This window comes from Catenulispora sp. MAP12-49, assembly GCF_041262705.1.
Lineage (GTDB): Bacteria > Actinomycetota > Actinomycetes > Streptomycetales > Catenulisporaceae > Catenulispora.
Genome location: NZ_JBGCCP010000019.1, coordinates 1 through 230,086, shown reverse-complemented (window position 1 = coordinate 230,086; position 230,086 = coordinate 1). Strand labels below are relative to the sequence as shown.

General features: G+C 70.6%; 200 protein-coding genes, 1 tRNA gene and 3 pseudogenes. 116 read left to right on the top strand and 88 right to left on the bottom strand.

The genetic code is table 11. The annotated features are described in order from the left end of the window. Both ABIA35_RS30670 and kdpC read left to right on the top strand, forming a co-directional pair. A pseudogene (locus tag ABIA35_RS30670) lies at window positions 1–309 on the top strand (potassium-transporting ATPase subunit B); the annotation flags it as partial. 13 nt (window positions 310–322) lie between these two features. Next, a complete protein-coding gene (gene kdpC, locus ABIA35_RS30665) occupies window positions 323–970 on the top strand; it encodes a K(+)-transporting ATPase subunit C (RefSeq protein WP_370360151.1) in 648 nt (215 codons plus the stop codon). Window positions 971–1,059: 89 nt separating this feature from the next. Here kdpC and ABIA35_RS30660 read toward each other — a convergent pair whose 3' ends face one another. Both ABIA35_RS30660 and ABIA35_RS30655 read right to left on the bottom strand, forming a co-directional pair. Further along, window positions 1,060–1,557 carry a hypothetical protein gene (locus ABIA35_RS30660; protein ID WP_370360150.1) on the bottom strand — a complete coding sequence of 166 codons (498 nt, stop codon included), beginning with the start codon at window positions 1,555–1,557 and terminating at the stop codon, window positions 1,060–1,062. A gap of 11 nt (window positions 1,558–1,568) precedes the next feature. Continuing rightward, a complete protein-coding gene (locus tag ABIA35_RS30655; RefSeq protein WP_370360149.1) occupies window positions 1,569–1,946 on the bottom strand; it encodes a DUF3592 domain-containing protein in 378 nt (125 codons plus the stop codon). Between the two features lie 138 nt (window positions 1,947–2,084). Between ABIA35_RS30655 and ABIA35_RS30650 the strand changes: the two genes are divergently transcribed. The 3 genes from ABIA35_RS30650 to ABIA35_RS30640 all read left to right on the top strand — a co-directional run bounded on the left by ABIA35_RS30650 (window position 2,085) and on the right by ABIA35_RS30640 (window position 5,573). Next, window positions 2,085–3,950, top strand: a complete 1,866-nt coding sequence (locus ABIA35_RS30650) for an APC family permease (protein ID WP_370360148.1) — start codon at window positions 2,085–2,087, stop codon at window positions 3,948–3,950. A gap of 190 nt (window positions 3,951–4,140) precedes the next feature. After that, window positions 4,141–4,833, top strand: coding sequence for a response regulator (locus ABIA35_RS30645; RefSeq protein WP_370338817.1), 693 nt, complete (start codon window positions 4,141–4,143; stop codon window positions 4,831–4,833). Between the two features lie 407 nt (window positions 4,834–5,240). After that, the gene (locus ABIA35_RS30640) at window positions 5,241–5,573 is read left to right on the top strand and encodes a hypothetical protein (protein ID WP_370338819.1); all 333 of its coding nucleotides are present in this window, start codon (window positions 5,241–5,243) and stop codon (window positions 5,571–5,573) included. Between the two features lie 181 nt (window positions 5,574–5,754). Here ABIA35_RS30640 and ABIA35_RS30635 read toward each other — a convergent pair whose 3' ends face one another. Beyond that, window positions 5,755–6,018, bottom strand: coding sequence for a hypothetical protein (locus ABIA35_RS30635; protein ID WP_370338821.1), 264 nt, complete (start codon window positions 6,016–6,018; stop codon window positions 5,755–5,757). On the opposite strand from ABIA35_RS30635, the gene ABIA35_RS30630 reads away from it, so the two are divergent. Further along, window positions 6,017–6,178 (top strand): DUF3761 domain-containing protein, encoded by a 162-nt coding sequence (locus tag ABIA35_RS30630; RefSeq protein WP_370338823.1) that lies wholly within the window; start codon window positions 6,017–6,019, stop codon window positions 6,176–6,178. The genes ABIA35_RS30635 and ABIA35_RS30630 overlap by 2 nt on opposite strands. A gap of 29 nt (window positions 6,179–6,207) precedes the next feature. Here ABIA35_RS30630 and hemQ read toward each other — a convergent pair whose 3' ends face one another. Genes hemQ through hemE form a run of 3 tightly spaced genes read right to left on the bottom strand, consistent with a single transcriptional unit; the run spans window position 6,208 to window position 9,644 of the window. Beyond that, window positions 6,208–6,966 (bottom strand): hydrogen peroxide-dependent heme synthase, encoded by a 759-nt coding sequence (gene hemQ / locus ABIA35_RS30625; RefSeq protein WP_370338825.1) that lies wholly within the window; start codon window positions 6,964–6,966, stop codon window positions 6,208–6,210. 44 nt (window positions 6,967–7,010) lie between these two features. Next, the gene (gene hemG / locus ABIA35_RS30620; RefSeq protein ID WP_370338827.1) at window positions 7,011–8,477 is read right to left on the bottom strand and encodes a protoporphyrinogen oxidase; all 1,467 of its coding nucleotides are present in this window, start codon (window positions 8,475–8,477) and stop codon (window positions 7,011–7,013) included. Window positions 8,478–8,528: 51 nt separating this feature from the next. Further along, the gene (gene hemE, locus ABIA35_RS30615) at window positions 8,529–9,644 is read right to left on the bottom strand and encodes a uroporphyrinogen decarboxylase (protein ID WP_370339264.1); all 1,116 of its coding nucleotides are present in this window, start codon (window positions 9,642–9,644) and stop codon (window positions 8,529–8,531) included. Window positions 9,645–10,049: 405 nt separating this feature from the next. Here hemE and ABIA35_RS30610 point away from each other — a divergent pair, with 405 nt between their 5' ends. From ABIA35_RS30610 to ABIA35_RS30600, 3 genes are all read left to right on the top strand, one after another. After that, window positions 10,050–10,652, top strand: a complete 603-nt coding sequence (locus tag ABIA35_RS30610; RefSeq protein WP_370338829.1) for a DUF3000 domain-containing protein — start codon at window positions 10,050–10,052, stop codon at window positions 10,650–10,652. Between the two features lie 473 nt (window positions 10,653–11,125). Then, window positions 11,126–11,824 (top strand): LuxR C-terminal-related transcriptional regulator, encoded by a 699-nt coding sequence (locus ABIA35_RS30605; protein ID WP_370338831.1) that lies wholly within the window; start codon window positions 11,126–11,128, stop codon window positions 11,822–11,824. Between the two features lie 22 nt (window positions 11,825–11,846). Beyond that, the gene (locus ABIA35_RS30600) at window positions 11,847–13,178 is read left to right on the top strand and encodes an HRDC domain-containing protein (protein ID WP_370338833.1); all 1,332 of its coding nucleotides are present in this window, start codon (window positions 11,847–11,849) and stop codon (window positions 13,176–13,178) included. Between the two features lie 25 nt (window positions 13,179–13,203). Here the strand turns inward: ABIA35_RS30600 and ABIA35_RS30595 are convergent, their stop codons facing one another. Beyond that, window positions 13,204–13,602 (bottom strand): winged helix-turn-helix transcriptional regulator, encoded by a 399-nt coding sequence (locus ABIA35_RS30595; protein ID WP_370338835.1) that lies wholly within the window; start codon window positions 13,600–13,602, stop codon window positions 13,204–13,206. 137 nt (window positions 13,603–13,739) lie between these two features. Between ABIA35_RS30595 and ABIA35_RS30590 the strand changes: the two genes are divergently transcribed. The 3 genes from ABIA35_RS30590 to ABIA35_RS30580 all read left to right on the top strand — a co-directional run bounded on the left by ABIA35_RS30590 (window position 13,740) and on the right by ABIA35_RS30580 (window position 17,919). Further along, window positions 13,740–14,411 (top strand): FMN-dependent NADH-azoreductase, encoded by a 672-nt coding sequence (locus ABIA35_RS30590; protein ID WP_370338837.1) that lies wholly within the window; start codon window positions 13,740–13,742, stop codon window positions 14,409–14,411. A 179-nt stretch (window positions 14,412–14,590) separates the two neighbouring features. Then, on the top strand, window positions 14,591–15,805 hold the full coding sequence (locus ABIA35_RS30585) for an acetyl-CoA C-acyltransferase (RefSeq protein WP_370338839.1): 1,215 nt from the start codon (window positions 14,591–14,593) through the stop codon (window positions 15,803–15,805). Continuing rightward, a complete protein-coding gene (locus ABIA35_RS30580) occupies window positions 15,802–17,919 on the top strand; it encodes a 3-hydroxyacyl-CoA dehydrogenase NAD-binding domain-containing protein (RefSeq protein ID WP_370360147.1) in 2,118 nt (705 codons plus the stop codon). The genes ABIA35_RS30585 and ABIA35_RS30580 overlap by 4 nt, the downstream gene beginning before the upstream one ends. 56 nt (window positions 17,920–17,975) lie before the next feature. Here ABIA35_RS30580 and ABIA35_RS30575 read toward each other — a convergent pair whose 3' ends face one another. The 4 genes and pseudogenes from ABIA35_RS30575 to ABIA35_RS30560 form a co-directional block, all read right to left on the bottom strand. After that, window positions 17,976–19,649: a GTPase gene (locus tag ABIA35_RS30575; protein ID WP_370360146.1), complete on the bottom strand. Its 1,674-nt coding sequence runs from the start codon at window positions 19,647–19,649 to the stop codon at window positions 17,976–17,978. A gap of 1 nt (window position 19,650) precedes the next feature. Further along, window positions 19,651–20,700, bottom strand: coding sequence for a hypothetical protein (locus tag ABIA35_RS30570; protein WP_370360154.1), 1,050 nt, complete (start codon window positions 20,698–20,700; stop codon window positions 19,651–19,653). A gap of 1,896 nt (window positions 20,701–22,596) precedes the next feature. After that, a pseudogene (locus ABIA35_RS30565) lies at window positions 22,597–22,932 on the bottom strand (GTPase); the annotation flags it as partial. A gap of 118 nt (window positions 22,933–23,050) precedes the next feature. Continuing rightward, window positions 23,051–23,806 (bottom strand): TetR/AcrR family transcriptional regulator C-terminal domain-containing protein, encoded by a 756-nt coding sequence (locus tag ABIA35_RS30560; protein WP_370360145.1) that lies wholly within the window; start codon window positions 23,804–23,806, stop codon window positions 23,051–23,053. A gap of 148 nt (window positions 23,807–23,954) precedes the next feature. Between ABIA35_RS30560 and ABIA35_RS30555 the strand changes: the two genes are divergently transcribed. Then, complete coding sequence (locus ABIA35_RS30555; RefSeq protein WP_370338847.1) at window positions 23,955–25,127, top strand: acyl-CoA dehydrogenase family protein; 1,173 nt, start codon at window positions 23,955–23,957, stop codon at window positions 25,125–25,127. Window positions 25,128–25,179: 52 nt separating this feature from the next. Continuing rightward, window positions 25,180–26,739 carry a long-chain fatty acid--CoA ligase gene (locus tag ABIA35_RS30550; RefSeq protein WP_370360144.1) on the top strand — a complete coding sequence of 520 codons (1,560 nt, stop codon included), beginning with the start codon at window positions 25,180–25,182 and terminating at the stop codon, window positions 26,737–26,739. Here the strand turns inward: ABIA35_RS30550 and ABIA35_RS30545 are convergent. Both ABIA35_RS30545 and ABIA35_RS30540 read right to left on the bottom strand, forming a co-directional pair. After that, window positions 26,729–27,943 (bottom strand): calcium:proton antiporter, encoded by a 1,215-nt coding sequence (locus ABIA35_RS30545; protein WP_370360143.1) that lies wholly within the window; start codon window positions 27,941–27,943, stop codon window positions 26,729–26,731. The genes ABIA35_RS30550 and ABIA35_RS30545 overlap by 11 nt on opposite strands. 186 nt (window positions 27,944–28,129) lie before the next feature. Beyond that, window positions 28,130–29,899: an ABC transporter ATP-binding protein gene (locus tag ABIA35_RS30540; protein ID WP_370338853.1), complete on the bottom strand. Its 1,770-nt coding sequence runs from the start codon at window positions 29,897–29,899 to the stop codon at window positions 28,130–28,132. Between the two features lie 208 nt (window positions 29,900–30,107). Here ABIA35_RS30540 and ABIA35_RS30535 point away from each other — a divergent pair, with 208 nt between their 5' ends. After that, window positions 30,108–31,169, top strand: coding sequence for an NlpC/P60 family protein (locus ABIA35_RS30535; RefSeq protein ID WP_370338855.1), 1,062 nt, complete (start codon window positions 30,108–30,110; stop codon window positions 31,167–31,169). A gap of 75 nt (window positions 31,170–31,244) precedes the next feature. Here ABIA35_RS30535 and ABIA35_RS30530 read toward each other — a convergent pair whose 3' ends face one another. Both ABIA35_RS30530 and ABIA35_RS30525 read right to left on the bottom strand, forming a co-directional pair. Continuing rightward, window positions 31,245–31,811 carry a GNAT family N-acetyltransferase gene (locus ABIA35_RS30530; RefSeq protein ID WP_370338857.1) on the bottom strand — a complete coding sequence of 189 codons (567 nt, stop codon included), beginning with the start codon at window positions 31,809–31,811 and terminating at the stop codon, window positions 31,245–31,247. A gap of 57 nt (window positions 31,812–31,868) precedes the next feature. Continuing rightward, entirely contained in the window at window positions 31,869–33,092 is a 1,224-nt protein-coding gene (locus ABIA35_RS30525) for a peptidase M6 (RefSeq protein ID WP_370360142.1), read from the bottom strand. 185 nt (window positions 33,093–33,277) lie between these two features. On the opposite strand from ABIA35_RS30525, the gene ABIA35_RS30520 reads away from it, so the two are divergent. From ABIA35_RS30520 to ABIA35_RS30510, 3 genes are read left to right on the top strand one after another with little or no spacing between them, the layout of a single operon-like run. After that, entirely contained in the window at window positions 33,278–34,189 is a 912-nt protein-coding gene (locus tag ABIA35_RS30520) for a LysR family transcriptional regulator (RefSeq protein WP_370338861.1), read from the top strand. A gap of 59 nt (window positions 34,190–34,248) precedes the next feature. Continuing rightward, on the top strand, window positions 34,249–34,824 hold the full coding sequence (locus ABIA35_RS30515; RefSeq protein ID WP_370360141.1) for a SigE family RNA polymerase sigma factor: 576 nt from the start codon (window positions 34,249–34,251) through the stop codon (window positions 34,822–34,824). Next, window positions 34,821–35,615, top strand: a complete 795-nt coding sequence (locus ABIA35_RS30510) for a hypothetical protein (RefSeq protein ID WP_370360140.1) — start codon at window positions 34,821–34,823, stop codon at window positions 35,613–35,615. The genes ABIA35_RS30515 and ABIA35_RS30510 overlap by 4 nt, the downstream gene beginning before the upstream one ends. Here the strand turns inward: ABIA35_RS30510 and ABIA35_RS30505 are convergent. The 3 genes from ABIA35_RS30505 to ABIA35_RS30495 are packed head-to-tail and all read right to left on the bottom strand — an operon-like array spanning window position 35,597 to window position 39,331. Beyond that, on the bottom strand, window positions 35,597–36,433 hold the full coding sequence (locus ABIA35_RS30505) for a serine hydrolase (RefSeq protein ID WP_370360139.1): 837 nt from the start codon (window positions 36,431–36,433) through the stop codon (window positions 35,597–35,599). The two genes, ABIA35_RS30510 and ABIA35_RS30505, sit on opposite strands and share 19 nt — an antisense overlap. 4 nt (window positions 36,434–36,437) lie before the next feature. Next, window positions 36,438–38,015: an amidohydrolase family protein gene (locus ABIA35_RS30500; RefSeq protein WP_370360138.1), complete on the bottom strand. Its 1,578-nt coding sequence runs from the start codon at window positions 38,013–38,015 to the stop codon at window positions 36,438–36,440. After that, complete coding sequence (locus tag ABIA35_RS30495; protein WP_370360136.1) at window positions 38,012–39,331, bottom strand: diaminopimelate decarboxylase; 1,320 nt, start codon at window positions 39,329–39,331, stop codon at window positions 38,012–38,014. The genes ABIA35_RS30500 and ABIA35_RS30495 overlap by 4 nt, the downstream gene beginning before the upstream one ends. A gap of 216 nt (window positions 39,332–39,547) precedes the next feature. On the opposite strand from ABIA35_RS30495, the gene ABIA35_RS30490 reads away from it, so the two are divergent. The 3 genes from ABIA35_RS30490 to ABIA35_RS30480 are packed head-to-tail and all read left to right on the top strand — an operon-like array spanning window position 39,548 to window position 43,882. Further along, the gene (locus tag ABIA35_RS30490) at window positions 39,548–41,515 is read left to right on the top strand and encodes an alpha/beta hydrolase family protein (RefSeq protein WP_370360135.1); all 1,968 of its coding nucleotides are present in this window, start codon (window positions 39,548–39,550) and stop codon (window positions 41,513–41,515) included. Window position 41,516: 1 nt separating this feature from the next. Next, window positions 41,517–42,932, top strand: coding sequence for a M20/M25/M40 family metallo-hydrolase (locus tag ABIA35_RS30485; RefSeq protein WP_370360134.1), 1,416 nt, complete (start codon window positions 41,517–41,519; stop codon window positions 42,930–42,932). Then, window positions 42,929–43,882, top strand: a complete 954-nt coding sequence (locus ABIA35_RS30480) for an LD-carboxypeptidase (RefSeq protein WP_370360133.1) — start codon at window positions 42,929–42,931, stop codon at window positions 43,880–43,882. The genes ABIA35_RS30485 and ABIA35_RS30480 overlap by 4 nt, the downstream gene beginning before the upstream one ends. On the opposite strand, the gene lysA is transcribed toward ABIA35_RS30480, so the two are convergent. Next, on the bottom strand, window positions 43,873–45,144 hold the full coding sequence (lysA, locus tag ABIA35_RS30475) for a diaminopimelate decarboxylase (RefSeq protein WP_370360132.1): 1,272 nt from the start codon (window positions 45,142–45,144) through the stop codon (window positions 43,873–43,875). The two genes, ABIA35_RS30480 and lysA, sit on opposite strands and share 10 nt — an antisense overlap. A 429-nt stretch (window positions 45,145–45,573) precedes the next feature. Here lysA and ABIA35_RS30470 point away from each other — a divergent pair, with 429 nt between their 5' ends. The 4 genes from ABIA35_RS30470 to ABIA35_RS30455 all read left to right on the top strand — a co-directional run bounded on the left by ABIA35_RS30470 (window position 45,574) and on the right by ABIA35_RS30455 (window position 50,338). After that, window positions 45,574–47,112, top strand: coding sequence for a multicopper oxidase family protein (locus ABIA35_RS30470; RefSeq protein ID WP_370360131.1), 1,539 nt, complete (start codon window positions 45,574–45,576; stop codon window positions 47,110–47,112). A 94-nt stretch (window positions 47,113–47,206) separates the two neighbouring features. Continuing rightward, the gene (locus ABIA35_RS30465) at window positions 47,207–47,650 is read left to right on the top strand and encodes an N-acetyltransferase family protein (RefSeq protein WP_370360130.1); all 444 of its coding nucleotides are present in this window, start codon (window positions 47,207–47,209) and stop codon (window positions 47,648–47,650) included. A 167-nt stretch (window positions 47,651–47,817) separates the two neighbouring features. Next, window positions 47,818–49,284 carry an adenosylhomocysteinase gene (ahcY, locus tag ABIA35_RS30460; RefSeq protein WP_370360129.1) on the top strand — a complete coding sequence of 489 codons (1,467 nt, stop codon included), beginning with the start codon at window positions 47,818–47,820 and terminating at the stop codon, window positions 49,282–49,284. 106 nt (window positions 49,285–49,390) lie between these two features. Continuing rightward, window positions 49,391–50,338 (top strand): transglutaminase-like domain-containing protein, encoded by a 948-nt coding sequence (locus ABIA35_RS30455; protein WP_370360128.1) that lies wholly within the window; start codon window positions 49,391–49,393, stop codon window positions 50,336–50,338. On the opposite strand, the gene ABIA35_RS30450 is transcribed toward ABIA35_RS30455, so the two are convergent. Both ABIA35_RS30450 and ABIA35_RS30445 read right to left on the bottom strand, forming a co-directional pair. Continuing rightward, window positions 50,328–50,942 (bottom strand): isochorismatase family protein, encoded by a 615-nt coding sequence (locus ABIA35_RS30450; protein ID WP_370360127.1) that lies wholly within the window; start codon window positions 50,940–50,942, stop codon window positions 50,328–50,330. The genes ABIA35_RS30455 and ABIA35_RS30450 overlap by 11 nt on opposite strands. A 40-nt stretch (window positions 50,943–50,982) precedes the next feature. Beyond that, window positions 50,983–51,963, bottom strand: a complete 981-nt coding sequence (locus ABIA35_RS30445; RefSeq protein WP_370360126.1) for a GlxA family transcriptional regulator — start codon at window positions 51,961–51,963, stop codon at window positions 50,983–50,985. A gap of 243 nt (window positions 51,964–52,206) precedes the next feature. On the opposite strand from ABIA35_RS30445, the gene ABIA35_RS30440 reads away from it, so the two are divergent. Continuing rightward, complete coding sequence (locus ABIA35_RS30440; RefSeq protein WP_370360124.1) at window positions 52,207–52,401, top strand: hypothetical protein; 195 nt, start codon at window positions 52,207–52,209, stop codon at window positions 52,399–52,401. Between the two features lie 84 nt (window positions 52,402–52,485). Here the strand turns inward: ABIA35_RS30440 and ABIA35_RS30435 are convergent, their stop codons facing one another. Next, window positions 52,486–54,780: a hypothetical protein gene (locus ABIA35_RS30435; RefSeq protein WP_370360122.1), complete on the bottom strand. Its 2,295-nt coding sequence runs from the start codon at window positions 54,778–54,780 to the stop codon at window positions 52,486–52,488. Between ABIA35_RS30435 and ABIA35_RS30430 the strand changes: the two genes are divergently transcribed. Together ABIA35_RS30430 and ABIA35_RS30425 are read left to right on the top strand one after the other, a co-directional pair. Next, entirely contained in the window at window positions 54,746–55,024 is a 279-nt protein-coding gene (locus tag ABIA35_RS30430) for a hypothetical protein (protein WP_370360121.1), read from the top strand. The genes ABIA35_RS30435 and ABIA35_RS30430 overlap by 35 nt on opposite strands. Before the next feature lie 300 nt (window positions 55,025–55,324). After that, entirely contained in the window at window positions 55,325–56,257 is a 933-nt protein-coding gene (locus tag ABIA35_RS30425; protein WP_370360120.1) for an SAM-dependent methyltransferase, read from the top strand. Window positions 56,258–56,344: 87 nt separating this feature from the next. On the opposite strand, the gene ABIA35_RS30420 is transcribed toward ABIA35_RS30425, so the two are convergent. The 3 genes from ABIA35_RS30420 to ABIA35_RS30410 all read right to left on the bottom strand — a co-directional run bounded on the left by ABIA35_RS30420 (window position 56,345) and on the right by ABIA35_RS30410 (window position 58,457). Next, a complete protein-coding gene (locus tag ABIA35_RS30420; protein WP_370360119.1) occupies window positions 56,345–57,298 on the bottom strand; it encodes a winged helix-turn-helix domain-containing protein in 954 nt (317 codons plus the stop codon). 342 nt (window positions 57,299–57,640) lie between these two features. Continuing rightward, complete coding sequence (locus ABIA35_RS30415) at window positions 57,641–58,132, bottom strand: hypothetical protein (RefSeq protein WP_370338903.1); 492 nt, start codon at window positions 58,130–58,132, stop codon at window positions 57,641–57,643. 22 nt (window positions 58,133–58,154) lie between these two features. Beyond that, on the bottom strand, window positions 58,155–58,457 hold the full coding sequence (locus ABIA35_RS30410) for a hypothetical protein (protein ID WP_370338905.1): 303 nt from the start codon (window positions 58,455–58,457) through the stop codon (window positions 58,155–58,157). 54 nt (window positions 58,458–58,511) lie between these two features. On the opposite strand from ABIA35_RS30410, the gene ABIA35_RS30405 reads away from it, so the two are divergent. The 5 genes from ABIA35_RS30405 to ABIA35_RS30385 all read left to right on the top strand — a co-directional run bounded on the left by ABIA35_RS30405 (window position 58,512) and on the right by ABIA35_RS30385 (window position 67,513). After that, a complete protein-coding gene (locus ABIA35_RS30405) occupies window positions 58,512–59,042 on the top strand; it encodes a MarR family winged helix-turn-helix transcriptional regulator (RefSeq protein ID WP_370360118.1) in 531 nt (176 codons plus the stop codon). Window positions 59,043–59,163: 121 nt separating this feature from the next. Further along, complete coding sequence (locus tag ABIA35_RS30400; protein ID WP_370360117.1) at window positions 59,164–60,792, top strand: CehA/McbA family metallohydrolase; 1,629 nt, start codon at window positions 59,164–59,166, stop codon at window positions 60,790–60,792. A gap of 116 nt (window positions 60,793–60,908) precedes the next feature. Then, window positions 60,909–61,361 (top strand): ester cyclase, encoded by a 453-nt coding sequence (locus tag ABIA35_RS30395; RefSeq protein ID WP_370360115.1) that lies wholly within the window; start codon window positions 60,909–60,911, stop codon window positions 61,359–61,361. Window positions 61,362–61,610: 249 nt separating this feature from the next. Next, the gene (locus tag ABIA35_RS30390) at window positions 61,611–66,074 is read left to right on the top strand and encodes a tetratricopeptide repeat protein (protein WP_370360114.1); all 4,464 of its coding nucleotides are present in this window, start codon (window positions 61,611–61,613) and stop codon (window positions 66,072–66,074) included. Next, the gene (locus ABIA35_RS30385; protein WP_370360113.1) at window positions 66,074–67,513 is read left to right on the top strand and encodes a hypothetical protein; all 1,440 of its coding nucleotides are present in this window, start codon (window positions 66,074–66,076) and stop codon (window positions 67,511–67,513) included. Before ABIA35_RS30390 ends, ABIA35_RS30385 begins: the two co-directional genes overlap by 1 nt. 94 nt (window positions 67,514–67,607) lie before the next feature. On the opposite strand, the gene ABIA35_RS30380 is transcribed toward ABIA35_RS30385, so the two are convergent. Then, window positions 67,608–68,054: a hypothetical protein gene (locus tag ABIA35_RS30380; RefSeq protein WP_370360112.1), complete on the bottom strand. Its 447-nt coding sequence runs from the start codon at window positions 68,052–68,054 to the stop codon at window positions 67,608–67,610. Between the two features lie 81 nt (window positions 68,055–68,135). Then, window positions 68,136–69,506 (bottom strand): C39 family peptidase, encoded by a 1,371-nt coding sequence (locus ABIA35_RS30375; RefSeq protein ID WP_370360153.1) that lies wholly within the window; start codon window positions 69,504–69,506, stop codon window positions 68,136–68,138. A 278-nt stretch (window positions 69,507–69,784) separates the two neighbouring features. Between ABIA35_RS30375 and ABIA35_RS30370 the strand changes: the two genes are divergently transcribed. Further along, window positions 69,785–70,447: an alpha/beta hydrolase gene (locus ABIA35_RS30370; protein WP_370338921.1), complete on the top strand. Its 663-nt coding sequence runs from the start codon at window positions 69,785–69,787 to the stop codon at window positions 70,445–70,447. Between the two features lie 4 nt (window positions 70,448–70,451). Here ABIA35_RS30370 and ABIA35_RS30365 read toward each other — a convergent pair whose 3' ends face one another. From ABIA35_RS30365 to ABIA35_RS30355, 3 genes are all read right to left on the bottom strand, one after another. Further along, window positions 70,452–71,414, bottom strand: coding sequence for a phosphatidylinositol-specific phospholipase C (locus tag ABIA35_RS30365; protein ID WP_370338923.1), 963 nt, complete (start codon window positions 71,412–71,414; stop codon window positions 70,452–70,454). A 217-nt stretch (window positions 71,415–71,631) separates the two neighbouring features. Further along, the gene (locus tag ABIA35_RS30360; protein WP_370338925.1) at window positions 71,632–72,165 is read right to left on the bottom strand and encodes a hypothetical protein; all 534 of its coding nucleotides are present in this window, start codon (window positions 72,163–72,165) and stop codon (window positions 71,632–71,634) included. 169 nt (window positions 72,166–72,334) lie between these two features. Continuing rightward, a complete protein-coding gene (locus tag ABIA35_RS30355; protein ID WP_370360111.1) occupies window positions 72,335–74,494 on the bottom strand; it encodes a glycogen debranching N-terminal domain-containing protein in 2,160 nt (719 codons plus the stop codon). A 115-nt stretch (window positions 74,495–74,609) separates the two neighbouring features. Between ABIA35_RS30355 and ABIA35_RS30350 the strand changes: the two genes are divergently transcribed. The 11 genes from ABIA35_RS30350 (at window position 74,610) to ABIA35_RS30300 (ending at window position 84,127) form a co-directional block, all read left to right on the top strand. Further along, the gene (locus ABIA35_RS30350; RefSeq protein ID WP_370338929.1) at window positions 74,610–75,674 is read left to right on the top strand and encodes a LacI family DNA-binding transcriptional regulator; all 1,065 of its coding nucleotides are present in this window, start codon (window positions 74,610–74,612) and stop codon (window positions 75,672–75,674) included. A gap of 75 nt (window positions 75,675–75,749) precedes the next feature. After that, window positions 75,750–77,030, top strand: a complete 1,281-nt coding sequence (locus tag ABIA35_RS30345) for an extracellular solute-binding protein (protein ID WP_370360110.1) — start codon at window positions 75,750–75,752, stop codon at window positions 77,028–77,030. A gap of 20 nt (window positions 77,031–77,050) precedes the next feature. Beyond that, entirely contained in the window at window positions 77,051–78,064 is a 1,014-nt protein-coding gene (locus ABIA35_RS30340; protein ID WP_370338933.1) for a carbohydrate ABC transporter permease, read from the top strand. Further along, window positions 78,064–78,927, top strand: coding sequence for a carbohydrate ABC transporter permease (locus tag ABIA35_RS30335; protein ID WP_370338935.1), 864 nt, complete (start codon window positions 78,064–78,066; stop codon window positions 78,925–78,927). The genes ABIA35_RS30340 and ABIA35_RS30335 overlap by 1 nt, the downstream gene beginning before the upstream one ends. A 54-nt stretch (window positions 78,928–78,981) precedes the next feature. Next, window positions 78,982–79,644, top strand: coding sequence for a gamma carbonic anhydrase family protein (locus ABIA35_RS30330; RefSeq protein ID WP_370360109.1), 663 nt, complete (start codon window positions 78,982–78,984; stop codon window positions 79,642–79,644). A gap of 381 nt (window positions 79,645–80,025) precedes the next feature. Beyond that, window positions 80,026–80,439 carry a hypothetical protein gene (locus ABIA35_RS30325; RefSeq protein ID WP_370338939.1) on the top strand — a complete coding sequence of 138 codons (414 nt, stop codon included), beginning with the start codon at window positions 80,026–80,028 and terminating at the stop codon, window positions 80,437–80,439. A 13-nt stretch (window positions 80,440–80,452) separates the two neighbouring features. Then, the gene (locus ABIA35_RS30320) at window positions 80,453–81,055 is read left to right on the top strand and encodes a cell wall protein (protein ID WP_370338941.1); all 603 of its coding nucleotides are present in this window, start codon (window positions 80,453–80,455) and stop codon (window positions 81,053–81,055) included. A gap of 141 nt (window positions 81,056–81,196) precedes the next feature. After that, window positions 81,197–82,015 carry a MauE/DoxX family redox-associated membrane protein gene (locus tag ABIA35_RS30315; RefSeq protein ID WP_370360108.1) on the top strand — a complete coding sequence of 273 codons (819 nt, stop codon included), beginning with the start codon at window positions 81,197–81,199 and terminating at the stop codon, window positions 82,013–82,015. Window positions 82,016–82,311: 296 nt separating this feature from the next. After that, the gene (locus ABIA35_RS30310) at window positions 82,312–82,836 is read left to right on the top strand and encodes a DUF4265 domain-containing protein (RefSeq protein ID WP_370338945.1); all 525 of its coding nucleotides are present in this window, start codon (window positions 82,312–82,314) and stop codon (window positions 82,834–82,836) included. A gap of 227 nt (window positions 82,837–83,063) precedes the next feature. Beyond that, window positions 83,064–83,363, top strand: coding sequence for a hypothetical protein (locus ABIA35_RS30305; RefSeq protein WP_370338947.1), 300 nt, complete (start codon window positions 83,064–83,066; stop codon window positions 83,361–83,363). Then, the gene (locus ABIA35_RS30300; protein WP_370360107.1) at window positions 83,312–84,127 is read left to right on the top strand and encodes a hypothetical protein; all 816 of its coding nucleotides are present in this window, start codon (window positions 83,312–83,314) and stop codon (window positions 84,125–84,127) included. The genes ABIA35_RS30305 and ABIA35_RS30300 overlap by 52 nt, the downstream gene beginning before the upstream one ends. Window positions 84,128–84,141: 14 nt before the next feature. Here the strand turns inward: ABIA35_RS30300 and ABIA35_RS30295 are convergent, their stop codons facing one another. The 7 genes from ABIA35_RS30295 to ABIA35_RS30265 form a co-directional block, all read right to left on the bottom strand. Beyond that, window positions 84,142–84,888 carry a hypothetical protein gene (locus ABIA35_RS30295; protein WP_370360106.1) on the bottom strand — a complete coding sequence of 249 codons (747 nt, stop codon included), beginning with the start codon at window positions 84,886–84,888 and terminating at the stop codon, window positions 84,142–84,144. Window positions 84,889–85,006: 118 nt separating this feature from the next. After that, entirely contained in the window at window positions 85,007–87,145 is a 2,139-nt protein-coding gene (locus ABIA35_RS30290; RefSeq protein WP_370360105.1) for a hypothetical protein, read from the bottom strand. A gap of 115 nt (window positions 87,146–87,260) precedes the next feature. Next, window positions 87,261–89,042: a right-handed parallel beta-helix repeat-containing protein gene (locus tag ABIA35_RS30285; RefSeq protein WP_370360104.1), complete on the bottom strand. Its 1,782-nt coding sequence runs from the start codon at window positions 89,040–89,042 to the stop codon at window positions 87,261–87,263. After that, complete coding sequence (locus ABIA35_RS30280; protein WP_370360103.1) at window positions 89,026–90,750, bottom strand: polysaccharide lyase 8 family protein; 1,725 nt, start codon at window positions 90,748–90,750, stop codon at window positions 89,026–89,028. Before ABIA35_RS30280 ends, ABIA35_RS30285 begins: the two co-directional genes overlap by 17 nt. Before the next feature lie 16 nt (window positions 90,751–90,766). Continuing rightward, window positions 90,767–92,458, bottom strand: a complete 1,692-nt coding sequence (locus ABIA35_RS30275; protein WP_370360102.1) for a hypothetical protein — start codon at window positions 92,456–92,458, stop codon at window positions 90,767–90,769. 90 nt (window positions 92,459–92,548) lie between these two features. Continuing rightward, window positions 92,549–93,403, bottom strand: coding sequence for a carbohydrate ABC transporter permease (locus ABIA35_RS30270; RefSeq protein WP_370339265.1), 855 nt, complete (start codon window positions 93,401–93,403; stop codon window positions 92,549–92,551). Between the two features lie 40 nt (window positions 93,404–93,443). Beyond that, window positions 93,444–94,496, bottom strand: coding sequence for an ABC transporter permease (locus ABIA35_RS30265; protein WP_370338957.1), 1,053 nt, complete (start codon window positions 94,494–94,496; stop codon window positions 93,444–93,446). Between the two features lie 146 nt (window positions 94,497–94,642). On the opposite strand from ABIA35_RS30265, the gene ABIA35_RS30260 reads away from it, so the two are divergent. From ABIA35_RS30260 to ABIA35_RS30245, 4 genes are read left to right on the top strand one after another with little or no spacing between them, the layout of a single operon-like run. After that, window positions 94,643–95,755, top strand: a complete 1,113-nt coding sequence (locus ABIA35_RS30260; RefSeq protein WP_370360101.1) for a hydroxyacid dehydrogenase — start codon at window positions 94,643–94,645, stop codon at window positions 95,753–95,755. 38 nt (window positions 95,756–95,793) lie between these two features. Then, window positions 95,794–96,909, top strand: a complete 1,116-nt coding sequence (locus ABIA35_RS30255; protein ID WP_370338961.1) for a LacI family DNA-binding transcriptional regulator — start codon at window positions 95,794–95,796, stop codon at window positions 96,907–96,909. A gap of 16 nt (window positions 96,910–96,925) precedes the next feature. Then, window positions 96,926–98,866: a DUF2264 domain-containing protein gene (locus ABIA35_RS30250; RefSeq protein ID WP_370360100.1), complete on the top strand. Its 1,941-nt coding sequence runs from the start codon at window positions 96,926–96,928 to the stop codon at window positions 98,864–98,866. Beyond that, window positions 98,853–99,335 (top strand): GNAT family N-acetyltransferase, encoded by a 483-nt coding sequence (locus tag ABIA35_RS30245; protein ID WP_370360099.1) that lies wholly within the window; start codon window positions 98,853–98,855, stop codon window positions 99,333–99,335. Before ABIA35_RS30250 ends, ABIA35_RS30245 begins: the two co-directional genes overlap by 14 nt. Here ABIA35_RS30245 and ABIA35_RS30240 read toward each other — a convergent pair. Continuing rightward, window positions 99,332–99,922 carry a TetR family transcriptional regulator gene (locus ABIA35_RS30240; protein WP_370338968.1) on the bottom strand — a complete coding sequence of 197 codons (591 nt, stop codon included), beginning with the start codon at window positions 99,920–99,922 and terminating at the stop codon, window positions 99,332–99,334. The two genes, ABIA35_RS30245 and ABIA35_RS30240, sit on opposite strands and share 4 nt — an antisense overlap. 85 nt (window positions 99,923–100,007) lie before the next feature. Between ABIA35_RS30240 and ABIA35_RS30235 the strand changes: the two genes are divergently transcribed. The 3 genes from ABIA35_RS30235 (at window position 100,008) to ABIA35_RS30225 (ending at window position 104,651) form a co-directional block, all read left to right on the top strand. Beyond that, window positions 100,008–100,814, top strand: a complete 807-nt coding sequence (locus ABIA35_RS30235; RefSeq protein ID WP_370360098.1) for an SDR family NAD(P)-dependent oxidoreductase — start codon at window positions 100,008–100,010, stop codon at window positions 100,812–100,814. A 169-nt stretch (window positions 100,815–100,983) separates the two neighbouring features. Beyond that, the gene (locus ABIA35_RS30230) at window positions 100,984–103,632 is read left to right on the top strand and encodes a fibronectin type III domain-containing protein (RefSeq protein ID WP_370360096.1); all 2,649 of its coding nucleotides are present in this window, start codon (window positions 100,984–100,986) and stop codon (window positions 103,630–103,632) included. A gap of 104 nt (window positions 103,633–103,736) precedes the next feature. Beyond that, window positions 103,737–104,651 carry a ribokinase gene (locus tag ABIA35_RS30225; RefSeq protein ID WP_370360095.1) on the top strand — a complete coding sequence of 305 codons (915 nt, stop codon included), beginning with the start codon at window positions 103,737–103,739 and terminating at the stop codon, window positions 104,649–104,651. Window positions 104,652–104,661: 10 nt separating this feature from the next. Here the strand turns inward: ABIA35_RS30225 and ABIA35_RS30220 are convergent, their stop codons facing one another. Next, window positions 104,662–104,853: a hypothetical protein gene (locus ABIA35_RS30220; protein ID WP_370338976.1), complete on the bottom strand. Its 192-nt coding sequence runs from the start codon at window positions 104,851–104,853 to the stop codon at window positions 104,662–104,664. A gap of 100 nt (window positions 104,854–104,953) precedes the next feature. Between ABIA35_RS30220 and ABIA35_RS30215 the strand changes: the two genes are divergently transcribed. Continuing rightward, on the top strand, window positions 104,954–105,775 hold the full coding sequence (locus ABIA35_RS30215) for an ArsR/SmtB family transcription factor (RefSeq protein WP_370360094.1): 822 nt from the start codon (window positions 104,954–104,956) through the stop codon (window positions 105,773–105,775). Window positions 105,776–105,826: 51 nt separating this feature from the next. On the opposite strand, the gene ABIA35_RS30210 is transcribed toward ABIA35_RS30215, so the two are convergent. Next, complete coding sequence (locus ABIA35_RS30210; protein WP_370360093.1) at window positions 105,827–107,314, bottom strand: DUF2079 domain-containing protein; 1,488 nt, start codon at window positions 107,312–107,314, stop codon at window positions 105,827–105,829. A 125-nt stretch (window positions 107,315–107,439) separates the two neighbouring features. After that, window positions 107,440–108,468, bottom strand: a complete 1,029-nt coding sequence (locus ABIA35_RS30205; RefSeq protein ID WP_370338982.1) for a LacI family DNA-binding transcriptional regulator — start codon at window positions 108,466–108,468, stop codon at window positions 107,440–107,442. Window positions 108,469–108,676: 208 nt separating this feature from the next. Between ABIA35_RS30205 and rhaI the strand changes: the two genes are divergently transcribed. From rhaI to ABIA35_RS30190, 3 genes are read left to right on the top strand one after another with little or no spacing between them, the layout of a single operon-like run. Then, window positions 108,677–109,843, top strand: a complete 1,167-nt coding sequence (rhaI, locus tag ABIA35_RS30200) for an L-rhamnose isomerase (protein ID WP_370360092.1) — start codon at window positions 108,677–108,679, stop codon at window positions 109,841–109,843. Continuing rightward, window positions 109,843–111,891 (top strand): bifunctional aldolase/short-chain dehydrogenase, encoded by a 2,049-nt coding sequence (locus ABIA35_RS30195; protein ID WP_370360091.1) that lies wholly within the window; start codon window positions 109,843–109,845, stop codon window positions 111,889–111,891. The genes rhaI and ABIA35_RS30195 overlap by 1 nt, the downstream gene beginning before the upstream one ends. Next, window positions 111,888–113,333: a rhamnulokinase family protein gene (locus tag ABIA35_RS30190; protein WP_370360090.1), complete on the top strand. Its 1,446-nt coding sequence runs from the start codon at window positions 111,888–111,890 to the stop codon at window positions 113,331–113,333. The genes ABIA35_RS30195 and ABIA35_RS30190 overlap by 4 nt, the downstream gene beginning before the upstream one ends. A 120-nt stretch (window positions 113,334–113,453) precedes the next feature. On the opposite strand, the gene ABIA35_RS30185 is transcribed toward ABIA35_RS30190, so the two are convergent. Then, a complete protein-coding gene (locus ABIA35_RS30185) occupies window positions 113,454–114,788 on the bottom strand; it encodes a sensor histidine kinase (RefSeq protein ID WP_370360089.1) in 1,335 nt (444 codons plus the stop codon). A 253-nt stretch (window positions 114,789–115,041) separates the two neighbouring features. On the opposite strand from ABIA35_RS30185, the gene ABIA35_RS30180 reads away from it, so the two are divergent. From ABIA35_RS30180 to ABIA35_RS30145, 8 genes are all read left to right on the top strand, one after another. Continuing rightward, window positions 115,042–119,454, top strand: a complete 4,413-nt coding sequence (locus tag ABIA35_RS30180) for an FtsK/SpoIIIE domain-containing protein (RefSeq protein WP_370360088.1) — start codon at window positions 115,042–115,044, stop codon at window positions 119,452–119,454. A gap of 97 nt (window positions 119,455–119,551) precedes the next feature. Next, window positions 119,552–119,902 (top strand): hypothetical protein, encoded by a 351-nt coding sequence (locus ABIA35_RS30175; RefSeq protein WP_370338994.1) that lies wholly within the window; start codon window positions 119,552–119,554, stop codon window positions 119,900–119,902. A 182-nt stretch (window positions 119,903–120,084) separates the two neighbouring features. Beyond that, on the top strand, window positions 120,085–122,136 hold the full coding sequence (locus tag ABIA35_RS30170; protein WP_370360087.1) for a protein kinase: 2,052 nt from the start codon (window positions 120,085–120,087) through the stop codon (window positions 122,134–122,136). 109 nt (window positions 122,137–122,245) lie between these two features. Then, window positions 122,246–123,130: a response regulator gene (locus ABIA35_RS30165; RefSeq protein ID WP_370360086.1), complete on the top strand. Its 885-nt coding sequence runs from the start codon at window positions 122,246–122,248 to the stop codon at window positions 123,128–123,130. A 189-nt stretch (window positions 123,131–123,319) separates the two neighbouring features. Then, entirely contained in the window at window positions 123,320–124,243 is a 924-nt protein-coding gene (locus ABIA35_RS30160) for a hypothetical protein (RefSeq protein WP_370360085.1), read from the top strand. Between the two features lie 89 nt (window positions 124,244–124,332). Then, complete coding sequence (locus ABIA35_RS30155; RefSeq protein WP_370360084.1) at window positions 124,333–127,716, top strand: hypothetical protein; 3,384 nt, start codon at window positions 124,333–124,335, stop codon at window positions 127,714–127,716. Window positions 127,717–127,734: 18 nt separating this feature from the next. After that, on the top strand, window positions 127,735–130,341 hold the full coding sequence (locus ABIA35_RS30150) for a CHAT domain-containing protein (RefSeq protein WP_370360083.1): 2,607 nt from the start codon (window positions 127,735–127,737) through the stop codon (window positions 130,339–130,341). 6 nt (window positions 130,342–130,347) lie between these two features. Beyond that, complete coding sequence (locus ABIA35_RS30145) at window positions 130,348–131,268, top strand: toll/interleukin-1 receptor domain-containing protein (RefSeq protein ID WP_370360082.1); 921 nt, start codon at window positions 130,348–130,350, stop codon at window positions 131,266–131,268. Here ABIA35_RS30145 and ABIA35_RS30140 read toward each other — a convergent pair. Both ABIA35_RS30140 and ABIA35_RS30135 read right to left on the bottom strand, forming a co-directional pair. Beyond that, entirely contained in the window at window positions 131,265–131,894 is a 630-nt protein-coding gene (locus ABIA35_RS30140) for an NUDIX domain-containing protein (RefSeq protein ID WP_370360081.1), read from the bottom strand. The genes ABIA35_RS30145 and ABIA35_RS30140 overlap by 4 nt on opposite strands. Beyond that, complete coding sequence (locus tag ABIA35_RS30135; RefSeq protein ID WP_370360080.1) at window positions 131,894–133,132, bottom strand: helix-turn-helix domain-containing protein; 1,239 nt, start codon at window positions 133,130–133,132, stop codon at window positions 131,894–131,896. Before ABIA35_RS30135 ends, ABIA35_RS30140 begins: the two co-directional genes overlap by 1 nt. A 68-nt stretch (window positions 133,133–133,200) precedes the next feature. Here ABIA35_RS30135 and ABIA35_RS30130 point away from each other — a divergent pair, with 68 nt between their 5' ends. Then, complete coding sequence (locus tag ABIA35_RS30130) at window positions 133,201–134,577, top strand: hypothetical protein (protein WP_370360079.1); 1,377 nt, start codon at window positions 133,201–133,203, stop codon at window positions 134,575–134,577. Between the two features lie 75 nt (window positions 134,578–134,652). Continuing rightward, a complete protein-coding gene (locus ABIA35_RS30125) occupies window positions 134,653–135,099 on the top strand; it encodes a PucR family transcriptional regulator (RefSeq protein ID WP_370339014.1) in 447 nt (148 codons plus the stop codon). 21 nt (window positions 135,100–135,120) lie between these two features. On the opposite strand, the gene ABIA35_RS30120 is transcribed toward ABIA35_RS30125, so the two are convergent. The 4 genes from ABIA35_RS30120 to ABIA35_RS30105 all read right to left on the bottom strand — a co-directional run bounded on the left by ABIA35_RS30120 (window position 135,121) and on the right by ABIA35_RS30105 (window position 139,826). After that, on the bottom strand, window positions 135,121–136,356 hold the full coding sequence (locus ABIA35_RS30120; RefSeq protein WP_370339268.1) for a sugar ABC transporter permease: 1,236 nt from the start codon (window positions 136,354–136,356) through the stop codon (window positions 135,121–135,123). A 263-nt stretch (window positions 136,357–136,619) separates the two neighbouring features. Then, window positions 136,620–137,408 (bottom strand): ATP-binding cassette domain-containing protein, encoded by a 789-nt coding sequence (locus ABIA35_RS30115; RefSeq protein ID WP_370339016.1) that lies wholly within the window; start codon window positions 137,406–137,408, stop codon window positions 136,620–136,622. Between the two features lie 57 nt (window positions 137,409–137,465). Next, complete coding sequence (locus ABIA35_RS30110; protein ID WP_370339018.1) at window positions 137,466–138,554, bottom strand: sugar ABC transporter substrate-binding protein; 1,089 nt, start codon at window positions 138,552–138,554, stop codon at window positions 137,466–137,468. A 333-nt stretch (window positions 138,555–138,887) separates the two neighbouring features. Continuing rightward, window positions 138,888–139,826: a GlxA family transcriptional regulator gene (locus ABIA35_RS30105; RefSeq protein ID WP_370360078.1), complete on the bottom strand. Its 939-nt coding sequence runs from the start codon at window positions 139,824–139,826 to the stop codon at window positions 138,888–138,890. Between the two features lie 154 nt (window positions 139,827–139,980). Here ABIA35_RS30105 and ABIA35_RS30100 point away from each other — a divergent pair, with 154 nt between their 5' ends. Beyond that, on the top strand, window positions 139,981–140,487 hold the full coding sequence (locus tag ABIA35_RS30100) for a hypothetical protein (RefSeq protein ID WP_370360077.1): 507 nt from the start codon (window positions 139,981–139,983) through the stop codon (window positions 140,485–140,487). A gap of 3 nt (window positions 140,488–140,490) precedes the next feature. Then, entirely contained in the window at window positions 140,491–140,733 is a 243-nt protein-coding gene (locus ABIA35_RS30095; protein ID WP_370360076.1) for a DUF3817 domain-containing protein, read from the top strand. Window positions 140,734–140,794: 61 nt separating this feature from the next. Here the strand turns inward: ABIA35_RS30095 and ABIA35_RS30090 are convergent, their stop codons facing one another. Both ABIA35_RS30090 and ABIA35_RS30085 read right to left on the bottom strand, forming a co-directional pair. Beyond that, complete coding sequence (locus tag ABIA35_RS30090; RefSeq protein WP_370339026.1) at window positions 140,795–141,208, bottom strand: hypothetical protein; 414 nt, start codon at window positions 141,206–141,208, stop codon at window positions 140,795–140,797. Between the two features lie 80 nt (window positions 141,209–141,288). Continuing rightward, a complete protein-coding gene (locus ABIA35_RS30085; RefSeq protein WP_370360075.1) occupies window positions 141,289–142,629 on the bottom strand; it encodes a sigma-70 family RNA polymerase sigma factor in 1,341 nt (446 codons plus the stop codon). 123 nt (window positions 142,630–142,752) lie between these two features. Here ABIA35_RS30085 and ABIA35_RS30080 point away from each other — a divergent pair, with 123 nt between their 5' ends. After that, window positions 142,753–143,181 carry an SsgA family sporulation/cell division regulator gene (locus tag ABIA35_RS30080; RefSeq protein WP_370360074.1) on the top strand — a complete coding sequence of 143 codons (429 nt, stop codon included), beginning with the start codon at window positions 142,753–142,755 and terminating at the stop codon, window positions 143,179–143,181. A 9-nt stretch (window positions 143,182–143,190) separates the two neighbouring features. On the opposite strand, the gene ABIA35_RS30075 is transcribed toward ABIA35_RS30080, so the two are convergent. Further along, window positions 143,191–144,411, bottom strand: a complete 1,221-nt coding sequence (locus ABIA35_RS30075) for an ROK family protein (protein ID WP_370360072.1) — start codon at window positions 144,409–144,411, stop codon at window positions 143,191–143,193. A 92-nt stretch (window positions 144,412–144,503) separates the two neighbouring features. Between ABIA35_RS30075 and xylA the strand changes: the two genes are divergently transcribed. Further along, a complete protein-coding gene (gene xylA / locus ABIA35_RS30070; RefSeq protein ID WP_370360071.1) occupies window positions 144,504–145,673 on the top strand; it encodes a xylose isomerase in 1,170 nt (389 codons plus the stop codon). Between the two features lie 67 nt (window positions 145,674–145,740). Next, window positions 145,741–147,123: a xylulokinase gene (gene xylB, locus ABIA35_RS30065; RefSeq protein WP_370360070.1), complete on the top strand. Its 1,383-nt coding sequence runs from the start codon at window positions 145,741–145,743 to the stop codon at window positions 147,121–147,123. A gap of 64 nt (window positions 147,124–147,187) precedes the next feature. Here xylB and ABIA35_RS30060 read toward each other — a convergent pair whose 3' ends face one another. After that, a complete protein-coding gene (locus ABIA35_RS30060; RefSeq protein ID WP_370360069.1) occupies window positions 147,188–148,762 on the bottom strand; it encodes a cellulase family glycosylhydrolase in 1,575 nt (524 codons plus the stop codon). Between the two features lie 288 nt (window positions 148,763–149,050). Here ABIA35_RS30060 and ABIA35_RS30055 point away from each other — a divergent pair, with 288 nt between their 5' ends. From ABIA35_RS30055 to ABIA35_RS30025, 7 genes are all read left to right on the top strand, one after another. Further along, the gene (locus tag ABIA35_RS30055; RefSeq protein WP_370360068.1) at window positions 149,051–150,067 is read left to right on the top strand and encodes a LacI family DNA-binding transcriptional regulator; all 1,017 of its coding nucleotides are present in this window, start codon (window positions 149,051–149,053) and stop codon (window positions 150,065–150,067) included. Window positions 150,068–150,110: 43 nt separating this feature from the next. Continuing rightward, window positions 150,111–153,110, top strand: coding sequence for a glycoside hydrolase family 48 protein (locus ABIA35_RS30050; RefSeq protein WP_370360152.1), 3,000 nt, complete (start codon window positions 150,111–150,113; stop codon window positions 153,108–153,110). Window positions 153,111–153,210: 100 nt separating this feature from the next. Then, on the top strand, window positions 153,211–155,031 hold the full coding sequence (locus tag ABIA35_RS30045) for a glycoside hydrolase family 6 protein (RefSeq protein WP_370339044.1): 1,821 nt from the start codon (window positions 153,211–153,213) through the stop codon (window positions 155,029–155,031). A gap of 160 nt (window positions 155,032–155,191) precedes the next feature. Further along, window positions 155,192–158,026, top strand: a complete 2,835-nt coding sequence (locus ABIA35_RS30040) for a cellulose binding domain-containing protein (protein ID WP_370360067.1) — start codon at window positions 155,192–155,194, stop codon at window positions 158,024–158,026. A gap of 215 nt (window positions 158,027–158,241) precedes the next feature. Beyond that, window positions 158,242–161,400, top strand: a complete 3,159-nt coding sequence (locus tag ABIA35_RS30035) for a DUF6531 domain-containing protein (protein ID WP_370360066.1) — start codon at window positions 158,242–158,244, stop codon at window positions 161,398–161,400. 35 nt (window positions 161,401–161,435) lie between these two features. After that, window positions 161,436–162,848: an RHS repeat-associated core domain-containing protein gene (locus ABIA35_RS30030; RefSeq protein ID WP_370360065.1), complete on the top strand. Its 1,413-nt coding sequence runs from the start codon at window positions 161,436–161,438 to the stop codon at window positions 162,846–162,848. Between the two features lie 125 nt (window positions 162,849–162,973). Next, window positions 162,974–163,162 carry a hypothetical protein gene (locus tag ABIA35_RS30025; RefSeq protein ID WP_370360064.1) on the top strand — a complete coding sequence of 63 codons (189 nt, stop codon included), beginning with the start codon at window positions 162,974–162,976 and terminating at the stop codon, window positions 163,160–163,162. Between the two features lie 97 nt (window positions 163,163–163,259). On the opposite strand, the gene ABIA35_RS30020 is transcribed toward ABIA35_RS30025, so the two are convergent. After that, on the bottom strand, window positions 163,260–163,904 hold the full coding sequence (locus tag ABIA35_RS30020; protein WP_370360063.1) for a TetR family transcriptional regulator: 645 nt from the start codon (window positions 163,902–163,904) through the stop codon (window positions 163,260–163,262). 100 nt (window positions 163,905–164,004) lie between these two features. Between ABIA35_RS30020 and ABIA35_RS30015 the strand changes: the two genes are divergently transcribed. Beyond that, window positions 164,005–165,573, top strand: a complete 1,569-nt coding sequence (locus tag ABIA35_RS30015; RefSeq protein ID WP_370360062.1) for an MFS transporter — start codon at window positions 164,005–164,007, stop codon at window positions 165,571–165,573. Window positions 165,574–165,590: 17 nt separating this feature from the next. Here the strand turns inward: ABIA35_RS30015 and ABIA35_RS30010 are convergent, their stop codons facing one another. The 3 genes from ABIA35_RS30010 to ABIA35_RS30000 form a co-directional block, all read right to left on the bottom strand. Further along, on the bottom strand, window positions 165,591–166,478 hold the full coding sequence (locus ABIA35_RS30010) for a hypothetical protein (protein WP_370360061.1): 888 nt from the start codon (window positions 166,476–166,478) through the stop codon (window positions 165,591–165,593). Next, entirely contained in the window at window positions 166,475–167,020 is a 546-nt protein-coding gene (locus ABIA35_RS30005) for a SigE family RNA polymerase sigma factor (RefSeq protein WP_370339058.1), read from the bottom strand. The genes ABIA35_RS30010 and ABIA35_RS30005 overlap by 4 nt, the downstream gene beginning before the upstream one ends. A gap of 112 nt (window positions 167,021–167,132) precedes the next feature. Then, window positions 167,133–167,597 (bottom strand): hypothetical protein, encoded by a 465-nt coding sequence (locus ABIA35_RS30000; RefSeq protein ID WP_370339060.1) that lies wholly within the window; start codon window positions 167,595–167,597, stop codon window positions 167,133–167,135. A 386-nt stretch (window positions 167,598–167,983) separates the two neighbouring features. Here ABIA35_RS30000 and ABIA35_RS29995 point away from each other — a divergent pair, with 386 nt between their 5' ends. Beyond that, window positions 167,984–168,766 (top strand): alpha/beta fold hydrolase, encoded by a 783-nt coding sequence (locus ABIA35_RS29995; RefSeq protein ID WP_370360060.1) that lies wholly within the window; start codon window positions 167,984–167,986, stop codon window positions 168,764–168,766. A gap of 122 nt (window positions 168,767–168,888) precedes the next feature. Here ABIA35_RS29995 and ABIA35_RS29990 read toward each other — a convergent pair whose 3' ends face one another. Beyond that, window positions 168,889–170,640 (bottom strand): hypothetical protein, encoded by a 1,752-nt coding sequence (locus tag ABIA35_RS29990; RefSeq protein WP_370360059.1) that lies wholly within the window; start codon window positions 170,638–170,640, stop codon window positions 168,889–168,891. Between the two features lie 206 nt (window positions 170,641–170,846). Here ABIA35_RS29990 and ABIA35_RS29985 point away from each other — a divergent pair, with 206 nt between their 5' ends. Genes ABIA35_RS29985 through ABIA35_RS29975 form a run of 3 tightly spaced genes read left to right on the top strand, consistent with a single transcriptional unit; the run spans window position 170,847 to window position 174,039 of the window. Next, the gene (locus ABIA35_RS29985; RefSeq protein ID WP_370339065.1) at window positions 170,847–171,971 is read left to right on the top strand and encodes a DegT/DnrJ/EryC1/StrS family aminotransferase; all 1,125 of its coding nucleotides are present in this window, start codon (window positions 170,847–170,849) and stop codon (window positions 171,969–171,971) included. Between the two features lie 13 nt (window positions 171,972–171,984). Further along, window positions 171,985–172,917 carry an NAD-dependent epimerase/dehydratase family protein gene (locus tag ABIA35_RS29980; RefSeq protein WP_370339067.1) on the top strand — a complete coding sequence of 311 codons (933 nt, stop codon included), beginning with the start codon at window positions 171,985–171,987 and terminating at the stop codon, window positions 172,915–172,917. Between the two features lie 33 nt (window positions 172,918–172,950). Further along, on the top strand, window positions 172,951–174,039 hold the full coding sequence (locus ABIA35_RS29975) for a glycosyl hydrolase (RefSeq protein ID WP_370360058.1): 1,089 nt from the start codon (window positions 172,951–172,953) through the stop codon (window positions 174,037–174,039). 82 nt (window positions 174,040–174,121) lie between these two features. Here the strand turns inward: ABIA35_RS29975 and ABIA35_RS29970 are convergent, their stop codons facing one another. Beyond that, complete coding sequence (locus ABIA35_RS29970) at window positions 174,122–174,844, bottom strand: polysaccharide deacetylase family protein (RefSeq protein ID WP_370360057.1); 723 nt, start codon at window positions 174,842–174,844, stop codon at window positions 174,122–174,124. Between the two features lie 164 nt (window positions 174,845–175,008). Here ABIA35_RS29970 and hpnC point away from each other — a divergent pair, with 164 nt between their 5' ends. From hpnC to hpnH, 7 genes are read left to right on the top strand one after another with little or no spacing between them, the layout of a single operon-like run. Then, window positions 175,009–175,917 carry a squalene synthase HpnC gene (hpnC, locus tag ABIA35_RS29965; RefSeq protein WP_370339073.1) on the top strand — a complete coding sequence of 303 codons (909 nt, stop codon included), beginning with the start codon at window positions 175,009–175,011 and terminating at the stop codon, window positions 175,915–175,917. A gap of 11 nt (window positions 175,918–175,928) precedes the next feature. Further along, window positions 175,929–176,792 carry a presqualene diphosphate synthase HpnD gene (gene hpnD / locus ABIA35_RS29960; protein WP_370339270.1) on the top strand — a complete coding sequence of 288 codons (864 nt, stop codon included), beginning with the start codon at window positions 175,929–175,931 and terminating at the stop codon, window positions 176,790–176,792. Beyond that, on the top strand, window positions 176,789–178,123 hold the full coding sequence (gene hpnE / locus ABIA35_RS29955; protein ID WP_370360056.1) for a hydroxysqualene dehydroxylase HpnE: 1,335 nt from the start codon (window positions 176,789–176,791) through the stop codon (window positions 178,121–178,123). The genes hpnD and hpnE overlap by 4 nt, the downstream gene beginning before the upstream one ends. Then, a complete protein-coding gene (locus tag ABIA35_RS29950) occupies window positions 178,120–179,136 on the top strand; it encodes a polyprenyl synthetase family protein (protein ID WP_370339077.1) in 1,017 nt (338 codons plus the stop codon). The genes hpnE and ABIA35_RS29950 overlap by 4 nt, the downstream gene beginning before the upstream one ends. 8 nt (window positions 179,137–179,144) lie before the next feature. After that, window positions 179,145–181,067 carry a squalene--hopene cyclase gene (shc, locus tag ABIA35_RS29945; RefSeq protein WP_370360055.1) on the top strand — a complete coding sequence of 641 codons (1,923 nt, stop codon included), beginning with the start codon at window positions 179,145–179,147 and terminating at the stop codon, window positions 181,065–181,067. Next, window positions 181,064–181,699, top strand: coding sequence for a hypothetical protein (locus ABIA35_RS29940; protein WP_370360054.1), 636 nt, complete (start codon window positions 181,064–181,066; stop codon window positions 181,697–181,699). The genes shc and ABIA35_RS29940 overlap by 4 nt, the downstream gene beginning before the upstream one ends. Before the next feature lie 51 nt (window positions 181,700–181,750). Beyond that, window positions 181,751–182,755: an adenosyl-hopene transferase HpnH gene (gene hpnH, locus ABIA35_RS29935; RefSeq protein ID WP_370339083.1), complete on the top strand. Its 1,005-nt coding sequence runs from the start codon at window positions 181,751–181,753 to the stop codon at window positions 182,753–182,755. Window positions 182,756–182,904: 149 nt separating this feature from the next. On the opposite strand, the gene ABIA35_RS29930 is transcribed toward hpnH, so the two are convergent. From ABIA35_RS29930 to ABIA35_RS29920, 3 genes are read right to left on the bottom strand one after another with little or no spacing between them, the layout of a single operon-like run. Continuing rightward, window positions 182,905–183,666 (bottom strand): SDR family NAD(P)-dependent oxidoreductase, encoded by a 762-nt coding sequence (locus ABIA35_RS29930; protein ID WP_370339085.1) that lies wholly within the window; start codon window positions 183,664–183,666, stop codon window positions 182,905–182,907. Continuing rightward, window positions 183,663–184,778, bottom strand: a complete 1,116-nt coding sequence (ispG, locus tag ABIA35_RS29925; protein WP_370360053.1) for a flavodoxin-dependent (E)-4-hydroxy-3-methylbut-2-enyl-diphosphate synthase — start codon at window positions 184,776–184,778, stop codon at window positions 183,663–183,665. The genes ABIA35_RS29930 and ispG overlap by 4 nt, the downstream gene beginning before the upstream one ends. Next, window positions 184,775–186,892: a 1-deoxy-D-xylulose-5-phosphate synthase gene (locus ABIA35_RS29920; protein ID WP_370360052.1), complete on the bottom strand. Its 2,118-nt coding sequence runs from the start codon at window positions 186,890–186,892 to the stop codon at window positions 184,775–184,777. Before ABIA35_RS29920 ends, ispG begins: the two co-directional genes overlap by 4 nt. Before the next feature lie 407 nt (window positions 186,893–187,299). On the opposite strand from ABIA35_RS29920, the gene ABIA35_RS29915 reads away from it, so the two are divergent. Together ABIA35_RS29915 and ABIA35_RS29910 are read left to right on the top strand one after the other, a co-directional pair. Continuing rightward, window positions 187,300–189,387, top strand: coding sequence for an ABC transporter ATP-binding protein/permease (locus tag ABIA35_RS29915; protein ID WP_370360051.1), 2,088 nt, complete (start codon window positions 187,300–187,302; stop codon window positions 189,385–189,387). A gap of 59 nt (window positions 189,388–189,446) precedes the next feature. Next, complete coding sequence (locus ABIA35_RS29910) at window positions 189,447–190,622, top strand: pyridoxal-phosphate dependent enzyme (protein ID WP_370360050.1); 1,176 nt, start codon at window positions 189,447–189,449, stop codon at window positions 190,620–190,622. Window positions 190,623–190,668: 46 nt separating this feature from the next. Here ABIA35_RS29910 and ABIA35_RS29905 read toward each other — a convergent pair whose 3' ends face one another. Beyond that, on the bottom strand, window positions 190,669–191,262 hold the full coding sequence (locus ABIA35_RS29905) for a TMEM165/GDT1 family protein (RefSeq protein WP_370339095.1): 594 nt from the start codon (window positions 191,260–191,262) through the stop codon (window positions 190,669–190,671). Window positions 191,263–192,116: 854 nt separating this feature from the next. On the opposite strand from ABIA35_RS29905, the gene ABIA35_RS29900 reads away from it, so the two are divergent. Beyond that, on the top strand, window positions 192,117–193,376 hold the full coding sequence (locus ABIA35_RS29900; protein ID WP_370360049.1) for a hypothetical protein: 1,260 nt from the start codon (window positions 192,117–192,119) through the stop codon (window positions 193,374–193,376). Between the two features lie 102 nt (window positions 193,377–193,478). Beyond that, window positions 193,479–193,551, top strand: a tRNA-Arg gene (locus ABIA35_RS29895). 196 nt (window positions 193,552–193,747) lie between these two features. Here ABIA35_RS29895 and ABIA35_RS29890 read toward each other — a convergent pair. Both ABIA35_RS29890 and ABIA35_RS29885 read right to left on the bottom strand, forming a co-directional pair. After that, window positions 193,748–194,941 (bottom strand): annotated as a pseudogene (locus tag ABIA35_RS29890) (Arm DNA-binding domain-containing protein); the annotation flags it as partial. Next, window positions 194,941–195,501 (bottom strand): helix-turn-helix domain-containing protein, encoded by a 561-nt coding sequence (locus tag ABIA35_RS29885; protein ID WP_370360048.1) that lies wholly within the window; start codon window positions 195,499–195,501, stop codon window positions 194,941–194,943. The pseudogene ABIA35_RS29890 and the gene ABIA35_RS29885, both read right to left, overlap by 1 nt. A 100-nt stretch (window positions 195,502–195,601) precedes the next feature. Here ABIA35_RS29885 and ABIA35_RS29880 point away from each other — a divergent pair, with 100 nt between their 5' ends. From ABIA35_RS29880 to ABIA35_RS29815, 14 genes are all read left to right on the top strand, one after another. Next, a complete protein-coding gene (locus tag ABIA35_RS29880) occupies window positions 195,602–195,844 on the top strand; it encodes a helix-turn-helix domain-containing protein (protein WP_370360047.1) in 243 nt (80 codons plus the stop codon). Next, window positions 195,841–196,161: a hypothetical protein gene (locus tag ABIA35_RS29875; protein ID WP_370360046.1), complete on the top strand. Its 321-nt coding sequence runs from the start codon at window positions 195,841–195,843 to the stop codon at window positions 196,159–196,161. The genes ABIA35_RS29880 and ABIA35_RS29875 overlap by 4 nt, the downstream gene beginning before the upstream one ends. A gap of 116 nt (window positions 196,162–196,277) precedes the next feature. After that, on the top strand, window positions 196,278–196,505 hold the full coding sequence (locus ABIA35_RS29870) for a hypothetical protein (RefSeq protein ID WP_370360045.1): 228 nt from the start codon (window positions 196,278–196,280) through the stop codon (window positions 196,503–196,505). A gap of 169 nt (window positions 196,506–196,674) precedes the next feature. Continuing rightward, complete coding sequence (locus ABIA35_RS29865; protein ID WP_370360044.1) at window positions 196,675–197,316, top strand: hypothetical protein; 642 nt, start codon at window positions 196,675–196,677, stop codon at window positions 197,314–197,316. A 359-nt stretch (window positions 197,317–197,675) separates the two neighbouring features. Further along, window positions 197,676–199,079: a YfjI family protein gene (locus tag ABIA35_RS29860; RefSeq protein WP_370360043.1), complete on the top strand. Its 1,404-nt coding sequence runs from the start codon at window positions 197,676–197,678 to the stop codon at window positions 199,077–199,079. Window positions 199,080–199,105: 26 nt separating this feature from the next. After that, complete coding sequence (locus ABIA35_RS29855; RefSeq protein WP_370360042.1) at window positions 199,106–199,609, top strand: hypothetical protein; 504 nt, start codon at window positions 199,106–199,108, stop codon at window positions 199,607–199,609. Window positions 199,610–199,635: 26 nt separating this feature from the next. Next, window positions 199,636–199,923: a hypothetical protein gene (locus ABIA35_RS29850; protein WP_370360041.1), complete on the top strand. Its 288-nt coding sequence runs from the start codon at window positions 199,636–199,638 to the stop codon at window positions 199,921–199,923. Continuing rightward, window positions 199,920–200,510, top strand: a complete 591-nt coding sequence (locus tag ABIA35_RS29845; RefSeq protein ID WP_370360040.1) for a hypothetical protein — start codon at window positions 199,920–199,922, stop codon at window positions 200,508–200,510. The genes ABIA35_RS29850 and ABIA35_RS29845 overlap by 4 nt, the downstream gene beginning before the upstream one ends. Next, entirely contained in the window at window positions 200,507–200,719 is a 213-nt protein-coding gene (locus ABIA35_RS29840) for a hypothetical protein (protein ID WP_370360039.1), read from the top strand. The genes ABIA35_RS29845 and ABIA35_RS29840 overlap by 4 nt, the downstream gene beginning before the upstream one ends. A 197-nt stretch (window positions 200,720–200,916) precedes the next feature. Next, window positions 200,917–201,471 (top strand): hypothetical protein, encoded by a 555-nt coding sequence (locus ABIA35_RS29835; RefSeq protein WP_370360038.1) that lies wholly within the window; start codon window positions 200,917–200,919, stop codon window positions 201,469–201,471. A 426-nt stretch (window positions 201,472–201,897) separates the two neighbouring features. Beyond that, window positions 201,898–202,167 carry a hypothetical protein gene (locus tag ABIA35_RS29830; protein ID WP_370360036.1) on the top strand — a complete coding sequence of 90 codons (270 nt, stop codon included), beginning with the start codon at window positions 201,898–201,900 and terminating at the stop codon, window positions 202,165–202,167. A 70-nt stretch (window positions 202,168–202,237) separates the two neighbouring features. Further along, window positions 202,238–202,810 (top strand): hypothetical protein, encoded by a 573-nt coding sequence (locus ABIA35_RS29825; protein WP_370360035.1) that lies wholly within the window; start codon window positions 202,238–202,240, stop codon window positions 202,808–202,810. Between the two features lie 125 nt (window positions 202,811–202,935). Beyond that, on the top strand, window positions 202,936–203,367 hold the full coding sequence (locus tag ABIA35_RS29820; RefSeq protein WP_370360034.1) for a hypothetical protein: 432 nt from the start codon (window positions 202,936–202,938) through the stop codon (window positions 203,365–203,367). Then, a complete protein-coding gene (locus tag ABIA35_RS29815; protein WP_370360033.1) occupies window positions 203,367–205,727 on the top strand; it encodes a hypothetical protein in 2,361 nt (786 codons plus the stop codon). Before ABIA35_RS29820 ends, ABIA35_RS29815 begins: the two co-directional genes overlap by 1 nt. A 138-nt stretch (window positions 205,728–205,865) precedes the next feature. Here ABIA35_RS29815 and tgmC read toward each other — a convergent pair whose 3' ends face one another. From tgmC to ABIA35_RS29785, 6 genes are all read right to left on the bottom strand, one after another. Then, window positions 205,866–207,023 carry an ATP-grasp peptide maturase system methyltransferase gene (tgmC, locus tag ABIA35_RS29810; RefSeq protein ID WP_370360032.1) on the bottom strand — a complete coding sequence of 386 codons (1,158 nt, stop codon included), beginning with the start codon at window positions 207,021–207,023 and terminating at the stop codon, window positions 205,866–205,868. Beyond that, window positions 207,001–207,984 carry an ATP-grasp ribosomal peptide maturase gene (gene tgmB / locus ABIA35_RS29805; RefSeq protein ID WP_370360031.1) on the bottom strand — a complete coding sequence of 328 codons (984 nt, stop codon included), beginning with the start codon at window positions 207,982–207,984 and terminating at the stop codon, window positions 207,001–207,003. The genes tgmC and tgmB overlap by 23 nt, the downstream gene beginning before the upstream one ends. Then, window positions 207,981–208,289, bottom strand: a complete 309-nt coding sequence (locus ABIA35_RS29800; RefSeq protein WP_370360030.1) for a putative ATP-grasp-modified RiPP — start codon at window positions 208,287–208,289, stop codon at window positions 207,981–207,983. The genes tgmB and ABIA35_RS29800 overlap by 4 nt, the downstream gene beginning before the upstream one ends. Before the next feature lie 167 nt (window positions 208,290–208,456). Further along, window positions 208,457–208,717, bottom strand: a complete 261-nt coding sequence (locus tag ABIA35_RS29795; RefSeq protein WP_370360029.1) for a hypothetical protein — start codon at window positions 208,715–208,717, stop codon at window positions 208,457–208,459. Continuing rightward, window positions 208,714–208,902: a hypothetical protein gene (locus ABIA35_RS29790; RefSeq protein WP_370360028.1), complete on the bottom strand. Its 189-nt coding sequence runs from the start codon at window positions 208,900–208,902 to the stop codon at window positions 208,714–208,716. The genes ABIA35_RS29795 and ABIA35_RS29790 overlap by 4 nt, the downstream gene beginning before the upstream one ends. Next, entirely contained in the window at window positions 208,899–209,093 is a 195-nt protein-coding gene (locus ABIA35_RS29785) for a hypothetical protein (RefSeq protein ID WP_370360027.1), read from the bottom strand. The genes ABIA35_RS29790 and ABIA35_RS29785 overlap by 4 nt, the downstream gene beginning before the upstream one ends. 117 nt (window positions 209,094–209,210) lie before the next feature. Between ABIA35_RS29785 and ABIA35_RS29780 the strand changes: the two genes are divergently transcribed. The 3 genes from ABIA35_RS29780 (at window position 209,211) to ABIA35_RS29770 (ending at window position 211,783) form a co-directional block, all read left to right on the top strand. Continuing rightward, the gene (locus ABIA35_RS29780; protein WP_370360026.1) at window positions 209,211–210,380 is read left to right on the top strand and encodes a helix-turn-helix domain-containing protein; all 1,170 of its coding nucleotides are present in this window, start codon (window positions 209,211–209,213) and stop codon (window positions 210,378–210,380) included. A gap of 23 nt (window positions 210,381–210,403) precedes the next feature. Beyond that, window positions 210,404–210,943: a flavoprotein gene (locus ABIA35_RS29775; protein ID WP_370360025.1), complete on the top strand. Its 540-nt coding sequence runs from the start codon at window positions 210,404–210,406 to the stop codon at window positions 210,941–210,943. Window positions 210,944–211,096: 153 nt separating this feature from the next. Further along, window positions 211,097–211,783, top strand: a complete 687-nt coding sequence (locus ABIA35_RS29770) for a hypothetical protein (RefSeq protein ID WP_370360024.1) — start codon at window positions 211,097–211,099, stop codon at window positions 211,781–211,783. 180 nt (window positions 211,784–211,963) lie between these two features. Here the strand turns inward: ABIA35_RS29770 and ABIA35_RS29765 are convergent, their stop codons facing one another. From ABIA35_RS29765 to ABIA35_RS29710, 12 genes are all read right to left on the bottom strand, one after another. Continuing rightward, on the bottom strand, window positions 211,964–212,602 hold the full coding sequence (locus ABIA35_RS29765; RefSeq protein ID WP_370360023.1) for a hypothetical protein: 639 nt from the start codon (window positions 212,600–212,602) through the stop codon (window positions 211,964–211,966). Then, window positions 212,599–212,814, bottom strand: coding sequence for a hypothetical protein (locus ABIA35_RS29760; protein WP_370360022.1), 216 nt, complete (start codon window positions 212,812–212,814; stop codon window positions 212,599–212,601). The genes ABIA35_RS29765 and ABIA35_RS29760 overlap by 4 nt, the downstream gene beginning before the upstream one ends. 215 nt (window positions 212,815–213,029) lie before the next feature. Further along, window positions 213,030–215,180: a cell division protein FtsK gene (locus ABIA35_RS29755; protein ID WP_370360021.1), complete on the bottom strand. Its 2,151-nt coding sequence runs from the start codon at window positions 215,178–215,180 to the stop codon at window positions 213,030–213,032. A 71-nt stretch (window positions 215,181–215,251) separates the two neighbouring features. Further along, entirely contained in the window at window positions 215,252–215,431 is a 180-nt protein-coding gene (locus tag ABIA35_RS29750; protein ID WP_370360019.1) for a hypothetical protein, read from the bottom strand. Between the two features lie 96 nt (window positions 215,432–215,527). After that, window positions 215,528–216,613: a hypothetical protein gene (locus ABIA35_RS29745; RefSeq protein WP_370360018.1), complete on the bottom strand. Its 1,086-nt coding sequence runs from the start codon at window positions 216,611–216,613 to the stop codon at window positions 215,528–215,530. After that, window positions 216,610–216,888, bottom strand: a complete 279-nt coding sequence (locus ABIA35_RS29740; RefSeq protein WP_370360017.1) for a hypothetical protein — start codon at window positions 216,886–216,888, stop codon at window positions 216,610–216,612. Before ABIA35_RS29740 ends, ABIA35_RS29745 begins: the two co-directional genes overlap by 4 nt. Continuing rightward, complete coding sequence (locus tag ABIA35_RS29735; RefSeq protein ID WP_370360016.1) at window positions 216,885–217,091, bottom strand: hypothetical protein; 207 nt, start codon at window positions 217,089–217,091, stop codon at window positions 216,885–216,887. Before ABIA35_RS29735 ends, ABIA35_RS29740 begins: the two co-directional genes overlap by 4 nt. Further along, the gene (locus tag ABIA35_RS29730) at window positions 217,091–217,381 is read right to left on the bottom strand and encodes a hypothetical protein (RefSeq protein ID WP_370360015.1); all 291 of its coding nucleotides are present in this window, start codon (window positions 217,379–217,381) and stop codon (window positions 217,091–217,093) included. The genes ABIA35_RS29735 and ABIA35_RS29730 overlap by 1 nt, the downstream gene beginning before the upstream one ends. Before the next feature lie 355 nt (window positions 217,382–217,736). Then, a complete protein-coding gene (locus ABIA35_RS29725) occupies window positions 217,737–218,183 on the bottom strand; it encodes a hypothetical protein (RefSeq protein WP_370360014.1) in 447 nt (148 codons plus the stop codon). Further along, window positions 218,180–218,515, bottom strand: coding sequence for a hypothetical protein (locus ABIA35_RS29720; protein WP_370360013.1), 336 nt, complete (start codon window positions 218,513–218,515; stop codon window positions 218,180–218,182). Before ABIA35_RS29720 ends, ABIA35_RS29725 begins: the two co-directional genes overlap by 4 nt. Then, entirely contained in the window at window positions 218,512–218,970 is a 459-nt protein-coding gene (locus tag ABIA35_RS29715) for a hypothetical protein (protein ID WP_370360012.1), read from the bottom strand. The genes ABIA35_RS29720 and ABIA35_RS29715 overlap by 4 nt, the downstream gene beginning before the upstream one ends. An 89-nt stretch (window positions 218,971–219,059) precedes the next feature. Continuing rightward, window positions 219,060–219,278: a hypothetical protein gene (locus ABIA35_RS29710; protein ID WP_370360011.1), complete on the bottom strand. Its 219-nt coding sequence runs from the start codon at window positions 219,276–219,278 to the stop codon at window positions 219,060–219,062. 139 nt (window positions 219,279–219,417) lie between these two features. Between ABIA35_RS29710 and ABIA35_RS29705 the strand changes: the two genes are divergently transcribed. Further along, the gene (locus ABIA35_RS29705; RefSeq protein WP_370360010.1) at window positions 219,418–219,678 is read left to right on the top strand and encodes a hypothetical protein; all 261 of its coding nucleotides are present in this window, start codon (window positions 219,418–219,420) and stop codon (window positions 219,676–219,678) included. A gap of 1,589 nt (window positions 219,679–221,267) precedes the next feature. Further along, complete coding sequence (locus tag ABIA35_RS29700; RefSeq protein ID WP_370360009.1) at window positions 221,268–221,402, top strand: hypothetical protein; 135 nt, start codon at window positions 221,268–221,270, stop codon at window positions 221,400–221,402. Window positions 221,403–221,678: 276 nt separating this feature from the next. Here the strand turns inward: ABIA35_RS29700 and ABIA35_RS29695 are convergent, their stop codons facing one another. Together ABIA35_RS29695 and ABIA35_RS29690 are read right to left on the bottom strand one after the other, a co-directional pair. After that, window positions 221,679–222,380 carry a uracil-DNA glycosylase family protein gene (locus ABIA35_RS29695; protein ID WP_370347593.1) on the bottom strand — a complete coding sequence of 234 codons (702 nt, stop codon included), beginning with the start codon at window positions 222,378–222,380 and terminating at the stop codon, window positions 221,679–221,681. A 39-nt stretch (window positions 222,381–222,419) separates the two neighbouring features. Next, window positions 222,420–222,650 carry a hypothetical protein gene (locus ABIA35_RS29690; protein ID WP_370347595.1) on the bottom strand — a complete coding sequence of 77 codons (231 nt, stop codon included), beginning with the start codon at window positions 222,648–222,650 and terminating at the stop codon, window positions 222,420–222,422. 423 nt (window positions 222,651–223,073) lie between these two features. Here ABIA35_RS29690 and ABIA35_RS29685 point away from each other — a divergent pair, with 423 nt between their 5' ends. The 3 genes from ABIA35_RS29685 (at window position 223,074) to ABIA35_RS29675 (ending at window position 224,893) form a co-directional block, all read left to right on the top strand. After that, on the top strand, window positions 223,074–223,247 hold the full coding sequence (locus tag ABIA35_RS29685) for a hypothetical protein (protein WP_370360008.1): 174 nt from the start codon (window positions 223,074–223,076) through the stop codon (window positions 223,245–223,247). Between the two features lie 34 nt (window positions 223,248–223,281). Beyond that, a complete protein-coding gene (locus ABIA35_RS29680; RefSeq protein WP_370347599.1) occupies window positions 223,282–224,229 on the top strand; it encodes a DUF6009 family protein in 948 nt (315 codons plus the stop codon). A gap of 376 nt (window positions 224,230–224,605) precedes the next feature. After that, on the top strand, window positions 224,606–224,893 hold the full coding sequence (locus ABIA35_RS29675) for a hypothetical protein (protein WP_370347601.1): 288 nt from the start codon (window positions 224,606–224,608) through the stop codon (window positions 224,891–224,893). 698 nt (window positions 224,894–225,591) lie between these two features. Here ABIA35_RS29675 and ABIA35_RS29670 read toward each other — a convergent pair. The 4 genes from ABIA35_RS29670 to ABIA35_RS29655 all read right to left on the bottom strand — a co-directional run bounded on the left by ABIA35_RS29670 (window position 225,592) and on the right by ABIA35_RS29655 (window position 229,984). Then, window positions 225,592–225,822, bottom strand: a complete 231-nt coding sequence (locus tag ABIA35_RS29670) for a hypothetical protein (protein ID WP_370347603.1) — start codon at window positions 225,820–225,822, stop codon at window positions 225,592–225,594. Window positions 225,823–225,873: 51 nt separating this feature from the next. After that, window positions 225,874–226,944 carry an integrase core domain-containing protein gene (locus ABIA35_RS29665; protein ID WP_370360007.1) on the bottom strand — a complete coding sequence of 357 codons (1,071 nt, stop codon included), beginning with the start codon at window positions 226,942–226,944 and terminating at the stop codon, window positions 225,874–225,876. Between the two features lie 419 nt (window positions 226,945–227,363). Further along, window positions 227,364–229,580 (bottom strand): CHAT domain-containing protein, encoded by a 2,217-nt coding sequence (locus ABIA35_RS29660; RefSeq protein ID WP_370360006.1) that lies wholly within the window; start codon window positions 229,578–229,580, stop codon window positions 227,364–227,366. A gap of 182 nt (window positions 229,581–229,762) precedes the next feature. Continuing rightward, window positions 229,763–229,984 carry a hypothetical protein gene (locus ABIA35_RS29655; protein WP_370347609.1) on the bottom strand — a complete coding sequence of 74 codons (222 nt, stop codon included), beginning with the start codon at window positions 229,982–229,984 and terminating at the stop codon, window positions 229,763–229,765. Between the last annotated feature and the right edge of the window lie 102 nt (window positions 229,985–230,086).

The window sequence follows — 230,086 nt, the reverse complement described above, 5'->3', positions numbered from 1 at the left end:
AACGACGTCGCGAAGTACTTCGCGATCATCCCGGCCATGTTCACGGTGATCTACCCGGGCCTGCACGTGCTGAACATCATGGGCCTGCACTCGCCGAAGTCGGCGATCACCAGCGCCATCATCTTCAACGCCCTGATCATCATCGGCCTGATCCCGCTGGCCCTGCGGGGCGTGCGCTACAAGCCGTCCTCGGCCTCCGCGCTGCTGCGCCGCAACCTGTGGATCTACGGCGCCGGCGGTCTGGCACTGCCCTTCGTCGGCATCAAACTGATCGACCTGATCGTCATGTACATCCCCGGACTGAAGTAGGAAGGAGCCGACCATGAAACTCGGAGCAGCGATCCGGCGGCACACCGCCGCCATCCGGGCCATGCTGGTGTTCACGGTGATCCTCGGGATCGCCTACCCGCTGCTGGTCACCGGCATCGCGCAGCTGGCGTTCAAGGACAAGGCCAACGGCTCACTGATCAAGAACGCGCAGGGCCAGGTGGTCGCCTCCAGCCTGCTGTGCCAGCAGTACGTCGACAAGTCCGGCGACGCCCTGCCGCAGTACTTCCAGGCCCGGCCGTCGGACGCCACCAACTCGGCCAATTCGAGCGACCCCGGCTGTAACTACTCCTACTCGGCCGGCTCGAACCTGGGCACCGACAGCGCCACGCTGAAGAGCACCATCGAGGGCCGCATCGCCTCCTACGCCAAGGCGTACAACGTGGACCCGACCAAGGTGCCCGAGGACGCGGTGACCGCCTCGGCCTCCGGTATGGACCCGGGTATCTCGGTCCAGAACGCCGACGACCAGGCCGCCTCGGTCGCCAAGGCCCGCGGCGTGGACCTGGCCACAGTGCAGAAGCTGGTCAAGAACAACACGACCGGGCGCTCGCTGGGGTTCCTGGGCGAGCAGTACGTGAACGTCGTGACCCTGAACCTGGCTCTGGACAAGACCCACCCGGTCGCCACGGCACAGAGCTGAGAGAGCGCCGGCAGGACGCCGGCGGCAAGGCTGCAAGGCGGCGGGACTCGGTACGCGCGGGGGCGTACTGGTCCCGCCGCCTTGCGGTGCTAGCGCCCGTCGCAGAACACGCAATCGGGGTTGGCGACCAGCGGGGCGAGGACGCGGTGGCGCAGGCAGGAGCGGGCGACCACGTCTTCGGGACCGGGGAAGCAATCACCATCGGGTTCCGCGGCAGCAGTATCGGTGTCGAAATCCTCGACCATTGCTTGGAACCGCCGCAGGACATCCCCGATCAGCGGCGGCGAGTAGTCGAGGTCGTCCCACCGGTACCGGCTGGCGGCCAGTGCGAGGGTGTCGAGCACGAGGTCCTTGTTCGCCGCCGCGTCCTCGCCGGGCTGTCCCCAGTCGAAGTCCTCAAGAGCGAAACCCACCATCCCGAGCCCGAAGACGTTCTGGTCCGACAGCGCGATGCGGCCGGCGAACCGGTAGCCCCACTCGGTGGTGACCGTGGCCGACGCCGCCAGCATCATCACGTCGACGAACACTGACGTGTTGCCGTTGGACAGGGAGATCTCGTGCGCGCCGCCGGTGAAGGTGTTGCCCATGGGCAAGCACCCTAAGGCGCCAGCACTATCCCGACTACGGCCCCCACACAGGCCAGCACGCCCGCGACCACGAAAGCCACATCCGCCCGCCCCCGCGACCCGAACACCAGCACCTGCGCCGGATCCGCGGGGTCGTAGTGCACCAGCACCGCCTCGCCGGCGACGCGCCGCGGGGAGAAGACCTCCACGGCGCGGCCGTCCTCGGTGGTGAAGGCCAGCATCGGGCGGTAGCCGTCCGGGGAGTCCTCCGGGCCGAGCGGGCGATCGACTATCCGGGCGAAAACCGCCACGCCGCCGGTCCGCATGCGCCGGCGCCAGCGCAGCTCCAGCGCGCCGGCCAGCAGCGCGATCAGCCCGCCGAGCAGCAGGACGCAGCCGAGGACCACCATGGGATCCACGGTAGTCCGGCACACCGCGGCGCGTCCGGCAACGCAAGCGGCATGCAAACGACCATTGCCCGATTCGTCCCCTCTTCGGATGCCAATCTGGAAACGTTCAACGACGTCACCAGCTCCGAGGGGATTCCCGTGACCACAGGCGAGGCCGGCCGCGCGGCGCTCGCGGCCGACGACCCGGCCGCCCCGATCCGGGAGGGCGACCGGGAGCACGACCGTCTCACCGTCTCCCAGGGCCTGGCCGCGCTCTCCCTGGACGCCCTGGCCTCCGTGGCCTACGGCCCCGAGGCGATCGTCGTGGTGCTGGCCGTCGCCGGCGCGCACGGCCTGGGCTTCACCCTGCCGGTCACCCTGGCGATCGCCGGGCTGCTGGGCTTCCTCACCTTCTCCTACCGCCAGGTGATCGCGGCGTTCCCCGAGGGCGGCGGGGCGTACGCGGTGGCCGGGAAGTACCTCGGCAAGAACGTCGCGCTGGTCGCGGCGGCCAGCCTGATCATCGACTACGTCCTGAACGTCGCGGTGTCGGTCTCGGCCGGTGTCGCCGCCCTCACCAGCGCCTACCCTTCGCTCTACGGCGACCGGGTCTGGCTGTGCCTGGCGGTGCTGGTCGTGATCACCGGCATCAACCTGCGCGGCGTCGCGGAGTCGGCGAAGGCGTTCATCGTCCCGACCGTGCTGTTCATCGTCGCGATCCTCGCGGTGATCGTGGTCGGCCTGGTCCGCTCGCATCCCGCGACCGCGCCGACCGGGCACGTCGCGGCCGCCGCCAACGCCGAGAGCGTCGGGGTCCTGCTGCTGCTCAAGGCGTTCGCCTCCGGTTGTAGCGCGCTGACCGGCGTCGAGGCCATCGCCAACGCCGTGCCCACGTTCCGCAAGCCGAGGGTCAAGCGCGCGCAGCGCACCGAGTCCGCGCTGGGCGCGCTGCTGGGCGTCATGCTCATCGGCCTGGCGCTGCTGATCCGCAAGTTCCACGTCGCCCCGGACCCGTCCAAGACGGTCCTGGCCCAGCTCACCGACGCCGCGCTCGGCCACAACGCGGCCTTCTTCGCGGTCCAGTTCGTGACCATGATCCTGCTGGCCCTGGCCGCGAACACCTCCTTCGGCGGCATGCCGGTCCTCACCAGCCTGCTGGCCCGGGACAACTACGTGCCGCACGTGTTCGCGCTGCGCGCCGACCGCCAGGTCTACCGCTGGGGCGTGCTGATCCTGGCGGGCCTGGCGGCGATCCTGCTGGTGGGAGCCAAGGGCGACACCCAGACCCTGGTGCCGGTGTTCGCCATCGGGGTGTTCATCGGTTTCACCATCTCCCAGGTCGGCATGGTCCGGCACTGGCGCCGGGAGCGGAGCCCGGGCTGGCGGCGCCGGGTGGCGATCAACGGGACCGGCGCGGTGCTGACGTTCGCGGCCCTGGCGATCGAGCTGATCTCGAAGTTCGGCGAGGGCGGCTGGCTGGTCGTGGTGATCGTGCCGCTGCTGGTCTTCGGGATGCTGCGGGTGCACCGGGCCTACCGGATCGTCGGGGACGTGCTGGGTCTGGGCCGCAAGCCCGAGCCCGTCGTGGAGCAGCAGGCGCTGGTGGTGGTCCCGGTCGGCGCGGTGTCCCGGCTGACGCAGGAGGCGATGTCCGCCGCGCTCTCGCTCGGCGACGGCGTGATCGCGGTGACCGTGCGCTACTCCGACGAGGACGACGCGGCCGAGTGCGAGCGCCTGCAAGCCGCCTGGCGCGCCTGGCAGCCGGACGTCCCGCTGGAGGTCCTCACCACCCACAAGCGCTCCCTGACGCGGCCGATGGTCGACTACCTGAACCGGCTCGCGGCCACCGCCCCGGCCTCGCCGGGCGGCTTCGAGCGCGTCATGGTCCTGATCCCCGAGGTGGAACCGCGCCGGGCCTGGCACCGTCTGCTGCACAACCAGCGCGGCGCCGTCCTGGACCGCGCGATCCGCCGGCACACCGAGGCGATCGTGTGCCGGATGCGATTCCACATCAAGGGGTGGTGACCCCGTGCGCAGCCGGCCGTGCTGGTTGAATGGGTCCGGACCGGCCGGCGCTTCGGCGTCGACAGCGCAGGTCGGCCATTTGCATCGGGCATGCCGGCGTTTGCATCGCGCGAGCAAGCACCCCGAGCGGGGCACCGGGACTGTTGACTTGTCACGAGTGCCCGACTTCTGACGAGAACCGAGGGAGCCAGTGACCCGCATCCTGGTCGTCGACGACGAGCCGCAGATCCTGCGCGCGCTGCGCATCAACCTGAAGTCCCGGACCTACGAGGTCGAGACGGCGGCCAACGGCGTCGACGCGCTGGCCTGCGCGGCCCGCAAGCTGCCCGACGCGGTCCTGCTGGACCTGGGCCTGCCGGACATGGACGGGGTCGAGGTGATCCTGGGCCTGCGCGGCTGGACCACGGTCCCGATCGTGGTCCTGTCCGGACGGTCCGATCCGCTGGAGAAGATCCACGCCCTGGACGCCGGCGCGGACGACTACGTCACCAAGCCCTTCGCCATGGAGGAGCTGCTGGCCCGGCTGCGCGCGGTGATCCGCCGCCACCAGCAGGCGCACGCCGGCACGGCCGGCGTCGAGACCAGCTCGGTGCGGCTGGGCAGCTGCGACATCGACCTGGCGGCGCACAGCGTGGACCGCGAAGGCGATCCGGTGCGCCTGACCCGCACCGAGTGGGCCCTGCTGGAGGTCCTGCTGCGCCATCCCGGCCAGCTGGTGAGCACCGCCCGGCTGCTGGCGGACGTCTGGGGCAACAGCCACACCGGCGAGGCCGGGTACCTGCGGTTCCACATGGCGCGCCTGCGTCGCAAGCTGGAGGACGATCCGCAGAACCCACGGCACCTGATGACCGAGTACGGGACCGGATACCGCTTCGTCCCCTGAGCCGTGTGGGACCGCGAAGTCAGCATCGGCCCATGGAACACAGCCAGGCTCGAGCAGAACGCACACTGGCGGCGTGGGAACGGATCGCGGCGTGGCTGCGGACGCATGCGCCGCAGACGTACGCCGCGCTACCCGGGTCCTTCGAGGTTACGCGTGCTGCCGCCGAGCCTGGCTGTCTGGTGCCGTATCAATGTGCTTGAGGGCATCGCCGACGAACTCCACGGCACCCCGGTACACGCAGGAATCCGCCGTGCCGGAACCGTCGACGGGTGTCTGTCGTGGAGGGCCATGAAGGACACCCGCACAATACCGTCGGGGTGGGTGCCGGTCGGGCCTGCGTAGGCCCCTACAACCATCGCCGCCTGTCGGACGTCTGAGACGGTGTGCGGCAAACTGTGCGGCAATCCATGCGGCAAACCTGGATCCTGATCGTGCTGGGCCTGCTCCTGGTCGGGGGCGCGGCGTACATCGGCGTGCACCACACACACCTGGGCATCGACGTGGGCTCCAACGGTTTCACCCTGGCCCACGTCGAGGTCGACTGCGGCTCCCCGCTGTCCCGGAAGTATCCGCTGCCGGCCGGGCTCCAGTACACGGGCAAGGGCCCGTGCGCGTCGAGCTCGGCGCTGTCCCGGCAGCTGGTCGGGGGAGTGCTCGCCGCGGCGGCCGGGGCGGGGTGCCTGGTCATGGGGGTGACCGGGCTGGTCCGGCGGCCAGCGGCGACAGTGCATGGGGCTTAAGCGTTTCGCCGGCCGCTGATCAGTGCCAGGGTGGGGCTCCGGCCGGCGGCGGGCGTCGGCCAATCGGGAGGGAACCCATGCTCCGTTCCAGGTGGGCGCCGGTTTTAGCGTGCCTGATCGCGCTTTCGGCGACAGCGTGTCAGTCAACTGCTTCGAGCTCGGGGGCAGCGCAGGCACAGGCTCAAGCCCAGGTGGGTGCTTCGCAGAGCACGAGTGCGGCGGCCCCGGCGAGTACCGCGCCGCCGACCACGGCACCCTCGACCACAGCACCCTCGACCACGGCCGCGCCGCCCGCGGCGCCGCCGAGCACAACGGCCGCCAAGCCGACGCCGTCAGTGCGCAGCGTCCCGACCACGACCGCCCCGGCCGCGCCGCCGTCCTCGCACCCTGCCACCACGAAGGCTCCGGCGGCCGCTCCCACGTCCTCGGCAGCCGCCACCTGCATGCACCACGCGACCATCGACGAGGGCACGGCCCGCTGCGGTGCGGGAGAGTCCCACCCGAGCGGCGCCGGAGCCCTGTGTCATGACGGCACCTACAGCTACAGCACGTCCCCGGACGGCACGTGCTCGCGCCACAAAGGCGTAGCCGTCTGGTACTACTGACCTGCGTTTTTCCTGACCTGCGGCAGCACCTACGGCAGCGCCGCGACGATCTCCGCGATCGAGCGCCGCTTGCCGGTGTAGAACGGCACTTCCTCCCGGACGTGCCGCCGCGTCTCCGAGCCGCGCAGGTGCCGCATCAGGTCCACGATGCGGTCCAGCGCGTCGGCCTCGAAGGCCAGGATCCACTCGTAGTCGCCGAGCGCGAACGAAGGCACCGTGTTGGCCCGCACGTCCGGGTACTCCCGGGACATCATCCCGTGCTCGGCCAGCAGCCGGCGGCGCTCGGCGTCCTCCAGCAGGTACCACTCGTAACCGCGCACGAAGGGGTAGACCGCGATGTAGCCGCGCGGCGTCTCGTCGGCGACGAACGCCGGAACGTGGCTCTTGTTGAACTCGGCCGGACGGTGCAGCGCCATCTGCGACCACACCGGCTCGGTCAGGCGGCCGAAGGCGGTGCGGCGGAAGCGCTGGTAGGCGTCCTGCAGCGCGTCGGAGGTCTCGGCGTGCAGCCAGAACATGAAGTCCGCGTCGTGCCGGAAGCCGCCCACGTCGTAGCTGCCGCGCACCACCACGTCGTCCTTGGCCAGCGCCTCGAACAGGGTCTCCACCTCGGCGGCCATGTCGGCGCGGGCGTCGTCGGAGGCCGGCAGGTCCTGGCGGACCTTGAAGACGCTCCACAGCGCGTAGCGGGTGACCTCGTTCAGCTCCACAGCGCGCTTGCCGATGCGGACGTTGCTGACCACGCCGGCCGGGCGCTCGTCCTGGTTTTCGTTACCGCTGTCGCTCATGTTGTCTTTCTTCCTTATGGGTGTACTCGGTTGTGCGCCCGGCGCTATGCGGGCCCGGCACTGATTTCGCGGGCCGCCCGCAGCGCCGAGGCGACGCAGGCCGCGATCCCGACGCCGTCGTAGGCCGCGCCGCAGACCGCCAGGCCCGGCTGTGCGGCCACCGCCGAACGGATCCGCTCCACGCGCGCCACATGGCCGACCGCGTACTGCGGAAGCCCTCCGCCCCAGCGCTGGACGTGCCAGTCGACGGGCTCGCCGAGGGCGTCCGGCGCGCCGAGCGCGGTCCGCAGATCGGCCAGCGCCGTCGCGGCCAGATCGGCGTCCTCGCGCTGCAGGTCCTCGGTCTCGCGGTGCCGGCCGACGGAGGCGCGGACCACCGTCTTGCCGGACTCGGCGAGCCAGGACCACTTCACGCTGGAGAACGTCGAAGCCTTGATGTACCGGCCGTCGGCCGGCGGGACGAGGAAGCCGCTGCCGGCGGGCAGCGCGGCGTCGTCGAACACGAAGGTCGCCAGCGCGACCGAGGCGTATTCGATCCCTGAGAGTTCCGCTGCGGCGGCCGGTGCCGCGTCCTTCAGCAGCCGCGCGGCCGGAGCGCCCGGGACCGCCACGATGACGGCGTCGAATGCGTGCGCGGTCGGCGCGGGCACCGGGCCCGACACCAGGCGCCAGCCGTCGGCGGTGCGAGTCAGTTCCCTGACCATCGTCTCGCGCCGGATCGTGACCCCGGCGCTTTCGCAGGACTGGGCCAGAGCCGCCGGGAACCGTCCCACGCCGCCGCGCACTCCGGCGAACACCGGCTTCGGATTGGCCGCCGCGGACTGCGCCGCGAGGATCTTCGACACCGCCTCGTCCAGCGGCTCGCCGGATTCATAGGCGGGAACCAGCGCGGGAATCGCGGCGCGCAACGAGAGCTCGTCGGCGTGGCCCGCGTAGACCCCGCCGAGCAGCGGCTCGACCAGCCGGTCCACGACCTCTCGGCCGAACGTCTCGGCCACGTACGCGCCGACGGCCATGTCGTCGGTCTCGGCCTGGGTCCGCAGCACCGAGCGCGACGGCAGCGCCGGCCCGGCCTCGGCCCGCTTGAGCCCGGCCGCCGACAGCAGACCGGCCAGGACGCCCGGATCCCCGGGGACGCCCATCAGGTGCCCCTTGGGCATCGGCACCAGCTCGCCCCGGCTCCACACCGACGCCGAAGCCGTGGCCGGATACACGATGTCCTCGGCCAGTCCCACGGCCCGGGCCAGATCCACCGCCTCGGGCCGCCGGTTCAGGATCGACTCGGCGCCGAGGTCCACCTGGACGCCGCCGACCTCGCCGACCGCGAGCTTGCCGCCGAGCCGGGGCGAGCCCTCGAAGACGGTGACGGCCGCGTCCGGCAGCGCCTGCTTCAGATACCAGGCCGCGGCCAGGCCCGAGACGCCGCCGCCGATCACGGCGACCGAACCCGGTCCCGCACCGGACCCGGCGCCCGAATATGAACCCTGAGACGACGTCTGCTCCGATGCCATCGCAGCCCCCTGTGTCGTGCCCACCGCCGTGGTCCCTTCCGTAGCGCGCTGCTACCGCGCCGACGCCTCGTGCACCAGCTCGACCACCCTGGCCAGCCGGTCCGGGTCCATGTCCGGCGTCACGCCGTGGCCCAGGTTGAAGATGTGCCCCGGGGTCCGCGCGCCCTCGGCGAGGATCTCGCGCACCCGGGTCTCGATCACCGGCCACGGCGCGAACATCACCGACGGGTCCAGGTTGCCCTGCACCGCGTAGTCCGGTCCGACGCGGCGCGAGGCCTCGTCCAGCGGCACCCGCCAGTCCACGCCGATCACGTCCGCGCCGGCGCCGGCCATCAGCGGCAGCAACTCGCCGGTGCCGACGCCGAAGTGGATGCGCGGCACGCCCAGGTCGGCCACCGCCGCCAGGACCTTCGCGCTGTGCGGCATGACGCAGCGCTCGTAGTCCCGCGGCGACAGCGCGCCGGCCCAGGAGTCGAACAGCTGCACCACGCTCGCGCCGGCCTCGATCTGCACCCGCAGGAAGGCGGCGGTCACGTCGGCCAGGCGGTCCATCAGCGCGGCGAACAGCTCCGGCTCGCCGAGCATCATCGCCTTGGTCTTCTCGTGGTTCTTCGACGGCCCGCCCTCGATGAGGTAGCTGGCCACCGTGAACGGGGCGCCGCCGAAGCCGATCAGCGGGGTCGTGCCGAGCTCGCCGACCAGCTGGCCGACCGCCTCGGTCACGAACGCGAAGTCCGCGGCCGGGTCCAGCGGACGGATCTGGTCCAGGCCGGAGTGGTCGCGGACCGGGTTCGCGAACACCGGGCCGACGTTCGGGACGATCTCCACGTCCACGCCGATCGCCTTGAGCGGTACCACGATGTCGCTGAAGAAGATGGCCGCGTCGGTGTTGTAGCGGCGCACCGGCTGCAGGGTGATCTCGGTGACCAGGTCCGGCCGCAGGCAGGACTCCAGCATCGGGATGCCCTCGCGGATCTTCTTGTACTCCGGCAGCGAGCGGCCGGCCATGCGCATGAACCACACCGGGGTGTGGCCGACCGGCTCCCGGCGCGCGGCGCGCACGAGGTCGCTGTCCCGGGCCGGGCCGCGGCGCGCGTCCGTCGAGCCGGCCGACCCGCTGCGCGGGCCGGGTACCTCGCCGGGCTGGCCGGCGGCCGACGGGCCCAGGTCTGCCGCGGGGTTCAGGCGCTCGGGCCCTCGTGACAAGTCATGGGTCACGCTGTCGTGCACGGCATCGCTCCTGTCGTCGGTCACCTTTCGATGGTCCCACGTCCACTGGGGTGATCGATGCCGGGGTCTTGCTGTTGTGGGCGGTTCCCGACGGGATGTCGGGCTGGTGTCGGCATGGGTTTCGGCATGGGCCTCGGCATTGGTGTTGGCATGGGCGTCGGCAGGGCTGTCGGCGTCGGCGGCGTCCGGCGTTGCCGGGTCGCGGTTCCGGCGTGCTCTCGCCGCGGAACCGGCGCGCCTTGTCGTGAAGTGGATCACCACCGAATACCATCGCCGCCTCGCGGCGTCCCGTGCCAGCGCGCCTCCCGTCGGGCCCGCGGCGCGGCGGCGTACGCTTCACCCATGGCACCCAGCCGCGCGGACGACCCGCGGGAGTTCGCGGAGGCCGTCGCCGCCCTGACGGCGTCGCCCCTTCCGGCCGCGATCGAGCTCGACGCGCTGCCCTCCCCGGTGAACCTCGCCCCCTTCGCGCACGCCGTCGGCGGCGCCGTGGTCGGTACCGACCAGGCCGGCGCCGAGGAGGACCTGGCCAGCGGCCGCCTGGTGCTGCTGCACCGCCCCGGCGGCTTCGAGGAGTGGCGCGGCGCGTGGCGCTTCGTGGTGCTGGTCGAGGCGGACCTGGAGGCGGAGATCGCCGAGGACCCGCTGCTGGCCGAGGTCGCCTGGTCCTGGCTGCTGGACGCGCTGGCCGAGCACGGCGCGCCGTTCACCGCCGAGGGCGGCACGGTCTCCCGCTCGTCCTCGCGCGGCTTCGGCGGCCTGGCCGGCCGGCCGGCCACCACGGCGGTGGAGGTCCGCGCGTCCTGGACGCCGGTCCCCGGGCCCGAGGGCATCGACTTCGGCGCGCACCTTCAGGCGTGGTGCGCTCTGATGATGATGTGCGCGGGTCTGCCGCCGGAGTACGAGGGCGTGGCGAACCTGCCGCCGGCCGGCTCGCGCCGGTGACTCTGCTTGATGTGGTGAGGCGACGCTTGATGCGGTGAGGCGACTCCGGCCCCACCGTTGGCTTCGAACACTTCTGCTACTTCAGCGCCGCCGGACGCTCCGATCTCATTGCGTTACGCCGGGGTCACCTGATCGGCGCAGCCGGTTCCACCGGACGGCGCAGCCCTCGACACCTTCGGTCCGTCGCGCCCCATCGGTCGCGGAACTGCACGTCCGACGCTTGCGGACCAGATCTGTCACGCTGCGTAGCGACATCGAGCCCTGTGTGACCATCCTTCTCTGAAGCCGATATCACCGCAGGTCAGGGCGCATTTTCGGATAATCATATGCCCGACACCGTCCCGTTCTGTGAACTTGCGAGCATTAGCCCTAAAGGTGCCTGCTTGATCTGCCGATGACCTGAATGGACCGATCCGCTACCGGCGGACGCGGCGCCTGAGCACAAGCTCGCAGCACCCCCAGGAGGAGGTTCGGTGTCGGTACTCGTCGACAACACCGCCAACCTGATCGCATACCGGCCGGCGCGCCTGACCGCGATGGTCGTCGTGGCCGACCCCCGCGTACGCCAGTCGGTGACCCGGCACCTGTGGGCGCTCGGCGTCCGCGACGTGCTCGAGGCGCAGACCGCCGCCGAGGCGCGGAGCCGGATGTCCGCCACCCGCGATCTGGCCGTCGTGGACATCCACCTGCCAGACGGCTCGGGACTACAACTACTGGCCGAGATGCGGGCCGCGGGCTGGGCCGGCGGCCTGGCCGTGTCGGCCGCCGACGACGCCGGCGCGGTCCGGGCCGCCCTGGCCTCCGGCGTACGCGGCTTCGTCATCACCGGAGCGCGCCCGGTCGCCGCCGGCCGCCCGGGGCTGACCGGCGTGCACGCCGCCAGCGCCAACCGGGTCCGCCCGGCCGGCGGCCTGCCACCGGGCGCGGCCGCCCTGGCCGGGGCCAACGGCGCCGCGCAGGCCGCGCACGCGGGCTGCCGCGACCTGTCGGCCCGCGAGATCGAGGTGCTGCGGCTGGTCGCCGACGGCCGCTCGAACAAGGCCATCGGACAGGCGATGGGCCTGTCGGCGCTCACCGTGAAGAGCCACCTGGCGCGCATCGCCCGCAAGCTGGGCACGGGCGATCGGGCCGGCATGGTCGCGGTCGCGCTGCGCGGCGGGACCATTCACTGACGGCGGTCGTTACTGTAAGGGCGTGACGAGTTCCAGTACGCCGGGCGGACCGGCGAGCCCCGAGCCGCTCCCGCCGGCCGCCGACGCTCCGCTCGGCCTGGTCCCGCTGCTGGAACCGCGTGAAGGCCTGCCGCCGGTCACGGACACCGCGGCGGCGCTGGCCGCCGCCGTCGAGGCGCTGGCGGCCGGCACCGGCCCGGTCGCCGTGGACGCCGAGCGGGCCAGCGGCTACAAGTACAGCCAGCGCGCCTACCTGGTCCAGATACGCCGCCAGGGCGCCGGCACGTTCCTCATCGACCCGATCGCCTGCCCGGACCTGTCGGCCCTGGCCGGCGACGGCCCGGCCCTGGCCGGCGCCGAATGGGTGCTGCACGCCGCCTCCCAGGACCTGGCCTGCCTGGCCGAGGTCGGCATGCGCCCGCCGGCCCGCCGCGCCGACGGCACCGGCGGGCTGTTCGACACCGAGCTCGGCGCCCGCCTCGGCGGCCACGAGCGCGTGGGCCTGGGCCCGCTGGTCGCCGAGGTGCTGAAGCTGGAGCTGGAGAAGGGCCACTCGGCCTCGGACTGGTCCACCCGGCCGCTGCCGGAGGCCTGGCTGCGCTACGCGGCCCTGGACGTCGAGGTCCTGGTCGAGGTCCGCGACATCATCGAGGACGAGCTGCGCGGCGCGGGCAAGCTGGACTGGGCCCGCCAGGAGTTCGACGCCGTCGCCAGCGCCCCGCCGCCCAAGCCCCGCGCCGAACCCTGGCGCCGCACCTCCGGCCTGCACAAGGTTCGCCGCCCCCGCCAGCTCGCGGTGGTCCGGGCCCTGTGGGAGGCCCGCGACGAGCTGGCCCGCCGCCGCGACATGACGCCCACCCGGGTCCTGCCCGACCAGGCGATCATCGACTCGGCCCTGTCCCTGCCCGGCACCGCGCCCCAGATGCGCGCCATCCCGGGATTCAGCGGCCGCATGCGCTCCGGCGACGTCCCGCGCTACTTCGAGGCCCTGACGAAGGCCCGCCAGCTGAAGGACGCCGAACTCCCCAAGCCCGGCGCCGCCCCCAGCGACGGCCCGCCCCCGGTGCGCGCCTGGGCGGACAAGGACCCGGTCGCCGCCGAACGGCTGACCGCGGCCCGCGAGGCCGTCGGCACCCTGGCCGCGGAGCACTCGCTGCCGGTGGAGAACATGCTGGCGCCGGACTCGCTGCGCCGCCTGTGCTGGACCCCGCCGACGCCGGCCCCGAGCGACGAACAGGTGGCGGCCTTCCTGAGCGCGGCCGGCGCCCGGCCGTGGCAGGTGGCGCTGACGTCGAAGACGATCGGCGAGGCGCTGCGGGAGGTGGCCGGGCGGGAGCGGGTCGCGGGGGAGTAGGCGCAGGGGAGCAGGGCGTCAGGCCTCAGTCCTTCGGCGCATTCGTGGTGTCGTAGGACTCCCGGTGCTTCTCGATGGTCTCGGCGTTGTCCGCGGCCCAGTTCACCAGCTCCAGCACCGGCACCAGCAGGCTGTGCCCCAACTCTGTGAGCTCGTACTCCACCCGTGGCGGCACCTCGGCGTAGACCGTCCGCGAGATCAGCCCGTCGCGCTCCAGCTGCCGCAGGTTCAGCGTCAGCATCCGCTGGGAGATCCCGCCGATCGACGCCTGCAAAGCGCCGAACCGCTTGGGTCCCCGGTTCAGGCTCCCGATGATCATCAGGCTCCACTTGTCGCCGATCCGGTCCAGCACTCCGCGCACGAAGCGCCCCTCCGGCCCGGCCTCCTGGCACGCCACCGGCGGTTCCAACCGTGTTCCGGTCATCTGCCCTGCTCCCGTTCCTTGCTGGACGGTCACATCCATGTGCCTGGCCGCACTTCGATGTGCCTTTTGTAGAGCGCTCAACAATCACCCATCATAAGCCACATACGAAAGGTAACCATCAAGCTTAGGGAGTTTCCGTGGCCACGCTGCTGCACATCGACGCCTCTCTGTTCCCCGGCGAGGCCAGCGCCTCCCGGACCGTCACCGCCGCCTTCGCCGACGCCTGGCGCCAGGCGCACCCGGACGGCACCGTCGTCCACCGCGACCTCGCCGCCGACCCGCTGCCGCACATCGACGCGGTGACCGTCTCCGCGGCCTTCTCCGACCCGGCCACCCACACCGAGGCCCAGGCCGCCGCGCACGCCGCCCGCCTGGCCCTGATCGAGGAGGCCGAGGCCGCCGACGCGATCGTCATCGGCGCCCCCATGTACAACTTCGGGCTCGCCTCCTCGCTGAAGGCGTGGATCGACCAGATCATCCTGATGGGCCGGACCTCCGGCAGCCCGGAGGCGCAGTCGCTGGCCGGCAAGCCGGTCGTGATCGTGGCCTCCCGCGGCGGCTCCTACGAGCCGGGCACGCCGCGCGAGGAGATGGAGTTCGTGAAGAACTACCTCGCCGGAGTCCTGTCCGCGCACCTGGGCATCACGCCGGAGTTCATCACCATCCAGCTCACCCTGGCGCCGACCGTCCCGGCGATGGCCGACCTGATCCCGCTGGCCGAGCAGTCGCGGGCCGAGGCGCTGGAGCAGGCCGACGCGAAGGCGCGTGAGCTGGCCGCGCGGCTGTCGGGGGACCCGGTCGCGGTCTGAGGCGACTCTGCAAGAACGACGGCGGGTGCGGCCCTGTCCAAGCGGGCCGCACCCGTCTTTTGCTCGCTCTGCCCCACTTTCATTCCCCGTGACCGCAGTCACCTCCCCCCGCGCTCGCCGAACCTTGTTACTCGTGAGTAGCATGGTCGCAGAACCGTTCCGTGTGGAGGAGAGCCAACGTGCCTCAGACCCAGAGGGCCGTGCGACAAGTCGTGTTCGTCGACGGCGTCCGTACCCCGTTCGGCAAGGCGGGCCCCAAGGGCGTCTATGCCGAGACCAGGGCGGATGACCTGGTCATCCGCTGCATTCGCGAGCTGCTGCAGCGCAACCCGCAGCTGCCGGCCGAGCGGGTGGACGACGTGGCCATCGCCGCCACCACCCAGATCGGCGACCAGGGCCTGACCATGGGCCGGGTCGCGGGGCTGCTCGCGGGCCTGCCCAAGACCGTCCCCGGCTTCTCGATCGACCGCATGTGCGCCGGCGCCATGACCGCCGTGACCACCACCGCCGGCGGCATCGCCTTCGGCGCGTACGACGTGGTCGTGGCCGGCGGCGTGGAGCACATGGGCCGCCACCCCATGGGCGAGGGCGTGGACCCCAACCCGCGCATCGTCGCCGAGAAGCTGGTCGACCCCTCGGCGCTGGTCATGGGCTCCACCGCGGAGAACCTGCACGACCGCTACCCGGAGCTGACCAAGGAGCGCTGCGACGCCTTCGCCGCCGCGTCCCAGGAGAAGTACGCCAAGGCGCTGGCCGCCGGCAAGTTCCAGGACGTCCTGGTCCCGATGTCGGCCCGGCACGCGGAGAAGGGCTACGCCCTGGTCACCGCGGACGAGCCGCCGCGCCCCGGCACCACCGTGGAGGACCTGGCCGCGCTCAAGACCCCGTTCCGGGTCCGCGGCCGCGTCACCGCGGGCAACGCCGCCGGCCTGAACGACGGCGCCACCGCCTGTCTGCTGGCCGCCGAGGACGTCGCCGAGGAGCTGGGCCTGCCGGTCCGCATGCGCCTGGTGTCCTACGCCTACGTCGGCGTCGAGCCCGAGGTCATGGGCATCGGCCCGGTCCCGGCCACCGAGAAGGCCCTGGCCAAGGCCGGCCTGACCATCGAGGACATCGGCCTGTTCGAACTGAACGAGGCCTTCGCGGTGCAGGTCGTGGCCTTCCTGGAGCACTTCGGCATCGCCGACGACGACGAGCGCGTGAACCCCTTCGGCGGCGCGATCGCCATGGGCCACCCGCTGGCCTCCTCCGGCGTGCGGCTGATGACCCAGCTGGCGCAGCACTTCGAGGAGCACCCCGAGGTCCGCTACGGCCTCACCTCGATGTGCGTGGGCATCGGCATGGGCGGAACGGTCATCTGGGAGAACCCGCACTGGACTGGAGAGAGCAAGTGAGCCAGGACCTTACAGCTCTGGCGACAGAGCTCTTCCCCGACGAGGTCGTCACCAAGGCCCCGGTCCAGTTCTTCGACCTGCCCGGGCACTCCGGCAAGTTCGCGCTGATCACGCTGGACAACGGCTTCGACCACACCAAGCCGAACACCTTCGGCCCCGGCGGCCTCGTTCAGCTGGGTCAGGCCATCGACTCCGTCGAGGCGGCCGCGAAGAGCGGCGAGATCGTGGGCGTCGGCGTCACCGGCAAGCCGTTCATCTTCGCGGTCGGCGCCGACCTCAAGGGCGTCGAGGTCGTGAAGAACCGCGAGCAGGCCCTGGCCATCGCGCAGGCCGGCCACGACACCTTCAAGCGCCTGAGCGCGCTGCCGGTGCCCTCCTTCGCGTTCGTCAACGGCGCGGCCATGGGCGGCGGCGTCGAGGTGGCGCTGGCGTGCACCTACCGCAGCATCTCCTCCGGCGTCCCGGCGCTGGCGTTCCCCGAGTGCTTCCTCGGCCTGGTCCCCGGCTGGGGCGGCTGCACGCTGCTGCCCAAGCTGATCGGCCCGGACGCCGCGGTCACCGTCATCATCGAGAACGCGCTGTCGCAGAACCGGATGCTCAAGGGCCCCAAGGCCTTCGAGCTCGGCATCGCCGACGTGATGTTCGAGCCGGTCTCCTTCCTCGAGGAGTCCCTCGCCTGGGCCGAGAAGGTCATCAACGGCTCGGTCACGGTGGAGCGCAAGGAGTTCTCGGCCGAGGACTACGCCGCCGCCGTGGCCCGCGGACGTCAGGTCGCTGATTCCAAGGTGCACGGCGCCGCCCCGGCTCCGTACCGCGCCCTGGACATCATCGAGAAGATGGCCACCGCCTCCAACGACGAGGGCTTCGCCCTCGAGGACGCGGCGCTCGCCGATCTGATCATGACGAACGAGCTGCGGTCCGGCCTGTACGCGTTCAACCTGAACCAGAAGCGGGCCAAGAAGCCGTTCGGCGCGCCGGACAAGGCGCTGGCCCGGCCGGTGACGAAGGTCGGCGTGGTCGGCGCGGGCCTGATGGCCTCGCAGTTCGCGCTGCTGTTCGTGCAGCGGCTCCAGGTGCCGGTCGTGATGACCGACATCGACCAGGAGCGCGTGGACAAGGGCGTCGGCTACGTGCACGAGCAGATCGGTCTGCTCCAGCTCAAGGGCCGCCTCAACCAGGACCAGGCGAACCGTCTCAAGGCTCTGGTGTCCGGCTCGCTGACCAAGGACGCGTTCGCCGACGCCGACCTGGTCATCGAGGCCGTCTTCGAGGAGATGTCGGTCAAGCAGCAGGTGTTCGCCGAGGTCGAGGCCGTGGTCCGCCCGGACTGCGTGCTGGCCACCAACACCTCCTCGCTGTCGGTCACCGAGATGGCCTCCAAGCTCCAGCACCCCGAGCGGGTCGTCGGCTTCCACTTCTTCAACCCGGTGGCCGTGCTGCCGCTGCTGGAGATCGTGCGCGCCGAGCAGACCGACGACGCCTCCCTGGCCACCGCCTTCGCGGTCGGCAAGACCCTGAAGAAGTCCTGCGTGCTGGTCAAGGACGCCCCGGCGTTCGTCGTGAACCGGCTGCTGACCCGCTTCCTGGGCGAGGTCACCGCGGCGGTGGACGAGGGCACCCCGATCGAGGTCGCGGACCGCGCCCTGGAGCCGCTGGGCCTGCCGATGTCGCCGTTCGTCCTGCTGGAGCTGGTCGGCCCGGCGGTGGCCCTGCACGTCGCCGAGACGCTGCACACCGCCTTCCCGGACCGCTTCGCGGTCTCGCCGAACCTGGCCAAGCTGGTCGCGGCCGGCAAGAAGGCGATCTACAAGTGGGACACCGGCGTGCCGGTGATCGACCCGGAGATCCTGGAGCTGTTCCAGCCGGGCGACTCCCCCTCCACCGAGGAGCAGCTCCGCGACCGCGCGCTGAAGGCGATGGCGCAGGAAGTGGACCTGATGCTGACCGAGGGCGTGGTCGGCGAGGCGCAGGACATCGACCTGTGCATGCTGCTCGGCGCCGGCTGGCCGTTCCACCTCGGCGGCATCACGCCGTACCTGGACCGCACCGGGGTCTCGGAGGTTGTCACCGGCCACCGATTCCTGGCCCCCGGAGTGGCTTCCCTCCCCGAATAAGGGTACTTAGAGTGAGGGTGCCCCTGTCCCCCGCCGGGCAGGGGCACGCTCTTTTCTCATGTCTTCCTGACAAGTCCCTGAGTCAGCGTCCAGGATCTGACATACCGTTCATGTTCGGCGACGAGCGGCGCGAACAGCAACTGCTCGGTCGCACCCCGCACACGTTCGGTCATACGGTCACCCACTTTCGACCGCAGCCGCCCGGCGGCCCGCCGCGCCGCCGGCCGGCACGCGAGGTCCAGCAGCGCCCCGCCGAGCAGCGCGACGATCGCCACGAGCAGCGGAAACGAGACCGGACCGGTGTCGGGCAGACTGGAGTCCCTGCCGCCGCCGGAGGCCGCGTAGGCGATCGCGCCGCCGAGCCCGACGAGCGCCGCCGTCAGCAGCATCCAGTGCAGCACCTGCACGGCGGTCCACCAGCGGGGGATCAGCCGCGGCCCGACTTCCGTACCGGACAGCGTGGAGTCCAGGGTGTCGGACAGGCTCTTCACACAGCGATCGCCGATCCGGCGCATCTCCTTGGCCCACAGGGCGGGCAGCTCCTCGGCGACGTGGGCCACGGCTTCGGAGACGGCGTGCTCGACGTCGCCGTGCTGGATCGGGGGCGGCGTCGGCTCGCCGGCCACCGCGCCGGCCCAGGGGGAGTAGCGCGCCTCGTCGCCCCCTCGGGCGCGATGTATCAGGGTCCTCACCGCATGGCGCACCGGCCAACCGGTGACAAGCGAGGCTCGACGCCGGTAGACGGCGTCTATGAGGTCTGACAGGGCGTCCATGCTGGTGCTGTCGCCTATAGCTACGAACGCGGCGGATTTCGCTTGCGGCGTAAGGCTTTCCGGGATGCGGCCGGCGCGCGGCGTGAGCTCGGCGGCGATCAGGGTGGCGGCGCGGTCGACGTCCGCGTCACTGCGCAGGAGCGCGGCCTGCTTGCGGCGGACGCGCGTCGCTATCAGTTCCCTGAGCTGCTGAAGCCCTTCGCCGGTACGGGTCGAGGTCACCAGGATCGGCACATCGGCGAGCCCTGATTCGGTGAGGATCCTGCTCAGATCCGCGGCACAGGCCCGCGCGTCCACCGCCGCCAACTCGTCGCTTTTGTTGAGGACGACCACCAGGCTCTCCTGGTGGTGGTCCAGGTGGCGCAGGTACCGCTCGTGCCAGGAGGCGTCGGCGTACTTCTGCGGGTCGGTGACGAACAGCAGCAGGTCGGCGGCAGCGGTCGCGCGGTCGGTCTCGTCACGGTGCGCCCGCACGGCGGAGTCGTGGTCGGGCAGGTCGATCAGGACCAGCGGCGCCAGCTCGGGTTCGGCGGTGCGGGTGGCGCCGTCCAGAAGCGAGCCTCGCAGGATCCTGTTACCGCCCCCGACCCCGATCCGATCCAGCAGCGCCGAGGACGCCTCGGCGTTCGCCGGGTCCCAGATGCACGCCAGGCCGGTGGTCGTCGTCGGCCGGATCGCGCCCACCGGGGCGAGCTCGAAGCGAATCAGGGCATTGAACAGCGAGGATTTCCCGCTGCCGGTCGCCCCGGCGATGGCGGTGACGACGTGCTCCGGCGACAATGCGATGCGCTCGTGCACCCTGCGCAGGATGCGGTCCGCCTCCCGGGCGGTGAAGTCCGACAGGCGGCCCTCGGTCTCCTTCAGCAACGCCTCCAGCGTCGCCAGCCTCCTGGTGAGCGCCTGCGCACCGCCGTCCTGCGCCGTCTCGACGCCCCTGCTCGCAATCTCGGCGCTCATCTCAGCCTTCCTCGTTCCGGGCCCGGGCCACCGCCGCGCGGGCCTCGGCGAGTGCCTGGGCCTGGCGGGGGTCGAGGGCGTGGGCGGCCAACTGGGCGCGGTGGGACTCGGCGGCGCGGTCCAGGAGGCGCGCGTTGCCGTCTTTCAGGGAGGTGGTGGCGGTGGCCAGCAGACGTTCGGCGGCTTCGGAACCGACCATGGTGTGCAGCAGGCCGAGCGCGGCCGAGGCGGCCGGGTCCTCTTCACGCGCGGCTTCGGTTTGCTCGTCGCCAACCCCGCCACCGGCAAGCGCCGCCACCCCCAACACCAACGCCGCACTCCGGATATGGGCACCGGCCGGCCCGATGGTGCGCGTGGTCCGCCGCGAATGCGCCTGATCGAGAATGACGGCCGGCAGATGATCGAGCCACTCCGCAGCCGCCCGCGCCGGATCGGTACCCGATGCCGCACGCCCAGCCCGCCGCGCAGCGTCATCGCCACTGCCCGCCTCAGGCGCCCCCGGCGTCAGCTCCCACTGATCAGAGGTCTTGCGCGCAGCCCGCTCCAACGCCCCGCGATACCCCCGCGCAACGGCCTCGACAAGAGCCGCCCGCAACGGCGCGGTGGCGGCATCATGCGCCGTGGGGTTGTGAAAGCGCGCACTCCAATCCGCCTCAGCCCGCTTACGCCGCCGACTCTTCTTGCCCCCGTCATCCGCCCCGAACAGAGCACTGACACGCCCCGAACCCAACAACTCCTGCCAACGAATCCGCACCTCACCCCCCAACAACTCCCCGGCATCGACAGCCCCCCGGAACCTCACCCGTTCAGCGGTATGCACCCTCTCCAAGCCCTGATGCAATACCTGTAGAGCAAGCCACTGCCCCTCCCAAGCATCAGCAAGCTCCTGAACAAGCCTGTCAACGGAATCGAGCCGCCCGGCCACCCCGAGCATCCCGATCCGCACCCGCCCCGCGGTGTCCGCCCCCGCATCCCTGAGCCACCCGAGCAACCCCGCGACCGCCGCCTCCGGCACGAGCGGGGGAGTGTTTCCGATGTCCCCGATCCCCATGCCAGACGCGGTAACAGATACGCCAGACGCAGTAACAGATGCAGTAGCAGATACAGAGACTTCAGCACCCGACGCAGGCCCGAGCCCACCGTTGTCTCCGGCCCCTGACTCGACTGCGGCCAGAGCTTCGGACCCGACTTCGGGCGCGGCGCCTGACCCGACTTCGGGCAGAGCTTCCGACCCGGCTTCGGGCGCGACCTCAGCCCCAGCCTGTCCCTCAGTTTCAGCCTGTCCCTGAGCCCCAGCCTGTTCCTCAGATTCAGCCTGTCCCCCAGACTCAGCGGTTCCCCCAGACTCCGGCCCGGACTCAGCCTCCCCCTCAGGCCCCGGCCGACCCCGACCCGCCCCCTCAGACTCACCCCGAGCCGCTATGCCTCCCCCAGACCCGGGTGCGGACCCAAAGCCATCTCCATCTCCGCCCCGACCCCCAACCTCAATCCCCGTCCCTCCGGCAGGCCCGCCCGCGCGCCCGAGCCCGCCGTTTCCATAGCCGCCCTCGCCCGGGGCGCCGCCCCCAACGTCAGCCGTGCTCTCGCCCTGCCCTCCGTCCAAGTAGAGAGCACCGCTGCCGCCAAGGAACGCGCCCCGGGCTGGGGCTCCCTCCCCGTCCGCCTGACCTCGCGCCTGCACTGCGCCCGCCCCGCTGTCCCCAACCTCCTCCACCACGAAGAAGGGAACCGCCCCCAACCCATTCACCCGCAACAACTCGACGAAGGCCCCCGAAACCTCCTCCACAACCCCCGCCCCAACCCGCCCCAACACCACGACGACCGGAACCCCCAGCGCACCGACCCGCCGCAAAACCCGCCACACAGCAGCATCCGCATACCGCTCAGCGCTCACGACCACCACAACGACGTCCGCGGCCCCCACGACCGCCACGTCGCCATCCACGGTGTCCACCAGCGCAACACCACGAGGGAGGGAGGGGGAGGGGAGGGGGAAAGAAAGCAAAGCACCAAGCTCAACCCCGACCCGCGCACCCAACCCCGCCTCGCCGCCCACGCGCGCCGCCCCGGCCTGCCCCGCCGCCACCTCGGCCAACGCCGCAGCTGCTTCGGCCATCTCCGCGGCCGGCTCGCCCTGTTCTGCCGCTGGCCTGGGCTGCTGCTCTGCTGGTTCGGTCAGTCTTGCCGCTGGTTCGGACTGCTTCGCCGCCAGCTCGGCCTGTTCTGCCGCCGACTTGGTCTGCCTCTCCGCTGGTTCGGACTGACCGGCCGCCGATCCGGCCTGCCCCTCCGCTGGTTTGGCCTGAGCTGCCGCCGACCGGGCCAGCTCCGCCGCCGATGGCGACTCATCCGCGGGCACCGAATCCTCTGCACGCTCCGCCGCTTCGGCGCGCGCCGGCTCAGCGTCCGGCATCCCTTCCGCAGGGGCCGACGCCGATGTGTCTGCGGGCGCTGATGCTTCGGTCGGTGCCGCAGCCTCGGCGCGTACCGATGCCTCGGCCGGCACCAAGGCGCCGTCGGACTCCGCCTCGCCGCCAGAACTCGGCGCGTCGGCGGGCACTGGCTTTTCAGCAGACCCCGACTCATCAGCAGCGATCGGCGCCTCAGCGATCGCCATTGCGTCGGAACGCCCCGACCCGCCGCCGGGCTCCGCCGCGTTGTCGGACATCGCTTCGCCCACGGCTCCCGGAGCTTCGGCGGGCACCGATTCCCCGGTGGCGATCGTTGCCTCAGGGCCTACTGGTGCGTCGGCGTGCTCCGGCTCGGCGCCCGGCAACGCTTCGCCATCAGGCGTCGGCGCCTCGTCCGGAGATCCGTCGGAGTCGACCGGCTCGTCGACCGGCTCGTCGACCGTCTCGCCGGCCGCATCGCCATCCCCGCTCGCAGACTCCGGCGTCTCCGCCATCCCCGCCAAGTCCCCCGGGTGGCACACCAAAACCGCCGCGCGCGTCGTCGGCCGCAGTGGCCCCGTTGCCGACAGTGTTGCGCCGGCGAGGGCGTTCAGCAGGGTTGACTTGCCTACGCCGGTGGGGCCGGCCAGGGCGCATAGGAGGGGGGCGTCGGGGGTGCGGAGTCTGGGGAGGATTGCTGCTTGGAGGATGTGCTCGATTTCCGTGCGGGCTCGGCGTGCCGGCTCGGTGGTGGGGAGTTCGAGGGGGAGGGTGATGGCGGTGACCGCTGACAGGAGTGCCGTCGTCGCCTCTATGAGGGCGTTCGGCGGGTGCTCGATTTGGTCGGTGCCGCCGGTCGCCGTGTTGTCTGTGACCGCCACAGCGCGAAGCATGCCGGAAGTGGCGCGTGCGGGGAACCTGGTTGGTCAAATCGCGGTGGGGGCGTGTTGAGGGCACAAATTCACAAGGGTTGTTGATGGGGTTGTTGGTGGGTTTTTGGGTGGCTGCGGGTCAGGTGCGGGTGGCGCCCGGTTCGGGGTCGCGGGTCAGCGTTGCCAGTCTCAGCTCCAGGCCGTCGAGGACTGCTGCGAGGCCGACTTCGAATGCGCGGTCGTCGATCTCGCGTTGGTGCTCGGCGAGGAGGTGCGCTTGGTCCAGGTGCGGGTAGACGCCTGCGTAGACCGATGCGTCGGCGGGGAAGCTGGCCGCGAACGAGCCCAGGGCCGAGCCGATCACCAGTGAGCGCATCAGGGCGCCGATGCTCGTGGCCTCGCGGCGGGGCCAGCCGGCGGCGACCAGGCCGCCGAAGACCGCGTCGGCGATGTGGAGCTGTGCCGGGCGGCGGCCTGAGCCGCGGGCCAGGGCGGGGACCACGTTCGGGTGCGCTGCCAGCGCCTCACGATACGAACGCGCCCACGTCGCCACCGCGCCGCGCCAGGCAGGGCCGTCGCCGCGGGTGTCTGGGCCCCCAGCGCGGCCCGCGACCGCGCCCGCGCCCGCGCCAGCCTCAGCCCTAGCTCTAGCTCCAGCCCCAGCCCCCAAAGCAGCGAAAGCCGAGACATCCACCCCCGCCACCACACTGTCGACCACCGCGTCGATCAGCTCATCCTTCGTCGCCACGTGGTTGTACAGGCTCGGCCCGCTCACCCCCAGCTCCGCCGCCAGCCGTCGCGTCGACAAAGCCTCCAGCCCCTCGGCGTCGACCAAGGCCAGCGCCGCGGCGACGATGCCGTCGCGGCTGAGCAGCGGCGTCCGTGGCCGAGCCATACGCGTCTCCCTCTCCTCGCGGCGTGCGTGCGCGCTTGCGCACCCCAGTAAATCCCGCCGGCAAACCTTGCGCCGCTAGTTTCGCGCGACTACGTTCAAGAAAACTCCCGGCGCTAGTTTCCGCAACCCCGCAACCCCGAGGTGTCCGATGGACCTGTCCCTCACCGACGAGCACGAGGCGATCCGCGCGCTGGCCGCCGATTTCGCCGACCGCGAGCTCATTCCGCACGCCGCGGAGTGGGACCGGGCCGAGGCGGTGGACCGGTCCGTCGTGAAGCGGCTCGGGGACCTGGGTTTCCTGGGGATGACCATTCCCGAGGAGTACGGCGGGTCCGAGGGCGACCATCTCTCGTACTGCCTGGTCATGGAGGAGCTCGGGCGCGGGGACACCGCTGTGCGGGGCATCGTCTCGGTCTCGCTCGGCCTGGTCACCAAGCCGCTGCTGGCCTATGGGACCGAGGAGCAGAAGCGGAAGTGGATCCCGCGGCTCACCGCCGGTGACGCGCTCGGCTGCTTCGGGCTCACCGAGCCCGGCAACGGCTCCGATGCCGGCCACCTGAAGACCAAGGCGGTGCGCGACGACCAGTCCGGCGACTGGCTGCTCAGCGGCTCGAAGCTCTTCATCACCAACGGCACCTGGGCCGACGTCGCCCTCGTCTTCGCCCGCACCGGTGACAAGGACGGCCGGCCCGACGACGGCCCGCGCGGCATCACCGCCTTCCTCGTCGCCACCGACACCCCCGGCTTCCAGGCCCGCGAGATCAAGGGCAAGCTGGGCTTGCGCGGGCAGGCCACCGCCGAGCTGATCCTGGACGAGGTCCGGGTGCCGGACGCGGCCCGCCTCGGGGACGTCGGCCAGGGCTTCAAGATCGCGATGTCCACGCTCGACAAGGGCCGCATGTCGGTGGCCGCCGGCTGCGTCGGCCTGATCCAGGCCTGCCTGGACGCCTCCGTCGGCTACGCCGCCGAGCGCGACCAGTTCGGCAAGCCGATCGCGAACTACCAGCTCGTGCAGGAGATGCTCGCCGACATCTCCGTCGACCTGGACGCCGGCCGGCTGCTGGTCTGGCGCGTCGCCGACCTCATCGAACGCGGCCTGCCCTACGCCACCGCCGCCTCCACCGCCAAGCTCTTCTGTTCCGAGGCCGCGGTGCGCGCCGCCAACAACGCCATCCAGGTCTTCGGCGGCTACGGCTACATCGACGAGTACCCCGTGGGCAAGTACCTGCGCGACGCCAGGGTCCTGACCCTGTACGAAGGCACCTCCCAGATCCAGAAGCTGCTGCTGGGGCGGGCCCTGACCGGGGTCAGCGCCTTCTGAGACCCGCGGCGCCTTCTGAGATCATGAGCACCCCGACAGGAAGCGAGCAGGCATGACCTCCCTATCGCTGGCCAGCGTCCTCGCCGAACCGGCCTGGCGCCGGCCCGACCGGACCGCGCTGGTCGAGGGCGACCGCCGCTACACCTTCGCCGAGCTGTGGGGCCAGGTGCTCCACCAGGCCGGCGCGCTCGTCGAGCAGGGCGTCCGGCCCGGCGACAAGGTCGCCCTGATGTGCCCGAACACCGCCGAGTTCCCGCGCGCCTACTACGCGATCCTCGCCGCCGGCGGCGTCGTGGTCCCCGTGCACCTGCTGCTCACCGCCGGCGAAGCCGAGACCGTGCTGCGCGACAGCGGCGCCACTGTCGTCATCGCGCACGCCATGTGTGCCCAGACCGCGGCCGAGGCCGCCGCGAAGACCGGCGCGCTGGTGCTCACCGCGGGACCCGGCGGCCGTCTGGAGGAGCTCACCGAGCAGGCCACGCCCCTGCCGACCTTCCTCACCCGGCGGCCCGAGGACCCGGCGGTGATCTTCTACACGTCCGGCACCACCGGCACGCCCAAGGGTGCCGTCCTGTCCCACCTCAACCTGGTGATGAACGCGACCACCGACGCCTACGACGCCCGCGACGAGGTCCGCCGCGACGACGTCGTCCTGGCCTCGCTGCCGCTGTTCCACACCTTCGGCCAGACCGTCAGCATGAACGCCACCTGGCGCCTGGGGGCCACAGTCGTCCTGCTGCCCCGTTTCGACCCCGACGCCGCCATCGCGCTCATGGTCAAGGAGCAGGTCACCACCTTCCACGGCGTCCCGACGATGTACGTCACGCTCATCGAGGCGGCGGCGCGGGCCGAGCGGATGCCGACGCTGCGCCGCTGCGTCTCCGGCGGCGCCTCGCTCCCGGTGCCGGTGCTGGAGCGCTTCGAGGCGGCGTTCGGCGCGAAGGTGCTGGAGGGCTACGGCCTGTCCGAGACCTCGCCGGTGGCCTCGGTGAACCAGCTCTCGATCGGCACCCGCGCCGGGACCGTCGGCCATCCGCTGTGGGGCGTGGACGTGGAGATCGCCGACGCGGACGTCCTGGACGCCGTCAAGCTGCTGCCGCGCGGGGAGCTCGGCGAGATCGTGATCCGCGGCCACAACGTCTTCACCGGCTACCTGGGCCGCCCCGAGGCCACCGCGGCCGCGGTCGTGGACGGCTGGTTCCGCACCGGCGACCTGGGACGCCGCGACGACGACGGCTTCATCTCGATCGTCGACCGCACCAAGGACCTGATCATCCGCGGCGGGTTCAACGTCTACCCGCGGGAGGTCGAGGACGCGCTGCTGCGCATGCCGGGCCTCACCGAGGTCGCGGTCATCGGCGTGCCCGACGACGTCCACGGGGAGGAGATCGTGGCCGTCGTGGTGGCGGGGGAGGGCGTGCCCTCGGCCGAGGAGATCCTCGCCTACGGCGACGAGCACCTGGGGCGGCACAAGTATCCGCGCCGGGTCGAGTTCGTGGACGCGCTGCCGCTGGGGCCCAGCCACAAGGTGCTCAAGCGGGAGCTGCGCGAGCGTTTCGGGACGGCCGCGGGCTCAGGGACGGCTAAGGACTCAGCGACGGCTACGGGCTGACCGCGAGGATCAGGTACCCGGCGCACAGCACCAGGTGCGCCCCGCCCTGGACCAGCGTCGCCCGGCCGCGGACGAAGGTCAGCGTGCCGACGGCGACGGTCATCGCCAGCAGCACCATGTGGCTGGCGTCCAGGCCCAGGAGCAGGGGCGTGGACAGCCAGATGGTGGCCACGGCGATGGCCGGGATGGTCAGCCCGATGCTGGCCATCGCCGATCCCAGCGCCAGGTTCAGGCTGGTCTGCACCTCGTCCCGCTGCGCCGCCCGGACCGCCGCGATCGACTCCGGCAGCAGCACCATCAGCGCGATCACGACGCCGACCACCGAGGCCGGCAGCCCCGCGCGGTCCACGCCGCGCTCGATCGTCGGCGAGACGCCCTTGCCCAGGCCGACCACCGCGACCAGGGCCAGCAGGAGCAGGATCAGGCTGTTCAGGGCTTGGCGGTCGGTCGGGGGCTCGCCGCCGTAGTCCTCTCCGTCGTAGTCGGCCAGATCGAAGTCGTCCTCGCTCTCGGCCTGGCTGCGGGCATGGGCCGCGGCCGCGGCCGTGGCTTTGGCGCCGGGGGCGGCGCCGGCGGCCGCGCCGTCCTCGTCCTCGCTGTCGACCGGCAGGTAGTCGGGCCGGTGGCGCACCGTGAGCGCGCTGATGAACAGCCCGTACACCGCGATCGAGGCCAGCGCGGCGAAGCTCAGCTGGGTGTCGTTGAACTCCGGCCCGGGCTGCGAGGTGGTGAAGGTCGGCAGGACCAGGGTCAGCCCGGCCAGCGTGATGATCGCCCCGAACACGGTCGAGGTCCCGTCCGCGTTGAACAGCGCCAGCCCTCGCTTCAAGGCCCCCAGCAGCAGGCACAGGCCGGCGATGCCGTTGCAGGTGATCATCACGGCCGCGAACACCGTGTCCCGGGCGAGCCCGGCGCCCTTGGCCCCCTTCGCCGACATCATGGTGATGATCAGCGCCACCTCGATGACGGTCACCGCGACCGCCAGCACCAGCGATCCGAACGGCTCGCCGACCCGGTGCGCGACCACCTCCGCGTGGTGCACCGCGGCCAGGACCGCGCCGAACAGGAACGCCGCGATGATCGCGACCACCCACGACGGCATGTCGCGCCCCCACGTGAACGCCAGCAGCACGATGGCCAGCACCGGGAGGACGTTGGACCACACGGCCCACGCGGGCAGGCGCTGCTCGGCTGAGGTGCTCATCGCAGGCCACGATCAGGCAGCGGCGCGGGCCGGGCCAAGTCGGTTCGTCCGAACGGGTAACGGCCTCGGGCGGACCGGCCCCGCGGCCGCGCTGAGAACGGCGGTGGCGGCGGCGTCCTCACAGGCACCGCCGCCACGTTCACAACAGCCGCGAGCGCTCCTAAGAAGCCAAGGAGCCTAAGGAGCCTAAGAAGCCCGCACCCCGTGCAGCGCGGCATAAGCCCCGTCCCGCGCCACCAGTTCGTCGTGCGTCCCGGTCTCCACGATCCGTCCGCCCTCCATCACCACGATCTGGTCGGCGTTGCGCACCGTGGACAGCCGGTGCGCCACGACGAACGTGGTGCGCCCGCTGACCAGCCGGCCCAGGGCCTCCTGGATCAGCCGCTCGGACTGCGTGTCCAGCGCCGAGGTGGCCTCGTCCAGGATCAGCACCCTGGGGTCGCGGACCAGCGCGCGGGCGATCGCCAGGCGCTGCTTCTGCCCGCCGGACAGCCGGGCGCCCTTCTCTCCGACGCGGGTGTCCAGGCCGTCGGGCAGGCGCTCGACGAACTCCAGGGCGTTGGCGTCGCGCAGCGCCGTGCGCAGTTCGTCGTCGTCCACGCCGGTCAGGCCGTAGAGGACGTTGTCCCGGATCGTCCCGTCGAACAGCGTCGTCTCCTGCGGCACGATCGACAGGTGCTTGCGGTACGTCCGCAGGTCCAGGCCGGCCATGTCGCGGCCGTCGAGCAGGATGCGGCCGCCGGTCGGCCGGATGAAGCCGATGACCAGGTTCAGCACCGTGGACTTGCCGGCTCCGGAGGCGCCGACGAAGGCGACCGTCTGGCCGGGGGCGACCACCAGGTCGAAGTCGGCGACCGAGGGGCGGTCGGCGTCGGGGTACTCGAAGCGGGTGCCCTCGAAGCGGAACTCGCCGCGGACCGACTCCACGAGCTCGCGGCCCTCGTTCTCCTCGATGTCCGGGGCCTGCAGGACCTCGCCGACCGAGCGCACCGAGGCCAGGCCGCGGGTGATGACCGGCGTCAGGTTCATCAGCGCGGTCACCGAGCCGACCAGCGTGGTGAAGAACGCGCTGAGCATCACCACGTCGCCGGGCGAGGTGCCCAGCGCCCCGGTGTACGCCGCCCACGCCGCCCCGGTCAGGCAGGCCACGCCCATGAAGTTCAGGGCGATCCAGGCCATCGCGCCGAACGTGCCGTTGACGAGGTCCAGGCGCAGCCCGGCGGCCAGCACGCGGCGCAGCGTGCCGTCGACCCGGCGGTAGGCGTCCCGCTCCAGGCCGTGCGCCCGGGTGATCGGGATCAGATGGGTCATCTCCACGACCCGGGAGGACAATTGCTCCACTTCCGCCCGGAAAGACTCATTGTCCTGTTTCATCGGTTTGCGCAGCGCCATCGCCAGCACCACCGTGACCGGCACCAGGCCGGCGAACACCGGCAGCCAGATCGGAGCCCGGAAGGCGATGATGACCGTCGCGCCGACCATCGTCACCAGCGCGCCGATGCCGGTGTCGGAGGTCTGCTGCGCGGCCTGCTCGATGGCCTCGACGTCCCGGATCACCTTGGCCTGCAGCACCCCGGCGCTGACCCGCGAGTGATAGCCGATCGTGAGGTGCTGCAGCCGCCAGACCAGAGCCGACCGCAGCCGGACGCCCATGCGCCGGATGGAGTGGCTGAAGCAGCGGACGTACAACAGATGTCCGGGAAGGTTGAACAGGAGCAGTAGGAGGAGAATGCCCGAATCGATCCAGAGGCCGGATATCGGGCGGTGCTTCACCACGATGTCGATGACGTCCGCGGTCACCAGGGGAAGCAGGAAAGTGGGGCTGTGCTTGACGAAATAGGCGAGCACACCCAGGGCCAGGCGGCCCCGGTCCTCCCGGAAGAGGTAGGCGAGCGTGCGGATCGGGTGCTCGCCGCGGTAGTGGTGGTCGAGGGGATCGGCGGATGGCAAAGCCATGAACGCACTCCGCGAATACTTGCAGGCCGACGGGATATACGGATCAAGTCTTCCAGAGTGCGTCGAGCCCTGTCAGCCGCGTTTCGAGCCGTGGTCCGGTGCTCGGGTGTTGTCTCATGTCCGCCGACTTTGCCGGGACTTTCTGGTCCGCCTCCCCCCTAGGGGGCTATGGTGGTCCGGACCTAACGGTGAAGCGGAGGCTACAAACATGGTGACGTCGCCCAAGGAAGCGGCCCATCGCGCGCCGAAGAAGTACGTTCCGGTTTCCCGGACGGCGATGACGGTGACGCTGGCGACGGCGGCCGCGGGATCGGTGGCTCTGCTGCCGACCGCAGAGGCTGACCCGAATGCGAACATCAACGACGTGAAGGCTCAGGTGGACAAGCTCCACCAGGAAGCCGAGCAGGCGTCGGAGGCCTACAACGAGGCCAACACGAGCCTGTCGGATCTGCAGCACAAGGTGGACCAGCTGCAGGCCCGCATCACCGCCGAGCAGAGCTCGCTGAACTCCGCCCGCAGCGCGCTGGGCGGCCTGGCCGCCGCGCAGTACGAGTCGGCCGGCGTGGACAGCACTCTGCAGCTGATGCTCACGCAGTCTCCTGACCAGTACCTGCAGCAGGCCACGGCCATGGCCCAGGTGACCGACGGCAAGAAGGCCACCATGGCCAGCGCCGCGGAGATCCAGCGCCAGCTGAACCAGGACAAGGCCAGCGCCAGCGACCAGCTGGCGATGCTGGCCAAGACCCGGACCGTGATGGCGCAGCAGAAGTCGGACATCGACACCAAGGAGCAGCAGGCGCAGAACCTGCTGGACCAGCTCACCGCCTCCCAGCGCCAGCAGTACAACCGGATGGTCGCCACCAGCAACAGCTCCAGCAGCGGCGTCTCCCAGTCGGTCATCAACAACCTGCCGGTCCCGAGCGACCCGCGCGCGGCGATAGCCGTGGCGTTCGCCAAGGCACAGGTGGGCAAGCCCTACATCTGGGCGGCCGCCGGCCCGAACGCCTATGACTGCTCCGGTCTGACGATGGCCGCCTGGGGCAAGGCCGGCGTGGGGATGGCGCACGGCTCGCGCGACCAGTACGCCGCGTTCCCGAAGGTCTCGGAGTCCCAGCTGGAGCCGGGCGACCTCGTCCTGTTCTACTCCGACATGCACCACATCGGCATATACGTCGGCAACGGCATGGTGGTCCACGCCGGCAGCCCCAGCTCCGGTGTGCAGTACATCCCGATGAACGAGATGCCCGCCACGGGCTTCGTGCGTCCGTAAGGGTTTCGCGCTTTCCGCGATGACGGGCCGGTCTCGGGTGACGAGCCGGCCCGCACTGTTTCGCAGAACCCTTAGCTACTTCCCTGTGCCCGTCTCGCGGATGCCGATCCACTCGTCCCGCAGGACCGCCCAGATCTGCATGTCCTGCCGCTCCCCGTTGTACGGGTACGCCGACCGCAGGGTCCCCTCAAGCGTCATCCCCACCCGCTCGGCGACCGCCCAGCTGCGTGCGTTGCGTGGATCGCAGTGCCATTCGGCGCGGACCAGGCCGCGCTCGATGAGAGCGTGGTCGAGCAGCAGCCGGACGGCGGCGGTGACCAGGCCGCGGCCCTGCCCGGCCGGCTCGGTCCAGACGCCGATCTCGCAGGTGCCGTTCGCGGCGTCGAACTTCGGGTACATGCAGCCGCCGACCAGGGTGCCGCGGTCCCAGATGCCGAACAGGCGGCCGGTGTCGGCGGCCTGCTTGTCGGCGTAGCGCTGGAGCGTCGCGCGGGCGCCGGACAGGTCGGAGGAGACGGCCGCGAAGCCGATCCAGCGGTCCACCTGCTCGCGGGCGCGCTCGATGTGCGCGAAGAACTCCTCGGCCTGCCACACCTCCAGGGGGCGCAGCTCGGCGGCGTCGGTCAGCGGTAATGCGAACACGGCAAGGAGCGTAGCGGCCCTGCTCCCATTACGCGGGCCCGGTGAACCCGGGTCCGGTCAAGATTTGGTGACGGTCACCACGTCCCCGGTCGAGGACGAGGCGTTCACCGTGATCGTCACCCCGGCGGACGAGTCGCGGAACGACTGCCCGGGCTCGTAGGCGCCCCAGTCCACCGCCTCGCCGCAGGCCTTCGTCAACGGCGCGTCCGGCGAGGAGTTCTGGACCCGGACCGGTCCGCTGCCGCTGACGGTCGAGGAGTCCACCTGGTAGATCACGACCCCGCCCTTGCAGATCCCCTTGTCGACGCCGTAAGGCCGGCGTGACTCCGCGACGTACGCCGTCGTGTCCCCGGTCCGGACCACCGCGATCTTCGTCCCGCCCAGCGACTCCACCTGCTTCAGCCGCACGGAGAACGACCCGGGCGAATCAAGGCACGCCACCTGCGAGTCGGCCAGCCACCCGATCTGCCAGTCCTCCCACCCGAAGTGGTGCGGCGCGTCGCCGTTGATGTTCCCCATGACGTCGAACCCGCCGACCCAGTGGTGGACGTCCGGGTCCGTGAACGAGTACAGGTCGGGCAGCCCGAAGGTGTGCGAGGTCTCGTGGATCAGCACCTTGGGTCCCCAGACGTACATGTCCTGCCCGAGGGTGACGCCCCACTTCATCTCCTTGCCGTCGACGACCAGGTTCGGCTGCTTCGGGTCGAAGACGTAGGCGGGGGAGAAGGTGATGGCCGTGGCGTTCTTCGGCGGCACGATGTAGATCATGTCGAACTTCGACAGGTCCACGTACGGCGCCGCCAACTCCCCGGCCTGCTTCACGTACAGCGCCTGCTGCGGCCAGCTGATCCCGCGTTGGAAGGCGTACGACGCCGAGTCCTGCGGCATCCGCAGCCAGTGCTTCACCGGGGTGATGCTCAGGTTCACCGCGCCCGCGGAGAACTGCGTCATCAGGTCGTGCGCCGGAGCCAGGAACCTGGAGTAGTAGTCGGTGGATTCCACGGCGGGCTCGTCGGGGAAGTCGACGAACAGCATCGCGGCCTTCAACGTGCCCTGCGGCCGCTGGAACTGGTTGTAGTCGGTGGCCCGGCCCTCGCTGGTCCAGCCGTCCGGGTTCGGCAGGGCGCACCGGCTGCTCGGATCACGGTCGACCCGATGATCGGCCCGGACCGGTCCGGCGCCGACCATCGGGACCAGCGCGGCTAACAGCGCCACCGCCCAGGCCAGACCGGTCAGGCGGACCGCTCGCCGGGAACCGGGCCGGCGGTGGAGCGTGCGCATGCGGATCCTTCCGTCTGGGAGTTGGTGACGCGGAGCGGAACTGCCCGCCGGAGACGGATGCACACCTAACTTCGTCCTCCTGGCGACGGGTGATCCTCCAAAGGAGGTAACAAAACGGAGCTGTGGTGTTGAAAGTAGGACTAGCTGCCCGGTGGACTCGGCCCGGTAAGGGGTAACCTGCCCGCATGCTCAACACGCACCGCCTGCGCATCCTGGCCGAGATCCACCGGTCCGGGAGCATCGCGGGGGCGGCGCGCGAGCTGCGGTTGTCCCCGTCGGCGGTGTCGCACCAGCTCTCGCAGTTGGAGAAGGAGGCCGGGGTCAGCCTGGTCGAGCGGGGGGCGCAGAGCCTGCGGCTCACCGCCGCCGGCCGACGCCTGTCGCTGCGCGGCCAGGAGATCCTGGCCCTGCTCGACGCCGCCGAGAAGGACCTGATGGCGCACTCCCGCGCCGACACCGGCCATCTGTGCATCGGCTACTTCGCCTCGGCGGGCCGCCGCCTGGTGCCGCAGGCGCTGTCCCGGTTCGCGCACCGCTACCCGGCCGTCGAGCTGGACCTGGTCGAGGGGCAGCCGCACGAGCTGGCCCCGGCCGTGCAGCAGGGCGAGATCGACGTCCTGGTGATGTTCGAACACGCGCTGGACCCGTGGAGCCCGCCGGAGGGCGTCGAGGTCCGCGAGCTGTTCAACGACCCGCAGCTGCTGGTCGTCCCCACCGGCCACCCGGCCGGCCGCCGCGGCCAGGTCCGGCTGGACGAGCTCGCCGGTGAGCAGTGGATCACCAGCTTCGGCACCGGCTCACCGGTCCTGTCGGTGCTGGAACGGGCCTGCGCGTTGGAGGGCTTCGTCCCCAACATCCGCTGCCGCAGCGACCACTACGAGGTCATCACCGGCCTGGTGCGCGCCGGGCTCGGCATAGCCCTGATCCCGAGTCTGGGCATCAGCGACACCAGCGGGGTCGAGACCACGCGCATCTCCGGCCCGCGGCTGTACCGCAAGATAGGCGTCGCCTCCCGTCCCACGAACCCGAACCCGGTCCTGGCCTCGTTCCTGGCGTATCTGGCGTCCACGGCGGCGAACCTGCGCGCCGCGCACTGAATCTCCTCAGCATCTCGTCGGCGATCCCGTGCAACCGCCGGCCCCCTCCCGCACTTGAGATGGTGACGGACCTGCTGGACGAGGGGAGCGGACCCAGGGTGGCCCACGACACGACCGAACGGATGCGAGGCTTCGAGGACTTCGTCGCCGCGCGTTCCCAATCCCTGATGCGCACGGCCTTTCTTCTGGTCGGCACCAGGGAGGGCGCCGAGGACCTGGTCCAGTCGGCGCTGGAGAAGACCTTCCCGCGCTGGTCGCGGGTACGCCGCATGGACACGCCGGAGGCGTACGTCCGGCGGATCGTCGTCAACAACGCGCACGCCGCCTGGCGCACGGCCCAACGGCTGCCGACGGTGACCCTGCCGACCGGCCCCGACGGCTCCCCGCTGGCGCAGGCCCGCGCCGCGGGCGACCACGCGGAGGACGTCACCCTGCGCGACAGCCTGCTGCGGGCCCTCGACGAGCTGCCGCACGGGATGCGCACGATCGTCGTGCTCCGCTACTGGGAGGAGCTGAGCGTGCAGGAGGTGGCGGAGCTGCAACGGTGCTCGGTCGGGAACGTCAAATCCCAGGCCGCGCGCGGACTGGAGCGTCTTCGAGAACTGATGACCGCGGAAGCGAGGAGCGAGGGATGAGCGAGGGCTTTCCGGAAGCGGACCAGGACACCGAGTGGCTGCACGGCACGATGGCCACAGCCACCGCGCACATGGAAGCGGTGCGCATGGACCCGGCGCGGCTGCGGCGCGCGCAGCGCAGGCGCCGGTTGTCCGAGGGCGGCGTCGCGGCGGGGGTGCTGTCGGTGGCGCTGGTCGCCACGGGCATCGCGATGCAGGGGGGCGGGGGCGCGGCCAAGACCCCGGCACTGACCGGTCCGACCAGGACGTCGCAGGCCCCGACGACGGCGCCCTCGACGACGGCGGCCCTCATCAAGCCGGTCGCCGTCGGAGTCTACGACGAAGATGACGGCACCGAGGGCAAGCCGGGATCGGACGGGGTGCTGACGGGGACCAGCGCGTGGACGACCAACGAGTACTGCCAGCCCTTCGCGACCCACGCCGGCATCACGAAGTCCACCGGCTTGGTGTTCGACCTCGGTCGGGCCACCACTCTTGCCGACTCGACGGTGGACATCGGTATCCCCGGTGCCGGCCTTGAGATGTGGGTCGCCGACACCTCGATTCAAACGATGCCGGCCGTCCTCCCCGGGCAGCCGCCCGCCGGATTCACCAAGGTCGCGGATGCCGAGAACGCCGCGAAGCAGACAGTGCTCACGCCCAAGGTGCCGATCACGACCCGGTTCGTGCTGGTGTGGTTCACACACCCGCTCCCGAGCGTGCCGAACCCCGACAAGAGCATCCGCTGCGCGCACGATGATGGAAACCGTTACGGCGACTCCATCACGGCGGTTCAGTTCGCGCGCGGCTGAGAACGCAGCACCTGATCCTCACCTCGCGCCAGTCGGCCCACGACAGCCCCGACCTCGCGCATCCCCCGCACCATCGCGAACTCGTCTCCCGGGGCGCATTGCGTCAGCACCGCGTAGCAAACCTGCCGTGCGCCCCGCACCACGCCCACGTCGCACCGAGTCCCGGCATCCGTGCCGGTCTTGTTCGCGACCCACAAGGTGGTGGCGGGCACCTCGCGCAGCGCCGAGTCCTCGGGGTCGTGGGGGATCGCGGCGGGCACCATGCTCCGGTCCAGGCAGCCCGCCATCCACTCCAGCAGCAGCGGGCCCCAGCTCCGGTCCTCGGCGGCGGTGCCCGCCAGGTCCGCCAGTTCGCGCGCCGTGCCCACCGCGAACGTCGGCGGGTGCTGGGGGAGGCGGGGTTCGCGGATGCGGTCCAGGATCCGGGTCTGCTTCAGGCCCAGGGCCGCGGCGTCCGCCGCGACGCGGTGCAGCCCGACCCGGCGCAGCAGTGCGTTGGTCGCGGTGTTGTCGCTGACCGCGGCTGTCAGGCGAGCCAGGTCGGCGAGGGTCCAGCGGCGGACGGACAGCTTGCGCAGCAGGCCCGATCCGGCGCTGTAGTCCTCGTCGTCCAGTTTCAGCGGCTCGTCGGGATCCAGCTCGCCGGATGTGAAGCCCTGCGCCACCGAAGCGAGCAGCAGCAGCTTGCCGACGCTCGCCAACGGCAGCACCTCGTCCGCCGAGCGCTCGCCCCAGCCCGGGACCGCGTACGCCAGCGTTCCCGGCAGGGTCGCCAGGGCCGGGAACCTTGCGCTTTCCTGGAACTCAGCGCTTTCCAAAAACTCAGCGCCGTCCAACACCCACCACCTGTCCCGGCCGCGCCCCGGTCAGCTCCCCGTCCCGGACCACGACCGTGCCGCCGACCGCGACCAGCCGCACGCCCTCCGGCCCGGCCAGCGGCGAGGCGAACGTCGCCCGGTCCGCCACCCGCGCCGGGTCGAACACCACGACGTCCGCGTGCGCCCCGTCCCGAAGCACCCCGCGGTCCGCGAGCCCGAACCGGGCGGCCGTCGCGCCGGTCATCTTCCGCACCGCCTCCGGCACGTCGAACAGTCCGGCCTCCCGCGCGTAGCACCCCAGCACCCGCGCGAAGGTCCCGGCCCAGCGCGGATGCGGCAGCCCGGCTGTGGGAACCCCGTCCGAGCCGATCATCGCGAAGGGGGCGGCGAGCACCCGGCGCACGTCGTCCTCCCGCATCGAGTGGCTGATGATCGTCACCTCGCCATCCTCGCCCAACAGCAGCTCCGCGACCAGGTCGACGGCGTCCATGCCCGGGTCCCCGGCGCCCCCGGCCTCCCGGGCCAGCTCGGCGACGGTCCGGCCCTGATGGGCCGGGTGACGCGGCGCCCCGGCCACCACGATCCGGTCCCAGCCGCCGTTGCCGACCGTGTTCTCCCAGCCGGGGACGCCCTCGGCGATCGCCTTGCGGATCAGCTCACGCTGCCCGGGATCGCGCAGCCGCTCCAGCAGCCGCTCCTTGCCACCGTCGTGGGCCCACGGAGGCAGCATCGCGCTAAGCGCTGTACTGCCGGCCGTATAGGGATAGACGTCGCAGGTGACATCCATCCCCGACTCCCGGAGCTCCGCCAGCCGGGCCAACGTCACCTCGGTCAGTCCCCACGCGTACTTCCCGGCCGTCTTGTGGTGCGACACGTGCAGCGCCGCTCCGCTGTCCCGCGCTATTGCGACAGCCTCTTCCAGCGCGTCCTGTACACCCGACATCTCGTCGCGCAGGTGTGTTACATACGGCTTCCCATGCTGTGCGGCGACACGCGCCAAAGCAGTGATCTCCGCGGTGTCCGCATAGGAGCCCGGCGTATAGATGAGCCCTGTAGAGAACCCGACTGCTCCCGCAGCCAGAGCTTCATCTAGCGCATCCGCCATCCGAGCGACCTCCGTGGCGCTGGCGGCGCGCGCCTGTTGGCCGACTATCGCGCTGCGCAGCGTTCCATGCCCTACTAGGGACGCGAGGTGGTTCGCCCGACCGACGGCACTGTGAGCGTCGCTTAAGGCCGCCAACCCCGGATACTTCCCAGGGAACGCACTATGGCCGCAGTTCCCTGCGATCTCCGTCGTCACCCCTTGGAGCACCGAGGCGAAGACCTGTGCCTCATCGAGTCGGCCTTCCGCGCCGTCGATACAGGAGGTGTCCGAGTGCGTGTGCGCGTCGATGAATCCCGGCGCGACCACCAGACCCGAGACGTCCACGACCTCGTCGGCGTCCTCAGAGCCGACTTCCCCCGGCGCCAGTAGCCTGACCCGCCCGCCGACCACCGCCACATCCCGCGCGACCAACGGCGCGCCGGTCCCGTCGGCGACCGACCCGCCGCGCAGGAGAAGCGGGAACGAGGTCCCCCTCACCGCAGACTCGCCGGCAGCACACCGCTTCGGGCCACCAACTGCTCGATGCTCTCCGCGGCGCGCAACACATGGAAGCGCACGACATCCCCCTCCGACACCTCGAACCCGAACACCGGGGGCATCGGCAGGCTGTTGTAGTGGAACGGCGAGGAGAAGTAGTACGCGCCGGTGTCCGGGGTCACCACGATGTCCTCCGTGGCGAGCCTGGGCAGTTTGCGCTCCCGCGCCAGCAGGTCGCCCGCGAAGCAGCACGGCCCCGCGACGTCCTGCACCTCCAGCTCGGCGGTGCTCGGCAGCCCGTGCCGGTCGTAGGCCAGCACCCGCAGCGGCCAGGACTTGGGGGCGAACACAGTGCGCGCCGCCACCTGAGCCCCTGTGTGCGTCAACGCTATAGCGCGCCCGCCTGTGCTCTTCGTGTACTCCACCCGGGAGGCGATGAAGCCGTTCTTCGCCATCACCGAGCGGCCGTACTCCGTGACCACCTTCAGCTCCCCGGTGAACAACTCCGGCGCGACGTCCCGCAGGACCGCCACGTGATCGGCGAAGGTGGGGCTGTCCTCGTCCCTGGTGAAGTCGACCGGCAGCCCGCCCCCGATGTCGATGCCCTCGATCTGCCCGGTCCGCCGCGCGTTCACCTCCTGCGCGAAGCGCACCGCCTCGGCCACGCCCGCCGCGTTCAGCTCCAGCGGGATGCCCTGCGAGCCGACGTGGACGTGGACCCAGCGCAGCCACGGACGCGCCGCGTACGCGGCCAGCAGGCGCTCCCGGTTCCCCGGGTCGGCCATCGCGATCCCGAACTTCGTGGTCCGGCCGGCCGTGGACATCGCCTCGATCGACCCGATCCCGACCTGCGGGTTGATCCGCACCCCGACGCGCACCGCCTCGGCGCCGTCGGCGACCAGCCGGTCCACCCGCTCCAGTTCCTCGAAGTTGTCGATGTTCAGCGCGATGCCCTCGCGCAGCGCCTCGGACAGCTCGGCCTGCGTCTTGGCCGGCGAGTCCAGCACGATCCGCGCCGCCGGGAACCCCGCGGCGCGCGCCTGGGCCAGCTCCCCGGGGCTGCTGACCTCGCAGCCCAGGCCGTGCCGCAGCAGCAGCGCCAGGACCGGCACCATCGGGTTCGCCTTGGCCGCGAACGCGTGCAGCACGTCCGTCTCGCGCGGCCAGGCCGCCAGCAGCTCCCGCGCGGTCTGCGCGATCCCCTCGAGGTCGACGAACGCGGCGGCCGGGCTGCGGCGCGGATCGAGCAGGCCCTGGGCGACGGCGGCGTGGACGGCGCGGTCGCGGCGGATGCGGCGGGCATGATGGTCAGGCATACGACCAGCCTGGGACCTCGGGAGCCGCCGTACCGCGAGCCTCGAAAACCTCGCCGCTCACACTCCAAATCCTGGCAGACGCCTTGCTGATCCGCCTCCGGCGGCAAGGCTGACGCCTCAGCCGCCCCACTGGATCGGCGAACACCGCACAGCGAACACCGCACCACGCACCACGCACCGCGTACTCCGCACCGCCGACCGAGCCAAGGAGATCCCATGACAAAGGTCGAAGAGCCCTACGGCGCCTGGCCCTCGCCGATCACCGCCGAGGACGTCGCCGCGCTTCCCGGCGCGCCGCAGTGGCCCTCGATCGTGGGCGACCAGACCTGGTGGTGCGCGCCGGACCCCGCGACGGCCACGGTCGGCCTGGTGCGACGGGACGCCGCCGGAGGCGTGGGTCCGGTCCTGGGGCCGGAGTGGCCGGTGGGCAACAAGGTCATCGGGTACGGCGGCCGTCCCTACCTCGCGACGCCGGATGCGGCGGTCTTCTCCTGCTCCCGCGATCAGCGGCTGTACCTGATCGCCGAAGAGGGGCAGCAGCCGGTGCCGCTGACCCCCGCCGACCCGGAGGGCGTCACCCGCACCAACTACTCCGACATGATCCTGGGCCCGGCCGGCACCGAGGTCTGGGCGATCCGGGAGGCGACGCGCCTCACCGAGGAGCTGACCGACCCCGCGCCCCGCACCACGCGCGACATCGTCGCGATCCCGCTGTCCGGCGCCGCGGCCGACGACCCCGGCGCGCTGCGCGTCGTGGCCCGCTCCCACCACTTCCTGTCCACCATCCGCCTGAGCCCCGACGGCACCCGGCTGTCCTGGCTCGGCTGGGACCACCCGGTGATGCCGTGGGAGACCACCGACCTGATGGTCGCCTCGATCCTCGACGGTGTCGCGGTCGCGCCGGCCCGCGTCCTGGGCGGTGATGCCGGCGGCGACGAGGTGGCGGTCGCGCAGGCCGAGTGGGCTGACGTCGACACCCTCTACGCGCTCGCCGACCCGGACGGCTGGTGGAACCTGTTCCGGATCGACCTCGCCGGGGAGGAGACGGCCGCGACCAACGTCTTCCCGACCGAGACCGAGTTCGGCCATCCGATCTGGCGCGTCGGCTCCACTTCCTTCGCGGTCACCGACGCCGGCGTGGTCCTGCGCCGCATCGCCGGGGACGAGGCGCTGATCCTGTGGGACCCCGAGACCGGCCAGACCACCGACCTGGCCCCGGAGTGGACCGAGTTCGCCACCTCCGTTTCCGGCGGGACCGGTATCGCCTCTTCGATCGCGGTCGTCGCGGCCAACGCCACCGAGCCCTCGACGCCGCTGCGCATCGACGTCGCACGCCGTCACACCGTCCGCTGCACCGAGCGCACCGAGTACCCGCACGAAGCCTGGGTCTCCGTCCCGGAACGCCGCCATGTCCAGGTCGAGGGCGGCTGGCAGGTCCCGTACATCTACCACCCGCCGACCAACCCCGAACACCGCGGCCCCTCCGACACCCCGCCGCCGCTGCTGATCGACGTCCACGGCGGGCCGACCAGCAGCACCGTGGCCACGCGCTACCTGAACTTCTCGCTGTTCACCTCCCGCGGCTACGCGGTCGCCTCCGTCGACTACGGCGGCTCCACCGGCTACGGCCGCGCCTACCGCGACCGCCTGCGCCACACCTGGGGCATCACCGACGTCGAGGACTCGGTCGCGGTGGCGCGCGCCCTGGCCGCCGCCGGGCTGGCGGATCCGGAGCGCACCGGCATCCGCGGCGGCTCGGCCGGCGGCTGGGCCACACTGGCGGCGCTCGCGCACAGCGACTACTTCGCCTGCGGGACCGTCTACTTCCCGATCAGCGACCCCGCGACCTGGTTCGACGAGCAGACCCACGACTTCGAGAGCCGCTACATCCACTACCTGATCGGCGACCCCGACAAGGACGCCGAGCGCTTCGCGCGGGTCTCGCCGCTGGCGCACGCCGCCGAGATCACCGCGCCGTTCATCATGCTGCAGGGCGACGACGACGTGATCTGCCGTCCGGACCAGGCCGACCGGCTGGTCAAGGCCGTCGAGGCGGTCAATCCGGGGCTGTGCCGGGCCTACCACCGGTTCCCCGGCGAGGGACACGGGTTCCGGAAGGACGAGACCATGGCCGTGTGCCTGCAAGCCGAGCTCGACCTGTACGCAAGCGTCCTCGGAGCCTGACATGACCGCGAACACCGCGAACACAGAGAACACCGCGAACACTACGAACTCCGCGAACACGGCGGGCATTGAGAAGGCAGCTCAGTTCCCCGCACCCCGGTCCGGAGACGCCGAGCTGGAGCAGCTCGCCGCCGACACCGTCGCGGCCTGCTCGCGCCTGATCCGCTTCGACACCAGCAACTTCGGCGCCGGCGAGAGCCGCGGCGAGCGCGCCTGCGCCGAATGGGTCGCCGAGCAGATCACCGACGCCGGCTTCGACCCGATCGTCCTGGAGTCGGCGCCGCGCCGGGCCAACACCGTGGTCCGCATCCCCGGCGCCGACCCCGGCGCGCCGGCCCTGCTGGTGCACGGCCACCTCGACGTCGTCCCGGCCGAGCCCGCCGACTGGCAGTCCTACCCCTTCTCCGGCGACGTCCGCGACGGCGCCGTCTGGGGCCGCGGCGCCCTGGACATGAAGGACATGGACGCGATGATGCTCGCGTTCCTGCAGCACCTGGCGCGCACCGGGCAGCGGCCGCCGCGCGACATCGTCATGGCCTTCGTGGCCGACGAGGAGGACACCGGCGACTTCGGCGCGGGCTTCCTGTGCCGCGAGCACCCGGACCTGTTCGAGGGCGTGAACGCGGCCATCAGCGAGTCCGGCGGCCACTCGGTGCACCTGTCCGACGGCGCGCGCCTGTACCCGATCGCGGCGGGGGAGCGCGGCAGCTCCTGGATGACCGTCACCGCGCGCGGCACGGCCGGCCACGGCTCGCGCCGCAACGACGACAACGCCATCGCCAAGCTCGCGGCGCTGATCACCCGCTTCGCCGAGTACGAATGGCCGGTGCGGGTGGTGCCGGTGGTCAGGGCCCTGCTGGACGGCCTGTCCGAGCACTTCGGCCGCGAGATCTCCCCGGAGGACCTGTCGGGCCTGGGCGCCGCGGCGCCGCTGCTGGCCGACACGCTGCGCAACTCGGTCAACCCCACGATGCTGCGCGCCGGCTACAAGCACAACGTCATCCCCTCCGAGGCCAGCGTCGCCCTGGACGGCCGCCTGCTGCCGGGCACCGAGGCCGAGTTCTTCGCGACCGTCGACGCCCTCCTGGGCCCGGACGCCGTCCGCGTCGGCGACCACAGCTCCCCGGTCAGCGCCGACTTCACCGCCCCGGACTTCGCCGCGATGGCCGCCGCCCTGCGCGCCTTCGACCCCGAGGCGATCGTGCTGCCGTTCTGCATGACCGGTGGCACCGACGCCAAGGCCTTCGCCAAGATCGGCATCCCCGGCTTCGGCTTCGTCCCCGGCCGCACCCCCGCGGGCTTCGACGCCTGGCAGTACGTCCACGGCGTCGACGAACACGTCCTCACCGACAGCCTGGCCTTCGGCTCCGGCGTCCTGGCCGCCTACCTGATGACCGACCCCAGGACGCACGCATGACCCTGCTCCGCCCGCCGGCCCTGAAGCCCGGCGACACCGTCGCGGTGCTCTGCGCCTCCTCGCCGGTGCAGAGCCAGCAGCACCTGGAGCAGGGCCTGCGCGCGATGAAGTCGGTGGGCCTCATCCCGGAGGTGTTCGCCACCGCCCGCGACACCGGCAGCGTCTACGACTACCTGGCCGGTACCGATGCCGAGCGAGCCGCCGCCCTGACGCGCGCCCTGAGCGACCCGGCTTACTCCGGCGTGTTCCTGGCCTGCGGCGGCTACGGCATGCAGCGCACCCTGGAGCTGATGGACTGGGACCGCATCGACGCCTCGGCGCCGAAGGTGGTCGTCGGGTACTCCGACGTCACGGCGCTGCTGGAGGCCATAGCGGTCAAGCTCGGCTGGGTGTCGCTGTTCGGCCCGATGGTGGCCTGCAGCGGCTTCTGGCAGGGCCCCGACGAGTACGACTTCAAAGAGCTGATGAAGCTCCTCTACACACCTTCAGCGGTCAAGCGGCTCACCTTCCCCGGCTCCCGCGCACTGGTCCCCGGCACCGCCGAAGGGCTGACCCTCGGCGGCACCGCGACGCTGATCGCGGCGAACTTCGGGACGGACACGTCGTACCCGGCCAGAGACGGCATCCTGTTCCTGGAGGACGTGGACGAACTCCCGTTCCGCTTGGACCGCGTCTTCACGCAGTTCCGCCGCGCCACGTCCTACCTGGAGGGCGTCCGCGGCATCATCCTCGGCACCTTCACCGAGTGCGGCGAGCCCGAGCACGTCGACGCGCTGCTGGCCGAGCGCTTCGGCGATCTCGGTGTGCCGGTGCTGGCCGGGGTGAACATCGGGCACAACTGCCAGATGCAGACGTATCCGGTGGGGGTGCGGGCTCGGCTGGACGCCGATGCCGGTAGCCTCACCTTTCTGGACCAGGTGCTCGCTGATCCTCCAGACGATCAGGGGTAGAGCCGCAGCAAGTCCTCCTCAGTCTCGCGGCGCACAATGACGTGCGCCGCGTTCTCTTCCACCGCGACCACCGCCGGCCGCGTGACCAGGTTGTAGTTGCTGGCCGCGGAGCGCTGATAGGCGCCGGAGCACGGCATCGCGATCAGGTCGCCGGGGGCGATGTCCGCGGGCAGGGCGACGTCCTCGATGAGGACGTCGCCGCTCTCGCAGTGCTTGCCGACGATCGCCATGGGCTCGGTCGGCGCGTCGCTGTGGCGGGAGGCGAGTGCCGCGGTGTACACCGCGCCGTAGGTTGCCGGGCGCGGGTTGTCGCTCATGCCGCCGTCGACCGCGACGAAGCGCTCCTTGACCGTGCCGACCTCGTAGAGGGCGACGGTGCCGGGGCCGGCGATCGAGCGGCCGGGTTCCACCGCGACGCGGATGTCGGCCGGGACCACGGTGCGCAGGGCGTCGGCGAGGTCGGCCGGGGTCGGGGCGGGCCGGTCGCCGGGGAGGTAGGGGATGCCGAGGCCGCCGCCGAGGTCCAGGCGGCCGATGACGGTGCGGTGCTCCTGTTCGAGCGTGCGCAGGAACGCGACCATGCGGCGGGCCGCCTCGGCGAACTGGTCGAGGCCGAAGATCTGCGAGCCGATGTGCGAGTGCAGCCCGATCAGTTCCAGGCTCGGCTCCGCCAGCACCCCGCGGACCGCCTCCGCCGCCTCGCCGGAGGCCATGGACAGGCCGAACTTGGTGCGCTCGCCGCCGGTGGCCCACGAGGCGTGGGTGTCGGCGTCCACGCCGGGCTTCACCCGGACCATCACCGGCTGCCGGGTGCCCGCCTCGGCGGCCGCGCGCGCCACGCGCTCCAGCTCGTGCCGCGAGTCGAGCACGATGCACCCGACGCCCCACGTCACCGCCTGCCGGATCTCCGCCGCCGACTTGTTGTTGCCGTGGAACACCACGCGCTCCGGGGGCATCCCGCCGACCCGCGCCACCGCCAACTCCCCGCCGCTGCACACGTCCAGGCACAAGCCCAGCTCCGCCAGCCATCCCACCACCGCCGGCGCCAGGAAAGCCTTGCCGCCGTAGTGCACGTCCCCGTCGGGGAAGGCCTCCACCCACGCCGCGCAGCGGGCCCGGAAGTCGGCCGCGTCGAGCACGTAGAGCGGAGTGCCGAACTCCGCGGCCAGTCCCCGCACTCCGAGCCCTGCGACGGTCAGCTCGCCATCGGCCCACGCCGCGCACGCCGGCCAGATCTGGTCCCGCACCGAGATGCTGTTCATGGCCGCGACGCTAAGGAACGCCGGGGTGCGGCAGGTGCGAGCGTCAAGGAACTGGACGCTCAGGCTCGGTTCTGTCGCACGGCCGCTCGGCGTGGATTCGCCACCCCCGCGCCCCCTCGCCAGGCGCAACTTCCAAGCTCACGGGCGTGTCAGTGTTGTGTCCCCGGACGTGGTGTCCCCCTGGACCAACAGGCTCCCAGGTTTTAGATTCGAGCACGGAAGGCTGAACAACTACAGCGCTTAAGTGCAAGGCCTGATCCACAGCGACAACGATCGACCGCTTCACCCGATTCACAGCGACACCCGGCTCCGCCACCTCTCGTCCCTGCCACCGTAGGAAGGACACCCGCCGTGGCCGCTGCTCACCGATGGCGCTCGCCCGCGCCCGAAAACAGAAGCGGAAATCATGACACATCGTTAAGAACCCTGGTGACCGGCCGCGCCGTACTCATGATCACAGTCCTGGCCATCCTGTCCGCCGCCACCGGGGCGGTCGCGTTGGCGTCCTCGACAGGGACGCTGAACGTGGCGCCGGCGGCGGCCGGCCAGGAGCAGGACGAACAGGACATGGTCGCCGGCGCGCCGTTCCAGGATCCGCCCGACGCGGTCGTGACCGCCGGGGCCGACGGCGTCCCGACCATCACCCTCGACGCCCGCGACACCCAGTTCGACCTGGCCGGCCGGACCGTCCAGGGCCAGTCCTACAACGGCTCCTACGTCGCGCCGACGATCCGCTTCAACCCCGGCGCGCACGTGGACGTGCGGCTGGTCAACCACCTGCCGGTGGCGGCCAACGTGCACTTCCACGGCCTGCACATCGATCCGTCGAGCCACTCCGACGACGACTTCCTGTGCGTCGCCCCGGGAGACACGTACACCTACCGGCTCGTGATCCCGGCGGACCATCCGCAGGGCACGTACTGGTACCACTCGCACGCCATAGGGGCGACGTGCCCGAACGGCCGCACCGGCCCCACGACCGGCGATGTCGAGAACCAGATCTACGCCGGCCTGTCCGGCGCTCTGATCGTCGGCGACGACCGCACTCTGCTGCCTCCGGCCTACCAGCACGTCACCGCGCACACCCTGGTCCTGAAAGACGTCCAGACCGACCAGGCCGGCGACATCGTCCAGAACAGCGCGAGCACCAGGATCGACTCCGACGCCCCGGCCGTCCGCCTGGTCAACGGCGAGCTGCGCCCGGTGCTCACGATGCGCCCGAACGAGACGCAGCTGTGGCGCCTGGTCAACGCCGGAGCCGACATCTTCTACCGGCTCCGCCTGGACGGCTACCGGTTCACCATCGTCGGCGAGGACGGCGTCCCGGTCGCGGGCGTCACCACCGCCGACACCCTGCTCCTGCCGCCGGCCAAACGCTACGACGTCCTGGTCACCGCGAACGCCACCCCCGGCGACAGCTGGCTGCGCACCACTTCCTACAGCAACGGACCCCAAGGAGATCAGTACCCCGACACCGCCCTCGCCCAGCTGAGCGTCGCCGGCGACGCCGTCAGCCGCCTGCCGCTCCTCACCGGCGCGGTCCGGACCGCCCCGGCGGGCCTGGACACCGCGCCGATCGCGAAACAGCGGACCCTCGACCTCAGCGAGAGTCCCGACGGCCTCACCTTCTTCATCAACGGCAAGCAGTTCGACCCGGACACCTCGGTCTTCCCGACCCCGGCGCGCCTGGGGACCGTCGAGGAGTGGACGATCCTCAACGAGAGCGGCGAGGACCATCCGTTCCACCTGCACACCACCGCCTTCCAGGAGATGTCGGTGAACGGCACGACGGTGCCCTACACGCACATGCAGGACATCGCCGTGGTGCCCCACGAGTCCAGCGGAGTCCCGGGCAAGGTCGTGATCCGCGTCCCGATCGAGGACTTCCCGGGCCGGTGGCTGTTCCACTGCCACATCGCGGCGCACGAGGACAACGGCATGATGAGTTTCTTGAACGTGGAGTCCTAGTACGGGCCATGTACAGGCCATCGTGGCCCGCCACAGGGCCCGGGATCGGCGCTCGCCCCGCCGGTCCCGGGTTCATTCCTGTCAAGATCTCTTCATGACCGAGACCATGCGCCCCATGACCGTCGCGGACCTGAACCAGATTCTCGAGGACATGCCCCGCTACTGGGGCGAGCGCGACATGCGCGCAGGCCACCACTACCCGCTGGTCCACGAGTTCGGCGCCACCTGCCTGGTCGCCGACTCCCCGGACGGCATCCGCGGCTACCTGATGGGCTGGGTGAACCCCGACCGCGTCGGCTACGTCCACTTCATCGCCACCCGCGACGACGCCCGCGGGACGGGCCTCGGCCGCCGGCTGCACGCCGAGTTCGCCCGGCTGGCCGCGGAGCATGGCGCCACCCGGCTCAAGGCGATCACCTCGGTGGCGAACACCGGCAGCGTCGCGTTCCACACCAGCATCGGATTCGTCTCAGAGGTCGTCGAGGACTACGCCGGGCCCGGCCAGGCGCGCGTGGTGTTCACCCGCGCGCTACATTGAACCTGCGCCGCACATCAGGCGCCGTCGGAGCTGAGAGGCGCTGCAACGGATCCGAAGGATCCGCCACGCTCGGTCCCGGCGACTTTCCCAAGGGCGCCTCCCTCGTGGAGGCGCACTTCGTGCTTCCCCGAGGTTCCACCACCTCATGCGAAGACGGGAAAGCGAGCATGAAGCACCACATCCACGAGCAGGAGATCGACGGCCTGCGGTTCGCCGTCGCCGATCTGGACCTGGCCGCCTCCGGCCGCCTCCAGATCGAGCTGGCCGAGCACGAGATGCCCGGCCTGATGGCGCTGCGCGCCGAGCACGCGGCGGCGCAGCCGCTGCGCGGCGCCCGGATCGCCGGCTCCCTGCACATGACCGTGCAGACCGCGGTCCTCATCGAGACCCTCGTCGCGCTCGGCGCCGAGGTCCGCTGGGTGTCCTGCAACATCTTCTCCACCCAGGACGAGGCGGCGGCCGCGGTCGTCGTCGGGCCCGGCGGCACCCCCGAGAAGCCCATCGGCACCGCGGTGTTCGCCTGGAAGGGCGAGACGCTCGAGGAGTACTGGTGGTGCACCCGCCAGCTCTTCGACTTCGGCGGCGGCCGCGGCCCGGATCTGCTCGTCGACGACGGCGGCGACGCCACCCTGCTGGTCCACCTCGGCGCCGAGTACGAGACCGCCGGCCGCGTCCCGGCCCCGGAGCCCGGCGCGCACGAGGAGCGCCGCCTGATCCTGGGCCTGCTGGCCGACAGCCTCGCCGAGGACGGCCGCCGCTTCACCGGCATCGCCGCGGGCCTGCGCGGAGTCTCGGAGGAGACCACCAACGGCGTCGCGCGGCTGTACAAGCTGGCCCGCGAGGGCCGCCTGCTGTTCCCGGCGATCAACGTCAACGACTCGGTCACCAAGTCGAAGTTCGACAACAAGTACGGCATCCGCCACTCCCTGCCCGACGGCCTGAACCGCGCCACCGACGTCATGCTCGGCGGCAAGCTGGCCGTGGTGTGCGGCTACGGCGACGTCGGCAAGGGCGCGGCCGAGGCACTGCGCGGCCAGGGCGCCCGCGTCGCGGTGACCGAGATCGACCCCATCAACGCCCTGCAGGCCGCGATGGACGGCTTCCAGGTCGCCCGCCTGGAGGAACTCGTCGCGGACGCGCACATCTTCGTCACGGCCACCGGCGGCACCGGCGCCATCCGCGCCGAGCACCTGGCCCGCATGCGCCACAACGCGATCGTCGGCAACGTCGGCCACTTCGACACCGAGATCGACCTGGCCGCCCTGGCCGCGTACCCGGGCGTGACGAAGATTGAGATCAAGCCCCAGGTCCACCAGTGGACGTTCCCCGACGGCCACGCGGTCCTGGTGCTCTCCGAAGGCCGCCTGTTCAACCTCGGCAACGCCACCGGCCACCCGAGCTTCGTGATGTCGGCCTCCTTCGCGAACCAGGTACTGGCCCAGATCGAACTGTTCACGAATCAGGACCAGTACGAAGACGCGGTGTACCGGCTGCCGAAGCACCTCGACGAGAAGGTCGCGCGGCTGCACCTCGACGCGCTCGGCGTGCAGCTTACCGAGCTGTCGCCGGAGCAGGCCGAGTACCTCGGCGTGGAGATTGAGGGTCCTTATAAGGCCGAGCACTACCGTTACTGAGGGCTGGTAACGGGATCTGGCCGCGTCACTTCGGGGTTCCCGGCGTGGCGCGGCCGGCGTGGCTTGTCTGGACAATTTCGGCGGGATTTTGACACGGTGTGCAGCCATGACCGCAGACATCGCACCGGACGTCGCCGCTTACTACGGGACCCACAGCGACTACTCAGATCCCGGCTCGCTCGCCGCCCGATTTGCCGACCTCCCGACAGACCTGGCGCTGCTCGCCCGGGTAGTTCGCAATCTGCTGATACATCGAGCGGAGGGTGCGATGTTCGGGCGTGCCATCGCCGTCGACCGCCTTCACCACGATGCCGAGACACGGTACGTCGACGGGATCGTCCGGCTGCTCGTCGAGCGCGACGGCCGGTCGCTGACCCTGCCCCGCGAAGTCGGCGACCGGTTCGTCGGTGTGTGCCGCGACTTCGCGCTCCTACACTGCTCGTTTCTTCGCAGCGCGGGCGTTCCGGCCCGCATCCGCTGTGGCTTCGCCACGTATCTCGACGCCGACTTGTACAGCGACCATGTGGTCACCGAGTACTGGGACGCGCTACGCGGATGGCGGCTGGCCGATCCGCAGATGGCTGATCCCCGGAGCGCAGCCGCGTTCGGCCTCGACTTCGATCCGATGGACGTCCCGCGCGAGCGCTTCCTCGTCGCCGGAACTGCGTGGCGGGCCATCCGCGAGGGTCATGCGGACCCCCTGACCTTCGGACACTGGCGACCCGAGGATCCGTTGGCGGGCGAATGGTTCGTCGCGCAGAGCGTCCGCCTCGACGTCGCGGCGGTCAACAAGGCCGAGATGTTGCTGTGGGACATCTGGGGAACGGCGGAGGACGGCTATCGCGCCGTGAGCGACGCGCAGCGCGACCTCTACGACCGCGTGACGGAAGCCGTGGCAGACGAGGTGGACTTCGACGCGGCACGCGCCCTGTACTCGCGCGACGACCGCCTGCGGGTACCCCGCAGGGTGTGGTCGCTCGCGCCCTTCAGCGGGCCGGCCCACGTCGATCTGCGCGCCGCCCCGTCCGCCACGGACGCGCTGGTCACCCCCTGACCAGCGCCTCCACGTCCGGCACCACGACCCCGAACAAGTCCCCGATCGTCGTCAGCGCCGCGGCCTGCAGCGTCTCAGCAGGCTGCGGTGTCCCGTCGGGGCCGGCGAGCGAACGGGTCGCGGTGGCGTCGGCGACGACCGTCGGGCGGTAGCCGAGGTTGAAGGCTCCCTGCGCGGTGAAGGTCACGCACATGTGGGTCATGAAGCCGGCGATCACCAGCTCCGGTCCGGCGCCGAGCTCGCGCAGCGTCTTCTCCAAGTCGGTCGCGTGGAAGGAGTTCGGGAAGGTCTTCACCACCACCGGCTCGCCTTCGACCGGTGCCACCTCCGGGCTGATCGAGCCGATCTCGGCCCGGATGTCGTAGGGCGTGCCCTCGCCGCCGTCGTTGACGACGTGCACGACCTTCATGCCCGCCGCCCGGGCCGCCGCGAGCAGACGCGCGGCGGCCGCCAGGGCGGGCTCGGCGCCGTCGAGGGCCATCACTCCGGTCCGGTAGGTGTTCTGGAAGTCGACCAGGACGAGCGTGGCGTCGGCCAGCTTCGGCGGGGTGTCGTCGAGGCCGATGACCGAGCGAAGCGTCTGGGAAACGGGCGAAATGGGCATGACTCTCCTCATAATTGTGCTTTCATTGTGTTCTGCCTGATCAGGCGGTGACGCGGAACCGGCGCCGGTAGGCGGCCGGTGTCGTGCCGATCTGCCGGCGCAGCGCGCGGTGCAGCGTCTCGACGGAGCCCAGGCCGCTGCCCGCCGCCACCTCGTCCAGCGGCTGGTCGGTGCTCTCCAACAGCCGCCGTGCCGCCTCCACGCGCGCGGCCTCCACGTAGGCGGCCGGCGTCGTGCCGGTCTCCTGGCGGAAGACGCGCGCGAAGTGCCGTTCGCTCAAGCACATGCGCTCGGCCAGCGCCGGGGCCGACAGGTCGGCGCCGAGGTGCTCGGTGATGTACATCCGCAGCGTGTCGATGTCGCGGCGGCCGGCCGGCGGCGTGCTGAGCGGCACCGAGAACTGGCTCTGGCCGCCCTGGCGTTTCAGGTAGACCACCAGCTGCCGGGCCACCGCCAGGGCCAGTTCTTCCCCCAGGTCCTCGGCGACCAGTGCGAGCGCGAGGTCCATACAGGCGCTGATCCCCGCGCCGGTCCACACTTTTCCGGACCGGACGAAGATCGGGTCGGGGTCCACCCGCACGGCCGGGTGCTCCGCCGCCAGTTGCGCGGCGGTGGACCAGTGCGTCGTGGCGGTCTTGCCGTCGAGCAGGCCGGCGGCGGCCAGCACGTGCGCGCCGACGCACACCGAGGCCACCCGCCGGGCCGAGGGCGCCACCGCGGCCACCCACGCCACCACGTCCGGGTCCACGCGCGCCACCGGCCCCGCGGCGCCGAGGTCCACGGCTCCGGGCACCACCAGCGTGTCGATCGCCCCGGTGACCTCGCCGAAGGCCAGGTCGGTGAGCAGCCGGACGCCCGCCGAGGTGGCGACCGGCCCGGCCTGGCGTCCCGCGAGGCCGACCCGGTACGCGGTCCGTCCGCATTCCCGGTTCGCCAGCGCGAACACCTCCGCCGGCCCCGTGACGTCGAGCAGGTCGACGTCGGGGAAGACCGCGATCACCACTCGCCGAGCTCCAGCCATGGCTCCATCCTCACCCGGCGCGGCGATGGCGGCAATGACGGTGTTCTGTCAGTTTCGGACATGGCGGAGGACGGAACCGACTGCGTGCGGTGGTCGGACGGACACCCTGGGCAGTGTTCTGTCGGGGTTGCGTCACAGGGCGAATCAGACCCTTACCGACCAGGCGCCGCCTTTGCTAGCATCCGCAACTGATCACCCTTTAGCGCCGGTCCCCTCGGCCGCGGTGCTCGGCAAGGAGAGCGCATGTCCCTTTCGTCCGTGTTGGCCACGCTCGTCGCCGTGTTGGTTCTGGCGAACATCGTGCTGGTCCTGCGACTGACGGACCGTTGCGCGGAGGATCGTCAGGAGCCCGGGGTGGAGGGCGCGAACGCCGCGGCCGCACAACCGTCGGCCGCCCTCGGCGAGCCCGGCACCGTAGCGCCGGAACGGCGAACCTGATAAACAAGGCGTAGACGGCCGCCCGGGAGACCTCCCAGTTCCCGGGCGGCTGTCACCATTTCCACGCCTAGGTGACCTGCGGGATCACCCCGCGGGCTGGCTGAGCTTGTGCTGGCTCTGGGCCGGCTGCGTCGCCGGCACAGCGGTGACGTCCGGCTGGAACGCAGCACCCTGAGCCGGCCGGTCGGGGTGGGCCAGGGACAGGATCCAGGTCTGGCCGTCGGCCCCGGTGACCAGGACCTCCGTGTCCTTCCCGGCGAACGTGCCGGCCACCGGGGTGCCGACCGGGGCCGGCAGCCGCACGGCCGCCGCGCCGGGCACGACCGTCACCGGCACGAATCCCTGCGTTCCGTTGAACGTGGAGGCGGTCACCGCGCCGGTGCCGTCCACGGACAGCAGCTGGTCGATCCCGTCCGTGCCCGGAACGGCCTCGATGGTCACCGCGGCGGCGAGCACAGGGTTCTGCGACAGTCCCTGCACCGCGGCGGTGATGGCGGGCTTCACCGGGACCGCGGCGGGCTGCGCGACGGCGGGGTTGACGCCGGACCCCGGAAGGGACGTGGCGCCGGAGCCGGGCAGGGCGCCTGCCGCGGCGCCCGCAGCGGCCGGGGCGACTACAGCGGCCGGGGCCGCCGCAGCGCCGGGTGCGGCCGCGGCAGGAGCAGCGGGCGCATTGGCAGCAGGAGCAGCGGGAGCACCGGCGGCAGGAGCAGCCGGCGCACCGGCGGGAGACGCGGGTGCGCCAGCTATTGCTGCCGCGGCGGTCGGCGGAACCGAGAGCGTGATCAGCTGCGCGTGCCCGGCGGCGTCGATCCCGACCACCGACTCGTGACCGTCCTTGGAGAACACCCCGGCGGTCAGCCGGGTGAAGGTGTTCCACGGCGCGCCGCCGACAGCACCCAGATCCACCAGCTTGCCGGTCGGGTCGAAGCCGTAGAGGTGCGCGCTGCCGTCCTTGCGGACCGCGAGCAGCTGCACCGCGTTGGCGGCGCCGGTGAAGTGCCCGGCGGTCAGCGAGGTGACGTCGGCGAAGCCGTCCGCGACGGGCTGCGGCACGCCGAACGTCCCGTCGGAGACCCACGGGTAGCGGAGCAGGCGCCCGGTGGCGTCGACCGCGACCAGGTCGGCGTGCCCGGCGGTGGCCGAGGGCAGCACGGCCCGCGGTCCGGTGGCCGCGCCGGTGACGGTCACGATCACCGGCCCCCACGTCACGGTCTGGCCCTCGCGGTTCGTCACCGCGACGCTGATCTGGTGCGGACCCGCGACCAGCGTGGAGGTGTCCAGGTTCACCAGGTTGCTGGTGGTCATCGGCTGCGGCTGGACGACGCCGTCCACGCTCAGCGTCTCGGTGGCCAGGTCGGCGGCCGGGGCCGCGCCGATGCCCAGCGGCACCGTGCCCGACAGCAGCGGCGCGTTGGGCGCCGCGACGGCGACCGTCAGCTGGTGGTTGGTGACGGTGATCGTGGTCGGGGCCGACAGCTGCGAGATGGCGCCGTCGTCGGCCATCGCCTGCGAGGTGATGACGTGCGGGCCGTCGGGCAGCTTCGTGGTGTCCAGCGCCAGCAGCGCGCCGCCGGGGGCGTTGTCGATGGCCTGGGCGGACTTGCCGTCGATCCAGTACTGCATGCGGACCGCCGGGTGCGCCGGGTCGGCGTCCACCGACCGCACCGTGATGGTGCCGGAGGCCAGGCCGTTCACGGTGTTCGTGCTCACCGTCGGGGCCGGCGGCGCCGGGTTGATCGCCGTGTCCGGGGCCTGGTTCGAGCCCGGGGTGTACCCGCCGAGGATGCCGTTCTTGGGCATCTTCCAGCCGGGGTTGTTCGGGTTGACCGCGCCCAGGCGCCAGAACTGCGCGGCGGCCGGCGGGGTCCAGTCGTGGACGCCGACCAGTTCCTTGACGAGCGGCTCGCCGACCCAGTTGGAGTCCACGACCGTGTACGACCCGTCGCCGTGGTTGGTCAGCACGATCGCGGTGTGCAGCGGGTTGGAGTCGTCGTGGTCGCCGATCTGGATGATGTCGCCCTCGACGGCGTCGGCCGGGGCCACCGGCACCGCGCCGACCGAGCTGAACCCGACCTGGTAGTTCCCGCCCGGGTCGACCGGCCAGATCTTGTCGCCGCTGGCCAGGGACACGACGCAGTCCACGAACTCGCGGCACTGGCCGGAGCGGAACCGGTTGGCGTCCACGCAGGCCTGGCCGCCCCAGCGGCCGACGTAGGCCAGCGCGGTGGTGGCGATCAGCGAGTTGTCGAACTGGCCCGCGCCGGCCGCCGGGTGCTTGGGCACCGGGACCGGGTCCGGCGGCGGGATGTAGGGCGCCGGGTTCGCGGCCGGGGGAGCCGGCTTGGCCTTGGTGGGGGTCGGCGCCGGCGGCTTCACCGTGGGCGGCGCGGACGGCAGCGGCTGGGTCGTCGGCAGCTGCGGGGGCGTGGTCGGAGGCTGGGCCGGGCTCGACGACGAGGGCGGCGCCGACGACGAGGGCGGGGTCGGCGTGGGAGTCGGCGTCGGGGTCGGAGTCGGGGTGGGCGTCGGCGTCGGCGTCGGAGTAGGCGTCTGGCCCGAAGGGTCGGACGTCGGATCCGTCTGGCTCGACGACGTTGAGGGAGCGGCCACCGGCGACTGACCTCCGGAGGGGGTCGTGTCAGCCTGTGCGCTGACGGATGTCGCCACCGAGGCCGCGCTGACCATGGTGGTCACCGCCATCCCGGCTATGAGGCGGCGGCGGACACGTCGGGCCCTGGCATTCTTCGACATGACCAAAATTTCTACCAGCTGTGGGGCGACATTACGACGTACAAAAGGGCACCACGACGTATCGGGACAATGACATGCGACCCAAGCCGAAAAGGCGACGGCTGTCAAGCCCGATCGTGCCGCCCGGAGCCTGAGCCGGTTCACAGGGATGTCCGCTAGGCTCTCCCGGGTGGTTGACGAACATCAGGCCTCGAAGACCGGCGGGCCGCCCGAACCGCCCGCGACCTCGGCGGACAGTGCGCACTCAACGGCCGGCAACGGGGGGACCATGGACGCCGTCGACACCATCGACAATCCCCTGATACCCGGCTGGCTCCCCCCGGAACTGGACACCACCCGGGCCCACACCGCGCGCATCTACGAGTACCTGCTGGGCGGCATGCACTACTTCGACGTGGACCGCGAGGCTGCCGAGACGGCCCTGCGCCACGTCCCCCAGGCCCGCGAGATCCTCCAGGAGAACCGCGCCTTCCTCAACCGGGCGACCAGATTCCTCGCCGCCTCCGGCATCACCCAGTTCCTGGACCTCGGCAGCGGCCTGCCCGGCACCGACAACATCGGCGACGTGGCCCGCAAGACGCACCCCGAGGCGCGCATCGTGTTCGTCGACTACGACCCGATGGTCGCCGTCCACGGCCGCGCCCTGGTCGCCGCCGCGGACCCGGCCCACACCGCGGTCGTCGAAGCCGACATCCGCCGCCCCGCCGAGGTCATGGCCGACCCCGAACTACGCCGCATCCTGGACCTCGACCGCCCGGTGGCCCTGGTACTGAACTCCCTGCTGCACTTCATATCGCCCGACGAGGACCCCCACGCCATCGTCGCGCAGTTCCTGGCAGCGGTCCCCACCGGCAGCGCCCTGGTGGTCTCGCACATCACCGACGGCGGCCGCCCGGTCCAGGCTGAGGCCGCAGTCCGCGCCTGGGACCAGGCGACCTCGCCGATGTTCATGCGCACCGAGGACGAGATCAGGAACCTGTTCGCGGGGACCGAGATCATCGAGCCCGGGATCGTGCCCCGGCCGCTGTGGCGGCCTGATGGCGAGGTGCGCGAGGACTGGGAGGAGATCTGGGGGCTGGTGGGGGTCGGGATCAAGCGGTGAGGCGGTGCGGTCGTGGGGTGGTGGGCGACGTTGCGTCGGCGTGAGCGCCCCCGCCGCGCCCCGCTCCTCAACTCCGCCCCTCACCCATCACCCATCCCCGGGATTCAGCTCCACCAACTGCCGCCCCACCACCGTCAGCTCGTGCCGCACGCTCTTCCCGTCCCGCGCCGTCGTCACCAGCCCCGCGTTCCGCAGCAGCGCCGTGTGCGTGGAGGCCATCGGTGCCGAGATCCCCAGCCGCACCGCCAGTCCCGACGTCGAGGCCGGCGACCGCAGGCTGCGCAGTACCGCCGCGCGTCCAGCGCCCAACAGGGCCGCTAGGTGGTCCTCGGGGTCGGGGTGTGCCTCGTCGAGGTCGGCGGTCGGGTAGATCACGACCTGCGTGCCGTCGGCGCCGGGGCCGCCGTGGGCGCGCTGCTGGCCGAACAGGCACGGGGCCAGGATCAGGCCGCGGGGCGGGTCGGCGGGGTCCGTGTGCGGGCGCCAGGTGATGTCAGGGTGCAGGTTCGTCAGCATCGGGAGGGTGCCGTGGCGCTGGAGCTGGCGGCGGCGCATCGATATGTCGCGCTGGAGGTGTTCGGCGACGGTCGGCCAGTCCGGCATCAGGGTGGCGCGGTACAGGGCCAGCAGGCCGTCGACGACGGCGCGTAGCGAGGCGTCCTCCTGGTTGCGCAGGCCGCGGATCAGGCGGTCGGACTCGTCGGTGCGGACCGGGGTGGTGGCCAGGCGGTAGCCCAGCAGGTGCGGGGGTGTGGCGCGCAGCTGGTCCAGTTCCTGCTCGAAGGTCGGGGACGCGGCGCCGTCGCCGGCGATGGCCAGCGGGAGGAAGGCCGGGGCGTCGGGGTGCGCGCGGTTGATCAGGGGGACGAGTTTCGCCGAGCCGAGGCTCACCTGGCGGCGGGCTTTGGGCCACCATCGCTGGCGCCACGGGGACTGCCGGCTGCACGGGCCGTCGTGCACGCCGTGGATCAGGTGGCCCAGCGGCGACGCCACGAAGCGGACCCGTCCCAGGTCCCCGGGGCCGTAGTCGATGGTCTCCATCTCGTCGTACCTCGCCTCCGCCGGTCGCGTTCAGTCCTGCACAGCGCCCTGCCCGTGTCAATGGTTTGTGTGTGGGGCGCAATCCAGTGACAGTACCGGGCCGACGCGGGATGATCTGGACTTCCGGGATGTCGGCTGCCGCCGCCCCGGAAGTGGGGGAGCGGTGAGAAGCGGGGGGCGGCGTCCACCGGTCGCGGACGAGGACGGACGCCGCGCTCACCGCGCACCGCGCGCGAGTGAGCGGCCCGCCAGGGGTCGGCGGGCCGCGTTTTTCATCCGGATGGCTGCCGTCTTTCGGGTCGCTGGCGCCCTCGATCGCAGCGGCCGCCGAGGCGGCGACGGTCAGTTGCTGTGGGTCTGCATATGGCGTGCTCCGCGGACGAAGTCCCCGTCGATGGCGGTCTTGACGGTGTACCGCAACGTCTGCGGTGCCGTGGCCTCCAGCGTGTCGGCAACGTGCCCGGCGGCTCGGGCCTCCAGGACCGCGGCCACCATCGTCGCGCTCTCGACCCGGCTCAGGGCCTCCTGTTCGCGGCACAGCAGGGCGGCGGCGTAGAACACCATCGCTCCGGGGTGGGTGATCGGGTGCTCAAGGCGGTAGGCGATCTGCTCGGCGAGCCGGGCCAGGGGTTCGCCGGGATAGCGCTCGGCCAGGTGCCGGCACAGTTTGGCGGCGCTGACCAGGTCTTCGGCGGTGACCGCCGCGGCCGGGCGCAGACGCTCGTCGTCGTCGGCCGGCAGCATGACCGCCAGCTGGTGGGCGAAGTCGTCGCGGTGGATGCGCCGGTCGGCGTAGCCGTAGCGGCCCGCGGTGAGGACTTCGATACCGGTCATCTCGATCTCCCATTCCTCGTGCTTACGGAGATACCTCCATCATCGCGCCGCCACGCGGGCGGCGCCCCCGAGTCCGATGCGTGACCAGCACCCGTGCGCTCCCGCAGCCGCCGCAGCGGCCCTGGGTCAGGGGCGAGGGGGTGCGCCGGCCGTCCAGGAAGAACGCAGACTGGATGAGCCCGCGGCTGTCGTGCACGCGCCGGATCTCATAGACCTCCTGCCACGCGTGGTCACAGGCCTGGCACAAGAAGGAATACGACTCCCGGATGGCTGTGTCCTCCACGTCCTCCACGGTGTCGCCCTCCCCACAGCGCTGTTCCGCCAACCATTGCATTATGCAATGGTTCAGTCTGCGGCGGCAATGCGGTAGCTTCGGAGGGTGCAGCCGGACACCCATCCCGTCACACACGAAGCCGACGCGGAAGCAGCAGACGCCGAAGCCGCCGACACCGCGGAAGTCGTCGCGGCGGTCCTGGCCGCCTCACGCCTGATCGTCGGCATGTCCGCCCGCGCCCTGGCCGACGTCGACGACTCCCTGACCCTCCCGCAGCTGCGCACGCTGGTCGTCCTGGCCGACCGCCCGCCGATGAAGCAGGCCGAGCTGGCCGCCGAGCTCGGCGTGAACCCCTCCACCGTGCTGCGCATGGCCGATCGCCTGGCCGCCGCCGGCCTGATGGAGCGCCAGCCCAACCCCGACAGCCGGCGCGAACAGCTCGTCGTCCTCACCCGGGCCGGCAGCGATCTGGTCCACCGGGTCATGGACCGGCGCTCCGAGGAGGTCGAGGCCCTGGTCGGCAGGCTGACGCCGGCCGACCGCGCGGGCCTGGTGCACGGTCTGCGGGCGCTGACCGAGGCGGTGCCGGACACCTATCCGGACTCGCCGGACCACCCGGGACTCCGACTCGGGTAGCGGACTCGGGTAGCGCCCCAACACCCCTCGCCACATTCCTCAACACTCCTCGCCGCGACGCCCACAACCTTTCGCTTGACGCTCACGCCCGGTTCACCGGCGTCACCGATCGTCGGAAACCATGTGCACTGATGGCTATTGCGAGCACAACGTCGCCCCGCTGCCCGAGCCGGCCGACTCCGCCGCCTCCGGCCTGTCCCGCCGAGGCGTCCTGACCGTCGGCGCCGCGACCGCGGCGCTCACTCTGGGCCCGATGACCTTCGCCCACGCCGCCGAGGGCAGCCAGGGCGCGTCCGGCGGCACCCCGGCCGACGGCACCCAGGTCACCCAGACCATCACCGGCCACCTCGACACCGGCGCCGCCGACTTCGTCTACCTGCCGGTCCAGATCCCGGCCGGGGTGAAGCAGATCGACGTCTCCTACTCCTACGACCACCCCACCGTGGCCGCCGGCGACAAGACGAACTCCTGCGACATCGGCGTCTTCGACGAGCGCGGCACCGCCTTGGGCGGTCCGGGCTTCCGCGGCTGGTCCGGCGGCTTCCGGACCGCCTTCTCCATCAACGCCACCGAGGCGACCCCCGGCTACCTGCCCGGCCCGGTCAACAAGGGCACCTGGCACATCGCCCTGGGCCCCTACCAGGTCGCGCAGGTCGGCATGAACTACCAGGTCCAGGTCACCCTGACCTACGGCAAGCCCGGCGCCCCGTTCGTCCCGAACTACCCGCCGACCCGCGCCAAGGGCCGCGGCCAGGCTTGGTACCGCGGGGACTGCCACCTGCACACCGTCTACTCCGACGGCAAGCGGCTGCCCAGCGAGGTCGCCGCCGGCGCCCGCGCGGCGGACCTGGACTTCATGGTCTCCACCGACCACAACACCAACTCCTCGCACGGCGTCTGGGGCCAGTACGCCGGACCGGACCTGCTGATCATCACCGGCGAGGAGATCACCACCCGCAACGGGCACTGGGTCGCCATGGGCCTGCCGGCCGGGGAGTGGATCGACTGGCGCTACCGCAGCCGCGACGACGCCTTCCCGCGCTTCGCCCGCGAGGTGCGCAAGCACGGCGGCATCGTCGCGCCGGCGCACATGTACTGCGCCTACGTCGCCTGCCAGTGGAAGTTCGGGTTCGACGACGCCGACGTCACCGAGGTGTGGACCGGCCCCTGGACCTACGACGACGAGCACGCCGTGAGCACCTGGGACCAGAAGCTCGGCGAGGCGGTCCGCTCCGGCACCCGCTGGCTCCCGGCCGTGGGCAACAGCGACGCGCACAGTGTCCCGCAGGTGATCGGCCTGCCGCACAACGTCGTGTACGCCGACGACCTGCGCACCGACGCGGTCATGGACGGATTCCGCGCCGGCCGCAACTGGATCGCCGAGTCCAGCGCGGTGACCCTGGACCTCACCGTCACCGGCGCCGGCAAGCAGGCCGGCATCGGCCAGACCCTGAAGGCGCCCGCGCAGGCCCCGGTGGACGTCCGGCTGGAGGTGCACGGCGTCCCGAACGGCACCGTCCGCCTCATCACCGACGAGGGTCAGATGTTCCAGCAGTCGCTGGACGCCGCCGGCGACGGTGTCGTCGTCTGGCGCACCACGCCCTCGCTGGCCGCCTACGTCCGCGCCGAGGTCCGCCACCCGATGGCCGACGGCACCCCGGGCCAGGGCAACACGATGGGCGACGCCCTGATGTTCGGCCCGATGGCGGCCCTGACCAACCCGGTGTTCCTGAAGGAGACCCGCGGCTAGGACCGTATGGGCCGTATTGGGGTCGCGCGCTCCGGTTGTGATGTCACCGCCGGTGTCGTCGTCTCGTCTTGGTGATGAGAGACGACACCGGCACATCACCGCAAAAGGAGCGAACCATGAACACCGAGCACCGCTCTGCCCAGGACAAAATCTCCGCCCTCGAACGCGTCCAGGCCGCCGCGAACGCCGGCGACCTCGACCTCGTCCTGGAGCTGATCGACGAGGTCTGCGCGCCGGACATGATCGTGAGCACTCCGCTGAAGCTCCCGGTCAGCGGTGTCGAACTCCAGAAGACCGTGTTCCGGATGTTGCTGGCGGCCTTCCCCGACCTGCACATCCACACCGAGGACCGGCTCGTCGACGGCGACAAGGTCGTCTACCGCAATGTGGTCACCGGCACGCATCAGGGGACGTACCTGGGTGTCGAGCCGACCGGCAAGAAGATCACGTACGACGAGATCTTCATCGTGCGCCTGGATTCCTCCGGCCGCATCGCGCAGACCTGGGGCGTCGTCGACACCGCCGCGCAGATGCGGCAGCTCGGGATCATCTCCGACATCAAGCATTAGACGCTTTTTGCCATTCGGAGGGAACCTGTACGGCGATCAAGGCGTCGATACCGATATGCGGCCCGCGAAGGAGAAGGGGTAAGTGGTGCGCAACTCCGAGTGATCTTGGGGTGTAGACGGGGTGAACTGTGTCGCACTCGTAGGGAAAGCGACAGGTCGGTGCCCGCAAAGCAGCGTCCGCCCCAACGCGGGTGGGGGCGCTTGTGTCAAGCTGTAGGCAGCGATACGGGTTGATGGGACGGTGTGGCCTTGCTGGGGCGTGGACGAGGGACGGACCCGCAGTGGATCACCCAGGAGTTCGCGAAGGCGGAGGACCTGGCTGCGGTGGGTCAGCAGGAGCGGGCTCGCGATCGCTATGCGCGCCTGGCCCGACGCCTGGCCTCCGCGCCTGAGGATTTGCAGCATTATCGGGGTCTTGCCCTACTCGGCGAAGCCGAGACCATCCTGGCGATGGGCATCTTCACCGACGCCATGGTCCGCTTCCGCGAGGCCTACCCGCTGCTGCCCGAGCCCTTCCGGCAGCTGCCGCGCTGGCTGGTGCGGCAGTTCGCCGAGGAGCGGCTGCGCGCCGAGGACGGCGACCTCAAGCCGATCATCGACTTCCTGAAGGCGATCACCTACGGCCTGGAGCCGGGCGACGAGGACACTGCGATCCGCACTGTCATGTGGCTCCAGAAGGCCTGCACCACCGGGCCCACCGCGCAGCGCGAGGCCACGGCCCGGGCCGCGCTGGCCGCGCTGCCCGGCGTCGACTGGCCGGTGCTGGCGCTGACCACCATGATGCGCCGCGACGGCCGGGTGAAGGAGGCCGAGGACCTGCTGGCCGCCGCGGTGCCCGGCGGCAGCGGCGAGCTGTGGTTCCGCTGGGGCATCCAGCTCAGCACCCTGCTGCGCTACGACGACGCCATCTCCGCCTACGACGAGGCCTTCCGCCGCGGCACCGGCCCGGCCTCGCCGTGGTCGCGCGGGGCGTGGCTGCGCCCCGAGGCGCTGCTGTTCCGGGGCCTGGCGCACCAGCAGATGGGCCGCACCGGCCAGGCCGAGACCGACCTGCGCACCGCGTCCCAGTACGCGCCGCAGGATCCGCGCGTCCACTACTCGCTGGGCCGGCTGGCCGTGCAGCTCGGCGACGACGATTTGGCGTGGAACCACTTCAGCAACTCCCTGGCCGTCGAGGCGGCCTTCGCCCCGGCCCGGCTGGGCCTGGCGTTGCTGCGCGAGCAGGCCGGCCGTCCGGCCGAGGCGATCGCGCACTACCAGGCCGCGCTGCGGCACGACGCGCATTCGCGGGCCGCGAGAATTCGGCTGGGTGCCGTACTGCTGGCCGCCGGCCGCCGCAAGGAGGCCCAGGGCCTGCTGGAACCGGAGTCCGGGCAGTCGTCCTACTGGGGCGGCATGGCCACCTTCCACTACGGCCTGGCGCAGCTGCGGGCCAACAACCCGGCCGCCGCCATCGACACCTGGGACCGGCTGGGCACCACCGAACTGCGGGACTGGACCGCCGTGGCCCGCGACCGGGAAGCGCGCAAGCGCCTCGGCAGCGACCCGACGGCCGCGCGGCTCCAGTGGCAGATCGCGTACTTGGACTCCCCGGAGGTCGTCGAGCACCGGATAGCCCTGCGGGAGGCCGCGCTGCGCGAGGCGGCCTTCATGCTGTTGGCCGGACGGGAGATTCCCGACAACCGGGAGAAAGCGGCCGTGGCGCTCGATCTGGCCGCCTCGCTCCCGGCCGGCGAGCGCGCGGACGGCCTGCGCGGCCGGCAGAACCGGCTGCGGGCCCTGGTCGACCTGGCCGGCGGCGCCACGACGGACCTGGGGACCTTCCTCGACGTCGAGGGCCGCATGCGCGACCGCTGCCACCTGGCCGTGGCCGCGCTGCTGGACGACCGCGTCGAGGACGCCGAGACCCTGCTGGCCGAACTGCCCGACGACCCGGACTGCGATCCGGCGGTCGCCCGGGCCCGAGGCCTGTACGCCGAGCGCACCGGCCACTGGTACGACGCCGTGCGGTGGTACCAGCGCTTCCTGGGCAACGACGTCGCCAGCGGATCCGGCCCTTCGCAGGTCATCGGCGCCGGCGCCGACGCGGGTGCCGACGCCGAGCCCGAACCCAGGCTCCGCGACGACGACACCCAGAGCCTGGACATCCAGGAGATCGCCAACGCCGGACCGCTGGTCGCCGCCCAGCGCCTGGCCGCGGAGGCCGAGCCGGACGATGCGGAGCCGCCGCTGCCGTGCGTGGCCATCGCGGACGTCGAGTGCGGCAAGGACGCCGTCGGAGCCTGTGCCGGATGCGGCCGCGAAGGCTGCCGGACGCACCTGTTCCGCCCCGCCGGGATCACCTCCTACCGCTGCGAGAAGTGCGCCGGACCGGCCCTGCAGTCGCTGCTGTACGCGGCCCGCAAGGCCGGGGTCCCCGACGAGGCCGAGCTCACCCTGACCTCCTGGGCCGACGCCCTGGGCAGCAGCGCCCTGACCCGGCCGCTGCGTCGCCAGCTGGCCCTGCTGCGGGCCGAGGCCGGCGACCTGGACGGCGCGCTGGCCCGCCTGCCCGAGGACGCCCAGGCCGAGGGCGTCGAGCTGCTCATCCGGCGTGCGGCCTCGGCGATCGAGCGCGGCGAGCCGTACCGGGCGCTCGGTGATCTGCGGCAGGCACTGGAGATCCAGCCCGACCAGCCCGAGGCGCTGGCGGCGCTGGAGGCGCTGTCGGAGTACTCCGCGCGGCAGCACGCCGAAGAGGGACGTCATGAAGCCGCCTTCTCCGGGTATCTCGCGTTGGTGCGCGAGGACCCGACGAACGCCCGGCTGCTGCACGCCCTCGGGCTGTCTTCGTACCAGCTGGCCCGGGTCTCGAACCGGGACGAGCACTGGATGTGGACCATCGGCTGCCTGGTGACGGCGCTGTACGCGCCGGACTTCTGGGCGCGGGTGGTCGGGGTCGGCGACGTCGAGGCCGACCGCGAGCAGATCGCGCGGAACCGCCGCACCCTGATCGACGAGCTGCGGAACGACCTGCGGTTCGCCGACCTGGCGGCCTACCGGGGCGGCGACGAGGTGGACGCCTGGAGCGTCCGGATCGGGATGGACGTCTTCGCCTGCGAGGCGGACCCGCAGGTCAGCCCGACGCTGGACGCGCTGCTGCGTCAGCAGCCGGACACCCCGGCGCTGGCCGAGTGGCGCGACCTCGCAGACGCGATGCACGCGGTGGACCCCGACGCGGCCGAGGACGACGAGGCGGCGCGCGTCGCGGTGCTGTACGGGCCGTTCGGTCCGCAGCACTTCCTGTACGAGGACGGCAAGTTCGAGCCGGCGATAGCGGCCCTGGACACGGTCGCCGAGGCCGACCGCGACGAGGTGTGGACCGCGCTGCTGCGCAAGACACTCGTCATGCGCGGTATGGAACTGCACCTGGACGAGCAGTGGGCGCCGGCGCTGGAGTGCATAGCCCGGGCGGCCACGCTGGATCCGGATCAGAAGCCCGACGCGGTCTGGGTGGAGATCGCCGCCGAGTCCGGGATGAACGCGGCGCGGGAGCTGCTGCGGATCGCCGAGGAAGGCGAGCGGCCGGTCTCCGTGGACGCTACGGCGACGGTGAACATGGCGGCCACGAGCGCGCCGTTCATCGCGGACGCGACCAAGACGGTGAACATCGCGGCGGCCGGCTTGTCCGGTCCGTCTGGTCTGTCCGGCCCCTCCGGCCCCTCCGGTCCGTCCGGGCGGGCTGCGGATGCTGCTGTGGCCGGTGCTGACGGCAGTGGTGCCGGTGGTGCCGGCGACGGCGAGACTCCTGCGCCGGTCAGCGTTCTGCAGAGCGTGGTCGACGTGCTGGAGCGCGCGCTGTCCGTGGCGCCCGACGTCACCGCCCTGCGGAACGAACTGGGTGTCGCGCACATGCGGCGGACCAGGGAACTGCGCTCGGAAGTGCGGGACTATGTGCTGGCGCTGTCGCACGCGCGGCGTGCGGTCGAATTGCGGCCCCACGACAAGGAAGCCGCGGCCCTGCTGGAAGTGGTGCTCGCTGAGCGGGCCGGCTCGCTGACCCGGCCCGGCCCCGACGGCGACCTGCTGGAGGCCGTGCAGTGGTGGCAGGAACTCAGTGAGATCGACGCCTCGAAGCCCGAGTACCACGCCGGCCTGTCGCAGGCGCTGAAGCTGCTGGCGTGCTCAGCCGCCCTGGCCGACCGGCGCGCCCTGGCGCTGGACCGGATGGCCTGGGGCCTGCTGGCTGACAAGAACTGGACCGGCGACGCCGACACCGAGGCCCCGCGCGAGATAGCGACCCTGCTCATCGCCGACGCGATGAACACGCACAACCCGCGCCCCTTCCACGACCGCGCGCACCGCCTGCGCACCGCGCTGGCGTACCGCGACACGAAGGAACTCCGGGACCTGATGGCCGCGTTGTGGAGGAACGAAGCCACTTTCCAGTACGAGACCCGGCACTACGGCCTGTGCGCCGCGCTCCTGGAGGAGGCGCTCCAGGTCGAACAGGGCGGCGCCCCCGCCGGCGACCCGGACGCCACCACGATCCTGAACCTGCGCATCCCCCGCCCCGACGAACCCCGCGCCGGAGGCATGCAACCCTTCCACTGGCACCGCTACCCGCGGGCCCGAGCCCTGCTGAAGCGCACCGTGGACCACTTCCCCGACGAAGACGAGCTCCGAGAACTCCACGCCCGGAGCACCGCCCCCGAAGACCCCGCGAGCACCTGATGCTGTTGAACGAGCCGACGCCCCATCACCAGACGCGCCCCGCCGCGGCCGGCGCCGCCGCGAGCACGCGCCGACTGCCCCCCGTCGAGGTCGACGGCGCGCCCGCGCAGCCACCGCGCGCACGCGGCGGCGACGGCGACAGCGACTTGGAGCGGACGGCCGAAACCCGCTCGACCGCGAACGACCCGACGGTCGGGATCGAGCTCATCGACGGAACCGACGCGGTCAAGACGGTCGCCCTGGACGTCGAAGCGGTGAAGCGCGCGGTCGCGGAAGGCATATCCCTGCCGGACGCGACGGCCACGGTCTCGCTGAACGTGGAGGCGGTCAGGAAGGCGATGGCCGAGAGCGCGGGCGGCGCCTCCGGATCGGGTGTCGGCGATGAGGATTCAGGCGCTCCCGCCGCCGAGCGTGACGGTGAGGACGAGGCCGAGGTCGAGGCCTCCAGCTTGGAGAGCTCCAGCGCCGCAGCCGCTGATTCGGCTGTTGAGCTCGAGACCGACGCCGCGCCCGAAGGTGATGCTGATGCTGAGCGCGATTACGATGCCGCGCCCGATGCTGATGCTGCTGCCGAGCGCGATTCCGATGCCGCAGCCGGGTCTGCTTCCGGCTCCGCCGCCGCTTCTGACTCGGGCTTGGGTACTGCTTCCGGCTCTGATGTCATTCCCGGCTCTGCTGCCGCGGGCGGTTCCGATGCCGAGCCTGACTTCGATGCCGAGCCCGGCTCTGATGCTCCGCGCGACTCCGACTCCGACTCTGGTTCCGATGCCGATTCCGGTTCCGGTTCCGGTTCCGGTTCCGGTTCCGACCCCGAGCTCGCTGCCGCGTCCGACTCCGCTGCTGCGCGCGATCTCGATGCGGCTTCTGATTTCGACACCGAGCCCACCAGCTCCGAGAGCACCGCCGCGCCGGACACCGTCGAAGCCCCCGTAGAAGCCCCCGAAGCCGCGACCTCCGCCGACCTCGTACCCGCCACCGGCGACGCCGTGGACCGTGCGGACCTGCCCACCGCCACCTACCTGGTCTCGACCGACCTCTCCACCCCCACCTCGACCCTCGTCGCGGTGCCCGAGACCGCCGACGACGTCATCGCCACCATCCACGCGGCCGCGACCGCCGTGGCGGCGGCGGATCGGCGTGCGCGGCAGGCGGCGGTGGTGAAGGAGGATCCGTGGACCGGGCTGGATCTGCACCGGCCGGCCGTGCCCGCGCCGGTCGACAACGTGCTGGATCTGCTCTCGCCGGTGCTGGAGCGGCCTTTGCTGGTGGTGGAGCAGCCCGGGCTGCCCGCGGCCGCCGATGTCGTGGCCCTGCACCGGTCGGAGCTGGAGGTCGACTTCGTCGAGCCGCCGGTGGTGGCCGCCGGAGCCGAGCCGCCGATACCGCCGCGCTACGGTCCGGGGCTGTCGGTGCTGCCGCACATCGAGTTCCCGGTCTAGGCCGAGTTTCCGGTCTGACTTGAGTCTCCGGTCTGGTTGGCCCGAGTTCCCGGTCTGACTCAAGTCTCCGGTCCGGTCCGGCCCGAGCCCCGGTCTAGCCCGGGTCGGCGCTCCGGATATCGGGCAGCATCGGCCGGTCCTCGCTGCCGGGCTGCAGGATCACCGCCGCGAGTCCCCAGTGGTGCTTCATCCGCTCCAGCGGGTCGGTCGGGAGGGTGCTCTTCTTCCGGGAGAACCGGCGCGGCTCCGGGGTCTTCTCGCGGGTCTTGACCTTCAGCGTCTCGTGTTCGGTGCCGCCGTCCACCACGACCTTGTCGAAGCGCCCCGCGACCTCGGCGGCCCAGTGCCGGCCCAGGACGCCCACGCGGGCCGCCGGTGCCGCGACCCGGCCGTTGCGGAAGAGCACGCGCACCGTCTCGACGCCCGGCGGGAGCAGGCCCCAGGCCACCGACCAGGGGGCCGCGTCCTCGTCCCGGCTGCGGAGGGCGCCGCCGATCAGCGCGGTGTCCGCCGCCTCGGGTGGGGGGTCTTCGACGCTCATGTGCGCAGCATAAACGGTTGAAGTGATTGAGGCCCCTGACGCCCGCCACGCCGGGGCCCCAATCGGTCTCGGCCCGCGGTCTCAGCCCCAGTGGTCGGACGGCCAGGTGGGGTTCCGCGGGTCCACGACCGGCGGCAGCGCCTTGTCGTGCGGTTTGATCAGGTACGCGACGCCGCCTGAGCCGTACCCCGGGGTGCCGTCGGCCTTGGTGTAGTTGGTGCGCAGCCACACCGTCTCGAACATCCGGCGCGGGTAGACCGTGTACACGTCCGAGTCGCTGTTGCTGGCCGGGTCGTTCACGATCACGTCGCCGGTGTCCGTGAACCCGATGACGCACCACAGGTGGCCGTCGCTGGCGTAGTAGCCGTTCTCGGCCAGGGTGAAGGACTGCGACGTCACCACCGGGAACCCGGCGGCGACCAGCACCTCCAGCTCGGTCAGCGAGTTCAGGCGCACGACCATCGCGTCCAGTGCGTAGGACGCGGCGTAGGCGCACGTGAACGGCCAGTTCCCGGTGCCCTGGTAGCCGTAGTCGTAGCTGTAGCGCGCGGCCTCGTCCACCGAGGGGTCGGCGTAGCTCGGGTCGACCCACGCCAGCTGCTCCGCGGTCGGCCCCTTGCCCCAGAACTCGACCACCATCTCCGTCGACGTCGGGCTGCACCATGCCTCACCGCCGCCGCCGTACTGCACGTACTGGCCCTTGTGGACGTTCTGCGCGTACGGCTTGACCGCCAGCGTGACGCCGGTGGCCGGGCCGGGGGTGCTGGCCGGCACGGTGGTGCGGTCCGGGACCGCCGACGCCGTGGCGCCGATCTGCCAGAGCCGCGGGGTGGCGTGGGTCCCGGGGCGGCGCAACAGGGTCAGGCGCAGTTGGTAGGACCGCATGGAGTGGCCGGTCTCGGCGCTCCAGGTGTCCGTGTCGATCTCGCCGTAGGCGTTGCTCTGGCCGTTGACCGAGGTGCGGTCGATCTCGCTGTCGTCGGAGGCCCAGATGCCCATGATCCAGATGTCGCGGTGGCCGTCCTCCATCGTGGCGAGCAGCTCCACCTTCAGGAACGTGCCCTTCGGGGTGTCGGCGTTCCAGTGCGCGGTCAGCTGCGTCGCGCCGAAGTCCAGCCGCCGGGCCGGGGAGGTCCAGGTCGCGTATTCGTACTCGGCGGTGGTGTTCAGGTAGGGGTCGGTGTAGGACGTGGTCCCCACCGGCTCGGCTATCACCACGCCCAGCCGCGGCCCGGGAAGCGCCAGGACGCCGTGCGACTCGCCGCACCGGAAGTCGGCCCAGGTGGTCCACCGGTCGAACCGGACGCGGGCCTGGTCCGTGTTCTTCGTAGCCGTGGCCCCGCCGGCCATCGCGGCCTCCGTGTCTGTGCTGTTCGTGGCTGCGGACGCCGTCCCCGCCTCCGCGACCCCGACCATAGCGGCGCCCACGGCCGCCCCGCCGGCGAGCACCATCCGCCGGCTCACCGCACCGCCCGAACCCCGCCGATCTGATTGAGAGCTCGCCGACATCAGTCCTCCAAGACCGCGCGCCAGATGCCACCGGTGCTGTGCACAGCACAGTGTTGAATGCTGTTGAAGATTAGCCGGGCAACTCCATGATCGGAAGCAAGTCAATGCCGGGTTTTGACTGTTGTTTGCGGGGGATCTTGGATTCCGGATCAGACCGGGCGGGCAGGCGTAGGCTCGACACGCGCCGGACTCGCACTCCCTCACCCCCGAGCAGAAAGCCAATGCCGATGTCGCCCGCAGCCGGAGGGTTCGCCACACAGCGGTTCGAGTACGACGGTGGCCGCCAGGCCACCGTTTACGTACCGCCGGATCCGGCAGAATCCGTCGTCTTCGCGGCCGACGGCGCGTGGCACATCGCCCCGCTGAGCAAGGCCCTGACCCGGGCCGGCGCCACGTCCACGATGATCGTCGGCGTCCACGGGCTGACCGACGACCAGGCGCGGCTTGAGGAATACTCGCCGCCGTTCAACGCGGAGCGCTTCGCCGCGCACGAGAAGTTCTTCGTCGAGGACGTCCGCAGAAGGGTCGGGTCCGAGTACGGACTCGTACTGGACGCCGAGCACACCGCGGTCTGGGGCGCTTCCATCGGAGGCGAACTCGCGCTCGCATTGGGGATTCGCCATCCGGACGTCTACGGCGCGGTCCTGTGCGCCTCGCCCGGTGCCGGCTATCGGCCCCCTGAGGCGATGCCGCCGCGGCTCCCGCGTGCCTACCTCGTGGCGGGCACGCAGGAGCCGTTCTTCCTGAAGAACGCGACGCGGTGGGCGCTCGCATTGCGCGGCGCGGGCGCGGACGTGGCCCTGGCCGAGCGCGCGGGGTCGCATGGCGGCGCCTTCTGGGCCGAAGAGTTCCCGCTCATGGCGAAGTGGGCTTTCGGCCGCTGAGCTGCTACACGAAGTTCTTGTCGATCAACATCTCCAGCACGTTCACGTGGAAGTCGGGGAAGTCCATCGGCACGATCCCGAACCGCGCCCGCTGCCCGGTCCGCGCGCGCAGGTACGGGTAGATGGAGTTGTCCATCAGCGTCTGCTCGAGGTCCTTCGGGAACTCCAGCCCGTCCTGGATGGAGGGCGCCAGGCTGAGGAAGTTCACGTACATCGTGGTCGGCGCCGGGTTGCTGTAGGCGGCGTCGAACTGCTGCGTGATCAGCCCGCCCTTGCTGCCTGTCGAGACACCGGTGTACGTGTCCTGCACGTTGAACTGCCAGTTCGCGCTGTCGGCCCAGCCGATCAGGTTCCACGACGCCGGGAACGCGAAGTCGGCCAGCAGCACCACCTTGCCGGCCGCCTGGCCCAGCGTCGGCCAGCCGTACATGTGGAACATCCCGCGGTACCCGAGGGTGTCCATGTAGTAGTTGAAGCGGCGCTGGAACTCCGCGTCGCTGAGGGCCTGGCCGCCGGCGTTCTCGTTCTTCAGCCGCATGACGATCGTCTCGGTCGGCTGCGCCGCCAGGAACGCCTTGCACTGGTCGAGCACGTCCTGCAGTCGGATGCCCTGGTAGTAGCTGGAGTGGTAGATCCCCATCTCGCTGGCCGTCCCCTGCAGACCGTTGCAGCGGATGTCGACGAAGCGCACGCCCTCGTTCAGCTGCTGCGGGATCCCCCAGTTCTGGGTGTGCGACCACTCCGTGCCGTCAGCGGGGTTGGTGCAGCAGGTGTCGTGCGTCCCGGGGATCGTCATCCCGAGCAGCGACAGGTTCGGGTCGAGGAAGCTCATCCAGCTGTCCGTGGGCTTGCCGCCGGGCGTCACGGGGGAGTCGGCACGGGCCGCGGCGGGCAGGCCGATCGAGGCGGCGGCGAGCACGGTGCCGCCGACTCCCCACTTCAGGACGTTGCGACGGGTGGGATTCATGGACGCTCCAGGGGTCTCGAAGCCGGCTGCGGGTCGCCGCCGGTGTATCCGGGCACTGCGACGGCGCTCACGGTAAGCGGAGTGTCAGCAAGTGGCCATGGCCGGTGCGCGGAACATTGAGGGTCGGCCGCCATAACGGCGGCCGACCCGGGGATCCCCATCCCTGACTCGCGGCGACTGTCGACTTCGCCGCGCGCGTGGCGCGTGCTAGTAGCTGCTAGTAGGTGTCCACGGTGCAGGTCCCGTTGCTGAACATCGGATTCGTGTCGACCGGCTGGTTCGCGTCCGGGTTCACGATGATGTCGAAGGCGCCGGTGATCGAGCCCTCACAGTCGTCCAGCGCCGGCTCCGGCTGCATCGCGTCGTTCGGACCCATCCACAGATCGACGTGGTAGATCCCGTTGTTCCAGTCGCTGGAGCACTCCACGCACCCGTCCTCCATGATGAAGTACTTCTCCAGGTGGGGGACGTAGATGATCGTGCCCGGGGCGAACTCGTTCTCGTCCGTGGCGAAGGTCACCGGCTGGCTGTAGGTGCCCAGGTCCTCGGTGGCGATGCTGTGGATCTGCGGGTACGCGATCTGCGCGGTGCCGTAGTGGCCGTTGCCGTCGTCGTTGTCGTTGTAGCCGTAGGACGTGATGTTGACGTTGATCGTCTGCGGGTCTGCGTGCGCGGCGGCCAGCGGGCCGGCCGAGGACATCAGCAGCGTCGCGGCCAGCGCGGCCAGTGCTGCCAGGGTTCTGCGGACCATGGCGGAACTCCTTCCCGATCAAGTTAGGAAACCTTCCTAACTTGGCCGGGAAGCTAGCGCCGAAACAGGTGCCTGACAATCCCCTCTGATCGCAGACCGAGACGTGAGGGCCGGCTCCGGCGTCCAGAACCCGGACAACCGGATCGCCGGCCGAGACACGGCGCCCGGGTCAGGAGCCCAGAACCCGGACATCCCCGCTCTCCACCCGCACGTCCACGGCCTGCGCGCCGACCCGGAAGCCGTGCGCCGTCAGCCCGTCCCAGACCCCGCCGGGCAGCGGCTGGAACGCCACCGCGTCTCCCGGCACGTCCGGCCGGATCCCTACCAGCGTCGAGACCACCGCCACCGAGGCCGCCGCGGCCCACGCCTGCGGCCGGCACGAAGCCGGGTACGGCGTCGGCCGCCCGCCGGGCCGCGCCGGGCTGCCCGCGTACAGCTCCGGCATCCGGTACTCGAACCCCGCGGCCGCCTCCAGCAGACCGTCGATCAGCGCATGCGCCGACTCGGCCGCCCCCGGGACGCCGTCGGACGCCGCCCGCGCAAGCCCCAGCACGGCCATCGCGGTGTCGTGCGTCCACACCGAACCGCCGTGGTAGCTCAGCGGGCTGTATCCGCCGGCCGAGGTCGCCATCGTCCGCAGGCCGTAGCCCGAGGCCATCGCCGCCGACCCCAGCCGGGCGGCGACCAGTGCCGACTCCTCGTGGTTCAACATCCCCGTGCCCAGCAGGTGCCCCATGTTCGAGGCCACCGTGTCCACCGGCTTGCCGTCCCGGTCCAGCGCGACCGCCGGGAACGGCCCGTCCGCGTCGCTGATCCAGAACCGGGCGCGGAACCGCGCGGCCAACTGCGCCGCCCACGTCCGCCACTCCTGGGCGCCGGGCCGGCCGAACGCGTCCAGCAGCGCCGCGCCGCCCATCGCCGCCTCGTAGGCGTAGCCCTGCACCTCGCTCAGCGCCAGCGGCGCCGACGCGATCCGGCCGTCCACGAACTGGATCGAGTCGTGCGAGTCCTTCCAACCCTGGTTCGCCAGGCCGTGGCCCGACTCGTCCACGTAGCTCAGGAACCCGGCGTCGTCCATGCCGTGGTCGCGCATCCACACCAGAGCCGCTTCCAGCGGATCCAGCAGCTTGCCCACCTCGTCGGCGGGCATGCCCCAGCGCCAGGCGTCGTGCAGCAGCATGATCCACAGCGGAGTGGCGTCCACGGTGCCGTAGTACGTCGAGGGCAGCAGCAGCAAACGCTCGTCGCCGCCGAAGGCGTCGTGGCCGGCCGGCGCGCGCCGGATCTCGTGCAGGATCTTGCCGGGCTGCTCGGCGGTCTCCGGATCGGTCTTCGTACCCTGACGCCGGGCCAGCGTGCGCAGCGTGCCGGCCGCGAGCCGGGTGCCCAGCGGCAGCAGCATGCGCGCGGCGATGAGCGAGTCGCGGCCGAACAGCGTGAGGAACCACGGCGCGCCGGCTCCCAGGAAGTGGTCCTCGGGAGCAGAGGGGTCGCGAAGTTCCAGGCCGCGCAGGTCGGCCAGCGAGCGCTCGACGAAGCGGCCGATCCGGATGTCGCCGCTGTCCACACGCAGGTCGCCGAGCACTGATTCACCCGCGGTGCCCGTCACCACCGACGTCCCGGTGGCGGTGGCGCGTACCTCGATGCTGAAGCGGGCGACCTCGCCCGGCTCCAGGTCCACCGGCCAGCTGATGCGGCCGGTGGCGGCGTCGACGGCGGTGGGCGCCGGTTCGGCGATCGCCCGCACGATGTCCCGGTTCTTCGAGTTCTCTGAGTGATCCGAGTTCTCTGAGTTCTCTGAGTTCTCCGAACCGTGCCCGATCCATTGCAGACCGTGGCGAATCGCTTCAGCCGGCAGCGCACCGGGGGAGTGGCCGGACTTCACGGTCGAGATCTCGGCGAGGTCGCAGCCCAAGGTGATGCTCAGTGTGGTCTGCACACGACGCCGCGAGGCGGAGCGGATCTCCAGGATCTCCCGCACCACGGTCTGCGATCCGGAATCGTTGCCGGTGTCGTCGACCAGAACTCGCCGCCGCTCGACCGACACCGCCGGATCCGCGCCGTCTTCACCGAGTCCGCGCGCCACGAGCACGCTGCGTGTGGCGTCGGCTCCGTCGAGTTCGTCGGCGATCGGGACGAGCTGCGCGCCGGCGAGTGCGATCTCCGAAACGCTCAGGACACGCCGGTCGTCGGCGAAAACCCCCGCCACGCCCCGGCCGTTCAGTGCTCCTCCGGTTGCGGACAACCCGAAGACAGGGGCCTTCACGGTGGTCGCCAGGTCGTGCAGATAGGGTTGCTGGACTGGGATTTCGGCCGGACCGTCGGTCATTGATGCCCCTCGTGTTGCGTGGTCGTTCACCGGCACTCTATCCATTTGAACGTTCATATGAAACACTCCAACCCAACGACTTTGAACGTTCAACTCGTCGAAGGGAGGAAACGCCATGTCGCAGCCCGAACAGCCCTCGGCCCGCCCGACCATCAAGGCGGTGGCCAAACACGCGCAGGTCTCGTATCAGACAGTATCGAACGCGCTGAACGCGCCGGAGCGCCTGCGGCCGGACACCCTGGCCCGGGTGCTCCGCGCGGTCGAGGAACTCGGCTACCGGCCCACCCAGGCCGCGCGCAATCTGCGCTTGCAGACCACGCGGCTGATCGGCTTCCGGTCCACCCGCTCGGGCGGCCGGGGTATCGGTGCCATCGAGGACCGGTTCCTCTATGCGCTCACCTCCGCCGCGCGGGACCGCGGGTACGGCGTGATCCTGTTCGCCGCCGACGGCGACGACGACGAGATCGCCATGTTCGAGGACCTGGTCAGCCGGGGCGCGGTGGACGGCTTCGTGCTGTTCGGCTCGCACCGGCACGACGCGCGCACCGCCTGGCTCGCCGAGCGCGACGTGCCGTTCGTCAGCTTCGGCCGGCCCTGGGAGAAGACCCCGTTCGAGTACTCCTGGCTCGACGTCGACGGCCACGCCGGCACCCTGGCCGCGACCCGGCACCTGGCCGAGGCCGGCCACCGCCGCGTCGCCTTCATCGGCTGGCCCGAGGGCAGCGAGGTCGGCGACGACCGGTACGCCGGCTATCTGGACGCCGCCGCCGAACTCGGCCTGCCCACCCGCGGGCTGACCGTGCGCGGCCTGGACGGCATCGGCGCCGGCACCCAGCTGGCGGCCGGGCTGCTGGGCAAGGCCCACCCGCCGACCGCGTTCGTCTGCGTCAGCGACGCCATGGCCGTCGGCGTGATGCACGCGGTCGAGCACCGCGGGCTGAGCGTGGGCAAGGACGTCGCGGTCATCGGCTTCGACGACAGCCCGCTGGCCACCGTCGTGCAGCCCGCCCTGAGCAGTGTGCGCCAGCCCCTGGAGTCCATCGCGCGCCGGTGCGTGGACCTGGTGCTGGAGCGCATCGACGACCCCCGCAGCGCGGTGACCACCTCCGTCGTGGAGCCCACGGTCATAGCGCGCGGCAGCAGTAATCCCTCTCACTCCTCATCACCAGAAGGGGCCTGACGCCTCCGCCACCACGTCAGTGCCCTGATCCCGAAGTGCCCTGAGCCCGATGCGGGCGGATCGAAAGGAACGACAATGAAGTCAGTTCGTGCCAGGCGGATCACCGGCGTCGCCGGCGCCGCGGCCGTGCTCGTGACGGCGGCCGCCTGCGGCAGCAGCGGCCCGAGCAAGGCCTCCGGTTCCTCCTCGGGCGGCACCGGCGGCACCGGCGGCGCCACCTCCGGCGTCACCCTGCAGGTGCTGATCGGGTCCTCCGGCGACGCCGAGACCAACGCGGTGGTGGCCGCGGGCAACGCCTGGGCCGCCAAGACCGGCAACAAGGTCGTCGTCACCCCGGCCAAGGACCTCACCCAGCAGCTGACGCAGTCGCTGGCCGGCGGGACCCCGCCGGACATCTTCTACGTCGACGCCTCCAAGTTCCAGAGCCTGGTCAAGGGCAACGCCCTGGCCGACGTCGGCGAGAAGATCACCGACTCCGCGGACATGTACCCGAACCTGCAGAAGGCGTTCACCGCCAGCGGGCAGTACTACTGCGTCCCGAAGGACTTCTCCACGCTGGCGCTGGAGATCAACACCGACCTGTGGACCAAGGCCGGTCTGACCGACGCCGACTACCCCAAGACCTGGGACCAGCTGGAGACCGTCGCCAAGAAGCTCACCGGCAACGGCGTCACCGGCCTGGTGATGAGCGACACCCTGGACCGCATCGGCGCCTTCATGCGCCAGGCCGGCGGCTCGGTGGTCTCCGCCGACGGCAAGACCGTCACCGCCGACTCCCCGCAGAACCTGCAGGCCCTGGACTACCTGCAGAAGCTGGGCAAGGAGGGCGCGCTGAAGTTCCCCAAGCAGGTCGACACCGGCTGGGGCGGCGAGGCCCTGGGCAAGGGCAAGGCCGCGATGACGATCGAGGGCAACTGGATCGTCGGCTCGATGCAGAAGGACTACCCGAACGTGCACTACAAGGTCGTCCCGCTGCCCGCGGGCCCGGCCGGGAACGCCACGCTGTCCTTCACCAACTGCTGGGGCGTCGCGCAGAAGAGCGCGCACCAGGCCGCCGCGGTCGACTTCGTCGACTACCTGACGACCGTCGACCAGCAGATGAGCTTCGCCAAGGCCTTCGGCGTGATGCCCTCGCGGCAGGCCGCCAAGACCCAGTTCACCACGCAGTTCCCGGACCAGGCGGCGTTCGTGACCGGGGCGGACAACGCCTTCGGCCCGGTCGGCTTCCCCGGCTTCGACGCGGTGCAGAAGGACTTCGACGCCAAGATCCAGGGTCTGTCCGACGGTTCCTCGGACCCGAAGAGCATGCTGTCCAGCCTGCAGAAGAACGCCTCTGACGCGCTGAGCAACAACTAGGCGAAAGGCCTTCCGGGAAGATGAGCAGAACAAGATCGCAGGAGGACCGGCGTCAAGCCCTCGCCGGATGGCTCTTCGTCTCGCCGGCGTTGCTCGGCCTGATCGTCTTCCTGGTGGTCCCGATCGTGCTGGCGCTCTACGTCAGCTTCACGAACTGGGACGGCCTGTCCAACCCGCTCGGCGGCGACGTCAAGTGGGTTGGACTGCACAACTACCAGCAGCTGCTCACCCACGACGGCCTGACCCGGACCACTTTCGCCGGGGCGCTGCGCAACAACTTCTGGTTCGTGCTGTTCGTGGTGCCGACCCAGACCGCGCTCGCGCTGTGGCTGGCCGTCTTGGTCAACAACAAGTTCCTGCGCGGCCGCGGCTTCTTCCGGACCGCGTTCTACTTCCCGTCGATCACCTCCAGCATCGCGATCACCCTGGTCTTCCTGTTCCTGTTCCAGGGCGGCGGCGCGGTGAACGGGATCCTGAACTGGTTCGGTATCAAGGGCCCCAACTGGCTGGCCGACAGCCGCGGGGTCGTGCACGTCTGGCTCAGCGGCATCGGAGTGACCAAACCGCCGGGCTGGACCCAGCACACGGTGATGGGCCAGTCATTGTGGGACTGGTTCAGCGGGCCGTCGATCGCGATGATGGTGATCATCATCCTGGTGATCTGGACGACCTCCGGCACCTTCATGCTGATGTTCCTCGCGGCGCTGCAGAACGTGAACGACGACCTGTACGAGGCCGGCGAGCTCGACGGCGCCGGCGCCTGGCAGCGCTTCCGCTACATAACCCTGCCGAGCCTGCGGCCCACGCTGCTGCTGGTGCTCACCCTCGGACTGATCGGCACCTGGCAGGTCTTCGACCAGATCTACCTGACCGGCAACAACCCGGCGACCCGCACCCCGGCGTACATGTCCTTCGACCAGAGCTTCCAGAACAACCACTTCGGCATCGGATCGGCGATCGCGTTCCTGCTGTTCGCGCTGATCATGGGCCTGACGTTGCTGCAGCGGCGCGTCCTCCCGGAGGAGATCGACTGATGGCCGAAGTCCGCGAGCGCCGCTCCCCGTCCCGGCGCGCCCTGATGTACGGCGCGCTGGTCCTGTTCGCGCTGCTGTTCCTCGGGCCGTTCGTGATCCAGATCGCGACCTCGTTCAAGACCGACCCGGACGCCACCAACCATCCGCTGAACGTGGTCCCGCACCCGGTGACCATGGAGGCGTGGAAGCGGATCTTCGGCTACAGCTCCGACCAGCCGGTGCCCTTCGGCACCTGGCTGCGCAACAGCATCATCGTGGCCACCTCGATCACCCTGCTGCGGGTCCTGCTGGACAGCCTGGCCGGCTACGCCCTGGCCCGGCTGCGCTTCCCGGGCCGGCGCGCGGTGTTCCTGCTGATCCTGGGCACGCTGGCGGTCCCGAACGTGGTGCTGCTGATCCCGCGCTTCCTGGTCCTGAAGGAACTGAGCCTGTACAACTCCTACGCGGGCATGATCCTGCCGATCGCCATGGACGCCGCCGGCATCTTCCTGATGCGCGGGTTCTTCATGCAGGTGCCGCTGTCGATCGAGGAGGCCGCGCGCATCGACGGCGCCGGGGCCCTGCGCACGTGGTGGGACATCGCGATGCCGCTGGTGAAGCCCGGGCTGATCACGCTGACCATCCTGTCGTTCCAGGGCTCGTGGAACGAGTTCAGCTTCTTCCTGGTCGCCACCTCCGACCCGAAGTACGACACCCTGACCACCGGTCTGGCGAAGTTCAGCGGCGGCTCGCTCGGCGCCGGGAACCAGTTCCCGGTCACGCTCGGCGCGGCGCTGCTGTCGACCATCCCGGTGGCGATCCTGTTCTTCGTCTTCCAGCGGCAGATCGTGCGGAGCCAGATGGGATCCGGGGTCAAGGGGTAGTGCCATGTCCGATGTCCGCCAGTTTCACAGCTCGAGGTCCGCGACAATCTGCCCATGATCACGAACTCGCCGGGGATCCGCGTCAGGCATCGCGGCGCCCTTCCGCAGGTCCACCCGACCGCCTACGTCGCGCCGACCGCGACCCTCGTCGGCGATGTGCGGATCGGTCCGCATGCCCGGGTGATGTACGGCGCGGTCCTCGACGCCGAAGGCGCGTTCATCGAGGTCGGCGAGGCGACGGTGGTGTGTGAGAACGCGGTCCTGCGGGCTTCGGCGGTCGCCGGCGACCAGCCGGTCGTGCTCGGCGACCACGTGTTCGTCGGCCCGCACGCCACCTTGCTGGGATGTGCCGTCGAGCGCTGCTCCTATGTGGCCACCTCGGCCAGTGTCTTGCAGGAGGCGCGCGTGGGGGCCGGCAGTGTGGTCGCCGTCGCCGCTCTTGTCCATGCCCGCGCTGTTCTCCCGGAGGAGTTCTTCGTACCCCCGCACATGCTGGCCCTCGGGGATCCGGTCCGGTTGCTGGCCCCGGGAGACCCCGCAGTGCCCCAGGCCATCAGCCAGGTGGGTTTCGCCGGGGTGGCCTTCGGCATCGATCCGTCCGGGGGTGACCGCATGGCGCGCTACGAGAAGATCACCGAGGTGCGGGTGAACGAGTTCGCCGCGCACCGTGACGACGAGGTCGTGACCTCTCCCGAGACCGAGGCGGCGGCCGGATAACGCACGTCCGAGGACGTGGTACCGGATTCGAACCGATTTATACCAGAAGTACCGGCCACCTGCGCACCGGGAGAGGAGCGCGGATCCTCACCGGAGATCGCACCCCGGCGAGAATAAGACTATTGAGTTGGTCGCCCCCGGTCGCCGTGCGGCGGGAACAACCCCAACGGTAGCGGGCCGTTCGGGGCGGCGGCGAGTGGTTTATATCGCCCCGCAGTCTGGCGCTGTATATGAGAGTTCGAATATAGTCCCGCTTGCCTCCTTCAACGCCGGGCTCGACCCGCGCGCGGTTAGCTCATGGCACGGAACCGGCATCGCCGGCTAGTCACCGGCATGGCCGGTCGCACCGTCATTCGTCATGTCAACCGTAAGGAGGATCCGATGACCGCTGTCTATGGCGAGGCCTCGTGGTTCTGCTGCGGCGCCGCCTGGGGCCCGTGCGGGTCCGCGGGCGGAGGCGCCTGCGGCACCTGTTCGTCCAGCAAGCACCAGCATGCCTGGCCCACCGTCTCCTCGGCCTGCACCAGCATCACCGACCCCGGCGCGTGCGGCGTCAGCCTGACCGCGCGCGGCTGCGGGTTCGTGCACTACATCACCAACCAGTGCAACAGCAAGGAAGTGAGCTGCGCGATCGCCGACTGCGGGCCGAACGTCCACCAGTTCTGCGGCGAGAAGACCTGCTGCGGCTCGGCGTGCGGCACCAACCGTCTGATCGACCTGACCCCGTCGGCGTACAGCGCCATCGCCAGCCTGTCCAGCGGTCTGATCCCGGTCAAGATCGACGTCGTCGCGTAGGGAGGGAGGCACCATGAGCACACAAGTGGACCGCCGCCGGTTCCTCACCAGCGCGGCGCTGGGCGGAGCCACGATCGTCGGGGCGACCGCGCTGGGCTCGCTGGCGCCGGAGGCCGCGTTCGGGGCCAGTGCCCCGGCCGTCGGGCCGGGCGATCTCGACCCGGACTTCGCCGAGGGCCGGATCACCTCGATCAGCGGCTCGCTGATCGTGGCCGCCGGCTCCGACGGCACGCTGAACGCCATCCAGACCACCAGCGGGACCAGCGTGTGGAAGCTGGCCCCGACCACCCTGTCCGCGGTGCGGGCCGGCGACGGCCTGTACGCGCGCGGCGTCCGGATGCCCGACGGCAGCCTGGCCGCCGACGCGCTGTGGGTGAACATCGTGAGCCTGGACGCGCACGTCGCGGACCTGGCCTCGGACCACCTGGACCTGGACCACCACACCAGCAAGATCAAGGCCCACGTGGTCTCCGGCGTCAGCGCCGCGGTCTACAACGGCACACCGCCGGTCACGGACCTGTCGCACGTCCCGGTCGGCGGGCACGTGCACGTCGTCGGGGCCTGGCGCCCGGACACCTCGGAGATCGACATCTCGACGGTCTACGCGAAGGTCTGACCCGACGCGAAGGTCTGACCCGGCACGAAGATCTGACTCGCGCGAAGGTCTGACAGGTCTGACTCGACCACGGGCCGCCGGCGGCGCGGATGCGGTGTGGCACCCCGCTCCGCCGGCGGCCCCGGCACCGAAGGAGTTCCCATGACGTGGCTCGCCCAGGCGCAGCCGCTGTTCCTGGCCGGCGTGTTCGGCTGGTCCGGCACGTCCAAGACCCTCGGCGGCGACCCCGGCGGCCGCGTCGCCGGCACCGCCCTGCACCGCCTGCTCGGCGGACGGCTCGCCCCGCCGGCGTACTTCCTGCTCGGCGTCACGGAGATCGCGCTCGCGGTCAGCCTCGCCGTCGAGCCGGGCCGCGCGAGCACGCTGTCCGCGGCCGTCCTGTCCGGCGGCTTCCTCGTCTACCTCGGCTACGCCGCGGTCGCGACACCGCAGGCGTCCTGCGGCTGCCTCGGCAAGCGGAAGGTGCGGCAGTCGTGGCGCGGCTTCGCCCGGGCCGGGCTGTTGCTGGCGGCGGCGATCGTGGCCGCCTCGGTCGGAGCAACCTCGATCGGGGCGCCGGCCTGGTGGCACCGGCCGCCGCCGGCCGGAACGATCCTGCTGCTCCTGGCGGAGACCGCGCTGTTCATCACCTTGTCCGCCGAACTCGACACCCTGTGGCTGTACCCGCTGCGGCGCCTGCGCGTGCGGGTCAGGCATCCGCTGGCCGGGGCACCGGACGTGGTCCCGCTGCAGGCGACGGTCCGCACCCTGGTGCGCAGCGTCGCGTGGCGCGAGACCTCGCACATGGTGGTCTCCGACATCCTCGAACACTGGGACGCCGACGGCCACCGCATCCTGGTGTACAACGCCCGCACGCCGGAGGGCGGCGCCACCGCGCTGTTCGCCGTCCCGCTCGACGGCGACGCGGACGCCATCCGCTTCACGCTGGTCGACGACCAGGAGGTGGTCGCCATCGCGTGAGGGCCGCGGGGACGACGGACGGCCGGTGCCGGGGCTGGGGCCGGCGCCGGGCCGTCATCGTTGTCGCTGGTGTTGGCGTTGTCGCGAGTCTTGTCTTGTCTTGTCTTGTCTGCCCATAAGTAATGTCGCTGGTGTTGCCGATGTTATGGCTGTCACTTCCGGGTACAGGGTGTGATGGCGCAATCGAATGGTATGTATCGCCTTCCACGTCCAGAATCGGTTGAAATCGTCGAAGAGGCTGGAACAATGGGATGCCGGGTAACCAGCGTCCCTGAGCGACTTCGAGGAGGACTCCAGTGACAGCGGCGAACGGCCAGTATCTTCCCGGACCCGGCACCGGCCGAAGCACCTTCGAGGTGGCCTTCGACCTGAAGCCCGAGGCCCCGAACTGGCCGCCGGTCCCCGTGGAGCGCCTGTGGGGCGAGAAGACCACGGTCGAGTTCGAGATGCGCCTGCTGAACGTCCCCTTCTTCGCCCGCGGCGTCGCCTACGGAGACCTGGTCCACGTCCGCCCCGACCAGGAGCGCAGAGAGCTGGTCTTCGAACGCCTCAACGGCGAATCCGGCCACTCCACCCTCCGCATCACCGTCCTCGACCAGCGCGCCGGCCGCGACGTCCAGACCCGCCTGCGAGCAGCGGGCTGCTCCTGGGAGACCGCCGCACAGTTCTCTGCCCTCCTGGCCGTGGACGTCCCCGCCGACGGCGACTACCGCGCACTGCGCGACTGGCTGGTGGCCCGCCGCAGCGAGGGGACGATCGAGTTCCAGGAGAGCGCGATCTCCGCCCGGCATCTGGAGCAGGTACCTGATTTTCCCGCGTGACGGTGGTGGCGGACGACGGTAGGGTGCGGGACGCTGCGCGATTCGAACGCGCGGAGGAGTCCCGGGCTTGCACTCGCCCTCACCCCTCAACCCCGGCCGCGTAGTGCTCCACGACCTGGGCGCAATGGGCCGCTCTGCCAAGCGTCCCGCGTGGCCGAGGCCAGCGTAGCCGGGTGGTCGGGGGGAACGCCCGTGGGTTTCGGGGGATGACGGCTCTCGGGGGAGAAGTGAGTCAGGAATCTTATGCCCGTGCGGCACGGCTGGTCTACATCGTCCGCCACCCGATCGACGGCCCCGGACGGGCCCTGATCCAGGCCCACCGGCGTGCGGCGGCTGCCGTCGCCACGCATCCCGACGATGACGATGACGACGCCGCCGTCCGCGAGGCGCTGCGATCGGTGATCAAAGAGCTCGACCACTGGCGTTCGGGCTGGAGCCTGCGCGGGCCGCGCCTGACGCCGGCCGGCGTGACCAGATGCTGTTCCACCCCATCGACGCTGAGGACGCCACCTCGCGGATCATGGTGAACCCCGTCCCCGCATCGGATCCGGCGGGACCGGGCGCCATCCGGCTTCTGGACTTCCCGGCCTTCAACGCCGACCCGATCCTGCTGCCGCCGACCGTGTCGGACGTCCAGACCGGCCCGCTGGACACCCCCTCCGAGGGGTGGCAGCCGGCGCGCCCCGACGCCCGCGGCGTGCTCGAGGTCCCGGTGCCGACGGTGAGCCTGCAGCAGGAAGCGTCGTCGCCGACTTGGTCGCCGTCGGGGTTCGATCGCGGCTACAGCGTCGAGAACCTCTCGGACATCGCCGACGGCCCGCTGCCCGACGGTGCCGGAACCGGATACGTCATGGCCCGCCACGCCGTCGGCGCCCAGCAGGAACCCTTCGACGACGTCGCGGTGGTGGCCGAATCCGGCTCCTCGTGCGCCACGGCCCTGTTCCAGCCCGGCCTGAGCATGACGGACTACGCGATCACGGGCGGCCCGTCGGGCTTGAACACGGGAAGGTCGTTCGTCTCGACCGTGACCGACGCGGTGATGTGGACCTCCCCGGCGAACCACTCCTACCTGATCGTGGCCGCCGCCCCCGGCGTCGCCGAGCTGCGCCTCAGCGGCCCGGTGTCGGCGTCCGCGGACGGCCGCTGGCTGGTCGCGCCGCTGCCCTACCTGACCAGGAACGGCCAGCTGACGGAGCCGCCACTGGTGGAGGCGTTCGACGCCGCCGGGCATCGGTGCGGCGATCCCGATCCGCGGGTGCCCGACGGACAGTACTGCTACAAGGAGGGGTGACCGGCGAGGCGAGTTCAGATCCCGATCGGGAGTTCTTCGATCCAGGACTCCTCGACGCCGGCCACCTGAGCCATGAGGGTTCGCGCTTGCTCGGCGTCGGAACGGGTGAGGAAGACGCCGGCTCCGCTGACCGTCGATGAGCGCTTCGTCTTCAGCACGTGACTTTTTGAGGCCCGGACCAGGACGGCATAGACCGTGCGATGGCGATCGCGGTGCTTGCTCGGGTCCGGTTCGGTCGCCAGTGCATCGATGACGTCCTGCGCGCTGGCGACATCCAAACCGGTCCTGTTCGCGAAGAACGGGCCGGTCGGCCACCGCAGATCGTCGCTTTCCTGGAAGAAGCTGTGCCGCGTGGCTTCCAGGACCCCTTCCTGCCAGCCGACGGCCCGGCCGACGACGAAGTCGACCTCGCCTCGGCTCTCCAGCAGGAACACGTGGGGCCGCATGGCATCGTCGAAGCCGACGCCCGGGATCGTCGCCCTGACCTCGTCCGCCTCCGCCTCGCCGGCGCACCGGATGACAAGGCCGTCGTAAGTCGAGGTCGTCCGGAGCTTCATCGCCGCGACGGCCTTGAACATGACGTCGATGGTGGTGCCGGGGCCGTTGGCCGGACCCCAGCTGCGCAGAAGCAGTGTGCAGTGTCCGACCGTGTAGGCAAACGGACGGAAGCTGCGGTCGCTACGGAACAGCACTGTTCCCGGTGCTGGCAGATCGGCAGCGTTCAGCCATGTCCGGGTCATGCGATACAGCCTGTCGATCATGCGCGTCGGGCGTCAACCACCGGTGTACGCCGAACCGGGCCGACCGCCGAACCGGGCCGACCGCCGCACCCGAAGACGCGACGGCCGGCTCAACCCACACCACAGTCAGCGAATTAGCTCACGAGACCTTCGTGATCGCCACCGCCTGTCCCGCGTCGCCGAACGCCTGCCCGGCGAGCTGCCAGGTGCCGTTCACGTACTCCAGGGCCAGGCCGCTGTTGCGGTTGACCAGCTTGTAGTGGCCGATGCCGGCCAGGGAGGTGTTCGTCGCGGCCGCGATGGCCGAGGCGGACGATCCTGTGCTCAGGGTCTGCGGGGTGTCGTTGCCGATCGGCTGGAGGTACCACTGGTCGGCGCCGCCGGGGGAGCCGTTGCCGCCGTTGCCGGTGGGGTCGAAGTTCGCCTGCTGGGTGCCGGTCGCCACGGGGGCGCCGATCGCGCGGGTCTGCTGGACCGTGCTGCCGGTGGACTGGAGGTAGGCGCCGGTGCTGGCGTTCACCAGCTTGTAGAAGCCGGTGCGGTAGGCGGTGGACCACTGGTCCATCACCGGGACCAGGCGCCAGGCCGTGCCGGTGCTGTCGCTCAGGGTGTGGCCGCCGAGGGCCAGGCCGTAGGAGGCGCCGGCGGCGAAGCTGATCGCGGTGCCGGTGGAGTCCACCGGGGTGGCCTGGGTCGAGAAGTGCGTCTGGCTTGCGGAGTGCGGGGTCATGCTGACGTCCCACATGCCGCCGGTCAGGCCCGAGACCATGCGGTAGGAGCGGCTGCTGACGTTCTGGTTGGTCAGGCTGCCGTAGTCGATGCTCGTCAGGTAGGAGTTCGAGGCGCCCGAGGGTTCCGTGCCGACGATCGACAGGCTGTCCGGGTTGCCCATGTCAGGGGTCTGGTAGACGTTGGTGTCGTAGCCGACGCCCTGGTAGGTCAGCGAGAACGGGTTGAAGGTGAAGGCCGTCTCCTGGACCACGTTCGGCGTGATGTACAGCCGGTGCGTGGCAGTGTCCAGGAACTCCGCGCCGCTGAGCGTCGTGCTCTCCGTCGCCCCGGTGGCGTCCGTCACCGCGACGTTGACCTTCGCGCTCACCGTGGAGACCGTCACCGAGCTGTTCTGAGCCGGGTCCTGGTAGCTGACCGAGGTCACCGTGGTGCCGGAGGCGTTGGTGATCACGCCGGTCGAGGTGTTGGCGGTGTAGGTGTTGCCCGAGGTGTCGTTGAACGTGAACGTGTTGCCGTTCTGGTTCGAGTAGTACGCGCGGTAGTCCACCGACGAGCCGTCCGCGCCGGTCCCGGCGAAGTCGACCTGGTCCGTGGCCGGGTTGTACGACGGGTTCAGGTGCAGCGCGCTGCCCGCGACGCCCTCGTACCCGCCGACGCCCGGCTGGGTCCAGGTCCCGCCGTCCCACTTGTTCCAGGTCCCCGGCGCCGTCTTGCCGCTGATCGGCGCGCGGGCCACGGCCGGCCAGTAGGCGAAGGTCGTGTAGTTCGGCTTGAACTTGATCTGGGTGTTGTAGACCACGTAGAAGTAGCCGGTCGCGTAGTCCACGAACAGCCGGCAGCCGGCGACGCCGTAGTTCCAGGTCTTGCCCGATTGCGAGGAGGCGTCCTCGGAGTCGTTGCCCAGATACGGCGAGGTGATGATCTCGCCGCCGTAGTTCCAGGTCTGGCCCTGGTCGCTGGAGGAGGCGGTGAGGATCCGGTTGCCGTGGATGCCGGTGCCGATGCGCTGGTTCTGCGTCTGGCTGCTGCTGCCCCAGGGGTTGAAGTCGTACTCGTCGTTGACGACGCCGTACCACGTGCCGCTGCCCGGATCGACCCACACGCCGACCACGTCGCAGTGGTCGTCCTCGTACGGCGAGGGCGCCGCGTGCTGCGCCGCCTTGTCGATCTGGTAGCACAGCGAGCCGGGCTTGTTCCAGTAGGTGTCGGCCGTGGTCTCGGTGGTCCCGGAGCCCACCTGGTTGGTCAGCGCGCCCAGGTCGGTGTTGGTGAACGTGTTCGTGTCCGACCCGGTGTCGGTGGCGGCGTAGGTGGCGTAGGAGCTGAGCCAGTGGAACTGGCCGCCGGCGTCGGTGAACGCCGAGCCCGCGATGTCGCCGGTCAGCCCGGAGTTGAGGCTGCCGGTGTGGTCCAGGGTGTAGGTCGGGTACAGCGGGGTCGAGGCCTGCGCGGGGGTCGCGGCCAACGCCGCGATCCCCAGGGCGGCCACGCTGAGCAGGGCGCTGAGACGCCTGACCCGGCTCCGGCCACTGAGGTGCCGATGCATGTGCGCACGTTCCTTTCCGTCGTAGTAAGCGCTTACTTGAGAGGGAAGAAGGGAGGAACTGTGGTGCGAGGGAACTGTGGTGCGGTGAGCCCCAGAATCAGAACCAGAGTCAGAATCAGGGCTCTTGGGTGCCGAGCGGCTCCACCGGCGCGGGCCACGGCCCGGCTCCGGCCCGCTCGGCGACGCGGACGGCCTCGGGCGGCAACTCGGTCAGCCCCTCGGCGTTGTCCTCCATGACGCTGCCGGCGCCGGAGAACGCAGGGGTGATCGTGTTGTCCGTCCAGTTGCCGGCCGCGCGGTTCTCGACCCCGTATTCGGCCCAGTTCGACACCCACTTGTAGCCGACCCGGGTGACGACGTTGCGCGCGACGAGGATGTGCGAACTCTGCTCGTCCAGGTAGATCCCGTTGCCGTCGTTCGCGGTGGTGCCGTACTCGGACCGGTCGATGTGGTTGCCCTGGACGATCGTCCCCCGCTGCGGGCCCTGCGTGTAGACGGCCCCGCCGTCGTACTGCCGCTCGGCCACGCGCAGCACGTCGACGATCCGGTTGCCGGTGATCCGGTTGTCCCCGAGCCACGGATCCTGCGCCTCGGGCTGGTTCCATCCCCAGCCGACGCTGATGCCCGAGTACGGCAGGTGCTCCAACGTGTTGTGGTCGATGACCAGGTTCCGGGTGTACCCGCCCCAGACGGCGACCGAGTCCGTGAACTCCGCACCGGTGCCGCGGAAGGTGTTGAAGGACACTGTGTTGTGCTCATCGGCCAGCTCCAGGGCCGGATGCGGATCGATGTCGCCGACGTAGACACCGCCGGAGGACAGGTCGCTGAACGCGCAGGCTGTGACCGTGGTGTCCTTGGTCCCCGCCTCCAGCACGGCTCCCGCGCCGCCGAGGTGCACGAACTCGCAGCCGCTCACCGTGACCCGCCGTCCCCCGCGCACGGTCAGCGCCGCGACCGGCTTCGTGTAATGGGATCCGGCCTCGCCGAGCGGACCCGACGCACCGGTCAGCGTGAATCCCGCCTGGGCGCCGACATAGCCGTCGTCGGATCGGTGCCAGGCGGTGTGGCTGAAGGTCAGGCCTTTGAGAACGAGGTCGTGCGCGCCGTCCAGGATCACCAGCTGTTCGCAGGTGGGCACCACGACCTGCGCGCTCTCCATGTCCTCGCCCTCACGCGGAAGATACGTGACAGTCCGGTCATCGGAGTTCCAGACGAAGTGCCCGGGTTCCGTGAGCAGTTCGAGCGCGTTGGTGGCGAACATCGACCACCCGTGGATCTCGGTCCCGACCGCCGTGTTGTCCCAGTGCGGTCCGACCCGGCCGGTGCCCGGCAGCGCGTTGGTCCAGCAGGGTTCTGCGAAACGGATCAGGTCGCCCGAGACTTCCAAGATCCGGCAGTGGTAGTCGCGCCACCGCACCCGGAACACCATCTCGACATCCGACGGACGCGCATAAGCGGCGACCCCGAGTGAGCCGGCGCCGGTCATCCCCTCCGGGCCGATCTTGCAGTCGTCGTGGTCTAGCCAGTGGCTGCGCGCCCACGGTGCTCGCAGGCTATTGACATAGAGCTGGCGAGGCGCGGGAACCCCTTCCGGAACCGTCGCGACCCACCGGCCGTCCCCGGCCGGCCGCCATCCGCCGAGCGCGACGCCCCCGGAGATTTTGACGAGGCCCGAGCTCTCGACGAGGCCCGAGCGCTCGACGCGCCCGCCGGGCTCGGCGGTCCACGTCACCGTGTGGCCGTTGCGCCCGGAGTCCAGGTCGGTGAGGACCAGGGGAGCGGTCCGCGCATAGGTTTTGGCGCTCAGCCGCACCTCCAGGTCCTGCCCCTGCCCGGCCGCGAGCAGCCTTCGCACCTCGTTCTGTGCGACGTCCAGATCGTCAAAGCTCAGCAGCACGTCTCGCCGTCTCCTCTTCGCTGGCTCCCGGCAGGAGCACGTACATGTATCCGGCTCCCCGCGGCGAGATGCCGTGGTCGAGCCACAGGGTGTGGAAGACCCGCCGCACCTCGACCTCGTCGCCCTCGGTCGAGACGCCCACGTCGATCGCGTGCCACGTCCCGGTGCGCTCCTCGCGCAGCGCCATCAGATCGACGCCGCCGGGGAACACGTAGCCGCCGACGCCCTCCAAGTGGGCCCACTGCACACTCAGGTGGCGGCGCTCGATTCCGAGGTCCGGCGGTTGCGCGACACCGTCCACGACGAACCGCCGGCCGGCGTCCGCCCGCAGGTTCCGGTTCTCCACGATCGTCTCGATCCGGCGGCCGTCGGAGGCGGAGATGTCCGTCCCGAGCGCGACCACGGCGTCGTCCAGGAAGTGCCACCGCTTGTGCGCCCGCAGCGTGCTCCCCTCGCCGTGCAGGTCGAGCTCGGCGGTGCCGAACCCGCCGTCGAACAGCGTCCCGCCGGAGACCCGGTTCGGCGCCGTGATCGCGCCGGTGCCCCGGCCCGAGCCGCGTCCGACGTCCTCGCGCCGCCGCGTGTCGACGGTCGTGCCGGGGAGCCGGTAGGGGTCGACCGTCGGCCAGAACTCGTCCGTGTAGTGGTCGGGATCGCAGAGGTCGTAGATGTAGAGCATGCCGTCGCCGGTGTACCAGCCGTGCAGGTTCTCGCCGTTGCCGCACTCATAGCGCGCGATGCGCTCGGAGGACAACGACAGCGCGGCGGACCAGCGCGGCCGGTGGTGCACGACGCGCTCCATCGCACCGAACACGTGGAACCCGATCGGCCGTCGCAGCGCGCTCCAGCGCTCGACATATGAGGCGGGAGCGCTCTCCGCCAGCACCCGGATCGCGTCGAGCGTCGCGGCGCCGATGTCCCGGTCCCGCGAATGCTGCCGCGCGATGGCCCGGCCCCGCACCGTGTCCATCATCCGGCCCTCGAACAGGAACGGCAGGAACGACTTCTCGACCGCGTCGAAGACCACTGACACGCCGGGACCGGTGACCTCCCACTGCGAACCGCGTAGCAGCGCCAGGATCTCCCCGACCGACGTCAGCAGCACGACGCCGTACGACCCGGTGTAGGCGACCGTGTCGTGCTGGATGAACGACCCGTCCTCGTAGAAGCCGTCGCCGGAGGTCGCGTACTCGAACAGCGGCGACAGCCCGTTCCGGGCCAGAGCAACGCGATCGGCGTCCCCGGCGAGCAATCCGGACAGCGCGACGATCAGGGCTTTGTCAGCGCGGTTGGCCCCGGTCTCGCTAAGCGGCGACCATGGTCCGGACTTCACCCGGCGGTCGGGGTCCGGACAGAACCACTGCACCGCCGCGAGGTAGTCCTTCAGGTCGGACTCGGGAAGCTGCGTGCGAAGCAGGACGCAGATGTCCAGCAGGATGCGCGGGGTCCCGATCTCCCAGTGCCACCAGTTGCCGGTCTCCTCGGCTTCCGGGTGGAAGGCGTTCTCATGCAGGAAGCGTAGGGCGTCTACGACGGTCGCGGTCGCGCTGGGGTCTGCCAGCGTCAAGGTCCGCAGCTGCGCGTAGCTCAAGGTGGTGTGTCCTTCGTCGGACACATCGAGATCCAGCTGGATCCCGGTGGCTTTGATTCGGCTGCGGAGCTGTCGCTCGTACCGGGCGAGCAGCTCCTCGAATATCGCTTCCCGCATGAGCGGCGTCCGCCCCTCAGCTCTTCGGCGCGCTCGCGTACGCCTGCTCGAACTCCGACCGGATCTGGTCGCCGCCTTGGCTGCGCCAGGTCTTCAGCGCGGAGTCGAAGGCGCTCATGCCCGACTGCCCGCCGACGATCTGCGTCACGGTGTCCGTGATCGCCTTGTACAGCGAGACGCCCTGCTTGCCGTAGGTCGGCGAGTACAGCGTCGCGGTCGGGTCCGCCAGGGCCATCGGCACCAGCTCGGAGTAGGCCTGGTGGACCGCGTCGGTCAGGTCGTTGACGCCGGGGTTGTAGGTGACCAGCTGCGGCGCCGCGACGTACTTCCAGGTGACGTTCGCGTCGTTCTTGCCCTGCGCGGTCTGCACCGGGTTGTGGTTGGCGTCCAGCGTGTAGTCCGTGCCCTCGACGCCGTAGGTCTTGAGCAGGTACTCCTCGGTGCCGAACGGCGCGGCCAGGAAGTCGGCGAGCTTGAGCACCTCGGCCAGCTTCGCCGGGTCCGCCTTCTTCAGCATGGTGCCGGCGAAGACCACGTTGTCCTGGTAGGCCACGCCGGGCCCGCCGTTGGCGCCGAACGGGACGAACGGCATCAGCTTGGCGTTCGGGTCGATCTTCTGCGCGGTGGCCCAGACGCTGGTGGACAGCGCCGGCAGGCCGTCGTAGATCAGCGCGGCCTTGCCGGACTGGAACGCGTCCTCCATCTTGGCCTTGGTCCAGCCCTGCGAGCCCGGGTAGTAGCAGCCGGCCTTGGCCACCTTCACCATGAACTCCAGCGCGGCCTTGAACTCGTCGGTCTCGATGTCGGCGGTCATCTTGCCGCCACCGTCCACCCGCCACTTGTTCGGGACGCCGAAGATCTGCTGGAAGATCTGGAGGCAGTAGTAGTTGCCGTTGGAGCTGGTGGCCAGCGCGTAGCGGTCCTTGCCCGGGTTCGTCAGCTCCTTGAGGAGCGTGAAGAAGTCGTCGGAGTTCTTGATGTCCTTGTAGCTGTTGACGCCTGCGGCGGCGAACTGGTCCTGCCGGTACAGCCCGGCGCCGGCGCTGATGCCGCGCGGGATCGGGATGAAGTAGAGCTTCCCGGCCACCGTGCACTGCTCCCAGAACACCTTCGGGATCGCCGCCAGGTGCGGGTACTCCTTGACCTTGTCCCCGCCGATGAGCTCGGTGAGGTCGGCGATCTGCGAGTCCAGGAACTGCGGCAGGTTGCTGATGGTGGGCACGCCGGCCAGGCCGTCGTACTGGATCAGGTCCGGCAGGCCGCCGCCGGCGATCAGCGTCGAGAGCTTGGTGTCGAAGTCGTCGCCGACCACCATCGTGAGGTCGACGCTCGCGCCGATCTTCTTCTCCATCGCCTGCCACGCCGGGTTCGAGCCCCGGGCCGGGGGAGGAGCGGTGAACAGCGGCGTCATCGCCGAGAACTTGCCCCCGGACAGCGGCGGGCTGGCGAACGCGGTGGTCGGCGAGGCCGGATAGCTGTAGAAGCCGGCCGGGACGCCGGCGTCGGTGCCCGGCAGGTCCGGCTTCGGGCCGTCGGCCAGCGGCGTGTACGTCGGCAGTTGGACCTGCGCGGCGCTGCCGGCCTTGTTCACGGTCGCGGCCTTGCCGCTGCCGCACGCGGCCAGCGTCGAGCCGCCCGCGGTCAAAGCCGCCGCGGCGCCGACGCCGCGCAGGAACTCGCGGCGCCCGAGGCTTTGGGGTGTGTGCATGCTTCCTCCGATGAGTGCGGTGCCAATGGTTGCGGTGCCAATGAGTTCGGTGCCGATGAGTGCGGTGCCAGATGGTGGTGCGGGACGTCCTCAGCCCTTGACGGCGCCGGTGAGCACGCCCTTGGTGAAGTAGCGCTGCAGGAAGGGATAGACGGCGGCGATCGGCACAACGCTCACCACGACGACGGCCATCTGCACCGCCTGCTGCGGCACGACCCCCTCGTTGGCCGCGCTGGTCGCCTCGCCGCCGATCACCAGGCCGCGCAGCACCAGGGCCAGCGGCCACTTGCTGGTGTCGTTCAGGTAGAGCAGGGCGTTGAAGAAGGCGTTCCAGTAGGAGACCGCGTAGAACAACGCCACGACCGCGAGCACGGCCTTGGACAGCGGCAGCACCACACGGGTGAGGATCCGCCAGTCCCCGAGACCGTCGATGCGGGCGGCGTCCAGCAGCTCGGCCGGCAGGTTCATGAAGAACGAGCGCAGCACCACCAGGTTGAACGCGCTGACCAGGCTGGGCACCACGAGGGAGGCCAGGGTGTTGTAGAGCCCGAGCTTCTGCACGGTCAGGAACATGGGGATGACGCCCGGCGTGAACAGCATCGTGAACAGCGCGGTGGTCAGGAAGAACCGGCCGCCGACCACGCCGCTGCGGGACAGGCCGTAGGCCATCCCGATGGTGGCCGCCATGCTCAGCGCGGTGCCGACCACGGTGACCAGGAAGCTGATCCACAGCGCCTGGGAGACGATGCCGCCGCTGAACACGTAGCGGTAGGCGTCGAAGGTCGGGTGCGAGGGCCAGATCACCAGGCCGCCGGAGGCCGCGATGTCGGACTCCGAGGACAGGCTGGTCGCCACCACCGCCAGGAACGGATAGATCACCAGGGCGCTGATCACCACGATCGTCACGGTCTTGGCGCCGCGCCCGAACCAGCTGGGCCGCTCCATCCACGGCGGCCGTCCGGTCAGTGCCGGCTTCGCGTCCATCTCAACGGTCGCCACGGCTGTAGATCCCTTCCTGTCCGAAGCGGTGGGCGAGCTTGTTGGCGCCCAGGACGAGCACCAGCCCCACGACCGCCTTGATCAAGCCCGCCGCCGCGGCGGTGCCCCACTGCTGGGTGGCCACGCCGTGGTAGTAGACGTAGGTGTCCAGGACCTCGCCGGCCTTGGCGCCGACGGTGTCGCGCTGCAGGAGGATCTGCTCGAAGCCGACCGACAGGATCGTGCCCAGGCGCAGGATCAGCAGCAGGATGACGACCGGCATGATCCCCGGCAGCGTGACGCTGCGGAAGCGGCGCCAGCGTCCGGCGCCGTCCACCGCCGCGGCCTCGTACAGGCCCTGGTCGATGGCCAGCAGCGCGGCCAGGAAGATGATCGTGCCCCAGCCGCAGTCCTTCCAGATCGCCTGGATCGCCACCAGCCACGGGAAGAACCCGGGATCGGACATGAAGTCGAAGCGCGGCAGACCGGCCGCCGACATCATGTGCTGCATCGCGCCGGTCGGGCCCAGGACCTCCTGGAAGATCGAGACGATCACCACCCAGCCGATGAAGTGCGGCAGGTAGACCACGCTCTGCACGAACTTGCGGATCTTCGCCGAGGCGACCGAGTTCAGCAGCAGCGCCAGCCCGATCGGGGCCGGGAAGAACAGGATCAGCTGGATCAGGCTGATGACGAAGGTGTTGCTCAGCGCGGACCAGAACGCCTGGTCGGCGAACAGGTCCGTGAAGTTCTGCAGGCCCAGCCACGTGCTGTGGATGAAGCCGGTGTACGGCTGGTAGTCCTCGAACGCGGCCAGGTACCCGAACAGCGGCGCGTAGCTGAAGACCGCGAAGTACAAGAACCCCGGCAGCATCAGCGCGAGCATCACCTTGTCGCGCTTGATCCGCTGCCACAGGGACAGCGAGGGGCGTGCGACGGTGCCGCCGGCCCGCCGGCTGCGCCGAGTGCGTCTGGTACGGCTGCGGGGAGGGCCGCCGACTGCGGCCTTCTCGGGCACGGACCTGGGGACCGGGCGGTCCGCGGCGCGTATCTCGGTCAACGTGCTCTCCCGCCGGTAATCGCTTACTAATGTGATGAGCTGGACAGGAGTATTCGACTGAGCCGCATCCCTGTCAACCCCCCAGTACCCAAACTGTTTTCTTGCAGTTCCAGGCTTCGTGGTCTTGCGCTCCGGTCGTAGTAAGCGTGTACCATCCTCACCGACACACAGCGGAGGGGGAGATCATCCTGACCACGTCCCACACGGCCGCGCACATTCCGGCCCCGGCCACAGCGCCGGACCGTCCGACCCTGCTTCTGGCCGTGACCGCCGAGGAGTCCGGCCTGGTGCTGGACGCCGAGAGCCGCGAGCGCCTGGCCGCGACCGCGAGCATCGTGGCCGGCGGCGCCGTCCCGAGCCTGGCGGAGCCGGCGTTCACCGCGGCGCTGGCGGACACCGAGGTCCTGCTGACGTCGTGGTCCTCGCCGCGGATCGACGCCGACGTGCTGGCCGCCGCACCCCGGCTGCGCCTGGTGGTGCACGCCGCCGGCACCGTGAAGTTCCTGATGACGCCGGAGGCCTTCGCCGCCGGCGTCCGGGTCTGCTCGGCGGCCGAGGCGAACGCGGTGCCGGTCGCCGAGTACACGCTGGCCGCGATCATCCTGGGCGCCAAGCGCGCCTTCACAGCGGCCGCGCGCTACCGGCGCGGCCTGCGCTCGTCCGACGGCACCCACCGCAACCTGGACGGCATCAGCCCGATCGGCACGCACCGGATGACGGTCGGCGTCGTCGGCGCCTCCCGCATCGGCCGCAAGGTCGTGCGGCTGCTGCGCGACGTGCTCGACGCCGACGTGCTGATCTACGACCCGTACGGCGCCGGCGACCTGACCGCCGACCCCCGCGTCCGGATGACCTCGCTGGAGGAGCTGCTCGCGGCCTCGGAGGTGGTGAGCCTGCACGCGCCGCTGACCCCGGTCACCCGCGGCATGCTCGACGCCCGCGGCCTGGCCCTGATGCCGGACGGCGCGGTCCTGGTGAACACCGCCCGCGGCCCGATCGTCGACCAGACGGCGCTGACCGCCGAGCTGGTCTCCGGCCGTATCGACGCCGTCCTGGACGTCACCGCCACCGAGCCGCTGCCGCCGGACTCGGTGCTGTTCACGCTGCCCAACGTCTTCCTCACCCCGCACATCGCCGGCGCGCTGGGCGGCGAGGTGTTGCGCCTGGGACGCCTGGCCGTGGAAGAGGTGGAACGGTACGTAGCCGGTCTGCCACTACGGTATGAGGTACTTCCCGACCAGCTGGACCGGCTGGCGTGAGGCCACAGCCGAAGAGCAGGACGAAGGGAGCGGTAAGGGTGCCGACGCCGCAGGGCAAGCAGTCTCGGACACCACGGACGCCGCGGGACACCGCGGGCCCCAAGCGGGCCACCGTCCAGGAGGTCGCCGAGGCCGCGGGGGTGTCCACGGCCACGGTGTCCCGGGTCCTCAACGGCAACTATCCGGTGGCCGCCGACACCCGCCGCAAGGTCGAGCAGGCCGTGCGCACCCTGGGCTACGTGGTGAACGCGCACGCCCGCGCGCTGGCCGGCTCCCGGACCCGCACGGTCGGCATCATCGTCCAGGACATCATCGACCCCTTCTACACGTTCATCGCGCACGGCGTGCAGCGCCAGGCCGCCGAGGACGGCAAGCTGTGCCTGGTCTGCAGCACCTACGGCGTGGTCGGCGGCGAACTGGACCTGATCGACGCCCTGCACGAACAGCGCGCGGACGCGGTGATCCTGGTCGGCGGCGGCGTGGACGACCCGGCCTACCGCCGCAAGCTCGCCGACCGCGCCCGGGCCCTGGGCCGCGAGGGCTCGTGGCTGGTGCTGTGCGGGCGCCCCGCGTTGGAGCCGGGCGTCCCGGCCGGCGTGGTCGACTACGACAACACCGGCGGCGCGCACGCCATCACCGAGTACCTGCTCGGGCTGGGACACCGCCGGATCCTGTACGTCGGCGGGCCCGAACAGCTGTCCGTCCACCAGGGACGCGTGGCCGGCTTCCGGCGCGCTTACGCCAGCCGCGGCCTGGAGCTCGACGAGCGGCTGATCCAGCCCGGCGCCTTCAGCCGCCGCTTCGGCTACGAGCGCGTCGCGCAGCTGCTGCGCGACGGTTCGGCCGGGGAGTTCACCGCGGTCTTCGGCGCCAACGACGGCGTCGCCGTCGGCGCGATGCAGGCGCTGCGCGAGGCGGGCCTGCGGGTGCCGCAGGACGTCTCGGTGGTCGGCTACGACGACATCCCGCTGGCCGCCGAGGTCACTCCGGCGCTGACCACGGTGCACCTGCCGCTGGAGCAGATGGGGCGCGAGGCGGTGCGGCTGGCGGTCGCGCTGCGCGGGGAGTCCGAGGGCCCGACCGACACCCGCCACGTCGGCACCCACGTGGTGATCCGCGACTCGACGGCGCCCCCGCCGGCTCCTGCTTCTTGACCGAAAGGCCTGATCCTTGTTCTCACGCGCCGAATGGGAAGCCGAGGCCGACCGCTGGCTGCTGACCGCGCGCAAGCACGCGGTGGGCGGCGGGGCGCTGATCTGCCCGCCCGGCCCGGTCTCGCAGAGCGGGCCGGTCAGCGACGGGATGGAGGGCTTCGCCCGCAGCTTCCTGATCGCGGCCGCGCGGCTCGGCGGGGGCGAGGGCGACCCGCTCGGGCACGCCGAGTGGTACGCCGAGGGCCTGGCCGCGGCCGTGGATCCGGCGAGCGGCGGGTTCTGGCCGCGGGCCGTCGGCTTCGAGGACTGGCCGCACGCCGGGATCACGCAGTCGGCGGTGGAGGCGGCGAACCTGGCGTTCGGACTGGCGTTGTGCCGGGAGCAGGTGTGGGATCAGCTTCCTGATCCGGTGCGCGAACGGCTCGCCGACTGGCTGGCGCACCACGCGCGGCTGCGGGTGTGGCAGCACAACAACTGGCTGCTGTTCCCGGCGGTGGTCGAGGCGTTCCTGGAGTCGGTCGGGGTTCCGGTCGACGGTGGACACGGCGCGGAGAACGTCGAGCGCATCGATTCCTGGTACCTCGGGGACGGCTGGTACAACGACGGCCCTCCGGCGGCGCCCGGACGGAATCTCGATCACTACAACTCGTGGGTTTTTCAGCCTTTCCTGTGGCAGTGGTACGTGCTGCGGGGGGAATCGGGGGCGCGCGTTGAGCGGTTCCGGGAGCGGTTGAGCGAGTTCGCGTCGTCGTATGCGCTGCTGTTCGGCGACGACGGGGCGCCGCTGCATCTGGGGCGTTCGCTGGCTTATCGGCACGCGGTGTTGGGTGGCCTGTGGACTGCCGGGCTCGCCGGGGCCGATCCGCTCGGACCGGGTGTGGTGCGCGGGATCGCGGGACGGACGCTGGACTACTTCCGGCGGCTCGGGGTGGACGGTGCCGAGGCGCCGAGTCTGGGGTGGGGCGCACGGGAGTTCTTGCCGGTGGTGCAGGAGTACAGCGGGCCGGGGTCTGCTTACTTCGCTGGGATGGGGTTCCTGGGGTTGGCGGCCCCGGCTTCGCATCCTTTGTGGTCGGCGTCGGCATCGGCATCTGCATCAACATCGGCGCCTTCTGATACTCCCGCCGAGGACTCGGTGACATTTCTTCCGTCGCTCGGCTGGGCGGTGCAGCGCGGCTTGGGCGACGGGATCGTGCGCGTGGTCAACCACGGCAGCGATCACGCCAACTACGCGGACGATCCCGGCGACCCGCACTATGCGAAGTTCGCTTACTCGACGCGCACAGCTCCCGGTACCGGGGCCGCGTGGTCCGATCGCGCGTGGGCCACCGGTGTGGACGGGCACGTGGCGCTCGTCGACGAATGGGGCCGGGCGACGCGGCGAGGACGGATCATGGGTGTCGCGGCGGGGGAGGGGTACGTCGCGTCGTGGCACGTGCCGCGTCTCGGGGCCTCGGGGCGGGAGTTGGCCGGGGCGCGGATCGTGACGGCTTCGCTGGTCACGGCCCGGTATGAGCTGCGCTGCCATCTGGTGACGGCTCCGGCCGGGTGGTCGCTGCGCGAGGGCGGGCATGCGGTCGCCTCGGACGCTGAGGTCGAGTGCGGCGCGGATGCTCTGACGGCCTGGGCCGTCGGCGGTGGTGTCCGTTCGTCGGTGTCAGGCGTGTTCGGCTACGAGGCGAGTGCTGTCGTGCGCTACGAGGATGCGAATGCGCTCGGACGACACAGCGCTGCGCCATACCTGTCCGCCGGGCTTTCATCGGCAGAGTCTGTGCATGTCGCACTACACGTTCTGGAGGCTGCGGACACCGCGCCCGACACCGCGCCCGACCTCGACCCGGCCGGCCTGATCGACGTCCGCGGAAATGAGGTGACTGCGCGCTGGCCCGGGGGATCTACTGTCTCGGTCGATCTGGGCAGTCTCTTCGCCTCCGGGAGCACCGATGCCGCATCTTGAACTCGTCCGCGCCGACCACGCCGACGCCCTGCTCGCCTTCGAGCTGGAGAACCGCGAGTACTTCGCCGCCTCCATCCCCGACCGCGGCGACGACTACTTCGCCGAGTTCGCCGCCCGCCACGCCCAACTCCTGCAATGGCAGGTCGAAGGCACGGACTTCTTCCACGTCCTGGTGACCGACACGGGCCGGATCGCAGGCCGCGTCAACCTGGTCGAGGTCGCGGACGGCTCAGCCGAACTCGGCTACCGCATCGCCCAGAACCACGCCGGCCAAGGCCTGGCCACCGCCGCCGTCGCCGAGATCCGCAAACTCGCCGCCACCACCTACGGCCTCACCACACTGCGCGCAAAGGCGACCCTCGACAACCCGGCCTCGCACAAGGTGCTCGAGCGCAACGGGTTCGTGGCGACCGGGGAGCGGGTGCTGAACGGGAAGCCCGCGGTGACGTACTTGTGTGAGCTCGGCTAGCTCCTCGCCCAGCTCCTCGCCTGGCTTTCCGGCCGCACGATCCGCTCCACCATCGCTCCGACCGCCTCCCGGATCGCCGCCGGCTCCAACTCCGTGTCCGGGTTCGCGGTCGCGCCGAAGGGGAACGCCGGGGACCAGGCCGTCGCCAGGGTCATGACCGCCATCAGGATCAGTTCGGGCGGGACCGTGGCGGCCACGGTTCCGGTTTCCTGCTCGGCGCGGATCAGCGGGATCTTGCGGTCGTGCTCGCGGGCGCGCGCCGGGGGGCGGGGCGCGGTGCGCTCCAGGGTGGCCCAGGCCAGCAGGCGGTAGACGTCCGGGTTGGTGTGGGCGTAGTCGAAGACGCGGCGCGCCAGGTCGGGGAGGTTCTGGGGGGTGAACTCCAGGCCCGCGTAGGCGTCGGCGAGGTGGTGGTCCAGGACGGTGGCGAAGAGGTTCTCCTTGCTGTCGAAGTAGACGTAGATCAGGTTCTTGTTGCAGGCGGCGTTCTTCGCTATGCGGTCCACGCGGGCGCCGGCCACGCCGTGGTCGGCGAATTCCTGGAAGGCGGCGGCGAGGATGCGCGCCTTGGTTTCCTGTGCGGCCATGCGCTCAGCCTATCGCTTGACTAACCGGTTAGTGAAGCTTAAATTGACTAACCGGATGGTTAAGTACTCGATCGAAGGACCTCTCATGGACTCCACGACTGCCGGAGGCGCTCGCCCGACCGGGCTGGCGCTGGTCACCGGCGCCTCCTCCGGCATCGGCCAGGCCTTCGCGCGCCGGCTCGGCGGCCTCGGCCACGATCTGATCGTCGTCGGCCGGCGCCGCGAGCGCCTGGACGCGCTGGTGGACGAGCTGCCGCAGGTCTTGGTGCGGCCGCTGGTCGCCGACCTGGCCACCGACGAGGGCGTGGCGGCCGTCGCCGAGGTCTGCGCGACCGAGCCGCTGACGCTGCTGGTCAACAACGCCGGCGTCGCGCACTACATGCCGTTCGCCGAACTCCCGGCCGCCAAGGCCGCCGAACTGCTCCACGTCAAGGCCGTCGCCCCGGTCATGCTGTCCCGCGCCGCGGTCCCCGGCATGCTGGCGCGCGGCGAGGGCGCCATCGTCAACGTCGCGGGCATGATCGCCTTCAGCGGGCCGGCGACGCTGGAGCAGGTGCCGGTGCGGCGCGCGGTCTACGCCGGGACGCTGGCCGGCAGCGTCGCCTTCTCCCAGACGCTGCACGAGGAGGTCAAGGCGCAGGGCCTGAAGGTGCAGGCGCTGTGCCCGGGCGTCGTGGCGACCGAGTTCCACGAGCGCCAGGGTCTCGACCTCAGCGCCGTCCCGCGGATGTCGGCCGACGACGTGGTGACCGCGAGCCTGCGCGGACTCGAACTCGGCGAGGTGGTCTGCGCTCCCGGCGTCGAGCGCGAAGACCTCCTGCAGGCGGTGTCCGCCGCCGATCTCGCCGCGTTCGGCGCGCAGTCTCCGGAGCTCGCGCAGCGATACATCTGATCTCTTACTGAAACAAGCTGCGATGGTGGCGGCTTGACCCTGGTCAAGCCGCTGTTTCCATGTTCGGGGTTGACAGACATCCGAGGAATCATCAGGGTGACCCCTGACGAGTTAAGGATGTTAACGGAGGGACCCCATGATCAGGGTTCGACGACAACCCGGACGCCTCGTGACAGCGATCGCCGCGGCCGCGGCACTCGCCGCCGGCACCACGGCCGCGACCTCGACCGGCACCAGTCCCGATCACCACGGAGTCACCACGGTCTTCGTGTCCCCCTGGGGCGACGACCACGACAGCGGCACGAACCCCGGCCGTGCGGTGCACTCCCTGCAACGCGCGCAACAGATCGTCCGATCGCTGAACTCCGCGATGGCCGGCGACATCCGCGTCGACCTCGCCGACGGCACCTACCCGCTGTCCCAGCCGCTGGCCCTGGACGCCCGGGATTCCGGGACGAACGGCCACACCGTGATCTGGACCGCCGCCCCCGGCGCCCATCCGGTCATCAGCGGCGGCACCCGCGTCGACGGGTTCCGGCCGTCCGGGCAGACGACGTCGGCGGGCACGCCGATCTGGTCGGCCCCGGCGCCGGCCGGGCTTCCGTCCCGGGAGATGTACATCGACGGCCGCCGTGCGCAGCGCGCGTCCGGCACAGTACCGGTCACGCTGAAGGCGACGCCGACCGGCTACACCGCGTCCTCGGGTCTGATGGCGTCGTGGGGGAATCCGACCGCCATCGAGTTCGTCTACAGCGGCGGCGACGGCTACTGGTCGCTGCACACCGGCGGCCTCGGGGCCTGGACCGAGCCGAGGTGTCCGATCGCCTCCGTCTCCGGCACCACCATCACCATGGCAGAGCCCTGCTGGATCAACTCCACGCAGCGCGTGATGCGCACGGACAGCTCCGGGCGGACCGTGAACCTCGTCGGCCCGGCCTCGGTCGGCAACCACGAACTGCCCACGTCGGTCGAGAACGCGCGCGAGCTCTTGCAGCGGCCGGGCCAGTTCTATTACGACGCCGCGGCCGGGCGCGTGGACTACGTCCCGCTCCCCGGCGAGCGGCCGGACCGCGCCGACGTCGAACTCGCCACGGCGCAGACGCTGGTCAGCGGCACCGGAACGGCTGACGCGCCGGTCCACGACATCGCCTTCTCCGGATTGCGGTTCTCCTACGGGACGTGGGATCAGCCCAGTTCTGACGAGGGCTTCTCGGAGATCCAGGCCGGCTACACGATCACCGGTGCCGACGGCTACGCCACGCAGGGCCTGTGCCAGTTCATCGCCGGCGGCACCTGCCCGTTCGGGAACTGGACCAAGGAGCCGGGGAACGTCTCGTTCGAGCACGACCGGCGGATCTCGTTCACCGGCGACGTCTTCACGCACCTCGGCGCGGCGGGCCTGGACCTCGGTGACGGCTCGCAGAACGACTCCGTCAAGGGCTCGGTGTTCACCGACATCTCCGGCAACGGCCTGGAACTCGGCGGAGTGGACGATCCGCTGCCGGCGGTCGCGGGCGACCACACCGTCGGGAACCAGGTCACTGACAACCACATCTATTCCACGTCGGTGGAGTACCGCAGCGGAGTCGGGATCGACGTGGGCTACGCCGAGGACTCGCTGATCTCCCACAACCAGATCGACCACACCCCCTACACCGCGATCTCGCTGGGCTGGGGCGGCTGGCCGGACAAGATCAAGGCCCCGGCGATCGCCAACTCCAGCCATGGCAACGTGGTCTCCGACAACCTCATCTATGACGCGATGCAGTACCTCGCCGACGGCGGGGCCATCTACACGCAAGGCATCACCGGGTCCTCGCTGGGCGATGGCGAGCAGATCACCGGGAACGTCATCCACGACATCCTGAACCACGGACACGCGATCTACTGCGACAACGGCTCGACGTTCCTGACCATCACCTCGAACGTCGAGTACGGCAACCAGAACGACTGGGGCGCGCGCCACGCGGACTACGTGCCGCCGGCCGACGGCTCGACCGACGATCCGCTGGACATCGAGCACAACTACTGGCAGCAGGGCGATCCGGACTCCGATGCGCGCGGCGTGGTGGTCGCGGGCAACACGATCATCACCGGTCCGCGGGACGCGCCGCGCACGATCGCCGACGCGGCCGGGTTGGAGCCGCGCTACCGCGGGTTGCTGTCCGTGGATCCGGGACACGTCCGCGGTGCGGTACCGGACGCTCCGCAGCAGGCGGCGGCGTTCGCGGGGGAGGGGTCGGCGTACGTGTCGTTCACGCCGACGTTCTCCGACCAGGGGCGGCCGGTCACGGCGTACACGGTGACGGCGTCGCCGGGTGGGAAGCAGGTGACGGTTGACGCCGCGGCGTATCTGAAGACGTTCTACGTGCTGGTGCCCGGCCTCACGGACGGGACCGCGTATACGTTCACTGTCACAGCGGACACCGGGCATGGCGCGGCGGACCCGCACAGCTCCCCGTCGTTGCCGACCGGCGCGGTGACGCCGGCCCCGGCGACCGTGGTGCCGGCCGCACCGGCCTCGGCCTCGGCGGACGCCGGCGTCGGTGACGTGAGCGTGCACTGGAACCCGGCGACCGTGGCGAAGGGCACGACGCCGACCCTGTCGTACGACGTGACGCTGACGGACCAGAAGACCGGCGCGGTCGCGACCGTCACCGAGACCGGCAAGACGGAGGTCTGGGCGACCAACGGCCGTGACACGTTCGCGGTCGTCGGCGGCCTGGCCCATGGTGACGCCTATGCCGTGACAGTCGCGGCCCGGAACGCCGCCGGTGTGGGGCCCGCGGCGTCCGCCGGGGTGGTGACCATCGGCTAGGACGATCGGATCGCGCGGCGGTCGGAGCCTTATGGAGCTCCGGTCGCCGCGTGTTCCGGGATAAACCCGGTAAGTCAGTGCTAAGTCAGTGCAATGATCTGAGCATGGAGCGGACGGCGTCGCGGCGCGTGGTCGTGATCGGCAGCATCAACGTCGACGAGGTCGTGGGAGTGGCCGAACTGCCGACGCCGGGGGAGACGGTGCACGGACGGGAGCGCGCGACCGGCCTCGGCGGCAAGGGCGCGAACCAGGCGGTGGCGGCGGCAGTCGCCGGCGGCGAGGTGGCGCTGGTCGGAGCGGTCGGTGCGGACGAGCGGGGTGCGACGGCTCTTGAGCAGCTGAGGGGCTACGGCGTCGACACCTCGATGGTCGCCACACTCGACGGCACCCCCAGCGGACGTGCGCTGGTGATACTGAGCGAGGCCGGGGAGAACGAGATCATCGTGATCGGCGGCGCGAACCAGGCTCTTGATGACAGTGTCCTGAAGCAGGATGTACTGCGCGAGGCCGCCGTGATGGTGGTGCAGGGCGAGGTGTCGCCGACCGTGAACCGGGCGGCGCTGCGCCTGGCCGCCGAACGCGGGGTTCGCGCGGTGGTGAACCTCGCTCCGGTCCAGGACCTCGGTGCCGAGCTCGCCGGGGCGGATCCGTTGGTGGTCAACGAGATCGAGGCCGGTCAGCTCATCGGGTCCGAGCTCGGCACCGTGCCGGACGTCACCGATGCGGCACCGCGGCTGCGGGGGCTGGCGCGGTCGGTGCTGGTGACGCTCGGCGCGTCCGGCGCCGTGCTCATCACCGGCGAGGCGGTCGACCACGTGCCCGCGCCGCGCCCCGACCAGGTCCGCGACACCACCGGGGCCGGCGATGCCCTGGTGGGTGTCCTCGCCGCCGCGCTCGCGGAGGGTTTCGAGCTGCGCGCGGCGGTGGAGCGGGCGGTTCGGGCGGCGAGTCTGTCGGTCGCCGAGGTCGGTGCCGCTGCCAGCTATGAGGCGTTTCGGGGGCGGCTCGGTCAGGAGTGAGCCCGGCGCGCTAGCTATGGGGCGTTTCGGGAGCGGCTCCGTCGGGAGTGAGCCCGGCCATCAGGTTCTCGACGTGCGTCTGCGTCCATGATGCGACCATGCGCTCCGGCGTCGCGTGATACAGCTCGGCCAACGCCTGTAAGTCCCGTGCCACCTGCGCGGGCAGCGGTACCGCCAGTGTCACCGTGTCCTTCTTAGTCACCCGGCCAGTGTGCCATCGCCGCCGCCTTGACAGGCAGCCAAACGGCTGCCTAAATTAAAGGCAGCCGAAAGGCTGCATATTTGGGGAGAGGGCGACGGGCATGGACGAGGTGTTCAAGGCGCTGGCCGATCCGAGCCGGCGTGCGCTGCTCGATTCGCTCAACGCCCGCAACGGGCAGACGCTGCGCGAGTTGTGCGCCGGCTTGGACATGGCCAGGCAGTCCGTCAGCAAGCACCTCGCCGTGCTGGAGGAGGCCGGTCTGGTCGCCACGGTGCGGCAGGGCCGCGAGAAGCTGCACTACCTCAACGCCGCGCCGGTGCACGAGATCGCCCACCGCTGGATCAACCAGTTCGACCGCGCCAGGGTCCAAGCCCTGGCGGACCTGAAACTCGCCTTGGAGGACACCGCGATGGACACCGTGACCGAAACCGCGACGGAAGCGCCGACCTTCGTCTACACCACCTACATCCGCACCACCCCGGAGAAGCTGTGGCGGGCGCTGACCGAGCCGGCCTTCACCCGGCGCTACTGGGAGACCGAGTTCACCACCGACTGGGCCGCCGGCTCGCCGATGACCTGGGACAACCACGGCGTGGTGATCGCCGACCCGGAGCAGGTCGTGCTGGAGTCCGACCCGTACAGCACCCTGTCCTACACCTGGCACTCCGTCACCCCCGAGCTCGCCAAGCGTTTCGACTGGGACGAGGAGACGCTCGCCCGGCTGTCCGCCGAGCCCCGCTCGAAGGTCACCTTCACCATCGAGGAGGAGGCCCCGCAGACCGTGAAGCTCACCGTCGTGCACGACGGCTTCGGCGCCGGCTCGAAGTTCGCCGAGATGGTCAGCCACGGCTGGCCGAGCGTGATCGCGAGCCTGAAGACGCTGCTGGAGACCGGCGAGCCGCTGGGGACGGACGTCGCGTGACCGCCCGGGCCGGACGGCGGCACGCCGGCCCGCGACCGGTTCGCGGCCGGGTCAGCGCCGCAGCACGACGTAGCCCGAAGCGTTGAACACCTGGCGGAATCCCGCACTCTGCGCCTGTCCGATGATGGTCGCGGAGTGCGAGAGCCAGTCATCGGCGTCGGTGTCCAGCACGACCCAGTCCACCTGCGCGTGCGCGAAGACGGTGTCAGTGGCCAGATACACCTGCGCCGTGTCGGTGAGGTGCGGGGCCAGCGCGTTGCTGGCCGCGACGTGCGCCCCGGCGGGGACCAGCGCCACCGCCTGGCGCGCGGACGCCGTCCGGGGCCCGTCGTGCCAGAAGCCCGGATCGAAGACGCTGCGCAGCGGGGACAGCGGGACCAGGCCGATCGTCACCACGGTCACGACGGCCGGGACCCATCGAGCCGGGACCCATCGGGTCGGCCGCAGATCGGGCCGCCACCGCAGGGTGTCTGAACGCGCCAAGGTGTCTGAACACGCCAGGGCATCGATCAGCGCGAAGAACACGATCGGCATCAGGATCGCCGAGTAGTGGTAGTCGGTGCCCCAGTACATGTGGTCCGCCGAGGTGAACCGCATCAACAGAGTGGGGACGCCGACCAGGATCAGAGGGCTGCGAAGCGCCAGCAGCGCCGTCGGGATCAGCAGCATGGCCAGCGTTTTCAGCTTCGTCGCCGGCCAGACCAGGTGGACCGGTATCAGCCAGGGCTGGGAGAGCGCGGAGCCCGCCGAAGCCTGGCGGCCGGTGCTTTGCAGGTACGGATACACGTGCTGCGGGTTGAAGTGCGGGATGACCACCAGCACCAGCAACGCCGTGGCGACCGGACCCGCCACGCACAGCACACCGCCGATCCGGCGATCGTGCCGCCACAGCAGCAGCCCGAAAACGGCCAGCGTGAGCCCGGCGTCCTCCTTGACCAGCAACAGGCTCGCCGCCCACCACGCGCACGCGACCCAGCGCTGCGCCAGGTACGCGTCCAGGGCCAGCGCGATCAGCGGGACCGCGAACGCCACCTCGTGGAAGTCGAAATTGACCAGCCCCTGCAAGCCCCAACTCATCGCGTAGGCGACGGCGAGCCACCAGTGCGGCGCGGCACGGCGCGCGACGATGAACACCGAGCAGCCCACCAGCACGGACTGCGCGATCAGCAGCAGCTCGATGTGCGGCCACAACCGGTACAGCGGGCCCAGGACGCCCACGATCGGCGAGAAGTGGTCGCCCAGCAACGGGAATCCGTGGCCCCAGGGCCCTGACGGCGCGCTGTCGGAGCGGATCGTCGAGGTCGGCAGATGGCCGGCGGCGTAGGAGCGCACCCCCTGGCCGAATATGCCCAAGTCGTAGGCGTAGGTGCGGAACAGGAAGTGGCGCCGGAGCGCGAAGACGGTGTAGACGACGGTCGTGGCCGCCGCGAGGACGGCCGGCGTTCGCAGTGTGGCCCGCAGCGTGGTCCGCGGCGCGGCCGACGTCGTCTCGTCGGCATCGGCCGCTCTCGCGACCCCCGTGATACTCGTGTCAGCCACAGACTCCGGCACCCCCGATCCGCCATGCTGCCACCGGGCCGGTGACTAGGGGTGGTGGTGAGTACCCTGAAAGTGAGCTCTTATTCTGTAGAAACCCGCAAAGGTGTTTTCGCCCTCTGATACGCCTAGCCGACGCGGTGCAGGCTGGAGGTCCGCACCACCAACTCCGGCTGGAGCACGACGGATCGGTGCTCGTGCGAGCCCTCGCCGCCGGCGGCGGCCTCGGCCAGCAGCATCTGCGCCGCCAGCCGCCCCATCTCCGCGGCCGGCTGCCGCACCGAGGTCAGCGGCACCGCGACCGCCGAGGCGAACTCGATGTCGTCGTACCCGACGATCGCGACCTCCTCGGGCACCTTCACCCCGGCCGCGTACAGCGCCTGCTCCAGGCCCAGTGCGAGCAGGTCGTTCGCGCAGAACACCGCGGTCGGACGGTCGGCCAGGCCCAGCAGGCGCGCCGCGGCGTCGCGGCCGGCGGCGATGGTCATGTGCGCGGTCGGGAGTTCGTGCAGGGTCTGCGGCGGCAGGCCGGCGGCGGCGATCGCGTCCAGGGCGCCGGTGCGGCGGTCGCGGATCTGCTGCAGGTGCGGCGGGCCGCTGATGTAGGCGACGCGGCGGTGGCCCTGGGCCAGCAGGTGTTCCACGGCCAGCCGGCCGCCGGCCACGTCGTCCACCGACACCGAGCACACCTCGGCGTCCTCGACCAGGCGGTCCACCACGACGTACGGGATCCCGCGGCGGCGCAGGGGTTCCAGCGACCGTCCGGTCGGATCGGCCGGGATCACCAGGACGCCGCGCACCTGCTGCTCGGTGAACAGCCCGACGTACTCCGCCTCCTCCGACGGCGACTGCGCGCTCGTGCACACCATCACGCCCAGGCCCTGGGCGCGGGCCGCGCGCTCGGCGCCGTTCGCGACCTCCACGAAGAACGGGTTCGCCAGGTCCAGCACCAGCAGGGCGACGATCCGGCTGGTCCCGGTCCGCAGTTGGCGCGCCGATTCGCTGCGCACGTAGCCGAGGCGCTCCACCACGGCCAGGATCCGGGCCCGGGTCTCCGGTGCCACCGAATCCGGGCGGTTGAAGCTGTTCGAGACCGTGCCGACGGACACGCCGGCCTCGCGCGCGACGTCCGAGATCCCGACTGTCTTCCTGGTCACCTGGGGGTCCGCCTGATGGTTGGGACTGAATGGTTTCACCGGTCGGGGGTCACCTTACAGCCCGGGCCTGTCACCGGGCCCACCTGGGAGTTCGTTCAAGATCGCGTCGGCGCCCCGGGATCCCCTCTTGACGGTGGCCGGGGTGCCGCCTATGGTCGGCAGCAGCGAGGTATTGAATCGATTCAATTCCGAGGTGCGAGGGGGAGCCATGCCCGACCTGCCGGCTGTGGGGGCCGCTCTGAAGGCGCAGGAGATCGAGACCCCGTCCTGGGGCTACGCGAACTCCGGCACCCGGTTCAAGGTGTTCGCGCAGGCCGGAGTGCCACGGGACCCGTTCGAGAAGCTGGCCGACGCCGCGCGGGTCCACGCGGCCACCGGGGTCGCGCCGCTGGTGTCGCTGCACATCCCCTGGGACAAGGTCGAGGACTACGGCGCGCTGTCCGCGCACGCCGCGGGGCTGGGCGTGCGGATCGGGATGATCAACTCCAACACGTTCCAGGACGACGACTACAAGCTGGGCTCGGTGGCGCATCCGGACCCTGCGATACGCCGCAAGGCGGTGCGGCATCTGCTGGAGTGCGTCGACATCATGGACGCGACCGGGTCGGACAGCTTGAAGCTGTGGTTCGCCGACGGCACCAACTACCCGGGCCAGGACGACATCGCGGCGCGGCAGGACCGGCTGTCCGAGGCGCTGTCGCAGGTGTACGAGCGGCTCGGCGAGCACCAGCGGATGGTGCTGGAGTACAAGCTTTTCGAGCCGTCCTTCTATACGACGGACGTCCCGGACTGGGGGACGTCGTACGCGCACTGCCTGAAGCTGGGGCCGAAGGCGAAGGTGGTCGTGGACACCGGGCACCACGCGCCGGGGACGAACATCGAGTTCATCGTCGCCTTCCTGCTGCGCGAGCGGAAGCTGGGGGCGTTCGACTTCAACTCCCGCTTCTACGCGGACGACGACCTGATGGTCGGGGCCGCCGATCCGTTCCAGCTGTTCCGGATCCTGCACGAGGTGGCGAAGAACGGCGGGTTCGACAAGGCCAACGGCGTGGCGTTCATGCTCGACCAGTGCCACAACATCGAGGCCAAGATCCCGGCGATGATCCGGTCGGTGATGAACGTGCAGGAGGCCACGGCCAAGGCGCTGTTGGTGGACCTGCCCGCGTTGCGCGCGGCGCAGGCGGCCGGGGACGTGCTCGGCGCGCACGCGGTGCTGATGGACGCCTATGACACGGACGTGCGTCCGCTGTTGGCGCAGGTCCGGCAGGAGATGGGGTTGGCGCCGGATCCGATGGCGGCCTATCGCGAGAGCGGGTACGCGGAGAAGATCGTCGCCGAGCGCGTCGGCGGGGTGCAGGCGGGATGGGGAGCTTGATGAACGACGGCCTTGGAAACGGTGCGGTGGATTCCCTCATTGCCCGGTCGAACCGGCTGGGTGCCGATCCGCGGAACACGAACTACGCCGGCGGCAACACGTCGGCGAAGGGGAGCGTGACCGATCCGGTGACCGGCGGGGACGTCGAGCTCTTGTGGGTCAAGGGTTCCGGCGGCGACCTGGGGACGTTGACCGGGGCGGGGCTGGCGGTGCTGCGGCTGGACCGGCTGCGCGCGCTGGTCGATGTCTATCCCGGCGTCGAGCACGAGGACGAGATGGTCGCGGCGTTCGACTTCTGCCTGCACGGCAAGGGCGGGGCCGCGCCGTCGATCGACACCGCCATGCACGGGCTGGTCGACGCGCCGCACGTCGATCATCTGCACCCTGATTCCGGGATCGCGCTGGCGTGCGCCGCTGATGGGGAGAAGCTGACGGCCGAGTGCTTCGGCGACGATGTGGTGTGGGTTCCGTGGCGGCGTCCCGGGTTCCAGCTTGGTTTGGACATCGCGGCGATCAAGGCGGGCAATCCGCAGGCGATCGGATGCGTTCTCGGCGGGCACGGGATCACGGCGTGGGGTGCGACGTCGCAGGAGTGCGAGGCGAACTCGCTGCGGATCATCCGCACGGCCGAGACCTTCCTCGCCGAACGCGGCCGGCCCGAGCCGTTCGGCCCGGTGGTCGCCGGGTTCGAGGCGCTGCCTGAGCAGGAGCGGCGGGTTCGGGCGGCCGCGTTGGCGCCATATGTCAGCGCTCTGGCTTCGGTCGATCGGCCGCAGGTCGGGCACTTCACCGACGCCGAGGTCGTGCTGGACTTCCTGGCGCGGGCCGAGCACCCGCGCCTGGCCGCGCTCGGCACGTCGTGTCCGGACCACTTCCTGCGGACGAAGGTGCGTCCGCTGGTGCTGGACCTGCCGCCGGATGCGCCGCTTGAGGAGGCGGTCGCGCGGCTGAAGGAGCTGCACGCCGCCTACCGTGACGACTACCGCGCCTACTACGAGCGGTATGCGACGCCTGATTCGCCGCCGATGCGCGGTGCGGATCCGGCGATCGTGCTGGTCCCGGGCGTCGGGATGTTCTCCTATGGCCGGGACAAGCAGACCGCGCGGGTCGCTGGGGAGTTCTACGTCAACGCGATCAACGTGATGCGCGGGGCCGAGGCGGTGTCGACGTATGCGCCGATCGAGGAGTCGGAGAAGTTCCGGATCGAGTACTGGGCCCTGGAGGAGGCCAAGCTGGCGCGGATGCCCAAGCCCAAGCCGCTGGCCACGCGGGTGGCGCTGGTGACCGGCGCCGGGTCGGGGATCGGCAAGGCGATCGCGCATCGGCTGGTCGCCGAGGGGGCTTGCGTGGTGGTCGCCGATCGGGACGGCGAGAACGCCGCCGCCGTCGCCGAGGAGCTTGGCGGCCCCGACAAGGCGATCGCAGTCACCGTGGACGTGACCTCCGAGGAGCAGATCGCCTCGGCCTTCGACGCGGCGGTGCTGGCGTTCGGGGGCGTGGACCTGGTGGTGAACAACGCCGGCATCTCCATCTCCAAGCCGTTGCTGGAGACGACGAGCGCGGACTGGGACCGGCAGCACGCCATCATGGCGCGCGGGTCGTTCCTGGTCTCGCGGGAGGCGGCGCGGGTGATGGCGGCGCAGGGGCGCGGTGGGGACATCGTGTACGTCGTGTCGAAGAACGCTGTGTTCGCCGGGCCGAACAACATCGCCTATTCCGCGGCGAAGGCTGATCAGGCGCATCAGGTGCGGCTGTTGGCGGCGGAGTTGGGGGAGCACGGGATCCGGGTGAACGGGGTCAACCCCGATGGGGTGGTGCGCGGGTCGGGGATCTTCGCCGGGGGGTGGGGCGCGCAGCGTGCGGCGACGTATGGGATTCCGGAGGAGAAGCTCGGCGAGTTCTATGCGCAGCGGACCATTCTCAAGCGCGAGGTGCTGCCCGAGCATGTCGCCAACGCGGTGTTCGCGCTGGTCGGCGGCGATCTGACACACACCACCGGGCTGTTGGTGCCGGTGGACGCCGGGGTCGCGGCGGCCTTCCTGCGATGAGCGCGGGCAGGAAGACCGTCGCCGCGGTCGATCTCGGCGCGTCCAGCGGCCGGGTGATGGCGGCGCGGGTCGGTGCGGGCGTGGTGGAGATGCGCGAGGCGCACCGGTTCGAGAATCGGCCGGTGCGCGTCGGCGGGACGCTGCACTGGGACGTGTTGGCGTTGTATCAGGGCATTGTGGATGGGCTGCGCGCCGCCGGGCAGGTCGATTCGGTGGGGATCGACAGCTGGGCCGTGGACTATGGGCTGCTCGACGCCGACGGCGCGTTGCTCGGCAACCCTGTGCACTATCGCGACGCCCGGACGGAGGGTGTGGCCGAGCAGGTGTGGAAGACGGTGCCCGCCGAGGCGCTGTATGCCATCACCGGGCTTCAGTACGCTCCGTTCAACACGCTGTATCAGCTCGTTGCGGCGCGGGAAACCGCCGCGTTGGCGTCTGCTCGGCAGGCGATGCTGATCCCGGACCTGATGGGCTACTGGCTGACCGGCGTCGCCGGCACCGAGCTCACCAACGCCTCCACCACGCAGCTGCTCGACGCGTCGAGCCGGGGGTGGTCGACCGATCTGGCCGCTCGGCTCGGCGTGGACGTCGGCCTGTTCCCGCCGCTGCGGCAGCCGGGATCGCGGATCGGCGACCTGCTGCCTGCGGTGCTGGAGGCGACGGGCCTGCGCGGTCCGGTCCCGGTGACCGCGGTGGCCTCGCACGACACGGCGTCGGCGGTGGTCGCGGTGCCAGCGGGGGCGGGGGAGCGGTTCGCGTATATCAGCACCGGAACGTGGTCGCTCGCCGGGCTGGAGCTGGAGCGGCCGGTGCAGACCGAGGCCGGCCGCATGGCGAACTTCACCAACGAGGCGGGGATCGACGGCACGGTCCGGTATCTGCGCAACATCATGGGGCTGTGGCTGCTACAGGAGTGCGTGCGGGAATGGGGCGCTGAGCTGCCGCCCCTGTTGGCAGCCGCCGCCGAGCTGCCAGCTTTGCGCTCGGTGATCGACGCCGCCGACCCGGCCTTCCTTCTGCCGGACCGAATGCCCGAGCGCATCCGCCAGGCCTGCCGCACCACCGGCCAGCCGGTACCGGACACGCCGCCGCAGATCACGCGCTGCATCCTCGACTCACTGGCGCTGGCACACCGGCGCGCGATCCAGGACGCCCAACGCCTCGCCGACCACCCCGTCGATGTGGTGCACATCGTCGGCGGCGGAGTACACAACACGTTGCTCTGCCAACTCACCGCCGACGCCTGCGGCCTCCCGGTGATCGCGGGCCCGGCGGAGGCCGCAGCGTTGGGGAACGTGCTGGTTCAGGCGCGGGCGCTGGGGTTGGTCGGCGACCGGGCGGAGATGCGGGCGTTGTTGGCGAAAACGCAGTCGTTGATGCGGTACGAGCCGACGGGGGATCGGGGTGCCTGGGACGCGGCGGCTGGGCGGCTGGGATCTTAGGCTGTCCGCATGCAGAGGGCTGACCTACTCAGGGATCTGGTGGCGCGCGGTACCGAAACGAGTCCCGACCGCTGTCGGGAACTCGCGGTGGAGCTGGGACTGCTGGCCTCCGACATTTCCTCAAGCTCCCACGGCCGCCGCGGCCTCCGCACCGACGGGCACCGCACCCGCGTCGCCGGCCATCCCGGCGCCGTCAGCCGCCTCGCCCTCCTCTAACTCCACCAGCTCCACCGCGATCGGCAGCGTCAGCGACACCTCGAACCCGCCGTCCGGGCCGCGGCCGGCGGACAGTTCGCCGCCGTAGAGCGCTGCGCGCTCGCGCATGCCGGTGAGGCCGACGCCGCTGCCGCTGTGGCGGGCTGCTTGGGTTATGGCCGCTGCCGGGATGCCCATCTTGCGGGCCGGGACCGGGTGGGTGCCGGTGTCGGTGATGGTGACGCGGACGCTGTCCGGTTCGTATTCGAGGCGCACCTCGACCGAGGAGCCTGGTGCGTGCTTCAGCACGTTCGTCAGGGACTCCTGGACCACGCGGTAGACGCACAGCTCGATGCCCGCCGGCAGGGGGCGCTTGCGTCCTGCGACCGTGTAGCGGCTGGGGGTGCCGGACAGGCCGACGCGCTCTATCAGGACCGGGAGTTGGGCCACGCCGGGGGCCGGGGGGTCGGAGGTGTGGGTGCGGGCGCCTTCGTCGTCGTCGGGGCGCAGGAGGCTGATCAGGCGGCGGAGTTCTGCCAGGCCTTCGCTGCCGACCTCGGAGATGGCGCGCAGGGCCTGGTCTGCGGTCTCGGGTTCCTTGTCGATGACGAAGCGGGCCACGCCGGCCTGCACTGCGATGACCGACAAATGGTGTGCTGTCACGTCGTGCAGTTCGCGGGCGATGCGGATGCGCTCCAGGAGCACCGCGCGCTGTTCCCGGTCGCGGTGTTTGCGCTGCACCTGCTCCTTGTACGCGGCCAGCAGGGCCCGGCTCTCGTCCAGTCGCCGTGCGCCGTCGGCTATGAAGGCCACGGCGGCAACCCACAGCGCGGTGCCGAGGTAGAACCAGGTGTGGGAGCCGGACCAGTCGTGGAAGTGGTCGTACAACAGCTCCGCGTAAGTGATGCCCGCCGCCAGGATCGCCGAGGGGCGCCCGCGGCGTTCGCCGACCGTGAACATCGCCAGGAGGAGGCCGGCCTGGGCCAGGCCCATGCGGTAGCCGTGGGCCTCGAAGGCCGCCATCAGTGCCGCGCTGACTCCCAGCACCGCTAAGGGGAACCTGCGCCGCAGGACCAGGGCCGCGCCCATGGCGATGATCAGGGTGATCGCGAGGGCGTCGATGGGGCGGCTGCCGTGTAAGGCGTGGGGGCGGATCGAGGCGGCGACGGCGAGCCAGGTGACGGCCGTGGCGGCGGCGACATCCAGGACGAGCGGGGGTATCGACGCCAGGGGTTTGGCGGCGTCGTGCATGCGGAGCATCCAGCCAAACTAGGGAGCACATCCTGGCTTTGTCCTCAGTTGGCGGCCGGGTTCAGCCGAACGAGGGTAAACCTGTGCGGTATGCGTCACTGCCGTCCTGGTTATAGAGCGGATCTTGATTGTCAACCTGTGGGTAACGCGGCGGACCGACCGGGACTGGAACCCTAGACTTTCGCGCGGTTGCTCAGCCCTTTGAGCGGTTGCTGAGCGTCGTGCGTTGTAAGCGGTTGAGAACAAAACTGGGTGGCAGGCGATGAGGTTCGTCCATCGGGACGCTGGGGTCGAACGCGATATGGAGCTGCGGCTCGGCCGCCAGGACGCGGTGGCCGGGGACCTGGCCACCGCGCTGGGCGGGTACGGCGGCGCGGTGATGATCGACGGCCGGGTGACCCCGCCGGCCACGCCGTTGAGCGGGTCCGGGCTGGTCATGGGCGCGGAGGTCTCGCTCACCGTGACCCCCGAGGCCGACACCGGGACGATGTCCGACCGGGGCTTCGTGCTGCGGGTCGTCGGCGGGCTGGACGCCGGGCTGTCGGTGCCGCTGATGCCCGGCCGGTACAAGCTGGGACGCGGCGATCAGGCCGACATCCGGGTCGACAGCCCGGATCTGTCGCGGCTGCACTGCGAGATCGACGTCACCCGCGACGGCCTGGTGCGGGTCCGCGATCTCGACTCGCGCAACGGCACCGACCTGAACGGCCGGCGCCTGACCGGGCCGGTGCGGGTCGGGCCGCAGGACATCGTCTCGGCGGCCGGCCGTGTTCCCTTCCGGGTGCTGCCGGTGGCCGACCTCGGTCCGGTGCAGTACGTCAACCCGGCGTTCGAGGCCGGCTCCGGAGGCACTTTGCCCTTCAACCGCGCCCCGCGGCTGGCCGCCTCGGCCGATGCCGGGCCGGTGAAGCTGCCGCAGCCGCCCAAGCGCTCCGGCTCGCAACCGCTGCGGGTCACCACCATCGTCGCGCCGATCATCCTGGCCGCCGTCATGGTCGCGATCCTCAAGAATCCCGCCTTCGCCTTGTTCGCGCTGTTCAGCCCGGTCATGATGCTCGGCACCCAGCTGGAGGACCGGACCCGCGGCCGGGTCGGGTTCCGCCGGGGCAAGCGCGACTACGCCGCGCGGTTGGCCGCGGTCCACGACGAGCTCCAGGAACGCCGCGAGGACGAGGAGGACCGGCTGCGGGAGGAGTACCCGGACCCGGCCGAGGTCCTGTACCGCGCCTCGGTTCCCGGCCTGCGGCTGTGGGAGCGGCGCAACGGCGCGGCGGACTTCCTGCGCCTGTCGGCCGGCTCGGCCGACCAGAGCTGGACCCCGCCGGTGGAACACGGTCGCAGAGCCGGATCGGATCAGGAACCTGATCCGGCGATCGCCGACGCCGTCGCCGACGCCTCCCGGCTCAGCCAGGTCCCGGTCGCGGTGAACCTCGCCGACGGCGGCGTGCTCGGCCTGGAGGGCGACCGCGGCGCGGCGCTGGCGGCCGCGCGGTCGCTGCTGTGCCAGGCCGTCGCCGAGAGCGGGCCGGCCGACGTCGCGGTCGTGGTCTTCGCCGACGACGACCGCATCGCCGACTGGGACTGGACCAAGTGGCTGCCGCACGGTGCCGACCCGCGCTCGAGCGCCTCGCGCTATGTCGCCGTCGGCGCCGAGCACTGCGAGACCCTGGCCCGCAGCCTGCTGGCCGAGCTCGCCGAGGCCAACGCCGGCCCCGGCGGATACGGCGGCGGACGCCCCGCGGACCCCTCCGTCACCGGCATGCCGGCCCTCCTGCTCGTCGTCGACGGCGCCACCTTGCTGGAAGGCCGCCCCTGTGCGCTGCGCGACCTGCTCGGCGGCCAGGCCGGGCCGGTGGCCGGGATCGTGCTCACCCGGCGGCTGCCCGCGCTGTGCACCGAGGTGCTGTCGGTGTCGGCCGACGGCTTCGGCCGGCTGCACCGGGTCGCCTCCGGCCAGCGCGTCGACGGCGTCCTGGTGGCCGGCATGACCCGGCACCGGGCGCGCGCCGTGGCCCGGGCCCTGGCCCGGTTCGAGGACCCCGAGGTCCGGGCGGCCGGCGCCGGGCTGCCCGACCGGGTCAACCTGCTGCCGCTGCTGCACCTGACCGGCGCCCCGAACGGCGCCCCGAACAGCGGCCTGGACGCCGCCCTGGCCGACCGCTGGCGCACCGCGGTCGGCACCCTGCGGGCCCGGGCCGTGCTCGGCGTCACCGACCACGGCGAGTTCGAGATCGACCTCGACGACGACGGCCCGCACGCCCTGTTCGCCGGCACCACCGGCTCCGGCAAGAGCGAGCTTCTGCGGACTCTGATAGCCGCGCTCGCCGTCGGCGCCGACCCCGAGCACCTCACCTTCGCCCTGGTCGACTACAAGGGCGGCGGCGCCCTGGACGAGTGCGCGCGCCTGCCGCACGTCGTGGGCCTGGTCACCGACCTGGACGAGCAGCTCGGCGAGCGCGCCCTGCGCTGCCTGGAAGCCGAGCTGCGGCACCGCGAACACGCGCTGCGCGGCGTGGGCCTGAGCCACGTCCGCGACTACCAGCGGCTGCGCGACTCACAGCGCCCCGACCTGGAGCCGATGCCCCGCCTGGTGGTGGTCATCGACGAGTTCGCGACCCTGGTCAAAGCCCTGCCGGAGTTCGTCGACGCGCTGGTCAGCATCGCCCAGCGCGGCCGCAGCCTGGGCATGCACCTGGTGATGGCGACCCAGCGGCCCTCCGGCTCGGTCAACGACGCCATCAAGAACAACGTCAAACTGCGCCTCGCGCTGCGCCTGGAGAGCGCCGCCGACTCCAGCGACGTCATCGACTCGCCGGTGGCCGCCAGCATCGGCAGCCGCCAGTGGGGCCGCGGCTTCTACCGGGTCAGCGCCGGTGAAGTGCTCGCGGTGCAGACCGCACTGTCCACCGGCATCACGGCCGTGGACAACGCCGCAGGCCGGCTGTCCCTTCTACCCTTCAGGTTGACATCGGGGGAGCGCGCCGGAGCCGTCGCCGCGCCGCAGCAGGCCGCCGCCGGCCAGCCGACCGACCTGGCCCGGCTGGTCCAGGCCGCGCAGCACGCCAGCTACTCCGCCGGATTCGCCCAGCCCCGGCGGCCCTGGCCGGACCCGCTGCCCACCGCTATCCCGCTGCACGAACTGGGACCGGCGGTGAAGGGCCTGCAGACCGACAGCTCCGGCCTGGCGGCCTACGCCCTGCTCGACGACCCGGACCGGCAGGCGCAGTACACCGTCGGCTGGGACCCGGCCGTCGGCAACATCCTGATCTACGGCGGCGTCAACTCCGGCACCTCCACCGCGCTGTCGGCGCTCGCGCTGTCCGCTGCCCTCCCCGAGGCCCCCGACCGCCTGCACCTGTACGTCCTGGACCTCGGCTCCGGCGCCCTCGCGCCGCTGCAGGGCCTGCCGCACACCGGCGCCTACATCGGCCCCGGCGACCGGCCCCGCCAGATCCGGCTGATCAGGATGCTGCGCGCCGAACTGAACACCCGCAAGGCCGGCGGCTCGGTGCGCGAATCCGACGCCGCGGTCGCCGGACCGCCGAAGGTGATCGTCCTCATCGACAACGTCGGGTCGCTGCGCTCGGAGCTGGAGAAGGACTACGGCGGCATGAGCGTTCTGGACGACCTGGAGCGGGTCTTCGCCGACGGCCCCGCGGTCGGGCTGTACATCGCCGCGACCGGCGACCGGCTGGGCGCGATCCCCGGCGCCTGGGGTGCGCTGAGCAGGCAGAAACTGTTGCTGCGCCTGGCCGACACCGCCGACTACGCGAACTTCGACATCCCCCGGCGCGCGGTGCCCGCCGCGGTGCCGGGCCGCGCGGTGATCGTGGCCACGCGCCAGGTCGTGCAGATCGGCCACCCCGGGGCCGACCTCGCCGCCGCCGTCGGCGCGGTCGCGCAGCGCTGGACCGGAGCCCCGCGCACCGCCAACAAGGTGCGGCTGCTGCCGGACGTCATCCCGATCGACCGGATGCGCCGCGCGGGAGTGGCCGCGGCCACCGGCGGCGAACCCTGGTCCATCCCCGTCGGCTTCACCGACAGCGCCCTGGCCGCGGCCGTCCTGCGACTGCACGACCACGAACACGCCCTGATCGCCGGACCCTCGCGCTCGGGCCGCAGCAGCGCGCTGGTCGCGATCGCGCACATGGTCCTCACCGGCGCCGAACCTCCGGCGCTGGTGACGTTCACGCCCCGGCGCTCGCCGTTGCGCGACCTCCCGCCGACGGTCATCGGGTGCACCGAGTACTCAGAACTCGAACGCGCCCTGGAGTCCGCCGGGGACCGGGCACTCCTTCTGGTTGACGACGCCGACACGGTCACCGACACCCTGGGAGTACTCGACCGGTTCATGGCCAAGCCCGGCCGGCACGTCATCGCCGCCGGCCGCAACGACGGCGTGCGCAGGCAGTTCGGCCAGTGGACGCAGCGGATCCGTGAGGCACGCTGCGGAATCCTGCTGGTCCCGGACCACGACCACGACCACGACCTGCTCGGCACCCCGCTGCCGCGGCAGCACCGGATGGCGCCCCTTCCCGGCCGGGGCTACCTCGTCTGCGACGGCACGATCGAGGGAGTGCAACTCGTGCAGGCGACGCCGGGCGACTTCTATAACGACCGTGGTAGCGCGGATTTACACCGCTCGTTAGACGACCGGACGAGCGGACGTCCGTAGCGTTCTGGTCGTACCGCCGAGGGATTCCACGGCGTACCAATAGCCACCCGGCGGGACCGCGACCAGCGGACCCGCGGACAAGATATGGAGCACCAAGATGACTGATGGCGGCACCGTCAAGGTCACTGCTGAGGCCCACCTGCACATCGGCCAGCTGATGAACCTCCTCCAGGGACCGCTCGGCGATGTGCTGTCCCAGATCACCTCGCACGGCCTGGCGCTGACCGACCCCGCGGTCTGGGAGGGCCCGGCGGCGTCGGTGTTCAGCAGCCAGATCTGGCCGGCCGCGCAGTCGCAGCTGGACAGCGTGCGCTCCACCCTCATGGAGCTGCAGCAGCAGGTCGGCGGCGTGCTCGGCAACGTCACCCAGGCCGGCAGCGGCCTGCCGGTCGTGGGCCAGCTGCCGGTGGTCGGCGGCCTGGTCGGCGGCCTGACCAACGGCCTGTAGGACTCCCGGCCTCACCCGCCGGATGGAGCGAGCGAGCGGACTGAACTGAACAGCAAGCACCCACCCGGCGACGGCGGTGGTGTGGCGGCGCGGAAAGAGCGTGCCGCCACACCACCGCCCCGTCGTGTTTTTGTTTCGCCGGGGATATCGCCGATGTCGTGGAACGGACGGGAACGCAGGTCATGACACGCCACAGTGGTTCGACGGGTACGGCGCCGAAGGCGGCGAACGCTCCGGAGCGGCCGGAGCGGCCGGAGCACGTCCCGGGGTACCGGGATCTGACGCGCATCGGGCACGGCGGCTTCAGCGTGGTCTACCGGGCCGTGCAGGAGTCCTTCGAACGCGACGTCGCCCTGAAACTGTTGACGATCGTCGGCCCCGACGAGGACGCCCGGCGCCGGTTCGAGCGCGAGGTCCGGCTCGCCGGCCGGCTCAGCGACCACCCGCACGTGGTGACGGTGCTGGACACCGGTACGACCGCCGCGGGCCGGCCGTACCTGGCCATGGACCTGTACGACGGCGGGTCCATGAAACAGTGGCTGAACCGGCGCGGCCCGCTGTCCGGGGCGCAGGCGGCCGGGGTCGGCGCGAAGATCGCCGACGCGCTGCACGCCGCGCACGCGCTCGGGGTGCTGCACCGGGACGTGAAGCCCAACAACATCCTGGTCTCCCGGTACGGCGAGCCGGCGCTGGCCGACTTCGGGGTGTCGTGGCTGCTGGACGCCAGCAACTCCAGCTCGGTGCTCGACGTGTTCTCCCCGCAGCACGCGGCGCCGGAGCTGATGACGCGGGGCGTGCCGACGGCCTCCTCCGACGTGTACGCGCTCGGTTCGACGCTGTACGAGCTCCTCGCCGGCCGGCCGCCGTTCGGCGCGCCGGGCCAGGACGTGCGCCGGACCATATACCTGGCGCTGAGCGAACCGGCGCCCCGGTTGGAGTGCCCTGACATGCCGGACCTGCCGGCGGTCATCGCGCGGGCCATGGCCAAGGAGCCGGAGGACCGGTTCCCGGACGCGGCCGCCTTCGGCCGGGCTCTGCGGGCCCTGATTCCCGACGGCCGTTCGGCCGCGCTGGAGATGGCCGATCCGGCGGCGGCCACGGCTGTGACCACCGGCACCGTCACCGGCGCAGCCGCAGCGACGGCCACCGCCGCGCTGCCACCGGAGCTGGACATCCCCGGGTCGGCCGATCCGTCCCGCTCGGTCGACATGACCGACGCCATGTACCTCTACTCCGGCTCCGGCGGCGACGACTACGTTCCGCCGCCGGACGACACCATGGTCCGTCCGGACCGGGTGGACGCCGACGCGCCGATCCCCGGGCCGCGCAGCGGCGGGAGCCGGCGGAGGCCTGACGACCGGCGGGGACCCGATGACCGGCGCGGCGTCGCGGACGGCGGTCGGGATGGTGGCCGGGACAGCGGCCGAGACGGCGGCCGTCCCCGGCGCGGCGGGTACGGCGGATCCGGCGGGCGGGCCGCGGTCGGGGCCGACGCGGGCGGCCGGCGCGGCAGGGGCAAGCCGCTCGCGCTGGTCGCGCTTGTGGCTTTGGTCGCCGTCGGGGCATATGTCCTGGTGACGTCGCAGGGTTCATCGACATCCAAGAACACCGCCGCTCCCGGCCTGACGCCGACCACGGGCAGCACCGGCCCGGCCAGCACGTCCGCCGCCGCGCACAGTTCCTCCGCGTCCAGCCCGTCGCGGTCGAGCTCCAGCAGTTCGCCGTCGGAGACCCGCCACAGCTCGTCGGCGGCGCCGAGCCACACGGCCACGAGCACCGCGGCCTCCTCCAGCGCCCCGGGACTGCCGCCGGCGACCTCGGCGACCGCACCGCTGCTTCCGGCGAACTTCCACCGGTTGCGGAACTCGTCCACCGGGGACTGCCTGGCGCAGTCCGGCGGCGGCGCCGCCCACCAGGGCTGCGCGGACGTCAAGGGACAGGGCTGGGAGTCCACGGTGCCGCTCACCGGGATCCTCGGGGCCGTCACCGGCCAGGAGGAGTTGGTCAACGGGGACAGCAACGACTGCCTGACCGGCAGCGGCGGCAGCGTGAGCGTGAAGTCGTGCAGCGGCGGCATGGCGCAGCTGTGGTCCAAGACCGGCGGCTCCGGCGGGGCCACCGAGCTCCAGAACGGCGCCGACCTGCTGTGTCTGAAGGCTTCGGGCGGCTCGGTGACGGAGGCGGTGTGCGACGGGGACCCGGCCGAGATGTGGGCCGAGGACGGGAACGTCTGAGATCTTCATCGAGTTGCCAACCACCGGATATGAATGGTCCGGTACCTTCGGGGTAGAGCCAACAGGCGCCGGCGACGGACGCCGGAGGAACAGAAGGCGGCGGGACGGCATGGTCAAGGTTCTGATCGTCGACGACCAGGTGTTGATCCGGGCCGGGATGGCGGCCATTCTGCGCGCCGCGCCCGGCTACGAGGTGGTCGGCGAGGCGTGCGACGGCACCGAGGCGGTGACCATGGCCGCGCTCACTGAGCCCGACGTGGTGCTGATGGACATCCGGATGCCGGAGATGGACGGGATCGCCGCGACCCGCGCGATCTTGGGCTCCGGCCGGGAGAACCTGCCGCGCATCCTGATCCTCACCACCTTCGACATGGACCGGTACGTGTATGAGGCGCTGCGGGCCGGCGCCGACGGCTTCGTGCTGAAGGACACCCCGCCCGAGCGCCTGCTCGCGGCGCTCAAAGCGGTCGCCGACGGCGACACGCTGTTCTCCTCGACCGTGACCCGCCGCCTGGTGCAGGCCTACGTCACCGCCGCCGGTCTCGAGGGCGAACCGCAGGGGCCCGGCCCCGGCGCGGGGCTGCCGCCGGGAGCCGGGCCGGCCTTGGTGCCGCCGCCGGGAACCGGGGCGGGCACGGGGCCGGGCACAAGGCCGGGGGCGCCGGGGACAGGCCCGGGACACGGGGCCGGGACCGCCGGGGACTGGCCCGCGGCCGGCTTCGTCCCCCGCTCGCGCCGCCCCGAGGCCGCCTCCTCGGCCGAACGCGCCGCCCTCGCCGCGCTCACCGCCCGCGAGACCGACGTCCTGCGCCTGGTCGCCACCGGCCTGTCCAACGGCGATATCGCCGAGCGGCTGGTGGTCAGCGAGGGCACGGTGAAGACGCACCTGAACCGCGCGATGGCCAAGCTGAACCTGTCGAGCCGGGCCCAGGCCGTGGTGCTGGCCTACGAGTCGGGTCTGGTGGTGGCGGGACAGCCGCAGGTGCAGGTGTAGGAGCCGGCGCCGCCGAACGGGACTCCCCGTCCCACTCCGTGGAATCGCAACACGCAACCTTGGCGATAACGGCTCGACCTGTCAGTGGCAGGCATCAGAATATTGGTGTCTTCTCAACGGGTGCGGGATGGGGGTACAGAAATGGTCAACAGTCTTATATCGCGGTCTCGTGCCCAAGGTGCTTGCGCCTTGGCCGGTGTTCTTCTGGTCGGGTCGCTGGCGGCGTGCGGCGGCGGGAGCAGCAGTGCCTCCTCCCCGAACTACTCGTCCGGCAGCGGTTCCTCCGACACCTCGGCCGAGGTCACCACCTCCTCGCCGAGTCCCACGACCATGAGCTCGGCCGCCTACGCGCAGAGCCTGACCGCCATCGGCACTGAGCTGGCGCCGGACTTCCAGGCCGTCGCCAATTCCCACTCCACCGACGACGTGAAGTCCGCGCTGACCAAGCTGTCGGCGGACGCGCAGACCCTGTCCGACGGGCTGCCCAGCAATCCGCCGGACCCGCTGTCGCCGTCGACGACGCAGCTGGCGCAGGCCCTGCGGGACTTCTCGACCTCGGCGAACACCACCGCGAGCGACGTCGGGTCGGCGGTGTGCACCTCGGCCTCGGCGCTGGCCGAGTTCACGCGCTCGGCCGGGGCGACGTCCCTGCGCGGGGTCGCGACCTCGCTCAACTCCGTCGATCCCACCCTCGGCAAGGACCTCGCGGGCTTCCTGCCGGCGCCGATCGCCGACCAGAACCGGCAGCTGGGCAACGGCCAGGTGCTGCGGCACTCCTCCGGGCCGGGCTCGCTGACCGTCAAGAACTCCGGCACCGACGCCATCGTCACCCTGACCAAGGTCGGGACCAAGACCCCGGTCGCCTCGGTCTACGTGCGGGCCAACGCCGACACGACGCTGAGCGACATCCCGGGCAGCACCTTCGACATCTACGTCAGCTCCGGGAGCGACTGGGACAGCGCCTCGCAGAAGTTCAGCCGGCAGTGCTCGTACCAGAAGACCGACTCGACGTGGGACTTCAGCGACTCCGACTGGACCCTGACGCTGACGCAGCAGATCAACGGAAACCTGTCGGTGTCCACGCTGAACCCGGGCGACGCGCCGAACCCGTGACGCGGTGCTGAAGGGCACTGAAGGCGCATCCAGGCGTATCCAGGCGCACTGACTGACACTGGCCGCGAGCGGCAGGACGGTGGGACGCGATGAGCACTCGGACACTGCGCGGCGCCGTGGCCGGCATGGCCGACCGCCGCCGCCTCTTCGGCGCAGCGGCGGCCGTCGTCCTGGCCGCCGGCATCGGCATCGCGGCCTGGGGCTGGGCCGGCGGCGGCAGGGCCAAGGCGCCCTCGCAGGTCGTCGTGCCCCGCACCGGCTTCGTGGTCTCCTACTCCGCCGCGGCCTCGCGGCTCACCGGCCTGGACGCCTCCGACTCCGCCGACCAGGTCCGCGACTGGATCCGGACCGCGCTGGCCGCGCACCTGGGGATGACCACCGCGGCCGTCCGCGACGCGGACTACGACACCCTCCCGGTGCGCGACCAGGGCTTCACCGACCTGGCCGACCAGCAGGTGGGCCCGGGCCGCGAGCTCGCGGACACCAGCGGCGTGCTGCATCTGCTGGTCCCGCAAGGCGATCCGCAGGAGAACCGCACCGTCGGGCTGTTGATGGACCAGTACCGCACCGACCACGGCGCCGATCCCGAACTGGTCCAGATCCACCACTACACCATCGATCAGGGCACGCAGACGGCCGACGTCACCGCCGACCCGATCAGCACCCCCGCCCAGGTCCGCACCGACCACGGCTACGTGAGCATGCCGATCACCGGCCTGGACGATCTGGCGACCTTCCTGAAGACCACCCAGTCGCTGTCCGAGCTGTCCGTCCAGGGCGGCCAGGTCACCGCCTCCGGGTGGAAGTGGCCCGGGGTGCCCTCGGTGCCGATGACCGTCGACGACATCACCGTTCTGCAGAACGGCTACCAGGCGCACGCCGCGGGCACCGGCCTGGCCCCCGGCTTCTCGCTGGACCCGCTGCCGGCCAAGACCGTCGGCGACATCCGGGCCATGGCCCCCTCGCTGAGCGCCGATGTCGCCGCGCGCCTGCTGTCGAACTCCTGGACCGGCTCCCCGTTCAAGTCCTCCGACGACGTCAGGACCCAGGTCGAGAACGAGCTCTACAGCCCCAGCGACGACCAGGCCGCGCTGAACACCCGGCTCGGCCTGCCCACCGACCGCACCCAGCTGTGGGCGGTGGAGGAGTTCCTCAACGGCCACACCACGATGAGCCAGGCCCGCTACGACGGCGGCCTGGCCGGGACCGCCGTCGGCGACTCCCTGGCCTACGTCGACTACGTGACGAAGAACTGGGTCGCCGGCGTCGGCCAGGGCGTGCCGACCCAGGCCGTCGGCGGCTTCCTGGCCGACCCGGCGGCCGTGACCCCGTGGAGCGAGTGCGCCGGCCCGAACGACCCGACGTCGGAGTCCGGGCGGCTGTGGTTCGGCCGCAACGACAGCGCCTTCGCCTCCACCGACAGCCAGATCGACATCGGCGCCGAGGCGGCCCGGCTGTTCGTCCGCGACGACGGCCCGAACGGCACCGAGGTCGAGCCCAGCTACTCCTTCGGCCGGGCCCTGCAGTGGTGGGACGTGCACCAGCAGGACATCGAGGACTACGAGCCGCAATACCAGCGCCTGGACCAGATCATGCGCTGGAGCGGGGCCCTGGAGTGGCTGACGCACGAGGGCAAAGCGCTGCTGCCGACCGCGGCGCAGACCCCGGCGCCGATCTCCTTCAAGGACTGGTACACCGCGCACAACGAGCTGCGCGAGCGCGCTCCGATCGACTTCCTGACCCCGCCCTCGGCGACGCAGGAAGCGCTGATCGTCAACCCCAGCCGGGACTACCAGGACTGCGGGTACGTCGAGATCGAGGGCGGAGTCTCCCTCAGCGACCTCTACGACCGCACCAACGGCCAGAACTACCATCCCGATCTGCCCACCTCGGTCACCCGCGCCGGACTGTTCGATGCGAAGTCCACCTACGACGACACCTCCGGCACCGGCGAGATCAGCAAGCTGTCCATCGACGACTCCGGGAAGGTCTCCGAACGCGTCGACCGCACGCTGTCGATGTCCGGCGACACGGCGAAGGTGGACGTCAAGGCCACCGGCCGCAAGGTCATCCCGCTGGGGGACCTGAAGGTCTGGCGGTCCTCCGACTCCGACCGGGAGCTCACGTACAACGTCCGCGCCGAGGGGCACAGCGTCCAGGAAGACGTCACGTACGAGGGCAAGGACTTCGGCTCCCTGGACACCAGCGACACCGCGAACATCGTCACCGTCCAGTGGAGCTCCGGGGTCGTGGACAAGGCCCGCCGCGCCTTGTCCACGATCCAGGCCAAGCTGTCCAAGGGCACCTCCAGCACCGTCCCGGCCGCGAGCGACGGCGTGCTGTACGAGATGAAGGGCGCGGACGGGACGGTCAAGGACCGCCTGGGCGGCCCCGGCCAGTCCTGGCTCGCCGTCACCACCACGGTTCCGGCCGCCGCGGACGCCCTCGGGTTCCGCATCGGCGGACCGGACCCGGACACCGGCGCCCCGTCCTTCATGGACGGCGGCTTCACGGCCGGACCCGGGCCGCCCCCGGACGGCACCGGCTATCTCAGCGTCCTGCCGCCCTCCGGCGGGCGCCCGGCGTTCGCCGCCTTCGTGGGCCCGCCCGACCGCTCGGACAAGACCGTCACCGTCAAGACGCTCAGCGGCCGGACGGCGCTGGTGTACGAGGACGGGGACGCCGCCGTCGTCCCGGACGCCGATCCGGTGCTCGGCGCGGACGGCTCGGTGGAGGGCGCGGCCCTGCTCCGCGACTTCCCCACGATCAAGAAGCTGCTCCAGGAGGCCGGGCAGGCCATGGACGGCAGACTGCACGCCGCGGCGCTCGGCGACGACGGCGTCGCCCTGGCCGCCGACGACGGCACGGTGATCCTTGCGCCGTCGGACAGCGACATCGCCGACCGGGTGCTGCGCGCGCTCGGGCCGGATCTGAGCGGCACGGCGGTCTTCGACATCCTGAAGCAGCACCAGGGCATCCCGGACGAGATCGTGCAGGACGATGCCAGTCCCCTGACACCCACTGGCGCCCCGGTCACGATGTTCCTCGGCAGCGTGCTGCACATCCCCGGTGTGGACGGGGTCTACTTCAGCCCGGGCCTGCGCGCCGCCCTGCACCTGGCCGCGGGTCCCATCATTCCGGAGAACCTGTCGGCGACGTTCCAGGTGACGGTGGAGCCGGTCTCGGTCGGCCACGACCCGCGCGCCGACAGCACGACGGCGCAGCCGGACATCCGGACCTACGACGGCGCGCAGTGGAATCTGGTGAACACCGCCGGGCTCATGCACGCCACCGGCCAGTCGATGTGTCCGCCGATCGGCGCGGGGACCTCCGTGCCCGGCGGCGGCACCGGTGCCGGCACCACGCCATCGCCGTCTTCGGCGCCTTCCGGGGCGCTGTCCGGATCGCCGCCGGCCGCGCAGGGCACGCTCCTGATGGTCAGCCAGGCCGGCCAGGGCCAGCTCGTGTGCTGAGCCGGACGGGAGCCGACGGTGACTGAGAACTTCTTCCTCGACGGCGGGGAGGTGCTGGCCGAGGCCCTTCAACAGGCGCGGGCGTCCGCCGCCGACGGGACAGACGCCGCCTACGCTCATGTCCTCGGCCTCGTGGCCGCCGACGACGCCGCGCTGTGGGCGACGCTGGCGGCCGAGCATGTCAGCGTCCTGCGCTCCCGGGGCCGGTTGTCGGCAGCCGCCTCCCGGTGCGAGCGGTACCTGCGCGACGAGCGCGGCGCGGCGCATCACCTGCCGCTGCTGATCGAACGTGCTCAGGTGCGGTCCGAATCCGGCCTGCACGCCGCTGCCGCCGACGACGCGGCCGAGATCCGCAAGGCGGTCGGCCGCGATCCGCGCGCAGAGCTGGACTCCGCAGCCCATGCTCGGCTGCGGCGGGTGGAAGGGCTGGCGGCCGGCGACCCCGCCACGGCTCGGCGCTATTTGGGCGAGGCGCGCGCCGTGTTCGAGTCCGTCGGCGATGCGGCGGCGGTGGCCGTCCTCGACGCCGATCTGCGGCTGGTCGCGGCGCGCGGCGGCTCCGACGAGGCGGTGTCGGCGATCCTCGCCGAGGATTCGGATGCCGCGACATCGGTGCCGCGTGCGTTGGCTCGCGCACTGGCCCTCAAGGCTCGGCACCGGTACGAGGAGGCGCTTCTGGTCGTCGTGACGGCGCTGGCCTCCGACGGCCTCGATGCCGCATTGCAGCTTCCGTTGCTGGAAGAACTGGTCGGCCTGCTTGTGGCGCTGCGCCGTGGCAAGGCGCTGAAGGCCCTGAGTGCGGAACTCTCTCACCTGACCTTTATGGAGGCCGGCGGTTCGGCGGAGGGGACCGAACCGCCGGCCGAACGCTTCCTCAGGGTCCTGCTGACCACGTTCGGCTTGCTGGACCGTGGCGAGGTGATGCGGGCTCGCGGCGAACTGGACGCGATCCGCGAGCTGGCCGATTCGGACCGGGACCGGGCGCACTGGCACCTGGCGTCGGGGGAGGTGTCGGTCGCGGCGTTCAAGCGTCGCAAGGTGGAAGCGGATCTCACGGCTGCGGTGAGTGACCTAACCACTGCCCTTGAACTGGCCAATACGGATCAGCTCCTTGATGTGCGAATCCGGGCCCTGCGACTGCTCGGCGAGGCGTTCGAGCTCCTCAAGCAGCCCGATCAGGCCTCGGACCGCTGGGCCCGGGCGCACGCGCTGGAAGAAGAGCTCGTCGCCCGCCAGGTCAGCGATGAGGTGCGGGCCACGCTGCTGGAGGACATCCCCACCGAGCACGACGAACGGATCCGGGTCGCCGCCGAGCTCGCGGCGTCCGGGCCCGGCGGCGCCCCGGCGGCCACGGCCGTCGCGGCGGCGATCGTCGCGATGGAGTCGGCGCGCGGCGCCGCGGTCCTGGCCGGCATCGCCCCCGGCGCGGCCGGAGCGCTGCGCCGGCTCCCCGCGCCCGGCGACGGCCCGGCCGCCTGGCAGTGGCTGCGGACGATCGCCGACGCGACGGCCCGCGACGAGGCGATCTGGATCATGCACGCGCGCCCGGGGCGGGTGCACCACGGCATCGTCGGCCGCGGGCTGGTGAACCACGTCGATCTGCCGGCGGACCGGGGCGAGCTGGAGAAGCTCGTCAAGGCACTGCGCAAGGAGTGCAACGAGTACCGGCTCGGCCGGCCCGAGGGGCGCGAGCGGGTCTCGCAGCTCATCGAGCGGCTCGCCGCCGGGATCGGAGTCGAGACGGTGGTCGGCCTGGTGCCGCCGAGGATCAAGCGGCTGGTGGTGGTCGCCGGGGGAGTGCTGTCGGACATTCCGTTGGCCGCGCTGCCGATCAAGAGCGGTCGGGGTGCTCCCGGCGGTCTGGGCGGTCTGGGCGGTCCGGCTGGTTCGGCCGGTTCGGACGGTGCGCCGGTGCCGATCGTCACCCGCTTCGCGTTGTCGGACCTGCCGTGTCTGTCGGCGCGTCCGCTGCTCCGTCAGCGGGCTGTCGGCAACCGGGGCTCCCGGGCTTTGATGATCAGCGCCTTCGAAGCCACCCCCGAGGATTTCGAAGGGGAACTGCTGCGGACGGACTACCGGCGTGTGCGCATCCTCGGCCACGGCCAGACCGATCCGAAGGACGCCTCGCAGACGTGGCTCCAGTTCGCGGGCACGAAGAACGAGCGCGACGGCCGGATCCAACCCGGACGGTTCCAGCAGGCGAATCTCACGTCCTGCGGGACCTTGATCCTCGGGGCGTGCGAGTCGGGGATGGCGCAGCGCGTCGGCCGCGACGAGCGGACCGGATTCGTCCGGGCCGGTCTGCACGCCGGCGCCGCCTCGGTGGTGGCCGCGCGGTGGATCGCAGAGGTCTCCGTCACCGCCGTCCTGCTGGACAGGTTCGAGGGCTATCTGCGGTATCTGCCGCGCGATGTGGCCTTGCAGCGCGCGCAGCTCGATGTCCGCGACGGCCGGGCGGTGCCGGCGGGGGACGTGCCCGAGCCGGGGCATCCGGCCTGGTGGGCGTGCTGGACTTTATACGGGGATTCAGGGCATCAGGTGAAGGCGCCTATATTGCGTGCGTCGGCCCGTCGGCCGGCGCACGTGATCCGCCGCCTGTTCCGCACCGCTGTCCAGACCGATTGAGAGAACATGCCGCATCATCCCGACGGCCGGGGGCCGGCCGTCTTCATCTCGTACGCGACGGCCGACCGCACCGAGGTCCTGAAGTTCCACCAGGACCTGCTGGACCGCGGGATCGACCCCTTCCTCGACATCATGGACATCCTCCCCGGCGACGACGTCGTGATGAGCATCAACGGCGCCCTGGAGCGCTCGGACTTCTATGTGCTCGTCTGGTCCGCGGCGGCCCGCGACCGGTACTGGGTCAACAGCGAGATCTCCGCGGCCATGGTGCTGGAGCAGCGCCGCGCGCGTCCCTTCGTGTTCATCGTGCGCCTGGACGACAGCGAACTGCCTCCGGTCCTGGCCCCGCGCCGCTACCTGGACGCCTTCGGCGGCCGCCGCCATTTCGCCGCCGACCAGCTGGCGGCGGTCTGGACGCGGGACCGCGCGGTCGGCACCAAGGTCCTGCCCGCCCCGGCCCCGGTCCCCGAGCCGGCACCGCGCGACGAGCCGACGCTGCACATTTACGCGCGCAACCAGTCGCTCCAGGTCTCGCACGAGGTGCGGATCCCGCACGGCGTCACCTCGCGCGTGCTGGTCGCGGCGATCACCGAACAGCTCGCGCTGCCCACCGAGGCCTCGGAGTACGGCGGTGCGGTGGGCGTCCGCTTCGCCTACCGCTACCGGCACGCCGGCGAGTCGCTGACTGAGGACTCCGACGTCCCGCTGGCGCTCGGCGATGGCGACGTCGTGGACATCGAGGTGGTGGTCGAGCCGTTCGGCCCGGACGGCGCCTTGGCGGACCCGGTTTCGTTCCTGCCGGGGCGCGACTATGCGATCCCGCCGGAGATGATCCGGGACTTGTGCCAGAAGGCGATCGAGCATCTGCTCGCCGAGGATCCGGAGGACGATCAGGACCAGGAGGACTGGCCGGACCAGGAGTCCTAAGCCAGCGGCTCCCGCAGATGCCCGAACGACAACAGCGCGTACGCGCTCCCGGCGTGCCGGATCTGCCCGGACCACACCAGCTCCAGCGCCTGCTCGAACGACAGCCAGCACAGCGCCATGTCGGCCTCGCCGCCCTCGCGCGCGGCCTCGCCCTGCGTCAGGTCCTGGGCGACGAAGACGTGGTCGACGTGGTTGGTGAGGCTGTCGGCGCCGTTGACCGCGCCGAGCGCGCCCCAGCGGGCGGCGCGAAGGCCGGTCTCCTCGGCCAGTTCGCGGCGGGCGGCGGCCAGCGGGCGCTCGTCGAAGGGCTCGATGGTGCCGGCCGGGAGCCGCCACTGGACGCCGCCGTGGGTGTAGATCCATTGGCGGGTCAGCAGGACGCGGCCGTCGTCGGCGACCGGCAGGACCGTCACCGAGCCCGGGGTGGCCACGTGGTGGTAGACGTCGGCCGCGCCGTCGGGGCGGATCACGGCGTCCTGGCGGACGTCGAACCAGGGCGTGGCCAGCACCACGGTGCTGTCCAGCCGCCGCCAGTCGGTGGCCTCGGTGGTCGTCTCGGTGGCTGCGGTGGCTGCGGTGGCTTCAGTGGCCCGCGCGCCGTCCGCGGCGTCCGTCGCCCCGGCCATCAGGCGCGTCGGGTGGCGACGAGGGCTTCGTCGAGGCTGGTGCGCAACTCTCTCAGGGCACGGATGTTGTGGTGGCGCATCAGGGCGCGGGACAGTCCGCGCAGTTCGGCGTCGGCGCCGGCGGAGGCGACCAGGCCGGCGTCCTGGAGGACCCGAAGCGTCACGGCCTGCATCTCCTCGAGTTCGCCGGAGGCCTCGTAGGCCAGGGCGAGCCGGGCTCCGAACAGCGCGCGGGAGCGGTGCGCCTCGGCCGGCGTCCGGTCCAGCGCGTCGGCCAGGAACTCGCTGGCGCGCCGGGGACGGCCCAGGTCGTAGTGGCACCAGCCGGCTATCGCGTTGTCCAGGCCGCCGACCGTGACCGAGCCGACGACCGGCTCGTCCTGCGCGACGCGTTCGGGGTGCAGCAGGTCGCGGGCGTGGTCCAGCGAGCTCAGGCAGCGCGCGTGGTCGCCGCGGACCGCGAAGGCCTGCGCCTGCCGGTGCGCGGCCAGGCCCCGGCTGCGGGCCCGGGCCCGGGGATCGGCCAGCACCCGCCCGGCCAGCTCCATCGCGGTCGCCGGGTCCCCGTCGTACAGCGCCAGCTCCGCCTCCCGCACCAGCGTGTACGCGGCCAGATCGGCGGCCTCGGCCCGGGTCGCCAGGGCCGCGGTGCGGCGGGTCCAGGCCAGCGCGAGGTCCAGGCGCCCGGCCTCCTGGCACATCCAGCCGATGAACTCGGCATAACGGGCCGACAACAGGTGCAGCTGCGGGGCCGACTCCGGCGAGGCGGTCTGCGCCAACTCCATCAGGGTGTCGAAATCCACGATCAGCCGCCGCAGCACCAGCTCCGGGGGCAGCTGCTGGCTCAGCCGCCGGTGCCGGTCGAACTCCTCGCGGTAGTGGGCCAGCAGCCTGACATCGTCGGCCTCGCCCCGGACCGCCGAGCGCAGGGTCAGCGGCACCGACAGCGCCTCGCCGAACGCGGCCAGCTCGCCGCCCCAGTCCGGCTCGCCGTCATGGCCGGCCGCGGCGCCGGATCCGCCCCGGCGCCGCGGCTCCTCGGGCACCAGCGCGACCAGGTCGCCGTCGGCGCCCAGCTCCACGTCGACCAGGATCGCCAGCCGCCGGTTGGCCGGCAGCCGCCCCGTCTCGATCTTGCTCAGATAGCCCTTGTCGTAGTGCACGCGCTCGGCCAGCGCGGCCAGCGACATCTCGCGGCTCATGCGCAGGCGGCGCATCTCGATCCCGAACTCGGACACGATTCCACCATAGCCAGCGTTGAGCTTGTGAAAGAGCCCTGAGACGGCATGGCGGGAGGTTGCGTGTTGTGTCTTCCGAGGACATCGCGAGGGTGGAAGCGGACTATCTGGACGCCTTGCGGCATTCCGACGAAGCGCTCTTGTCCGCCATCAGCTCGGTGGCGCCGGAGTCGGTGGGCTACATCGGCCTCGGCCCGCCGCCGACTCTGCGTCCCCGGCCCACGATCGAGGACTACGAGCACGATCTGGCGCTCCTGCGCCACCCCGGCCACGACGCCTTCGGCCATCTGCGCGACACGGTCCTGATCGGCCTCAGAGCCGGCACCATCAGCGCGAAGGACGTCTACCGCCGCGTGCGCCCCGCCATGATCGCGCTGACGGTGTTGCTGGACCCGGGAGCGGACCGGGCCGCGAAGGAGCTCGCGGAGCGGATCCGGCGGGGCGCCGGCCGGAGCGTGGACCGCTGGGCCGAGGCGGTGATGGCCGTCGACACCTGGCCGGGCAGCCTTCACAGCCTCCTGCGACAGGAACCCCAGGAACCCGACACCGGGAAGGACCCGCACCTGCACGCGTTGCTGGGCCTGGACGAGCATCTGTGGCGCGGCGCGAACATCCTGCTCGCCCTGGCCCCGCCGCAGACCCTGCCCCACATCGCGGCCCAGGCGGCTCCGATGGCCGCCACCGGCAGCGTGGTCGGCGGTCCGCGTGCGGTCCGCAACGCCCGCGCGCTGCTGCGGATCGTCAGCCATGTCCCGCTGTCCCGGACCATCGTCGACTACGCGCTCAGACCGCAGACCAGTCCGCGCGTGCGGATCCAGCTGGCCGCGAACCCGCTGACGCCGAACGCGGTGCTCATCAGGCTACTGATGTTCGCCGGCGGCGAACCGGGGGTCGCCGCCGCGATCAGCCTGCACGAGTGCGCCCCGCCGGCCGTGCGGCTCGCCGCGTTCCGCGAGGTGCACGATCCCGAGGTCCTGGCCCAGGCCGGCGAGGCGCTTCGGCGCGACGCCGCCGTGGTCCACCGGGTCCAGCAGATCGCCTCGCTCACCGACCGCGAGGCGCCGTTGGCGCACGCCCTGATCCGGGACGCCCACCCGGACCTGCCGCCCCAGGCCCGCCTGTTCGCCTACGCGCATCTGGCCCGGATATCAGGCATCGAAGGAGTCTGGACGCTGGAGATGGAGCGCGCCGGCACCTTGGAGCGGATGCATCCGGCGGTGCGGGCGTCGATGCAGTCGGGATCGGCCGTCCCCCTGCTCGAGGCCGCGGTCGCCGACCCCTATCGCGGAATGGATCAGGACACTGTCATGGCGGTCAGCGCGTTGCGGCGCGAGGAGGTGCTGGACAGGCCGTTCTCGTGGCAGGACGCCGCCGATCCGGATGTCGCTGGTCCGGACTGCCCTGGCGATGCCAACCCCGTGTCGAGGCCGGAACTCCCCACATAAGAGTGATCAATCGGCGATTCGTCCTGTCACCAGACCGCCGCCGCATTAGGGTGCGCCGTGTGGAGATCGGCGCGCGTGGGCGTCTCGCCGCCCTATGACGACCTGCGTTCGACCTCGCTGGCCCTGCGCCTGGCCCGCATCGCCCTGCACGGCGCCGCCGAACGCCGCCGCGTCGTGGTCTTCGGCAGCGACCCGCTCTCGGCGGTGGCCGGCAGCGCGCCGGACATCATGCCGCGCGTGGCCCGCGGCATCCTGGCGGGCCTGGACGAGCTCACCGTCCAGGACCGCACGCTGCTGCTGGACACCTTCGGCGCCTGGCTCGACGCCGACGGCTCGGCCGGCGAGGCCGGGCGGCGCCTGTTCGTGCACCCGAACACGGTGCGCAACCGGCTGCGCCGGCTGGAGAAGCAGACGGGGCGCTCGCTGTCGAACCCGCGCGCCATCGCCGAGCTGATCCTGGCCTACGAGATCGACTGCGGGACGCGCGCGGCGGTGGCCGAGGCGGCGGGGACGGCGCGGTAGCCGGCCCCGACCGCCGTCGGGCTAGACCCGGCCGCTGGCCTTCTGCGTCCGCCGAGCCACCGCGTCGATGACCACCGCGGCGAGCAGCACCGCGCCGGTGACCATGTACTGGATGCTGTTCGACAGGCCCTGGATGTTCATGCCGGACTGGATCGAGCCGATCACCAGCGCGCCGAGCAGCGCCGACCAGGTCTTGCCGCGTCCGCCGAACAGGCTGGTGCCGCCGATGACCGCCGCGGCGATCGCGTTCACCAGCAGGTTGCCGCCGCCGGAGGTCTGGGAGGCGGATTCGATCTGGCCGGCCAGGAACAGGCCGCCGACCGCGGCCATGAGGCCGCAGATCGAGAAGACCGTCAGGCGGATGAACGGCACGCTGATGCCGGCCCGGCGCGCGGCCTCGATGCTGCCGCCGACCGCGAAGATCCGGCGGCCGTAGACGGTGCGCCGCAGGATGAAGTCGCCGACCACGATGAAGATCAGGAAGATCAGCGGCGCCAGCGGCAGGCCCTTGTACTCGTTGAACACGTAGGCGGCGAGGAAGGCGACGATCGCCAGCAGGATGACCCGCGCCGCGATCTCGCCGACCGGCGGCGCCGGTACCTTGGCCCGCATCCGGCGCGCCCGGCCGTACATCGCCACCGCCGCGTAGAGCAGGACACCGATCGCCGCGGCTCCGTAAGCGGCGATCTGCTGGCCGTAGATGGTGTTGTAGAGCCTGGAGACGATGCTGGTGGGCGGCAGGTTGACGGTGCCGGTGGCGCCCAGGATGTTGAGCATCAGGCCGTTCCAGAACAGGAAGCCGGCCAGGGTGACGACGAATGCGGGCACGCCGATCCTGGCGAAGAAGAAGCCCTGGATCAATCCGGTGGCGATACCGGTGACCAGCGCCAGGATCAGCGCCAGATACTCGTTGACGCCGTTGTTCACCGACTCCACCGCGAACACCGCCGCGGCCAGGCCCGACACCGAGCCCACCGACAGGTCGATCTCGCCGAGCAGCAGGACGAACACCACGCCGAGGGCGATCATGCCGGTGCCGACGATCTGCTGGGAGAGGTTGGACAGGTTCTGCGCCGACAGGAACGTGCTGTTCAGGCTGTAGAACACGATCCAGATGACCGCCAGGGCGATGATCATCGGGAGCGAGCCGAGTTCGCCGCCCTTGACCCGGCGCATGAACTCGTTCCAGTAGCCGGAAAGGCCGTGTTCCCGGGCCATCAGCCGCGGGTCGGCGGCCGAGCCGGCCGCCGGGACCATGGTCTCGACGATCTCCCGGACGGCCTCCTTGGACTCCCCGGTCTCCTTCGCCACCCGGTTGGTGACCTCGGACGGGGCGACGCCGGCGGCCAGCAGCTCCTCGACCTGCCCGCTGACCGTGCCGCCGCCGGCCGGGGCCGCCGCCCCCTCGCCGGCGTAGTCGCCGGCGCCGGCCGGGCCCATCAGCGGGGCGTCCTCGCCTTCGCGCCCGCGGCGGTCCTCGCCGCTGCCGCCGCCGGCACCGCCGGTGTTCGGGTCCTGGCTCATTCCTGTCCCTCCGCGTGGCGTGCCGCCCGCCGGGTGACGGCGTTGTCGGTGGCGCCGGTGATCGCCGAGATGATCTGCTCCTGGTTGGTCTGCCGCCGCTCGAAGATCCCGTTGTTCCGTCCCAGCCGCAGCACCGCGATCGTGTCGGCGACGGCCATCACGTCTTCCATGCTGTGGCTGATCAGGATCACCCCCAGGCCCCGGTCGCGCAGCCGCTCGACCAGGTCCAGCACTTGTGCGGTCTGCTCCACGCCGAGGGCGGCGGTGGGTTCGTCGAGCAGCACGACCTTGGGCTCGCCGATCAGCGAGCGGGCGATGGCCACGGTCTGGCGCTGGCCGCCGGACAGCGAGGCGACCGGGATGCGGACGCTGGGGATGCGGATCGACAGCGTCTGCAGGAGTTCCCGGGAGCGGCCCTCCATGGCGATCTCGTCCAGGATCCCGGCCTTGGTGATCTCGTTGCCCAGGAACAGGTTGCCGACCACGTCCAGGTTGTCGGCCAGCGCCAGGTCCTGGTAGACGGTCGCGATGCCCAGCTTCTGGGCGTCGTGCGGGCCTTTGACGGAGACCGCGCCGCCCTGCCAGACGATTTCGCCCTGGTCGGGCTGGTTCACTCCGGAGATGGTCTTCACCAGGGTGGACTTGCCCGCGCCGTTGTCCCCGACCAGGGCGACGACCTCGCCGGTGTGCACGTCGAGGTCGACGCCGGTGAGGGCCTGCACGGCCCCGAACCGTTTGGACACCCCGCGCAGTTCCAGCACGGGTTGCGAACTGGGATCGAACATAGGGGTGCTACCTCCACGTCGGTTCGGAGCTCGGCAGGACTGTTTACGGCGTACGGATCAGCAGGTGATGCCGATCTGCGCGGCGGTGTACAGGCCGTCCTTCACGACGGTGGTGCACATGTTGTTCTTGTCCACGACGATCGGGGTCAGCAGCTTGGACGGGACGGTGTTCCCGGAGCCGTTGGTCTGCGTCGTCGGCAGCAGGTTCGTGCCGGGGGTCTTGCCCTGCGCGAACTCGGCGGTCACGTCGGCGGCCGCGACGGCCTCCGGCTTGTACGGCTTGTAGACCGTCATGGTCTGGTTGCCGGCCTGGATCCGCTGCAGCGCGTCGAGCTGCGCGTCCTGCCCGGTCAGCGGGATGCCGTGCAGCCCACCGGCCTGCAGGGCCGTGGAGATGCCGGCGGCCATGCCGTCATTGGCGGAGTAGACGCCCTGGATGTTCGCCGCGCCCAGGGCGGTGATGGCACCGGCCATCTCCTGGTTGGCGGTGTTCGGGTCCCAGTTCGGGGTGTCGTACTCCTTGCCGATCTTGACCTTGCCGTTGAGCGCGTTCATCGCGCCCTGCTTGAACTGGGCGGCGTTCGGGTCGGTGGGCGAGCCGTTGATCATCACGATCTGGTGGTTCGCCGCGTTCGCGCCCAGTGCGGTCAGCAGGGCGGTGCCCTGCAGCTCGCCGACCTTCACGTTGTCGAAGGAGACGTAGGCGTCGACCGGGCCCTGGGCGAGCCGGTCGTAGGCGACGACCTTGACGCCGGCGTCGTGCGCCTTCTGGACGGAGGCCTGGATCGACTTGGAGTCCACGGCGTCCAGGACCAAGACCTTGTCGCCCTTGGTCAGCGCGGTGTCGACCTGGGTCTGCTGGACCGTGGCGTCCTGGCCCGCGTTGTAGTAGTCGATGTTCACGCCGGGCAGGCGGGCCTGGAGCTCCTGCTCCAGGTACGGCTTGTCGAACGCTTCGTACCGGGTGGTCTTGGATTCCGGCAGAAGGATGCCGATGCGGGTCCCCGCTGCCGCGCCGGTCGCGGTGCCGCTGGACGAGCTGGAATTGCTCGAGCTCTTGGCACTGCCGCAGGCGGCGGCGGTGGCGGCCAGCGCGGCCGCGGCGAGGACGATACCGGCGGTCCGGGCCGGACGCAGGTGCTGCATGGTGCGCTCACTCCTCTCGCGGCCGCCGGAGGTTCGACGGCCTACTGATTTCCCACTAGAGATCCACTTCGGGTGGGGCGCCAGTTGGAGAGGGCCATAAGGGTTGTTCGCGCTTCAGAGGGGGCGGGTGGGAGGTCGCGGGAGCGGGGATTCGATGATGCGTTCGAGTCGGTCGGGCTCGGCGCGGGCCGGGCGGCGGCTTGCAGTCGGCTTGTGGGCCGCTTGACCTGGCCTTGACGGCGGCTTGATCCGGCTGGGGCGCCGAGCTCGCTCAGGCCCGCGGGACGGGCGGTCCCGGGCGGTCCCGCGCCGTCGGCCAGCGGTCTCGCGCCGTCAGCTGAAAGTCCGCCGGTACGCGTTCGGGCTGGTTCCCGTCGTCCGCTTGAACCGGTCGCGGAAGGCCGTCGCCGATCCGAACCCCACCTGCGCCGCGATCCGCTCGACCGAGTGCTGCGTGGTCTCCAGGAGGTGCTGCGCGCGCCGGATGCGGGCCCGGTGCAGCCACTGGAGCGGCGTGGTGCCGGTCTGTTCGCGGAAGCGGCGGATCAGCGTGCGGGTGCTCAGGCCGGCCTCGGCGGCGATGTCCGGGAGGGTGAGGTCGCGGCCGAGGTTGTCCTGGAGCCAGCCGAGCAGTGGTTCCAGGGTTCCGCCCTGGGGTGCGGGGGAGTGGTCCAGGACGATGAACTGGGCCTGGCCGCCCTCGCGCTCCAGCGGCATCACCGACAGGCGGGCCGAGTGGGCGGCGACCGCCGAGCCGTAGTCCTTGCGGATCATGTGCAGGCACAGGTCCAGGCCCGCCGCCGCGCCGGCGGAGGTGAGGAACTGGCCGTTGTCCACGTACAGCACGCTCGGGTCCACGTCGATCGCGGGGTGCGCCGCGGCGAGGTGGTCGGCGGCGAGCCAGTGCGTGGTGGCGCGCAGGCCGTCGAGCAGCCCGGTCGCGGCCAGCGGGAAGGTGCCGACGCAGATCGAGGCGATGCGCGTGCCGTTCGCCGCGGCGGCGCGCAGGGCCTGGCCGACGGCCGGCGGCAGCGGCGCCCGCGGGTTCTCGATGCCGGGCACGATGATCGTGTCCGCGTCCTGGAGGGCTTCCAGGCCGTACGGCGCGCGCAGGGTGAAGCTCCCCGCGCTCAGCTCGGGCTGCTCGGCGCACACACGTACCTGGTAGCCGGGCCGTCCGTCGGGCAGGCGGGCCCGGTTGAACACCTCGATCGGCGTCGCGAGGTCGAACGGGATGACGCCGTCCAGGGCGATGATGGCGACGGTGTGCATGGCGAGAACATACCTCGGTGTGGACGGTGCTGACTACGCTTGGTGGGCATGTTCGCGCACTTCAGAGCCGCAGATCGGGGTGTGACGTTTTCCCGTTGAAACCTGTCACTATTGCCACTGGGACTCCGGTGCGGCCGCCGGATAGCGTCGCGAAGTGACCAAATTCCTGCTGTCGCTGCACGTCCTGGCAGCCATCATCGCGGTCGGGCCGGTGGCCGTCGCCGCGAGCATGTTCCCCAGATCCCTGCGCCGCGCTCACGAGGACTCCGGCGCGGTGACCGGGCTTCATCTGCTTCACCGCGTGTGCCGTGTGTACGCCGGCGTCGGCATCGCCGTCCCCGTCTTCGGTTTCGCCACCGCGAGCAATATGCACGTTCTCGGCAGCGCCTGGCTGATCACGGCCATCGGGCTGACCGCCGTGGCCGCCGGCGTTCTCGCGCTGTGGATCCTGCCCGCGCAACAAGCCGCTCTGGCCGAGCTGGGAACAGCTGAGCCGGGGACAGCTGAGCCGGGGACGTCGGAGGCGCCGCCGGAGTCCCAGGGCGGTCCCGCCGTTCGGACCGCCGCCCGCCTGGCCGCCGCGACCGGCATCTTCAACCTGCTCTGGGCGACTGTCACGATCCTGATGATCGTGCGCCCCGGTTCGACGACGGGAGCGTGACCCGTGCCCACCCGCTTCTTCCGGATCGCGGCGCTCGTCGAGCTCGTCACGCTGATCGTGCTGCTGGCCAACCTCGCCACCGCGAACCTTCAGCCGGTCGCGTCGGTGATCGGCCCGACCCACGGCTGCGCGTATCTCGTCATCGTTCTGGCGACGTGGCGCAACGGCCGCGCGGCGTCCGCCACCAAGCTCACCGCGCTGGTGCCGGGGATCGGGGGCCTCATGGACCTGCGAAAGGTGGCGTAGGCGGAACGAGCGAAACGAGTCCGGGGCGCCCCGTCGCGGGACGCCCCGGACTCGCGGTCACCTACCGCCGGGCGGCCTGGCTCGGCTCCATCGCCGAGGCCCCGACACTGCCCGCCATCTGCGCGTTCTGCGCGGCGCTGAGGGTGTCGGCCCCACTGCCGGCGCCCACGACGTTGGTGATCCGGAACTTCACCGGCGGACCGTCGCCCTTGTTCGGCTTGTCGTGCGGCCGGCACATCACGACCGAGCCCACCTCCAGCGGCTCGTCGAGGTTGCCCGGGACGTAGGCCCGCACCTGTTTACCCCCGTTCATCGGGGACAGGACGGCCACGCGCGGCATGAGTTTCTCCGTGCCGTCGGGCTTCGTCTCGCGCCGGGTGAAGTCGGCGAACTCGGTCACCTTGTAGCGGTGCCGCACGTCGGACTTGGCGACATGCTCACCGTTGCCCTCGTTCTTCTTGCTGGACTTGGACATCGCCTCAAGACCTCCTTCAGGTCGAGCGGACCCCCACCCAGCAACTCATCGGGGCCGCACGCGTGTCCTGCGGATCGCCGTCATCCGGGTGACTTCGAGGAAAGGTCCAGCCACGCGGAGGTGAGGTGCACCGTAACGGCCGCGGGGGCTTGCGGGTCCACCGGGACGGACACGTCGATGCCGGGGGTCGGCCAGGGCGGCGGGGTCGGCGGGGGCGGCGGATCGGACGGCTGGATCGCAGGATTCGGAGTACCGGTCACAGAGGGCTGGGTCACGACTGGTGTCGACTGCGGCGCGGCGGTGGGTTGGGCCGGCGAGTGCGTGGTCTGCGATGCCGATGCCGGAGTGGCAGCCGGGGGTGCGGCATGGCGCGGTGCGTGCTGGACCGGCTGGGAGCGGGAGGGCTTGGCAGCCGGTTGTGGGCTTGGCGTCTCGGCGACCGGCGCCGTGTTCTTGGCCGCCTGTGCTTCGGCGGGTGTGTGCGGAGCGGGGTGGGGATGCGCGGGACTGCCGGTCAAAGCCGCAGCGGCGACAGCGATGGCGGCAGACACCACCACACCTGCCGAGACCACGCCTGTCTTGCCGCCAACGCGCGCCCCGCCGCCCGCCGCCTTCGCGCCAGTACCAACCGCTCCGGCCTTCGCCCCGGCGCCGACCATCCCCGCCGCGACCAGCCGCACCGACCCGCCGCCCAGCGCTCCCGCCAGCAGCCCCGGCCCGAGCAGGGCGGGCAGCCGCAGGTTGACCTGCTGCAGTGCCGCCAAGCGCGCGCGGCAGTCGTCGCACTGCTCCGAGTGCGTGCGCAGTGCGTCCGTCTGGCGTGCTGACAGGCCTCCGCGGACCAGGGAGGGCAGCTTCTGCCAGTGCTTCGCGCATGCCTCCTCCGCCGGGGCGCCCGGGTAGCCGCGGAGGAAGGCCTGGCGCAGGCCCTCGCGGGCGCGGTTCAGCAGGGCCGCGGTCGCGTTGGTGGTCGCGCCGATGCGGCGGCCGATCGTCTCCAGGGGCAGGTCTTCGACCTCTGACAGCCACAGGGCCTGGACCCAGCGGTCGGGCAGGTCCTTCAGGAGGCGAGTGACGAAGTCGATGTGCGCGATCTGCTGCGAGGGGTCCTGCGGGGCGGCGGTCGTGGTGGCGGGGCGGCCGAGGTGCGCTTCGGGGGATTCGGTGGGGAGGGGGATCTCGGCGGTGGTGCGGTGCAGGGTGTTGGCGAGGTTGCGGATCGTCGTGGCCAGGTAGGCCGGGACGTTCTCCACCGGGTGGCCCGCCGAGATGCGGCGCCAGACGCGGAAGTGGGCCTCGGCGACCAGGTCCTCGGCGGTGGCGGGGTCGCCGGTCAGGGTGCGGGCGTAGGCCGTCAGGCGGGCGTTGTGGTCCTCGTAGACCCGGGTGTACGCGGCCAGGTCGGCGCCGGTGTCGGTCACGGGGACACCTTATCGGGCGAATGTGACGCACATCACACAGAATTCGGGCGAAAGTCGCGTAAGGTCAGGTCCCCTTCACAAGTCCTTGTTGTGATACCGCCACGACAGCAAGGAGTGACAGCGATGCTCGCGACCCACGAACAGCCGCTCAAGACCCATGTGGTGACCTCCGACAAGCGGATGGCGGGAGTCCCCGCCGTGCTGCGCTACCGCTCCGACGATCCGTTCGCGGTGCGGCTGGCGTTCCTGGACGTCCACTCCGACCGCGTCGTCGACGGCATCGAGTGGGTCTTCGCCCGCGATCTGCTGACCGACGGTCTGCACACCCCGGCCGGCGAGGGCGACGTGCACGTCTGGCCGTTCGGCCCGGGCGATCTGACGATCGAGCTGCGCAGCGGCGACTCGACCGCCTTGGTGATCACACCGCAGTCGGCGGTGCGGTTGTTCCTGTGCCAGATCTACGCGATCGTCCCGGCCGGCGCCGAGCCGGGGCACCTGGACCTGGACCGCGGGCTGGCCCGCCTCGTCGGTCAGGGTTTCGGTCAGGGGTGAGGAACGCGCTCAGCGCGCCGCCATCCACGCCGCGGGATCGGCGTGCACCCGCCGGATGACGGCGGTCGCCGCCCCGGTCACCGCCGCCGCGGTCCCGCGCCGCGACACGCGCACGGCCACCGGGGCCCAGCGCGCGGAGATCACATGCTCGGCCAGCGCCCGCTCCACCCCGGGCACCAGCTCGGCGTACTCCGGCCGGGCGTAGACGCCGCCGAGCACGACCGCGGGCAGGTCGAAGAGGTTGACCGCGGCGGCGGCCGCGCGCCCGAGGGCCGAAGCCGCGGCCCGGGGTCCGTCACGCCGCAGAGCCTCCAGGCCGGCGACCGTCTCCAGACACCCCCGGGCACCACAGCGGCACTGCACCCCGCCGGGCACGACCGTGACGTGCCCTATCTCCCCGGCCCAGCCCCGCGCGCCCCGGAACAGCTCGCGGTCCAGGATGACGCCCGCACCGACGCCGATCTCGCCGGAGACATAGAGGAAGTCGGTCAACGCGGAACCGGAATCGGAACCGGAATCAGAACCGGAATCGGCCCCGACCCCGTGCGCCTCGGCCAGCGCCGCGAAATCCGCCTCGTTCCCGACCACCGGCTCGAACGGCGTCTCCGGCAGGGCCCGCCGCAGTTCGGCCCCGATCTCCACGTCCTGCCACAGCAGGTTCGGCGCGCTGCGGATCCGGCCGTGCGGCGCCTCGACCAGGCCCGGGACCGCGACCGCCGTGCCGGCCAGGGTCAGTCCGGCCTCCGCCTCGGCCTGCCGGGCCAGCCCCGCCAGGTCGGCCAGCACCTCGGGCACCGCGCGGTCGTGCTGGTCGCCGGCCGATATGACCGTGGCGCGCACCGCGCCGGTCAGGTCCATCACGCAGGCCGCCAGGTAGTCCACGTTGATCTCCAGCCCGAGTCCGGCCGGGCCGTCGGCGGCCGGGACCAGGCCCGCGGCCGGCCGGCCCGCACCGGTGGCCGGGGGCGGTGACACCTCGGCGACCAGGCCGGCCTCCAGCAGCGCGTCGGCCAGGGCGGAGGCGGTGGCGCGGGTGACGCCGGTGGCCGCGGCCAGCGCCGCGCGGGACAGCGGGGCCGGGGCGTCCAGGATCAGCCCGTACAGCAGCGCCAGGTTGGCGTTGCGGATGCTGGCCTGGCGGGCGGGGTTGGGGACGGCGCGGGCGTTGCGGCTGTCACGGCCGTCGCGGTCCGCGGGGCGGGCGCTGGCGGGGCTGGTGGGCGCGGGCATGTCTTGACAATGCCACAGCCGGTCCATAAGTTCATCCATTAAACAATTCCCTCGCTCCAGCGAAAGCCCCTCGACCCCCCCAGGAGCCCGCGATGACCGTCGCCCCGACGCCCGCAGACAAGTTCACCTTCGGCCTCTGGACGGTCGGGTGGCAGGCCCAAGACCCGTTCGGGGACGCGACCCGGCCCGCGCTGGACCCGGTGGAGAGCGTGCACCGGCTCGCCGAGCTCGGGGCCTACGGCGTCACCTTCCACGACGACGACCTGATCCCCTTCGGGGCCGGCGACGACGAGCGCGCCAAGCACATCGCGCGCTTCCGCGAGGCGCTGGACGCCACCGGCCTGAAGGTGCCGATGGCCACCACCAACCTGTTCAAGCACCCGGTCTTCAAGGACGGCGCGTTCACCAGCAACGACCGCGACATCCGGCGCTACGCGCTGCGCAAGGTCATGCGCAACCTGGACCTGGCCGCCGAACTCGGCGCGCACACCTACGTCTTCTGGGGCGGCCGCGAGGGCTCGGAGTCGGACGCCGCCAAGGACGTCCAGGCCGCGCTGGACCGCTACCGCGAGGGCATCGACACCCTGGCCGCCTACGTCACCGACCGCGGCTACGGCATCCGCTTCGCCCTGGAGCCCAAGCCCAACGAGCCGCGCGGCGACATCCTGCTGCCCACCATCGGCCACGCGCTGGGCTTCATCAGCACCCTGGAACACCACGAGATGGTCGGCCTGAACCCCGAGGTCGGCCACGAGCAGATGGCCGGCCTGAACTTCGCCCACGGCATCGCCCAGGCGCTGTGGCAGGGCAAGCTCTTCCACATCGACCTCAACGGCCAGCGCGGCATCAAGTTCGACCAGGACCTGGTCTTCGGCCACGGCGACCTGCTCAACGCCTTCTTCCTGGTGGACCTGCTGGAGAACGGCGGCTACGAGGGCCCCCGGCACTTCGACTACAAGCCGGCCCGCACCGAGGACATCGCCGGCGTCTGGCAGTCGGCGGCCGCGAACATGCGCACCTACCTGCTGCTCAAGGAGCGCGCCGCGGCCTTCCGGGCCGACCCGGAGGTCGTCGAGGCGCGCGCCGCGGCCCGCGTGGACGAGCTGGCCACCCCCACCCTCGCCGACGGCGAGACCTACGCCGACCTGCTGGCCGACCGCACCGCCTTCGAGGAGTTCGACGCCGACGAGGCGGCCGAGCGGGGCCTGGGCGCCGTCCGGCTCACCCAGCTCGCCGTCGAGCACCTGATGGGCGCGCGGTGAAGCAGCGGCAGCGGCAGCGGCAGCGGCAGCGGCAGCGGCAGCGGCGCCTCGGCCCGGTGAGGTCGCGATGAGACTGGCCGCCGGCGTCGACTCCTCGACGCAGTCGTGCAAGGTCGTCATCCGTGACGTCGACAGCGGAGCCCTGATCCGTCAGGGCTCCGCCCCGCACCCGGCGGGCACCGAGGTGGACCCCGAGGCGTGGTGGCAAGCGCTGCACACGGCCATCGAGGCGGCCGGCGGACTCGACGACGTCGAGGCGCTCGCGGTCGGCGGCCAGCAGCACGGCATGGTGTGCCTGGACGAGCACGGCGAAGTGGTGCGTCCCGCGCTGCTGTGGAACGACACCCGTTCCGCACAAGCGGCGACCGACCTCGTCGGCGAACTCGGTGCAGAGGTGTGGGCCCAGGCGGTCGGCTCGGTGCCGGTGGCGTCGTTCACCGTCACGAAGCTGCGCTGGCTTGCCGAGCACGAACCGGAGAACGCGGCGCGCGTCGCGGCGGTGTGCCTGCCGCACGACTGGCTCACCTGGCGGCTGCGCGGAAGCACCGACATCAGTGAGCTGATCACCGACCGCAGCGACGCCTCCGGCACCGGCTACTGGTCGCCGGCCACCGGTGAATACCGCCAGGATTTGCTGAAGCGGGCGTTCGGGCGGGAAGTCTTGCTGCCCCGTGTGGCCGGAGCCGGGGAAGTCGTCGGCCGCTTCGGTGACATCGCGCTCGGCCCCGGCGCGGGAGACAACGCGGCAGCCGCCCTGGGCCTCGGCGCCCGCGCCGGCGACGTCGTGGTGTCGATCGGGACCTCGGGCACCGTGTTCGCGGTCTCCGACATCCCGACCGCCGAGGCCACCGGCACCGTCGCGGGGTTCGCCGATGCGACCGGACGATTCCTGCCGCTGGTCTGCACGCTCAACGCCGCGCGCGTCCTGGACGCCGGAGCGGCGATGAGCGGGACCGACCTCGACGGCCTGTCCAAGGCGGCGCTGTCCGCACCGCCCGGTGCCGACGGGCTCACCCTGATCCCCTACCTGGAAGGCGAGCGCACTCCCAACCTCCCCGACGCCGCCGGCTCCCTCCACGGTCTGCGCCTGGCCAACGCCACCTCGGCGCACCTGGCACGGGCCGCCGTCGAGGGCATGCTGTGCGGCCTGGCCGACGGTCTGGACGCGCTGACCGCGCTCGGCGTGCCGGTCGAGCGCATCCTGCTCATCGGCGGCGGCGCGCGCTCGGAGGCCGTGCGCACCATCGCCCCGGCGATCCTCGGCCGCCCGGTGGCCGTGCCGCCGCCGGGGGAGTACGTCGCCGACGGCGCCGCCGCCCAGGCCGCGTGGGTCCTGGCCGGCTCGGAGGAGCCGCCTCGGCGCGTCACTCAGGGGACTGAGACCTTCGAGGCCGAACCGCTTCCGGAGGTCCGCAAGCGTTACCACGAATACCGCGACCGGGTGGCTTGAGGGAGCCCCCTGAGCGGAACGGCGTCCCCGGGCATCGCCCGGGGACGCCGCACCTTCCCCGTCGTCAGAAGGTCGCCAAGTGCGCCTTGTAGCCGGCGCCGTAGGTCGTCGGCGTGCCGTCGTAGGCGCTGATCAAGGAGGGACCGGACGAGCAGTCCCACGTGTTCCACGTCCACGCCGAGTAGCCGGTGTGGTGGCTGTCCAGCCACGCCATCAGCGTGTCGATGTAGGAGTGGCCGCAGTCGTTCTCGCCGATCTCCCCGGGGATCACCGGCACCTGCGCGATGACCGGTGCGACCTGGGAGTCCCAGCACGACGAGGACGAGCACGAGTTGAAGTTGTACGAGTGCCACGACGCCGCGAGGTTGTGCAGCGGGTCCGTCGGCTCGTGGGCCAGCCACTGGCTCAGGTCGTTGGAGTACGCCACGCCGCCGAGCATCAGCACGTTCGGGGCGCCCGCGCCGCGCACCGCGTTGACCAGCGACTGCATCCCGGCGACCTGGTAGGTGATGCCGGTGCAGGTACCGCCGTTCTGCCAGCACGACCAGCCGGCCGCGGAGTTGAAGCCCGCCGCGAAGTCCGGGTACGGCTCGTTGAAGAGGTCGAATATGGTCGACTGGTCGTTCTTGAACGCCCCGGCCACCGAGGACCAGAACGCCGGGGCGTTGGCCGCGTCCGGCATCGGCTTCTGGCACGTCGCGGTGGCCACCGAGCAGGCCGAGGACTGGCCGGTGTAGACGCCGTCGGTCCAGTGCAGGTCCAGGATCACGGCCAGGCCGTGCTGGTGCAGCAGGCTGACGAAGCTCTCGATCGCGGACTGGTAGGCCGCGCCGCCGTACTGCGACTGCACGTCCGACTCGCCGAGCCAGCAGTCCTCGTTCAGCGGCACCCGGACGATGTTCGCCTTCCACGAGGCGATCGCCGCCACCGAGGCGTCGTCGACCGGTCCGTCGAAGATGCCCTTGCCCTGGACGCACGCGAACTCCGCGCCCGAGCGGTTCACCCCGTGCGGGACGAAGGCTTTGCCGGTGCTGTCCACGAGCTGGTTGCCCGAGACGTGCAGCGCCGGGGCGCCGTTCGACGGGGGAGGGGAGCTCGGGGTGGTGCTGGGCGTCGTGCTCGGGGTGGTCGGGGTCGTCGTCGGGGTGGTCGACGGCGTGGTGCTCGGAGTGGTGCTCGGCGTCGTGCTGGGCGTGGTGCTCGGCGAGCCGGCCCCGGTACAGGTGGTGCCGTTGACGCTGAACACGGTCGGCGCGGCGTTGGCGCCGCTGTAGGTGAAGTTCGCGCCGATGCCGGTGTTCGCGCCGGCGGCCACTGAACCGTTGTAGGAGGCGTTGGTGACGCTCACCGCCTTCCCGGACTGCGTCCAGGTGCCGTTCCAGCCGTTCTGCAGCGTCTGGTTGCCACCGTAGGAGTAGCCCAGCGTCCAGCCGGTCCACGGGCTCGTCCCGACGTTGGCGATGGTGATGTTCGTGGTGAAGCCGCTGCCCCAGTCGGTGCCGACCGAATACGTGACCTGACACTGCACGGTGGTCGCGGCGCTCGCCGTGCCGGGCACGAGGACCGCGGCGGTCGCGGAACCCGCCGCGAGTGCCACCCCGGCCACCGCGCTGAGCGCCGCCCTCAGTCTCGTGGACATAAGCCTCCTTCATCGCTTCGACATTGCGGCGGAACGTAGGAAGGGTTTCGGCCGGGGCGCAAGGTCGCGCCCCCGAAACCCCAGGACGGCACCCGCAAGGCGATGAAACTTTCACGGCAGCGGCGCCGTAGGCCCTCGTCGTGCCGGTTCTGGCCTGGATCGGTCCGCCCTCCCCTTGACAACTCCGTGCACTGCGACGACTTTCATGAGAGCGCTCTCATGAACCCCTCGTGAGCCCTTCGACACCCGGTGTTCATTCCGTCCCCCCACAAGTCGGAGAACCTTGAGATGACCCGTTCCGCCACTCCGGGTCCGCGTCCCACCCTGGCCGACGTCGCCGCGCTGGCCGGCGTGTCCCCGGCCACCGCCTCGCGCGTGCTGAACGGCACCGCCGGGGTCAGCGGCACCGCCCGGACCGAGGTGCACAACGCCGTGTCGCGGCTGTCCTACGTCCGGCAGCGGGCCCGAGCCTCGCGCCGCGCCAAGGTCAGCTCGATCGCCGCGGTGGTGTGCGAGGACGGCGTGCGGCTGTTCGCGGACACCTTCTTCTCCCGCATCCTGCTCGGCGCCGGCCAGGCGCTGCGCACCGGCGACATCCAGCTGGTGCTGCTGGTGGTGCGCGGCCCGGCCGACCACGGCTCGGTCGAGCGCTACCTGTCCAAGGGCCTGGCCGACGGCGTCCTGCTGATCAGCGCCCACGACCGGGACCCGCTGGTGCCGATGCTCCGGGCGATGCGGGTGCCGACGGTGGCCGCCGGCCGGCCGATGACGCCGGGCGAGCTGCCCTACGTCGACGCCGACAACCGCGGCGGCGCGCACGAGGCCGTCAGACGTCTGCTGGACTCCGGGCGGCGCAAGGTGGTGTCCATCGCGGGGCCCCCGGACATGGCCGTGGGTGCCGACCGGCGGGCCGGCTACCGGGACGCGATCGCCGAGGCCGACGCCGTCGGCACCATCGTCTACGGCGACTTCACCCCGACCTCCGGCGAGCACGCGATGCGCCGGCTCCTGGAACACCATCCGGATCTGGACGCGGTGTTCGCCGCGTCCGACCTGATGGCCCTGGGCGCGCTGCGCGCCCTGCGGCGGGCCGGCCGCCGGATTCCGGACGACGTCGCGCTCATCGGCTTCGACGACGCGCCGCTGGCCCTGCACACCGATCCGCGCCTGACCACCGTCCGGCAGCCCGTGGAGGACATGGGCGAGGCGATGGCCAGGCACCTCACCCGACGGCTCATCGGGGAGGTCGACATGCCCCCGGCGTCGGTGTTCCCCACCGAGCTGGTGGTCCGCGACTCCGGCTGAGCATCGCCGAGCACTGATGTCCGGCCCGCTGCGCGGGACGGCTATGTCGCTATGCCTACGAACGAGAAGGGATCGCTTCAGCGTGGACAGAAGCAGGACACGAAGAAAGCCTCGGGGAAGACGGTGGCGAGCCCTCGCGCTCGCGCTGTCCGCCGCCCTCGGCTTCGGGGTGCTGGCCACGGCGCCCCCGCAAGCGGCGGCCGCGGCCGTCCAATGCCAGGTGACGTATTCCGCCAACGACTGGGGAAGCGGGTTCACCGCCACCGCCACCATCACCAACGTCGGCACGACCGCGTGGACCGGGTGGACGCTGGGCTACAGCTACTCCGGCAACCAGACGCTGCAGAACGGCTGGAACGGGACCTGGTCGCAGTCGGGCAAGGCGGTGACGGTCGTCAACGCCTCCTACAACGGTTCGGTGGCCGCCGGCGGCAACGTCAGCACGTCCGCCAACTTCACCTACAGCGGCACCAACACCGCGCCCACGACGTTCACCGTCAACGGGACCGCGTGCACCGGCGCCCACACCCCGCCGACTGTCGCGCTCACCAGCCCGGCAGCCGGTGCCGCGTACACCGCCCCGGCGACCGTGCCGATGGCGGCGACCGCCTCGGCGGCGAGCGGCTCGACGATCTCCAAGGTCGAGTTCTACGCCGGGACGACGCTGGCGTGCACCGCCACCGCCGCGCCCTACGCGTGCAACTGGACCGGGGCCGCGGCGGGCAGCTACTCGATCACCGCCGAGGCCTACGACAGCCAGGGCGCGACCACGACCTCCTCGCCGGTCGGCATCACGGTCACCGCCGCCCCGACGGTCACGGTCACGCCGAGCGCGCTGAACCTGGCCCAGGGCGCGACCGGGACGCTGGCGGTCGCGCTGTCCGCGCCCCCGGCCGCGAACATCACGGTCACCACAGCTCGCACGTCCGGGAACACCGGCCTGTCGGTCACCGGCGGCGGCACGCTCACCTTCACGCCGTCGAACTGGTCCACGGCGCAGAACGTGACCATCACCGCCGACGCCTCCGGCACCGGCAACGCCACGTTCACCGCGAGTGCCACCGGCTACGCCCCCGGCGCCTCGGTGGTCACCGAGACCGGCGCGCTCGGCGCGTACGAGCAGCGGTTCATGACGCAGTACAACAAGATCATGAACTCGTCCAACGGGTACTTCAACCCGCTGGGCATCCCGTACCACTCGGTCGAGACGCTGATCGTCGAGGCGCCCGACTACGGCCACGAGACCACTTCGGAGACCTGGAGCTACGACATCTGGCTGCAGGCCATGTACGGCAACATCTCCGGGGACTGGACGAAGTTCAACGCCGCGTGGGCGCTGATGGAGCAGTACATGATCCCGACCCACGCGGATCAGCCCACGAACAGCGCCTACAACGCGAGCTCCCCGGCCCAGTACGCGCCGGAGGAGCCCGAACCCGACCAGTACCCGGTGGCGCTCAACTCCTCCACCCCGGTCGGCCAGGACCCGCTCGCGGCCGAACTGCAGGCCGCGTACGGCACCTCGGACATCTACGGCATGCACTGGCTGGAGGACGTCGACAACAAGTACGGGTACGGCGACACCCCCGGCGGCGGCTGCGAGCAGGGCCCGAACACCGGCAAGCCGTCCTACATCAACTCCTACCAGCGCGGCGCCGACGAGTCGGTGTGGGAGACCATCCCGCAGCCGACGTGCGAGGACCTGAAGTACGGCGGCCCGAACGGCTACCTGGACCTGTTCGACCAGGGCCAGGGCACCGCGCAGTGGAAGTTCACCGACGCCCCGGACGCCGACGCCCGCACCGTGCAGGCCGCCTACTGGGCCGACACCTGGGCCAAGGCGCAGGGCAAGGAGTCGCAGGTCTCGGCGACCGTCGCCAAGGCCGGCAAGATGGGCGACTACCTGCGGTACTCGATGTTCGACAAGTACTTCAAGCAGATCGGCGACTGCACCTCGCCGACCGCCTGCCCCGGCGGCACCGGCAAGAGCAGCGACGACTACCTGCTGGGCTGGTACTACGCCTGGGGCGGCTCGCTGTCCACGTCCGGCTCGTGGGCCTGGCGCATCGGCGACGGCGCGGCGGCGCAGGGCTACCAGAACCCGATGGCCGCCTGGGCGCTGGTGAACGACCCGGCCGAGGCCCCGAAGGGCGCCACCGCGGCCACCGACTGGAGCACCAGCCTGCAGCGGCAGATCCAGTTCTTCCAGTGGCTGCAGTCCTCCGAGGGCGGCATCGCCGGCGGCGCGACGAACAGCTGGAACGGCCAGTACGGCACCCCGCCGGCCGGCGACCCGACGTTCTACGGCATGGCCTATGACTGGGAGCCCGTCTACCACGACCCGCCGTCGAACAACTGGTTCGGGATGCAGGCGTGGTCGATGGAGCGCTTCGCCGAGTACTACTACAGCACCGGCGACGCCACTGTCGGCGCGATCCTGGCCAAGTGGGTGGCCTGGGTGGAACCGCTGGTCACGGTCAACAGCACGACCGGCGCCTGGCAGATCCCGTCCACGCTGACCTGGACCGGCCAGCCGAACACCTGGAACGCGTCCAACCCGCAGCCCAACACCAACCTGCACGTCGCGGTGAAGGACTACAGCCAGGACGTCGGCATCGCCTCGGCGCTGGCCAAGACCCTGTCCTACTACGCCGCCAAGGCCAAGGACAGCACGGCGCAGACGCTGGCGAAGAACCTGCTCGACGTCATGTGGACCAACGACCAGGACCCCGCGGGCATCGTCACGCCGGAGACCCGGACCGACTACAGCCGCTTCGACCAGACCTATGACCCGACCACCCACCAAGGGCTCTACATCCCGTCCGGGTGGACCGGCAAGGACCCGTTCGGCAACACCATCTCGTCCACCACGACGAACACCTTCCTGAAGCTGCGGCCCTGGTACACCAGCGACCCGTCCTTCTCGAAGGTGCAGACCTACCTCAACGGCGGCGCGGCGCCGACCTTCACCTACCACCGCTTCTGGGCGCAGTCGGACGCCGCGATGGCCCAGGCGGTCTACGGACAGCTCTTCGGAGCCTGACACACAAAACAGACAGGAGTGAACCATGGCACAAGGCACACCAGGTAATAAGGACAGAGCAGGCAGAGCAGACAGAGCCAGACGGCTCACCAGCGCCTTCGTGGCGGCCGGGGTGACGCTGGGAGTGGCCGGCGGGCTCGCCGCGCTGACCACGACCAGCTCCAGCGCGGCGACCGGCGCCGGATGCACCGCGGTCTACTCGGTGAGCAGCGACTGGGGCTCCGGTTTCGGGGCGCAGGTCGTGATCACGAACAACGGCCCGGCCTGGACGAACTGGACGCTGACGTACTCCTACGCCGGCAACCAGACGTTGCAGAGCGGGTGGAACGGGAACTGGACGCAGTCCGGCAAGGCGGTCACCGTCACCAACGCGTCCTACAACGGCTCGGTGGCCTCCGGCGGGAGCGTGACTCCGGCGGCGAACTTCACCTACTCCGGGACGAACGCGGCGCCGACGTCGTTCGCGGTCAACGGTGTCACGTGCACCGGGACCACGCCGCCGCCCACGACGCCGACCACCACCCCGTCCACGACGCCCACCACGACGCCGTCGACCACGCCCTCGACGACCCCGTCCACCACGCCTTCCACCACGCCCTCGACGACGCCGAGCACCGGCGGCGGAGGCGGGCACGTGGCGAACCCGTTCGTGGGCGCCTCGCAGTATCTGAGCCCGGACTACACCGGCGAGGTCAACGCCCAGGTGGCGTCCGACCAGTCGGCGAACCCGACGCTGGCCGCCTCCGAGGCGAAGATGGCGAACTACTCGACCGCGGTCTGGATGGACCACATCGGGGCCATCGCCGGCGACAGCGGCAGCGTTCACCACGGTCTGCAGTGGCACCTGGACCAGGCGCTGTCCCAGCAGCAGGCCGGGACCCCGGAGACCTTCGAGGTCGTCATCTACGACCTGCCGGGCCGGGACTGCGCGGCGCTGGCCTCCAACGGTGAGATCCCGGCCACGGCCGCCGGTCTGACCGAGTACGAGTCGCAGTACATCGACCCGATCTCGGCGCTGCTGGCGAACCCGAAGTACGCGAGCCTGCGGATCGTGGCCATCGTCGAGCCGGACTCGCTGCCCAACGCGGTCACCAACCAGAGCAAGCCCGCGTGCGCGACGGCGACACCGTTCTACGAGACCGGCGTCGAGTACGCGCTGAACAAGCTGCACGCGATCTCCAACGTCTACAACTACGTGGACATCGCGCACTCGGCGTGGCTGGGCTGGTCCTCCAACATGGGCCCGGCGGCGCAGGAGTTCGCCAAGGTGGCCAGGGCGACGACCGCGGGCTTCGCCAGCGTCGACGGCTTCATCTCCGACACCGCCAACTACACCCCGACCACCGAGCCGTTCCTGCCGAACTCGACGCTGCAGGTCGGCGGGAACCCGCTGGACTCGGCGAAGTTCTACCAGTACAACCCGTACTTCGACGAGTACGACTACGACCAGGCGATGTACAGCCAACTGGTCGGCCAGGGCTTCTCGCCGAACGTCGGCATGCTCATCGACACCTCGCGCAACGGCTGGGGCGGTCCGAACCGGCCGACGTCGCTGAACTCCTCGCCGACGACCGTCGACAGCTATGTCGCGGCCAACAAGGTGGACCAGCGGTCCTTCCGCGGCGACTGGTGCAACCAGAACGGCGCGGGGATCGGGGCGCGGCCGACGGTGCTGCCGTACGGGGCGTCCAACCACATCATCGCGTTCGTGTGGATCAAGCCGCCCGGTGAGTCGGACGGCGACTACCCGACCGCCTCGCACACCCACGGCGACCCGCACTGCGACCCCGCCGGGACCAACACCGACGGCAACGGCGGGACGTACAGCACCGGGTCGATCCCCGGGTACGACGTGCCGGCCGGCCAGTGGTTCGCCGCCGAGTTCCAGCAGGAGGTGGAGAACGCCTACCCGGCGCTGTGAGCGCTGTGAGCGCTGTGAGCGCTGTGAGCGCTGAGATCGCTGGAGCACTGAAAGCAGAGTGATCGGACGGGCCCGGTGCCACGCGGCACCGGGCCCCTTCCGGCCGCGCAATCGAAGCGCTTCGACAATCCGATCATCCATCGCACCTGACAGGAGAATCATGCGAAGAAGCTTGAAGAACGGCCTGAGCGCGGTGCTCGGCGCGGTGCTGGCCGTCGCCGGGCTCGGGACCGTCAGCCTGTCGCTGAGCGGCACCTCCGCCGCGGCGGCATCCTCGGCGCCCGCCGCCTCCGGCTCCGGCTACACGTGGCAGAACGTGCCGATCGTCGGCGGCGGCTTCGTCCCGGACATCGTGTTCAACCCCGGCGCGCAGAACGTCGTCTACGCGCGGACCGACATCGGCGGGATGTACCGGTGGAATCAGAGCTCTGCCAGTTGGACCCCGCTCCTGGACTGGGTCGGCTGGAACAACTGGAACGAGCAGGGCGTCGTCTCGGTCGCCGCCGACCCGGTGCAGACGAACCGGGTCTACGCGGCGGTCGGCATGTACACCAACACCTGGGACCCGAACAACGGAGCCATCCTGCGGTCCACCGACCAGGGGAACACCTGGACCGCGACGGCCCTGCCGTTCAAGCTCGGCGGGAACATGCCGGGGCGCGGGATGGGGGAGCGGCTGATGGTCGATCCCGACGACGACGCGGTGCTGTACCTGGGGATGCCCAGCGGACACGGCCTGTGGAAGAGCACTGACTACGGCGCGACCTGGGCCCAGGTGACGGCGTTCCCGAACGTCGGGAACTACGTCCAGGACTCCACCGACACCACCGGCTACCTCTCGGACGACCAGGGCGTCGCGTGGGTCGCGTTCGACAAGGCCTCCGGGACGACCGGCGGCTCCGGGACCCCCACCAAGACCATCTTCGTCGGCGTCGCGGACCTGCAGAACACGGTCTACGAGTCGACCGACGGCGGGGCGACCTGGAGCCGGGTCGCCGGGCAGCCGACCGGCTTCCTCGCGCACAAAGGCCTGGTGGATCCGACCGGGAGCTATCTGTACATCACGACCAGCAACAAGGGCGGGCCGTACGACGGCAGCTCCGGGGACGTGTGGAAGTACGCGATCGCCACCGGCACCTGGACGCAGATCAGCCCGGTGCACTCCAGCGACACCTCGAACGACTACTACGGCTACAGCGGACTGACCATCGACCAGCAGCACCCGAACACCATCATGGTCACCGGCTACAGCTCGTGGTGGCCGGACACGTACCTCTACCGTTCCACCGATGGCGGCGCGACGTGGACGAACGCGTGGTCCTACAACGGCTATCCGACCCGCGTCGACAAGTACACGCTGGACGTGTCCGCCTCGCCGTGGCTCTCGTGGGGCAACAACCCCTCGCCGCCGGAGGAGACGCCGAAGCTGGGGTGGATGACCGAGGGGCTGGCCATCGACCCGTTCAACAGCGACCGCATGATGTTCGGCACCGGCGCGACGCTGTATGGCACGACGAACCTGACGGCCTGGGACTCCACCGCCGCCACCGCCAAAGTGAAGATCTCGGTGATGGCGCAGGGCATCGAGGAGACCGCGGTCAACGACCTGGTCTCGCCGCCGTCCGGGGCGCCGCTGTTGTCGGCGCTCGGCGACGTGGGCGGATTCCGGCACACGGACCTGACCAAGGTGCCGTCGCTGATGTATCAGAGCCCGAACTGGGGCACGTCCACGAGCCTCGACTACGCCGAGTCGAACCCGAACGACGTGGTCCGCGTCGGCGACGGCAGCGCGGCTACCTCCACCAGCCCTGCGGTGAACTCGGCGGCGTTCTCCTCCGACGACGGCGCCGACTGGTACGCCGCGTCGTCGCAGCCCTCGGGCGTCACGGCGGGCGGCACGGTCGCCGAGGCCGCGGACGGCAGCGCGGCGGTCTGGTCGCCGACCGGTGCCGGGGTGAACTACACGACGACGACCGGGAGCTCCTGGACCGCCTCGACGGGGATCCCGGCCGGGGCGCAGGTGCGCAGCGACCGGGTCAACCCGAAGAAGTTCTACGGGTTCTCCTATGCCACGGGCACGTTCTACCTCAGCACCGACGGCGGCAAGACGTTCACCGCCTCGGCGGCGGCGAACCTGCCTTCCGGGACGGCGGGAGGTGCTCAGTTCCACGCGGTTCCCGGCACGGAGGGCGACCTGTGGCTGGCCGGCGGCTCGACGTCCGGGGCCTACGGGCTGTGGCACTCGACGGACTCCGGGGCGACGTGGACCAAGCTGGCGAACGTGCAGCAGGCCGACAACATCGGCTTCGGCGCGCCGGCGCCCGGCCACACGAACAAGGCGCTGTACACGATCGCCGAGATCGGAGGCGTGCGGGGCATCTTCCGCTCCGACGACTACGGCGCCACCTGGACCCGGATCAACGACGACCAGCACCAGTGGGGCAACATCGGTGCGGCCATCACCGGCGATCCGCGGGTGTACGGACGCGTGTACGTCGGGACGAACGGTCGCGGGATCGTGTACGGGAACCTGACGGGGTCGGGGACGAGTTCCTCTTCATCCCCCTCGACCACGCCCTCGACCACTCCCACGACCACGCCCTCCACGACGCCCTCCACGACGCCGTCGACCACGCCTTCGACGACGCCCAGCACGTCCTCGTCGTCCAGCGCCCCGGCAGGGGCCTGCCACGTGACGTACACCAAGGCGAGCGAATGGGGCGGCGGCTACACCGCGAACATCACGGTCGCCAACACCGGCGCGACCCCGTGGACCGCCTGGACGGTCACCTGGACCTACCCCGGCGACCAGAAGATCACCAACGCCTGGAACGCCACGGCGACCCAGACCGGAGCCGCGGTCAGTGCCACGAACATGGCCTACAACGGTTCCGTCGCCACGGGATCGTCGGCGTCGTTCGGCGTGCAGGGCACGTGGACGGCGAACGACACCAGTCCGACAGCCTTTTCCGTGAATGGTGCGACTTGTTCCTGAGCCGCAGGTGATCGGTATGGCCCCTCCGGAACTGCGGAGGGGCCATACGTGCACGAATACCGGCAGGACTTTCTTCGCGACCCACAGTAATGGATCAATGATTCGGGGTTACCAAGTCACTGAAGCTCTTTTACACTCAGGGTCCTGAGCAGCGTTGGTGGTTTTGCGTCGGGTGCACGGTTTTGTGGTGGATGCACAGACGGGGAGGCTTTGCTATGGCGCGTCCGACCGGCTGGGACATCCTGGGCCTGGACGGGGATCCGACTCCGGGCGTGGTGGAGTCGGTGCAGGCGCTGGCCAAGCAATTCGGGGATTTCGCACACGATGTGGAATCGGCGTACCGGAGCCTGAACAGCTTCGGATCCGACACCGACGCCATGCAGTGGATCGGCCAGACTGCTGAGGCATTCAAAGGCAAATACGGTCCGCTTCCCGGCCGTCTGCAGAAGCTGTACACCTCCTACAGCGAAGCCTCCGACGCACTGTCGGCCTACGCGCCGCTGTTACAGGCCGCGCAGACCAAAGCCGATTCGGCGCTGCATCAGGCGCAGGACGCGAATTCCGATCTGCAACGGGCCACGACCGACGCCGCCAACGCCGCGACCGATCTGAAGACGGCGCAGAAGAACCAGGCCGCGACGCCCGATCCGAAAGCCGTCACCGACGCGCAGACCGCGCATGACACCGCGCAGGCGAACCTGGACAACGCCAAGGCGAAGATGGCGTCGTTGGCCAAGCAGGCCGACGACGCCTGCAACGACCGCATCACCGCGGCCAAGACCTGCGCCTCCGCCCTCCATCACGCGCAATCCGACGGCATCCACAACAAGTCCTGGTGGCAGCACGTCGGCGAGGACCTGTCCAAGTGGGGCGGCGAGATCGGGAAGATCGCCGGCGAGCTGGCCCCGGTCCTGGACATCCTCGCGCTGGCCACGTCCTGGATCCCCGGCGTGGACGTGGTGACCGCCGCCCTGGCCGAGGCCGACAACCTCATCGCGCTGGCCGGCACCGCCATCGGCACGATCGGCGACGCCATGCAGGGCCACTGGGGCGACGCTTTGCTCGGCGCGGGCATGCTCGGCCTGACCTTCGTCGGCGGGCGGTTCCTGGGCTCGGCCGCCGAAGACGCCGAAGGCGAAGCGGGTGCCCTGGAAGGCGAGGCCGACGCCCTGGGCCCCGAGATGGACGGCACCGACGCGTTCGAGGACGACGCCGAGGACCCGTTGGACTCGGCGAATTCGGCGAACTCCGTCGGCGAGGACGCCCGCACCGCGGAAGGCAATGAGCCCGCGAGCTGTGAGCGCGATCCGGTGGACGTGGTGTCCGGCTGGATGCTCACCGGCGCCACCGACGTCTCGTTGCCGGGGGTGATGCCGCTGGTGCTGCGCCGCGCGTACGCCTCCGGGTACACCGCCGGGCGCCTTTTCGGTCCCGGCTGGTCGTCCACCCTGGACCAGCGCATCTCCATCAACGACTCCGGCCTGCACTTCGCCGGCGACGATGCCCAGCGCCTGGACTATCCGATGCCGGCGCCCGGGCAGGAAGTACTGCCGGTACGTGGTGCTCGCTGGCCCCTCATCTGGAACCGGGACACCGACGAGATCCGGATCACCGACCCGTGGACCGGCCACACGCGGCACTTCGACACCGTGCACTACCTCGTTGAGGCCGGGCAGATCCGCGACCTCACCGCGATCACCGACCGCAACGGCAACCGCATCAGCATCCTGCGCGACCCCCAGGGCACCCCCACCATGGTGGAACACCCCGGCTACCGCGTCGCCATCGACACCGTCGCCACCGCGGCCGGCCCGCGAATCAGTGCCCTGCGGGGCGCCGTCGCCAAAGAGTTCCGCTACGACCAGCGCGGCCGCCTCACCGAAGTCGTCAACTCCTCCGGCTTGCCCTTCGGCTACGAGTGGGACGACGCCGACCGCATCACCGCCTGGCAGGACCGCTCCGGCTTCCGGTACGAGTACGTCTACGACCGTCTTGGCCGGGTCGTGCGCGGCGACGGCGAGTTCCTGGCCGGGTCCTTCGCTTACGGCCCCGCGAACCGGACGACGGCGGTGACGGACTCTCTCGGCCACGTCCGCACGTACGCCTATGACGAGAACGGCCGCATCACCTCCGAGACCGATCCCCTTGGCAACACCACGACCGCCGTCCATGACGCCTACGGCAGGATCCTGTCCCGCACCGACGCGCTCGGCGGTACGACCGTGTTCGAGCGCGACGAGGCCGGGGACGCGCGGCGGATCACGATGCCGGACGGGGCCGTCACGGTCCTCGAGTACGACGCTTTCCACCGGGTCGTCCACGCGGTCGGTGTGGACGGCGCCGAGTGGCACCGCCGGTACGACGACGTGGGGAACCTGGTTTCGGCGACCGATCCCTCGGGCGCCGCGACGTCCATGGAGTACGACGCGCGCGGTGCCCTGGCGGCGGTGGTGGATCCCTTGGGCGCAGTCACGCGCTACGCCACCGATGCCGCCGGGCTGCCCGTCTCGGTGACCGACCCGGTGGGGTCCGTCGTCACCGCGACGCGTGACGCTGCGGGCCGGGTGACGCGCATGACCGACGGCTTGGGCGCGGCCACCGTGCTGGACTGGAGCGGCGAGGGACGGCTGGTCTCCAGGACCGGTCCGGACGGCGCGACCACGCGGTGGGAGCACGATGCCGACGGCCGGCTGCTGAAGGTCACGAACCCGATCGGCGCCGCGACCGTCTTCGAACCGGGGCCGCTGGACACGCTGGTGGCGCGGACCGGGCCGGACGGCGTCCGGCACACCTTCGCCTACGACAGCGAGCAGCGGCTGGTACAGGTCGCCAATCCCGTCGGCGCGAGCTGGGACTACGCCTACGACCCGGCGGGCCGGTTGACCGGCGAGACCGATTTCAACGGCCGCCGGCTCGGCTACGAATACGACGCCGCGGGCCGCCTCACCGCGCGGACCACCGGAACCGGGCAGCGGATCGCCTTCCGGCGTGACGCCTCAGGCCGGGTCCTGGCCCGCACCCTGCCGGAGGGCGAATACGAGTACTGCTATGACCGGGCGGGACGTCTGGCATCGGCGACCGGGATGGGCACCAGCCTGGCCTTCGAGCGGGACGTGCTCGGGCGCGTGGTGGCCGAGACGGTCGACGGCCGCTCCTCGTCCTACCGCTACGATCCGGCCGGCCGCCGCGTCGGCCGGACCACTGCCTCCGGTGCCGAGTCGGTGTGGCGCTTCGACGCCGCGGGGCGTCCGGCCGGCTTGCCGCCGGCGCCCACGACCTGGCCTTCGCCTTCGACGCCGCGGGCCGAGAGGATCGACGGCTTCTCGGCCCCGAGACCTGGCTCACGCGCGGCTATGACGAGGCCGGGCGTCTGACCGCTCAGCGGCTCGGCACCGGGGACTCTTCCGCTGTGAGCCGGTCCTGGACGTGGCGGCCCGACGGCGTTCCGGAGGAGATCCACGACAGTCTGCGCGGGACCCGGCGCGTCGTCTCCGACCTGGCCGGCCGGCCGACCGGTGTCACCGGCCGGGACTGGAGCGAGGCGTATGCCTACGACGCCTTCGGGAACCTGAGCGCCGCTGATGCTGCCGGCACCGGCACCGGCACCGGCACCGGCACCGGCACCGGCACCGGCACCGGCACCGGCACCGGCACCGGCACCGGCACTGACACCGCCGCCGAATCCCCGAACGCCGATCAGGCCGCGGCGACCAGAACCCTGATCCAGCGCGCCGGCCGAACCCACCACGAATACGACAGCGCCGGCCGCGTCGTCCGCACCACCCGCCGCACTCTCGACGGCCGCCGCAGAACGTGGCGGTACACGTGGGACAGCGAGGACCGCCTGGTTCAGGCCGACACCCCGGACGCCGGCACCTGGCGCTACACCTACGACCCCGCCGGCCGCCGGATCGGCAAACAGCGGGTCGCCGACGGCCGGGACGCCGTCGGCCACACCGTGTTCGTCTGGGACGGCACCCGCCTGGCCGAGGAGCACACGACCGCCGCCGACGGCAGCGTCACGATCCTGACCTGGGACTACGACCCCGGCACGTACCGCCCCGCCGCCCAGCGCCGCCGCACGAGAGCCGCCGCCGATCAGGAGGACATCGACGAGGCCTTCCACGCCATCGTCACCGACCTGGTCGGAACCCCCACCGAGCTGGTCACCCCCGACGGCCGCGTCGCCTGGCACACCACCACGACGGTGTGGGGCCGGACCGCCACCAACGCCACCACCAACGCCGCCGACGCCGACCTCGACTGCCCCCTGCGCTTCCCCGGCCAGTACCACGACCCGGAAACCGGCCTCCACTACAACCTGCACCGCTACTACAACCCGGACACCGGCGCCTACCTCACCCCCGACCCCCTCGGCCTGGCCCCCGCACCGAACGACCACGCGTACGTCCCCAACCCGCTCACCTGGACGGACCCGCTCGGGCTCCAGTGCGGCGAGGGCGACGGCAGCGAAGGGGGTACCAGTCCGGATGAAGCCGAACTCGCGCGTGTCGGACGATGGATGGGCAAGGACGAGTACGACAAAATGGTGTCAACCGGGATGGTTCAGGAGGGCGCGGGTGGCACGACGTACGTGGCATCGCCTGCCGACCCGGCCGCCTACGGCCGACAGGCGGCGCCGGGAACGGGCTATGCGGAGTTCGACGTTCCCTCCTCGTCCCTGCATCCGGCCGGGGAACCGGGATGGGCGCAGATTCCCGGCCCGGACTCGCTGCGCAGCCGACTGGCTGTGCGCAGAGGCCAGCCCCCATTGGAATTCCCGCCCGCCACGAACATCGGCGATTGGATGGGTCCGAAGTGACCGAGCGCTTCGCGGTGTTGGATGAATTATCCCAGTGGACTGAGACACACCGCGCTTCCCTCACAGAACGCGGACTGCTCCTGACCTCAGGCGCTTCGCCAGAGGACGGACGGGACAAGCGGAGCATGTGGCTCGACATCGAGGGCCCGCAGCGGCTGGGCCGGCTGATCCTGTGGGATACCGGCGAGGCGGAGCTTGAGCTCGCGGATGTAGCCAGCGGCGAGGTGAACGCCCGGCATCACCAGGTGGATGGCCGCGATGATTTCGAGCGGGCGGCGGCGGCTCTGCTTGATTGGGTCACCGCCGCCCGCTGAGAGTGTCTTCGGAGGGATGCCGGCCCGCTGTCGCCGTGACCCCAGTGACTTCCTCCAGCTCACCGGGGCGTCGTGGCGGGCGGCGCCGTCGGGGCAGCTACAGCAATTGCTGCGCCGATCCCGATCCCGATCCCGCACCGCCGAGCGGCCCGGTCAGATACCGCTGAAAAGTCTCCGCCAGATCGGCGACCAGATCCTGCGCCGGTCGGGACGCCAGCGGCTCGATCTTCAGGATGTACCGTCCCATCGCCAGCCCCACCAGCTGCGTGATCACCAGCATCGCGCGGTACTCCGGATCGTCCCCGCCGGCCGCCTCGGCCAGCGGGATCACCAGCGGCTCGGCCATGCGCTCCCGCACCACCGCGGCGACCTCGGGCTCCGCCGTCGCCGCGCGGACCATCGCGATGATCCACTTCCGGCTCTCCGGCTCCTCCAGCGTCCGCATCACGAAGCGTGCCAGGCGCTCGCCGGCGTGCTCGGGGCCGTCCGCGAGGGTGAAGTCGATCGCTGCCCGCGGGTCCACCGGCGGCTGCACGACCGCCGCGAACAGCCCGGCCTTCGTCTTGAAGTAGTGCGTCACCAGCATCGGGTCGACGCCCGCGGCCAGCGCCACCTGGCGCACCGAGGTGCGGTCGAAGCCGTGCTCGGCGAACAGCCGGCGCGCCGCCTCCTGGATCGCCTCCTTCGCCTGGCCGCCGTCGGTCCGGCGGCCGCGTTTGGTGCCCGGCGCACCTGTCTCCACGGGTCCTCCCATAATTCTTGACGTGCAGAATTCTATGGGTGCAGAATTCTGTACGTACAGAATACCTGTCCGGGCTCCACTCCACCCCTGCGAGGACCCCATGACCCCCGAACTCACCAAAGGACGCCGCACGCTCGTGCTGGCCGTCGTCGCCCTCGCGCTGATGATGGTCGTCTCCGCGGTCAGCGGCCTGAACGTGGCGCTGCCCGACCTGTCGGCGGCCACCGGCGCCTCGCAGACCCAGGTCATCTGGATCGTCGACGCCTACACCCTGGTCTTCGTCGGCTTCCTGCTGCCGGCCGGCGCGGTCGGCGACCGCTACGGCCGCAAGGGCACGTTGGCCGCCGGGCTGACGGTCTTCGGCGCCGCCGCGGCGGCCGCGCTGTTCGTGTCCTCGCCAGGCACGCTGATCGCGCTGCGCGGCGCGATGGGCCTGGGCGCGGCCGCGGTCATGCCGACGACGCTGTCGATCATCACGACCTCCTTCCCGCCGGCCGAGCGCGGCCGGGCGGTCGGGGTGTGGGTCGGCGTGGCCGGCGGCGGCGCGGTGCTGGGGCTGCTGGCCTCCGGCGCGCTGCTGGAGTTCTTCGCCTGGAACTCGTTCTTCGGCCTCAACGTGGTACTGGCCGTCGTCGCCCTGATCGGCACGCTGCTGTTCATCCCGGCCTCGCGCGACGCCGACGCCCCGCGGCTGGACCCGCTCGGCGGGCTGTTCTCGCTGCTGGCGGCGGTGGGCATCGTGTTCGGCATCGTCGAGGGCCCGGACCGCGGGTGGGGCGACGCGCTGACCGTGACAGGGTTCGTCGTCGGGGCGCTGGCGCTGGCCGCGTTCATCGGCTGGGAGTTGCGCCGCGCGGAGCCGCTGCTGGACGTGCGCCTGTTCCGCCTCAAGGGATTCGGCGCCGGCTCCGGCGTGATCACCATCCAGTTCTTCGGCAGCTTCGGCCTGTTCTTCATCATCCTGCAGTACCTGCAGTACGTCGCGAACCTCTCCCCGTTCCGCGCCGCGATCGCTCTGCTCCCGCTGCCGATGTTCCTGGTCCCCACCGCCCGCAACGCGCCGAAGGTCGCCGCCCGCGTCGGCGCCAACCGGGTGCTGCCGCTCGGTCTGCTGCTCAGCGCCTCGGGTCTGGCCGTGATGACCACCCTGGGCACCCACCTCGTCTACTGGCACCTGGCCGTCGGCCTGGCCCTGTTCGGCGCGGGCATGGGCCTGGCCGGCACGCCCGCCACCACCGCGATCGTCTCCTCGCTCCCGCCCGCCAAGCAGGGCGTGGGCTCGGCGATGAACGACCTGTCCCGCGAACTCGGCAGCGCGCTGGGCATCGCGGTCCTCGGCAGCACCCTGAGCGCCACCTACCGCTCGCACATCACCGCGGCGACGGCCGGGCTGCCGCCGCGGGCGGCGACCGGGGCGCAGTCCTCGATCGCCTTCGTGAAGAACGCCTCCGGCCGGCTCGCGGAGTACGGGCCGAAGGGCCGGCACCTGCTGGACTCCGCGCAGAGCTCGTTCGTCGACGCGGCGCACGCGGCCTTCCTCACCGCGATCGTGGTCCTGCTCGCGGGCGCCGTGTTCGCCGCGATCCGGGCTCCGCACAAGGGCGAGAGTGTCGGTGCGGAGTCATCGAGCCCTGAGGTGCCCGAGGGTGCCTATGTCAGGGCTCGATGACTGACGGCTCATCCGGCCTACTTGCCTCCGGAAAGCGACAGGCCGGGCAGGAAGGCCGTGCGCGAGCCCGAGGCGTTGAAGAACGACAAAGACCCCACCTGGCAGGACGCCCCGTCGGCGAAGGTGAACGTGTAGTAGGCGTTCACATCGCCGGCGGGCCGCGACGTTTTGGCCGTGAGCGCCTGCGCGCCGCACTGTGCGGTGACCGACGTGATCTGGGTGCTGACACTCCCGGCCGTGACCGCGCCGAGCCGGTCGTGCCGCGCGTCGAGGATCGCGATCGTGGTGTACCCGGGATCGGCCGGGTTCGCCGACACCGTCGGCTTCCCGTTCTGGTCAAGGCAGGCGGTGTCGCCGCTGCCGGCGTTGGTCCACACGCCGTCCACGATGACGTTCAGGTTGCCGCACCACTGCGGCTTCACGGTGCCGGCCGGCGCGCCGGGGTCGCTGAACTGCTGGTTCAGCGTGAACTGGCGCACCAGCTTCCACGCATGGCCGTCGATGGTCCCGCTGGTCAGGACCGCGTCGTCCGGATGCGCCGGCGGGTTCGTGGTGCTGGTGTGCGCCGGTGCGGCCAGCGTGGTGCCGAGCGCGCCCGGCACGGTGACCGTGGTGCCTGTGGTCGTGGTCGCGGTCGCGGCAGCCGCGGCCGAGGTCACGTGATGCGACGCGCCTGCGGTCGCGAGCGTCGCCGAGGCCACCGCCGCGACGCCCGCCACCGCGAACGTCGCCCCCACGCCCGCCCGGCGCCGCCGCAGCCGGGTGGTGCCGCTGCGCAGCACCAGCTCGAACGCCGGGCCCTCGAGCCCCGGCCGGTCGACTTCCTCGGCGAAGGCCTCGTGCAGGCGCTCGCCGTCCGGGAACGCCGCGTCCCCGGAGTCCATGTCCTTGGTCCCTCTGGTCACAGTCCCAACCCTCTCGTCACTTCGGAGCGATCGAACAAGGGGGACAGCTCCGGGCTCGTGCGCAACTTCGCCAGACCCCGGGAGGCCTGGCTGCGCACGGTTCCGACCGAGCAGCCCAGCAGGTGCGCGACGTCGTTCTCACTGCGGTCCTCCCAGAACCTCAGCACGACGACGGCACGTTGCCGGGGTGCCAGCGTGGCCAGCGCGGCCATCAGGGCACTGCGGTCGGCGACCGCTTCGGCCCCGTCGGCCGCGGCCCGGTCCGGCACGGTCCCGGGGAGCCACTCCCGGACCCGCTTGCGCCGCTGCTCGGAGTTGTGCGCGTTGATCAGGATGCGCGCCACGTAGGCATCCGGGTCGTCGACGGCCCGCACCCGCCGCCAGGCCACGAAGGCCTTGGCCAGTGTGGTCTGCACCAGGTCCTCGGCCCGACCGGTGTCCCCGGTGAGCAGGTACGCGGTGCGCATCAAAGCCCTGCGGCGGGCCAGGACGAAGTCCCGGAACTCGCCTTCGTGATGGTCCTTCTGGTCAACGACGCCCATGCCGTCCCCCTTTCACCTCCCTACAACGCGGGCAAGGGCTTGGAACTATGACACGTGCGGGACGTGGAGCTCCACGTCCCGCACGGTGTTGTGGCGGGTGATCAGTACCGGATCAGAACTTGAACGGCCCCGGGCTCTGCGCCGAGGTGGCCGTGCAGTTCGCGGTGATGCCGAAGACCACGACGGCCAGCGACTTGGCCGACAGCCTGTCGCCGGCGGCGACGGTGCCGGTCAGCGGGCCGGTCGAGATGGGCTTTCCGGCGGTGATGGCCGGGTTGGAGCTGCCGGTGAACGTCCTGGTCCCGGAGGTGTTGCTCATGGTGAGGGTGGACTTGACCGAGTTCGCGCCGAGGTTGATCGGGCTGGTGATCGCCGAGGTGGACAGGTTGAAGGTGGCGGTGGTGCCGCTCTGGGAGGCGGTGATGGTCGCCGAACCGGAGCCGAACGACCCGCAGCTGAACGACAGGGTGGCGCTGCCGGGGGTGACGGCGCTGGCTGCCGGGGCGAGGACGAGCGCTCCGGTGACGGCCATGCCGGCGACGAGGGCGGTGCCGAGGCTGGTTTTGCCGAGGTGCATGGTGATTCCTTTCCGGGAAGCGGGGGATCGGTGTGCCGTATCGCCGGCCGCCGCGCGGTGGACGCGCTGCACGTCGGGGAGCCGCCGACGCGACTGCGGGCTGGCTCGGAGTCCCGCGTCTGGCGTGCAAATCTGACGGTCAGTCAGCGATTGGACCGTTCTCCATTGATGCACCCGGGGCTTGAGATAACAAGGGACGAATCCATGATTCTTGTCCCTAGTCAGTCAAAAAACGGTCAAGTGGTCGACAAAGATCCCGAATCCGGCGGACGTCCGGACCTCCTGTGACAGGAGGGTTCAGCGCGTTATCGGACTTGACCCTGCGGCCGCCGGACCGCCCATCGTCGTCGGTGACGGACCAAGCCGCCGATGAAGGAGTGAGTCGAATGCCGAGCCTGCGCACGCCGGACGGAACGCAGCTGTACTACAGGGACTGGGGGACGGGCCGACCGGTCGTCCTGGTCCACAGCCTGCTGATGAACGGCGACATGTGGCAGTACCAGATGCACCACCTCGCCGAGCACGGCCACCGCGCGATCGCCTACGACCGCCGAGGCCACGGACGCTCCGACGACCCCGGCGCCGGCTACGACTTCGACACCCTCGCCGACGACCTGGCCGCCGTGCTCGACACCCTCGGACTCGCCGACGTCACCCTCGTCGGGCACTCGATGGGCGGCGGCGAGGTCGTGCGCTGCCTGAGCCGGCACGGCGACGCCCGGATATCGCGTGTCGCGCTGGTCGGGTCCACGGTGCCCTGTCTGGGAGTGGATCCCGCCGAGGCCGCCGCGCTGCTGGAACGGCTCCGCACCGGGTACGGCCAGTGGGTCCAGGAGAACGCGGCCTTCTCCTTCGGTACCGAGCCGATAGCGCAGGTCGAGAAGGACCGGACGATCCAGGACTGGATGGCGGTGTCCCTCAAGGCAGCCGTGGAGTGCACCGCGGCCAACCTCGCGGCCGACTTCCGGGCCGAAGTCGCCGCCATCGGTCTTCCGGCGCTGGTCGTGCATGGCGACAGCGACGCCTTCGCGCCGCTGGAGACCTGCGGGCGCCGGACGGCGGAGCTGATCCCCGACAGCAAGCTCGTGGTCTACCGGAACGGCTCGCACATGCTGCACCTGTCGCATCGCCGGCAGCTGAACGCCGACCTGCTCGACTTCGTGTCCTGAGTCCGCGCCCGCTCCGCTATCTCTTCACCGGCTCCGCCCCGGCCGCCTTCGCCACGAAGTCGCCCTCCTCGAGCCGTCGGTCATGCCGCGTTTCTTCTCGGCGACCACGTCGGTGTTCCTGCTCAACAGCCGTCGGTGTCCCGGCTCGGCGGCTGGTCGGCGACCTGCTCCGGGGTCGGGGCCTTGAGGGTCCCGACCACGGCGTAGACGGTCATCGTCGCATCGCTGTAGATCTGTTGAACGCCGCCGGAGGCCTCGTTGACGGCGACCAGCGCGCGCACCGCGGGGTCGAGGGCATCACGGCACTGCGGCTTGGCGACGACGATCGTGTCGGCGGGCACTGATGCGTCCTCGCGGATGGAGGTCGTGACCGCCACCGACGGCAGATAATACGAGTACTCCCACCCGGCGACCCCCGTACTCACGATCGGCCCGGACAGGTGGTGCCCGGCCATCAGCGCGGGCAGTGCCTCCGGCCCGACAGGGTGGATCTGAGCGGTGGCAACGGATTCCTCGACGCCTTCTAGCTCAGGTACCAGCAGCAGGGCGACGGCCGTGGCCGCCGCGAGGGGCACCGGCCATCGCCGCACCCGAGCCGCCCGGCCCACGACCTCGCACACGCCCAGGGCCGCGAGGACGAGAACCATCGGCGTCCACATGACCCAGTAGAAGCTGAGCGCGACGTGCGCGATGAAGCAGTGGAACACGAACGGAGCCGCCAGCGAAGCCGCGCACCAGCCGACCAGCAGATCCCGGCGCAGCACCACCGCGCACAGCGCCGCGACCACGATGAAGCCGCTCAGCACCGAGCCGTAGCCGTGCCCCGCGAACCACAGGTTCGCCCACCACGGCGGCCGGGACGTGACCCGTCCCGCGAAGCCGACCAGGTGGCCGTCCGAGGAGTGGGTCGTCTGGAAGCCGACCAGATACCTGATCGCGCTGATCGGATCGCTGATCGGAAGGTAGAGCGCCGCGAAGCCGGCGACCGCGACCACGACGGCCGCCGCTGTCTGGGCGAGCCGGGCGCGGATCACCGAACCCCGGCGGCTGCGGGCCGCGGAGACCAGGATCAGCACGACCGGGCCGACCGCCCCGAGCCAGCCGTTCTCCTTCGCCCCGGCGGCCAGCGCGACCGCCCCGCCGGTCGCGACCGCCAGGACCCAGGCGCGCCGGCCGCTGTGCCGGGACGACTGCAGTTGCGACTGCCGAGAGCCCAGCCGGGACCATTGCCGGGACGGCTGCCGGGACCACCGCCGGGGCGACTGCCGAGACGGCTGCCGGGACCGGGACCCCTGCCGAGACCCCTGCCGGAACCACTCCCAGGCGAGCACGACCGACAGCACCATGAACAGCGTGGCCAGCGGGTCCAGCATCGCGAACCGCCCGAACCGGCCGTCCGATCCGCCCGCCGGCTGCGGCAGCACCGCCAGCAGCCCCGCGGCGAGCAGACCCGGCCAGCGGCTGGCCGCGCGGGCCAGCCAGACCCCCGCCACGACCGCCGCCAGCACCGTCGCCGCCGCGCTCACGCAGCGTGAGGCCGTCAGGTCCGCGGGCGTCCCGGACAGCCGCTGCGCCAGTCCGAAGAGGTACTTCGCCAGCGGCGGATGCTCGAAGTTCGCCGGCGTCGCGGCCTGCGACCGGAACGGCGGCGGCGAGCTGACCTTCCCGTACAGGTAGCGCCAGCCCGCGGTCGTGTAGACCGGCTCGTCGGCGAGGATCGGCGCCGTCCCGATCTTGAAGAAGTTCTGGAACAGCGCCCACGCCCCGACCAGGACGCACGCCGCCGCGAACAGCGCGTCTCGCGGTCCGCGCCGGGCCTGGTCAGCCGCCGTCGCAGGTCGTGCCAGCGGGCTCCGTTGCTGTGTTTCAGACATTTGCCACCCCGTGAAGCCTTCACGCCGGCGATGCGACCGGCTACAGCTCCTGACCGCGTGCGGGGCGGAAAAGTTGGAACGGCGGAACGGCCGCCGTCGGCGTGGGCGGATCTACCCCATTTGACCGTTCAGCTAGCTGACATCACCCTCGGGCGCTTTCATGGGAAAGCGGCTTTCATCCCCTTCTCCGGAGGTGTGCAGTGGCAGTGACAGTACCCGCGGCTCGCATCGTGTTCGACGCCGACGACCGCGCCGCGGTCGCCGCCGCGGTGGCCGAGAGCCTGGCCACCGGCGCGCTGACGCTCGGCCCCCACACCGAGCGGTTCGAGACCGCCTTCGCGGCGGCGCACCGCGCGCAGCACGCGGTCGCGGTGGCGACCGGGACCGCGGCCCTGGAGATCGCCCTGCGGGTGGTCGGGGTGGCCAACCACGACGTGGTGGTGCCGGCGAACACCTTCTACGCCACGGCCGCCGCCGTGGTGCACGCCGGCGGCCGGCCGGTCTTCGCCGACGTCGAGGCCTCGACCTTCGCGCTCACCCCGGAGACCGTCGAGGCGGTGCTCACCCCGACCACCAAGGCCGTGGTGCTGGTGCACGTCGGCGGGATGATCACGCCGCGGGTCGACGCCATCCGCGCGCTGTGCGACCGGCGCGGCGTCGCGCTGGTCGAGGACGCCGCGCACGCCCACGGTTGCAGCCTCGAGGGCCGCATGGCCGGCACCTTCGGGCTGGCCGGAGCCTTCTCCTTCTACCCGACCAAGGTCACCACCAGCGCCGAGGGCGGCATGATCCTCACCGCCGACCCGCAGGTGCGCGACGAGGCCCGGATGTACCGGGACCAGGGCAAGGGCGCGTTCACCACCAACCACCACGTCCGCGACGGCGCGTCGTGGCGGCTGTCGGAGCTGAACGCGGCGGCCGGCGCGGTCCACGTCCAGCACCTGTCGCGGTTCGTGAAGCACCGCCGCTCCGTCGCCGCGCGCTACACCCAGGCGCTGTCCGGGATCGACGCGCTCACTCCGCTCACCGAGCCGCCCGGCTGCGTCAGCAACTTCTATAAGTACATCCTCCTGCTGCCCGCCGGCGCCGACCGCACGCGGTTCAAGGCCGAGGTCGCCGATCGCTTCGCCGTGCGCCTGTCCGGCGAGGTCTACGACCTGCCGCTGCACAAGCAGCCGGTGCTGATGAAGTACGCCAACGGCTCGCTGCCGGTCGCCGAGGACGTCTGCGCCCGGCACGTCTGCCTGCCCGTGCACTCGGACATGCGCGACGACGAGGTCGAGCAGGTCCTCACCGCCGTACGCACCGTGTCCGGCGAGATGTTCGGCTGAAAGGAGCCCACAGATGCGCACGGTCGTCACCGGGGGCTGCGGTTTCATCGGCTCGCACGTCGTCGACGCGCTGGTCGAGGCCGGCCACGAGGTCGTGGTCGTGGACAGCGAGATCCGCAAGCTCAACCCGGCCGCCGAGTACCGCAAGGCCGACATCCTGGACCTGGCCGGCCTGACCGTCGCGCTGGACGGCGGCGAGGTGGTCTTCCACCTGGCCGCCGCCGCCGACGTCGGCCAGGTCACCGCCGACCCGGTCCGGGCGCTGCGGCTGAACGTCGAGGGCACCGGCACCACCCTGGAGGCCGCGCGGCGCGTCGGCATGAACCGGTTCGTGCTGGCCAGCACGGTCTGGGTCTACGGGGCCGCGCACACCGACGGCGAGGGCGGCGGCGACGGCCTGGCCGAACTGACCGAGGACGTCCCCTTCGACCTGCGGCGCAGCGGCCACCTGTACGTCGCGACCAAGCTCGCCGCCGAGATGGCCGTGCAGAGCTACCGCGAACTGTACGGACAGCACTTCACGATCCTGCGTTACGGCATCCCCTACGGCCCGCGCATGCGTGACGCCCTGGTCGTGGCCAAGTTCGTGCAGGCCGCGATGGCCGGGCAGCCGATCACCATCGCCGGCCAGGGCCGCCAGACCCGCAACTACGTCTACGTCCGCGACCTGGCGGCCGCGCACGTGCTCGCGCTGTCCCCGACCGCCGAGGACGAGACCATCGCGCTGGAGGGCACCACCCCGATCTCGGTCCGGGACATCGCCGACACCGTGGACGGCCTGCTCGGCCCGATCACCGTCGAGCACGTCCCGGCGCGCGCCGCCGACTACACCGGCACCCGTGTCTCCAACGCCAAGGCCAAGCGCCTGCTGGGCTGGTCGCCGACCACCGGGTTCACCGAGGGTGTGCGGCGCTACGCCGAGTGGTACCGCGCCGAGACACGCTGAGACACGCTGAGACAGGCAAGGAGGCCGCAGGCGATGCCGCACGCGTTGCTGCTGTCCGGGTCCTTGGGCCAGGGGCACGACGTGATGGCGGCAGCCTGCGCGGACTCGCTGCACGAGCGCGGCTGGACCACCGCGACCGTCGACGCGATGGCCCTGCTCGGCCGCCGGTCCGGCGCGGCGGGGGAGGCGGTGTTCCGCCGGCTGCTGGCGGTACCGGGCGTCTACGACGCGTTCCACTTCTCGGCACTGCGCCCCGGCACCCGCCTGGCGCGCTCCACCGAGAGGGCCGCGGTCGCCCGGCTGGCCCCGCGGGTCCGGGACCTGCTCGGCCGGCAGCCGACCGAGCTGGTGGTGTCGGTGTTCTCCACGGCCGCCGGCGCGGTCGACGCCCTGCACCGGGACGGCACGCCGGTCCCGCCGCACATGGTGTTCTGCACCGACGTCACCCCGCACCGGCTGTGGGTGCACGAGAGCACCGACCTGTTCCTGGTGACCTCCGAGACCGCCGCCGCCGGAGTGCGCCGCTACCGCCCCGACGCCCGGACCGTGGTCGCCCCGGCGCCGCTGCGGACACCGTTCTACTCACCGCCCACCAAGCAGGAAGCCCGCGAGGAGTTCGGCATCCCGCCGGACGCGCGCTGCGTGCTGCTGATGAGCGGCAGCTGGGGCCTGGGCCCGGTGGCCGAGGCGGCGGCCGCGCTCGGCGCGGCGGGCGTGCACGTCCTGGCGGTCGCGGGACGCAACAGGGAGCTGGAAGCGCGGCTGCGAGAGGTGCGGCGGCGGGAGCCGCGTGTGCGAGCCCTGGGGTATTCCGACCGGGTACCGGCCCTGATGGCGGCGGCCGACCTGGTGGTCACCAGCTCCGGCGACACCTGCAGCGAGGCGCGCGCCATCGGGCGGCGGCTGTTGCTGCTGGACGTGGTGCCCGGGCACGGCCGCGACAACCTGCAACACGAGCTGGAGCTCGGATACGCGGACGTCACCGGGGCCGCGCCGCGCGACGTCGTGCGCGCGGCGCTGGCGGCGCTGGAACGGGAGACGCCGAAGCCCTCGGCGGGTTCGGTGCGGGCGCCCTGGGAGGCGGCTTTCGGGGCGGCGCTGAGCAGTGTGGGGTTGTCGTGAGGGGCGCCGCGCCGACTCGCACCTGGCCGCACGCTTCAGCGCCGACCGATCTGCCGATGGCTTCCGGAGCGCCGCAGTGCCCTCAGAAGTGCTCCGCCAGCGGCCCCACATCCCACCCGGCGCCCCGGCAGCCCTCCACGATCCCCGGCACCGCCTCCAGCGTCGTCCGCCACGCCTGCCCGCGTCCGTCCGGCGCCGCGTCGTGCAACAGCACCGTCGTGCCTCCGCGCACCTCGCCGAGTACCGTGCGCCGAACCTCGGCCGCCGACCGGTCCTCCTCCCAGTCCCGGCCCCACGCGCCCCACAGCACCGGCCGCAGCTCGGCCCGCCGCGCGGCCCGCCACAAGCCCGTGGTCAGTACTCCGAACGGGGGCCGGAACCACACCGGCCGCACCCCGCAACTCTGCTCCACCACGTCCCGGGCCAGCCGCAGCTCGATCAGGTCCCGCTGCGGGCTGGGCAGCCACTGCGGCTGGTGCGTCCAGCCGTGCACCGCCACCTCGTGCCCGCGCGCCGCGGTCTCGGCGACCACCTCCGGGTGCCGCGCCGCCCGCGAGCCCAGTACGAAGAACGTCGCGCGGACGTCGAGCTCGTCCAGCAGGTCCCAGAAGTGCGGCGTGCTGACCGGGTCCGGGCCGTCGTCGAAGGTCAGCGCCACGTGGCCGGACCGGCCGCGGGCCTCCATGGCCGGCCACAAGCGGCGGCGCACGGGCGGCAGCCAGCTCGCGGCGGGCCCGACGTGCGCCAGGCCCAGCCCGGCCGCGCCGATCGCCGCGCCCGCCGCGGCGACAGCCACCGAACGCATGCCCGGCACCTTCCCGCGCCGCCGCGGATCACACCCCGGCTCGGCCGCCCGAATCAACTCCTTTCCGCGTGCCGAGCCGTTGGGGACCCTCGAATGGATCAGGAAAAGGGGACGGGAGGGCCGAGTGCTGATTGCGTTGCTGGAGAGGCGAAGGGATTCCACTGATGCTGAAGGCCAGCCGGCTCGACTCCGCTGGCGGACCCGGTCCGCGGGCGGCGAGTGCCACGCGTCCGGGCGCCGGCGATCCCGCCATGCCGCCCGAGCGGACCATCCGCGAGAACTTCCCGGTGGCGCTGCGCATCCTCCCGGCCCGGCACCGGGTGGCGCTCGGTGCGGTCTACCGGTACGCCCGCCTGATCGACGACATCGGCGACGAGGCGCCGCCGGCCGAGCGCGGGCGGCTTTTCGACCTGGTGGACCGGGACATCGACCGGATCTTCGCCGGCGCCGCCCCGGAGCTGCCGGCGCTGCGCGCCATCGGCGCCGTGGCCCGGGAGCACGGCATCCCGGAGGCGCCGCTGCGCAAGCTGGTCCAGGCCAACCGCCAGGACCAGGAGATCCACCGGTACGCCACCTGGGACCAGCTCGTCGAGTACTGCGCGCTGTCCGCGGACCCGGTCGGGCACCTGGTGCTGCACGTGTTCGACGCCGCCTCCCCGGAGCGGCTCGCGCTGTCCGACCACATCTGCACCGCGCTGCAGGTCATCGAGCACTGCCAGGACGTCGCCGAGGACTTCGCCGACGGCCGGGTCTACCTGCCCGCCGACGACCTGCGGCTGTTCGGCTGTACCGACGCCGACCTGGGCGCCCCCACCACCCCGACCAGGCTGCGCGGGGTGGTGGCCCGCAACGCCGACCGCGCCGCCGCGCTGCTGGACGACGGCGCCCCGCTGATCGGCAAGCTCGACGGCTGGGCCCGGGTCGCCGTGGCCGGCTACCTGGCCGGCGGCCGCGCCACCCTGGCGGCGCTGCGCGGCGGCGCCTACGACGTGCATGCCGCCCGACTGCGCCCCAGCCGCGCGCGGACGCTCGGCGAAGCCCTGCTGATCCTCGGAAGGGACGTGACCAAGTGAGCCCAGCGAGCATCGACCCGCAAGCCGCGTACGAGCACTGCGAACGGGTGGTCCGCTCGCGGGCCCGGAACTTCGCGTACGGCATCCGCCTGCTGCCGACCACCAAGCGGCAGGCGCTGTCCGCGGTCTACGCCTTCGCCCGGCGCGTCGACGACATCGGCGACGGCTCGCAGACCCGCGGCGAGCGCCTGGCGCAGCTGGCCACCGCCCGCGAGGAGCTGCACCGCATCGAGGAGCAGACCGAGGACCCGGTGCTGGTCGCGCTGGCCGACGCCGCGAAGAAGCACCCGATCCCGCTGGCCGCCTTCGACGAGCTCATCGACGGCTGCGAGGCCGACGTGCGCGGCACCGACTACGCCACCGCCGACGAGCTGACCTTCTACTGCCGCTGCGTCGCCGGCTCCATCGGCCGGCTCTCGCTCGGCGTCTACGGTGTCGACCCGGCGCGCCTGGAAGAGGCCTCCGGCTACGCCGACTCCCTCGGCGTGGCGCTGCAGCTCACCAACATCCTGCGCGACATCCGCGAGGACGGCCTCATGGGCCGCGTCTACCTGCCGGCCGACGAACTGGTCCGGCACGGCTGCACGCTGAAGATCGACGAGCACGACCGCTTCGTCGACGACGAGGCCGACCTGGCCGCCCTGGTCCGCGACCAGGCGGCGTACGCCCGCGGCTGGTACGACACCGGGCTGAAGCTGCTGCCGCTGCTGGACCGGCGCAGCGCCGCCTGCACGGCGGCCATGGCCGGGATCTACCGCCGGCTGCTCGTCCGCATCGCCGAGCAGCCGATCAGCGCCCTGAACTCCCGCATGTCGCTCCCGGCCTGGGAGAAGGGCGTGGTCGCGGCCCGCGCGCTGGCCGGGGTGACGCCGTGAGCGTGGCCGTGGTCGGCGGAGGCCTGGCCGGCATCGCGGCGGCCGTCGCGCTCCAGGAGGCCGGGATCGAGGTCGAGCTGTACGAGGCCCGCCCGCGCCTGGGCGGGGCCACGCACTCCTTTCAGCGGGCCGGCACCGACGGCGGCCCGGACCTGACCGTGGACAACGGCCAGCACGTGCTGCTGCGCGCCTTCACCGCCTACCGCGGCCTGCTGCAACGCCTGGGCACCGCGCACGGCATCGACCTGCAGAACCGCTTCGACCTGCGGATCCTGACGCCCGACGAGCGCCCCGAGGCCCGCCTGCGGCGCACCGGCCTGCCGGGTCCGATGCATCTGCTCCCCGCGCTGGCCACCTACTCCCTGCTATCCCCGGCCGAGCGGCTGCGCGCCGCCTCGGCCTCGTTGGCTATGCGCAAGGTCAACGCGGACGACCCGCACGTGGACGCGATGAGCCTGGGCTACTGGCTCGACCGGCACGGCCAGAGCGACCGCACCCGCCGCTACCTGTGGGAGCTGTTCGTCACCGCCGCGCTGAACTGCGGCGTGGACGAGGCCTCGCTCGGATTGTCCGCGATGGTGATCCAGAAGGCGCTGCTCGGCCGGGCCGACGCCGCCGACATCGGCGTCCCTCGCATCCCGCTGGGCGAACTGCACGGCCGCGCCGCCGAGAAGACGCTGCGCGGCGTGCACCTGAAGACCAAGGTCGAGCAGGTCGTCTCCGGCAACCGGCTGGTCGTGGACGGTTTCCCGGTGGACGCCGAGGCGGTGATCGTCGCGGTGCCGCATCCGGCCGCCGCCGCGCTGGTGCCCGAGGCTGCGTGCCCGGACCGGGGCTCCTGGGCCGGCCTGGCGTCCTCGCCGATCGTCGACGTGCACGTGCTCTACGACCGTCCCGTTCTGGACTCCCCGTTCGCGGCCGTCGTCGACTCCCCGGTGCAGTGGGTCTTCGACCGGACCAGCGCCGCCGGGCTCGACCCGGAACACGGCCAGTACGTCAGCAGCGTCGTCTCGGCGGCCGGCCAGTGGATCGACGCGCCGGTCGCGCAGATCCGGCGGGCGTTCCTGCCGGCGCTGGCCGAGGCGCTGCCGCGGGCCCGGCGCGCGCGGGTCGCGGAGTTCTTCGTCACCCGCGAACGACACGCCACGTTCCGTCAGACGCCGGGCTCCGGGGCCCTGCGTCCGGCCGCCGAAACGGGGGTACCAGGGCTCTTCCTCGCCGGCGCGTGGACCGCCACGGGCTGGCCCGACACCATGGAGGGCGCGGTGCGCAGCGGACTGACGGCCGCCCGCCTGTGCCGTCGCCACCTGCAGAAAGGCAACGTCCGATGACAGTCGTCCCGCACGCCGTGACCGCCGGCCGCGAGCTGGTCGAGGCGGCCATGCGCGCCGCCGTCGAACGGCTGGACCCCCGGATGCGCCGGGTCGCGGCGTACCACTTCGGCTGGGTCGAGGCCGACGGTTCGGCGCCGAAGGGCCCGGCCGGCGGCAAGGCGCTACGGCCGGCGATGGCGCTGCTGTCGGGCCGCGCCGCCGGCGCCGACATGGCGCGGGTCGTGCCGGCCGCGGTCGCGGTCGAGTTCGTGCACGCCTTCTCGCTGCTGCACGACGACGTCATGGACAACGACCGCATGCGCCGGCACCGCCCGGCGGCCTGGACGGTCTTCGGCGTCCCGGCCGCGATCCTGGCCGGCGACGCGCTGCTGGCGCTGGCCGAGGAGGTGCTGCTGGACCGCGGCACCGCCGGCGCCCACCGCGCTGCCCGGCACATAGCCGCCACCACCCGCAAACTCATCGCCGGCCAGGCCCTCGACCTGGGCTTCGAGACCCGCACCGACGTCTCGCTGGACGAGTGCACGGTGATGTCGATGGACAAGACCGCGGCGCTGTTCGCCTGCTCCTGCTCCATCGGCGCGGTGCTGGCCGAGGCGCCCAACCGGCTGGCGCTGGCGCTGTCCGGCTTCGGCGAGGACCTGGGCCTGGCCTTCCAGCTCGTCGACGACCTGCTCGGCATCTGGGGCGAGCCGGAGGTGACCGGCAAGCCGGTGCTCAACGACCTGCGCTCGCGCAAGAAGTCGCTGCCGGTGACCGCCGCGCTCGGCGCCGGCACCCCGGCCTCGGCCCGGCTGGCGCTGCTGTACACGCAAACCGACCCGCTGACCGAGCCGCAGCTGGTCGAGGCCGCCGCGCTGATCGAGGAGGCCGGCGGCCGGGCCTGGGCCGAGGCCGCCGCCGACGCCCGCGTCGCCGCCGCCGAGGCCCGGCTGGCCGGCGCCGACATCCCGGACGACGTGCGCGCCGAGTTCCTGGCCGTGGCCCGTTTCGTCACCCACCGGGACAGCTAGGGGAACCCGTGACCGACCTCATCGCCGCCGACCTCGCCGCCGACCTCGCCGCGACCGGTTCCGCCGACCCCGGCGGCCCTGCAAAAGCGGCCGCCACGCTCAAGGCCACCACGCTCAAGGCCGCCGCCGACCACCTGCTCGGCCTGCAGGACACCGCCGGCTGGTGGAAGGGCGAGCTGGAGACCAACGTCACCATGGACGCCGAGGACCTGCTGCTGCGCCAGTTCCTGGGCATCCGCACCGACGAGGTGACCCGCGAGGCCGGCGACTGGATCCGCTCCCAGCAGCGCGCCGACGGCACCTGGGCGAACTTCTTCGACGGCCCGGCCGACCTGTCCACGACCATCGAGGCCTACGCGGCCCTGAAGATGGCCGGCGACTCCCCGGACGCCGAGCACATGATCGCCGCCCGCGCCTACATCCTGGAGTCCGGCGGCATCGAGGCCAGCCGGGTCTTCACCCGCATCTGGCTCGCGCTGTTCGGCGAATGGCAGTGGTCGGACCTGCCGGTGATGCCGCCGGAGCTGATCTACCTGCCGAAGTGGTTCCCGCTCAACGTCTACGACTGGGCCTGCTGGGCCCGGCAGACCGTGGTCCCGCTGACCATCGTCAACGCCCTGCGGCCGGTGCGGCCGCTCGGCTTCGACCTGGTGGAGCTGCGCAGCGGCCGGCGCGCGCCCGCGCAGCGCGGCTTCTTCAGCACGCTCGACCGCGCCTTGCACGTCTATGAGAAGCGGCCGCTGCGGTCGGTGCGGGACGCTGCGCTGCGCCGCTCCGCCGACTGGATCATCGCGCGTCAGGAGGCTGACGGCTCCTGGGGCGGGATCCAGCCGCCGTGGGTGTACTCGCTGATGGCGCTGAACCTGCTCGGCTACGGCGTCGACCATCCGGTGATGCGCAAGGGCATCGAGGGCCTGGACCGGTTCACGATCCGCGACGAACGCGGCCGCCGCCTGGAGGCGTGCCAGTCCCCGGTGTGGGACACCGTCCTGGCGATGACCGCGCTGCGCGACGCCGACCTGCCCGAGGACCACCCGGCGCTGGTGAAGGCCGCCGACTGGGTGCTCGAAGAGGAGATCACCAACCCCGGCGACTGGTCGGTGCGCCGGCCGCGCGTGGCGCCCGGCGGCTGGGCCTTCGAGTTCGACAACGACGGCTACCCCGACGTCGACGACACCGCCGAGGTGCTGCTCGCGCTGAACCGCGTCGCGCACCCGGACGCGCCCGCCGCCATCCGGCGCGGCGTGGACTGGCTGGAGGGCATGGCCAGCAAAGACGGCGGCTACGGGGCCTTCGACGCCGACAACACCCGCACCCTGGCGCTCAAGCTGCCGTTCTGCGACTTCGGCGCCGTCATCGACCCGCCGACCGCCGACGTCACCGCGCACACCCTGGAGGCCTACGCGGCCCTGGGACGCGGCGGCTCGCCGGCCTCGCGGCGCGCGCTGGAGTGGCTGGTGCGCGCGCAGGAGAGCGACGGATCCTGGTTCGGGCGCTGGGGCGCCAACCACGTCTACGGCACCGGCGCCGTGGTCCCGGCGATGGTGGCCGCGGGCGTGGACCCGCAGGACGAGATGATCCGCCGCGCCGTCCGCTGGCTGGAGGAGCACCAGAACGACGACGGCGGCTGGGGCGAGGACCTGCGCTCCTACCGCGACAAGCGGTGGATCGGGCGCGGGGTCTCGACCGCCTCCCAGACCGCGTGGGCGCTGCTGGCGCTGCTCGCGGCGGGGGAGGAGCGCGGGACGGCGGTCGAGCACGGTGTCCGGTTCCTGGTGCGCACGCAGCGTCCCGACGGGACGTGGGACGAGGACCACTACACGGGGACCGGCTTCCCCGGCGACTTCTACCTGAACTACCACCTGTACCGGCTGGTCTTCCCGGTCAGTGCGCTCGGCCGCTATGTGAAGGCCGTGGGGGCCGTGTCATGACTGACCTGCTCGTCTGCGCGGCGCTCGGCATCGAGGCCCGAGCCCTGAAGACTGACGGCCTGCGGGTCGAGCGGGTCGGCATGGGCTTGCGGCGGGCCGAGGAGTTCGCGCGGCGCGAGCGGGCTTTCGACGTGCTGGCCGTCGCGGGGTTCGGCGGCGCCACCGACGGGTGCCTGAAGCCCGGGGACGTGGTGGTCGCCGACGAGGTGCGCCAGGGCGGTGCGGTGATCGCGTGCCCGTGGGCCGACACGGTCGCCTTCGCGCTGGAGCAGCACCTGATCCTGGAGCCCGAAGCCGAGGCCGAGGCAGACGCCCACCCGCATGCGCACGGTGCGGCCCGGCGCGTCCCGGCCGTGGTCACCGGCCCGATCGCGACCATCGAGCACGTCGCCTCCTCCGACCTGCTGACCCGGCTGGCCGGACAGGGCGTGACCACGGTGGACATGGAGTCGTTCCCCCTGGTCGCGACCGCGCGCGGCCGGCCGTTCACGGTGGTCCGGGTGGTCGTGGACACCCCGGACCACCCGCTGGTCCGCCCCTCGACCCTGCGCGCGGGACTGACCGCGCGAAGACGCCTGCGAGCCGTCGGCGTCGTCCTGCGGCACTGGGCCACAGCACTCGAACACGTCTGAACAACCACCTGATCCACCCGCACTGATCTACTCGCAAGGAGGCGCGGAACCATGGGAATGCCGGTCCGCCAGAGCATCCGCATCGGAAGCTACATCCTGGGCAACAAGCTGCGCCGCCGCGAGAAGTTCCCCCTCCTGGTGGAGCTGGAGCCGCTGTTCGCCTGCAACCTGTCCTGCGCCGGCTGCGGCAAGATCCAGCACCCGGCGGACGTCCTCAAGCGCCGCATGCCGGTCGAGCAGGCGCTCGCCGCGATGCGCGAATGCGGGGCGCCGATGGTCTCCATCGCCGGCGGCGAGCCGCTGATGCACCCGCAGATCGGCGAGCTGGTCGACGAGCTGGTGAAGATGAAGCGCTACGTGTTCCTGTGCACGAACGCCCTGCTGATCCCCAAGAAGCTGGACCGCTTCAAGCCCTCGCGCTACTTCACCTGGGTGATCCACCTCGACGGCCTGCGCGAACGCCACGACGAGTCGGTCTGCAAGGAAGGCGTCTTCGACGAGGCGGTGGCGGCGGTCCGCGAACTGCGCCGCCGCGGCTTCCGGGTGACGACGAACACGACCTTCTTCGACACGGACTCCCCGCAGGACGTGATCGACATCCTGGACTACCTGAACGACGACCTCCGCGTCGACCAGATGATGATCAGCCCCGGCTACGCCTACGAGAAGGCCCCGGACCAGGAGCACTTCCTGCCGGTGAAGCAGACCCGCGAGGTCTTCCGCAAAGCGTTCGGGAACGGGAACCGGCAGCGGTGGCGGCTGAACCACAGCCCGCTGTTCCTGGACTTCCTGGAGGGGAAGGTGGACTTCCCCTGCACCGCGTGGGCCATCCCGAGCTACTCCCTGTTCGGCTGGCAGAAGCCGTGCTACCTGATGTCGGACGGCTACGCGAAGACGTACAAGGAACTGCTGGAGGAGACCGACTGGGACAGCTACGGCCGCGGCAACGACCCGCGCTGCGCGAACTGCATGGCGCACTGCGGCTACGAGCCGACGGCGGTGTTCGCGACGCTGGGTTCGCTGCGGGAGTCGGTGCGGGCGCTGCGGGAGGGGTAGGGCTGCGGCCGCCGCCGAGGTTCCACGGCCTCGGCGGCGCGCGTTGTCGCGGTCGCCGAACTGTCAGCGCGCTGTGCCGAGCTGTCAGCGCCGCCTGTTATGCATGCTTACAAGGGGCGAATATGCCCTAACAAAATGCTGCGCCCCCTTCACACCCCCTCGCCGCCGAACCGCCCCTCCAACCAGCGATAGACCCCCGGCGCCACCCCCTGCACCGCCCCCGGCACCCGCAACCACCGCGGCACATAGACCTCCGCCGCCCCCTGCTCCACGCACCGCACCACCGCGGCGGCCGCCGCCTCCGTCGGGATCGGCTTGGGCCAGCGGCGCGCGTAAGGCGTCCCGCGCCGCTCGAAGAACGGTGTCGCGATCACCCCCGCGACCACCACCCCGACCCCGACCCCGGTGCCCCGCAGCTCGCCGCGCAGGCTGTCCGCGAAGCAGCCGAGCCCGGCCTTCGTCGCCGCGTAGACGGACTCGCCCGCCACCCCCACCCGCCCCGCGATCGAGCTGACGAACACCACCCGCCCGGCGTCCCGCTCCCGCATCCCCGGCAGCAGCGCGCGGGTCAGCGCGATCGGCGCGGCCAGGTTCACCGCCAGCAGCCGCTGCGCCGTCCCGGCCGGCATCGCGCCGAAGTCGCCGTACCAGCCGAAGCCCGCGTTGTTCACCAGCACCTCGACGCGCCCGCGCCCGGCCTCCAGCGCCCGCTCCGCGAGCCGTTCGGCCTCGCCGTCGCGGGCGAGGTCGGCGCAGACGGGCACGCCGTCCACCGCCAGGGCCACCTCGGCGGTCGCGCGCTCGTCGCGGCCGTGCACCACGACGCGGTAGCCGCGGCGGGCCAGGGCGGCGGCGGTGACGGCGCCGATCCCCGACGAGGCCCCGGTCACCAGGGCGACCCCGGCCCTCATGACGCCTCGGACAGCGCCAGCGCCTCCTCCACGAGCGCCTCGACGATCTGGGCCTCGGGCACCGTGCGGACCACTTCGCCGCGCACGAAGATCTGGCCCTTGCCGTTCCCGGAGGACACGCCGATGTCGGCCTCGCGCGCCTCGCCGGGGCCGTTCACCACGCAGCCCATCACCGCGACGCGCAGCGGGTGCGGGAACCCGTCGAAGGCCGCCTGCACCCGCTCGGCCAGCTTGTACACGTCCACCTGCGCGCGCCCGCACGACGGGCACGAGACGATCTCCAGGTGCCGGCGGCGCAGTCCCAGCGACTCCAGGATGCCGATGCCGACCTTGACCTCCTCCACCGGCGGCGCCGACAGGGAGACCCGGATCGTGTCGCCGATGCCCTCGGCCAGCAGGATGCCGAAGGCGACGGAGGACTTGATGGTGCCCTGCATCAGCGGCCCGGCCTCGGTGACGCCCAGGTGCAGCGGGTAGTCGCACTGCTCGGACAGCTGGCGGTAGGCCGCCACCATCACCAGCGGATCGTGGTGCTTGACCGAGATCTTGATGTCGCGGAATCCGTGCTCCTCGAACAGCGAGCACTCCCAGAGCGCGGATTCGACCAGGGCTTCGGGCGTGGCCTTGCCGTATTTCTCATAGAGCCGCTTGTCCAGGGACCCGGCGTTCACGCCGATGCGGATCGGGATCCCCGCGTCCTGCGCGGCGCGGGCGATCTCGCCGACCTTGTCGTCGAAGGCCTTGATGTTGCCCGGGTTCACGCGCACCGCGGCACAGCCGGCGTCGATGGCGGCGAAGACGTACCTGGGCTGGAAGTGGATGTCGGCGATGACCGGGATCTGCGACTTCTTCGCGATCATCGGCAGCGCGTCGGCGTCGTCCTGGGAGGGCACCGCGACCCGCACGATCTGGCAGCCGGCGGCCGTCAGCTGCGCGATCTGCTGGAGCGTGGCGTTCACGTCCGCGGTCAGGGTGGTGGTCATCGACTGCACCGACACCGGCGCCCCGCCGCCCACCGGCACGCCGCCGACGTCGAGCTGCCGGCTGATCCTCCGCAGCTCGCGGGCCTGCTCGGCCGGGAAGGCCGGCAGCCCGAGATCGATGGCGTTCACAGTGCCCTCCTGTCCGCAGGCTTCGCCGAGCCGTTCACCTTGCTGGTCGCCGGGCCGTTTGCCGGGCCGTCCGCCGAGCCGTTCGCTGAGCTGTTCACCGAGCTGTTCACCGAGCCGTTCACCGAGCTGTTCACCGAGCCGTTCACCGAGCCGTTCACCTTGCCGACAACCGGCGGGACGTCGGGGATCTCGATCAGCTCCGGCGCCACGGCCCGGGGCCCGGCCCGCAGGCCGTCGACCACGGTCGTGACGACGTCCCGCACCGCCATCCCGGCGCCCTCCAGGATCTCCTCGCGTCCGCCGGCCGCCAGGAACTCCCGGGGCAGCCCCATCACCCGGACCGGCGTCGTCGACTCCGCGTCGGCACACGCCTGCGCCACCGCCGTCCCCATCCCGCCGCTGCGCACCCCGTCCTCGACGGTCACCACCAGCCGGTGCCGGTCGGCCAGGTGCGTCAGGTGCGGGTTGACCGGCAGGATCCAGCGCGGGTCGACCACCGTCGCGCCGATCCCCAGGCCATCCAGCTCCTGCGCGGCGGCCAGACAGGTCCGCGCCGTCACCCCGGCCGCGACGATCAGCACGTCCAGCGGACGTCCGGCGGCCCGGTAGAGGATGTCGACGCCGTTCATCCGGGTGTGCGCCTCGATGTCCGGCCCGGCCTCGGCCTTCGGGAAGCGGATCACGGTCGGCGCGTCGTCGACGGCCACCGCCTCCCGCAGCAGTTCCGCCAGCCGCGCCGGGTCCCGGGGCGCGGCCAGCCGCAGGCCCGGGACGACCCCGAGGATCGCGCTGTCCCACATCCCGTGGTGCGAGGCCCCGTCCGGTCCGGTGACCCCGGCGCGGTCCAAAACGAACGTGACGCCTGCCCTGTGCAGCGCCACGTCCATGACCACCTGGTCGAAGGCCCGGTTCAGGAAGGTCGAGTAGACGCACACCACCGGGTGCAGCCCGCCGGCGGCCAGACCGGCGGCTGAGCAGACCGCGTGCTGCTCGGCGATGCCGACGTCGAACACCCGGTCCGGGAACCGCTGCGCGAACTCGCCGAGCCCCACCGGCAGCACCATCGCCGCGCTGACCGCCACCACGTCGTCCCGCTCGGCCCCGATGGCGCCCATCTGCTCGCCGAACACCTCGGTCCAGCTCTTCTTCGGCGCCTTGGTGGGGACGCCGGTCAGCGGGTCCACGACGCCGACCGCGTGCATCCGGTCCGCCTCGTCGCACTCCGCCGGCGCGAAGCCGCGGCCCTTCGTGGTGAGCACGTGCACCAGCGCCGGCCGGCCCAGCGCCGCGGCCTCGCGCAGTGCCTGCTCGGTGGCGGCGATGTCGTGGCCGTCGACCGGGCCGACGTAGGCCAGCCCGAGCTCGCCGAACAGGTGCCGGGCCCGGCGCTCCGGGCGTTCTCGGGAATCTGGGCTTTCTCGGGAATCCGGGCTTTCTTGAGAATCCCGGCGCAGGCCGCCCAGGTGGTTCGCGATGCCGCCGATGGTCGGGGCGTAGGCGCGGCCGTTGTCGTTCAGGACGATCACCACCGGCCGGTCGGCCGCGCCGGCCAGGTTGTTCAGGCCCTCCCAGGCCAGCCCGCCGGTCATCGCGCCGTCGCCGATGACCGGGACGACATGCCGCCGCGCGGGGTCGCCGGAGCCGTCGGCCAGCTCGCCGCGCAGCTGGAAGGCCTTGGCCAGGCCGTCGGCGTAGCTCAGCGCGGTCGAGGCGTGCGAGTTCTCGATCCAGTCGTGCGCCGACTCCGAGCGCGAGGGGTAGCCGGACAGCCCGCCGTGCCGGCGCAGCACGTCGAAGCCCGCGGCGCGGCCGGTGAGGATCTTGTGGACGTAGCTCTGGTGGCCGGTGTCGAACAGCAGCACGTCGTGCGGCGAGCGGAACGCCCGGTGCAGCGCGATGGTGAGCTCCACGACGCCCAGGTTCACCCCCAGGTGGCCGCCGACCGCGCACACCTTCTCGATCAGGAAGCCGCGGATCTCCTCGGCCAGTCCGGCCAGCTCGGCGGTATCCAGCCCCGCCAGGTCCTCTGGGTCTTTGACCCGCTCCAGCACCGGGTCGGCGGGCTGCCGCCGGGGTGCCGGAGACGATGACGAAGACTTGGCGGTCGTCCGCATAGGGACTCCTAACACTCGCCTACCATCGCGGCGCGGAAGCAACACGTGTGACTCCCACCGCACCAGGGTGGTCGCCTTCGCAGGCTCGCGCGTGTCCAGCGGGACGCCTGTGGTCGCCGGGCAGCGGGTTTCGTCCCTGGTCAGCACTCTGTGACCGGGGCCACGGGGCATCTGCCGCGGTTCGTCTGTTCGGGCGATCCGGGGCGGCGCAAACCTCCCCGAACGACTGCGGAAGGTACCGGGGCCGCTACCCAGAGCCGATATTTCGGGTCGACGACTGGCAAAAGAGTAAGAATCGCAAGATCGATGCGTGAAACGGCGTCCATGTGCTACACACTGGGAATCCACGCGCAGTCCACCTATGTCGGACAGCGAAGGCGACCAGCTGATCCGGCAAGGCAGGGAAGATGACCGTTACCTCGGCTCCGACACTGACTCCGATACTGACCCCGATCCCCACCGAAGTAGGGGGCGGCGGTCCGGCGCTGATGGCGCTTCCAGCAGGAGTGGTCGAGCCCGGGACCCCGGCGAAGGCCACCTCGGTCCGCCCTCCGATAGCCCCGGTCGCCCCCGGCGACACCGCCGCCCTGTCCACCCGCGGCCTGACCGTCACGGTGAAGCACCGCGGCGTGGTCAAGACCCTCCTGGACGACGTCGGCTTCGACGTCCCCGACCAGGCCCTGGTCGCCGTCATCGGCCCCTCCGGCTCCGGCAAGTCGACCCTCCTGCGCGCCCTGACCGGCTCCCGCCCCGCCGACTCCGGCGAGGTCCGCTACGCCGGCCGCGAACTGCGCGCCGAGTACTCCCTGCTGCGCCACCGCATCGGCCTGGTCCCGCAGGACGACGTCCTGCACGCCCAGCTCACCGTGAAGGCGGCCCTGCGCTACGCCGCCGACCTGCGCTTCCCCCAGGGCACCACCGCCGAGCAGCGCGAGCGCCGCATCGACGAGGTCCTGACCGACCTGCGCCTGACCGAGTTCGAGGGCAACAAGGTCGCGACCCTGTCCGGCGGCCAGCGCAAGCGGGTGTCGGTGGCCCTGGAGCTGCTGACCAAGCCCACGGTGCTGTTCCTCGACGAGCCCACCTCCGGCCTGGACCCGGGCATGGACCGCGACGTCATGCGCATGCTGCGCTGCCTGACCGACGAGGGCCGCACCGTCCTGGTGGTCACGCACTCGGTGGCCGAGCTGCAGGCCTGCGACCTGCTGCTGGTGATGGCGCCCGGCGGGGGAGTGGCGTACTACGGCCCCCCGCAGGAGGCGCTGCAGTTCTTCGAGTGCGAGACGTGGGCGGACGTGTTCCACGCCTTCTCCTGCCGGCGCGACTACGACTGGGCCTCGGCGTACCGGGCGTCGGAGTACCACGACAAGTACACCGCGGAGTCCGCGGAGTCCTTGGAGTCCTCGGAGTCATCTGAGGCCGCCACGCTTCCTTCACCGCGGTCTTCGAGCGAGGACCTTGGTCCCATGCAGGCCCGGGACCTCAGCGTGACCGTGGCTGCACCGGCTGTGGCTGCTCCGGCTCGGGCTGCGGTGGCGTCGGCTCCCGCGGCTTCGGCCCCGGCGGCGTCCGACCCGGCCCCGTCCCCCGCGCCGAAGGCGCCCTCCCAGGCCGCCCTGGCCTCCAGCTACTCCACCCCGCGCGCCGAACAGCGCTGGGGCTCCCAGCTCCGCACCCTCATCCGCCGCTACCTCAGGGTGATCGCCTCCGACCGCGGCCACCTGTTCCTCCTGGCCGCCCTCCCGATGATCATGGGCGTCCTGAGCCTGGCCATCCCGGCCGCCTCCGGCCTGGCCGCGGCCTCCGGCGGCGACAAGAACACCGACGCCCCGACCGTCCTGCTGGTCCTGGCCGTCGGCGCGTGCCTGACCGGCGCCGCCAACGCCGTCCGCGAGCTGATCAAGGAACGCGGCATCTACGACCGAGAACGAGCGGCAGGACTGTCCCGCTCGGCCTATGTGATGTCCAAAGCCATCGTCCTAGGCGTGATCACCGCGACCCAGACGATCGTCCTGTCCGCGATCTGCCTGCTGCCCCGCAAACTACCGGCCCACGGCCTGATCATCTCCGGCACCGCGGTCCCCGAGCTGATGATCGCCGCGGTCCTGCTCGGCGTCACCTCGATGCTGCTGGGCCTGGTGGTCTCCGCGATCGTGCGCACCACCGAGAAGACCATGCCGCTGCTGGTCCTGATCACCATCGTCGAGGTCGTCTTCTGCGGCTCGCTCTTCCCGCTCTTCCACAGCCTGGGCCTGGAGCAGCTGGCCTGGCTCTCGCCCTCGCGCTGGGCGGTGGCCGCCGAGGCCTCGACCATCAACCTGCCCAGCATCATGGGCCCACCCCAGGGCCGCACCACCACCGACCCGCTGTGGCAGCACTCGGTCGGGATGTGGTGCGCGGACATCGGCATGCTCGTCGTGCTCGGCGCGGCCTGCCTGGCGCTGGTCCTGCGGCTGCTGCGGCGGCATGAGTCCTCGCTGCTGCGGGGCTGCTGAAGCCGCGACTCCCTGACGGAGTAACGTCGGGAACCCATTCCCGACCCGGAGGCGCGACAGTGGCAGTGGCGGAACCGAACGCACCGACCCCGGCCGTTCCGCCGCTCACGCTCCACTGCCCCGCCTGCGACAACCACTACGCGCTCCAGGACCTCGCCTGGCGCTGCGCCGACTGCCACGGCGTCCTGGAACTGTCCGGCTTCACCCCGGCCTTCCCGAAGCCCGCCGACCTGGCCCGCCGCGCGCCCACGCTCTGGCGCTACGCCGAGGCCCTACCGCTGGCCGAACCGGCCGCCATCACCCTCGGCGAGGGCATGACCCCGCTGGTCACCGCCCCCGGACGCCCCGACGTCCGGCTCAAGGTCGACTACCTGATGCCCACCGGCTCGTTCAAGGACCGGGGCGCCGTCCTGCTCGCCGCCCTGGCCGACAACCTGACGGTCGGCCGCATGATCGCCGACAGCAGCGGCAACGCCGGCACGGCCATCGCCGCCTACGCCGCGCGCGCCGGCATCGCCTGCGAGGTCTACGTCCCGGAATCGACCTCGGCCGGCAAGGTCGCCCAACTCCGCGCCTACGGGGCCACCGTCCACCAGATCCCCGGCTCCCGCGAGGACACAGCGGACGCCGCGGCCCAGGCCGCCGACGAACCCGGCACCCTGTACGCCAGCCACGTCCACAACCCCTTCTTCTTCCACGGCACCAAGACCTACGTCTTCGAACTGTGGGAACAACTCGGCGGCCGCCTGCCGCACACCCTGGTCCTCCCGGTCGGCAACGGCACCCTCGTCCTCGGCGCCCACCTCGGCGCCCGCGAACTGCTCGCCGCAGGCCTGATCGACCACCTGCCCCGCATCGTCGCCGTCCAGGCCGCCTCCTGCGCACCGCTGGCCACGGCCTTCCAAGCAGGACAAGACAAACCCGCGACGATCACTGCCGAGCCCACCCTCGCCGAAGGCATCGCCATCGCCCGCCCGGCCCGCGGCACCCAGGTCCTCGCCGCCATCCGCTCCACCGGCGGCAACATCACGACCGTCACGGACGACCAGGTCGCCGCAGCCCACGCCGCTCTGGCGCGCGCTGGTTTGTACGTGGAGCCCACCGGAGCCGCGTGCTGGGCAGCCATCAGCGCCGGACTCGTCGGGGAACCGGACACCGCGCCGGACCCCGACCTGCCGTTCGCGGTAGCTCCGCTGTGCGGCAGCGGCCTGAAGTCCAAGCCGCCGACGTCCTGAAGCCCGGGCCCTGATCCGCACCCAGCTGTAGCCGTTTTGCTGCCCCCTATCCCCGAATCGCCTCGACGATACTGATCACCGCCAGCACCCCCATGATGCCCGCCGCGACCCGCGTGATCACCGTGATCGGCACCACCTTCAACAACCCGCGGCCGCCGACGATCGCCAGCCCCGCCACCGCCCACAGTCCCAGCGTGGCGCCGATCCCGACCGAGATCGGATCGTGGTACTTCGCCGCCAGGTTCGCCGTCACGATCTGCGTCAGATCCCCGAACTCGGCGACCAGGATCACGCCGAAGCTCATCCCCGCGACCCGTCGGAACGTCGCCGGCTTGTCGCCCTTGAGCTTGAGCTCTTCCTCTTCCTCGGCCTCATCATGGCGTCCGCGCAGCAAAAGGATCGCGCCCATCAGGAACAACGCACCAACCACCGCATGAAGCAAACGGCCAGGCAGCAGCGTCAGCAAGCTACCGGCGAGGATGGCGAGCACCACGTGCACCAGGAAGGCCGCCGCGGTGCCGACGAAGACATGCGAGGGCCGATAACGGGTGCCGAGCACCAGTGAGGCCAGTGCGGTCTTGTCCGGCAACTCGGCCAGGAAGACAATCCCGAACACCGTCAGGATGATGATGAGATCCACGGAGGACTAGTCCTTCAAATCGGGCCGCATCCGAGGCCCGATTTCGGGGAAGGCTCCGGCGCGGCAGCTGTCGCTGCGGGCCGAAGGTCTTGCTCAACGCCTTCGCAGACGTCCCGGGGGCCGGGCCCTAGGCGGGCCAGTATGTCGACATCCCGGCGTTGGAGCTACTCCCCTTCGCGGTGCTCCCAGAATAACAGCCCCACGCCCCGCCCCGTCCGCCCCCACCCCGAACCTACCGCCGCTGCCTGCGCCCATCGACGCTGGCGGTCAACGCACTGAGCAGCTCGGGAAGCCCTTCCGGGGTCTGCGCGGGCAGCCCCGCGACGGTCTCGTCCGCCAACTAGCACCACACCTCCTTCACCCTCGCCGCCAGCTTCCGGCCACTCTCGGTCCGCTCGACGACACTGGCGCGCTTGTCGTCGGGGGAGGGCCACGCCGCGGATGCCCAGCCGCCGGCAGCGCGTGCCTCCTCCTCGGTCTTCGGCTGGCTGGCCCAAGCCCACACCGGTGCCGCCTACCTCACCGACATCCTCGACCCCATCCTCCTCATCGCCACCGGCATCGGCCTGACCTCCCCACCCTCATGGCCGCCACCATCGCCGCAACCCACACCACGAACCCCTCCCGCCCAGCCCTGGCACCCGGCTACCACCTGGTCTTCCTGACAGCAGCCGCCCTAGCCCTGGCCATCGTCGCAATCAGCGCCTACCACGCACCCGACCTGCGGATCCACCCATGACTTGCCTTCCGCAAGTAATCGATATATCGTTAACGTATCGACAGCAACCAAAGACTGTCGAAGACAGGCCAAAGACAGATCGGAGACGATCGTCACCCTCCAGAAAGAGGACCCCATGAACACCCCCACCCAGACCCCCCGAAGCCGCCGCGCCCAGCGCCACGGCCACCCCGGATGCCACCACCACTCCGACCGCCGCGACTTCACCGCGCGCGACTTCACGGACGAAGACTCCGACCGCCGCCATTCCGGCCCGCGCGGCTACGGCCGCCGCGACTCCGACCGCCGCGGCTACGGCCCCCGCGTCTTTGACCAGGGCGCCTTCGACCAGCCCGACTTCGGCCGCCGAGGCCCCGGCCCGCGAGGCTCCTCACGCCGCGATTCCGACCGCCGCGACTCCGACTTCCGCGGTCCCGAGTCCCACGACTCCAACCGCCGCGACTCTGCTCGCCCGGACTTCGACCATTCGGACTTCACCCCGCGCGGTTCCCGCCGCGACTTCACCCCGCGCCGCTCCCGCCGCGAGTATGACCGCGGCGACTTCGCCCGCTCGGACTTCGACCGCCGCGACTTCGCCCCGCGTCCCTCCCGCCGCGACTTCGCTCGCTCGGACTTCGCTCGCTCGGACTTCGCCCAGCACGGTTCCCGCCGCGACTCCGCGCGCCCGGACTTCGCCCCGCGCCGCTCCCGCCGTGCCTTCGCCCTCGGTCTCGACCTCGACCCGCGCGCCCTCGAATTCGCTTTCGCTCACGGCCTCGACCCGCGCGGCCCCGAATTCGCCCGCGCCCTCGAGCGCCACACCGACCCGCGCACCTTCGGCCCCACCCGCCGCAACCGTCGCACCCGCGGCGACATCCCCGGCCCCGCCTTCGGTCCCACCCGCCGCACCCGCGGCGACTCCGACCCCCGCGAAGCCGACCGCGCCGCCCGCCGCGAAGAGCGCCGCGCCGCCCACCGCGACCAGCACCGCGCCGAATCCCACGAGCACCACCGCACCGCCCCCCACAACAACAACCACCACCACTGCGCCGAGCACGACCGCGAGCAGCGCCACACCCCCGACCGCGAGCAGCGCCGCGAGGCCCACCGCGAGCACCACCGCACCGCCCGGGCCGAATCCCGCCGTGCAGCCGCCGAATCCCGCCGCGCCGCCCGCACCGAGCCCCGCGACTCCGGCCGCCCCACCCCCGACCAGCGCGCCGCCCGCCGCACCACCCGCGAAGCCCTGGCCGGCGCCGACCGAGCCCTCCGCAAGCTCACCAACGCCTACGCGGCCGCCGTGAGCACCCCCAACCCCACCCACCACGACCAGGCCCGCGCCATCCTGGCAAAAGCCCGCCGCGACCTGCGCACCATCCTCACCCCCGAAGCCTGACCCACCCCCGGCCCCGCCCACCGGCGGGGCCACACAACCCACCAGAAACGTCAGGCTGGAACCCACCCCCGACCCGCTAAGATGAGCCCGCGTCGCCGCCAGGCCCTCGTAGCTCAGTGGATAGAGCACCGGACTTCTAATCCGATGGTCGCAGGTTCGAATCCTGCCGGGGGCACTCTCTGACCAGCAGCCGGACCCTTCCCAGGGGCACCGAATTTGGTCGCCACACCCGGATTGGTCACCGATTGGTCGCGCGGCTTTCGAGGCACCAACGCGGATGCCGACTCCGCGGCACCACGGCCAACGTCCTTCAGTAGGTGCGAGTAGGTGTCCGCGGTGATCCCGATCGAGCTGTGACCGAGACGCTTGGACACGATCTCGATCGGCACGCGGGCCGCGAGCATCAGCGACGCATGCCCGTGGCGAAGGTCATGCAGACGGACCCGGCCGAGCCGCCGGCGCTCATCGTCCGGCAAGTGCGCGTCCTCGTCGAACCGCACCGCGTCGATCAGGTCATGGAACAACTCACTGACGTCACCCGGCACCAGCGGATCGCCGCCGGGACGCGTGAACACCAGACCGTGATCCCGGTACGCGTCGCTCCATTTTTCCTTCTCGGCGTCCTGCGCGAGCTTATGCAGCAGCAGGGCGCCGACGATTCTGTCTTCAAGCTCTACCGGCTTGTTCTTGCGGCCTCGGGACTTCGGCTTCATGTCGAAGACGAGGCCGCCGTGCGCTACGCCGCAGTACGGGCATTCCGGCTGCTGGCCGGTGCGCACCTTGTTGCAGGCCTTCACCTGCTGGTTCACAAGTAGGAACCGCTCCGTGAGGTCGAGGTCAGACCAGCGCAGGCCGAGCACTTCCCCGCGACGAAGGCCTGTTGCGGCAACCGTCTCGAACAGGATGGACAGCTGGTGCGACGCCACCGAGTCCAGGAAGGCTCCGAGCTCCTCGGCTTCCCACGGGTGCACCTCGGGCCGCTCAGTCTCCGGCAGCTCGACGAACTGCGCCGGATTGCTCAGGATCAGCTGCCGCTTGACGGCGACCGTCAGCGCGCTGCGCAGAGTCGCGTGGATGCGCGTCACGGTAGCGGCGCCGCGGTCGTCGCCCTTGCCGAGATCTTCCAGCAGCTTCTGAATATGCCCGGGTCGCAGGTCGCGGAGCTTCAGCCGGCCGATACGCGGCACCAGGTGAACCCTGATGTGGTCGCGGTAGCCGTCGGCGGTCGTGTCCTTGATCTTGCCGAGCGCCTGCCGCTCGTCGACCCACTGGTTTAGCCAGGCCGCGACCGTGGTTCCGTCGTCGGCCACGTAAGTGTCGGTACGGACCTGGTTCAGAACCTTGTTCAGTGCGTTCTGCGCGGCCGTCTGCGTCTTGAAGCCGCCTCGCTTGAGCTGCTTGCGCTTGCCGGTGACCTCGTCGACCCCGACGTCGGCAATGTACGACCACGACCCGTGATCCTTTGGGCAGTTGAGACGCTTGCGCGACTCTTTGCCGGTCTCCGGGTCAACCAACGTCTTGTACTTCACCGGGCACGTGCAGCGCTTGAGCGTCGAGCCCTTCATCAGTCCCCCTTCATTGCTTCGTAAGTTGCCTTCCGCCGTGCCGTGGTGACGGCGTAGAGGCGCGTGATGGCCTCCACGTCTTCCACGGTGAGCAGGTCGAGCGACAGCGCTCGGTTTATGGCCTGGGAGACCAGGTCATAGTCCGGATCGCCGCTGGCGGCCTTGTCGACGAGCAGGTCGTACAGCAGTTTTCGCACTGACTCCCACGTCTCGGCGGCGCGACCGCCGAGCAGCTTTACGAGATCTTCGCCGCTAATGACTTCGCTGGACCCGCGCGACGTGATCTCGGCGTCCGGCGAGGGCGGCTCATAGAACCAAGTAATCGGCAGGTCAAAGCCGCGCGAGAAGGCAAGAAGGTGACTCGCCGTGAACTCGCGAACCCTGGGCCCCTCATATGACCGCTCTGCAGCCGAGAAGACAGCCGGCGACCAGCGTTCGCCAAGAAAAGGCTCCAAGTGTTCGGCAGCTTGGGCCTGAGTCCACCCGCGAAGCTGCCGCGCGCGGCGCAGGTTATAGGCGACCACCTGGTCAAGGGTGATCGGCGATGTTTCCTGTTCCATGGCGCCACGGTAGCACGGGATTCAACGCTCACACAGATTTGAGCACGTCTTTTCCACAGTGAAGTTGACTCGTGTTCACCGGTGGCTACATACTGTCTCCATGCAGAGAGATCCAACTCCCGTGTTGAATCGCCCTGTACCGCCGTTTCGGGCGGTTAGGGTGGCGCGCGGCTGGTCGCTGCGGGAAACGGCACGTAAGAGCGGCATGGATGCTGGTCACCTGTCAAAGGTTGAGCGGGGACAAGCCGGTGTGAGTGTTGACCAACTCAAGCGGCTAGCAGATGTCTTGGGGCTCACCGAGTTGTCGACACTGCTCGCCCCATATAGCGGGGCCGAGCAGTGAGCGCCCGCAAGGTCTGGACCGAGGCTGACATACGCGCCCTCGGCGTGCGCACCGACGGCGTCACGGCCGTGCAACTGGTGTACGGGGTGGGGCGCACCAGGGCCTACGAGATCCTTCGGTCAGGCGTGACCGACTTCCGTGTGATCAAGGTCCCCGGCAGTAACCGCTACGTCGTGCCGACCTCGGAGATCCTGCGCCTGCTGTTCGGAGACGCCGGCGTGGATCCGCTGGGTGCGACGTCGGACAGCAACAACCATTCGAAGCTCAGACTCCTGAGCGCCGCAGATGCCGACCCTCCCGGTGCGCGTGCGTCGTAGCCGCAGCCCCAGTACTTCACAGGTCCCGAACATGACGAAGCGGCCGGCCCCTACCAAGACCAGCCGCTGAAAGACGTCGCCACGCCTCAACTTCGACCCTAAGAAGGTAGCACGTAATGCCACGTCAGGGCACGAATCCCGTGCCGAAGCCACAGGCTCGGCGCAGCAAGCCGCCGCGCGTCCGTGGACGTCTCGTGCTGGTAAAGACCCATGCCGGCACGCAGCAGAAGTTCATCTTCTACAACTGCAGCGCCTGCGGGTCGCAACACCGGGTCACCGAGTTCGGGATCCGCGTCACCGCCTGTCGCAACGGGCTGGTGTTCGTCGTCGCCGGCGGTGCCTGATGGTGCGGGCCACGATCCGGAACCGTGCCGACGCCGACCTGAACGCGTCGTTCCGGGCTTGGTCCCACCTCACCGCCTACGGGCTGGCATCGCAGATCGTCTGCCGCACGTTGTTCCGACGCTGGAATTTGTGCGCCTGCGGTTGCTGCCGCTGGAACGGCGGTGCGCGGTGAGCGAGTACATCACCGTCTCCACGGACCTGCAGGAGAACCTCCGCGCCGCTGATCGCCTGGTGAACATCATCGGAGCGCAGCGCGACGAGGTGGAACGCGCCTACCAGCGGGGCTGGCGCGAATGCGGCGAAGCCCTGGCCTACGCCATCGCCGACGCCTTCGAAGCCGGCCGCGCCGACATGAAGGACGAGATCGACGCCACCTGGGCCGAGGTCGCCGAACGCTCTCACTTCCTGGGCTCGCCGATGTCCCGCACCCACGCGGAGAAGCGCGCCGAAGAACTCGAACGCATCAAGCCCCGGCCGGGCGACTTCCCCGGCGTCGAGCAGGACCCGCAGTGCATAGAGCGGTGCCGCGCATCCGTGGAAGCCATCGCCCGTCACCCGAAAACCCGCGCTGCGGCCACGCTCGCCGGACTCCTGCGCAGCGTTTTGCAGGCCGACGCACCCGACCGAAGCCGCCGCCTCCGCTGGGCTGCTGACAAAACCTTCGAGCACGCCGCGCATGGCCTGTTCGAGGCAGAAACCGCTGCTCAGGCTCTGATGGAAGCCGCCACCGCCGCAGGCATCGACGAAGGCGCGGCACAAAGCCTGATCTCCTCCGCCTACCGCAGCACCACGAAGGGCGCGACATCGTGACCAAGCGCTATGGCACCCCGGCAGGCCCGCGGAGCAGGGAAAACGCAACTGCAGGGCCGTCAGCTGACCCGGCCGAGGCGATCGCGCTGAAGCACCTCAGCAACCAAGGACGGGGGCGCAATCACGGATACGGTTCCCCGGAATCCGCTGACAGAACTGACAGAACCCCCTCTGGGGTCCGGGAATCAAGTCAAAACGGACACGCCGATAGTTCTGTCAGTTCTGTCAGCGGATTCCCGGGTAGCGAATCTGGCACTGGCACGCGGCCGAGCGCCCCCGGCTGGGAAGACCCGCTGCCCATTGACGCGCCGCCGCTTCCCGTGTTCCCGGTGACTGAACTTGGGGACAACCTGTCCCCGATGGTCGAAGCCGCCGCGGAGCAGTTCCAGGTGCCGGTCGACCTCGCGGCGATGACGGCGCTTGGCATCATCTCCGCCTCTGTCGGCGGCCGACGGCGCATCAAGGTCCGCCCTGGATGGGATGAGACGACGTCGTTGTGGGTGGCCGGACTCGCCGGATCCAGCGAACTGAAGTCGCCGCTGATTCGGAAGCTCAGCGCACCAATCCGCGACGCCGAAAAGGCGCTCCAGATCGAGCGGAAGGACGAGATCGAAGAGCTGGAGCAGGACCGCCGCATCGCCGAATCACAGATGAAGGCCGCGGAAGCCAGGGCCGGGACCGCCAAGACGGAAAATGCCCGCAAGGAGGCCACCGCAGACGCCAAGGCAGCCCGCCAAAGGCTCGCTGAGATCGGCCAGGTCCCCAAGCCGCCGCGCATCATCTTCGGCGACCTCACGCCGGAGATCGCGGCCAAGCGCTGCGCCGAGCAGGGCGGCCGGATCGCCATCATCTCCGCCGAAGGCGGAACCCTGGAGATGATGAGCGGCGGCTACTCCAAGGACCAGCCGAACATCAATTTCTTCCTGAACGCCTACTCCGGCGACTCCGAGCCCGTGGACCGGATTACCCGCGAAACGATCCTGTCCGACGAGGCGCACGTGGCCATGGCACTGCTGTTCCAGCCCGCAGTCCTGGACGGACTCGCCCGCAAGCACGGCAAGCTGCAGGGAAAGGGCCTGTTCGGCAGGTACCTCTACACCCTTCCGGTCTCCCGCGTAGGAAGCCGGATTGAGAGCGCCGACCCTGTGCCGGCCAACGTCGACAACGCCTACGCGAGGCGCATCGAAGACCTCATCGACAAGGTCTGGGACAGCGACAGCGACACTATCGAATTCACTACCGAGGCCGCGAAGGTGCTGGCCACCTACCGGGCGTCCATTGAGCCTCGGCTGGGGCCGCAAGGCGACCTGCGAGGCATCGGCGAATGGGCCGGGAAGCTCGCAGGCAACTGCGCCCGCGTTGCCGCGCTGCTCGCCCTCTTCGACAACCCCGGATGCCGCGAGATCGACGACAAGCACGTCAACAAGGCAGTCAACCTCGGCCCGTACCTCATCGCCCATGCCAAACGGATCTACGAACTGATGGGCCGCAAGGAGGAAGACGAAACCCTCGACGTCGCCCGCGACGCGCTTGCGTGGATCCGGCACCGCACCAACCCGCTTCAAGACTTCACCAAGCGCGACATGCAGCGTGGACTCAGTCGCCGTATCGCATCCGCAGACCAGGTGCAGGACGCACTAGATCTCCTTGCCGAGGCCGGGTGGGTGGCGGTACAGCCCGCCCCGGAACGGGCCGAAGGCCAAGGCGGCCGGCCGCCATCCCCCCGATACGACGTCCACCCATGGTGTGCCGAAACCCGCTGACAGAACTGACAGAAAGGAACCAGCCCATGTCCTACTACCCGTCCGTCATCGCCCGCCCGAACTCCGCCGGCTTCGCGGGCCGCACCGTTCACACCGCCGGCCCGCCCGAATACGTCATCGGGCTGCTGACCTGGCTCTACCACGGACCCTTCGGCCGCGACCTGGACGCCATGCAGCGCTTCCTGATTAACGAGCACCCCGGCGGCTGGTCCCAGCTCGGCGACGACCCCACCGCCGACACCGGCTGGAACAACGACAAGCAGTTCGGCCGCGACGGCTTCGTCTGCTACTGCCACGGCGACCGGCACAAGACGCTCGCCCCGTTCACGCAAGACAGCGACGCCACGTTCGTCGATTGGCTGTACGTCATCAGCGCCGACGGCATCGACGTGTCCCAGGCCGACTGGGGCGACTCCGAAGACTTCAATGACGACACCCCGCCCGCCTGGCGACACCTCGGCCGTGTCGGTTGGGACGACGACGCAGCCCGCATCAAGACCATCGTCCGCAGCGTCACCAGCCCTGCCTGACCGCCCGCCCGAACGTGGAGAACACCATGACCGACCCCGAACAGATCGCCCGCGAAGCCCTCGGCCGCCTCGGCGAACCCGCCGGCGACAACCCCACCGAGCAGATCCACCACCTCGCCACCACCACCAGCGCCCAACTCCAAGACGTCCGCGCCCGCATGGTCGCCGGCGGATGGCTCCCCGACCCCGACGAATACGTCACCCTCGCTGACCGCGTCCTCATCTCGCTCTCCGCCGACGCCCGGATCCAGCGGTCCCGGGAAGTCGCCACGCTCGAGGCGTGGCTCACCGTTTCCGAAGGTCGTGACGCATGACCCGAAGCAAGGTAGGTCGTGACGGGCCCCGCTGCGGCGCCAAGCTGCGGCAAGGCGAGGGCACCTGTACCCAGGTCGCCGGCTGGGGCACCGGGCATGTCGGCGAAGGCTCTTGCAAGCTCCACGGCGGCGCCACCCGCTCGGTGACCAAGGGCGCGAACCGGGTCCTGCTCGAACGCCAGGCTGCCGAACAGCTTGCGCGGCTCGACGTCGCGCCGGTCGCCGACCCGCTTACTGAGCTGTCGAAGCTTGCCGGCCAGGTCCTTGCGTGGCGCGATGCCCTCGCCGAGAAGGTGAACGAGCTGACGTCGGTGAGGTACGAGAACAGTCACGGCGGCGAGCAGCTCCGCGCCGAGGTTGCGTTGTTCGAACGATCCATGGACCGCTGCGTCAGTGTTTTGGCGGCGATTGCCCGGCTCGACATCGACACCCGGCTCATGCGCATCAGCGAGGCGCAGGCCGAGCAGGTGGTGCAGGCAATCCGCCGCACCTTCGCGGCCGTCGACCTGACCCCGGAGCAGCAGGCGCAAGCGAACATCATCGTGGCCCGCGAGCTGCGGGCCCTGTCGAATGGAAGTAAGTCATGAGCGACTTCATGGACACTGCCGCTGCGGCGTTGGAGCGTTTGGCCGTTGCCGATGCAACGGTTGAGGCCGAGTACGGCCGCTGTGTTGCCCCGGACCGGTTCGAGCGGTACGAGGACGGCCAACTCGTCTCGACGCTCGTCTACGACGCCCCGGACGGCCGCACCGTTGCCTACCAGGTCATTGGCGTGTCGTGGGCGGACCTCTGCTAGGCCGAAAACCACCGGATTAGATATCCGGACCCCGCACCAAATGTGCAGGTCAGAACCCATGTGGTCACGCGCTGGTCACGCCCAATGAAGATCAAAACGGCGGAGGCCTGAGGTTCTGAAACGAGCAACGGCTGACCGACAACAGCCCGCGCCGGGCTCACCCCACCCGCATTACCCCGATCACGGAAAGCACGTACATGACGAACTTCGATAGGCCGGTCGAGATCTTCGAGATCCCGGAACAAGGCCCGTGGGTGGCCCGGTGCCCGTTGTGCAACAGGACCACAACAGCGGCCGGACGGTTCTGCATCGCTGCCGTCGGCGCCGGCGGCCGTCGCCCCGTGTGCGGCAGGTGCGTGGCGAAGCAGGCGCCTGCACTTGCTCGGGCGTTGAGGGACCTGAACCGGCTGGCGGAGTCACTGCTCCAGGTTGAGCCACTGTTCGCGTCGCCGTGCGCCGACGCCTTGAACGTACTGTCGAGCGATGCGAAGGCTGCTGCGCCCACCGGTGAAGATCCCGGGGCTGCGGCCCGGACCTCCGCTGGCAGGGCAATGCTGGCGGTCATCGCCAGGCAGTGCTACCGCCTGACGGACATCTCGGTGGCCGACACGATCGGTGACGCGGATCCGCTGCTGGTTATTGCGAGCTTGGCGCGCCTGATCGCGTCGAAGATCGAGGAGTCGACGACGGACGTTGCGGGCATGCTGGCGTGGACGTTTGTGCACCTTGCCGCGGATGAGGACGAGGGATGACGTCACGTTACGTCGCTGGCCCGGCGGTGGTGTTGAGCGGCGAGGACTGCGCCCGTCTGGACGGCCTGCTGATGCGGGCGTTGGCCGACGCCCGGTTGCGGGACGCGTGCGTTCCCTCGTCGGTCCGGGAGATCGCCGCCGACATACACGCGGTTGCGCTGCAGTTCCGCTCATCAGTGCTGGTTGAGTCGGGTCCCGCAACTATTGGACCTGTTCTTAACGGTGAACTGCCAGCGTGGAGCCCGGAAGAACGGCTTTCCACAGCACAGGCCGCACGGCTTGTAGGCGTGTCGGACTCATACATGCGGCGCCTGTTCCACCGCGGCGACCTGCCGGCAACCCCAGCTCGCGGGGGCGGCTACGAGGTGGACGCGACGGTACTGGCGTTGTGGACGGCCGACAGGCAGCAGCGCGAAGGGTATGACCATGGCCACGCCAAGAAGCGGCGAACGGTACTCCGAGGTCACTAGGGCGCACACGCCGGAACTGTCCGGACGCGTCAACGAGGTGGCCGCCGCGCGGGCTCAGCACCTTGCCGAGGACCCATTTACGACGGCCGAGGACATTCGGCAGTTCCGCGCCGAGTACGCGGCTGAGCGAGCGCGGCGGAAGGCTGCGGCTGCCCAGCTGGACCGCGACCTGCTTGCGCTGATGGAGACGTCGAAGAAGTTGTCGCGGCAGAACCGCCGCCAGTAAGGCGCCCGGCCGTCCGATCTGGGCCTGAGCACGTAACCCGCACTTCAAATCATTGGGAAAGGAATCCGCCATGGCGCGCGCCAAAGCCACTATCGAACCTCAGGAGCAGCCGGCCGAGCAGCCGGCCGCACCCGTCCGACCGAGCGATGCCACGACCGAGCCGACGACCGTATCGGTCATCGCCCAGACGCTCGCCGAGGTGCTGGCGTCCTATGCCTTCTCGCTGGCGTCGTTCGGCGCCGCCACCCTCAGCCCGGAAGGCATCGCCGCGTTTACCGCCATCACCACCGCGCTCTGCGACACCGAGGCCACCGCGCAGGGCCGTTACGACGTTCCGGCCGCCGCGGCGTTCTGGCTCTCTTCGGACCTGATGGGCAGCCGGCACAAGCGGCCGGTACTCACCGCCGGCGAGGTTGCCCTGGGGAACGCGGTGTCGCAGCAGGCGCCGAAGTTGGCACAGCGGCTCGCCGGGCAGGCCGCCAAGCGGACCCGGCGTCCCGGTGCCGTGGTCGAGCCCCGGCCGCTGGTCGAAAGTCCCGTGCTCATCACCGAGCCGCAAAACGCGCGGTTCCCGCATGGCCAATACACCGACGGTTTCGGACGCCCCACCGGGCCCAAGCCTTTACTGCGAAGCACGTTGTGACCGCGCGCCCGTATCGCGCGGCGCGGCCGTAGCCGGCGCCACAAGACCGCCCGGACACCTTCCTGGGGATGGTGGGGTGTCCGGGCCTGCCGACCTCGCCACCCATTACAGGTAGGACCCCCTTCATGAACGACGCTGTCACGGCGGCCGAGGACATAGTCCGCGGCGCCGCTGCCGCAACCGGGCAGCTGCTCGACGTCAGAGAACTGCACCTGAAGCTCGCCGCCGAACAGCTCACCCGCGCTGCCTGCGCCGCACAGGACGCGCTGGCGGACCTGTACCGGGCCGCAGAGGCATACGGACCCTTGCAGACCGAGGCGTACCACCAGGCGGCCACTGCGGGTCTGTCCGCCCCGCACCAGCCCGACGGTACGAGCCCATTCGATACTGCCGCCGAGCCTGACGGCCTGCTGATCCTGCATGGCATCGCCTACGCGAGGTTCAGTCCGGCGCAGGCCCTGCTCAGTACGCTGACCTACGTCCTGAACGAGACCGTTGATCTGCCTGCCGGCACCCGCGTTGAGGTGCGCGTGCAGGGTTCCGCGTGGGGGCAGTGATGGGTATCGCGCCGCTCGCCGCAGGTTGGATCCGCACCCGGGGCAACTGGGGGAAATGGGCACTCACGTCGCCCACGACGGCCGGTTCACCACCGATCCAGGGCCCGAACGACCCGATCGGTTTAAAGGTCGAGATATACCTTGGGTCCGTCGGCTGGATCGACATCTCTCCGTTCGTGTACTACCGCGACAAGATCCGCATCTCGCGTGGCCGACCCGACGAGACCTCGCAAGTCCAGCCGCAGACGGCCGCGTTGACGCTGAACAACCGCGGCGGGACGTTCACACCGCGACTTGCCACCGGGCCCTACTTCAAGCTGATTGGTCGCAACACCCCGATACGGATCTCACGTACCTGGAACGGAGAGCGCTTTTACCGGTACTACGGTGAGGTCCCGGCGTGGCCAACAACCTCGGACATCTCCGGGCGCGACGTGTACGAGCAGATCCAGCCCTCGGGGATGTTGCGGCGGCTGTCTCAAGGCAACAAGCCCATCGGGTCGGCGATGCGGCGCGCCTACGCCGTCTCTCCGCCCTCGACACTGATCGCCTACTGGCCCTGCGAGGACGGTGCCCAGGCGACCTCTCTGGCTTCCGGGCTTCCCGCGCAGAGCCCGATGCTGGTGTCCGGCACGCCGAAGCTGGCGTCCAACAGCGACTTCATCTGCTCCGACCCGCTACCGCTGCTCTCCGGCAGCACGTGGATTGCCGCCGTCCCGTCGTACACGCAGCCGACCCCCGCGTTCGAGGTCGGCAACGTGGTGCGGTTCCTGCTGTCCGTTCCGGCGTCTGGCGCTTACGACACCGCCGTCATCGCTCGGGTCTACACCACCGGCACAGTGGGCTTCTACCACGTGCGCTACGGCGCTGCCAACGGCGGCTCGCTTCAGATGACGGCCTATGACCAGCTGGGAAACGCTCTGTTCACGTCAGGCTATGTGGCCTTCGGCGTCAACGGTCTTCCGGCACGGGTTTCAATGGAGCTGCGGACGTCGGGTTCGAACATCTTCTGGAGCCTGTCGCGCACGCCCATCAATTCCGGCGGCCCACCCGATGCCACTGGCATCTGGAGCGCGGCGACCGTAGGCAAAGTCACCCAGGTGGTGATCAATCCTGACGGGCAAATCAACGATACGGCCGTTGGCCACGTCTCCGTTCAGTCGGACTACCAAAACACCGTCTCAGACCTGCAAGCGCTTACCGGCTGGCTTGGTGAGCCGCCGTGCTCCGGAACCAACCTCGTGCCTCAACTCAATGTCGTCGACACCGACCGATTTTCGCGGCTGTGCCGTGAACAGAACGTCCCGGCCGTTGTGCGCGTCAGCACGGCCGGCTACGACACGGACCAGGCCGACAGTTCCGGAGTGGTGTGGTCGGGGGTGGGCCCGAACCCGGTCAATCCTTCTATGGGCTATCAGCTCACCGACACGTTCGCGAACCTGATTGAAGAGGCCACCAGCACTGGCCAGGGCTTGCTGTTCGAGGCCAGGGACCAGATTTCCCTGGTGATGCGGTCCCGGCAGTCGCTGTACAACCAAGCACCGCGGCTTACGCTCGACCATTCGCAGCATCAGCTGTCCGCGCCGCTGAACCCGCTCGATGACGACCAGATGACCCGCAATGACATCACCGTTACCCGTAACAACGGATCGTCGTATCAGCTGGTTCAGACAACCGGGACGTTGTCGATCCAGCCGCCTCCGGCGGGAGTCGGGGACTACGCGGCCGTCTACAACATCTCCCTTGGCGCCGATTCGCTGCTGCCGGACCAGGCCGGGTGGCGGCTGCACCTGGGCACGGTCGACGAGCCTCGGTATCCGACTATCAGCTTGAACCTGAGGCACACGTCGTTCACGTCGAACATCGACTTGATGAACGCGGCGCTGACGTTGGACATCGGCGACCGAATCGTGATTGTGAACCCAGCGCCCGAGCTGCCGCCGGACCCGATCAGTTTGATCGTGCAGGGCTACACCGAAACACTCGGCATCTACGAGCACGACATGGTGCTGAACTGCTCACCGGAGTCGCCGTATGAGATCGCGATCCTTGAGGATCCGGTGCTGGGCCACGCCGACACCGACGGCTCGACACTGGCCAAGGACTACCCGCTGGGCACTGAAACCACGATCAGTGTGGCGACGACCGGCGCGGCCGCTGGCTCCCCGCTGTGGACAACAAGCGCTGGCGACTTTCCGTTCGACATCGCGGCCGGTGGCGAGCGGATGACGGTCACGAACATCACGGGTGCGGGCAGCCCGCAGACGTTCACAGTGACGCGGTCCGTAAACGGCGTGGTCAAGGGTCAAACATCCGGCACTGACGTGCGACTGTGGCGACCGATGATCCTGAGCCTGTGAGTGAGGAGCAGCGGTGAACGTGGTTCCAGCGCCGCCGCTGAAGAACGTGCAGGTACTGGCGGGAACGTCCTGCTGATAAGGGTCAGTAGGCATGCCAACGCCCGGCCGCATCATGGCGACCGGGCGTGTACGTCTACGTCACAGCGTGGGCAGATCCCATGACCCGAGGGTGGGGTGAACGATCGTTTGGCGGCCGGGCGTGACGCTGACGCGGAACGTGGATTGATCGGGACTCCCGGCCGCCGTCCACCGTTCAACAACGTCCTCGATCCGGTCGCCAATCTGCTCCGTGCCGGTCTGGCTCACGGTCCAGTGGTCGCCGTCCTCGGCGAACCACGCGGCCGAGTCCGACTCCCGGTCCAGCATCAGAATCCTTCGCCCGCCGGCCTCGGAGTACTGCACCCGCTGGGCAGTCGGAGCGGCGAGCTGCGCAAGCCAACGCGCCGTCCAGTCCCCGAGTACCTCGCCGGTGACTGCGGTCCTCCGCGACGTGCCCGCCCGATCGGGCAGCACCGGAAGCGGCGGAGCCTGGTGTGCGCGCGCCGGCATGAACGACACCATCCCCGGCAAGACGGTGCCCTGCCCGTGGCCTGTCTCATCGAAATCGACGGAGACCAGCGCGGACGCGTCCATCCATCCCCACAGGGTCGTGAGAATCCGCCCGCCGGGCACGGCAGTCTGGCTAAGCCATGCCTGAGGAATTACCCGGACCGAGCACGTGGCGATGATCCGATCGAAGCGCTGCTCCGGGACGCCCTCGAGTCCGTCACCGACGATCAGCGTCGGGTCGTAGCCTGCGGACTTCAGATGTGCCGCCGCACGCCCAGAGACCTCAGGGTCCACCTCGATCGAGGTCACCAGCTGCGAGCCGAGCCGTTGGCACAGAAGCGCGGTTGAGTATCCGGTTCCGGTCCCGATCTCGAGCACGTTCATACCGTCCTCGACGTCGAGTTCTTCGAGCATGCGGACCACGAGAGAGGGCAGCGTTGATGACGAGGTTGGGGCGCCCTCGACGGGGCCGGCCGCTTGCGCCGGGATCGTCTCCCCGTCGAGCTGCGTTACCCAGCTCTGGTCCTCGTAGACGAGATCGAGGTACCCCGGCGTGTCGGGCCGGATCGGCTTCCACACGGTGTACTTGCCGCTGTTGTCCGGCTGGAAGATCCCAGCGGGCAGGAAGTCCTCACGCGGAACCACCTCGACCGCCGCACGCCAAGCGGGTGACCGAAGGTCCCCGCTGTTCTGGATGGTGTCGGCCAGCCGTTGCCGACGCGCCTCAGATCCCGTAGTCGAAGACACCCGTCACCTCACCTTTCATCAGAAGATCAGCCATCGCGCTTGTCAGCGGTAGGCCCGTGGGCGGTTCCATCCACAGGAACTGGCCGGAAGGGTTGCACTCCAGGAACCACCATGTCCCATCGGCGTCGAGTGCGAAGTCGAACGCGCCGTACACCAGGCCGCGGTCATCCATGAACCGGCGAAGCGCGTCGTCGACTCCACGCGGCGTCTCGATCACCGTGTACGTCAGCGCGCTGTAGTCGGTTCGCCAGTCGAGCAGTCCGGAGTCAATCCGCACGGCGAACACCCGGTCGCCAATGACGGTCAGCCGTACATCCGCGACCTTGTCCACGGCAACCTGGAACAGGTGCGCTGTCCCGGCAACGGAATCGTCGATGTCTTCCGGGCCCAGCAGCTCGACCCCCACGGTCTTCGCGACGTTGTTCTCGTCGAAGTAGGTGGGGGTGGCGAGCGGCTTGAAGATGACGCGCCCGTGTTCCCTCGCGAAGTCCCGCGCGCTCTGCGGGGCGCTGGTGATCAGAGTTCGCGGAACGCGGAACCCGGACTTGATCGCCGTCGCTAGTTGGAAGGGCTTGTACTCGACGTCACCGGCCCGGAAAGGATGGTTGACGTACAGGCACCCCGGAAGGCTCGCCAAGACGCCGCCAAGTCCGTACCGGGCATGGAGCGTGGCGTAGGTCGCCACCTGTGGGTCAAGGTGGTCGAATCGAAACTCCGAGGGCCGCCGGTACCACAGCGCCCTGATGTCGCCAACGTCCGCAGCCCGGGTGTTGGTGCGGAGTTCCCCTGCCCACTCGATGCCGTTGCCGGCCGCTGCGGAGAACGTGACGCCGGTCGGGAACTCCCCGGTGTCGAGCCGCACGACCGGGACGCCCCGGCCGTGCAGCTCCGTGATCACCAGGTCGGCCGTGCCGTCGTATAGGTCCGTCACGACCAGAACAGGGCGATCACGCGTGTTCACTGGTCGCTGCTCTGGTCTTTGCTCGTGTCGGTGTTGCCGTTCGCGCCGTCAGAGCTGGTCGAGGTGCTCGTCTCGCTGCTGGTGCTGGTCCCGTGCTCTCCCATCTCGATGACGTTGCCGGCCGCGTCGAAGTGGACGGCGAGCTGCGTGGCCGGGTCCAGCTCGACGCGGGCCGGGGCCGGGAACGTCGCGCCGGGCGAGAAGGAACGTAGGCGCGTGGTCACGAACGGTGGGGGGGTCGTCTGCACCTCGGTGTGGGTGGTCCCCGTGGGCATCCGTGTGCTGTTCGCGAACAGGGTGGGCATTCGGTCTTCCTTTCGGTTGGGGCTGTCGCCGGGTGGTTGGTGGTGATGACCCGCCGGCTTCCGCCGGCGGGGGCTTCTGGTTACCGTTCCCGTTGCGTGCTGGCCTGACTGTCGCTACGGACTTCGAGTCGGGGGTGAATCCGTACCCATGCCGACTTCGATGTGCCTTACGCGTCGGCTGCCGGTGGTGCGTAGGGCGCGCGGAACGGGGCGCCGTCGGCTGCGTCGGCGTAGAACCGCAGCGGGCCGAGGTCGTGCACGCGCAGGCCGGCGCGCAGTTGCTCGGCAACGTGCTCCAGGTGCCCGGCGTTCAGTCCGCGCGGCATCGGTCGCCTGCCAGTGGCGTATTCGTCGGCGACGGCGGCCAGTTCGGCAAGACTGCCGGCGTAGACCGTGAGGTCACCGACGTGTTTGGTGCGGGCGGTCATGCTGCCGCCTCGGCACGCTTGATGATCTGGACGTATCGGGGCGGCACCTGCCATTCGTAGCCGCCGCCGACCGGCCGCAGCCAAAACGTACTGATACCGGCCTGCCCCGGTGTGGCCATCACCTCGCCGATGGTGTCGCTCCGGATGTCGCGGGCCAGGTCGCGCCCGTTCGGGTTCGACGTCATCTCGCCGGCCCCCGCATCGCATTGGCACCGGCCGGGGTTGGCATTACGTCGCAGAGCCCGAACTGCTCGGCCTCGGCCATGGCGTCCGTGAGTTCCTTGCTGTCCACCGCCAGCCGGGCCAGAGCCTCACGCACGCGCGTGACCGCCGTAGCGACCCGGCCGCGCACCGCCCATAGTTCGAGTTGATCCACCGGAAGTCCCTTCGCAGTTGTCTGACCTGGCGAATCGGACGCTACTGCTGCACTCACGCTCAGTAGGTATACGGTCCATATACCGTCACCGTGCGGCATCGGCCAGCAGGAGTAGCGATGGACGACTTGGATATCGGCCTGCGGGTCAAGACGCTGCGAACGGCGCGAGGCCTGACCCAGCAGCAGCTCGCCGACCTCCTGTCCAAAAGCCTGATCTGGGTCAAAACGTTCGAGGGCGGACGCCTGCAAGTCGACCCGCGCCTCAGCCTGTTGAAAGACCTCGCCGCGGCGCTGTCGGTGCCGCTATCCACCCTCATGGGCGACAGTGGGCAGGAGCCGGTTTCCCCCATCGACGACGTCCGCGCCGCATTACTCGCCCCGACTCCGCTAAGCGACCCCGGCGGTATGAACATCGCCCAGCAGGCGGCCTATGGACACTTCGCTTTTCAGGCCGGACGCTGGCAGGACGTCGTTGCACTGCTTCCGCGCCTCATCGACGCGGCACGCGCCGCTGAAGGCGGGGCCGGCGAGCCGCGGGAGCTAGGCCAGCTCGCCGACGTCTGCCACCTCGCCGCCATCACGCTGACGAAACTCGGGGACGCCCCCGGCGGCTGGGCTGCCGGCGACGAGGCCGTGTCCCGGGCCGAGGCCGTAGGCGACCCGATCGAAATTGCCTTGTCGGCCCAGAGCGCCATCTACGCCGCCACCGCGGCCGGTCGGCCCGAGGTGGGTCTGGACATCGCACACCGGGTCATAGACGGGTTCGGAACCGAGCTGGCGGGCCTCGGCGCCGAGGGGATCTCCGCTCTCGGGATGCTGTACCTGAAGGGCGCCTACGCTGCCGCCGGCCTGCCGGACGCCGACGCCGCCGCGGTGATGATTGAGGAAGGGCGCCGGGCTGCGGGACAGGTCGCGCCGGATGCGAACCACCGGCTGACAGGGTTCAACATCACCAATGTTCTGATCTATGAGGCGTCGATCCTCGGCGATCTCGGACGCTACGAACAAGCCCTCGACACTGTCACCAGGATCAGCCCCACCGCCTTTGCGGGGCTGTCGCGGGAACGCCGGGTCCACCACCTTGTTGACACCGCACGGTCCGCGCAGAGGGCGGGGCGCCCCGACACCGCGTTGCGCCTGCTGCTGCAGGCCGAGCGTGACGACCCCCAGAACATCCGTACCTGGGCGCTGTCCCGGACGGTGATCTCCGCGCTGCTCGACGGCCGGCAGCCGGCTGATGGTCGCGGGTTGCACGCGCTGGCGGTACGCGCTGGGGTAGCAGAGTGACCCAAGATGATGAGACCTCGTCCGTGAAGCCGGTGCTCTATCTCGTCGGCTGCGCCACCCCGGCAGTTCTGGAGATCGCCGACCCGATCAAACAGGCGCAGGGGCGCGGCTGGGACGTGTGCCTGATCCTGACGCCGACGGCGGGTCTGTGGCTGGAGTCCGAGCTTGAAGACTTGGCGGCTTTGACCGGCCACCCGGTGCGGATGCGGTACAAGCTCCCCGGGCAGCCCGATGTGCTGCCGCCGCCGGATGCGGTTCTCGTTGCGCCGGCGTCATTCAACACGATCAACAAGTGGGCGTCCGGGCATGCTGACACGCTGGCGCTCGGTCTGATCACCGAGGGGATAGGGAAGCGGCTGCCGCTGGTGGCGCTGCCGTATCTGAACTCGGCGCAGGCCGCGCACTCGGCGTTCTCGCGCTCCGTTGACCAGCTCCGCGCGGACGGGGTGCGGGTGCTGCTCGGCGATGCCGACGACCACTTCCCGCATGTGATCGGCGGGCCCCGGAAGCCGTTCCCGTGGTCGCTCGCGCTGGACGCACTCAACAATACATTGCGTTCGTAGTCCGATCCCAAGATCAGATGGTCCGCATAACACACATTATGCGGACCTCGAATCGGTCTAATCCAGACTTCGTAGCGGGCGCGATTCATGATTGTGAAGCGTGTCGGACTTAGGATTCATGGTTGAGGGGACAAGGCCGATTACCTTGTCACGGTGACCCCAGAACAACCCGTGACGCCCGCAAAGGCGGCATGGCGCAAGTTCCTCTGTCCGGGCTTGCTGGTCGCGGCTGGAGTTGTCGGCGGCGGCCTGATCGCTCACCTGTCTGAACAGTCTCACCGGTGGCGGCCAGCCTTCGGGGACGTGGCGACATGGGCCCTTGTGGTTGCGGCGACATGGGCTGGCTGGAGTGCGTGGGCGCAGCTACAGAAGGTCGACAAGCGGCAGGAAGACCTGACCGAGTTGTTGCGCGCCGCAGAGTCTGCCAAAAGTCTAAAAGCGGTGAAGCTCATTTCCGGGGGGTTACGACGGCCGGGTTGGACGGGTTGGAGGGCTTACCTCTGCGTTCTTTCCAACGGCAGTGGGCAGCCTCTGTCGAATGTTCGTATCTTTTGCCAGGCGCAGGGGCAGTTTTCTTGGAATGCTGCGACGCTCCTAGGGGACGAACAAGCAAAAGCCGCATTGCTGAAGGCGGGAGAATCCATAGTTGCCCTTGAAGACATCCGTCCGTTTGCGGTGTCAACTGCGGAGGGCTTGCCGCCTGCTACCGCTAAGTTGCCGAAGCCCAACTGGTATGCGGAGTTCACCGACCTTACCGGTCAGCACTGGGCACTCGAGGAAGACAAGGCTCCGGCTCGGATTCCGAATCGGGGTTGGCCAGCTCCCGCGCGTAAGTCGTAGCCATCAGGTCGCCGGGGAAGCGGTACTTCAGCCTCACCGTGATGGGTCCGCGGCCGGGGCGTCCGCGGTGCCGTGACGGCCGTGTCAGCGCTGTTCGCGGGCCCGTGGAACCCACTCTTCGTGACCCATGACAAACGCCCGGACCAAGACGGTCCGGGCCTTGAACGTGCGGTCGAGACGTCAGTGGTGGACGGCGCGTTCCCACCCGCCCATGCCAACCTCGCGAGCGGCGGAGATCCACACGGCCTGTGCTCTGCGGATCGGTACCGGGTTGTGCTCGCCGAGCGGGTTGAAGTCCACGGCGGCACCGCCCGGCAGTGCCCTGACAGCCTCGGCGGTGCTGCCCGCGGCGATGGCCACCCGGACCCGTTGCGGGCCGTCGTAGGCGCCGTGGAGCCGGTGAAGCAGCACCTGCAGCGCTACGGCGGCCGACAGCGGCGGGGCGGTCGAGGGTGCCGGCACCTCAGCGTGTTCGGCGGCCAGGATCGGGCCGAGCTCGTCGAGTACGCGCCGCATGAACGGCACGTCCTCCGGGTGCCCTTCGGCGGCGAGCCAGGCGGCCAGGCCAGCCGCTGCGGCGTGCGCGGCCGAGGCAAGCTTGCCCGGGTCGTCGTCGACGAGTGCGGCAGTCCCGACGCCGTCGCGGATCTGCGCCACCAGGACGGACGTCTCCCGGCCGGCTTCGGTGTCGTCGGCGACCTGGCGGCGCGCGTCACGGGCACGGTTGACCGGCGAGGCGACGGCAGCCACGGCGAGCGGCAAGGCGGCGAGGCCGAGGGTCGCCGCGGCGCCGGCGGCGAGGATGGCGGCCGTGCTCATTCGTCGTCGCCGAACAGCGCGTAGTTGTCGCCGCTGTAGTACGGGTCCGCGGCGATCTCCTGCCGGGCGATGTCGGCGCGGCAGTTGTCGCAGACGTAGGTGCCGGCGGCCATCGGCGACGGCAGGACGCAGTCGATGGTGTGGGCTTTCGGCCCGGCGCCGTGGTGATCGGGGCACTCGTACAGGCAGCGGGCGGGGTGCGTGTCGGTCATGGTGGTGATCTCCTTGTGGCTGAAACTGGCGGGTGCAGGCAGGTGAGGTGAAGCGGCCGACGTCCGCGAAACCGGGTTTCCGGGGTCTCGCGGACTGCCGATCTCACTCGCGCCGGCGGGTTAACTGGGCTCATCCGCCCTGACCAGCGCATATGTAAAGATCTTGACCGGGTGAGGTTAGGGATCTAACTCCGATCGCCGAACCTAACCCGTGATCACTTGTCGTTTTCGGACCGTTCGGCGAGTGCGCGGCGGACCGTGGCGGGGTCAAGTGGCCACGTGTTGCCCGTCGACGGAACCTTGATCCCGTGCCCGGCGAGCAGCTTTACCAGCGCCGTGCCGGTCAGCTTCGTGTAGGCCGGCCACGTCGGCGCAAACCGCCGCAGCAGGTGCGGCACGTCCGCGATCCGCGTGGCCTCGGCGCCGAGGACTTCGTCGAGATCGGCAAGCAGGTCCCGCTTCTCCAGCCGCTCCGGCGCCTCCAACACCTTCGCGTTCGCGGCCTCGACAGCCCGCGTCATCAGCGGCGTGATCTGGTCCAGGTCCCGCGTGATCGAGATGAAATGAACCTGGATCAGGTCCGACCGCTCGCCGGTGATGCCCTTGGCCAGGCACACGCCCCGGTCCACGCCCGGCAGCAGCTCGGTAGCGCGATGCCCGCCCCGGTATGCGCCCTGGCCGAGCAGCGCATCGTTCGCGACGTGGTCGCCGACAGCGAAAGCGAGGCCGTTGGAGCAGTTGCGGGTGACGTCCCGCGGAATCGAGTCCTTCGTCGGGGCCTGCGTCGATACGATCTGGTGGACCGCGCGCTTACGCCCGAGGCGCACGTTCTCAATGGTCAGGGCTGCGATGTCTTTGCCGTGCTTCGCATGGTTGAACGCGATGTGCGCTTCCTCCAGCAGCGTCATCAGCGGCCGAAGCCGCGGTTCGGCGTTGGCGAGCTTGCGCGTGACCTCCGGCTCCTCGTACTCGATCAGCAGCCGGCCGCGGGCCTGAATCTCCTCGTGAAGCAGCTCGCAGTCCTCGCGGATCAGCTCGATCAGCTCGTCCTCGGCGCCCATCACGTACCGGGAACAGCGGGCCTTGAACCCCTCGAAGTCGAAGTTCGCGTCCGGAACCCAGATTCGCAGCTCACACGACGGGTCCAGGGCGGCGCCGGCCATCAGGGCGCGCGCCGCCGAGGACTTGCCCTGACCGGGCATGCCGCCGACGATCGTGTTCCGGCCGTTGACCGGCGCGCTGATCAGGTCTCCGCGCAGGGTCCGCCCCAGCGGGAAGCCCTTGAAGAAGTCCGCCTTGCCTTCGGTGAGCAGCGGGTACGGCCCGGCGCCCTCCTCGAGGCGGCCCTTGTCCGCGATCCACAAGTTCAGGATCCCGGCCTCGGCGCCGACGGTCGGGAACACTTCCTTGGCCGCCCGGTGCAGGCCAGTGGCCAGGTCGGTGCGCCGCTTCGCGACCTTCTCGGCGCTGACACCGTGGGGCAGTCGCAGCGAGGCGTAGGTGCCGCGTCCGTCCTCCCGCGCGGGGACCAGGTACTGCAACGGCATGCCCTTCTTGATGTACTCCGTCACGCCCTGGATCCGCAGAGCCTTGATCGCGAGGGTGATGGTGCGCTCGTCGATAACGAGGTCGTCACCCTCGACGGAAGTCACGAGCCATCCCGGCATGTCAGCCCGCTTGCGGCCGGTCTGCCACAGCGCGGCGACGCCGGCGAACATGCCGGCCAGGACCGCCGGCGGCCACAGAATCGACACCGCCGTGATGATGAACTTCACCACGTCGGCGGCGTCGATGAACGGCGTAGCGACCTGGTGCGGGTCGTGTTCGGCGGCGGCGAGGCACACGCCGATGACCAGCAGCAGCCCGGCCGCGGTCGCGGTGCCGTAGGCGCCGGACTTCGCGGCGTGCACCGGTGCGTGGAGCAGCTGCATGCGCCGGGCGTGCTTGTCCGCGAGGTGCCGGTGCTTTCTCTCCTCCCACAACAGCGCGGTGGCGTGGTCGCCCTGCGATTCGGCGACCCGCATCATCCGCTCGTGCCGCGCGGTCGAGCGGGTATCACGCCGCTGACGTGCGGTGATGGCTACGCCCTGCGCAACGTAGGCGGCGTGCCGGACGGCGGTGCGGGTGTGCTTGTGCGTGGCGACGGTACGGACGCGGTGGAAGTACCGGCGCGACTCGTCGGGCGCCTGATCCTGCGGCTCGTCGCCGACGTCGGGTTCGGGTGCCGGCTGCGGGTCCTGCTCCGGAACGGTGTCCGGCGCGACGTCCGAACTCGCCGGCGGCGTGTAGGGGTCGAAGCCGAGGGGTTTGACCTGGAGCGGGATTTCCTCGGCCCTGGTGTGGCCGTTGATCGTGTGTTCGAGCATTGCGGTTTCCTTCGCTGCTAGCGCCCAAACCGTCGGCACCTGGGTCCAGGACGCCGACGGCGGCAGGTCGGTCAGCTGGTCTTGTACGAGTCCCAGTCGGGCAGGTCGCGCAGCCTGGCCAGGATCTCCAGCTGCTCGCGCGGGGTGTTCGACTCGTCGGCGGGGGCGTTGGCGTCCCAGTTCCACGGGCCGGCGTTGCCGGCTTCGCGGTAGGCCTTGTGTGCGGCTTCGTCGTGCTGGTTCTTGGCCATGTCAGGGCCCTTTCTGGCTAGTAGTGGGCGGACGCCGTCTGACGCCCCCGTGCCGCCCGGCCGGCCGCGCTCCAGCCGGCCGAGCAGCACCGGGAATCAGCCGCCGTGGCCGTTCACCGACGCCGGCGCCTGGCCGTTGACCGCGTTGAAGGCCCACGTCTTCGATCTGCCGAGCCGGTCACCGATCTGCTGATAGGACAGGCCTTGCCGCTGGAGTTCACGCGCCTGCTGGACCGGGTCCGCGGGCTGCGGTGAAGGCAGGGTGTTAACGGGCGCACTGAACGGGCTGGCCTGCGGGGGGAACGGCCGAGTGAACGGCGACAGGACGTTGAGAACGGGCCGGTTCTGGGGCGTCTGCGTTGCGCCGATTCCGAGTCGCTTCAGCGCGTCGTTGAACGCCGAATCTGCCAGTTGCTCATGGACCGCCGACGGGTCGCCGTGCATGAGGGCATGGGTGGTCAGCCGCATCCGCGCCCGGTCGGCGCGTGCGTCCGGCAACCACGGACGCCGCCAGGACCGCGCGGCACGGTCGGTCGCCCGCAGGTACCGCGAGACGCGGCGGCCGGCCTCAACACCCTGGACGGTCGTGTCGACGGCGTCCGCCAGGCGCAGCGCCACGAAGATGCGCTCCGGGGTGATGCGCCAGCGCACCGGGCCGGAACGCCGGCCACCTGCAGCACGCGCCTTCTTCTTCGCCGCCATCAGGTCCCGCGTCCACAGCAGCGCCACCACGAGCGACACCAGGACGCGCATCAGCACTTCTTGCGCCGAGGCGGCGTCCGTGGAGGACATGACGCCGGAGGCCAGCGCCAGCGCCACCACGAGGAACCAGTCGATGCCGGCGTCGTTGCCCTTCTCGACGTTGTCCCGGGCCCGCAGGGCGCAGGCCAGCAGCGCGATCTCCATGAACGCGAAGAGCACGACCCGGAACCCGACCGGCAGGCCCATCGTGTGGCTGAAGAACTTCCACATGCCGGTGGCCTGCACGGAGGTGGCCAGCAAGCCAGCGACGTTGATCAGGGCCGAAATACGCCGTTCGCGGCCGGTGGCCCGGATGGCGTTGCGCCCCATCAGCGCCGTGACCAGCAGCAAGGCCAAGCCCAGCATCGCCGTGACGCTGGCGCCGATGTAGGACCAGGGCGCGTTCGCGGCGGCCCAGTGTGTGAAGGTGGTGGTGGTCACAAGGTCACCGCCTGCGGGTCGTCGACGACGTCCAGGCCGCCGATCCGGGCCGCGAACCGGGCAGCGTCCTCGACACCGCGCGTGTCGATGGTCATCGCCGTGAACTTGGCGATGAACTTGAACTTGTTCGCGTCCAGCCGGCACTCCTGTGCCTCGGCCTCGGCGACCAGGTCGGCGAGGAGGGCGGCGAACGCGCCGAGGACGATGAGCGGGGACACGGCGATGGGGGACGGCGGGCTGTTTACCGCGTCTCGCGGGTTGTCGTTGCTGGTCATCTGGGGTCACTCCATTTTTCGATCAAGGCGGGAAGGTTCGGGAATCGGCGCATGATCGCCGACCAGGCCTCGTCATCGATCGCTGCGAGTGAGCCGATCGCGGCGGGCAGGTGGCCGGCCTCCAGCGACGCCAGACCCACCTCCAGCAGCCCGGCGGCGGCCAGGCCGATACCGGGCCGCGGCGGCAGGGCGGGCGTGTCCATCACGCGGCCTCGTCGACCCAGGTGAACTCGACGCCGACCAGGTCACGCGGGGCGGTGGCGCACACGACGCCGTCGGCATCCGGGGCCGGGTCGGCGACGATGAAGCCGCGGCGGCGGGCGGAGGCGGTGCGGCGCTCGGCGCAGGTGCCGCCGACGAACGCGACCATCGAGCCGACGGGCAGCAGCAGCCACGGCACGCCGTGGCCGGTGAGGGCGGCGCCGGCGAGCGGCGCGAACGCGGTCATCGGCGCCGAGGCCAAGCCCGCGCGGGCAATCAGGTTGGAGCGCATGAGGTTGTCCTTCGCAGGGTTCGGGTGCGGCCGGGGATGCCGCGTAGCAGTCCGTGAGCCCCCGTGACGGCCCGCCCGCCGTGATGGCGCGGACGGACCGCCAGAGCGGCTCAGGGCCGCTATGCGGGCAGTCGGTACGGCTCCGGGCAGCAGCCGCAGTCACAGCCGCACCCCGACGAGCAGGCGGACGGCGCGCACCCGCAGGACAGGCAGCCACCGGCCATCGAGAACCCGGACGGGCAGCCGTTCGGGCACGGCACGAGGACACCGGGCTTTGCGAAGATCCGGCCGGTTCCGAAGCACACGTCGCAGCCGCGGACGATGACCGGGACGGGACGGGTCAGGACAGCGGCGCTCACTTGGCCACCCCCGCCCCGGCGTGCGACGCCAGCTCGGCCAGCGCCTCATCGGAGATGTCCACGTGCCACTCGCCGCGCTGCGCCGTCGCCTCGGCGCGCTTCACGCGCTCCTGCAGCAGCTTCAGGCAGCGACGGGACCGCTCGGCCGCCGCCAGGTCGCCGGCGGACTCGGCACTCTTCACGCGACCCCGCCAGTACGGGATCGCGTCCCGGTACTCGGCGAACGTCAGCGGCGAGTCGTCCTCAGCCGGCACCGGCCGCGCCTCGGAGGCGTAAACGAAGCCGAACAGCGCCGTCATCAGGTCAACGTGGTCCGAGCCGTTGCGGACCGGCGGGAAGCCGTGCGCCTCCAGCACCTTGCCGACGTCGTACATCAGCCCGAAGCTGAAGCGCGGGTCGCCGTCGGACTCGGGCCGGGGCAGCGGGTAGGCGCGGGCGGTCACTTCGCACCGCCTTCGGTGCTGGCGCGCGGACCGGGGACGAGGGGAACGCCGGCGCGCTCACACTGCGCGAGTATCGCCAGGGCGTACTGCCGGGCGACCGTCACCGGCACGTCGTAGGGCCCGGTGTGGTTGACCGCCAGGCTGATGCTCACGCCCTCGTCGGGCGCGGCGCCGAGCATGACGGACAGCGCCTTGGCCATCCAGGGCTGCCAGCCGTCGGCGTCGGTGGCGTCGACAGTGACGTTCGCGCTGAGGCACACGTCGGTCTCGTCGACGTGGGTCGCGCACCATGCCGGGCAGCTGCGGGCGGCGTTCGCTATCGCGGTGGTCACAGGGTCACCTCGGCCAGCTCGGGCGCGAATGCGACCTTCAGCGACGGCGCGGTGCGCTTCATCGGCACCTCACCGAGGCCGTTGGCGACGAAGATGGCGCGGATCGCCTCCAGGTCGGCAACCTCACGGGCGTTCTCAACGCGCTCGACCTGGAACAAGCCGTAGCGGCCGGCGGGCAGCCGGTCCAGGATCTTCCGACTGGCGCGCTTCACGCGGTCGGCCGTGCGGGCCTGCTCCGAGGCGGTCACGAACTTCTCGGCCGCGGCCTCGATGTCCGCCAGCGGCGGCAGCTCGTCGGCGGTGTACAGGCCGGCCGGGTCCGGGGCGGTCTGCGGGGCGACGACCACGGGCCGCGCGGCCGGGGCGAGCAGGCCACGCAGGACGCGGCGGGCGGTGATGGTGCCCTTGCGCAGGCGGTTCAGCGCGGGAGCGGGGCGGTTCATTAGGGTGTTCACAGGATCCTTGCCCTTCTGTGGAGGGTTGGTGATCTAGGCCCCGTATCGGTGTTGGCGCACCGAGCGGGGCCGCCCTGTTGTAGGACTGGCTATTCGGCGACGTGGCCGAGGTGGTAGCGGTCGACGCAGGTCTCGCAGGCCCGGACCTGGTCGCCGTCCTCGGTGAGGCGGTCGTACAGGTCGGCCGAGGCGTGGCCGCATATCGCGCAGTCGTCGAACTCTCCGGCGAGACCGGCGAGGACCGAATCGACCAGAGCGGCCGTGACCGTAACGATGTGGCGGGTCCCGGTGCGGGCGGTGGTGGTCATTTCGGCTGCCTCCCTTGCCAATGTTTCCTTGACAAGGAAGACGCTACGCCTGGTCAGAAACTTTGTCAATGAGAGACTTGCAACCCGGATCGGAGAATGCGACGATCAGCGCGACCACCTACAGACCAAGGACACGGACATGGCCGACGATTACCTGACCCTCGCCGACCTCGCGGAACTCCTCGGCGTCAAGACAGAGACGATCAGCTTCTACCGGGCCCACTCCAAACCGGGGCGCCGCTACGCCGATCATCCGTTCCCGACCGAGGATCGCCTCTTCGGCCGGTCGCCCGTATGGGCTGCGAGCCGCCGAGATGAGATCAAGGCATGGGGCGCGGGGCGACCTGGCCAAGGCGCTGGCGGCGGCAGGCCCGCGCGCGCTCCGAAGGACGAGGATTGAGCCCCCGCGGACCTGGTGGAGAAGCGCCGACTCGGGTTTGTACGCGAGCGCCAATACGGCGGCAGCAACCGCCATTCCGGCCGCCGCCCACCGCATGAACCACAACGCCATGTCGATGCACTGCCACACTCCGCGCCAGCCATTGAGGGATTGGCGCGGTAGCGCGCGCCTGTCGTAGTGGGCAAGCGCAGCGCGGGTAAACCACCGCCCAATCCGAGTGAGGCTCACGGTGCTACCTCCGCATGGAAGCGAACCGGGACGATCGCCTTCCGCCAGTGGGGGAGTCTGGTCGCGTTGGTCGCGCGTTGGTCACGTACTCGCGACCATCGGCGCATCAGACCTGGTACCCACTGACAGCCTTTGATAGGCTGACCTGCATAAACGGTGTCATTCGGCATCGTCTGACACCTCGCGACACGAATCGTCCCCGACTTCTAATCCGATGGTCGCAGGTTCGAATCCTGCCGGGGGCACTCGTTCAAACTCTTGTTCACCGAAGCTGAGCTGGGGTTTTTGTTTTCCCCGAGTCGAGTCGTCGCGACTCTTGGTGCGGGTGTTCGAGTCGCGGGCTCGAGTTTCGGGAAATGCAGAAGTGTCCGGGTACGGTCCGGGTACGGCCGTACCGACTCCGTACCTGATCTTGGTTGCGGGTTCGATTTTCATGGCGGTGGATGTCGCTTTGTGTCGTCCGGCCAGGCGGGTCGATTTGAAGGCCTGGGAAACGGTATTGCCAGGTCACGGGCAGTGCCTGAGTGCGTCGCGTGCTGCCGGACAACCCTGTGGCGTGGCAATCCGTGCCACACGGTCTCTACCGTCTTGGCAGAAGCGTCCGGGTACGGTCCGGGGACGGACTCGTATAACTGGCCCTGCCAAGCCAGGCATAGTTCGCGCGCGCTTCTGCGGGTCGAGCCGCAGCGGCTTGTGCCGCCGGCCGGTCCGGCGTCTCCGAGTGTTGTAAGACTGCGTGCTCTGCGATCCCGTACCTACTCAGCACCGGTCGTGCGGCGCGGTTCGCCACCACCACTGGTCCAGGCGGATTTCCGGGCCATAGGCGAAGTTTTCCCAGACTGACTGCAGCGGCTGGAGGCTTCCAAGTTCGGATCAGCCCTATATGGAAACAGCACAACCTCAGTCACCGTTCGGCGATCGGCTGGTGGCGAGCGTTGCCAGGGACTGGAACCCCGAACCCGCGGATTAAGAGAGGATCGCGCGAAGTCCGCTGGTTGGGGCTGTGTGTGCTGAACGTGTCAGCTGGGGAGATGGTCTAGGCCGACGTCGCGGGCTCGACCTCGGTACGAGTTCTCCAGCTCTTCCGGTGGATCAGCTCTTTCTTGAGGGTGGCGTTGACGGCCTCGGCCAGGGAGTTGTCGTAGGAGTCGGCCACGGAGCCGACGGTGCGGCGGGCCCCCGCACGCAACGACAGCCTGGCGCGAGCGTCAGGACCGTTGAGCGAGCTCCGCCTCGGTGGCCTATTCGGCTGTCAGGTCGCGGCACATGGCGTTCAGCCCGTCGCGCGCGTCGACTGGAACAGTGCCGTAGACGTGACCGGGCCGATGGCGACGAGGTGTCGTTCGAACAAGGTGTCCGGGGTGAAGCGCCACGTTCCGGTAGACACGACCGGCACCGTGCTCAAGGCGTGCGTCAGTCTGGCGTACAGCGGAGACCGGGACGGGGCCATGATGCTGCTGGCCAGGGTCAAAGCGTATGGCGGCTTCTGCGGCTGAATCGCATCTGGGCCGATCAAGGTTACAGCGGCGCGTCCTTCCGGGCCTGGGCTCGTGTGGGAACGCCGCCTCCGGAACGCGGGCCGGCGTTCATCCCGCTGCCCTGCCGCTGGGTTGTCGAGAGAAGTCTGGCTTCGCAGGGCCGCTGCCGTCGCCTGGCCTGAGGCTAAACAGTCCGCGCCGCTGCCTCCGAGATCGTCATCTACCTCGTGATGAGCACGCTCCTGCTAGGACGCGCGGCCCGCCGCGCCTGCCTGACAACTTCTCAGATACCCACTAGCTGAGCGAGTTGGAGACAAGGTCGGATATGTCGGCCGCCGGGTTGCACCAGTCAGTGCGCGATGGGTGGGTGACGGTCACGACGTTGACTCCGCCCTCGCCGGCGTGCGCGCGGCTGGTCCAGCCCCGATTGTTGGTCTCCACGAATTCGCCGCACTGTCGGTCTGCGTGTAGGCGGCGGCGGACATAGGAGCCGGCCGTCTGCCCGAAGCAGACGACGGCCCGCACCTGTAGAGATTCGATCACGGCCTGGTGGAACGGCCAGCACGCGTCGGCGTATTGGAGCAGCTGTCGGCGCGTCAGCGACGCCTCCTGCTGGCTGCGCGCGAACACGAGGTTGCTGGATGCGACTTCTCCTGGATCCAGCGAAAGCCGTCGCAACAGATGTAGCACCCGCGGCTGGAGACCCCACGTGCCGGGCTCGCCACCGCACCAGGCCTCGTCGCGGTAGGCCGACCAGTTGCCAGGGTGTGAGGCGACCTCGGCCGGGTGCCTGCCTATCGTTTCGGTCCGATAGGCGTCCGGGTCACCGCCGGGGTTGAGGCCGAGTAAGTACAGCGGGGACATCGAGGAGAACGCGTCGCGACCGGAGTAGAAGACCCGCCCGGACACGCCTGCAAGCTCACCCGGCACCAGGGCAGCAAAGCGATCAAGACCGAGTTTGTCAGTATCCAGGCGGCCGAGCGGCTTCCGGGGCATGTCGAACAGTGTATGTGCCCGGCTGACTAAGGCGAGGGGTCACCGGTGCGCCGAATTGCCATCGCCGAATCCGAGAACCGACTTGGCCTCGGGGCGCGCCAGGTCGAAGGGGACGACGTTCCTGGCATCCAGTCCGCCGTGCGCGGCGAATCGCTTGAGCAGAACGCGTGAGACGAGGTGCTGGTCGGTGACCGCTGGCGCCGGATCCTGCAGAACCCGTCGGACGTCCTCCAAGGCGTCGGCCACCTGCACCGCCATTTCGTCGCTCATCCGGCAATGGTGATAGGTCGGACTGACAACGTCCTGTGATTTCACCGACCACGGTGGGCAGCAGGCCAATTCAGGACTGGCGCGGTATGCAGAGTTGACGACTGCGCCCTGGGTCAGAATTCTGCTGGTTACGGCGCGCGTCACTAAGGGTGTGGCTTTCGAAGACTTGACCGAGAACTCGCCGAGGCACTATCAAGTCAACTCTTGGATGGATTTTCGACTGTTCCAGGGCTGGTTCTGTCGCACGGTTCAGTCGGGTCTTCGGGTCCGGGATCAACGTGGGGGATGGAGAGCAGGTGATCAGCAGCGACATGGCGACCGCGATTGTGTGCTCGGACTCTAGCCCCGTCAGACTTCGTGCTCAACCGAGGTGTTCGCACACTGCCGCTCACTGGGGAACTCGGAGCGGAAGGGATCCCCCGCATGCACGAGCAAGGCGAGCTTGTCGAGCTGTGGCGCCTCACGCAAGACATCGAGCGCTTCGGCTCTGACCTCGTCGTGCGTGGGTGCGATGCGCACGCCGTGATCGCCTTCGTTCAAGCGTTGTGTCAGAGACTTTCCATCATCGACTACGGATTCATGTCGGTGTCATGGTGAAGTCTGAGAAGACCAAGAGCCCGAGGGGGGTATTGTGGTCGATGTCCGGACCGTGAGGTCGCTGGTCTATCTGATCTGGCAAGAGAAGTGGGGTTTAGCTAAGGTCGGCATTGGTGACATCGACACCGGTCGTGTTGAGGACCATCAGGACTATGGCTTCATTGCAGCTGGCCAGGTTCTATTCGGCACCCGTGATCAGGCCGAGGCGCTCGAAGACGCGGTACTCACCTCCTGGCGCAACAGGGGTCTGGAACCAGTTCTCGCCGGTGACGCTGACTACGAGCGCTGGAAGTCGACGGTGGGCGGGGCCACGGAGACCGTCTCCCTGGACCAGGCGGGAAGTCTAGTTGCACTGTGGGACGGGATAGTCACCCTGGCCGAGGCGCACGGAGACTGGATCACGGTCCAGCGGTTCAACAACGGTTCGCCGCCGAGCACCCTGTGTTGTCCACCTGCTATTTTCCGCAACCCCCGCGACCTCGATTCCGAAGAGCTGCGTCACGAGTCCCAGATTATGTGGCTGGAACCTCCGGAGAAACACGAATACGTCCGTCAGAGGCTATACGACTCGGCGCACCGGAAGGGCCATCCCGCCGACCTGTTCGGAATGTCGAGGAGTCGCGAGATACGTCTGGTGGGCTATGCCGAGCTTGTGCGCGGGGCTCCCTCCACCAGCCCGACGGGACCCCAACGGTTCCGGCGCAGAGCCTTCTATGTCACTTCGCGCGACCGCAGCAGCAGGCCCGATGGCGCCTATCGCATGGCATGCCCGATCGAGGCGGTCGATCCGCTCACCGTCGCTGAGCGAGTCAGCGGCCGGTTGACTGACCGCGCGTGGGGAGGACCCATCCCGCCGCCGGTGAGGATTGACATGCCGTGCCCGTGGCGGCATCGATACAGCGATGACCCACTCGACCGGCCCTGCCAAGGCAACAAAGAAGAGGATCCAGACTGGTGGACGAGGTGGCATAGCACTTGGTGAACCTGACCGCGAGCCGGCCCGGGTTCTGGTTTCTGATCGTGCTGGAGGCCAGGCCGACTGGTTGCCGACCGCTGGCTGTGAACCGTGCGCCCGGGAAACGCGATGGCCAGCTCCGTGGAGGCGTCCCCTCAATCCGGTAGGTTTCCGAAGTCCTTGTCGGCGCTGCCGCAGAGTAGGAATACGAACCGTGCGAGATCAGTCCGTAGATCAGCGATGTCGAAGCCGTCGGTGTTGACGAATCTCGCCAGCGACGCGGCCAGGGTGCTGTTGTCCGGGCTACCGAGCCAGGTGCGTTTGGAAGTCCAGTAGCTCGGCGAGCTCAATCGCGTCCTCGGCTGCCAAGCCCGTCGCGGGCTCGGGCCCGTCGTGGTTATGCATGCGGCGACTCGGAGCGGCTTCGGGGCAGCAGCGTCAAGACGCCCGCGCCAAGCAACTCGGCGCGACGCCGGACATCGAGGTCCGGCTCCGCGCCGAGATCACCAAGCTGAAGAAGACAACCGCGAACAAGAACGAAAAGCTCAAGCAGCTCGAAGCCGACCTCGCCGCGCCGATTCGGGCCGTTCACGTTCTCACGTTGGAGAATCAGGCGTCGCGCGAGCAGCTTGCTCAGCCGCGCACCAACGTAGTCGCCGTCTGCCAGCGTTCTGGAGGCTCGACTTGTTGACCTGGCAAAGAGACCCGGCTTTGTTGCATGCTCGATCAGGTATAGGCTCAAGCGCCTTGTTCCAAACGCAGCTACTGACGCGGTCGCCGTAGAGGATCCCAACATGTTGATGCGTAAGATCGCGTTGTTGTGGTTCGTAATTGCGGTTATCGTGGCCGCCACCACTGCAGCCCTTGGCACCTATCTTCTGCGGCCCAGCTCGACGTCCCCTTCTGCCGATTCTACGATCTCCCACTCGTCGGCGCTGTCTTCCACGGCAGCACCCACTATCCCGGGCGTAGTCGCCGTCCTTAACCACATGAACGGCGGCTTGGGGAATGACGAGTACCGGGTTGGTCCCGACATTGACGGCGGCGTCTACCAGAGCCTGGGGCCCGAGCACAGTGGAACGCCCTGTACATGGGTCGTACTCAAGGATGCTTCCGGGCAGCCGGACGCCGTAGTTGCGAGCGGGACCTCGTTGGGTGGTCCCGACACCGTGAGAATCCTGTCGTCCGACTACAGCTTCCGCAGCTCCGGCTGTGCAACGTGGTGGCCCATCGGGCGCTGAACCAGTGATCGCCGATGTGGGCATCGGAGACTGCTATCCCGCACTGGTGGGGCGCATCGCTAACCATGCTGCAAGATCCCCCAGCCGATGCGGATGAGCGTTGCGGTAGCCTCGCCAGCGAGTGTTAGACAGCTGTCGTGGTGCGGTATCAGTGCAGCGCCGCGCGGATCGACGCCAACTCGCGAGTCACGCGTTCGAGGGCGGCGTCGAGCGCCACCGTCGGATCGTCATCAGTCCAGAACTCCACGACTCGCGCAAGCTGGGTATCCCAGAGGGCCATTTCGTCGTCGCTGGCCTGGATGCCCAGGTGCTTGGCGAGCTTGGCGAATCCTTCGCCGGGCAGACCGGTCTCCTTTGTGACGACCAGCGCGGAGAGCATCGGCCGACCTGTCCTACTCCAAAACCCTGCTACTGGGTGTGACCTGGGGTTTTAAGCCGCCGTTCGATACTTGTTGATCAAGCCTCCGAGTCGTTTTCGGCGGCGGATCTCGTTGATAGGCACTGGCATTGGGATCACGTTGGATCGATCGTCCGGTGCACGCAGACCCATTTCGTGGCCTTGATGAGAGCGGCCGGAGTTGTAGTGCTCGAGGTATTCGCCCAAGATCCGACGTAGGTGGTGCTGCCCGACTATGAGGAGACGGTCGCAGCATTCGCGGCGGATCGAGCCGATCAGCCGCTCCGCGTAGGCGTTCATCCTCGGCGCCTGCGGCGCGGTCAGCAAGGACTCGACACCGATCGAGGTGAACACCGCGTCGAAGGACTCGGTGAACTTTGCATCCCGGTCCCGGATCAGCCGGGTGAAGCGGTGCCCGGCCTGCTCCAGATCGGCGGCGAGTTCCCGGGCGACTTGAGTGGCCCAGGCGTCGGTCGGATGGTCGGTGACGCCCAGCAGATGGGCCCGGCGGCTGCCGACCTCAATGACGACCGCCGCATACAGCCGCTTCAGCATCACAGTGTCGACATGCAGAAAGTCGATTGCCAGAATCGTCTCTGCTTGGGAGCGCAGGAACGTTCGCCATGTGTCGTTACACCGGTCCGGAGGCGGGATCCTGCGCGAGCGGAGGATCCGTCGGATCGTGGAGGCGCCGATGCGGTGACCGAGCCGGCGCAGTTCGCCCTGGATCCGCACCGTACCCCAGCTCGGGTTCTCGCTCGCGAGCCGGACGATCAACGCCACCACATCGGCCGGGATCGGTGGACGACCTGGCGGTTTGGGCTGGCGCCACTTGTTCGCGATCAGCCGGCGATGCCACCGCAGTAGCGTGCCGGGGGTCACCAGCCGGTGTGCCCGCAGCGCCTTCGGCAGGACCCTGGCCAACGCGGACAAGACTGCCCGATCGGACCAGTCAATCCGCGGCTTCGGATTGGTCCGGCGCAGCACCGCAACCTCATGCCGGAGCGCAAGTAATTCCGCGTCCTTCGATGCCGAGGACCGGGCCAACAACACCAGCCAACCCAGTACGCTGACGAAGATCCGATACAGCAGACCGACAGCCACGGGACGTGATCCTCCCAGATGCCCCGTCCCAGGTCACACAGGCCGAGTATTGGCGTAGGACAGGCGTCTGCAGACGGGGTTGCGACCGCCTAGGCCAGATGAACCGGCCTACGGCAGCGCCCACTCCATCATGATCTTGAAAGATCGCAGGTCAGCGGCCTGTGTGGCATGGACCGATCTGCATGGAGCCCCGCCAGGGGTACCCTCTGACCGGGTGTTCGATCGTAAGAGCGCTGTGTGACAGCAAGCTGACGCCGCAGCATCAGGATCTCGACGCTCTTCGCCGCCGAATCTTACCTGGCCAACCGCAGACTCGAGAACATCCGGGTCACGACCAGATAGATCAACCTTAACCTCATGATATGGCATCATCCCAGCTCGCAGTGATTGTCGGCACCCTCAGTCTGTGCTGCTCCCGGTCAAACGCCGGCATGGACGTAGGCTGCCCAGTCCTGCGGCCTGTGGGGATGCGCGTCGCGTAGTGCGCGGACCACATAGTGCAGCGCGACCGCTGCAGATTCGGCATCGGTCTCGGCGGTGTCCATCGTGGTGGCCAGGCGGTGGTAGAACTCGCGGACAACCGTTCCGGCGCGCGTGCTTTCGATCTCCCAGAGCGTGCCGATCGCTTGGGGGTACCCTGCGACCAGGAACGCGCTGGCCAGATGGATCGCCTCATCGGCCTGTCGCTCCGCGGTCTGCGCCGTGCCGCAGCCCGACAGGAAAGCGAGGCGGGCTGAGGCGGAGCGGGTGCGGAAGATGTCTGTGACGGCCAGTTCCTGTCCGCTCGGTAGGTGGATGCGGCTGCCCAAGGGGCTGGTCGGGTCGGCGACCGCGTGGCAGCTGAAGTGGACCAATTTGGCGGCGGCGAGGGCGTCGAGGACGCGCTCGCGGGTCGCGTCCGTTCCGATGAGCGGGTCGGCGGCCCCCAGATGCTCGGCTGCGATGACGGCGGCGGAGGCGGAACCGGGGATGTGGTCATCGTCCTCTGCGATGATTAGTGCCGGGGTGAGGGCTCCGGAGGTCTGTCGGTCTGTCCTTTGCGTTCCGCGATGCGCGTGGCGGAGTACACGGACGCTGGGGGCGTAAGAGGATACGCAGGCATCCAGGGCGCTGGCGCAGTCGGATTCGGGGCAGTCGGGGAGATTGCATTGTGCTGCGTGCAAGGGCAGAGCGTTGAACGAGCCGCTCGGGACCCACCACACGCGTGGAATTCGTGTTTCGTCGGGAACCGGATCTGTGATGCCGAGGGAGTGCAGGGCGGGTGCGGTGATGCGGTGCCACGTCCAGGAAAGCGTCTCGCGCATCACGCGCGCGGCTTCGACGATCTGGGCCGGTGCGGGTCGGTGCGAGCCGGTTGCGTTGATGGCGTTGAGCGCGGCGTGGAAGCGCTTCGCCGTGGTGGTGAGGTGCGCGGGATCGACTTTGAGCAGTAGCGCCGTGATGCCCGCAGGTCGCAGGATCAGGGCGTGACAGAACGGATCGCCGTGGTTCAGGATGACGATCGGGCCGTCCTCCGCCGCAGCCTGGAGCTGCTCTGCGGACGGTCCGCGCTGGAAGTCCTCGAAGCCCGGTAGCCGGCGGATGCCGGCGGTCAAGTCATCGAGCTCCTGCGACGATCGAAGATCGGCCAGCCGGTCCTGCGCGCTATGACCGATGCCAAGCTGCTGCGCGATCTCTGTGAAACGTCGGGCGAGCAGAGGATGTGACGCCTGCAGGTTCTCCAGATCGGCGTCGCTGTCCAACAGCCGGGCGAGAATTAGACCACGACCTCGCTCCAGGAGCACCGCCGCGCGTCGCGTGAGGTCCGGGACATCACCGGCGAGGCCGAGGACTATGCTCACGATCTCTCGGAGCGTGCCGTCGAAGGTGATGAGCCCGTGGCCGGTCGTGTGGGGATCGCTGCCGTGGAGGGTGACCTGGGCCACGGCTTCGGCGGCGTCCTCGGCGAAGGTGAGTCCGAGAGCCGGGTCCGCCGAGGGTTCGCTGAGGACGCGTCCCGCGATGCCCAACCCTGTCGATGCCCGGTACCAGGCTGGTTTGGTGGGGTCGAGGAGTTCTCGGCGGGTACCTTCGGGATCTGTCAGGACCGAGGTTCCCAGGGAGATGGATCGAAGCAGTTCGCCGAGGTGTCCTTCGACCGGAGGTGCTTGTGCGACCACCGCTGCCAGATCAGCTCGGCGACCGCCGCGGAGCGGGTCCGTGAGCCGCAGCATTACGTCCAGCATGACTTGGGGAAGTGACCCCTCCACACGGTCGAGCCAGGAGACGGCTTCAGTGGCGAGTGCTCGGGCCTGGTCAGGATCCGTGGGCTGGATGGTCGTCGCGCGCAGGACGAGCGCTTTAATCAGGATGTTCGCTGCTAGCGGATGCAGCTCATGGTCGACCGGGCAGCTCGCCGCCGACGTACGACAGCGGTCGAGGAGCGCGTCGGAGATGCCGTTGTCGATGGCGCCGGCCGGTCCCGTAGTCTCGATGAGGTTCATTGCGATGTCCGCGTGGAGCAACGTCTCGGGATCATCGTGCTCCAGCCCTGTCGCGCGGAGTCGGCGGGCGAGATCGAGAGCTGCGTTCCGGTGGGATTCATCGTGGAAGTTCAGGTAGCTGAGCAGGTGGTTATGGATCTCGAGGATCGCCAAGCCGCGTGCCTGGGGGGAGTGGTCGGTTGGGGCCGACGCTTGGGCGTCGGCGATCCGGATGGACTGTTGCAGAACGGCCTCGGATGTGGTTGAAACTCTTCACCACACCCACGTGATCCGAACCCCAAACAGCCCCTCCGGAGAGAACGGTCGGCGGCCGGCCAGCATGGATGACCCCGCTGTCAGCCCTCTCCTGCGCCTTCGGTCTTCTTGGTACGGGCGGCATTCACGTCCTGGCGCTGCCGTACGGCGTCGTGCTTGCGCATGTCTTCTTGCCAGTTTTCGCGGCGCAGGACGCCCTTTGCCGCGAGTGCGACGATATTCGCGATGCGGTTCTGACCGAATGAGCCGGCCTCGACGTAGTTGGCGTCTTCCAACGCATCTCCCAGGAACAGGGACTGCACCGCCGGCGCCCAATGCCGCGTAGTTAAGGTTTGGTAGGGCTCTGTCAAGGCTGGTTATGTGATGGTGTAGGTGGCTGGGGCGGTTTTGGTGAAGTGGCCGTG

Coding starts and splice junctions, on each gene's coding strand:
- ABIA35_RS30555 (WP_370338847.1), top strand. CDS start 23,955: ATGGACCTGTCCCTCACCGACGAGCACGAGGCGATCCGCGCGCTGGCC.
- ABIA35_RS30570 (WP_370360154.1), bottom strand. CDS start 20,700: ATGGGGATCGGGGACATCGGAAACACTCCCCCGCTCGTGCCGGAGGCG.
- ABIA35_RS29710 (WP_370360011.1), bottom strand. CDS start 219,278: ATGACCACCACCGCCCGCACCGGGACCCGCCACATCGTTACGGTCACG.
- ABIA35_RS30560 (WP_370360145.1), bottom strand. CDS start 23,806: ATGGCTCGGCCACGGACGCCGCTGCTCAGCCGCGACGGCATCGTCGCC.
- xylA (WP_370360071.1), top strand. CDS start 144,504: ATGACCGTCGCCCCGACGCCCGCAGACAAGTTCACCTTCGGCCTCTGG.
- ABIA35_RS30575 (WP_370360146.1), bottom strand. CDS start 19,649: ATGAGCGCCGAGATTGCGAGCAGGGGCGTCGAGACGGCGCAGGACGGC.
- hpnC (WP_370339073.1), top strand. CDS start 175,009: ATGCTGAAGGCCAGCCGGCTCGACTCCGCTGGCGGACCCGGTCCGCGG.
- ABIA35_RS29755 (WP_370360021.1), bottom strand. CDS start 215,180: ATGCTCGAACACACGATCAACGGCCACACCAGGGCCGAGGAAATCCCG.
- ABIA35_RS30275 (WP_370360102.1), bottom strand. CDS start 92,458: ATGCACACACCCCAAAGCCTCGGGCGCCGCGAGTTCCTGCGCGGCGTC.
- ABIA35_RS30355 (WP_370360111.1), bottom strand. CDS start 74,494: ATGACCGACGGTCCGGCCGAAATCCCAGTCCAGCAACCCTATCTGCAC.
- ABIA35_RS29730 (WP_370360015.1), bottom strand. CDS start 217,381: ATGCGCTCCAACCTGATTGCCCGCGCGGGCTTGGCCTCGGCGCCGATG.
- ABIA35_RS30025 (WP_370360064.1), top strand. CDS start 162,974: ATGTGGCTCGACATCGAGGGCCCGCAGCGGCTGGGCCGGCTGATCCTG.
- hpnH (WP_370339083.1), top strand. CDS start 181,751: ATGGGAATGCCGGTCCGCCAGAGCATCCGCATCGGAAGCTACATCCTG.
- hemQ (WP_370338825.1), bottom strand. CDS start 6,966: ATGAGCGACAGCGGTAACGAAAACCAGGACGAGCGCCCGGCCGGCGTG.
- ABIA35_RS30340 (WP_370338933.1), top strand. CDS start 77,051: ATGAGCAGAACAAGATCGCAGGAGGACCGGCGTCAAGCCCTCGCCGGA.
- rhaI (WP_370360092.1), top strand. CDS start 108,677: ATGCCCGACCTGCCGGCTGTGGGGGCCGCTCTGAAGGCGCAGGAGATC.
- ABIA35_RS30490 (WP_370360135.1), top strand. CDS start 39,548: ATGACAAAGGTCGAAGAGCCCTACGGCGCCTGGCCCTCGCCGATCACC.
- ABIA35_RS30545 (WP_370360143.1), bottom strand. CDS start 27,943: ATGAGCACCTCAGCCGAGCAGCGCCTGCCCGCGTGGGCCGTGTGGTCC.
- ABIA35_RS29870 (WP_370360045.1), top strand. CDS start 196,278: ATGCCACGTCAGGGCACGAATCCCGTGCCGAAGCCACAGGCTCGGCGC.
- ABIA35_RS30165 (WP_370360086.1), top strand. CDS start 122,246: ATGGTCAAGGTTCTGATCGTCGACGACCAGGTGTTGATCCGGGCCGGG.
- ABIA35_RS30345 (WP_370360110.1), top strand. CDS start 75,750: ATGAAGTCAGTTCGTGCCAGGCGGATCACCGGCGTCGCCGGCGCCGCG.
- ABIA35_RS30040 (WP_370360067.1), top strand. CDS start 155,192: ATGCGAAGAAGCTTGAAGAACGGCCTGAGCGCGGTGCTCGGCGCGGTG.
- ABIA35_RS30145 (WP_370360082.1), top strand. CDS start 130,348: ATGCCGCATCATCCCGACGGCCGGGGGCCGGCCGTCTTCATCTCGTAC.
- ABIA35_RS29830 (WP_370360036.1), top strand. CDS start 201,898: ATGGCCACGCCAAGAAGCGGCGAACGGTACTCCGAGGTCACTAGGGCG.
- ABIA35_RS30000 (WP_370339060.1), bottom strand. CDS start 167,597: ATGCACCTCGGCAAAACCAGCCTCGGCACCGCCCTCGTCGCCGGCATG.
- ABIA35_RS30365 (WP_370338923.1), bottom strand. CDS start 71,414: ATGAATCCCACCCGTCGCAACGTCCTGAAGTGGGGAGTCGGCGGCACC.
- ABIA35_RS30375 (WP_370360153.1), bottom strand. CDS start 69,506: ATGGTGCTCGCCGGCGGGGCGGCCGTGGGCGCCGCTATGGTCGGGGTC.
- ABIA35_RS29670 (WP_370347603.1), bottom strand. CDS start 225,822: ATGCTCTCCGCGCTGGTCGTCACAAAGGAGACCGGTCTGCCCGGCGAA.
- ABIA35_RS30495 (WP_370360136.1), bottom strand. CDS start 39,331: ATGCCTGACCATCATGCCCGCCGCATCCGCCGCGACCGCGCCGTCCAC.
- ABIA35_RS30635 (WP_370338821.1), bottom strand. CDS start 6,018: ATGCAGGTGGCGGCTGCCGAGGACGTGGGAGCGGCCGCCGGAGCCTTC.
- lysA (WP_370360132.1), bottom strand. CDS start 45,144: ATGAACAGCATCTCGGTGCGGGACCAGATCTGGCCGGCGTGCGCGGCG.
- ABIA35_RS29885 (WP_370360048.1), bottom strand. CDS start 195,501: ATGGAACAGGAAACATCGCCGATCACCCTTGACCAGGTGGTCGCCTAT.
- ABIA35_RS30140 (WP_370360081.1), bottom strand. CDS start 131,894: ATGGCCGGGGCGACGGACGCCGCGGACGGCGCGCGGGCCACTGAAGCC.
- ABIA35_RS30295 (WP_370360106.1), bottom strand. CDS start 84,888: ATGATCGACAGGCTGTATCGCATGACCCGGACATGGCTGAACGCTGCC.
- ABIA35_RS29980 (WP_370339067.1), top strand. CDS start 171,985: ATGCGCACGGTCGTCACCGGGGGCTGCGGTTTCATCGGCTCGCACGTC.
- ABIA35_RS30395 (WP_370360115.1), top strand. CDS start 60,909: ATGAACACCGAGCACCGCTCTGCCCAGGACAAAATCTCCGCCCTCGAA.
- ABIA35_RS29940 (WP_370360054.1), top strand. CDS start 181,064: ATGACTGACCTGCTCGTCTGCGCGGCGCTCGGCATCGAGGCCCGAGCC.
- ABIA35_RS29915 (WP_370360051.1), top strand. CDS start 187,300: ATGACCGTTACCTCGGCTCCGACACTGACTCCGATACTGACCCCGATC.
- ABIA35_RS30180 (WP_370360088.1), top strand. CDS start 115,042: ATGAGGTTCGTCCATCGGGACGCTGGGGTCGAACGCGATATGGAGCTG.
- ABIA35_RS30300 (WP_370360107.1), top strand. CDS start 83,312: ATGCTGTTCCACCCCATCGACGCTGAGGACGCCACCTCGCGGATCATG.
- ABIA35_RS30370 (WP_370338921.1), top strand. CDS start 69,785: ATGCCGATGTCGCCCGCAGCCGGAGGGTTCGCCACACAGCGGTTCGAG.
- ABIA35_RS29855 (WP_370360042.1), top strand. CDS start 199,106: ATGTCCTACTACCCGTCCGTCATCGCCCGCCCGAACTCCGCCGGCTTC.
- ABIA35_RS30485 (WP_370360134.1), top strand. CDS start 41,517: ATGACCGCGAACACCGCGAACACAGAGAACACCGCGAACACTACGAAC.
- ABIA35_RS30455 (WP_370360128.1), top strand. CDS start 49,391: ATGACCGCAGACATCGCACCGGACGTCGCCGCTTACTACGGGACCCAC.
- ABIA35_RS30655 (WP_370360149.1), bottom strand. CDS start 1,946: ATGGTGGTCCTCGGCTGCGTCCTGCTGCTCGGCGGGCTGATCGCGCTG.
- ABIA35_RS29995 (WP_370360060.1), top strand. CDS start 167,984: ATGCCGAGCCTGCGCACGCCGGACGGAACGCAGCTGTACTACAGGGAC.
- ABIA35_RS30610 (WP_370338829.1), top strand. CDS start 10,050: ATGGCACCCAGCCGCGCGGACGACCCGCGGGAGTTCGCGGAGGCCGTC.
- ABIA35_RS29815 (WP_370360033.1), top strand. CDS start 203,367: ATGGGTATCGCGCCGCTCGCCGCAGGTTGGATCCGCACCCGGGGCAAC.
- ABIA35_RS29765 (WP_370360023.1), bottom strand. CDS start 212,602: ATGAGCACGGCCGCCATCCTCGCCGCCGGCGCCGCGGCGACCCTCGGC.
- ABIA35_RS29760 (WP_370360022.1), bottom strand. CDS start 212,814: ATGACCGACACGCACCCCGCCCGCTGCCTGTACGAGTGCCCCGATCAC.
- kdpC (WP_370360151.1), top strand. CDS start 323: ATGAAACTCGGAGCAGCGATCCGGCGGCACACCGCCGCCATCCGGGCC.
- ABIA35_RS29835 (WP_370360038.1), top strand. CDS start 200,917: ATGACGAACTTCGATAGGCCGGTCGAGATCTTCGAGATCCCGGAACAA.
- ABIA35_RS29795 (WP_370360029.1), bottom strand. CDS start 208,717: ATGACCGCCCGCACCAAACACGTCGGTGACCTCACGGTCTACGCCGGC.
- ABIA35_RS29685 (WP_370360008.1), top strand. CDS start 223,074: ATGCACGAGCAAGGCGAGCTTGTCGAGCTGTGGCGCCTCACGCAAGAC.
- ABIA35_RS30055 (WP_370360068.1), top strand. CDS start 149,051: ATGACCCGTTCCGCCACTCCGGGTCCGCGTCCCACCCTGGCCGACGTC.
- ABIA35_RS30155 (WP_370360084.1), top strand. CDS start 124,333: ATGAGCACTCGGACACTGCGCGGCGCCGTGGCCGGCATGGCCGACCGC.
- ABIA35_RS30540 (WP_370338853.1), bottom strand. CDS start 29,899: ATGGCTTTGCCATCCGCCGATCCCCTCGACCACCACTACCGCGGCGAG.
- ABIA35_RS29990 (WP_370360059.1), bottom strand. CDS start 170,640: ATGTCTGAAACACAGCAACGGAGCCCGCTGGCACGACCTGCGACGGCG.
- ABIA35_RS30520 (WP_370338861.1), top strand. CDS start 33,278: ATGCTCAACACGCACCGCCTGCGCATCCTGGCCGAGATCCACCGGTCC.
- ABIA35_RS30420 (WP_370360119.1), bottom strand. CDS start 57,298: ATGGAGACCATCGACTACGGCCCCGGGGACCTGGGACGGGTCCGCTTC.
- ABIA35_RS30005 (WP_370339058.1), bottom strand. CDS start 167,020: ATGGGCGTCGTTGACCAGAAGGACCATCACGAAGGCGAGTTCCGGGAC.
- ABIA35_RS30400 (WP_370360117.1), top strand. CDS start 59,164: ATGTGCACTGATGGCTATTGCGAGCACAACGTCGCCCCGCTGCCCGAG.
- ABIA35_RS29705 (WP_370360010.1), top strand. CDS start 219,418: ATGGCCGACGATTACCTGACCCTCGCCGACCTCGCGGAACTCCTCGGC.
- ABIA35_RS30290 (WP_370360105.1), bottom strand. CDS start 87,145: ATGCATCGGCACCTCAGTGGCCGGAGCCGGGTCAGGCGTCTCAGCGCC.
- ABIA35_RS29675 (WP_370347601.1), top strand. CDS start 224,606: ATGCGGCGACTCGGAGCGGCTTCGGGGCAGCAGCGTCAAGACGCCCGC.
- ABIA35_RS30595 (WP_370338835.1), bottom strand. CDS start 13,602: ATGACCGGAACACGGTTGGAACCGCCGGTGGCGTGCCAGGAGGCCGGG.
- ABIA35_RS30190 (WP_370360090.1), top strand. CDS start 111,888: ATGAGCGCGGGCAGGAAGACCGTCGCCGCGGTCGATCTCGGCGCGTCC.
- ABIA35_RS29840 (WP_370360039.1), top strand. CDS start 200,507: ATGAGCGACTTCATGGACACTGCCGCTGCGGCGTTGGAGCGTTTGGCC.
- ABIA35_RS29820 (WP_370360034.1), top strand. CDS start 202,936: ATGAACGACGCTGTCACGGCGGCCGAGGACATAGTCCGCGGCGCCGCT.
- ABIA35_RS30630 (WP_370338823.1), top strand. CDS start 6,017: ATGCACCACGCGACCATCGACGAGGGCACGGCCCGCTGCGGTGCGGGA.
- xylB (WP_370360070.1), top strand. CDS start 145,741: ATGAGACTGGCCGCCGGCGTCGACTCCTCGACGCAGTCGTGCAAGGTC.
- ABIA35_RS30080 (WP_370360074.1), top strand. CDS start 142,753: ATGCTCGCGACCCACGAACAGCCGCTCAAGACCCATGTGGTGACCTCC.
- ABIA35_RS29975 (WP_370360058.1), top strand. CDS start 172,951: ATGCCGCACGCGTTGCTGCTGTCCGGGTCCTTGGGCCAGGGGCACGAC.
- ABIA35_RS29750 (WP_370360019.1), bottom strand. CDS start 215,431: ATGGCCAAGAACCAGCACGACGAAGCCGCACACAAGGCCTACCGCGAA.
- ABIA35_RS30090 (WP_370339026.1), bottom strand. CDS start 141,208: ATGTCCAAGTCCAGCAAGAAGAACGAGGGCAACGGTGAGCATGTCGCC.
- ABIA35_RS29780 (WP_370360026.1), top strand. CDS start 209,211: ATGGACGACTTGGATATCGGCCTGCGGGTCAAGACGCTGCGAACGGCG.
- ABIA35_RS30450 (WP_370360127.1), bottom strand. CDS start 50,942: ATGCCCATTTCGCCCGTTTCCCAGACGCTTCGCTCGGTCATCGGCCTC.
- ABIA35_RS30550 (WP_370360144.1), top strand. CDS start 25,180: ATGACCTCCCTATCGCTGGCCAGCGTCCTCGCCGAACCGGCCTGGCGC.
- ABIA35_RS30325 (WP_370338939.1), top strand. CDS start 80,026: ATGACCGCTGTCTATGGCGAGGCCTCGTGGTTCTGCTGCGGCGCCGCC.
- ABIA35_RS29880 (WP_370360047.1), top strand. CDS start 195,602: ATGCAGAGAGATCCAACTCCCGTGTTGAATCGCCCTGTACCGCCGTTT.
- ABIA35_RS29850 (WP_370360041.1), top strand. CDS start 199,636: ATGACCGACCCCGAACAGATCGCCCGCGAAGCCCTCGGCCGCCTCGGC.
- ABIA35_RS30445 (WP_370360126.1), bottom strand. CDS start 51,963: ATGGCTGGAGCTCGGCGAGTGGTGATCGCGGTCTTCCCCGACGTCGAC.
- ABIA35_RS30465 (WP_370360130.1), top strand. CDS start 47,207: ATGACCGAGACCATGCGCCCCATGACCGTCGCGGACCTGAACCAGATT.
- ABIA35_RS29825 (WP_370360035.1), top strand. CDS start 202,238: ATGGCGCGCGCCAAAGCCACTATCGAACCTCAGGAGCAGCCGGCCGAG.
- ABIA35_RS30320 (WP_370338941.1), top strand. CDS start 80,453: ATGAGCACACAAGTGGACCGCCGCCGGTTCCTCACCAGCGCGGCGCTG.
- ABIA35_RS30330 (WP_370360109.1), top strand. CDS start 78,982: ATGATCACGAACTCGCCGGGGATCCGCGTCAGGCATCGCGGCGCCCTT.
- ABIA35_RS30050 (WP_370360152.1), top strand. CDS start 150,111: ATGTCGCTATGCCTACGAACGAGAAGGGATCGCTTCAGCGTGGACAGA.
- ABIA35_RS30075 (WP_370360072.1), bottom strand. CDS start 144,411: ATGCCCGCGCCCACCAGCCCCGCCAGCGCCCGCCCCGCGGACCGCGAC.
- ABIA35_RS30315 (WP_370360108.1), top strand. CDS start 81,197: ATGACGTGGCTCGCCCAGGCGCAGCCGCTGTTCCTGGCCGGCGTGTTC.
- ABIA35_RS30120 (WP_370339268.1), bottom strand. CDS start 136,356: ATGGTCCCGGCGGCCGGCTCGGCCGCCGACCCGCGGCTGATGGCCCGG.
- ABIA35_RS29690 (WP_370347595.1), bottom strand. CDS start 222,650: ATGAGCGACGAAATGGCGGTGCAGGTGGCCGACGCCTTGGAGGACGTC.
- ABIA35_RS30415 (WP_370338903.1), bottom strand. CDS start 58,132: ATGACCGGTATCGAAGTCCTCACCGCGGGCCGCTACGGCTACGCCGAC.
- ABIA35_RS30015 (WP_370360062.1), top strand. CDS start 164,005: ATGACCCCCGAACTCACCAAAGGACGCCGCACGCTCGTGCTGGCCGTC.
- ABIA35_RS29790 (WP_370360028.1), bottom strand. CDS start 208,902: ATGACGTCGAACCCGAACGGGCGCGACCTGGCCCGCGACATCCGGAGC.
- hemG (WP_370338827.1), bottom strand. CDS start 8,477: ATGGCATCGGAGCAGACGTCGTCTCAGGGTTCATATTCGGGCGCCGGG.
- ABIA35_RS30440 (WP_370360124.1), top strand. CDS start 52,207: ATGTCCCTTTCGTCCGTGTTGGCCACGCTCGTCGCCGTGTTGGTTCTG.
- ABIA35_RS30640 (WP_370338819.1), top strand. CDS start 5,241: ATGCGGCAAACCTGGATCCTGATCGTGCTGGGCCTGCTCCTGGTCGGG.
- ABIA35_RS30195 (WP_370360091.1), top strand. CDS start 109,843: ATGAACGACGGCCTTGGAAACGGTGCGGTGGATTCCCTCATTGCCCGG.
- ABIA35_RS29740 (WP_370360017.1), bottom strand. CDS start 216,888: ATGACCAGCAACGACAACCCGCGAGACGCGGTAAACAGCCCGCCGTCC.
- ABIA35_RS29860 (WP_370360043.1), top strand. CDS start 197,676: ATGGTCGAAGCCGCCGCGGAGCAGTTCCAGGTGCCGGTCGACCTCGCG.
- ABIA35_RS30170 (WP_370360087.1), top strand. CDS start 120,085: ATGACACGCCACAGTGGTTCGACGGGTACGGCGCCGAAGGCGGCGAAC.
- ABIA35_RS30280 (WP_370360103.1), bottom strand. CDS start 90,750: ATGCGGGAAGCGATATTCGAGGAGCTGCTCGCCCGGTACGAGCGACAG.
- ABIA35_RS30360 (WP_370338925.1), bottom strand. CDS start 72,165: ATGGTCCGCAGAACCCTGGCAGCACTGGCCGCGCTGGCCGCGACGCTG.
- ABIA35_RS29695 (WP_370347593.1), bottom strand. CDS start 222,380: ATGCCCCGGAAGCCGCTCGGCCGCCTGGATACTGACAAACTCGGTCTT.
- ABIA35_RS30515 (WP_370360141.1), top strand. CDS start 34,249: ATGGTGACGGACCTGCTGGACGAGGGGAGCGGACCCAGGGTGGCCCAC.
- ABIA35_RS30235 (WP_370360098.1), top strand. CDS start 100,008: ATGGACTCCACGACTGCCGGAGGCGCTCGCCCGACCGGGCTGGCGCTG.
- ABIA35_RS30335 (WP_370338935.1), top strand. CDS start 78,064: ATGGCCGAAGTCCGCGAGCGCCGCTCCCCGTCCCGGCGCGCCCTGATG.
- ABIA35_RS29930 (WP_370339085.1), bottom strand. CDS start 183,666: ATGAGGGCCGGGGTCGCCCTGGTGACCGGGGCCTCGTCGGGGATCGGC.
- ABIA35_RS30380 (WP_370360112.1), bottom strand. CDS start 68,054: ATGAGCGTCGAAGACCCCCCACCCGAGGCGGCGGACACCGCGCTGATC.
- ABIA35_RS30175 (WP_370338994.1), top strand. CDS start 119,552: ATGACTGATGGCGGCACCGTCAAGGTCACTGCTGAGGCCCACCTGCAC.
- ABIA35_RS30270 (WP_370339265.1), bottom strand. CDS start 93,403: ATGGAGCGGCCCAGCTGGTTCGGGCGCGGCGCCAAGACCGTGACGATC.
- ABIA35_RS30115 (WP_370339016.1), bottom strand. CDS start 137,408: ATGTTCGATCCCAGTTCGCAACCCGTGCTGGAACTGCGCGGGGTGTCC.
- ABIA35_RS30510 (WP_370360140.1), top strand. CDS start 34,821: ATGAGCGAGGGCTTTCCGGAAGCGGACCAGGACACCGAGTGGCTGCAC.
- ABIA35_RS30245 (WP_370360099.1), top strand. CDS start 98,853: ATGCCGCATCTTGAACTCGTCCGCGCCGACCACGCCGACGCCCTGCTC.
- ABIA35_RS30350 (WP_370338929.1), top strand. CDS start 74,610: ATGTCGCAGCCCGAACAGCCCTCGGCCCGCCCGACCATCAAGGCGGTG.
- ABIA35_RS30185 (WP_370360089.1), bottom strand. CDS start 114,788: ATGCTCCGCATGCACGACGCCGCCAAACCCCTGGCGTCGATACCCCCG.
- ABIA35_RS30525 (WP_370360142.1), bottom strand. CDS start 33,092: ATGCGCACGCTCCACCGCCGGCCCGGTTCCCGGCGAGCGGTCCGCCTG.
- ABIA35_RS29800 (WP_370360030.1), bottom strand. CDS start 208,289: ATGCCCACCCTGTTCGCGAACAGCACACGGATGCCCACGGGGACCACC.
- ABIA35_RS30480 (WP_370360133.1), top strand. CDS start 42,929: ATGACCCTGCTCCGCCCGCCGGCCCTGAAGCCCGGCGACACCGTCGCG.
- ABIA35_RS30535 (WP_370338855.1), top strand. CDS start 30,108: ATGGTGACGTCGCCCAAGGAAGCGGCCCATCGCGCGCCGAAGAAGTAC.
- ABIA35_RS30110 (WP_370339018.1), bottom strand. CDS start 138,554: ATGCAGCACCTGCGTCCGGCCCGGACCGCCGGTATCGTCCTCGCCGCG.
- ABIA35_RS30035 (WP_370360066.1), top strand. CDS start 158,242: ATGGCGCGTCCGACCGGCTGGGACATCCTGGGCCTGGACGGGGATCCG.
- ABIA35_RS29970 (WP_370360057.1), bottom strand. CDS start 174,844: ATGCGTTCGGTGGCTGTCGCCGCGGCGGGCGCGGCGATCGGCGCGGCC.
- ABIA35_RS30660 (WP_370360150.1), bottom strand. CDS start 1,557: ATGGGCAACACCTTCACCGGCGGCGCGCACGAGATCTCCCTGTCCAAC.
- ABIA35_RS29735 (WP_370360016.1), bottom strand. CDS start 217,091: ATGGACACGCCCGCCCTGCCGCCGCGGCCCGGTATCGGCCTGGCCGCC.
- ABIA35_RS30215 (WP_370360094.1), top strand. CDS start 104,954: ATGGACGAGGTGTTCAAGGCGCTGGCCGATCCGAGCCGGCGTGCGCTG.
- ABIA35_RS30240 (WP_370338968.1), bottom strand. CDS start 99,922: ATGGCCGCACAGGAAACCAAGGCGCGCATCCTCGCCGCCGCCTTCCAG.
- ABIA35_RS29920 (WP_370360052.1), bottom strand. CDS start 186,892: ATGCGGACGACCGCCAAGTCTTCGTCATCGTCTCCGGCACCCCGGCGG.
- ABIA35_RS29900 (WP_370360049.1), top strand. CDS start 192,117: ATGAACACCCCCACCCAGACCCCCCGAAGCCGCCGCGCCCAGCGCCAC.
- ABIA35_RS30385 (WP_370360113.1), top strand. CDS start 66,074: ATGCTGTTGAACGAGCCGACGCCCCATCACCAGACGCGCCCCGCCGCG.
- ABIA35_RS29950 (WP_370339077.1), top strand. CDS start 178,120: ATGACAGTCGTCCCGCACGCCGTGACCGCCGGCCGCGAGCTGGTCGAG.
- ahcY (WP_370360129.1), top strand. CDS start 47,818: ATGAAGCACCACATCCACGAGCAGGAGATCGACGGCCTGCGGTTCGCC.
- ABIA35_RS29845 (WP_370360040.1), top strand. CDS start 199,920: ATGACCCGAAGCAAGGTAGGTCGTGACGGGCCCCGCTGCGGCGCCAAG.
- ABIA35_RS30060 (WP_370360069.1), bottom strand. CDS start 148,762: ATGTCCACGAGACTGAGGGCGGCGCTCAGCGCGGTGGCCGGGGTGGCA.
- ABIA35_RS30105 (WP_370360078.1), bottom strand. CDS start 139,826: ATGCACACCGTCGCCATCATCGCCCTGGACGGCGTCATCCCGTTCGAC.
- ABIA35_RS30225 (WP_370360095.1), top strand. CDS start 103,737: ATGGAGCGGACGGCGTCGCGGCGCGTGGTCGTGATCGGCAGCATCAAC.